The sequence below is a fragment of the Streptococcus sp. NSSLK0004 genome, assembly GCF_059039125.1.
The window spans coordinates 322501-553186 of record NZ_CM180142.1; the positions used below are offsets into that span (position 1 = coordinate 322501).

Genomic DNA, 230686 nt, shown 5'->3' on the forward strand with positions numbered 1-230686 from the left:
AGCTAATCCAAAAACTGATTCGGGGAAAGATCGAATGAAAATCATGACTGAAACAACAGATGGTTTTGTTTTGGCTGAGCAAGACTTGAAGATGCGCGGTTCAGGAGAAATTTTTGGTGTTCGACAGTCGGGGTTACCGGAATTTCAAGTGGCGAATATTATCGAAGATTACCCTATTTTAGAAGAAGCACGGCGAGTAGCCAATCAAATTGTTAATCAATCTGACTGGAAGGTTAATCCTGAATGGGCAGTTTTAGTTAAGAATATGCGTGAGAAGGATAATTTGGACTAAAATAATGATAAGGTAAAGAGCCTGCTTGGAATTTTGGTCTGCGGAAATGAGAAAGTTGGTTTCTAAACTTGATAGAGTTGTTTTCTATTTTTGATAACTTGGTTGATGTTATCTACTTTTTCATTTCATGCTGAGATGGAGTATTTATATGCGAAAACACCTCCGATTCTATTTTATTAGAAATAGCAGAGGTGTTTTCTTTTATATTTAATTTTTTACGATGAGTGTTCAGACTGTGTAGTCTTTTTGTTAGCCCTGAATATAATCAGATAGTTTTTGGCCTTCTAACCCTGCTTGGAGGGCGAAGAGGAGTTTGATTCGTGCTTTTTGTGCATTGAGTTCCTTAACAAAGAGGACTCCTTTTTGTTTGAGTTCTACTCCCCCACCCTGATAGGAATAAACAGCTTCTGCAATGCCATTGAAGCAACGAGAAACAAGCACAACAGGAATTTTTTTATCAAGCAATTTTTCGAGAGCTGGGAGAATTGTGGGAGGGAGGTTACCAGCGCCCAAGGCTTCTATGACTAAACCATCAATATGGCTTGTTGCAAGAGAGTCTAGTAAGATACTATCCATATCTGCATAGCTCTTAATAATTGGGACTAGACCGGTCACCTGTTCCAAATCAAATCGGACACGTGGTTCGGCAGTTTTGAAATATAAAATTTCCTTTTTAGTAATGAGTCCAAGTGGGCCATGGGTTGGTGTCTGAAAGGTGGAAAGATTTGTGGTGTGGGTTTTAGTGACGTATTTTGCTGCATGGATTTCATCATTCATAACAACGAGAACCCCTTTATCGCTAGAGCGGGAATCAGCAGCAACACGGAGAGCGGTTAGATAATTATAAACGCCATCACTCCCTAATTCGTTCGATGAGCGCATAGCTCCAGTTAAAACAAGAGGCTTAGCTGGAAGAACTAATGTATCTAGAAAATAGGCAGTTTCTTCCAGCGTATCAGTTCCATGAGTGATAACAAACCCGTCAAATTGATTAGCCTCCTCCTTGATTTTTTTTGCCAGAAGCATCATGTGATTCAAGTTAATATGAGGACTAGGTAGGTTGAAAAAATCAAGTGAAGTGACTTTTATATCCTCTAGTGGTGAGTCTAATTGTGTCATGGGATTAATATGACTGGAGGAAACTTGTCCTTTAGCATTAGCATGCATAGAGATAGTACCGCCAGTATGGAGAACGAGAATTTTTTTCATAGATTTTCAATTTCTTTCAAGTTTGTGATATACTAATTGTAACATAAAAGCAGAAAAGTGGGTGATATGGTGACAATTAAGGCTGTATTTTTTGATATGGATGGAACGCTGTTGACAGATAGTCGAACCATTAGTAAATCCACGATTGTCGCGATTAATGCTTTGAAAAAACAAGGGGTTTTGGTTGGCTTAGCGACAGGAAGAGATCCACAATTTCTTTTACCTTACATGGCTTCTTTGGGCTTGGATGTAGTGATTGCTTATAATGGTCAGTATATTTTTTCGCGTCAGGAGGTTCTATTTGAGCAAGCTCTTCAGCAAGAAGAATTGGACACTATAATTAAATTTGCAGAAATGAATCAGAAGGATCTATCTTTTGGTTTGGCACGAGGTGTTGCAGGCAGTGGTGTAATGCGTTTTGGGACTGGCAATGGTCTTTATTGGTTAGTTCGTTTAATCCCAGATTCTTGGGCAAGCGGCATTATATTTCTCTTTAATCGAGTAATTCGGAAATTAAAACCTCAAAAGAAGGTAAATTTTGATATTCTAAAACAGGAGCCTATTTATCAGATGATGTTGTTGGCTACGGAAAAAGAAACGCAAAAATTGGCTAGTTGTTATGATTTCTTGACTTTTACCAGATCAAGTCCTTACGCAACGGATGTGATTAGTAGAGGAAATTCGAAGCTTAAAGGTATTCTTCGTATCGGTGAACAATTTGGCTTTGATTCTCGTCAGGTTATGGTATTTGGAGATTCAAATAATGACTTGGAAATGTTGGCTGGGGTTGAGTATTCAGTTGCTATGAAGAATGGCACAAAATTGGCAAAGAAGACTGCTTCTTATGTGACAGACTCGAATAACAAAGATGGTATTTTTAAAGCTTTAGTACATTTTGGTTTGTTGGGTGAAGATTATGTTTCAGAGCAAAGATAGTAATTTTAATTGTGTAAAAGCTTTTCATGCAAAAATGGATGGGAGGACACAAGAGGTGGTACAGCCTTACTCTGCAGAAGAGTCTAGGCATCGTGCAGATTTTAAGTTAGAAGAATTGGTGGAATTTCTTCATGCTACAGCAGAGGATGAAGCTGAATTTAAGGAGTTGATTGCAGACTTACATCATGCTTTAGATCGTGCAGTAATCAAGGTTGGTCAGAAAGGCCTATCTGAAAATCCATTGGTAGATCAAGTTGATGCCTTGATTGATTTGCTCTATCTTACTTATGGGACTTTTGTGTTGATGGGAGTAGATCCGGCTCCTTTGTTTGATATTGTTCATAGAGCAAATATGGGGAAGATTTTTCCAGATGGAAAAGCACATTTTGATCCAAGGACTCATAAAATTCTTAAACCAGATGATTGGGAAGACAAATATGCCCCAGAGCCTGCTTTAAGAGAGGAGATGGCTAGGCAGATAGAAAGAAAAAATGATCTGAGTGTCCACTCAGATCATTAGGTGTTAAAGACTTTTATTTTCATCGCGAACGATGAGTAAATCGATAGATGCGTGACGTAGAATATATTCAGATGACGATCCGATAAGCAAGCGTTCAAAGGCATTAAGCCCTGTTGCACCAAGCATCATTAAATCAGCTCCGGTTTCTTTCGGAATATCGTGAGCTAAGAGTGTCTTAGGATTGCCCATTTCAATAACTACACGAACATCTAACAATCCTGCTTCGATAGCCTGGTCTTTATAAGTAGCTAAAAGACTCTGTGCCTCTTTTTCTAACGTCTCATAAACTGAAGCATCGAAGGCCGCTACGTTATGTAAAGCACGAGTGTCAATGACGTGGGCAATTATGAGGCGGGCTTGATTGCGCTTGGCTACATGAATAGCTTTATGGAGAGCAAGCTCTGCACCGACTGAGCCGTCAACTGCAACTAATATTGTTTTGTAAGATTGAATCATGCTATACACTCCTTTCATTACCGAGAGAGCGGGGTAAGACCAACTCTGGTTACATATATATTATAAGCTATTTGGTAGAAAAAGTAAAGTATTTCTTGTTATTTTTTTTAAATTAAGCTACAATAAGAGCATTAGAAAGTCGAGGTGACTCCATGAGAGAGTTTAATAAATCTATGAAATTAGACCATGTAGCCTATGATATTAGAGGTCCCGTCTTGGAAGAAGCTATGCGAATGCGGGCGAATGGTGAGCAAATTTTACGACTTAACACAGGTAATCCTGCAGAATTTGGTTTTACGGCACCCGATGAGGTTATTCATGACTTAATACACAATGCTCGTAAATCAGAGGGGTATTCAAATAGTAAAGGAATTTTTTCTGCTCGAAAGGCAATTATGCAGTATTGCCAGTTGAAGAAGTTTCCGAATGTGGACATTGAAGATATTTACTTGGGAAATGGAGTCAGTGAGTTGATCACAATGTCCATGCAAGGCCTATTGGATAACGGTGATGAAGTTCTTGTTCCGATGCCGGATTACCCTCTTTGGACGGCTGCTGTCAGTCTAGCTGGTGGACAGGCGGTTCATTATGTTTGTGATGAAAAGGCAAATTGGTATCCAGATTTAGATGATATGCGCTCTAAAATTAGCAGTCGTACAAAGGCTCTGGTTCTGATTAATCCTAACAATCCGACGGGAGCTCTTTATCCGAAGGAAGTCTTAGAAGAGATTGTAGAAATTGCACGGCAGAATGAGTTAATCATTTTTTCAGATGAGATTTATGATCGCATGGTATTCGACGGTGCTGTTCATATTCCAATTGCAACCTTGGCACCAGACTTGTTTGTAGTAACTATGAACGGCTTGTCAAAATCTCACCGCATTTGTGGTTTCCGTGTAGGTTGGATGGTATTGTCAGGAACTAAACATCATGTTAAAGGCTATATTGAAGGTCTGAATATGTTGTCGAATATGCGTTTGTGTTCCAATGTCTTAGCTCAACAGGTTGTGCAAACATCTTTGGGGGGATATCAATCTGTAGATGAGCTTTTGATTCCAGGTGGTCGTTTATATGAGCAACGAGAGTTTATCACTAAGGCAATCAACGATATCCCAGGGTTATCAGCGGTTAAACCTCAAGCTGGTCTCTACATATTCCCAAAAATTGACAGAGAGATGTATCGTGTAGATGATGATGAGCAGTTTGTTTTAGACTTCCTCAAACAGGAAAAAGTTCTTCTAGTACACGGACGTGGTTTTAACTGGAAAGATCCAGATCATTTCCGAATTGTTTATTTGCCACGCGTGGATGAATTGGCAGAAATCCAAGAGAAAATGACGCGTTTTTTACGACAGTATAAACGATAATAATAGAGACTGGAGAATATCCAGTCTTTTAAATTGTTGATATTTTTAAGACAATAGATAATTTTCTGATAATTGTTGAAATATACCTCTTTTTTTGTTATACTGAAAGCAATTACAGTGTAAAGAGGAAACTATGACAACATTACTAGAAAAAACGCGGAATATCACCTCTATCCTTAAACGTTCTGAGGAGCAACTCGCAGAGGAATTACCATATAATGCTATTGCGGAGCATCTGTCAGATATTATTGACTGCAATTCCTGCATTATTAATAGCGAAGGAGAAGTCCTTGGTTATCATATGAACTATAAAATCAACAATGATCGTGTTGAAGAATTTTTCTTAAACAAACAATTCCCGGAAGGATATGTCAAGGCAGTTGCTCAGGTCTATGATACACAAGTTAATCTCCCTGTAGAAAGTGAATTAACGGCTATTCCGATTGAGTCACGTGCGATTTATCCAAAAGGATTGACGACGATTGCCCCTATTCATGTGACCGGGATTCGTTTTGGTACTCTCATTATATGGAGAAACGAAGAGCGATTCCACGAAGATGATTTGATTTTGGTAGAAATTGCGGCAACAGTTGTTGGTATTCAGCTACTTAATTTCCAGAGAGAAGAGGATGAAAAGAATATTCGTAGAAAGGCGGCTGTTAATATGGCTGTCAATACGCTTTCTTACTCTGAAATGAAGGCAGTTGTGGCGATTTTGGGTGAATTGAACGGAAATGAGGGACAGTTGACGGCATCTGTGATTGCGGATCGTATCGGTATTACCCGATCAGTCATTGTCAATGCTTTGAGGAAGCTAGAAAGTGCGGGAATCATCGAAAGTCGTTCTTTGGGAATGAAGGGAACATATTTGAAAGTATTAATCCCTGCAATTTTTGATGAAATTAAGAAAAGAGATTATTAAGAGAGCCAGGCTCTCTTTTTCTCTCTGTAAAAGCACCTTCTCAACTGACACGATTTATGGTATAATAAAGCGATTTTATAAAATGTAGGAGGTTCCCCATGGGACGTAAATGGGCCAATATTGTAGCCAAAAAAACCGCAAAAGACGGTGCTAACTCAAAAATTTACGCCAAGTTTGGTGTTGAAATCTATGTAGCAGCGAAAAAGGGTGACCCGGATCCAGAAACAAACTCAGCGCTGAAATTCGTTATCGACCGTGCTAAGCAAGCGCAGGTTCCAAAGCATATCATTGATAAGGCCATTGACAAGGCAAAGGGCAATACAGATGAAACTTTCGTAGAAGGTCGTTACGAAGGCTTTGGGCCAAATGGTTCTATGATTATTGTTGATACTTTGACATCAAACGTAAACCGTACAGCAGCCAATGTTCGCTCTGCTTTTGGTAAAAACGGCGGAAACATGGGTGCTTCTGGTTCAGTATCATTTATGTTTGATAAAAAAGGTGTAGTAGTATTTGCTGGTGACGATGCAGATGCAATCTTTGAATTGCTTTTAGAAGCGGATGTAGAAGTGGATGATGTAGAGGTAGAAGGAGGCGCAGTCACAGTTTATACAGCCCCAACTGATTTGCATAAAGCCATCGTGGCATTGAAAGAATCAGGTATCCAAGAGTTTAATGTAACAGAACTTGAAATGATACCACAATCAGAAGTATCACTTGAAGGCGATGACCTTGCAACATTTGAAAAACTCTATGACGCCCTCGAAGACGACGAAGACGTCCAAAAAATCTACACGAATGTAGATGGGTTTTAATATAAAAAAGTGCTAGTAGCACTTTTTTTATACTAAAAGGTTAGAAATAGAAATCGTCGGTAGACGATTCTCCTTGTACGTGGGACGTCCTAGAAGGTTGGAAATGAGAACTGCCGGGAGGCAGTTTTCTTTGTATCTAAGAGTCCGGGGGACAGTCATTTTTATTAGAAGGTTGGATTGAGGACAGAATGGCGAATGATAGTTTTTTTACTGTTATTTTCTTCTACATATAGGTTGTTTATGCCAATTGGCTACCTAGATAAAAAAATTTAAAGTTTTGATAAGAAAACTATATTAGACAGAGAAGATGCCCTGTGGTATGATGGGAAAAACGAAGGAGGGATGGGCATGAAGAAAGTTATCGTAGGTATTACAGGAAACGAAAGAGAATTACCAATCCTATCTGGCAAAAAGTTTATAACAGTAGCTAGGGAAATGGCTGATGGAGTGAGAGAAGCTGGAGGATTGCCAATCGTCATTCCTGTAGGAGACCCAGCTCTAGCAGATGATTATGTAGGGATGGTAGATAAGCTAATTCTTTCGGGAGGTCAGCATGTAGAACCTAGTTTTTATGGAGAGGAGAAATTGGTTGATAGTGGTGACTATCTCTTGGAGAGAGATCGATTTGAGTTAGCTTTGATTGAATCGGCTTTGAAGCAAGGGAAACCGATTTTTGCAGTATGCCGTGGAATGCAGCTACTAAACGTTGCATTGGGAGGAAGTTTGCAACAGGTTGTTGAAAATCATTGGCAAACGGTCTCAGACGGGACTTCCCATAGTTTAGAAGTGAAGCCACAAAGTCAGATTAGCCAATTATTTCAACAGGGAAGTCAAATTAATTCTTTTCATACTCAACGGATTAAACGGCTTGCTCCAACGCTTGTTGCTACAGGAATTGATCCACGTGATAATACGATTGAGGCATATGAAAGCCGTGTGGGGCAAAGTTTATTGGGAATTCAGTGGCACCCAGAATACCTCCATCATGATTGTGAGGATAATAGACGACTGTTCCGATTTTTGGTAGAAAAACTATAGGGAATAGAAAAAATGAGAATCCCATGGCAAAACTAATAGCCATATGTGTATTGGTTATAGTTTTTGTTTATATCAAAGCATAAAAAAAGTCAATTGGTCAGAATTTATTTTCTGTGATAAGATAAGTATAGTTCAAATTTAAGGAGTTACTTTTTATGAAATTGAAAAAATTGTTTTCTTTTGCAGCAGTAGCTGCATTGTCTGTCGCAACACTTGCAGCGTGTGGTTCAAGTAGTTCTAGTACCGAGTCTTCTGATACTGAAACTATCAAAGTCGGAATTATGACTCGTGATGATTATACTACAGAATTATGGGATAAGATTACAGAATTGGCTGCAGAAGAAGGTGTAACAGTTGAATTAACTGAGTTTACAGATTATTCACAACCGAATAAAGCCTTGGCTGAAGGTGATGTAGACGTCAATGCTTTTCAACATATTTACTTCTTGAATAACTGGAATGAAGAAAATGGTGGTGACTTACAAGTTGCAGGTTACACTATCTACAGCCCGATTCGTTTCTATTCAGGAGTGACAGGTGATGAGGACAAGTACACTTCTATTGATGCTATTCCTAACGGTGCAGAAATTGCAGTACCGAATGATGCAACGAATGAAAGTCGTGCCCTATTCTTGCTCGAATCAGCAGGCTTAATCGAGTTGGATGTAGAAGATGGGGAGTTGGCAACACTTGCTGACATTACTAAAAATCCGAAAAACATTACCATTACAGAATTGGATGCTAGCCAAACAGCTCGCTCCCTTGAATCAGTAGATGGAGCGGTTATCAACAATAACTACGCTAAAGAAGCTGGTTTGGATACTGATAAGGCACTCTATATCGAGCAAAAAGGTGCGAATACAGAAGTATGGTACAATGTAATCGCAGCACAAAACGGATGGGAAGATTCAGACAAAGCTAAGGCTATTAAAGCGTTGATTGCTGCTTACAATACAGATGAAGTAGCGGAAATCGTTGAGCGTGCTTCTGGTGGTACTGATTTCCCAATCTGGGACGAAGTTTCAACGAAATAAGTATTTGTAGAATACTACAAAAGTTATCCCTTGTTTTTCAAAGTATGCTGAATACTAGATGGGAATAGGGAAGGATAGGGAGTAGAGGAAGCTGGTGACAATTGTTTCAGCTTCTCTTCCTATTTTTAGAGAGGATTGTTCATGGCATTTTTAAGTGAAAAAGAGCAGATAAAAAAATTTTGGCAAGACCAAATTGTTCAGGAAGATATTGACCACTTGCGGTTTTTTATTCGCAAAAAATCAATCTTTGCTCAACAGATTGGTTTAGAAGAGGCTGCAGACTTCTTGAAGACTTTGTTTGAGGAAGCGGGGGCAGAAGTCTTAGTGGATAAGTCATATGCGGCACCGTTTGTTCTCGCTAAATTTACATCACCTAACCCAGAAGCAAAGACGCTGATTTTTTATAATCATTATGATACGGTACCTGCAGATAGTGATCAGATTTGGCTCAAGGGGAAACCTTTTGAGTTGACAATTACAGAAGATAGTATGTATGGTCGCGGAGTAGATGATGATAAGGGACATATTATTGCTCGTCTGTCTGCTGTGAAAAAATACTTGAAAAAGAATGGGAAATTGCCTGTTAATATCCTTTTTGTCATGGAGGGAGCGGAAGAATCAGCTTCTGTCGATTTAGATAAATATCTAACGAAGTACAAGGGTCAACTTTACAAAGCTGATTTACTGATTTGGGAACAGGGGATTCGGAATCATCAAGACCAGCTAGTGATTGCTGGAGGTAATAAGGGGATTGTGACATTTGATGTAGCAGTCAAGAGTGCTGCTTTGGACATTCATTCTTCTTTTGGTGGTGTAATTGAATCGGCAGCATGGTATCTGGTACAAGCCTTAAATAGTTTGCGGAATGTTGATGGGACTATAACGGTTCCCGGTATTTATGACCAAGTTCAACAACCAAATGATCGAGAGCTTGCCTTAGTGGAGGAGTTTGCACTTCAAGACGAATTTGGTTTACGTGAAGTGTATGGACTAGAATTACCTCTTCTAAGCAATGATAGAAAAGAATTGCTGAGACGTTTGTATTTTGAACCCTCCATCAATATTGAAGGTTTAACAAGTGGCTATCAGGGGCAAGGTGTTAAAACTATTTTACCAGCTCAGGCTTCTGCTAAAATGGAAGTTCGTCTAGTACCTGGCTTAACTCCTGAAGGTGTTCTAAAAAGTATTCGTAAGCATTTTGAGAGTAATGGTTTTGAGAAGGTGGAAGTGACCTATACTTTAGGAGAGGAATCTTACCGTTCTGACATGTCAGCGCCAGCTATTTTACAACTGATTGATTTAGCTAAAGATTTTTATCCTAAGGGAGTTGCAGTTTTACCAACTTCTCCGGGAACTGGACCTATGCACACAGTTTTTCATGCACTAGGTGTTCCAATTGCAGGATTTGGCTTAGGTCACGAAGGTAGCCGTGATCATGCGGGTGATGAAAATATTAAGATTGCAGATTATATTGCACATGTAGAATTAGTAGAGGAGTTAATAGGAGCTTATGAGTAAGGAAATCATAAAATTAGATCATATTGATGTGACCTTCCAACAGAAAAATCGAAAGATTACAGCGGTGAAAGATGTCAGTATTCACATTAACCAGGGAGATATTTATGGAATCGTTGGTTATTCGGGGGCTGGGAAGTCTACCTTAGTTCGCGTTATCAATCTTTTACAGGTGCCGTCTGCTGGAAAAATTACAATTGGGGAAGATGTGATTTTTGAGGGGGAGAAAGTGACTCTTACCCCAGCACAGTTGCGGGAAAAACGTCGGGAAATAGGGATGATTTTTCAGCACTTTAACTTGATGGCGCAATCTACGGCTGCGGAAAATGTAGCTTTTGCTCTTAAGCATTCTGGTCTTTCAAAAGATGAAAAAGCAGAAAAAGTAAAAAAATTATTAGATTTGGTAGGTTTGTCGGATCGTGCTGATAATTATCCAGCGCAATTATCAGGTGGGCAAAAGCAACGTGTAGCTATTGCGCGTGCGCTCGCTAATGATCCTAAAATCTTGATTTCTGATGAATCTACTTCAGCATTGGATCCTAAAACGACTAAGCAAATTTTAGCTCTATTGCAAGAACTCAATGAAAAATTGGGCTTGACTATCGTTCTCATTACTCACGAAATGCAAATTGTAAAAGACATTTCCAATCGTGTGGCAGTTATGCAGGACGGTCAATTGATTGAAGAGGGTTCTGTACTGGAAATTTTCTCTCATCCGAAAGAAGAGTTAACTCAAGATTTCATTAAAACAGCAACAGGAATTGATGAAGCTTTAGTTAAGATTAATCAGCAGGATATTGTTCAGAATCTACCTGAAAATAGTGTATTAGTCCAACTCAAATATTCTGGATCGAGTACGGATACTGCTATTGTAAATGATCTTTATAAATTTTATCAGGTATCATCAAATATTCTTTATGGTAATATTGAGATCCTAGATCATACGCCAGTTGGAGAATTAGTAGTTATCTTATCAGGAGAGCCTGATCGCTTGAAGACAGCACTTTCAGCTGTTCGTGATGCGAATGTGGATGTGATGATTTTGAAAGGAGAGATTGAATGAATGCATGGATTGAAACGACATTTGAAAATGTGATAAAGATGGGATGGGATACCTCCTATGGGTGGAAAGCGGCTATAGAATCGACTATTTACATGACATTTTGGTCCTTTGTTTTCGGAGGGTTATTGGGGCTCGTGACGGGATTGTTGTTGGTTTTAACAGGTCCGAGAGGGGTTCTTGAGAATAAGTATGTTTTTTGGGTACTTGATAAAGTTGCTTCGTTCTTTCGGGCGGTACCTTTCATCATCCTCTTGGCCTTTATATCCCCAGTTACCCGATTAATTGTAGGAACAGGTATTGGAGCTACAGCTGCTTTGGTTCCCTTATCATTGTCTGTATTTCCTTTTTACGCTCGTCAGGTACAGGTTGTATTGTCTGAATTGGATAGAGGTGTAGTTGAAGCAGCACAAGCTTCAGGAGCAACGATTCCGGATATTATAGGTGTCTATCTTCGAGAAGGACTTCCGGATTTGATTCGTGTAACGACCCTTACCTTGATTTCGCTGATTGGTTATACAACAATGGCGGGAGCGATTGGATCAGGAGGATTGGGCAACGTAGCTATTTCTTATGGTTATAACCGTTCTGATCATGATGTAACTTTTCTTGCGACCTTGTTGATTCTCTTGATGATTTTCTTTGTTCAATTTCTCGGAGATTTTATCACTAAGAAGATTAATCATCGTTAAGGATTTGATAATCAATGGAAACAAAGACAAGGAAAATCCGTCTGTGTCTTTGTTTTTTGTCTTTATAGAAATAAGAAAGGAAGTCGAGTATGGAATTTTCGAAATTAGTCCGTGGAGAGCCAGGACAATATGTAGCTGCTCAAGGAAGTTTGAAGGAGTTACCGGAACGATTGCGTTTATTTAGGCAACCTGTCGTTATTACGGGAAAAAAATCCTATGCAGCTTTTGTGAAACATTTTGGCAGAGAGTGTGATTGGCCGGTACTTTTTTACGATGGAACAGCTAGCCATGAAGATATGGAACGATTAGCTGCGCAAGCCAAAGAACTTGGTGCGGATGTTCTCGTTGGTATTGGTGGTGGGAAGGTTATGGATACAACCAAGGGAACGGCTGACCGAATTGGGGTTGAAGTGGTACTGGTTCCCACTCTTGCAGCTACCTGTGCTTGCTCAACTCCGCTCCTTGTAGCCTATTATCCTGATCATAGTTTTAAATCTGTCGATTACTGTCAGCGGTCGGGCTTTATGACTTTGGTGGATTACAACCTATTGATCGAAGCGCCTAAGCAATATTTGATTAGTGGTATCTCAGATACCTTAGCTAAGTGGTATGAATTAGAGGCTATTCATCGTGGTAAGAATCCTGCAGAACTTCCTGCACTTATTCAACTAGCCCTAGCAACAGCTAGTGTTAGCAAGAATATTCTTCTTGAAGACACAGAGGCTGCATTGTTGGCGGCAGACCAAAAAAAGGTTACTCCAGCCTTTAAACGCATGGTAGATACGATTTATGCAGTAGCAGCGAATGTCGGCTGTCAAACCAGTGATTATGTGTCTGGTGCACATGCTATCCATAATGGCTTGACAGTCCTTCCTGAAACGCACTCGATAGTACATGGAATAAAAGTAGCTTACGGCATATTGGTTCAATTGTGTGTGACAGGAAATGAAGAGGAAGTCCTGCAACTATTTCCTTACTATAAGAAAAATAACTTTCTGTACAGTTGGGATCAATTGAATATCACTGAGGATAAACAGACTGCTCAGCTAAAAGTAGCTCGGCATGCTGCTTCGCAGGAGGAGACCTTTATCTTGCTTAATCCTAGTTTAACGCCAGATGATATTCTAGTTGCTATCAATCGTTTAGATGAGCTGGCAGCGGACTTTGATAGAGGAGAAGTATATGGCTAGAAAAATAGGGATTATCGGTTTGGGACATGTAGGTGCTACTCTATTACATGATCTTGTAGCTCACTCGACATTTGATACTTATGTGCTAATTGATAAGAATGAGAAAAAGGTTGCTGCAGATGTTTTAGATATGCAGGATAGAATAGCCAATTCTGGTCAAGAAGCGACATTTATTATAAATGATTATGTGGCATTATCGGATGCTGATATTGTAGTCTCTAGTCTGGGAAATATCCAGCTTCAAGGGAACGCTTCTAAGAGTCGTTTTGCAGAACTACCTTTTACTAGTCAGGAGATTAAGCAGGTTTCAGAAAATTTAAAACAGTCAGGATTTTCAGGTGTTCTTATTGTTATCACAAATCCTGTGGATATTATTACCCAACTTTATCAGGAGTATACAGGTTTTCCGAAAGAGCGGGTGATTGGTACGGGTACATTGTTAGATACTGCACGGATGCAACGTGCAGTAGGACAACAATTTTCAGTATCTCCTACCAGTATTTCTGGATATAACTTAGGAGAGCATGGGAACTCTCAATTTACTGCTTGGAGTCAAGTGCGGGTTGGGCAAACTCCTATTACAGATTTGTTGTCAACAGAGGAACTAGCTCAATTAGCTGAGGAGGCACGCATGGGTGGGCATACAGTTTTCTTCGGTAAAGGATATACCAATTTTGGAATTGCAGCAGCAGCTAATCGTTTGATTGAGGCAGTCTTAGGCAATAGTCGAGTGGTTTTACCTGTATCTCATTATTATGCAGCTTCCAACGTTTATCTAGGCTATCCAGCGGTGATCGGCCAAGCCGGAATTGAGCGGACATTGGAATTAAAACTGACAGAGAATGAACGTACTCTCTTGGAACAGTCAGCAAAAGCCATTCGAGAACGGTTAGAAGTGGCTAGATTAGGTGATTGGAATAAGTTGATTTTGTAGTAAAATAGAGCCAGTTGGCTCTATTTTTGCTATACTAGAAATAGAAAGTGGAGGAAATACACATGAAACACTATTTGATGAACAATGGTTTAACCATTCCAGCAGTTGGTTTTGGTACTTATCAATCTCAGGATGGTCAGGAAGTCTATCAGGCTGTTTCAGCTGCTTTGAAAGCAGGCTACCGCCATATTGATACGGCGGCTTTTTATGGAAATGAGGTCAGCATCGGTCAAGCGATCAAGGATTCAGGAATTCCGAGGGAAGAGCTTTTTATCACTACTAAATTATGGAATGATGCTCATGGTTATGAGGAGGCTAAGCAGGCTTTCGCGACGTCCTTGGAGAAGTTAGGGTTAGACTATATTGATTTATATTTGATTCATTGGCCAAACCCGGTAGGTATTCGCGACCGTTGGCAAGAGGCTAATGCGGCTACTTGGAAGGCCATGGAAGAGCTAGTTGCAGAAGGAAAAATTCGTACCATTGGTGTCAGCAATTTTATGATACACCATTTGGAAGAACTCTTAAAAACGGCGACCATTGTACCAGCTGTCAATCAAATTCGCTTGGCTCCAGGAGTTTATCAGGAAGACATCGTAGCCTACTGTAAGGACAAGAGAATTATCATTGAGGCTTGGAGTCCGCTTGGTCGTGGAGAACTATTCAGTCATCCAACCATGTTGGAATTAGCTGAAAAATACGGGAAAACAGTTGCTCAGATTGCACTCGCTTGGTCTTGGTCTCACGGGTTTTTACCTCTGCCTAAGTCAGTGACGGAGAGCCGCATCATCGAAAACCTTGATTTTCAGGATATTGAACTGGAGGAGGCAGATATTCAGAAAATTACCGCTATTACAGGTGTGACTGGGGCTTATGATCCTGATGAAGTGAATTTTTAAGCTGTATTCTTTCTAGACAAACCGCATTTTTTCTGCTACAATACTAAACATGAAAGAAGGTTGTTTCAAAAGCCTGTCTAGCGAGCTTGGGAGAGTGAAAGCCAAGCCAGTCTTGAAATAATTGGCACTTTCCTAGTCGTGACCTTGTCCGACTCAATTAGAATCATACAAATGAAGTAATAAATTAGGGTGGAACCGCGTTCTCAACGCCCCTATGTCTGTTGACAAGGGAAGAGAATGTGGTTCTTTTTGTCTGATAGACTGATTTAATGGAGGATACTATGTCAAAAATTAACCTTTCACCGCGTCAGTGGCATAATCTCCTTTCAGTCGAATTGCCACACGCTCATTGCTATGGCGCCTGAGCTAGACGCTGTACTAGTTCGCCTTTCCTAGCATTGTCGGCTAGGAAGGCTCACGTCGCAAGAACATTTAACATAGAAAGAAGGAAATTATGTCAAAAAAACTTACATTCCAAGAAATTATCTTGACTTTACAACAATTTTGGAATGAGCAGGGGTGCTTGCTCATGCAGGCTTATGATACGGAAAAAGGTGCGGGGACTATGAGCCCATATACCTTCTTGCGTGCGATCGGTCCTGAGCCTTGGAATGCGGCTTATGTTGAGCCAAGTCGTCGTCCGGCGGATGGTCGTTACGGGGAAAACCCAAACCGTCTCTATCAGCACCACCAATTCCAAGTAGTCATGAAGCCATCTCCATCTAATATCCAAGAACTTTACTTGGAGTCTTTGGAGCGTTTAGGGATTAATCCCTTGGAACATGACATTCGTTTCGTTGAGGACAACTGGGAAAACCCATCAACTGGTTCAGCTGGTCTAGGTTGGGAAGTCTGGTTGGATGGTATGGAAATCACCCAATTTACTTATTTCCAACAGGTTGGTGGCTTGGCGACTGGTCCTGTTACAGCAGAAGTGACCTACGGTTTGGAGCGTTTGGCTTCTTATATCCAAGAAGTTGACTCTGTTTACGATATTGAGTGGGCTGACGGCGTTAAATACGGAGAAATCTTTATTCAGCCAGAGTACGAACACTCAAAATACTCTTTTGAAGTATCAGACCAAGATATGCTCCTTGAAAACTTTACTAAGTTTGAAAAAGAAGCAGAGCGTGCTTTGGCAGAAGGGTTGGTTCACCCTGCCTTTGACTATGTGCTCAAGTGTTCGCATACCTTCAACCTGCTGGATGCGCGTGGAGCTGTGTCTGTAACCGAGCGTGCAGGCTACATTGCCCGTATCCGTAACCTTGCTCGTGTCGTTGCCAAGACCTTTGTGGCAGAGCGCAAGAAACTGGGCTTCCCACTTTTAGACGAAGCAACACGAGCAGAATTGTTGAAGGAGGACGCAGAATAATGACAAAGAATTTACTTGTTGAACTTGGTTTGGAAGAAATTCCTGCCTACATCGTAACCCCAGCCATGCACCAGTTGCGTGACCGCATGGCGACTTTTTTGACAGACAACCGTTTGGCTTTTGATAGCATCGATGTCTTTTCAACGCCACGCCGTTTGGCTGTTCGTGTGCGTGGTTTGGCAGACCAGCAGACTGACTTGACGGAAGATTTCAAGGGTCCTGCTAAGAAGATTGCCTTGGATGCAGACGGAAACTTCACTAAAGCTGCAGAAGGCTTTGTCCGTGGCAAAGGCTTGACGACAGCTGACATTGAGTTCCGCGAGATCAAGGGCGAAGAGTATGTTTATGTGACCAAACACGAAGCAGGTCAGCCAGCTAAGGCAGTCTTGGCGGGCATTCCAGAGGTTTTGAAGGCTATGACCTTCCCTGTCAGCATGAACTGGGCATCCAACAAATTCGCCTACATCCGTCCTGTCCACACCTTGACCGTTCTCTTGGATGACGAAGCATTGGATATGGATTTCTTGGACATTACATCCGCTCGCATCAGCCGTGGTCATCGTTTCCTTGGAAATGAAACTGAGATTGCAAGTGCAGATTCTTACGAGGCAGACTTGCGTGAACAGTTTGTCATTACAGATCCCGCAGAGCGTCAAAATATGATTGTTGAGCAAATCAAGGCTATCGAGGACAAACACAATGTGACAGTTGAGATTGATGAAGATTTGCTCAATGAAGTTCTCAACCTGGTCGAGTACCCAACTGCCTTCATGGGTTCTTTTGACACTAAATATTTGGAAGTACCAGAAGAGGTTTTGGTAACTTCCATGAAAAACCACCAACGATACTTTGTGGTGCGTGATAAGTCTGGCAAACTCTTGCCAAACTTCATCTCCGTCCGCAACGGGAACGACCAGCAACTTGACAATGTTATCAAAGGGAATGAAAAAGTCTTGGTGGCTCGTTTGGAAGACGGCGAGTTCTTCTGGCGTGAAGACCAAAAACTCAAGATTACTGACTTGGTAGAACGCCTCAAAGTCGTGACCTTCCATGAGAAAATCGGCTCACTTTACGAGCACATGGAACGCACCAAGGTTATCGCAGAAAAACTGGCTGACTTGGCAGGCTTGTCTGCGGATGAGAAGGCAGATGTGGCGCGTGCGGCGGACATCTACAAGTTTGACCTCTTGACAGGCATGGTCGGCGAGTTTGATGAATTGCAAGGGATTATGGGTGAGAAGTATGCCCTTCTTGCAGGGGAAAAACCTGCGGTGGCAGTAGCTATCCGTGAGCACTACTTGCCAAACTCAGCAGAAGGCGAGTTGCCTGAAAGCAAGGTCGGTGCGGTTTTGGCGCTGGCTGATAAATTTGATACCCTCCTATCCTTCTTCTCAGTTGGCTTGATTCCATCTGGTTCCAACGACCCTTACGCTCTTCGTCGTGCAACACAAGGTATCGTTCGGATTTTGGAAGCGTTTGGTTGGGAAATTCCATTGGATCAGTTGATTGCGGAGCTCTACAGCTTGAATTTTGCTAGTTTGACTTACGACAACCAGCCAGCTGTGATGGACTTTATCCGTGCCCGTGTAGAGAAGATGATGGACAAGGTGATTCCGAAAGACATCCGTGAGGCTGTACTGGCTAGCTCAACCTTTGTGGTCAGACTGCAACTGGCAGCCAGCTCTGCTATTTTCCAAAAATCAAAAGAGGCTGACTACAAGGAAGCCGTGGAAAACTTGTCACGGGTCTTCAACTTGGCTGAAAAGGCTGAGGCGACTGTCATTGACGAGGCCCTCTTCGAAAACGAGCAGGAGAAAGCACTTGCTGCAGCAGTGGCTGGCTTGGAGTTGACAGAAGATATGGCGGGCAACTTGGACAAGCTCTTTGCTCTCAGCCCAGTCATCGCGGCCTTCTTCGACAATACCATGGTTATGGCGGACGACGCAGCGGTCAAAGCCAACCGTTTGGCTCTCTTGAAAGCCTTGGCGGATAAGGCAAGTGCTGTGGCGGTCTTCAATCTCTTGAATAGTAAGTAGGTAGTATGTCTCTTTTCAGAATTATAGAGTTGTATGTTATCATTCCTTTGCAAGCTTTGGCGATGATTGTTATTATAGTATTCCTTTTTCGTTGGATGTGGCGAACATCTAAGATAGAAAAGGGTAATGCTAAACCTGCTATTCGCAAAAAATGCAAACAGAAACTATGTACTGCTGAAACTCAAGGACGTTTTATGAGGCGACTACGTTTCAAGAAGAATTATGTCTATGTTTATGCTTATGATGTGGATGGAAAAACCTATGAAATTTATGATGTTATAATTTATAAGATAGGTGAAGTTATTAAGTTAGGTCCAATTCCGGTTAGTTATACAGGCAAAAGACAATTAGAGAATGTTGATGTGGTGAGAATTGCCTATAATCCTCTGATGCCACAGGAAGCGTATTTACCGGACAATCAAGGGAAGTGGACCGTGTTTTAAGAGATAAAAGGAGTTATTATGGAACAAGCAAAAATTGATCGCATCAATGAATTGGCCCGCAAGAAAAAGGCGGAAGGCTTGACAGAGGAGGAGTTGCAGGAGCAAGCAGCTCTTCGTGAGGAGTACATTGAGGGCTATCGCCGTAGCGTGCGTGCCCATGTGGAAGGCATCAAGATTGTTGATGAGGATGGCAACGATGTGACGCCTGAAAAACTTCGTCAAGTCCAACGTGAAAAAGGCTTGCATGGCCGTAGTTTAGATGATCCTAATTCGTAAGATTTAGTGTGCTAAAAAAACAAGAGAGTTTTTTGGGCAGACTTTTCTGAGTTAGTGTCAACATCTCAGCGCAGTGGTTGATTGACAGATTTTTTCGTGCAACCCCTCCAAATCTGTTCTAATCAACTATGCGGGGGCGAGACGACGAACTCAGTTTGAGTGCTGTCTCGCTCCCTTTTTTTGCTATATTAGGAAAAAGGAGGTTGGTCATGAAAAAATTGATGTATGCCTTGTTGGTGATTGCCTATTTTACAGTAGCTTATTTGTCGGTTTATGTCCTTCCTTATTATTTTGTCGGAGCCATCATGGGGGCGGCTGGAGCCAGTCTTGGTGCTGGTTTCAAGCAGTTCAAGGAAGTACAAGCTTGTCCTGAGAAGCCCTTGGTAGCTTATTTTAAGTGGAGTAAGTAAATGACAGGGTTCATATTATTGGTCATTTTGGGTCTAACTCTTTTTGTCAGTCTCATATTAGAGTTTAATTGGCAATATGGCTTAGCTTTTTTAGTGGCTATCAGCTACGCTGCGCTCTGGAATATCCTTCATATCCAATTTCTACGGAAATACTATTTTAAAAACGCATGATGAAAATCATGCGTTTTCTACGATTCCTAAATATTCTGTCCATTTTTCAAACGTTTCATAAAGATGATGGAACTTGGGATGAGAACTATGATGCTACCAATCCAGGCAGCCGGGTTGGCAGCAGCTGTTCCATAAAAACCAAAATAGTGCATGCCGATGATAGCGACAGCAGCACGGAAAATCAATTCTCCAAAACCTGCCAGCGTTGGAATCAATCCTTTTCCTAGTCCTTGTATAAAACTTCTCAAAATAAAGAGGCTGGCAACAATCCAGTAGCAAGAACCATTTATAATATAGTAAACAAGTGCCAAATCTAATACGGTTTGACTAGCATTTGGGAGAAAAAGACTGGAGAAGAAACGGTTACCCATGATGAGTAAGATTGCAAATACGATCGACCAAGCAATATCGAGCCAAAGTGCCTGACGGACTCCTTCGCGGATACGATCATAGAGCTTAGCACCGTAGTTTTGAGCGGTAAAGGTAGAAATAGCCAGCCCCAGATTGACCATAGGTAGCATAGCCAGCTGGTCGGTTCGTAGAGCAATGGATTGGGCTGCGATGGCATCTGTTCCTAATTGATTGACCATAATTTGCAGGGTAATAGCTCCAATAGCGATGATGCTAGCTTGAAATCCCATAGGAAAACCAAGTTGAGCGTGGCGGATTAGGTTTTCTTTGTCTAAGGTTAAATCGCTCCAAGTCAGATGAAATTGTGGGACTTTACGATAGATATAAATAATGAGATATAGAACAGAGAAGGCCTGAGCAGTAATAGTAGCAAAACCAGCTCCAAATACTCCCCATCTCATATTGAGAATAAAGAAGAAATCAAGTCCAATATTGATAAAGCAAGCAATGATTAGGGCGACTAAAGGAGTTTTGGAATTTCCTAGGCTTCGGATAGCACTCGATAGGAAGTTATAAAAAACAGTAAAGGTCAACCCGCCAAATATGGCAATTAAAAAGTGTTCAGAATGTAGAATAATGTCCGCAGGTGTCTGCATGAGTTCCAAAATCGGTCGCAGAAAGGTCATGGACAAGACTGTCAGAACCAAACTAATACAGCAGGCATAGAATAGTCCATGAACAAAGGATTTTTTTAGCCCCTCCCAGTCTCCAGCTCCAAATCGCTGAGCAGTCACAATGGTCAATCCATTCGTTACTCCTTGAGCAAATCCGATAATTAGAAAGGTCAAGCTAGCAGTTGAACCGACACTTGCAAAGGCGGTCTTTCCTAAGGTATGTCCGACAATCATAGAGTCTGCAAAGTTATAGGCTAGCTGAAAGAAGCTTCCTATCAAGAGGGGGTTGGCAAATTGGAGAATAACCCGGATGGGTTTTCCCTGTGTTAAATCTTTCATCAATTCTCCTTGTGAAAACAAGCTAGCTTACTGAAGAGAAAAAATCTCAGTAGGCTACATCTTACATTTTATTGGTGTATTCTTCAAAGTGGTCAACGGTGTTATTGTCCGTCACCGCCATAATCAACTCGTCTTCATTAAAAGTGTAATCGGGTGTTAACTGGATGTTCAATTCTTTGGTAAACTTACTGCGGTAGCCGATGATGTTCATCTTGTAATTTTGACGAAGTTTGAGTTGTGCAAGGGTTTTACCAATCCATTTTGTGGGTGGATGAAATTCGACAATACTTACTTGGTCATCTAGTTCAAAGAGGTCTGTCGTTCCTTGGTGAATGAGGTGCTTGGCAAGAGAAATACCTGTTTCACGCTCAGGAGAGATAATCTTATCGGCTCCGATTTTTAAGAGAACTTCTCTAGTTGTCTTGCTTTTTACTTTGGCGATGACTTTTGGAACACCGAGTGATTTGCAGTGCAAGACGGCAAGAACGCTGGATTCGAGGTTGTTCCCTGTTGCAACGACAACAGTATCGCAGTTGCCAATTCCAGCAGCCCGCAAGAGTGAACGGTCAGTAATATCACCAACAATGCCACGAGTTAAGATGGATTCTAACTGATTAATCCGTTGTTCGTGATTATCTACAGCTATGATATTACAGTCATATTGGTGAAGAGTTTTAGCGATAGTCGTTCCAAAGACACCGAGTCCTAGAATTCCGATAGTTTGTGTAGACATGATTTCTCCTTTAGACAATCATAGATGATTTAGCGTAGTGTAACGTTTCTTCCTTAGAAGGTTTGCGCGTAGAAAGACTGACCAAGATAGACATCGGTCCGATACGGCCAAAGAACATAAGAGCTATTAATATCAGCTGGCTAGCTTGGGTCAGATACGGAGTCAGATTAGCAGTTACCCCAACAGTTGCAAGGGCTGACATGACCTCGAACATGAGAAAAAGTAGAGGCTGACGAGGGTCTGTCATACTAATGGCAAAAAGCCCAGCCAGAAAGACCATGATAAAGACGCTGAAGGTTGCAAAAGCCTTACGGATAGTCAACCCATCAATCGTATGGTGTCTGAAATTGGTATGAGGCAACCCCATGATTTCACTGCGAGCATACAGAATGAGCGTAAGGAAGGCTGTGATTTTGATTCCGCCCGCAGTTCCTCCTGGTGCTCCTCCTAACATCATCTGAAAGATGTAGAGTAAGAGTGTTACAGGCTCAGCCTTCGTGTAGTCAATACTAGCAAAGCCTGCTGTTCTCATGGTGACTGTCTGGAAAAAACTAGCTAAGAGTTTGCTACCAAAAGGTAATGCTCCAATGGTATCAGGATTGTTCCATTCGGTCAATAGGGTCAAAAGTGTGCCAGTGGTTAGAATAATAGCAGTTAGACTTAGAACGACCTTGGTATGAAAACGGAGCTTACGTAAGTTGCGTCTGGTTCCTATTTGAGTTTGAAAATCAAACCAGACAGAAAAACCAAGGCCCCCCATGATAATCAGAGAAGCAATAGTCAGGTTGACCAAGGGATTTTCTACATAGTTAACTAAACTGGTGGCACCAAAGTTATCGAATCCAGCATTACAGAATGCAGAAACAGCTACAAATATAGCGGAGAAAAGTCCCTTTTCCCAGCCGAATTCTGGAACGAATTGAAAGGCTAGGATGAGTGCTCCTAATGTCTCTACTGCTAAAGTAAAACTAAAGGCAGATTTGATAAAACTTCGAAAATGCTTCGTGTCCGAACGGGTCAAAGCCTCTTGGAGAGTAGCCATATTGATAAAGCTTACCTTTCGTCCGCCTCGTAAGGCAAAAAGTCCGATAAACCCTATCAAACTTAGTCCACCAATCTGGATTAGTAACATACAGATAATCTGACCGAAGGTGGTATAGGTCTCAGAAACAGGTACTGTAAAGAGTCCCGTCACACAGACCATGGACACTGCTGAGAAAAGATTGTCCCAGTAGGTTGCAGAAGAAGTTGACAGTTGCGAAATTGGCAAATGTAACAAAAGAGAGCCTATCAGGATTACCATGAAAAAGCTCAAAACAATCCGTTGACTAGGCGAAAGTTTAACCCTGAAAAAAGACATAAGTCCCCTTCTTTTCATCAAAAATAAAAATATGACAACATTGTAGCACAAAATCGTAAAAAATAAAGCAAAAATGCAATTTTTTGAAAAAATTTGTGTAGGAAGTCTCTTTAGTTTTTATTAAACGATGGAATAAGTGAAAAAACACACTAGGAGAATAAAATAATGTGAAAAGTTAGTTTACTTTTTTGGCTAATCTTTCCAATGACTTGATATCTGTTATGAGGAAAAAAGAATAAAGATCGGTCTGATTAAAGAATAATAAAATAGTTTACATTATTTTATTTTTTCTTAGTGACTTCTGCATCCAGTTTTTGAAGATAGGCAAAAGCAGATAAGGCGATGCTAGCAAAGATTCCCATTGTCGCTCCAAATAATAGGGATTTGACATGGAAGATAGAAGCGAGTAGGGGAAGCTCAAGTCTGAAGAGGTCTGCCACTCCAGCAAAAACTGTCGAAAGCAGTGCCACTCCCAGTCCCCAAAGAAGTGGGTTAAGGGGCCGGCCTTGTCTTTCCTCAGGACTAAGCTCATCCAAGTCATATTGGGGCAAGTCAGCATGGAGGGTCTGCATATTGACGATACCTAGCAAGATAAAGCTAAAGAGAGCAATTGTCATTGGATAATAGTTGGCAACCTCCACAGGATAGCGGATAGCTAGGAAGTAGGCGACAGCGTTTCCAAGGGCAAGGAAGTAGAAGTGATAGATAAAAGCGTGACCGCCGATAGCGTCTGCCTTGGTCCGTCGGTACTCGTCTAAAGGACCACGGATACCATAGAAATGCCGTATCATAGTTTGGAGCCACTTGGGTTCATCTTTGGAAATAGCAGAGCTGACAGTTAGTTTTTCAGCCTTTTTCATGCGTTTGCGTAACATGATTTCAAGAGCAATGCCCGTGAAAACACCACCTAGACAGGCTGCTAGGAATTTTCGGAGGTCAAATAGGTGATCGAGAGGATTGAGCCCCTCCATCCAGGCACCGAAAACAACCACCCAGATGTACATAACGGTAGTGAAATAGAGGGCGAATTTGATACTTGCTCCCTTGAGTTGTTTCTGTTCCTTGTTAGTCAGTTCTTCTACATCTAAACTGTCCACTTGGCTGTGGCGCATCTTGGATGTCATATACATACTGGAGGAAAGAGTGGACAGGAGTAGGGCCGTTGGGTAGCCATAGGCAACGACTTCTGGGAAGCGTTTGTATAAGGCAATTGCCAGTAGGGTAAGAGCCATGGTGCCCCAAAAGAGTAGGATAAAGCAGGTATTGCCTAGTCGGAAGGCTTCTTGTTTGCGGTATTCATCAAGGGGACCAGCGATACCGTAAAAACGTTTGATCAATTTATCTTGAAAGGTTTCCTTTTTCATACGATACTCCTATTTACTTACGACGGAAAATGAGTGGCAGGTAAGCTAGTCCAAGGAAATAGATTGTCCCAGTAATCAGCAGTTGCACCCAGAATTTAGCCTGACTGATAATGTGCAAAATGCCCGCTCCGCTATTGCCCCAAAGCTGAAAGAGGACAAAGAGTGGGATAAAAATAAGGGTAGAGATAAGAGCTTGACGTGTATTCTTTTTCATGTTGATTCTCCTTATTATCTGTTTTCTAGTATTTTCTTTTATTTACGACGAAAAATGAGTGGCAGGTAAGCTAGTGCAAGGAAGTAGATGGTCCCAGTAATCAACATTTTCAACCAGAATGTTGCTTGGCTGATGGTACGTAAGGTATCTGCTCCGCTATTGCCCCAAAGTTGAAAGATGACAAAAAGGGGGATAAAAATAAGGGTAGAGATGAGGGCTTTGCGTGCATTCTTTTTCATGATATTTTCCTTTCTATTCATTCCAAAAGAGGCTGTTGAGATCGGTCTGTAATGCTTTGGCCAGGTTGATACAGAGGTCTAGTGAGGGATTGTATTTGTTGTTTTCAATCATGTTGATGGTCTGCCTGGATACGCCGATGGCCTTGGCCAAATCTAGTTGGGAAATACCGAGCAGTAGGCGGTAGTCTTTGACACGGTTCATGTGCCCTCCTTTCTATGTCAACTATATCTGACACATTTGGTTAAAAATGAGAGGATAGGTTGGATATCCTTTTAAATAATTGTCAATTATATCCGACACACAACTGTAAAAAAATGTGGGAGGCCTCCCTGTTGATGTCAACTATATCTGACACCTTTCTGTAATGTTATTATATACCCATCAAGAAAACTTGTCAACTATATTTGACATATTTTTTGTAAAAAGTTTGCAACAACTTTTTATTTTATTTTGTGGTACAATAGAAAAGATATGACCAAGGAATTTAACCACACAACTGTTCTCTTGCATGAGACAGTAGATATGCTAGACATCAAACCAAATGGAATTTACGTAGACGCAACGCTGGGCGGGGCAGGTCATAGTGAGTACCTCTTGAGCCAGTTGACAGATGGTGGGCACCTCTATGCCTTTGACCAGGATCAAACGGCCATCGACCATGCTCAGATTCGTTTGGCTTCTTATATTGAAAAGGGGCAGGTGACCTTTATCAAGGACAATTTTCGCAATCTCAAGACACGCTTGGCAGAACTTGGTGTGACAGAGATTGATGGGATTTGCTATGATTTGGGAGTGTCTAGTCCTCAATTAGATGAACGGGAACGTGGTTTTTCTTACAAACAAGATGCTCCGCTTGATATGCGAATGAACCGTGATGGTCACCTGACGGCTTACCATGTAGTCAATACCTATGACTATCATGATTTGGTACGGATTTTCTTCAAATATGGTGAGGATAAATTTTCCAAGCAGATTGCTCGCAAAATCGAGCAAGCTCGTGCCGAGAAGCCAATCGAAACGACGACTGAGCTGGCAGAATTGATCAAGTCAGCCAAGCCGGCTAAGGAACTCAAGAAAAAAGGGCATCCAGCTAAACAAATTTTTCAGGCCATTCGAATTGAGGTCAACGATGAATTGGGGGCGGCGGACCAGTCTATCCAACAGGCCATTGATTTATTGGCTTTAGATGGACGGATTTCGGTTATTACCTTCCATTCCTTAGAAGATCGCTTGACCAAACAATTGTTCAAGGAGGCCAGCACTATTGATGTGCCTAAAGGCTTGCCTTTTATCCCCGATGATTTGAAGGCACCGCTTGAATTGGTCAATCGCAAACCGATTTTACCTAGTCAAGAGGAGTTAGAAGCGAATAACCGCGCGCATTCTGCTAAGTTGCGCGTGGCCAAAAAAGTGTACAAGTAAATAAAGGAAGTACCTATGTATGTTACAAGATAGACGTAGAGATGTGGCTGTTCGTATCATTAGCGATAGAATTAAAACATTCAGTCGTGTTGAGAGAGCCTTCTATGGGAGTATTGTTCTGTCTGGTCTTTTGTTAGCGATTGGTGTAGTATTTATGCAAACTCGTCTCTTACAAGTACAGTCAGAAATGGCTCAAATAAACCAAGAAATAAATGCAAAGCAAGTGGAGATTGATGATGCTGAGCAAGCCATTAATGATCTTGTTCGAGAAGCTCGCCTTATGGAAATTGCAGATAAACAGGGCTTGACATTTAACAATGATAATATTGGAGTTGCAGAATAATGCCGAAGAATAATCGATTGTTGCGCTATGTTTTAAAACAACGCTATATTCCGTCAAAGAATCGTAGAAGAGTGGGGCAAAGCCTGATTCTGTTGACGGTTTTTGTCTTTTTTCTTTTTTTAATTAATTTTGCTATCATTATTGGAACAGATAGTAAGTTTGGTCAAGATTTGTCTGAAGGAGCAAAAAAGGTCCATCAGACAGAAATAACTGTACAGGCTAGGCGTGGTACAATTTATGACCGTACAGGGGTACCGATTGCGAAAGACTCTACTACCTATACTGTTTATGCTGTGATTGATACAGAGTACGTATCGGCCTTAAATGAAATCTTGTATGTCCAGCCAAGCCAATTTGATCAAGTAGCAGAAATTTTCCACCAACAATTAGGAATGGAAACTTCCTATGTTCTTCAACAGCTTAAACAACCTAATTTAAAACAGGTTTATTTTGGGACGCTAGGGAAGGATATTTCTTATGGTACTATGACTAGCATCAGTGATGCTATGGAGAAGGCTGGAATCAAAGGAATCAGCTTCTCAACTAGTCCTGGACGTATGTATCCTAATGGCGATTTTGCTTCTATTTTCATTGGACTTGCTAATCTGGTTGAAAATACGGACGGAAGCCATAGCTTGCAGGGTGCTTCTGGGATGGAGTATTATCTAAATGACATTTTGGCTGGTCAGGATGGAAAAATCATCTATGAAAAAGACAGTCAAGGACGTATTTTACCTGGAACAGAGGATGTTCAGGTGACTCCGGTTGACGGACAGGATGTTTATACTACTATTTCTGCGGATCTACAACGTTCCTTGGAGACTTACATGGATGTTTTCTTTCAGGAGGCAAAAGGAAAGTATGCCAATGCAACCCTGATTTCAGCTAAAACAGGTGAGATTTTAGCTACAACACAGAGACCAAGCTATAATCTAGACACCAAAGAAGGTCTAGATGATGACGGACTGTTACAATATTCACTTCTATATCAAGGAAATGATGAACCTGGATCAACCATGAAGGTCATTACTTTAGCATCTGCGATTGATAATGGTAGTTTCAATCCAAATACAACATACTATGCTGATAAGTATGAGATTGCCGATGTTACGATTCGGGACTGGTCTGTCAATATGGGTGGTGAACCACAAACCATGACCCTAGCTCAAGGATTTGCTTTTTCAAGTAACATTGGGATGACGATGTTGGAACAACAAATGGGAGATGCGACATGGCTCAATTATCTTAATAAATTCCGATTCGGGTATCCAACGCGTTTTGGTATGGGAGGTGAGACATCTGGTTTGCTTCCAGAGGATAACGTAGCCACAGTTGCGATGTCTTCATTTGGACAGGGAATTTCTGCTACACAAGTTCAAATGTTGCGATCCTTTTCAGCTATTGCAAATGATGGAATCATGTTGCAACCTAAATTTATTTCAGCCCTTTATGACTCTAATACAGACTCTGTCCGCCTATCAGAACCTGAAATTATGGGGAATCCAGTATCGGCTACAGCGGCACAGCAAACTAGAAATTACATGATTACCGTTGGGACAGACCCAGTTTATGGAACTCTCTATTCTAAAGCTGCTGGTGGAGCAGTTATCCAAGTAGATGGTTATAACATTGCTGTGAAGTCTGGAACTGCTCAGATTGCAAAGGAAGATGGTTCTGGTTACATGGATGGTGTAAATGATACAATGAACTCTGTTGTTGCAATGGTACCGGCGGAGGACCCAGAGTTCATCATGTATGTAACGATTCAACAACCACAATCACTCAGTCTTTTATATTGGCAGGATATTATCAATCCAACCTTGAAAGAAGCAATGCTCTTAAAAGACAGTTTAAATCTGACAGAGCCTGCTCCAGCTTTAACAGCTATTGAAACAGAAACGGAGTATGCTTTGCCAGACATTATTGGGAAAGGTCCTGGTGCTACAGCAGAAAAACTTAGACAGTATCTTGTTCAACCTGTAATCTTGGGGAATGGGGATAAAATTGAGAAAGTTTCTGTTGAAGTAGGTTCTAACTTGGCATCCAATCAACAAATTTTGTTGCTTACCAATAAATTCTCTACGGTACCTGATATGTATGGATGGACCAAAGAAAATATGGATATTTTTGCTTCATGGACAGGGATAGAAGTGTCGTATGAAGGAGAAGGTTCCATAGTGGTAGGTCAAAGTGAGAGTGTTGGAAAAGAATTAAAAAATATAAAAAATATTACCATAACATTAGGAGAATAACATGTTTTCTGCAATTATGGCAGGTCTACTTTCATTTGTAGGTACTGTTTTACTCATACCACATTTTATAACATTTTATCAGGCTAAGCGCATCGAAGGGCAACAGATGCACGAAGATGTCAAACAGCACCAATTCAAAGCTGGCACTCCAACCATGGGTGGTACAGTATTTCTTGTGGTATCTATCCTAGTCAGTTATTTTGTTGCCTCTCATTTTCACATGCTGACAGGTGGGGTATTGGCTATTCTCTTTATCCTCTTTCTCTATGGTCTGATTGGATTTTTAGACGACTTCTTGAAGATTTTTCGTAAGATTAATGAGGGTCTCAATCCGAAGCAAAAATTAGCTTTACAGATTTTAGGGGGGACAGTCTTCTACCTTGTTCATATTCAAGCTGCAGGGGTAGGTGGAGAATTAAATATACTTGGTTATTTTGTACAACTGGGTCCACTTTACTTTGCCTTTGTTTTATTCTGGTTAGTAGGCTTTTCAAATGCGGTCAATTTGACAGATGGTATTGATGGTTTGGCTTCTATTTCTGTGGTGATCAGTTTAGCGACCTATTCAGTCATTGCCTATGTAGACCACAAATTTGATATTCTTTTGGTTTGTGTGGCTATGATTGGAGGTTTGCTTGGTTTCTTTATCTATAACCACAAGCCTGCTAAGATTTTTATGGGAGATGTGGGAAGCTTAGCTTTAGGAGGAATGTTGGCAACGATATCCATTGCCTTACGCGTGGAATGGACTTTACTTTTGGTTGGTTTGGTCTATGTTATTGAAACATCTTCTGTTATGTTGCAAGTCTCTTATTTCAAATACACCAAGAAAAAATTTGGAGAAGGTCGTCGCATTTTCCGTATGACACCCTTCCATCATCATCTTGAGTTGGGAGGATTGACAGGAAAGCACGGGAAATGGAGCGAATGGAAGGTTGACTTCTTCCTTTGGGGACTCGGATTGGTTATGAGCTTGCTAACGCTCGCAATCTTGTACCTATAAGAATAATTCAAAAACAGCAGGGTCTGCTGTTTTTTGTGCTATAATAGAAAGAACTAGAAAAAGAGGATACCATGAAATTTACAGAATTTACCCTAAAAAATTATATACAGGAGGCCTTGTCGGCAATCAACTTTGTAACTGCTACGGAGGTGCAAGAGAAGTTGATTCCGATTGTTTTGTCAGGACGCGACCTTGTTGGTGAATCCAAGACAGGTTCGGGGAAGACTCATACGTTTTTAATTCCAATCTTTCAGAAATTAGATGAGAGAGCAGACCATGTGCAAGCAGTTATTACTGCACCGTCACGTGAGTTGGCAACCCAGATTTATCAGGCTGCACGTCAGATTGCTAGTTATTCGGAAACAGAGGTTCGTGTGGTCAACTATGTCGGAGGGACAGATAAAAATCGTCAGGTTGAAAAATTACAAGCTGGTCAACCTCATATCGTTGTTGGAACACCTGGGAGGATTTATGACTTAGTCAAATCAGGTGATTTGGCTATTCATAAGGCTAAGACCTTTGTGGTTGATGAGGCAGATATGACCTTGGATATGGGCTTTTTAGAAACCGTAGATCGTATTGCATCGAGTCTCCCGAAAGACTTGCAATTTTTAGTTTTTTCAGCTACTATTCCACAAAAATTACAACCATTTTTAAAAAAGTACTTGTCAAATCCTGTTATTGAACAGATCAAGACGCGGACGGTTATCGCAGATACTATTGAAAACTGGCTAATTTCGACTAAGGGGCGCGACAAAAATGCGCAAATCCTGGAAATGACCAAGCTTATGCAACCCTATCTAGCCATGATTTTTGTCAATACGAAGACACGTGCGGATGAATTGCACAGCTATCTGACTGCAAATGGTCTGCGTGTGGCTAAAATCCACGGAGATATTGCTCCTCGGGAACGCAAGCGCATCATGAACCAGGTCAAAAATCTAGATTTTGAATACATTGTTGCGACAGATTTGGCAGCACGTGGGATCGACATCGAAGGAGTCAGCCATGTTATCAATGATGCTATTCCACAGGACTTGTCTTTCTTTGTTCACCGTGTGGGGCGGACAGGCCGAAATGGTCTGGGTGGAATTGCCATTACCTTCTATCAACCAAGTGATGATGCCGATATTCGGGAGTTAGAAAAACTGAATATCAACTTCCAGCCTAAAGAAATAAAGGACGGTGAGTTTGTTGATACTTATGACCGAGACCGCCGTGCCAATCGTGAAAAATCCCGTGAAAAATTGGATTTAGAGATGATTGGCTTAGTCAAGAAGAAAAAGAAAAAAGTTAAGCCAGGTTACAAGAAAAAAATCCAGTGGGCTGTAGATGAAAAACGCCGTAAAACGAAGCGAGTGGAAGCTAGAGCAAAAGGTCGTGCAGAGCGGAAGGCTAAAAGGCAGACTTTTTAAAGAAAACAGAGGTCGATATGTTACAGATTATTTTAGGACTATATTTGCAAAGTCTATTGATTGCTGCGGGGATAGTCATCTTTGTTAGTCTTTGCGTACTCTTTCTCCGTCTAGTCCGAGAAGTAGATAAAACAAGGCAAGAAAGACAAGAGTTTTTATTTGATCTTTTGACAATCATTGTTATGACAATTCCGATTTTATCATTTGGAGTAGTCGGGATATTACTGATGTTAAAAGCGTAGGAAAGGAAAATGATGTACGATACAATTGTAATTGGAGCTGGTCCTGCTGGAATGACGGCAGCACTTTATGCAGGGCGGAGTAATTTAAAAGTAGCACTTTTGGAACGTGGGATTTATGGCGGTCAAATGAACAATACTGCCGAAATCGAGAATTATCCGGGTTATGACCACATTTCAGGACCAGATTTGGCTGAAAAGATGTTTGAACCATTGGAAAAATTTGGAGTGGATCATATTTTTGGTACCTTGGTGCGAATTGAAGAAGACGGTCCTATTAAGAAAATCATCACAGAAGATGGTATTTTAGAAGCTAAAACAGTTATCTTAGCAATGGGAGCAAAACACCGCTTACTAGGTGTTCCAGGTGAAGATAGATACAACAGCCGTGGGGTTTCCTACTGTGCTGTCTGCGATGGTGCTTTCTTCCGTGGTCAGAAACTATTGGTTGTTGGTGGTGGGGATTCTGCTGTTGAAGAAGCCCTCTTCCTCACTCAATTTGCAGAGTCTGTAACCATTGTTCATCGCCGTGACCAACTTCGTGCTCAAAAAGTTATTCAGGACCGTGCTTTCGCTAATGAAAAAATCAATTTCCTCTGGGATAGTGTGGTGGAAGAAATCAAGGGTGACGACTTACGAGTGCAAAGTGTTGTTATTAAAAATGTGAAAACCGAAGAGATTTCTGAACTTGATTTTGGTGGTGTCTTCATCTACGTTGGTTTGGATCCGATGACGGATGCTGTTGCTGATTTGGGTATTACGGATGAGGCTGGTTGGGTTATGACCAATGAAAAGATGGAAACCGGCAAGTCAGGTATCTACGCCATCGGAGATATTCGCCAAAATCAACTTCGTCAGATTGCAACGGCAGTTGGAAATGGTGCGGTTGCTGGTCAAGAAGTCTATAACTACATCACAGAACTAGCTGAATAGGGGAAAATCATGTTTCATATTTATGATATTCAGAAAAATCCAGATGGAATTTCGTTTGAGAAAACCCTGGATTTACAGGAAGAATTACAAGCTCGAAATAGTGAAGTGTTAGGTTTGTCGCCAGTTCAAGTAACTGGAAATGTCCGCTTTGAATCAGGATTCTTTTTCTTGGATTACCAGATGACTTACGATATTACCTTAGCATCCAGTCGTTCGTTACAACCAGTTATTTTGCATGAGGTCCAAGAGGTTAATGAACTTTTTGTAGCCAACGAAGTGGCACTCAAGGAGCAGGATTTGATTGATGAGGATATGGTTTTGGTAGTTGAAGATGACCACATCGTCCTAGAGGAAAGTGTGGCGGATAATATCTTGTTAGCTATTCCAATCAAGGTCTTGACACCTGAGGAAGAGGCAGGGACTGAGCTGCCTTCAGGTCAAACCTGGACCTTGATGACGGAAGAAGCATTCCAGCAAGATGTCCAAGAGAGAAAAGAAGCCAACAGTCCTTTTGCCCAATTGCAAGGCTTATTCGATAGCGAGAATGAGTAGCAATTGTTTGGATGGTTAAATTATCAGAAAATTCTTGTCAATTATGCGTTTTCGGTGTATAATGAAAGAGATACTAACAAGAGGAGTAAATAAATGACAAAAGCAAATTTTGGTGTTGTAGGTATGGCTGTAATGGGTCGTAACCTTGCACTTAACGTTGAATCACGTGGCTATACTGTAGCGATTTACAACCGCTCTGCTGATAAAACGGAAGATGTTGTTGCAAGCAACCCAGGTAAAAACTTGGTACCAAGTTACGATGTAGAAAGCTTTGTAGCTTCTATCGAAAAACCACGTCGCATCATGCTGATGGTTCAAGCAGGTCCTGGTACAGATGCAACCATTCAAGCACTCTTGCCGCACTTAGATGAGGGTGACATCTTGATTGATGGTGGTAACACTTTCTACGAAGATACTATCCGTCGTTCAAAAGAATTGGCAAACTCTGGCATCAACTTCATCGGTACAGGTGTTTCTGGCGGTGAAAAAGGTGCCCTTGAAGGACCATCTATCATGCCTGGTGGTCAAAAAGAAGCCTATGAATTGGTAGCAGATGTCTTGGAAGAAATTTCAGCAAAAGCACCAGAAGATGGTGCTCCATGTGTGACCTATATCGGTCCCGATGGTGCTGGTCACTATGTAAAAATGGTTCACAATGGTATCGAGTATGGCGATATGCAGTTGATTGCGGAGTCTTATGACCTTATGCAACACTTGCTTGGCTTGTCTGTTGATGAGATGGCAGACATCTTTACTGAGTGGAATAAGGGCGAATTGGATAGCTATTTGATTGAAATTACTGCTGACATCTTGAAACGTAAGGATGATCAAGGTCAAGATGGCCCAATCGTTGATTACATTATGGACGCTGCTGGTAACAAGGGTACTGGTAAATGGACTAGCCAATCATCACTTGACTTGGGTGTGCCATTGTCATTGATTACAGAATCTGTATTTGCACGTTATATCTCAACTTACAAAGATGAGCGTGTAGCGGCAAGCAAGGTTCTTCCAAAACCAGCTCCATTTGCCTATGAAGGTGATAAGACTGAATTGGTAGAAAAAATCCGTCAAGCATTGTACTTCTCAAAAATCATGTCTTATGCACAAGGTTTTGCACAATTGCGCGTAGCATCTAAAGAAAACAACTGGAACTTGCCATTTGGTGAAATTGCGAAAATCTGGCGTGCAGGCTGTATCATCCGTGCTCGTTTCTTGCAAAAAATCACAGATGCCTACGGACGTGATGAAGATTTGGCAAACTTGCTCTTGGATGAATACTTCCTTGATGTAACAGCTAAGTATCAACAGGCTGTTCGTGATGTTGTTTCCTTGGCAGTTCAAGCAGGTGTTCCTGTGCCAACTTTCTCTGCGGCTATCACTTACTTTGATAGCTACCGTGCAGAAAACTTGCCAGCAAACTTAATTCAAGCACAACGTGATTACTTCGGTGCTCACACTTATAACCGTAAAGACAAAGAAGGTGTCTTCCACTACGACTGGTATAGCGAATCAAAATAAGAAGGATGGGCGTGTGAGCGCCCTTCTTTCGGGTTATGATACGCATTCCATGTAATGATATAAACAAGAAAGAGATATATGGCTAAGAAAATTTTGATTGCTGGAAGAGAGCGTAATCTTTCGCATTTTGTTTCCATGGAATTGCAGAAAAAGGAATACTTGGTTGACTATGCTTCAACGGGAGAAGAGGCTCTTTCACTTGCCCATGAGACGGATTTTGATTTAATCTTAATGAGTTTTCAACTTTCGGACATGTCCAGTAAGGAGTTGTCACAAGAATTACTAGCTATCAAACCAGCAACAGTGATCATTGTGGCAGTCGATAGTGAATATGTAGAAAGCCATAGTGCAGATATCTTAACCTATGCAGTTTCTTATGTTATCAAGCCGTTTGTTATTAGTGAGCTTGTTGAACAAGTGACAGCTATTTTTAGAGGTAGAGATTTCATTGATAATAACTGTAAACAAGCTCATCTACATGCAGCGTATAGGGATTTGAAAATTGATTTTCAAAATCGTACCGTAACACGTGGTGACGAGTTGATTAACTTGACCAGAAGGGAGTATGATTTATTAGCAACTCTGATGAATAGTCCAGAGCCAGTTAGTCGAGAACAGCTATTGGAACGAGTGTGGAAATATGAATCGGCAGCAGAAACCAACGTTGTTGATGTTTATATTCGTTATTTGCGCGGGAAACTAGACCTGCCAGGCCAATCCTCCTATATAAGGACTGTACGTGGGATTGGTTATGTGATGCGAGAAGAGTAGGGTAAAAGGGAGATAGAATGCGTTCAACATTTAGGGAGAAGCTACTATTAATACTGATTGCAGGTGGGACATTGTTGACTGTTCTTCACTGGTCTGATCTTTACGGAATTGGTGAAACCCTGCTGGGGAGCATGGAATCGCTTTGTTGGGGGGCAATGATTTCATTTATTTTAAATGTTCCTATGAAAAAAATAGAGGGTTTAATTGGTAAGGTTAAGTTTTTGGAGAAGCAGAAACGAGGCTTGGCTATCATTGGTGTATTGGTGGGGTTTGTCTTGATTGTGACAGGTTTAGTCGTGATTGTCCTACCAACCTTGACAACAACTGTATCAGATTTGGTAGCGGTTAGTTCAACAGCCGTTCCCAAGATTGTCAATAGCTTGACAACTTGGTTGGAAGCAAATGGCCTTCTATCTGGGTCCTTTGGGGAACAAATCAGTGGCTGGTTGTTAAAATTGACGGATTGGACGGTTCTATCTACCTATGTAACTCCAGTTTTATCCAGTCTTGTCAGTAACGTATCTGGGATTTTTTCTGAAACTATGACATTGATTATGGCTTTTTTCTTTACATTAGCGATTTTAAGCAGTAAAGAGCATCTACAATCTATGACGGTTAAGTTTTTGCTAGCAGCTTTGCCAGAGAAGGTAGTAAAAGTCATTTGTTATATTGGAGAAGTGATTATTGATACTTACGATAAATTCCTTATGAGTCAGATGGTAGAGGCGGTCATTATAGGGACGCTTGTCTTTGTTAGCTACTCACTTTCTGGTATCCCTTATGCTAGTATGGCCGGAATCTTGGCGGGTGTCTTATCCTTTGTTCCTTACATTGGTCCTTTCTCTGCCTGTCTCATTAGCGCCCTGTTTGTTGCTGTACAAAATCCTCTGTTAGCCTTATGGTCCATTATTTTGTTCCAAATTCTGCAGTTAATTGAAGGAAATGTCATTTACCCACGTGTGGTTGGTCAATCTGTAGGGCTTCCTACTGTCTTAACCTTGTCAGCGGCATTGATTGGTGGGAACCTATTTGGTCTTTTGGGAATGGTCTTCTTTACTCCTATCTTTGCTGTAGTTTACCGTTTAGTAAAAGAGTGGTCCTATTATCGATTGAAGGAAAAAGGGATTCAAATGGATACATAAATAACATTGAAAGCTGAAAAGCTTTCTTGAATCATTCCCGTAGTTATTTATTCCCGTCCTATCACCAGATTAGCACGCTATAAAAAGAAAAATCGCCACGTTAAGTAGCGATTTTTCCCTTTTGTGAGCCTCAATGCAACGTCAAAGCGTTATAATAGTTTTAAGTCAAAAATCTCTATTAGCGAGGTCTCACTATGAAAATTATAACACAGCTTAACCTTTTTGAGGATCAGGAACTAGGTGATTTAGAAAAAATTTTGATGGTATTAGATGGTCTTCCAGAAACGGGTCTATTTGATGAGTTAGAAGCCAAACGCAAACACGGGCGTAAGGATTATTCTGTTCAATCTTACTTCATTGCCTATATTGCTAAAATAGTTCTTCAATTGGAAACCGATCAACAGTTGATTCGTCAGCTTAATATGAATAGCCAGCTCCGTCAAATCTGTGGCTTTGAAACTCACGGTGTTAAGCTCAAAAATGGTACTATTAAACTTGTTCATGCTCCCTCTAAGTCTGCTTATTCTCGTTTTATTCAGGATTTGGAAGAGGTCTGTCCAGACATTGACGAGTGGGTTTTATCTGGCATATCTGAACTATACAACCTTCTTCCGGAATTTGGTGTTGACTTAGCCCTAGATGGCAAGTTCATTGATAGTTATGCAACACCATATGGTAAGAAACAAAGAAAGGATAGACGCTCTGACTGTGATGCCGATATGGCTATAAAAAAACGTCATCATAAAAATGGAACGGTCTCTATGGAGAAACACTATGGCTATCGTTGTCATCTTGTGGTTGATGCGACCTATGAACTGCCTGTTGCTTGGGAAGTGACGACGGCCTCAGAAGGGGAACCTACTGTTGCCAAAAGGCTGATTCGAAACATGCGTCAAACGACCATGCAGAGAGCGGAATATTTGATGGCAGACCGTGGTTATAGTGGAATTCCTCTTCAGAATCTCATAGAAGAAGCCACGATTATTCCTATCATTGATCATCCTCATAAGTGGAAAGAAGATGAAACCAGGCAATACCTTGATACGGATGTGATTTACAATCAATCTGGAGAAGTCTTTTGGGTGGATGACAAGGGCAAAGCGATTCAGCTTATCTATAAGGGGTACGATAAGTCTTGTGACAGTTTGCGGTATGGTTTTCATCCCCGTTATCAGGACAATCGCATCTTCCGTTTAAAACGGTCGGTAGAACCTATTATCTTTAATCAAGTAGCTAGAGATAGTCAGAAGTTTAAACGACTCTACAAGAAGCGGACAGCTGTGGAGAGGGTGAATGGGCGTATAGACCGCGACTTTCGATTCGAGAAGCACACTATCCGAGGGCTTAAGAAGATGAGTCTAGCTATTGCCATGAGTTTTTTAGTGATGGTTGGATTTGCCTTAGCCAAACTCAAACAAGGCCAGAATACTCATTTAGCCAGCTGGGTAGTCTAAAAATAAAAAATAGTTCAAAAACCAAGGGGGTAGTACGCCCTTTTTTTCAGTTTTCGAGCCATCTCAATCCATCAGTGGAGGAAAATTCTTGAGTTTAAGAGAGTTAAACCAAATATTTTTGTCAGAAAAGCGAACGGGTTTTGAAAAATACAACAAAGGGAATGATTCTTCTTTTTTTTGCCTAGTCCTTTTGTTTAAAATATGGTACAATGAAGTGATAATGATAAGTTAGGAGTAAGTGTATGCGTTGTCCGAAATGTACGAGTTTGAAATCTAGTGTTGTAGATAGTCGTCAGGCAGAAGATGGAAATACCATTCGTCGTCGCAGAGAATGTGAACAGTGTGGCAACCGCTTTACAACCTACGAACGAATAGAAGAAAAAACCTTGGTCGTAGTCAAGAAAGATGGTACGAGAGAGCAATTTTCTCGGGAAAAAATCTTTAATGGAATCATTCGTTCTGCACAGAAACGTCCGGTGTCTAGTAGCGAAATTGATGAAGTTGTCAATCGGATTGAACAAAAAATTCGATTACAGAGTGAAAGCGAAGTAGAGAGTGATGTTATTGGTAACTTAGTAATGGAAGAACTGATGGAACTGGATGAAATTACCTATGTTCGTTTTGCTTCTGTTTACCGTTCCTTCAAGGATGTTGAGGAGCTAGAAAATCTACTTAAGCAGTTCACAAAGGGGAGTAAGAATCGGAGATAGTGCTTATGAAACCGAATGATACCTATGGGTACGTTGAAAAAAATGCAATTAGTCCAGATTGGATGAGTTTGATAAAATGCTATCAGCCTATTATTACCATGTCAGGATTGGTTTTGTACCAGTATCTTTGGGCTCACTACGATAATGGTTGTGGTAAATATCGCTTTAGCCAAATTTTGAATCAAATCGATCTTGGGCAGCAGGCGACACAGTCTTTAGAACAGGCTTTTGATGTCTTATCAGCAATGGAGTTGCTAGACATCTATCAGGATGAGTCTGGGTACCAATTGCTTTTACGAGAGCCTCTATCCTGCTCTGCTTTTCTCCAAAAAAGCCTCTATCAGAAATTATTGGTTAAGAAAATTGGCGAGGCAAATGTAGAGTTGTTAAAGGGGCAAGTACCTATCAAGACGAAGGTGTCTAAGCAATTTTCGGATGTGTTTGATAGTAAAGGGCAGGCGAATATCGCTCCTAGTGTTAAAGAGGGATTTGATATAGAAGCTTTTCAAACGATGATGACAAGAGATCAGTTGCGTTATCAAAATGAGACGGATGACATTTTGGCGTTACATCATTTGGCTGAAAAGTCAGGTCTACCTTGGTTAGAATTGTATCGGATAGCTAAGAAAACGGCCCATGAGAAGGTAATTCAGCCTAAACGAATGCAACAGGAAATCCAAAAAGGGGTGCAGGGGAGCGAGCAGCTGACTAGACAGGAACAGGCGATTGTTCAAGAAAGTCGTTCCAAGACAGCGCTGGAGTTTTTGGTCTTTTTGAAGGAAACGCGTAAGGCGACAGTGACTAGCTCAGAACGTACCTTTATTAAGAATCTCGTTGAGCTAGGCTTGTTGGATGAGGTGATTAATGTTTTAGTGCTCTACACCTTTAACAAGGTGGATTCAGCCAACCTCAATGAGAAGTATGCAATCAAGCTGGCCAATGATTTCTCCTATAAGGACATTCATTCAGCAGAGGCAGCCATTCTTTATTTGAGAGACAACCAAGTCGGTAAGAAAACGCAAACCAAGCGGACAGTGGCTACTGTAACCAATAATGTTCCGGATTGGAGCAAGCAAGAAGTTAATACAGAACAAACAGCGGAAGGTCAGGCTCAGTTGGCGGATCTTTATCGCCAGTTTGAAGAAATGGAAAATAAGGGAGGTGGCCTATGAAATCTGTTCAAGATAGACTAGGGAAAGCTAGCAACGTCGGTCGTCAGTCCTATGACCAATTGGTTGCAGAAATCATGCAAGACAAGGAAGTGGCAGACTTTATCCGCCAACAAGGACTCAATCAAGATGAAATTAGCCGCTCTATTTCCAAGTTTTATGAATTTATCAACGAACGTGACAAGTTTCAGTCGCAGGATGAGGCGTACATTGCTAAGGGCTATCAACCTGTTTTGGTCATGAATCAAGGGTATGCAGATGTGTCCTATCTGGAAACGGCAGAGTTGGTCGAGTTGCGTAAACTAGAGGCGATAAAAGATCGCATTCAGCTGATTAATCTACCAGCTAGCCTAAAAAATGTAACCATTGCAGACCTGGATCGTCAGGATGAAAACCGGGTTGGAATTATGTTGGCTATTTCTGAATTTGTTAAGCGTGTTGGCCAAGACAATAAGGGAATTTATCTCTACGGGACCTTTGGAATTGGTAAAAGCTACCTCATGGCTTACCTAGCCAATCTTCTCTCTAAGACTCACTTGTTGTCAACGACCATGCTCCACTACCCAACTTTTGTCGTAGATATAAAGAATGCTATTAAGGACGGATCTGTGAAAGAACGGATTGACGAGGTTAAGACAGCTCAGGTCTTGGTATTGGATGATATCGGGGCAGAACAACACAGTTCTTGGATACGGGATGATGTCTTGCAGGTCATTCTCCAGTATCGGATGCAGGAAAATCTTCCGACTTTCTTTACCTCCAATTTCTCCTTTGCGGACTTGGAGCGACATTTTTCCGCAGGAAAGTCAGGGGATGAGACTTGGCAGGCCAAGAGAGTCATGGAACGTATCCGCTATCTAGCTCAGGAAATGCACTTACAGGGGGTTAATCGTAGATGAATGAAACAATTGATTTGATGTTGAGTCATAGCTCTGTCCGTCGTTTTACAGAAGCACCGATAGAGGCTGAGCATCTGGAAGCTATTATCACAGCGGGTCGTGCGGCTTCTAGTTGGAAGAATTTTCAATCCTATTCGATTATTGTAGTGCGGTCAGAAGGAAAGAAACAGGCTCTCTATGATTTGGTACCACAACCTGCTATTTTGCAGGCTCAGGCGATTTTGCTGTTTGTAGGAGATCATAATCGCGCCAGCAAGGCAGCGCAGCTACATGGTACGAATTTTGATGCCAAAGGAACGGAGAACCTTTTAATTTCCTCGGTCGATGCGGCACTTGCAGGTCAGAATACTCTCTTGGCAGCAGAGAGCTTGGGTTACGGTGGGGTCTTTATCGGTATGATTCGTCATAAGGCCTTGGCAATAGCAGAGCTGTTCAACTTGTCAGATTATACCTATCCGATTTTCTGCATTGCACTTGGGCATCCGGCGCAAAACCATCCTGTCAAACCACGTTTGGCAACGGAAGCTATTGTCTTCCAAGAAGAGTACGTGGAGCAAGGAGTGGAAGCGATTGAGGCCTATGACCAAATCCAGACAGAATACGCAGGAGCTCGCCAAAAAGAAACCTGGTCAGAGCGTCTGATTGGACAGTTCGGTCAGGGCGAACAGCCAGAAACCAGAGAATTATTAGAGAAACATAAACTATTGTAAACTAGAAGAGGAGGAGCCATGGCTCTACCAACCATTGCCATCGTTGGACGTCCCAACGTTGGAAAATCAACTTTATTTAACCGCATTGCGGGGGAGCGTATTTCCATCGTAGAAGATGTGGAAGGTGTTACCCGCGATCGTATTTATGCCACTGCTGAGTGGCTCAACCGTAAATTTTCCTTGATTGATACTGGGGGTATCGATGATGTGGATGCACCTTTTATGGATCAAATCAAGCATCAGGCTGAGATTGCCATGGATGAGGCAGATGTTATCGTCTTTGTCGTATCTGGTAAAGAAGGAGTAACGGATGCGGATGAATACGTATCGCGCATTCTTTATAAGACCAATAAGCCAGTTATTTTGGTTGTCAATAAGGTCGATAACCCTGAAATGCGTAATGATATTTACGATTTCTATTCACTTGGCTTAGGCGATCCCTATCCTGTGTCTTCTGTTCATGGAATCGGTACAGGGGATGTCTTGGATGCGATTGTCGATAATCTTCCAGCTGTCGAAGCGGAGGAAAATCCAGACATCATCAAGTTTAGCTTGATTGGTCGTCCAAACGTTGGGAAATCTAGTTTGATTAACGCTATTTTGGGTGAAGAACGCGTCATTGCCTCGCCTGTTGCGGGAACGACTCGTGATGCTATTGATACGCACTTTACAGACCCAGAAGGTCAGGAGTTTACCATGATTGATACCGCAGGGATGCGCAAGTCTGGTAAGGTCTACGAAAATACGGAGAAATACTCTGTTATGCGTGCCATGCGTGCCATTGAACGTTCTGATGTCATATTGATGGTCATCAACGCTGAAGAAGGTATTCGTGAGTACGACAAGCGCATTGCTGGTTTTGCCCATGAAGCTGGCAAGGGCATGATTATCGTAGTTAACAAGTGGGATACCCTTGAAAAAGACAACCACACCATGAAACAGTGGGAAGACGATATTCGTGATCAGTTCCAATACCTGTCTTACGCACCCATTATCTTTGTATCAGCTCTGACCAAGCAACGCTTGCACAAGTTGCCTGAGATGATCAAGGTCATCAGTGAGAGCCAGAATACCCGTATTCCGTCGGCTATTCTTAACGATGTCATCATGGATGCCATTGCCATCAATCCGACACCGACGGACAAGGGCAAACGTCTCAAGATTTTCTATGCGACGCAGGTTGCGACCAAGCCACCAACTTTTGTGGTCTTTGTCAACGAAGAAGAGCTCATGCACTTCTCCTATATGCGTTTCTTGGAGAATCAAATCCGCAAGGCTTTTGTCTTTGAAGGAACACCGATTCATTTGATAGCACGGAAACGGAAGTAAAGATAATACTGACAGGATATGAGGTTAAGGGTTATTTTTACAGCGGTCATAAATGTAGCGATTTGAAAAAGGGAAAGAAATCAGACTTAAGACCGATGTTGATAAGCAGTCGTTAGTGTATACTAATCTCAATCCTAAATATTTTTCATAATCTCCTTAAAGTATCGGCTAGAGTCGATACTTTTTTGTATACCTAAGGAAAAATCTCTCTGATAAACTTTCTTCCCCCTCTCTAATATGCTATAATGAAAAGATAATGTTTCAGATATTGTTTAATAATTAGCTGATGGTAGTTTGAGGGATAAAGGAGCTAAGATGGGTCGAATGATGCCGGGTCGGATTCGCCAAGAGGGAATTGAACTCTATGAGCAGGGACTTTTAAAAGTGCTGGATCATGTTGAGGGACGAGTGAATTTGATAGTTAATGGTTCTCGTTTTTCTTATAGTTTAACGGACGATGATTTAGTGTGTGACTGTGATTTATTTGGACAGAAAGGCTACTGTCAACATTTAGCAGCGATTGAGTATTTTTTTAAAAATGATACGGAAGGAAAACAATTAGCAGAATCATTAAAAGAAAAAGAGCAACAGCAGGAAGAATTGGGGCGTAGGACTTATTTTGGCGGCCTATTTTTAGATGATATACTATTCCAAGCAAGTGATGGAGTTCGCTATCAGTTGGCTGTTGAGGGTCAAGTACTTCCTTATGATCGTAATTTTGATTGGACATTGAAAATTAGTCGCTTTCCAGATAGTCGGACCTATATTATAAAGGATATAGGTGCTTTTTTGAAGGTGGTGAGGGAACGAGGAAACTATCAGTTTGGAAAACATTATTTTGAGCAGATTGCTTTAGAGCAGTTTGATTTAGCCAGTCAGAATCTGATTGACTTTTTGTGGAGATTGGTCCCAGGAAAAATTGCAGTCAGTAATGATATCTTAACTGGTTTTGGACGTCATTTACGTTTGCCATTAGCTAATTTTGAAGAAGGGCTAGATTTGCTGCGCGGTTTATCTGATTTTACACTTGTTCATCAACTGCAGACTTATACAGACTTACAAGTTCTCCCGTTAGATGCAACTGCAGATTTATTTAAATTCGAGGTCAAGGTCAGGACCAAGCTGATAGAGTTCATTATCCATGAAATGCCTGCAAAGGAGATGTTAGATGGCTCCTATATTTTGTTTGGAAACCACTTGTATCATGCAGATTGTAAGCAGGCGCATATGCTCACAGCTATTCGTAATATAGCTCCAATAGAATCTGGTCTGAGGAAAGTTCAGGTGGATTTTCAGGACCAGAATAGGTTAGCCTTAAGTCTGTTAGATTTTCAGACAATTGGTAGGATAAAGGCTCCTAAAAAATTTCAGATTCATGATTTTAAACCTGAATTTCATTTTTCTTTGGATGAAGATGGAAATCTCTTATTGGATTTGAGTCTCCGTTTTTCCAATCGCTTGGTACAGAATATCACTGATTTACAAACATTGCCCTTTTCAGTCCATATCGGGCATCTGGAGCACATTTTTACAATTATGGATCAGCATGGTTTTTCAGGAAAGTTTAGAGCCATTAAATTTATTGAGGATGACGGAACAGATCTTTATCGTTTCTTTGTTCACAGCTTACCCACATTTGAAGCGTTAGGAACAACTGTTTTAGCGACAGAACTACAGGCATTATTTATTCAAAAGAAGCCAACTCTTTCTATTGATAATAAAGGGAGTTTGTTGGAAATTTCCTTTGCGTTTGATGGTATTGAGCAGGAGGAGATTAGTCAGGCTTTAGAAGCCTTATGGAATGATGCGACACATTTTACTAGTCAGTCTGGGCGGTTGCTGGTATTTGATGAAGAGACTAGAAAAATTAGCCAAACGCTAAGGCATTTACGAGCTAGATTTGCTCAAAAAGGACAGATTTCTCTTAGTCCGCTCGCTACGTATCAGTTAGCAGATTTTTTTGCCACAGATGAGAATGTTACCTTTTCTAAAGAGTTTATGAAAATGGCTCGAGACTTGGCTCGACCAGAAGATTTTCCACTGCCAGCACTTGATGTAGCAGTCACCTTGCGGGATTATCAACAAGTTGGTGTCAGATGGATGAGTATGCTAAAACGTTATGGATTTGGAGGTATTTTGGCAGATGAGATGGGGCTCGGTAAGACTCTGCAAGCCATTGCTTTTTTGTCTGGGCATTTGCAAGAAGGGGAGCAGGTTTTGATATTGGCGCCTTCTAGTTTAATCTATAACTGGCAAGATGAATGTAGGCGTTTTGCTCCACAGTTGGATGTGGAAGTTGTGTACGGTTCGAAAGAAAAAAGAGCAGAACAAATTATTTCAGACCATCAAATATTGGTAACTAGCTACGCTTCTTTTCGGCAAGATGTGGAGCTATATCAGCAAAAGACTATAGATTATTTGATATTAGATGAAGCTCAGGTCATGAAAAATGCTCAGACCAAGATTGCCAAGTTACTGAGACAGTTCGACGTTAAGACCTGTTTTGCCCTATCAGGGACACCAATTGAAAATCACCAAGCAGAGTTATGGTCTATTTTTCAGATTGTATTACCAGGTCTCCTGCCTAGCCAAGTAGAGTATATGAAATTATCTACAGCAGAAATTGCTCGGAAAACAAAGCCTTTTGTGCTACGCCGTAGAAAAGAAGATGTGCTGCAGGAGTTGCCAAATTTAACAGAGATGGCCTTGTTAAATGAACTCACAGATGAACAAAAAGCTATCTATTTGGCACAGTTGCAACAGATGCGTTCACGTTTTTCTGGAGCTAGTGACAAGGATTTAGCAGATAATCAGATTGAAATCCTAGCGGGTATTACTCGATTGCGGCAGATTTGTGATACTCCCGAGCTCTTCATAGAGGATTATAAGGGAGAGAGTGGGAAAATTGCTAGTTTGAAGGAATTGCTGGTACGATTGAAAGAAGAGAATCACCGTATGTTGATTTTTTCGCAATTTCGACAGATGCTGACCATCATTGAAGAAGAGATTAGAGATCTTGGTTTGACGAGCTATATGTTGACGGGATCGACACCGGCTCAGCAAAGGCAAGATATGACTCAGGCTTTTAATGCGGGTAGCCGAGATGCCTTTCTCATTTCGCTAAAAGCTGGCGGTGTTGGTCTCAATCTGACAGGAGCAGATACAGTAATTTTAGTAGACCTGTGGTGGAATCCAGCTGTTGAATCGCAAGCCATTAGTCGAGCTCATCGTATGGGGCAGACAGAGAAAGTAGAATGTTATCGTTTAATCACCCGCGGCTCCATTGAAGAAAAGATTTTGGAATTGCAGGAGTCTAAACGTCATTTAGTAACAAATTTACTTGATGGTGGTATAGAGAGAGCCAGTATGACAGCAGGGGAAATACGAGAGATTCTAGGAATTGAGTAACTCTATTTAAATGATAATTGTCAGAAATTTCTCTTATAGATGAAGAGCTAGGAAAATGATGAAAAAGAATGGTATAATAGATAGATAGCAAAGAGCAGGAGGAAATATGAAGAAAGAAATTTCTCCAGAATTATATAATTACAATAAGTTTCCAGGGCCAAGTTTTGCCCGCATTGGAAATAAGGTTGTGGCAGAAAATATCGAACTGGATTTAGTAGAAAATTACAAAGAAGCATTTGATCAAACTATTTTTGGTCAACGCTTTTCCCGAATTATGCTAAAGTTTGATTATATAGTCGGAGATTGGAGCAATGAGCAATTGCGTCTGAAGGGTTTTTATGAGGACAAGAAAGCTGTTCGGTCAGATTTAAAAATTAGCCGTCTAGATGATTATTTGACAGAGTTTTGCAGTTTTGGGTGTGCCTATTTTGTTTTGGAAAATCCAAATCCGCAGGAAATGCCAGAAGAGCCTGAAAATCGACAACCACGTCGACGCAGAAATCGCAATCGTAATCGTAGTCAAGAACAAAAAGCCACTATCAAAAATCAATCGAGTAAAGAGAAGAATAAAAAACAGTCCCAAAAGGCTGGACGTTTTACTATAAAACAGGATAAGGCAGACAAATCTTTAGCTGAATCGCGAGATAAGGGTAAAAAACAGTTCAATAGCAAAAATAAAAAAGAACAACAGATAACTGAAACCAAGCGTAGTTTTGTCATCCGCCAGAAATAGGAGAAACATGAAACCATCAATTTATGCATTTACACAAGCCAACCTAGTTGACTGGGTATTAGAAAATGGAGAAAAGAAATTCCGTGCGACACAGATTTGGGAATGGCTTTATCGTTCGCGTGTTCAATCATTTGCGGAAATGACGAATTTACCAAAATCTTTGATTGAAAAATTGGAAGAACACTTCGTGGTTAATCCACTTAAACAGCGTATCGTCCAAGAATCTAAAGACGGTACCATCAAGTATCTTTTTGAACTACCAGACGGCATGTTGATCGAAACAGTTCTCATGCGTCAACACTATGGTCTGTCAGTCTGTGTGACAACACAAGTTGGCTGTAATATCGGCTGTACCTTCTGTGCATCAGGTCTTATTCCAAAACAACGTGATTTGAATAGTGGTGAGATTGTCGCTCAGATTATGCTGGTACAGAAGTATTTGGATGAGCGCAATCAAAATGAGCGCGTCAGCCATATCGTTGTCATGGGGATTGGTGAGCCACTTGATAACTACGATAATGTGATGACCTTCTTGCGTGTGGTTAATGATGACAAGGGATTGGCAATCGGTGCACGTCACATCACAGTTTCGACATCTGGTTTAGCACCAAAAATCCGTGAATTTGCACGTGAGGGTGTGCAGGTTAACTTGGCAGTGTCGCTTCATGCGCCAAACAATGATCTTCGGTCAAGTATCATGCGAATCAACCGTCGTTTCCCTATTGAAGTTTTGTTTGAAGCCATTGAAGACTATATAAAAGTGACCAACCGCCGCGTGACTTTTGAGTACATTATGCTCAATGAGGTTAATGATGGGGTCGAACAGGCTCAGGAATTGGCTGATTTGACAAAAAATATTCGCAAATTGTCTTATATAAACTTGATTCCTTACAACCCAGTTAGCGAACATGACCAGTACAGCCGTTCGACTAGAGAACGGACCTTAGCTTTCTTTGATGTCCTGAAGAAAAATGGGGTTAACTGTGTCGTTCGTCAGGAACACGGTACAGATATTGATGCAGCTTGTGGACAGTTGCGTTCCAATACGCTAAAGAAAGACCGTGAAAAAGCGCGTGCTCGTATTGCAGCTGCTAAGGCTAAGGCAGGTATCCGAGCATGAAAAAAATCTTCCAAGCAGATGGAAATCTGACAACGTTAGGAAGAAAAATTTGTATAACTCTAGCTGGGGCTTATGCTCTGGCTATTGTTTTACTTTGTTTCCTACCTCAGACTTGGTACCCCAAGTATAAGACATTTTCCACACCAGGTATTGTCCAAATCGGTCGGCTCTACCTTTTACCCACGCCTTTCAACAGTATTGTCAATGGTGATAAGATGGACAGTCTGGCAGATCAGGGCTGGATATTCTTGCAGAATATTACCAATATTTTTCTTCTTTTCCCCCTAGTTTTTCTTCATTTATTCCTTCGTGAAGAATGGCGGAGCCTTCGAGCGGTTATTCGGTATAGTTTTTGTATGAGCCTCTTTATAGAGTGCACGCAACTCCTGTTAGACCTGCTGATAGATGCAGGACGTGTTTTTGAAGTCGATGACCTCTGGACCAATACTTTAGGAGGTATTCTTGCATATTGTCTATATCGTCACTTCCACGACTTTATCGTCAGAAATAAGAATGGATAATGATTGAATTGTTCAGATTTTTTAGAAAATTTCAAAAAAACACTTGACAATATTTAGTAGGTGCCGTATAATCTTTTTTAATCAGAAGAAGTAGTAAAATAAAAGTCTTCAGGGAGCCTGTGGTGCTGAGAACAGGTGGCGGAGTTTTATGAAATGGGCTGATGTGCATTGTTTGTGGTCTGAGCTAACGAAAGTTTCAGCCAAAACAATCAAACAAATGAACTTAAAACAATGATAGTTCGGTCCGCACACCTTACAGTGCAACTCCTTGTTAGAGGAGATGAGATATGGGAGGATTCTAGACAATTCCCATAAGTGAGGTGGCACCGTGTCATTGACGCCCTCGCAGGTTGTTTTTCCTGCGGGGGCTTTTTCTATAGTCATTCAGTTTATCTTTTATTACGTCGACGAATGAGGAAACTTCGTTTCCATATTTCCAACTTCAAATAATTTCATCATTATTTGAACTCGCTTTGCCGTACTTCAGTACAGCCTGCAGCTTTTGATGTGAACTTGGTTCACTTTATCTCCAACCTCTAACTGTCTCCCAGACAGTTAGAGCGAGTACTAAAAGTAAACTGAAAGACTATTATCTAAACGAGGTAATCAAGATGAAACGATGGCGTAGCAAATATTGAAATGAATGATTGATGTAGTTAATGAAAAAATTCAACAAGATGAAAATAGAAAGAGGAATAGATATGGCAGAAAAAGGTTATTTTGGACAGTTTGGTGGTAGCTTTGTACCTGAGCAAATTCAGGTTTTGTTGGATCAGTTAGAAGAAACATTTGAACAATATCGCAATGATCCGGAGTTTATTGCGGAATATCAAGGGTATTTGAAAGATTATGCTGGTCGTGAAACGCCACTTTACTTTGCAGAATCATTGACAAAAGAATTGGGTGGAGCGAAAATCTATCTCAAACGAGAAGATTTGAACCACTTAGGCTCCCATAAACTCAATAATGTTTTAGGTCAAATTCTTTTGGCCAAACGTATGGGAAAAACTCGCGTGATTGCAGAAACAGGTGCTGGTCAACATGGCGTGGCAACAGCAGCGGTTGCAGCCCGTTTTGGTTTGGGCTGTGATGTCTATATGGGGGCAGAAGATGTTAACCGCCAACGCTTGAATGTTTTCCGTATGGAGATGATGGGAGCACGTGTTCACGCTGTGACAGAAGGGACCCAGACCTTGAAAGAAGCGGTAGATGCGGCATTTGGCGCATGGATGGCCGACTTGGATGCCTTTTATGTGCTAGGTTCAGCAGTTGGTCCTCATCCGTATCCCACTATTGTTCATGAATTTCAAAAGATTATCAGTGTGGAATCTCGCTGTCAGATTTTAGAAAAAGAGGGGCGTTTGCCTGATTATGTCATTGCCTGTGTCGGAGGCGGTTCCAATGCCATTGGAGCATTTTCTCAATATTTGCCTGATGAGTCGGTTGGATTGATTGGCGTAGAAGCTGCTGGTAAGGGTGTTGATACAGAGTTGCACGCGGCGACCATGACCAAGGGAACGGTTGGTGTAGTTGATGGAATGAAGACTATTTCACTCTTTGATGAAAATGGTGGAGTAGCACCTGTTTATTCTATTTCGGCAGGTTTGGACTACCCAGGTGTTGGTCCTGAACATGCCCACTACAAGGAGACTGGTCGTGTTAATTATGTGGCAGCAACTGATGATGAGGCGGTCAATGCCTTATTGACCTTGAGTCGTACAGAAGGTATTCTTCCTGCTATTGAGTCTTCTCATGCCATTGCAGAGGCCCTCCGTTTAGCGCCACAGCTTGATAAAGATAAGATTATTATTATCAATGTTTCCGGTCGTGGAGACAAGGATGTAGCAGCGATTGCGGATTACTTGGAAAGTAAATAAATAGAACCCCCTGACGGTTAACAATCGTCAGGGGGTGTGTGCTTATTTCCAAAAGTCATCAAAAATAGTAATAGGTAGATGGCGTTTGTGTGCTGTCTTATTCCACCAGCCTTCGATAATGGTTTTGGCTTGAGTGTCTATGATTTTACCTTCTAGGTAGTCGTCAATTTGGTCGTAGGTAACACCGAGGGCTACTTCGTCAGCGAGACCTGGTTTGTCTTCTTCCAAGTCTGCAGTAGGAACTTTGAGGTAGAGTTTTTCATCCGCCCCAAGTTCAGCTAGAAGCTGTTTTCCTTGACGTTTGTTGAGTCGGAAAAGGGGAAGAATATCTGCTCCGCCATCACCGTGCTTGGTGAAGAAACCAGTAATATTTTCTGCAGCATGGTCGGTACCAATCACCGCCCCCTTGCGTTCGCCTGCAACGGCGTATTGGGCAATCATGCGCATGCGGGCTTTAGCATTTCCCTTATTAAAATCAGACATAGACAGCCTATTGGCATTAACGGCTGCAACCATGGCATCTGTTGAGTCTTTGATATTGATGGTTAGGCTGACATCGGGCTGAATGAAGGCTAGGGCAGCTTGGGCATCGGATTCGTCAGCTTGAATTCCGTAAGGCAGGCGAATGGCGATAAATTGATAGCTATCATCTCCAGTCTCAGCTCGCATTTCTTCCATGGTCAGCTGGGCCAAACGACCTGCTAAGGTTGAGTCTTGACCACCAGAAATTCCTAAGACGTATGTCTTTAAAAAGGGATGTTTTTTCATGTAATCTTTGAGGAAGTCAATAGAGCGACGAATTTCTTCTTTAGGATCAATAGTAGGTTTGACACCCAACTCTTTGATGATTGCTTCTTGTAGGGTCATAATGTACCTTTCTTAGATGGATTTTTCCTGACTTTGCTCACGGATTTGTTTGATAATCTCCATCTTGTTGTCCCAGACATCTTGAGCTAAGTCAACTGGATAGAGTTGAGGGTTGAGAACTCGTTTGTATTCATCCCAAAGTTTATCAAACTCTTGATTGGCATAGGCTTGAATTTCTGCCAAGCTTGGCAGCTCATAAACTTGTTTACCGTCTTCAAAAATTGGAACGAGTAGGGGGCGGGCTTCAAAATTTTCCACAGTCTTGTTGATGTAGGTATAGGTCGGATGGAACATATAGATACTGTCCATTTGGCTGACATCAGTATCGGCAAAAGTGATGTAGTCACCCTCGGATTTACCTTTTTCTTTGGAGGTAATCCGCCATACTTGTTTTTTACCTGGAGTAGACACTTTTTCAACGTTTGAAGATAGTTTGATGGTATCGCGCATTTTTCCATGCTCATCTTCTATGGATACAATCTTATAAACGGCTCCCAAAGCAGGTTGATCGTAAGCTGTAATCAGTTTGGTACCAACTCCCCAGACATCAATTTTTGCCTTTTGCATTTTAAGGTTGAGGATGGTATTTTCATCCAGGTCATTGGAGGCGTAGATTTTTGCTTCCGTAAAGCCAGCTTCATCCAACTGTTGACGGACTTTTTTGGAAATATAGGCCATGTCACCTGAGTCGATGCGTACTCCCTTAAAGTTAATCTTATCTCCCATTTCCTTGGCAACTTTAATGGCAGCAGGAACACCAATACGTAGAGTATCATATGTGTCGACTAGAAAGACACAATCGCGATGAGTTTCGGCATAGGCCTTGAAAGCCTTATAATCATCACCGTAAGCTTGTACGAGAGAATGGGCATGGGTACCAGCTACAGGAATGCCAAAAATCTTTCCAGCTCTGACATTGGAAGTGGCAGAAGCACCACCGATAAAGGCTGCGCGTGTTCCCCAAATAGCAGCGTCCAATTCTTGAGCACGACGTGTGCCAAATTCCATCAACGTCTCATCTTCAATGACTGCTTTGATACGACGGGCCTTGGTGGCAATCAAGGTCTGGTAATTGACGATATTGAGAATAGCTGTTTCAATCAATTGGCATTGGGCAAGCGGCCCCTCGATTTGCATAATTGGCTCATTGGCATAGACTAAGTCACCTTCCTTGGCAGAGCGAACGGTTAAATTCATTTCCAGGTTTGCCAAATAATCAAGGAATTCCTTTGGATAGCCTAATTCAGTCAGATAGTCAATATCTGTCTGGTTAAAGCTAAGGTCGTTGAGGTATTCTACCACACGTTCCAAACCAGCAAAGACAGCGTAGCCATTTTTGAATGGTTGTGAGCGAAAATAGACTTCAAATACAGCCTGTTTATTGTGGATATTTTGTTTGAAGTAAACCTGCATCATGTTAATCTGGTAGAGGTCAGTATGTAGGGTTAAACTGTCATCTGTAAAAACTGTCATAGCTCTCTCCTTTATCATCTCCATTATATCAAAAAAATCGAGCTTGGCTCGATTTAGAGGGTGATATTGATAATTAGACTGGCCAAAAATAGAAAAGGAATATAAGGAAGGGATTTGGGTTTAAAGATGAAAAAGATTGCCAGTCCTAAGATGGAACTAATCTGAATAATCCAGAGAATTTCCGTAAAACCAAATAGGAGAGAAAGGCTGGCTAGATAGAGGAAATCGCCCGACCCAATATTGAGTTGCCATTTTTCAGTCAGATAGGCCAAGACCAAAAAGCCACAGAAGAGCCAATTGAGCTGGGAGAGGATTAAAGCGAGAAAGGTAAACATCAGCCAGACAAGAAAAGGATATTCCTGATGTTTGATGTCATAAATGGTCAAGACCAGCCCTGCCAAGATGAGAATGGTTTGAGTTATGGTTAGGATTTGAAAATGGCAGAGCAAAACGACTAGACCAGATAAGAACTCTAGTCCTAGGTACCAGTAAGGTATCTTCGCTTTGCAATAACGGCATTTGGATTTTGTAGAAAGCTGGGAGAGAATGGGAATCAAATCCCAGGCTTTCAGCTGTCGTTTGCAGGCATTACAGTGACTAGATGGGGCGATAATGGACTGTTCAGGGAAACGGTCGATGACCAATCCCAGAAAGGAGCCGATAGAAGCTCCAAGGAAAAATAGGATAATTGTCTTCATACCTATTAATTCGCAAATGGGTGAAAGAATGTAAAGTTTTTTTAAAAATTTTTTACAAAATTTCGATGGTCGTTTGGACAATGCCAAAGGTGATCAGAGAATTCCGTATTTTTGCTTTGGTCTTGTCTGCTACAGCAGGATTTGTCAGTTTGACCGTCACAGTCGCACAATGTTCATATCCATCCATGGTCCAGACATTTAGTTGAGTGATTTCACGAATGTTTTCAAGAGCCATGAGGATTCCTTTAACTTCTTCAAGATTTACGCCTTGCGGACTTGTTTCAAGTAGAATCTTGATATTATCCCATGCTTTCGGAAGAGCTTGGTAGAGAATGAAGGACGAAATACCGAGCGAGAGTAATGGGTCGAGAAAGTACCAATCAGTGAATTGGAGAATAATGGAAACTAGAATAACTGCCAGCCATCCCAAAATATCCTCTAAAAAGTGCAAACTGAGAATAGCTTCATTATGGCTATGACCATCTTTTACCATCTTAGATGCGACAAGATTGATAATGATAGCGATGATTCCAAGCACTAGCATCCCATCTTGATTGACAGGTTGAGGATGAAAGAGATTTGGAATATTTTCGACAAGAATCAAGCTAGAACCGATAATCAGGATGCTAGAAGTTAAGAGAGCGGCCACAATGTTCCATCTTTTGTAGCCAAATGGATAGAGCTTATCAGCAGGTTTATTGGCATATTTTTGCATTACAGCAGAGCTTCCGATAGCAAGAGCATCACCTAAATCATGGACAGCATCTGATAAGATGGCGCTGGAACCAAAGAGCCAGCCAAAGATAAATTCGATGATGGAAAAGCTGAGATTGAGGAGAAAAGCGATAAAGCTACGTTTACTAGATGACATGACAATCCCTTTCTGTGTTATACTGTTTATAGGTTTATTATGCTATGGATAAACACAAAAAACTAGAAACAAGAGGGACAGTTTGTGTTTTTCTGAACAAATTGTTTGAAATGTACGAAAATGGATAGACGAATTGCAAAGACGAAGAAAGCTATTTTTCAGGCCTTTTTGAGCTTATTAAACGAAAAAGGCTATGATGACATGCGCGTGCAAGATGTCATTGATTTGGCGGATGTTGGTCGTTCAACCTTTTATGCCCATTATGCCAGTAAAGAAGCTTTATTAGAGGAACTTTGTCATGACCTGTTTCATCATTTGTTTACAGGTCGTGAAGATGCGGATGTGCGAGTTTTGTTGGCGCATATTTTCAAACACTTTCGGACCAATCAAGACCGAGTGGCCAGCCTTTTATTATCTCGTAATGCCTATTTTCTAAGAGAATTGGAAGCAGAACTAAAACACGATATTTTTCCAAAAGTTTTGGAAGATTATATGCAGGACAAACGCAATCTTCCAGAGGATTTACTAGTGCATTTTGTCCTGACGACCTTTGTGGAAACAGTCAGCTGGTGGTTGCAACAACGCAAAAAGGTGGACGAAACCACCTTGACAGATTATTATTTAAGATTATTAGCTTAAGGAGAGATAATGCTTAGACCCCTACACATGGCACACGCCTTTTTAGATGAGATTTTGACAGACCAGGACTTAGCGGTCGATGCGACCATGGGAAATGGACATGATACTTTATTTTTAGCCCAGCGAGCAGGAAAAGTAGTGGCCTTTGATATTCAGGAACAAGCCCTGACCGCAACGGCTGAAAAACTGGAAAAAGCTGGTTTGACCAACGCCCAATTAGTTTTGACAGGACACGAAAACCTGGATCAATATGTGGATGAATGCAAGGCTGCCATTTTCAATCTGGGCTATTTACCTTCGGCGGATAAATCAGTCATTACCCTGCCTGCAACCACCCTTCAAGCTGTCGAAAAAGTTCTTGACAGACTGGTAGTTGGCGGTCGTTTGGCCATCATGATTTACTATGGTCATGAAGGTGGTGCAGTTGAGAAGGATGCGGTCTTAGACTTTGTCAGCCAGCTAGACCAGACCGTCTTTACAGCCATGCTCTACAAACCGCTCAACCAAGTCAATACCCCACCATTTTTGGTCATGATAGAACGGTTAAAATCCAGCTCAAACTAGGGCTGGATTTGATTTTATAATATCGGCTTAATAAACAATCTTCCCTCGCCCAAGTCAATCAACTCCACCTGATTGCCATAAAAATCGCTGAGGAGCTCAGGTGTTAAGATGTCTTGTTTTGGGCCCTGAGCCAAGACCTTGCCATCTTTGAGAAGAAGGACATGGGTAAAGTTGTCCGTGATTTCTTCAGCATGATGGGTCACATAGATAATGGCAGGAGCAGTAGGGAGTTGGCAGATGTAGTCAATGTGATGGAGCAAGCGTTCACGAGCCAGTAGGTCCAAACCAACGGTTGCTTCGTCTAAAATCAAAATAGCAGGCTCTTCCATGAGGCTGCGGGCGATGAGCAGGAGTTGGCGTTCACCTTGGGACAAACTAGCGTAGGTCCGTCCAATCAAGTGATCAGCTTTGATGGTGTTTAGCATGTCTATGGCTTGATCCAATTCTGTTTGACCATATTCACGGTAGAGGATAGACGACTTATATTTTCCAGTTAGGACAATTTGTTCTGCCGTCAAATCGATTGGAAAACGTTCGGCTAAAAAAGAGCCTACGACCCCAATCTTGGTACGCAGGCTAGGAATATCTCCTTTGCCAAATTCAACGTCCAAGACAGTCAAGTCCCCAGAGGTCTTCCAAAATTCTGCCATCAGAATGCGAAGGAGAGTCGATTTACCAGCACCATTTAGTCCTAAAATGGCCCAACGCTCACCTTTTCGAAATTCCCAATTGATATCTTTTAATAGATACTTCCCCTGTCTTTTGTAGGACAAATGATTCATCGATAATATCATAGTACATTCCTTGTCTATTGAAAATACTTACAATGAAGATTTTCGGTATTCCATTTACCACAATTTTTTATTTGTGGTATAATGGAACTATTATATCATTTTTTATAGGAGAACATCATGGAAGACCCTGGTAGTCAGACCATTTACTTACAACTATTAATTTTATTCTTATTGACTCTGTTCAATGCATTCTTTTCGGCTTCTGAAATGGCGCTTGTTTCCCTCAATCGTTCACGAGTAGAGCAAAAGGCGGCAGATGGCGAGAAGAAATATATTCGTTTGCTTTCAGTTTTAGAAAATCCAAACAATTTTCTATCAACCATCCAAGTCGGAATTACCTTTATCTCCATTCTTTCTGGTGCCAGCTTGGCTAATGATTTAGGTCAGGTTTTTGCTAAATGGATGGGAAATTCTTCAACAGCTCAAACAGCAGGCTACTGGTTGGCCTTGGCTATGTTGACCTTTGTTTCAATCGTTCTTGGTGAATTGTATCCGAAGCGGATTGCCATGAATATGAAGGAAAATCTGGCGGTAGCTACTGCACCAGTCATCATCTTTTTAGGAAAAATCGTTAGTCCATTTGTTTGGTTATTATCAGCTGCGACAAATTTAATTAGTCGAATCACCCCAATGAATTTTGATGATGCAGATGAGCAGATGACAAGGGATGAAATTGAATATATTCTGACCAAGAGTGAGCAGACTTTGGATGCGGAAGAAATTGAAATGTTACAAGGTGTCTTCTCTTTAGATGAGCTAATGGCACGTGAAGTGATGGTTCCACGTACAGATGCTTTTATGGTAAATATTGAAGATGATATAGAAACCATTATGGCTGCCATTTTGAAACAGAATTTTTCACGAATTCCAGTCTATGATGGCGATAAGGACAATATCATTGGTCTGATTCATACCAAGAAAATCTTGTCAGAAGCTTTCAGTAATGGTTTTGATAATCTTAATATCCGTCGCATTATGCAGGAACCACTCTTTGTTCCCGAAACGATTTTTGTAGATGATTTACTGACATCTTTACGTAATACTCAGAATCAGATGGCCATCTTGTTAGATGAGTATGGTGGAGTTGCGGGTCTCGTTACCTTGGAAGATTTGCTGGAAGAAATCGTCGGTGAAATTGATGATGAAACGGATAAGACAGAGATTTTTGTTCGTGAAATTGCTGACAATACTTACATTGTTCAGGGTAATATGACACTCAACGACTTCAATGAGCATTTTGATACGGAACTGGAAAGCGATGATGTAGACACGATTGCTGGTTATTATTTGACAGGTGTAGGTACTATTCCAAGTCAAGAAGAAAAAATGATTTTTGAAGTAGACAGTAAGAATCATCATCTAGTCTTTATTAACGATAAGGTTAAAAATGGTCGGGTGACGAAGTTAAAAATATTAATTACTCCGCTTGAAGAAGATGAATCGGATGAATAAGCGATAACCAGTTACCATTTGGCGGCTGGTTTTTTATATGTGTTAGGAGAACAGGGGTAATACAGCTTGTCAATAGTACACTCATGAATACAGGTAGAATATAATAGCTATCTTCATAAAAATAGTGGTCTTCAATGATAGTAGCGTTTACATTTTTGTGTTATACTAATCTTATCAAATGATGAGGATGAGATAATGACAGAGGTTGATTATAAAAATGTAACAGGTTTGGTACATTCAACAGAGAGTTTTGGTTCAGTAGATGGTCCAGGTGTGCGCTTTGTTGTCTTTATGCAGGGGTGCCACATGCGTTGTCAGTACTGCCATAATCCTGATACTTGGGATTTGGTCAATCCGGCAGCGACGGAACGTACTGCAGAAGATGTGCTCAATGAAGCTTTACGATTCCGTATGTTTTGGGGTAAGGAAGGCGGAATTACAGTTTCTGGTGGTGAAGCTACTATTCAGATTGATTTTTTGATTGCTCTTTTTACCTTGGCCAAAGAAAAAGGCATCCACACGACACTGGATACTTGTGCGCTGACCTTCCGTTCAACCGAGCGGTATTTGGAAAAATACAATCGCTTGATGGAAGTGACAGATTTAGTGCTGTTGGATATTAAAGAAATTAATCCGGACCAGCATCGGATTGTTACAGGGCATAGCAATAAAACGATTCTGGAGTGTGCTCGTTATCTTTCTGATATTGGTAAACCTGTTTGGATTCGTCATGTTTTGGTGCCTGGATTGACTGACCGTGATGATGACTTGGTTGAATTGGGAAAATTTGTTAAAACCTTGAACAATGTAGAACGTTTTGAAGTCTTGCCTTACCATAATCTTGGTGAATTTAAGTGGCGTGAGTTGGGGAGACCTTATCCACTAGAAGGGACTAAGCCACCGACAAAAGCACGTGTTGAAAATGCAAAAGCCTTGATGGAAACAGAGTCTTATCAGGATTACTTGAATCGCATTAAAGGCTAGTGTTTGATAAAAACTTAAAGACTAAAAAAAGACTTACAGATGAGTTCGGTTGAACTTACAGTAAGTCTTTTTCGCTTATTTTAGGAGTATTTGTGTTTTGATACCGTCTATATCAACAAAGGCTGCGCTATTGTCTAATCTGTGAAGATTTAGGTTTGCAGCAATGGCACGATTCAAGGTTGCTTCAAAAGCTTCTGGATTGGAATAGATGACAGTATAGTAGGCAAGTCCTGGCATGCCTTCATGTCTGGTTTTCAGATTTTTTCCTCCCCATTCATTGACAGCTAGGTGGTGGTGGTAGTCGCCAGAAGCTAACCAGGATGCAGATGGAACGGTGAAATTATCTCTGACAGCTAGAACTTCTTGGTAAAATTTGCTAGAAGCAGCGCTTTCTCGAACAGAAAGGTGAACATGCCCCATACGACTGCCAGCAGGCATCTGATAGGTTGCGTCAGCTTTTTTCCCTAAAGCATAAATCGCTTCTGCGTCCATAGGTTCGGTCTTTCCGATGATGCGACCGTCTGGGCGAACATCCCATGCATCTTGTGGCAGATCACGGTAAACTTCGATGCCATTGCCTTCGGTGTCGGCTAGGTAAATGGCTTCGCTGTAACCGTGGTCGCTGGCGCCTTGGAGGGGAATCTTATTGTCGATAAAGTGACGGAAAATGGTGCCCAAGTCCTCACGGCTAGGTAGGACAATAGCCAAGTGGTAGAGACCGTAGCTGTGGCTGACTTCGCCTTTCTGCTCTGTTTGAATCAGGCGGACAAGGGTGGTTTTTCCAACACCAAGGTCAATCTGGTTCGGGCTTTGGGAGAGGACTTGGAGCCCCAAGACTTGTTGGTAAAAGAGACTTTGGAGTTCAAGATCACGGACGTTGAGGGCAACATGGCCCAGTTCAAATTGGGAATTGTACATAGGAATACCTAGCTTTCTAATTTGGCTTGAATAAATTCATAAGGTAAATAAATGATCGTATAATCATTATAATACATACGAACTATTTTGCAAGTACGTAATTTTTGGATAGTCACTATCTTAAGGTGAAGTTTTGTATCATATCAAGGGAGAATTCGATTGATTTTCAAAAAAACTAGAACCGAAGTTCTAGTTAGTGTTGGTTATTCAATCTTAATTTTGTAAAGAAAGTTTGTGTTAAGCTTCCAACAATGCTTTTGCTTGTGCTTGCAAACCAGCAATAGCTTCCTCTGACAATACCAACTGTCCAGTTCCCCATGCTTCTGGGTTTACAGTTGTACCTGTAAATTCACCTACAACTTGCATACGAACAAAAGGTAATAGAGCTTGGTAAGCAGTAAACAGTTGGTCATGACCAGCGCTGGCAACAGATGATACGGTAACGATTTTGTCTTGAAGGGCAGATGGACCACGAGTATCTGACAAGTCAAGGGCACGGCTGAGCCAGTCAATCAAGTTTTTCACAGTACCTGGGATAGCAAAGTTGTAAACGGGTGAGAAAATCCAGATGGCATCTGCTGCCATAATGGCATCGCGTGCAGCTTGGACTGTTGGCAAGACAGGTGTCTCAAGGTCTTGGTTCATCAATGGGACATCTTTGTAATCAAGGTAGCTTACAGTAGCTTGACCTTCTAAAATGCTTTCTGCTTGTTTAGCCATTTGGTGGTTAAATGAACCTTCACGCAATGAACCGACGATAAATAAGATGTTCTTCATTTGTTTTTCTTCCTTCTTTGTAAAGATTTTTTTGAAAGTTGAGATAAGAGACATATGTCCTCCTCTTAAGAAAATTCTTTCCTACTTTCGTAGTTTATGGTATTATTGTAACAGGTACAAAAAATAATACAAGTACGTTTTTTTAGAATAGTCGCTATTTATTTATGAAGTAATGCGTCGTATCAAGAAAAAAAGAAAGGGTAAATATGCCAACATTTACATCTCATACTGTTCCAGAGTGCCCTTATGTGGCTACTCAAAGTGTATTATCAGGGAAATGGAGTATGTTATTGCTCCATCATATCGAAGAAGGACCGATTCGGTTCAATGAATTGCATCGTCGATTAACAGGGATTTCCCAAGCAACCTTGACCAAGCAACTCCGACAATTAGAAGAATATGGATTGATTACGCGTAAAGTCTATGCACAAGTTCCGCCAAAGGTCGAGTATGAACTGAGCGAGATTGGGCAGGAATTTAAAATGGTCTTGGAGCAAATCGAAACTTTTGGGGAAAAATACATCAACTTTGTCAAATCAAAAAAATCTGAATGAGCTGTTCATTCAGATTTTTGCGTTTTATAGTTCGTCATCCTTAACTGCATCTAACCAATCGGCAGCAGCTTTTGCGGTGCTTTCAAGGGCACCTTCTTTGAATGGTGATTGGAGGTTTGCGGCTTCAACCACTTGTAAGAAGGATTTTGTTCCTCCCAAGTCACAGATACGGATGTAGTCTTCCCAAGCCTTTTCATCCTGGTCCACCTGTGTGCGTTTCCAGAATTGGAGGGCACAAACTTGAGCCAATGTATAGTCGATGTAGTAGAATGGGCTAGCAAAGATGTGTCCTTGACGGAACCAGAAGATACCGCGGCTGAGGGCTTCAGATTCAGAGTAGTCACGATCTGGCAGATATTGAGTCTGTAAGCGAGCCCAAGTCGCCTTGCGTTCTGCTGGTGTCATTTCTGGATGCTCGTAGACTTCGTGCTGGAAGTGGTCCACCAAGACACCGTAAGGCAAGAAGAGAAGGGTGCCAGCCAGGTGACTGAATTTGTACTTATCGACTTGTTCTTTGAAGAAGCGGTCCATCCAAGGCCAAGTCATAAATTCCATAGACATGGAATGAATTTCACAGGTTTCATAGGTTGGCCAGACAACTTCTGGACTTTGGATCCAACGTGAACGATAAACTTGGAAGGCGTGACCTGCTTCGTGGGTCAAGACATCAATATCTCCACTTGTACCATTAAAGTTCGAGAAGATAAACGGACTCTTGAAATCTGGGATATAAGTACAATAGCCACCACTGTCTTTACCTGTTTTTGCGACCAAATCAAGCAATTCGTGTTCTACCATGAAGTCGAAGAATTCGCCTGTTTCAGCAGATAGTTCACGGTACATTTCTTGTGCTTGACCGACGATAAAATCAGGGTCACCTTGAGGAACAGCGTTTCCATCTAAGAATTCCAGATTAAGATCATAGTATTTTAAGCTTGGAACTTGTAGGCGTTTGGCTTGGCGGTCACGTAGGTTTTGGACGATTGGAACGATGTGTTTTAGGATTTCTTCACGGTAAACCTTAACCATATCACGATTGTAGTCAAAACGGTTCATCTTGAGATAACCATATTCAACGTAATCTTTAAAACCAAGCGTCCGAGCAATTTCGGTGCGGACTTTTACCAATTCATCATAGACACGGTCGAAGTCTGCTTCTTTTTCTACAAAATAAGCAGTGCTGGCTTCAGATGCCGCTTTACGAATCTCACGATCTGTGGACTGACCGAATGGACTAAGTTGAGAAAGATTGTAGGTCTTTCCTTGGAAGTCGATAGCCGCACCAGCAATCAGTTGACTGTATTCATCAGATAATTCATTTTCCTTTTGCAAGAGTGGAATGATGTCAGATGAGAAAGTTTTGAGTTTGTTTTCAGCTAGTTTAAAGAAAGTTTCTGGTAGGATATCTGCCAATTCGTTCCTGTAAGGAGTTTGAACGACAACACGATAGTAATTGGTGGTTAGTTCTTCGAATAATGGAGAATATTCATTCCAAAACTTCGTTTCTTCATTGTAAAATTCATCATTCATATCAATCGAATGACGGATTAACCAAAGATTATATTGCGTATCAACAAGACTAAGAAGTTTGGTAATATCTAGAATAATAGCTTTTGTTTCTTCAAGAGTGGTAGCAACGGCTAGGTCAGCAGTCAAGCGAGTAAAATCTACTTTAATAGCTGCATAATCTGGACGGGCATAGGTATAGTCTGAAAATTTCATATGTTTCTCCTTTTACATTGTTACTTTCTATCTTACTCTTTTTGAAAACGTTTGGCAAATTTTGGTGGTCATTTTTGGCCTTGTTCTCTGTTGCTTGGTATGTTATACTCTAGTTCGGTATCGAAAGGAGAGCAGATGTCAGAAAAAGCAAAAGGAACCCTTATTACCCTGATTGCGGGGATTGCCTGGGGTTTGTCAGGTGTTAGTGGTCAATATTTAATGGATAGAGGTGTATCAGTGGATGTGCTTACTTCAGTGCGTTTATTGGTATCGGGAGTTTTTTTGGTTGGACTAGCTTATTTGACAGCCAAGAAACAATTAGTCACGGTCTTGAAAAGTACAAAAGCACTGTTGGGGATTTTTGTTTTTGCGATGTTTGGCTTAGTTCTCAATCAGATGGCCTATCTACAAGCTATTTATCATACAAACGCAGGTACGGCTACAGTTCTTCAGTATCTCTGTCCGGTTTTAGTTTTGGCTTACACCTGCCTGAAAAATAAGGAGAAGCCATCAGGAATTGAGTTGATTTCAATTGTTTTGGCTATTGTAGGAACATTTTTAATTGCGACCCATGGTAAAATAGATGAATTGGCGGTGACCCCTATCGGTTTATTTTGGGGAATTTTCTCTGCTTTTACTTATGCACTCTATATTATTTTACCTGGAAGGTTGATTCGCCAATACGGTAGCATAGTGGTAATTGGCCTGGGAATGCTGATGGGTGGTTTTGTAGTGACGTTTGGTTTGCAAACTTGGCAATATAATCTCTCTTTTGATGGTGGAATTTTCTTAGGGTTATCAGGCATTGTTGGGGTAGGAACAATCTTTGCTTATACCGCTTTTCTTAAAGGAGTCAGTATGGTGGGGCCTGTCAATGGAAGTCTTTTAGCTTCTATCGAACCTATCGCCTCAGTATTTTTTGCGGTTTTGTTAGTCAATGAACGCTTTTTTCTGATTGACATCGCTGGTATGATACTGATTTTGGTTGCTGTACTCTTGATTTCTCTCAAAGATTTACAAGTAAACAAGCGGAGCATTGGCTAATGCTCCGTTATTTGTTATAATAAAAGAAAAGGCTTACATATAGAAGGAGAGGGGATTATGATTAAGGAATTTTGTGCAGAAAATCATGACCAGATTGCAAGAGCCTTGGCTTTTGGAGCAAATCGAATTGAGTTATGTGATAATTTAGCAGTTGGAGGGACCACTCCCAGCTATGCAGTGATAGATTATGTTTGCAAGCTGGTCCATGAACAAGAGATTCCTGTCATGACTATGATTCGACCTAGAGGTGGGAATTTTTGTTATGATCAAGCAGAGATAGACCTAATGGTCTTAGATTGTCAAGTTGCTAGAGATTTGGGGAGTGATGGCCTTGTATTCGGAGTTTTGACGGAAGAAAATTGGTTGGACGAGCCTGCCTTAGAACGGCTATTGGAGGTGGCTCAAGGTTGTCAAACCGTTTTTCATATGGCCTTTGATCAAATTCCGCGGAAACGCCAATTTGAAGCCCTTGACTGGCTTATTGCACACGGAGTGACCAGAGTATTAACTAGAGGAGGGGTATTTGGTTCTGCAGTGGAACACTTGGATTGGATTCAAGAAATTGTGGCCTATGCTGCTGGACGAATAGAGATAGTAGTGGGTGGAGGTTTAAATCAGCAGAACTACCTAACCGCTTTGCAGACTTTGGGTATCAACCAGGTCCATGGCACACGGTTGTTTTGGTAAAAATACTTGCTTAAGGTTTGTTTAAGCTAACTGGCTTATACTTAATCCATCTTTTTCATATAATCTCCTGAAAACACCTGGCAACTTGCCAGGTGTTTTCGTTTATCAGTCGCATATTTAAGGGAAAAATGGTATAATTATCAGATAAAAATCTTTGGAGACGATAGTGACTTTAGAAAATTATATACCGGACTTTGCCTTGGAGAAAGCTTACGATGTAACCGTTGAAGGTTTGAAAAAACATGGCATAAAAGTAGTCTTTGTTGACTTGGATAACACCTTGATTGCTTGGAATAACCCTGATGGAACGCCAGAGATGCGCCAGTGGTTACATGATTTGCGAGACGCAGGCATTCCCGTTGTGGTGGTTTCCAACAATAAATACGAACGTGTCAAACGTGCGGTTGAAAAATTTGGGATTGAATTTGAAGCCTTCGCTCTCAAGCCTTTCACCTTTGGGATTAACCGTGCTTTGAAACGCTATGATGTCCAGCGACATGAAGTGGTCATGATTGGCGATCAGTTGATGACGGACATTCGGGCTGCTAAGCGAGCAGGTCTCAAGTCTGTCTTGGTCAAGCCCTTGATTCAGTCGGATTCGATCAATACGCAGATTAACCGTTGGCGTGAGCGACGGACCATGAAGAAAATCATCGCTAAATATGGAGCGATAGACTACAAAAGGGAGATGTAAGTGGAAGAATTATTTTGTATCGGCTGTGGTGCCCAGATTCAGACGCTAGACAAGGCTGTCGCTGGTTTTACACCTCAATCAGCCCTAGAAAAAGGCTTGGAAACAGGGCAACTCTACTGCCAACGTTGTTTCCGTTTGCGCCATTACAATGAGATTTCAGATGTCAATATCTCGGATGACGATTTCTTGAAACTTCTCCATAGCGTGGGAGAAAGCGATGCCTTGGTGGTCAATGTCATTGATATTTTTGATTTCAATGGTTCAGTCATTCCGGGTTTGCCTCGCTTTATTTCAGGCAATGATGTACTTTTGGTCGGCAACAAGCAGGACATTTTACCCAAATCTGTCAAGACAGGCAAGGTCACCCAGTGGTTGACCGAGCGGGCGCATGAAATCGGCATGCGACCAGTTGATGTGGCCTTGACTTCTGCTCAAAATAAGCAGGCTATCAAGGACTTGATTGAAAAGATTGAACAACACCGCAAGGGGCGGGATGTCTATGTGGTCGGTGTGACCAACGTCGGCAAATCAACCTTGATCAATGCTATTATCCAAGAAATCACAGGGGACAAGGATGTCATTACGACTTCACGTTTCCCTGGAACTACGCTGGATAAGATTGAAATTCCTCTGGATGATGGTTCATACATCTATGACACGCCAGGAATTATCCATCGTCACCAGATGGCCCATTATTTGACGGCTAAAAACCTCAAGTACATCAGCCCTCGGAAAGAAATCAAGCCAAAGACCTACCAGCTCAATCCAGAACAAACCTTGTTCTTGGCAGGTCTGGGACGATTTGACTTTGTGGCTGGTGAACGCCAAGGTTTTACGGCCTTCTTTGACAATGAATTGCAGCTTCATCGTACCAAGTTAGAAGGTGCTAGTGAATTTTACCAGAAACATGCAGGAACTCTCTTAGTGCCGCCAACTAGCAAGGAATTGAAAGAGTTTCCTGAATTAGTCCGTCATGAATTTACCATCAACGAAAAGACAGATGTGGTCTTCTCAGGTCTTGGTTGGATTCGTGTCAATGAAAAAGCCAAGATTGCTGCCTGGGCACCTAAGGGTGTGGATGTTGTCATCCGTAAAGCCATTATTTAATTTCAGTTTTTACAATTAAAGAGAAAGGAAGTTCAAGTCTTCTGATTTGAACACGGGCTAAGTATATCGGCGCAATGAGGAAAAAACTTTGTTTTCTTTATTTCCCGATTGTAACAGAGTCTCCTAGTCTGTTACAACGCCCTTTGTATAATAAATTATGCTTACTTCAAAACAACGTGCCTATTTGAATAGTCAGGCACATAGTCTTAAACCTATTATTCAGATTGGGAAAAATGGGTTAAATGACCAAATTAAAACTAGTGTTCGTCAGGCGCTTGATGCGCGTGAATTGATTAAGGTAACTTTGCTACAAAATACAGATGAAAATATCCACGAAGTAGCAGAGATATTGGAAAATGAAATCGGTGTAGACACTGTTCAAAAAATCGGTCGCATCTTGATTTTGTTTAAACAATCTAGCAAGAAAGAGAATAGAAAAATTTCCAAGAAGGTTAAAGAAATCTAAGAAGGAGAGCCTATGGCTATTGAACTCTTAACACCCTTTACCAAGGTTGAATTAGAGGTTGAAAAGAAAGAAACCAATCGCAAGCAAGTGGGGATTCTAGGAGGGAACTTTAACCCTGTCCACAATGCGCACTTGATTGTGGCAGATCAGGTTCGTCAACAGTTGAAGTTGGATGAGGTCTTGCTCATGCCAGAATTTATTCCGCCACATGTGGATGTGAAAGAAACCATAGATGAGTACCATCGCTATTCCATGCTCAAGATGGCTATTGCAGGTATTGAAGGTATGGGGATTGAAACCATCGAATTGGAGCGTCAAGGGATTAGTTATACCTACGATACCATGAAATTGTTAATCGAAAAAAATCCGGACACAGACTATTATTTTATCATCGGTGCAGATATGGTGGATTACCTACCAAAATGGCATAGGATTGATGAATTGGTCAAGATGGTGCAGTTTGTGGGTGTTCAGCGTCCTCGTTACAAGGCAGGGACGTCCTATCCTGTTATCTGGGTAGATGTGCCCTTGATGGACATTTCCTCCAGCATGGTACGGAGCTTTATCAAGCAAGGACGGGTGCCGAATTTTATGGTGCCTCATGAAGTTCTGGACTATATCGAAGAAAAGGGACTTTACAAATGATTGCTACGGATTTGACTTTTGATCGTCAGGTGCTTTTGGAAAAAATTCGTGTGGCCATGAAGCCATCACGCTTCCAACATGTCTTAGGAGTGGAAGAGGCGGCACTTACCTTAGCAGAGCAATATGGTTGTGATGTCAGAAAAGCCAGTCTAGCTGCTCTTTTACATGACTATGCCAAGGAAGTAGAAGACCAAGTTTTTCTTGACTTGATTGCCAAGTATGACTTGGATAAGGATTTACTCAACTGGGACAATAATATCTGGCATGGTGTGGTTGGTGCTTATAAAATCGCAGAAGATTTTGGTTTGGAAGATGAAGAGATTTTTCAAGCTATTCAACGTCACACCATTGGTGCGGGTCAGATGACCTTGCTGGACAAGGTGCTCTATGTGGCGGACTACATTGAACCCAATCGGGATTTTCCAGGAGTTGATGAGGCTCGTCGGATTGCAACAGAATCCTTGGATAAGGCTGTTGCCTTTGAAACGGCTCAAACTATTTCCTATCTAGCTAAAAAGGGTATTCCCATTTATCCGCAAACCTTGGAAACCTATAATGGCTATGTTTCTTATTTGAAGGAGTAGGGATGATTGAACTGAAACCTGTGGATGAAAGTTCCTATACAGCAGTCTTAGACTTGACAGTAGCCGAAGCAGACAAGGGGTTCGTGGCTCCCAACGTGCGTTCGTTAACGGATGCATGGTTATATAGAATGAACGGTGATGTCTTTCCTTATGCTATTTGGGCAGACGAGCAGGTGGTTGGTTTTGCTTTGATTGATATTGATGAGGAGATTCAGCAGTATATGCTTTGGCGGTTTATGATTGGTCAAGAGTTTCAAGGAAAAGGTTATGGTCAGGCAGCTTTGGAGGTCGTGATTGCACAAGCCAAAGCCCATCCTGTCTGCAATTATCTGATTGTTTCCTATGTCAAGGGGAATGCAAAAATGGCTCATCTTTTAAAGAAAAATAGCTTTGTCTTGGATAGCGAAGAAGAAAGGGAATTGGTCTTCCGTTTGGAAACGCCTTAGGAGGTCGTATGAAAACAGCATTGCTAGTCATTGATGTTCAGAATATGTCTGTGGCGGAGCAACCTTTTGCAATTGAGGAACAATTGATACTTTGGAAAGATAGTCTTACTCTAGCTAGACAGGCAGGAATTGATATCATCCATATCCGCCACCATGATCAGTATATGGAGGAAGGAACACCAGATTGGGAGATACATTCGGTGGTTGCTCCGATTGAAAATGAGAAGATTTTCGATAAGACCTTTAACAGTGCCTTCAAGGAAACAGGGCTTCATGCTTATTTGCAGGAAAAGGAAATCGAGCAGCTCATCATCATGGGAATGGCGACCAATTTTTGCATTGATACGACGATTAAAGTAGCCTTTGAATTGGGCTATAAGGTAGCTGTGATAAAAGATGGAACGACGACAGGCTATTCGGGTCAATTGGATACCAAAGATTTGATTGACCACTACCAAAACATCTGGTCATGGAATTTTGCCCAGGTGGATACATTAGAAAATATTTTAAGAGGATAAGATGAAAGAACTTGATTTAGTAAAAGTTGTGGTCCAGGCTGCAGATGATAAGCGAGCTGAGGACCTTGTGGTGATTGATGTTCAAGGTGTGACTAGTCTGACAGACTACTTTGTCATTGCAAGCTCAATGAACAGTCGTCAGTTAGAAGCTATTGCGGAAAACATCCGTGAAAAGGTAGCGGAAGTTGGGATTAAGGGTAGCCGTGTAGAAGGCGATAGTAACGGAGGCTGGGTCCTTTTGGACTTAGGAGGCGTTGTCGTTCATATCTTCTCAGAAGAAATGCGTGACCTCTATAACCTCGAAAAATTATGGCACGAAGGTAGCTTCTTGGAAGTAGCAGACTTTTAGAAGAGAAATAAATAGAAGCAGTCGACTGACTGCTTTTTATGAAAGGAAATACAATGGCAACTTATGAAACCTTTGCGGCTGTCTATGATGAAATTATGGATGACAGCTTGTATGATAAATGGACGGATTTTAGTCTAAGACATTTGCCACAAGATACCAAGACAATCTTAGAATTGGCTTGTGGAACAGGCATTCAGGCTGTTCGTTTTGCTCAAAAGGGCTATGAAGTGACAGGCTTGGACTTGTCTTATGAAATGCTAGAATTAGCCCAGAAAAAAGCAGAAGCTGCTGGGGTCATGATGGAATTGGCGCAGGCTGATATGCTGGCTCTGGAAGGTGTTGGAGATTTCGATGCGGTGACCTGTTATTCGGACAGTCTTTGCTATATGGCGGATCAAGAGGCTGTCTTACGGGTCTTTGAAGGGGTTCACTCTGTTCTCAATCAAGGTGGTACTTTCCTTTTTGACGTTCACTCCATCTATCAGATGGAAGAAGTTTTTGCAGGCTATAGCTACCATGAAAACTATGAAGATTTTGCTTTCGTCTGGGATACCTATGAGGGCGAGCATGAGCATTCTATCGTTCATGAATTGACCTTCTTTGTGAAAGATGAGGAAAGCGAAGAAGAACGCTTTATCCGTCGGGATGAAGTTCATGAAGAGCGGACCTATCCGATTGAAACCTATATGGAATGTTTGAAACAAGCTGGTTTTACATCTGTGGAAGTCTTTGCGGACTTTGAAGATCAAGCTCCGACAGAAACTAGCCAGCGGTGGTTTTTCAAGGCGGTCAAGGCATGATTTCAGGGATTATTGCAGAATACAATCCTTTTCATACAGGGCATAAATACCTGCTGGAACAGGCGGAAGGCTTGAAAATCGTGGTTATGTCTGGCAATTTTATGCAAAGGGGTGAGCCAGCCATCGTGGATAAGTGGACACGGGCTCAGATGGCTTTGGAACACGGGGCAGATCTTGTTGTTGAGATGCCCTTTTTGGTGTCGGTCCAGTCGGCTGACCATTTTGCAAAGGGAGCCATCAGCATTTTACACAGGCTAGGTGTGGAAAAACTGGTTTTCGGTACGGAAGAAATGCTGGATTACCAGAAAATTGCGGATATCTATGTGGATAAGTCGGAAGAAATGGAAAGATATGTGAAAAACTTGCCAGATAGCCTATCTTATCCACAGAAGACCCAAGCCATGTGGCAGGAGTTTGCTGGGCTGACCTTCACAGGTGATACGCCCAATCATATTCTGGCTCTAGCTTACGCTAAGGCGGTGGCTGGAACAGGTATTCAGCTCGGTCCAGTTCTGCGGCAGGGAGCTGGTTTTCACTCGGAAGAGGTGGAAACGACCTACGCCTCGGCTACGGCTATCCGAAAGGGTGCCGACCAGTTGGACTTGGTGCGTGACTTTTTACCGTCTGCCAGTCTCTTTGAAGAGGCGGTTAAGGTAAACTGGGACCATTATTTTTCGCTGCTCCGCTACCAGATTACGACCCACCACGACTTAACACAAGTCTTTCAAGTCAACGATGAACTAGCCAGTCGTATCCGCTCTGCCATTGGGAGCGCAGCGACCGTGGAGGAGTTAGTGGATGCTGTTGCGACCAAGCGCTACACCAAGGCGCGGGTGCGGCGGGTGCTGACCTACATCCTGGTCAATGCGGTGGAAACTCCCTTGCCTGAAGCGGTCCATGTCCTAGGCTTTTCGGCTCGAGGCCAGGCCTATCTCAAGACAGTCAAGGAGCGGGTGGACCTGGTGACGAGGATCGGCAAAGAGCCCTGGGACAGCCTGACCCAGCAGGCGGATGCGGTCTATCAACTGGGCGCTAACGCAATAGCAGAGCAGACCTATGGGCGCGTGCCGATGAGGGTGGAGAAATGACAAAACACGATAGTCAACTAGAAACCTATAAGGCGGAAGCAAGGGAGTGTAGGGGACAAATAGTGGTCGTTGTCAGTCAGGTTATTACAATTTATTGTCAAGAATAAGCAAAAGAAGTCTAGTGGGAACTAGGCTTTTCTGCTATACTAGATGTAATTTGAAAGTAAGGAGATCCCCCATGATTCAACCTATTATGAAAGATATTTTCTTCCTGCAGCAGAAGTCTGAGCCTGCGACCCGAGCTGATGTGCAGATCGGACAGGATTTACAGGACACTCTTGTAGCAAACTCTCACGCCTGTGTAGGTATGGCGGCCAATATGATTGGGATTAAAAAGCGGATTATCATCGTCAACATGGGCTTTACCAATCTGGTCATGTACAATCCTGTCCTTATCAGTAAATCCAAACCTTATCAGACAGAAGAAGGATGCCTGTCGTTAGAAGGGACTCGCCCAACTACTCGCTATCAAGAGATTGAAGTGGAGTTTTATAATACTTCCTGGAAAAAGCAGAACCTAAAGCTGACAGACTTCCAAGCCCAAATTGTTCAGCATGAGTTGGATCATTTGGAAGGGATTATTATTTAATGTTATATCCTAGGATTAAATAGTAAGTATAAAAGACTGGAATGTCTAACAGAACATTCCAGTCTTTTTATAAGGGTCTTTTATTTGGTATTCCAGCTTTGCGGGGATACTTATTAGGGGTTTCTTTTTTCTTCTCGACGATTGTCAGAGTACGAGGATCGCCGTTCGGAAGGAAATAGTCCCTATTGTCGATAACTTTTGCAAATAATAGAGAGAGTGCAGTCTTAGCCTCTTGTAATTCATCTCCCGCATGAGAAGCTTTGAGTGCAATTAAGCGACCGTTTAGTTTGAGGTAGGGAATAGTTAGCTCGGATAAAATCTGCATGCGAGCAACTGCCCGAGCAGTGACGATATCGAACTGAGCACGAAATGTCTTGTTTTGAGCAAAATCTTCTGCCCGACCATGATAAAAATGTACTCCTTCTAACTGTAACTCTTCTGCAAGTACTTGTAGAAAGGAGATTCGTTTGTTAAGAGAGTCAATAATGGTTACTTCTATGGTCGGACAAAGAATTTTTATAGGTAGGCTGGGAAAGCCGGCTCCCGCACCAATATCTAAGAGTCGAATTGGCTGATTGTTCAAATAATCTTGCAACACGGGAGCTAACGAATCATAGAAGTGTTTAAGATAAACCTCATCTTCTTCAGTAATGGCCGTTAAATTGATTTTTTCATTCCATTCAATCAGTAATTGAAAATAGCGATGAAATTGATATTTTTGCTGGTCAGTAAGTATAAAACCTTTTTCTGCCAGTGCTTGATAAAATTCTTCTGGTTTCATAAGTCTATCATAACATAAATGCTGAAAAAGAAAAACCCAGATTTAATCTGGGTTGGTTAATTATGGCGAAGATGGCGTTGTGGTTGTAGTAGTTATATCATCAGTAGAAGAAGTTGTTGTCACATCGCTACTAGAGGTAATCGTCGTTTGACCAGAGCTACTGCTATCACTATTGATATCGCTATCGCTTGAAGACGGTAGTTCAGATGAACTGTAAGAATAAGAATAGGAATAAGAATAATTGTACCTAGGAGATGCTCCTTCAAGATACAGGTAGTTACCATACGTATATAGACCATCTGGCATTTCCCAATCCACAGCTGTTTCAACAGGGTTGAGATAGGCCATCATATTCCTGAAAACATCAGTAGCAATATTCATGCCACTGTCAAGGACAGGAGTTTTTCGATTAGTATAACCGGTCCAAACAGCCATAGAATACTTGGTTGAATAGCCGACGAAATTTTCGTCAGGAACAACCATGTAACTATAATTTGCCGCTTCGTTTGAAGCTAAAATATCAGTGATTTCTGTATCGGAATAGTTAGAAGTTCCTGTCTTACCAGCCATAGGAACGCCATAGACTGCACCGTTTAGCCCTGTCCCATAGCTCATTACACTCTTGAGCATATCAGTCATCATGTAGGCTGTTTCTTCAGTCATAACTTTCTTGCCTTCGGAACTGTAGTCGGTTGTTGTTCCGTCGCTGAAAACAATTTTATTCACGTAATAAGGAGCATAATAGGTTCCGCCATTTGCGAAAGCAGCGTAGGCTGCAGCCATTTTTTCACTACTAGCTCCGTATTCTGAGCTAGACTCTGTTGTATTACTTGAAATAGCATTTGAATAGAGTAGTTCGGGATAATAGATACCAACGCTATTTAGGAAGTCATTTGCTTTTGTTAGCCCTGTTTCTTCCAGTGCTTTGACAGCGGTAACGTTGCGCGAATACTGAATCGCTGTTTTTAGTGTAATAGTTCCATAGTAGCCCCTGTCCCAGTTGTAAACGGGCGTTGTGGAGCCTGGGAAATTGTAAGGGGCATCGAGAATGGTATCGCCAGTAGATGTATAGACGCCATTCTCTAATGCTGGTGCGTAATCAGTGATGGGTTTCATGGTTGAACCAAAATCTCGGTTAGTTTCAACAGCCTGATTGGTACCAAAGGAGACGTTAGCATCCTGATTTCGACTACCTAGCTGGGCGATAACGCGACCGTTTGATACATCTACAACGGTTGATGCCACTTGGAAGTTATCATCTGGGTAAGTTATGTAAGTATCAGTGTTATAAATGTTCCATAGTTCTTGTTGAGCTGTACTATCAACATTGGTATAAACATCCATTCCAGTTGTTAGGAGATTGTAGCCGGTCTTTGCTTCTACCTCTTCGATAACTTCCTTCAGGTAATTATCCATATAGGCAGGATAAGCACTGTTGTTGGTTAAAGGTTGCAAACCATCCTCGATAGGAGTTGCTACGGCAGCATCGTATTGCTCTTGTGTGATATACTCTTGTTCTAGCATTTGAGATAGCACTAAATCTCGCCTATTTTTTGCTGCTTCGGGTTGGGCATAAGGGTCGTAATGATTAGGAGCTTGTGGCATACCAGCTAACAAGGCTAGTTGTGCCAAAGAAAGATCCTTGAGTTCCTTATTGTAAAAAGATTTTGCCGCCGTCTTCATACCGTAGTTTCCATTAGACATGTAAACCTTATTGACATAGTATGTTAGTATCTCTTGTTTGGTATTGCGACGTTCTAGTTGGAGTGCTAACCATGCTTCTTGGATTTTGCGTTTAATAGTCTGGTCCTTAGCAGAAGTAGAGAAATAGGTTAATTTGATAAATTGTTGATCTAGGGTTGAACCACCTTGCAAATTTCCTCCGGAAATGTTGTTAATTAGGGAACCAGCAATACGAATGACATCGATACCTCGATGTTCAAAAAATCTTTGATCCTCAATCGCAACAATTGCATTGACCAAGTCAGTTGGAATTTCTCCTGTTTCTGCGTTAGAACGTCTCTCTGAACCAAGATTGGCAATCAAAAAACCATCTTTGTCATAGATTTTACTTGAAACGGTTGCAGTCAAGGCTTCTTCTGTTAACTTAGGAGCAGATGAAGCACAGTAAACTACATAACAAGCTAGCCCAATCCCCAGTAATAGAATACCCACAAGGATTGCGTTAATGGAATGTAGGATAAGTCTTTTAGTATTTAACTTTTTCACTAAAGTCACCACCTAATAAATTTTTTTCAATAACTTCTAGATAGGGAAGACTTGGGAGAGCCCCTAATAGAATTTCGTAGCCATGTTGACGAATATAGTCTATAGGCATGGATTTTTTACCTTGGTCGATCTGATAAAAAGCAATCAAATCAGCTGCTGGTAAGAGATAAGTTTGTTTCAAGACGGAGAAATGGAGCAACACAAAGCAGATGCCGTCTTGTTGCAAGACTTGTGCCATGTGCTCAATTTGATGAGCGTGAAAGTTTTTCATAGGCATCGCAGTCTTGTTACGCGTCTCTTTGGCTTCGAAATCGATATACCGCCCCTTAAATACACCGGAGTAGTCGGTAGTTGAAGCTTGACGAAAGTAGGCTTCGACAATTTTTGCACGACTACGCTTTGGATAGTCTACTTTTACAATTTGAACAGGAGTGGGTTTTTTATGGATGACCGCTTTTCCGTGTGCAAGATAGTAAAGGTTGCTATCATTTATGGCTGCCTCGAAAGACATACCGCGATTCGCAAAGTTTGTCCGATTTTTTAGAGGAGGTGCTTCTGTCCCCTTGGAAGCTCGATTTATCTGATGAGGATAATTGACCATAGAACTCCTTCTTGATAAAATGGTATCAGTATATTATATCACAATCAAAGAAAAGAGTACAAGTTAAGCGTATGACGAGTATTTTGATAGCAGGTTATCGACACACGGATTTAGGAATTTATTCTGATAAAGACCCCAGAATGTCGGTAATAAAAAAAGCAATCAGAGATGATTTGGAAAAATTGATAGAAGAAGGGACAGATTGGTTCGTCTTTACTGGTAATCTAGGCTTTGAGTATTGGTGTCTAGAAATTTTAAAGGAGCTACGAAGTGAAGGCTATCATTGCAAATTAGCTACAATTTTTCCTTTTGAGAATCATGGAGAGAATTGGAATGAGAATAATCAAAGCAAATTAAATCAATTTAAATCGGTTGATTTTGTTAAATATGCCTATCCTCGTTATGAAACACCGCGTCAATTTAGAGACTATAATCATTTTCTACTTGATAATACAGATGGGACATATATTTTTTACGAAAGTGAAAATGAAACAAACTTGAAATATCTTTATCACCTAATCTTAAAAAAGAACAATTACTCTAGAAAAGAACTGACTTTCGACCATTTGAATGAAGTGGCAGAAAATTTTGAAGAAAAATAAGTAATATGACTTGATTTTTCCCTATTTTTTTTAATATAATAGTACCGATAATGTTTTACTAATGGAGAGAGAAATGGCAAGTATTAAATTTACAACTAAAGATATTTTTGAGCAAGATTTTAAAATTGGTTTTCGTGGATATGATCAAGATGAAGTCAATGACTTTCTTGATGATATTATGAAAGATTATGATGCTTATGAGGCAATTATTAAGGAGTTGAAAGGTGAGATTGCTCGCTTGAAAGCTCAGGCAGCGAATGCTCCTCGGCCTGCTAGTGTGGCAGTGTCAGATGATGTAGAGACACTTCGTACTGAACGTGCATCTTCGGCGACGAATTTTGATATTTTACGCCGTTTAAATCGTCTTGAAAAAGAGGTGTTTGGCAAACAAATCGCACAAGATTAAGAGTGATTGGATTTTTTGCAATTTTTGGATAATCGCGTGGTAGTTCGCTACCATGAGGAAAGTCCATGCTAGCACTGGCTGTGATGCCGGTAGTGTTTGTGCTAGGCGAATGCATAAGCCTAGGGACGTCTAAGACGTTACGGCGGCTAAAATGGCTAAGTCTTCAGATATGCCAAAGTAAGCCTGAAAGTGCCACAGTGACGAAGTTTTTATGGAAACGTAAAAAATGGAACGCGGTAAACCCCTCAAGCTAGCAACCCAAACTTTGGTCGGGGCATGGGATGGATGGAAACGAACAGAAGTCCTGACTGTTTTTTAAAACGGTAGACAGATGATTATCGAAAGCGATAGCGCCTAGTATCGCTGGAACAAAACATGGCTTATAGAAAATTGCATAAATAGGTAGCTAGCTCTGCTAGCTTTTCTTATCGGAGAATCAATGAAAGAAACATTTACATTAGTTGCTACAGCAGCGGCAGGGCTAGAAGCTGTTGTTGGCAAGGAAATTCGCAACCTCGGCTATGAATGTCAGGTAGAGAATGGTCGCGTCCGCTTTGAAGGTGGAATAGAAACCATCATAGAAACCAATCTCTGGTTGCGCTCAGCTGACCGTATCAAGATTGTAGTAGGACAATTTCAAGCAAGAACCTTCGAAGAGCTTTTTCAAGGAGTTTTTAGCTTAGATTGGGAGAACTATCTGCCCTTGGGGTGCAAGTTTCCTATTTCAAAGGCCAAGTGTGTTAAGTCAAAATTACATAACGAACCTAGTGTACAAGCGATTTCTAAAAAGGCAGTCGTTAAAAAGTTACAAAAGCACTTTTCTAGGCCAGAAGGAGTCCCACTACAAGAAGTGGGAGCAGAGTTCAAGATTGAGGTTTCAATTTTGAAGGATATGGCAACCATTTATATTGATACCACAGGCTCTAGTCTTTTCAAGCGTGGCTATCGGGTTGAAAAAGGTGGAGCACCTATCAAGGAAAATATGGCTGCAGCCATTTTGCAACTGTCTAACTGGTATCCAGATAAACCCCTAATTGATCCAACTTGTGGATCTGGAACATTCTGTATTGAGGCTGCGATGCTGGCTAAGAACATAGCCCCAGGGTTGAAACGTAGTTTTGCTTTTGAAGAATGGAATTGGGTAAACCAGAATTTAGTAGAGCAATTCCGTAAGAAGGCACAAATGGCTATCAAAGATGATTTGGATTTGGATATTGTTGGATCAGATATCGATGCCCGTATGATAGAAATTGCAAAGAAAAATGCTTTTGCGGCAGGTGTTGAAGAAGATATTCAGTTCAAGCAAATGCGTTTGCAGGATTTGCATACGGATAAAATAAATGGTGTCGTTATTTCCAATCCTCCTTATGGGGAACGCTTGTTGGATGATGAAGGGATTGCTCAGCTCTATCGGGAGATGGGACAAACCTTTGCTCCTTTAAAAACATGGTCTAAGTTCATTCTAACCAGTGATGAGCAATTTGAAAGTCGTTACGGTAGTGTGGCGGATAAGAAACGCAAGCTCTATAATGGAACTTTGAAAGTTGATTTGTATCAATACTTTGGCCAGCGTGTCAAACGTAACAGACAGGAATAGGAGAAGAATTAGTGGCTAAAAAAGGAAAACAACCGTTAAATGGTAACGAAGAAAATGTACTGGAATTTGAAGTTGCTAAAGATATGACTGTCGGTGAGGCAGTGAAGAAACATAAGGAAATTCAAGCAGGCATCACTCAGGATGATGGAGTACTAGATCGATATATCAAACAACATCGCCAAGAAATTGAAACTAAGAAACAAGAAATTCAAACATTAGATTTAACAGGCTTGGAAAATTTAAGTCAGTCAGAAGTAGAACAAGATCAAGAACCTCTCGCAACCAAAGAAGAAGCAGAACAGTCCCAAGCGACAGAAGAAGAGAGACTCGAGTCAGAAATAGAAACGACTCCCTTAGATACATCTGAAGAAGTGTATGAAGAGGAGTCGGGCAAGAAAAAGGAAATCATTTTGGTTAGCCTTTTCGTCTTATTCGTCGCCGTAGTAAGTGGCATCTTTATGCTAATGAATTCGCTGAACAACAGTCAGTCTAGCACGGATAGTAGTACTAGTACTAGCCAAACTGCTAGCACTAGTAGCTCAAGTGCGGAAGATGCCAATTTGACAGCCTTTAATACCTTATATGCTAGCTTCTTTGTGGATGCAGAGCAAACCAAGCTAAAGAATAGTGAGTTTGGAAAGTTATCAGAGTTGAAAGCCCTCTTAGATAAAATGGACACAAGTAGCGAGGCTTACAAAACAGCTAAAGCAAAATATGATGCTCTGGCAAAAGCCATTCAAGCTATCCAAACACTCAACTATCAATTTGATAAAGAATTGATTGTAAACGGGGAGTTGGATACCACTGCAACCGTTAAATCTGATGCGACTTTCACAGCAACCACAACAGGTTTAAGTAGTGTGGATACCTTGTTGACATCTGCCATTAACTTTGGACAATCTCAACAAACAGCAGCGACTGCATCTGCTCAAGTAGCAGATACAACAGGATCCGCGACGACAAGTGGGACAACAAGCGGTACGACAGCAGCTACGTCAAGTGGAACAATAGCAGCGACTACTGGTAATCCACTCTATGGTATTGCGGTACCAGCAGGAGTTACCTTGCAGAGAAATCTTAGCCGCGTTCCTTACGACCAAACTAAGATTGATGATGCAACGAATGAAGCTTGGGTCTTTGGAGAAGGTGTTCTCGAAAAAATCATTGCCATTTCGCAACAACGTGGTTATATCACAGGAAATAACTATATCCTTGAGAAAGTGAATATTATCAATGGCAATGGCTACTACAACCTCTTCAAACCTGATGGAACCTACCTTTTCTCAATCAACTGTAAGACAGGTTACTTCGTCGGAAATGGTTCAGGTCATTCAGATGCACTAGACTATTAATATGAAGTAGATGAAAACAAAAAAGCGGGCGACCGCTTTTTTTCTATACAGGATTTCGTTCGAAGGCATTGTCAGAAATCCCTTGTTCTAAAATCAATTTTGCCCATTCTTTGGCAGAATGAAGACTGTGATCCTTGTAATTTCCACAAGACTCAATGGTTGTTCCCGGAACGTCCTCCCAGCTTATGCCGTTAGCAATTTCTTCCAAACACGACTTGAGGACTTTAGCAATTTCAGTTGGATTTTGCTTACCCCACATCATCATATGGAAGCCAGTTCGGCAACCAAAAGGAGAGCAGTCAATTAATCCATCAATTCGCTGACGAATTAGTTTCGCTAGTAGGTGTTCGATGGTGTGTAAACCTGCAGTATCCATAGCATTCTCATTGGGCTGAATCAGACGAATATCAAAGTTGGTAATGATATCTCCTTTAGGACCAACTTCCTCCGAAATCAAGCGGATATAGGGCGCTTTTACAATAGTGTGATCCAATTCAAAACTTTCAACAATTACTTCTTTAGGCATGTCTTTCTCCTTTTTTTCTTTAAGAATATTATATCATGTTTTCAGTTTTTAGATTGTGAAATCGTTTCAATTATGATAGAATAGAAGAGGATTTTTTTTGAATCTAAAAATAATATAAAAAGAGGTAGAAGATGGAACTACAACCAATTCTTGTAGCCCTGATTTCTGCTCTCATTGGTTTAGCGATTGGTTACCTAGCCATTTCTTTGAAAATGAAATCTGCCAAAGAATCGGCAGAGCTGACAGTTTTGAATGCTGAACAAGAAGCAAGTAATATTAGAGGGAAGGCCGAAAATGATGCAGAAGCTATTATTAAAACAGCTGAACGTGATCGTCAATCCTTGAAGAAAGAATTGCTCTTGGAAGCCAAAGAAGAGGCACGTAAATATCGGGAGGAAGTGGCGGAGGAGTTCAAGTCAGAACGACAAGAGCTGAAACAAACTGAAGCACGTTTAACAGAGCGTGCGAGCAGCTTGGACCGCAAAGACGATAATTTAACGAATAAAGAGAAGGCTTTAGAACAAAAAGAACAAAGCCTGACAGATAAATCTAAACACATTGATGAGCGTGAGCAGGAAGTTGCAAAACTGGAAGAGCGAAAGGCTCAAGAATTAGAAAAAGTGGCTTCTCTTAGCCAAGAAGAAGCACGCGAAATTATTTTGACAGATACGCGTGATAAACTCTCTCATGAGATTGCGACTCGTATCAAAGAAGCAGAACGTGAAGTCAAGGAACGGGCAGATAAGACTGCGAAGGATCTTCTAGCTCAAGCTATGCAGCGTATTTCAGGGGAATACGTTGCAGAGCAAACAATCACTTCTGTTCATCTCCCAGATGATACTATGAAAGGACGAATCATCGGTCGTGAGGGACGAAATATCCGTACTTTTGAAAGCTTAACGGGTATTGATGTTATCATTGATGACACACCGGAGGTAGTAGTTCTTTCAGGGTTTGACCCAATTCGTCGGGAAATCGCCCGTATGACTATGGAAGCTCTTCTTCAAGATGGTCGTATCCATCCAGCTCGTATTGAAGAGTTGGTTGAAAAGCATCGTGTGGAAATGGATCATCGTATCCGTGAATATGGTGAGGCAGCAGCCTATGAAATAGGTGCACCAAACTTACATCCAGATTTGATTAAAATTATGGGACGTTTGCATTTCCGCACCTCTTATGGACAAAATGTCCTTCGTCACTCTATTGAAGTGGCTAAGTTGGCGGGAGTTTTGGCGGCTGAACTAGGAGAAAATGTCAACCTAGCTCGTCGTGCAGGCTTCTTACACGATATTGGTAAGGCTATTGACCGAGAAGTTGATGGCAGCCACGTGGAAATCGGGACAGAGTTGGCTAAGAAGTACAAGGAAAATCCAATTGTTGTCAATGCTATTGCCAGTCACCACGGAGATGTAGAACCAACTTCAACAATTGCAGTTGTTGTGGCAGCGGCAGATGCTCTTAGTGCAGCTCGTCCGGGATCACGTCGTGAGTCTATGGAAGCTTACATCAAGCGTCTGCAAGACTTGGAAGAAATTGCTCATAGCTTTGATGGCATCAAGCAGGCTTATGCTATTCAAGCAGGACGCGAAGTGCGTATCATTGTACATCCGAATATCGTAAATGATGATAAGATTACCATTTTGGCACATGATATTCGCGAGAAGATTGAGAATAACTTGGATTATCCAGGCAATATCAAAATCACGGTCATTCGTGAAACACGTGCAACAGACGTTGCCAAATAGAAAGCAAGCTTTGGCTTGTTTTTCTTTTGAGCGATTCAGAGAAATGCAATGACAGGAGATATGATTTTCCTACTCAAAGCAGTTGAAATCTGCCTTGATTTTTGTTACACTAGAATGAAAGATTAAAGGAGATGTCATGACTGAACGTGGTTTACTAATCGTATTTTCTGGGCCTTCTGGCGTGGGGAAAGGAACAGTTCGCAAGGAGATTTTTGAAAGCTCCGATAATAAATTTGAATATTCTGTGTCCATGACTACCCGCCCACAACGTCCAGGCGAAGTGGACGGCGTTGATTATTTCTTCCGTAGCCGTGAAGAGTTTGAGGACTTGATTCGCCAAGGACAGATGTTGGAATATGCTGAGTATGTCGGCAACTACTATGGTACACCATTGACCTATGTCAATGAGACCTTGGATCGTGGTGTAGATGTCTTTTTGGAAATTGAAGTGCAAGGGGCTCTTCAAGTGAAGAAGAAAGTACCAGATGGTGTCTTTATCTTCTTGACGCCACCTGATTTGGAAGAATTACAGGACCGTTTGGTTGGTCGCGGTACAGATAGTCAGGAAGTAATCGAACAACGTATTGAACGTGCCAAGGAAGAAATTGCTCTCATGCGTGAATATGATTATGCGGTTGTGAATGACCAAGTGCCTTTAGCTGCCGAACGTGTTAAACGCATCATTGAGGCAGAACATTTCCGTGTGGATCGTGTCATTGGTCGTTATGATGAGATGATTAGCGAACAAGCTAGTATTCGGTAAAAAATAGAAAAGAGTAAAGAATTATGATGTTAAAACCTTCTATTGACACCTTGTTGGACAAGGTTCCGTCAAAGTATTCATTGGTTATCTTGGAAGCAAAGCGTGCGCATGAATTGGAAGCTGGTGCAAAACCGACTCAAAACTTCAGCTCTGTTAAGTCAACCTTGCGTGCCTTGGAAGAAATTGAGTCTGGCAATGTAGTGATTCATCCTGATCCAGAAGCTAAGCGTGAAGCTGTTCGTCGCCGTGCAGAAGAAGAGCGTCGTCGTCAGGAAGAAGAAGAACGCAAAATTAAAGAACAAATCGCCAAAGAAAAAGAAGAAGGCGACAAGATTTAAGACAAGGAAGAACTCAGTTGGAAGCAGCTGGGTTTCTTTTGGCTATGAATGAGAAAGGAGGCGCTATGTTAGCAGAAATCATCGTGGATGTTCCCCTCATGCAGACGGATAAACCTTATTCCTATCGGATTCCACCACAATGGGAGGGCATGATTGAAGTCGGTGTGCGGGTACACGTTCCCTTTGGCAAGGGCAACCGCCTGATTCAAGGGATTGTAATTGGCTTGTTGGATGAACCTGCAAAAGCAGAAATCAAGGACGTCGCAGAGATTTTGGACTTTCGTCCTGTTTTAACGACCGAGCAACTTTGGTTGGCAGAACAGCTACGAAAGACGGTTTTTTCCTACAAGATTAGCCTCCTAAAAGCTATGTTGCCCAATCTTCTTAACTCGACCTACGATAAGATTTTACGCCCTAAGGCTTCTTTGGAAAAAGCAGAGCAGGAAAGTTTGTTTGGCAATCAGGAGGAAATTCGTTTTTCGGATTTGGATGTTGAATCTCAGGCAGGTGTCATGCGATTGGCTCAGGCTGGTAAGATTGAGGTGGACTATGTTGCCACAGATAAAAAGCATATCAAACGGGAAAAATGGTATCGGGTCTGTCAGGACAAACTAGCAGATTTTGACATTAGCAAGCGTGCCAAGAAACGCCAGCAACTCAAAGCTCTGCTCTTGCAGCAGGCAGAGCCTGCGCCCCTAGCGAGCTTACGAGGGGACTATTCAAAGGATATTTTAGACTTTTTTGAAGAGGAAGGTTTGATAGAGGTTTGGGAGGAAGAGGTTCGTCGTAGTCAGGCTTATTTTGACAAGGTGGAAAGTAGCCGACCTTTGACGCTAAATCCTGAACAGGCTATTGCGGTCAATCAGATTGTATCGACAATCGGTCAAGAAAGTCAGACCTATCTGCTTCAGGGGGTGACGGGTTCGGGTAAGACAGAGGTCTATCTGCAGGTGATTGAGCGTGTTTTGGCTCAGGGGAAGACTGCTATTATGTTGGTACCTGAGATTTCCTTGACGCCCCAGGTTACCAACCGTTTTATTGCTCGTTTTGGACAGCAGGTGGCAATTTTACACTCGGGGCTTTCAGATGGAGAGAAGTATGATGAGTGGCGCAAAATCGAGCAAGGACAGGCGCAGGTGGTGGTCGGTGCTCGCTCGGCAGTCTTTGCTCCCTTGAAAAATCTGGGGGCCATTATCATCGATGAGGAGCACGAGGCGACCTATAAACAGGACAGCAATCCTCGCTACCATGCGCGTGATGTCGCTAAGTTGCGTGCAGACTATAATCAAGCCGTTCTCGTATTAGGGTCGGCAACACCTAGTTTGGAAACGCGGGCTCGAGCCAGTCGAGGACTGTACGGACTTTTGACGCTCAATCAGCGGGCCAATCCTCTGGCGAAAATTCCAGAGGTGCAGGTGGTGGATTTCCGAGCCTACATTGGGCAACAGGAAGCCAGCAATTTTACACCGGTCTTGTTGGAGAAGATTCGAGAAAAATTAGCCAAGGATGAGCAAGTGGTTCTCATGTTGAACCGTAGGGGTTATTCCTCCTTTGTCATGTGTCGGGATTGTGGAACGGTTGACCAGTGTCCCAATTGTGATATTTCCTTGACCTTACACATGGATAGTCGGTCTATGAATTGTCACTATTGTGGTTTTCAAAAGGCTATTCCACAGGCTTGTCCTAACTGCCAATCGCGGTCCATTCGTTACTATGGCACAGGGACACAGAAGGCTTTTGATGAATTGCAAGAGTTAGTGCCAGAGGCGCGTATTCTACGGATGGATGTCGATACTACACGGAAAAAAGGGGCTCATGAGGAGCTTTTAGAACGCTTTGGTCGAGGAGAAGCGGATATTCTCTTGGGAACTCAGATGATTGCTAAGGGGTTGGATTTTCCAAATGTGACCTTGGTTGGTGTTCTCAATGCAGATACAGCCCTGAATTTGCCTGATTTTCGTTCATCGGAGAGGACTTTCCAACTCTTGACTCAGGTGGCTGGACGGGCTGGTCGTGCAGATAAGGAGGGAGAGGTCTTGATTCAGACTTACAACCCTCATCACTATGCTATTGCTTTTGCCAAAGAGCAAGACTACGAGGGTTTTTACCGTTATGAGATGGGTATTCGGAAGAATCTTGGCTATCCGCCTTACTATTTTACAGTGGGTTTGACCCTATCGCACAAGTCGGAAGAGTTTGTGGTGCAGAAGGCTTTTGAGGTAGTTAGCTTTTTACGGGAAAATCTCAGTGATAGTATCCGCATCCTGGGTCCTACACCTAAACCTATTGCCCGCACCCACAATCTTTATCATTATCAGATCATCCTCAAGTACCGCAAGGAAGAAAATCTTGAGGCTGTTCTCAATCATATCCTGGACTGGACACAGGAAAAGGAGATGAAGGACTTGCGTTTGGTTATTGATAATGAACCACAGAATATGATGTGATATTGATGTAAAAACACTCCTGTTGAAATAGAAACAGGAGTGTTTTATTGCTTTGAAAATTTTATAGGAGCGATTTATTCCCTATGGTATAATAGATAGGAAAACTATTTGAAAGGAAGCATATGTCTAACAAAATTGTTCGCGCAAAACGTGTGTCTAACTACGAACTCTTTTTTGACTTAGCCTTGGTTCTTGCGATTGGGAGACTAACCAGTGCTATGCACTTAGAGGAGATTACTGTAGATGCTATCTTAGCCTTCATCATTTCAAATGTCACCTTGCTTATGGTCTGGGTTAATGAGGTCTTTTTCTATGAGAAGTATGGTGATTCTAGAAGGATTGATATTTTTACTGTCATTGCTCTCATGTTTTTCCTTGGGAATATGGCTCTCAACTTCAATATGGATTTTAGCTCCTTAAATGCTGGAAGTCCAACTGTCGTCTCTTTTAACCTGCTTTTAATTACATCCTATGGAGTGATTGCCTTGCAATATTTCTTGAAGGGACGTGTTCTTGGCTTTAATCTAGATATGAAGGTCAACATGGGGCTCATGGGTATCTATATCATGTCTTTGATTCCTGCAGTTTTGGGATGGTTAGATATTGGTCCGATTAGTCTAGCAATCTATCTTTTGCCGCTTATCTTACCGCGTTTTGCCAATCATTTTTTCTACAAGGGAGTTGAAACCAAGACCAATTTTCCACATGCAGTAGAGCGAAGTCAGTTGGTAACCATTCTGACATTTGGTGAGGCTGTTATCGCAATTATCAGTACCTATCCTATTACGGAAAATCTTTATCAGGGCGCGCTTTTATTCTTTGGAATGGCCTTGATGTTCATGTTCTATATGACCTAGACTTTTTTGGCCATTGATCATCATCGTCCTGCTAATGTGGCGCCACTTTTTTACATGCATATCTTAATCTTCATGGGGATTAATTTCTTTACAGTGGGGGGTGAATTCCTTGCTGACCACCATCATGCAGGGACAGGGCTCCAAATGTTTCTAATTGGTGTAACGCTTTTTTATATCGGAACGCTTTTGACAACTCTATACAATCAAGAACTTTATCGGATGAAAATAGAGTACCTTGCTATCTTTGCATTGGGAATTGTACTCTTTATCGTGGTCTCATTACTAATAGGTGCTCACGTGTTGCATCAATCGATTTTGCTCATTATCTTTTTCTGGGGCATAAGCCATTATTACATGAAGTTGCGACATAGAATACGTGAAAATCAAAATATTCCACACCCTGACCCTAGTCAAAACCACCGTGATTTTAACTAGATAGCTTAAAGCCGATCTTAGGGTCGTTTTTTTTATTGCCCATTTTGATGCGAATCAGCCTTTAATTAAGGAAAAAATAAGTAAAAATGATATAATTAGGGGATAGTATAATTGATATGAACCAGAAAATGAAAAGGAGATGAGAACGAAAAGATGACGAAGTTGATTTTTATGGGAACTCCAGCATTTTCAGCGACAGTCCTAAAAGGTCTATTGGCTGATGAAAAATATGACATACTTGCTGTAGTGACCCAGCCAGACCGAGCTGTCGGTCGGAAAAAAGTCATTCAAATGACACCGGTGAAAGAAGTAGCTTTGGAGTATCATTTGCCAGTCTATCAACCAGAGAAACTATCAGGCAGTCAAGAGATGGAAGAATTGATGAGGCTAGGAGCAGATGGTATTGTGACGGCAGCCTTTGGACAATTCCTGCCGACAAAATTGTTGAACTCGGTTGATTTTTCCGTCAATGTTCACGCCTCCCTCCTTCCTAAATATCGTGGCGGTGCACCGATTCACTATGCCCTGATTAATGGTGATGAGCAAGCAGGTGTGACCATCATGGAAATGGTCAAGGAAATGGATGCTGGCGATATGATTTCAAGTGACAGCATTGCCATCGAGGAAAGTGACAATGTTGGTACCTTGTTTGAAAAGTTGGCTATCGTTGGACGGGACTTGTTATTGAAAACATTGCCAGCTTATATTGCTGGTGACTTGAAACCAGTCGCTCAAAATCCAGAACAAGTGACCTTCTCTCCAAATATTCAGCCAGAAGAAGAAGTACTTGATTGGAATAAGACGGCTCGTCAACTCTTCAACCAGATTCGAGGCATGTATCCGTGGCCAGTGGCACATACCCATTGGCAAGGAGAACGCTTCAAAATTCAAGAAGCTGTAGAAGTTGAAGGTTCAGGTCCAATCGGTCAAGTCATTTCCCGAACCAAAAAAGAATTAGTCATTGCCACAGGACAGGGAGCTATTTCCTTGAAAACCGTACAGCCAGCTGGCAAGCCTAAAATGACCATTGCAGACTTTTTAAATGGTGCCGGTCGAGATATCGCAGTAGGAGATCAATTTGGTGGTCAATAAATATGAAACAGCAAGAAGTCTAGCCTTAACTGTGCTGGAGCAGGTCTTTGAACAAGGAGCCTATTCCAACATTGCGCTGAATAAAGCCTTGGAATCTTCTAAGCTATCAGCGCAGGATAAGAGATTGGCGACCGAGTTAGTCTACGGTACGGTTTCACGGAAAATGACTCTAGAGTGGTACTTGGCTCATTTCATAGAAGACAGGGACAAGTTAGATAAGTGGGTCTACTATCTACTCATGCTGAGTTTGTACCAGTTGGTCTATTTGGATAAACTACCTGTTCACGCAGTTGTCAATGAAGCGGTCAATATTGCCAAGAGACAGCATGGGACTGACAAATTTGTCAATGCCATTTTGCGTAAAATTAGTCGAGATTCTTTGCCCAACCCAGCGGATATCAAACGGAAGAATAAACGCCTGTCCATCCAATATTCAGTACCGGTTTGGTTAGTTCAAACCTTAATTACAGAATACGGTGATGAGCGTGCGGAGCAAATTTTTCAAAGTCTACATGTTCGAAATAAAGCCAGCGTTCGTGTGACGGATTACCAACAAGTTGAACGCTTGGTAAAGGAATTTGATGCCGAATATTCTCAGCTATCGCCTGTTGGTCTGGTAAAATCCCATGGACATTTTGCTGGCACGGATTATTTCAGAAAGGGTCTCATCACCATTCAGGATGAAACCAGTCAGCTGGTAGCTCCAACTTTGGATGTTCAGGGAGATGAGATGATTTTAGATGCCTGTGCGGCTCCGGGGGGAAAAACCTGTCATATAGCAAGTTATCTAACAAGCGGTAAAGTTCTCGCACTAGATTTATATGACCATAAACTAGCCTTGATTGAGGAAAATGCTAATCGCTTAGGTCTAGCAGATAAGATTGAGACCAAGCGCTTGGATGCCAGTCGAGTACATGAGGAATTTGGACCAGATACCTTTGATAAAATCCTAGTGGATGCTCCGTGTTCAGGAATCGGATTGATTCGAAGAAAGCCAGATATCCGTTATAACAAAGAGGCACAAGACTTTTCTTCCTTGCAGGCTATTCAACTTCAGATACTGGATAGTGTTTGCAAAAGTCTTAAAAAAGGTGGTATAATAACCTATAGCACCTGTACTATTATAGGTAAGGAAAACCAAGAAGTGATTCAGGCCTTTCTGGAAACACATCCTGACTTTGAACAAGTAGCTTTGACACATCCTTGCTCAGACATTGTTCAAGAGGGTTGTATCCTGATTACCCCTGAACTCTATGGGACTGATGGCTTTTTCATCGGTCAAGTAAGAAGAAAATCCTAAAGAGGAGGTTGCTGATTTTCAGCAAGTAAATACTATGGAAATTGCACTATTAACAGATGTGGGACAAAAACGTTCCAACAATCAAGACTATGTCAATCGCTACACCAATCGTGCAGGAATTGATTTAATTGTTTTGGCAGACGGAATGGGTGGGCATCGTGCTGGTCATATTGCCAGTGAGATGACAGCGACAGATTTAGGAACTGCTTGGGTAGATGAACAAGTCACAACCTTGAATGATGCGAGGGAATGGCTAGTTTCTATCTTAGATGCGGAAAATCAAAAGATTCATGAGTTAGGCCTCTTGGAAGAATACAAAGGGATGGGAACAACCTTAGAGGCGGTTATCATCATTGATAACCAAATGATATATGCTCATGTGGGCGATTCTCGTATCGGGCTTGTTCGCAATGGCGAGTACATACGATTAACCAACGATCATTCTCTTGTTGGTGCATTGGTACGTGCGGGTCAACTTACAGAAGAGGAAGCTCAACATCATCCACAAAAGAACTTTGTAACTCAGTCTATTGGACAACAGGACCCCATTGAAGCAGATATAGCTTTGAAAACCTTGGAGGTTGGTGATTATATTGTTATCAGTAGTGATGGTTTAACGAATATGGTATCGGCTGATGATATTCGTGATATTATGCTCAGTGATGTCGCGTTGGATAGTAAGGCAGAAACATTGATTCGTTTTGCTAATAATGCTGGTGGAACAGACAATATTACGGTAGCTCTCCTTTATATTACGGAGGAGGCTAGGTAATGATTCAGATTGGAAAAATCTTTGCTGGTCGCTATCGAATCATTCGTCAGATTGGTCGTGGCGGGATGGCAGATGTTTATCTGGCTCGAGATTTGATTTTGGATGGTGAGGAAGTTGCGGTCAAAGTATTGCGAACCAACTACCAAACAGATCAAATTGCTGTGCAACGTTTCCAACGGGAAGCGCGGGCTATGGCTGAGTTAGATCATCCTAATATTGTTCGAATCTCAGATATCGGTGAAGAAGATGGGCAACAGTATCTTGCGATGGAATACGTAGATGGCTTGGATCTGAAGCGTTATATTAAAGAAAACGCTCCGCTTTCAAACGCTGATGCTGTGAGAATTATGGGGCAAATTCTTCTTGCAATGCGACTTGCGCACACTAGGGGGATTGTCCACCGGGATTTGAAACCACAGAATGTTCTCTTGACTCGAGATGGTGTTGCCAAAGTTACAGACTTTGGTATTGCAGTCGCGTTTGCTGAGACTAGTCTAACCCAAACGAATTCCATGCTGGGATCCGTTCATTATCTTTCGCCAGAACAGGCTCGTGGTTCTAAAGCAACTGTTCAGAGTGACATTTATGCCATGGGGATCATTCTTTTTGAAATGCTAACAGGAAGACTTCCTTATGACGGAGATAGTGCCGTAACGATTGCTCTTCAGCATTTTCAAACACCCCTACCACTTGTGAGAGAAGAAAATCCGCAGGTTCCCCAATCGCTTGAAAATATTGTATTAAAGGCGACAGCAAAGAAGTTAACTGAGCGGTATAAGACTGTTGCAGAGATGTATGCGGATTTAGCATCTGCCTTGTCTATGGACCGTCGTCATGAACAGCGTGTTCGGTTGGAAGGTAATAAAGTCGATACAAAAACTCTTCCCAAACTTTCTCAAGCGACATCTGAGATGAAGCAACCATTGGCTTCTTCTCCCCAAAAAGCTTCCCCAACTCCTTCACAATTAACGCCTAAGCCTAAAAAGAAAAAACTTAGAATGCGTTACAAAGTGCTGATTGCAACATTTTTGTTGTTAATTGCAGCGTTTATTGCACTGATTTATAATACCCCAGCAACGGTGAAAGTTCCAGATGTAGCAGGACAAACCTTGGAGTCGGCAACTCAGCAAATTGAGTCAGCGGGTTTAATTGTAGGAGAGGTTACTTCGGAAGAGTCAGCTGATGTTGAAGAAGGTAAGGTTATTCGGACCAATCCTACAGCCAATACTTCTAAACGTGAAGGAAGTGCTGTCGACATTGTGTTGGCAACAACTGAAACAGTCAGTGTTCCAGATGTAGTTTCAAAAGATGAAGCGACTGCCCAGCAAGAGTTAGAGAACGCTGGCTTTGTTGTTCAAGTTGAATATAGGAACAGCGATAGTGTTGAAGAAGGCTTAGTTATTGAAACAGACCCTAAAGCCAATTCTAGCCAAGCAAAAGGTAGCACAGTAACAATGGTAGTCTCTGAAGGAATCGAACAGCTGACAGTCCCAGATGTGATTGGGAAGACGCAGAATTCGGCAACCCAAACCTTACAAAATGCTGGTTTTAAAGTTGGAACGATTACAGAAGAGTACAGTGATACGGTAGCCTCAGGCCTCGTTATCAGTACAGATCCGGAAGCCAATACCAGTTTGTCGAAGAATGGTACGGTTAATCTAGTTATTTCAAAGGGATCTGCTATTGTTATGCCAAACTTCGGAGTAATGCAGGTGAACTATGCTGATGCTCGTAGACAGCTCCAAGATTTAGGGGTGTCCGTATCTATAATTGAGCGAGTTGAAAATCAGAATTACGTTAGTCCATCTGGAGATCTTGTAGTAAACCAGTATCCAGCAGCGGGAGAGCCCATTGGTGATACAGTCACCCTCTATGTCTCTGTTATTGGTACTACAAGTTCATCTTCGAGCACTAGCACTACAACAAACTCATCACAATAAAGTTAGAGGTTGGGCCTTTCCCCAATCTCTTTTTGTATTCTTAAGAGTATAAAGATGGCTAAATATGTTACAATATGATATAATTAGGGTTTGAAAGGATGAATCGATAATGGTATTTGAAAGACGATTTCCTCTAATTGCAGACGATGAAATTCTAGTGGGTCAGCAGGCCGTCATGAATTTATATGAGGAGGCAGACCTCATTAGCAATATTAGGGGCCCTTATCAGGAACGAACCTTTGAAGGAGAAGCACCTCAAGAAGCTAGTCAACCGCAAAAAACCTCTTCGGTAGTTGATGAAACAGACTTATTACCTCCTTTATTTGAAGCACGGACTAGCTCTTATTCTCGAAAGGAACGGTTGCAAAAACCAAAACGTGAAGAACGTTTCCTTGGAAAAACTCAAGTGCAGTTAGCTCGTGAAATGGCTCGTGAGGATATTAAGCGAAAAAAATCTGCAGCCTATTTAACAGATGATAAACCACAGCCAGCCAAAGTGGTTAAGAGAGAACCGATGAATCCTGTGACAGATAGTCGTGTGGAACGTTTAGGCTATTTAGCAGACAAACTGCGTCAAGAGACGTATATATTAGCAGACTTACCCACTGTTTATTCTTTGAAGAAAGAAGATCGCCAGGAAGAACAAACAGCTAAGAAGAATTCATATGATTTTTTGAAAAAGAGTCAGGTTTATAATTACCCTGAGAACAAGGTACAAAAAGAACGCCAATTGGCGCAAGAATTAAATTTAACACATATAGAAGAGGGAATCTAATGACCAAAACCTACCACTTTATTGGAATCAAGGGCTCTGGTATGAGTGCTCTTGCCCTGATGTTACACCAAATGGGACACAGGGTACAGGGAAGTGATGTTGAGAAATATTACTTTACCCAGCGTGGTTTGGAGCAAGCAGGTATTGCAATTTTACCATTTGATGCTAAGAATATCACGGCAGATATGGAACTAATTGCAGGAAATGCCTTTCGTCCAGATAACAACACTGAAATTGCTTATGCTGATGAGCAGGGCTTGACCTATAAACGCTACCATGAATTCCTTGGTGAGTTTATGAAAAACTTTACTAGTCTTGGCGTAGCAGGTGCCCATGGAAAGACCTCTACAACTGGTCTTTTAGCCCACGTTATGCACAATATTACAGATACAAGCTACCTGATTGGTGATGGTACGGGACGTGGTTCTGCCAATGCGCAATATTTCGTTTTTGAATCGGATGAATACGAACGCCACTTCAAGCCTTACTATCCAGAGTATAGTATCATCACTAACATTGACTTTGATCATCCAGACTACTTTACGAGTTTAGAAGATGTTTTCAATGCTTTCAATGATTATGCAAAACAGGTCAAAAAAGGCCTCTTCCTCTATGGAGAAGATGAGCAACTCCGTAAGATTACAGCTGATGCGCCAATCTACTACTATGGTTTCAAAGAAAACAATGACTTTGTTGCTTATGATTTGAAACCGTCAACTACAGGCTCACAATTCAAGGTGCGTCATGGTGAGGAAGAGCTTGGGGAATTCCAAATTCCGACTTTTGGAAAACACAATGTCATGAATGCGACAGCAGTGATTGCCAATCTCTATGTTGCTGGTTTTGATTTAGACTTGGTGGCAGAGCATTTGAAAACATTTGGTGGAGTCAAACGTCGTTTTACTGAGAAAGTAGTCAATGGAACGGTCATTATTGATGACTTTGCTCATCATCCGACAGAGATTATTGCGACCATAGATGCAGCTCGTCAAAAATATCCAAGTAAAGAGATTGTAGCGATTTTCCAACCTCACACCTTTACACGTACTATTGCCCTCTTGGATGACTTTGCAAAAGCCTTGAATGATGCAGATGCAGTCTATTTGGCGCAAATTTATGGATCAGCGCGCGAGACAGATAACGGTCAGGTAAAAGTGGAAGATTTGGCGGCTAAAATCAGCAAGAAAGGTGGTCTGGTGACTGTTGAGAATACCTCGCCTCTCCTTGACCATGATAATGCTGTTTATGTTTTCATGGGAGCGGGTGATATTCAGTCCTACGAATACTCTTTTGAACGGCTCTTGTCTAATTTATCGAATAATGTACAATAGGAGAAAGAGACTGGCTAATCCCCAGCCTTTTTCTCACTGGAGGAGATGAAATGGAGATACGACTTGCTAACATAAAAGATTTGCCTGCAATTCTTTCTTTAGAAAGAGAAAATTTTAAGCCAGAAGAGCAAATTGCTGATCAAATTTTAACCTATTATGTAAATCATCTGAATCAAACTTGTCTAGTTATGGAAAGTGATCAGCAGGAATTGGCTGGGTACCTCTTGGCTCGACCAACCATAGGAAATCGTGTGACGGATGAGATATTTTATAAGTTAGATGATACTGTGGAAGAAATGAAGTACTTAGCAATTGCAAGTTTATCTGTTGCACCAAAGTTTAAGGGTCAAGGCGTTGGCACCTTACTCTTGGCTGCTTTAAAAGAGCTTGTTGTAATGAAAGGATATCGTGGAGTTAGCTTAACTTGCAAGGATTATCTTCTTCGTTATTACGAAATGAACGGCTTTGAAGACTGTGGTATTTCAGAGTCTCGATTGGGGAATCAACAATGGTATGATATGTATTGGAAAACCCCTTAAAAGGACGTCTCTTGCTTTTTAAAGAGATTTTTGATATACTAACGTGGATTTGTGTGAAAGGAGCCCATCTGTGTCAAACGATTCAAATGAAAAACACACACGATCGTCTGGTTTTCGTGAACAAATCTTGCGAGAATTAGACGAACGAAAAAAAGAGCGCTTAGGAAATGATACCTTTGAGAATCCAAAGGAAATAGAAGAGTTTATTCCAACGTCCCAAGAAGGAGAACCCTTCTTCTCTGAGCTGACCGAAGAAGTTGAGCCGGACTGGGAGAAAGCTATTTCTACAGACGAAGTCGAAATGACAGACACGCTCGTGACAGAAATTCCTCTTCAGGAAGTAAGGACATCGGAAACAGAGGATTTTACGGAGACTATAGCAGTATCTAAGCTTTCCTTGGATAGAGCCATGCAAGCGTATTCGAATGATGACGAAGATGTCTTGGAGGAAACGATTATTTCACAAAAACCATCCCAAAAACAAGACCGTCGGAGTCGCAGAGCTCATCGTCAAACTCAGGAAAAAGTAGCTAACCGGATTGTTATGGTTGTAGTGACAATAGTGTTATTGACTTTAGGAATTACAGGTTTTACAGGGTATTCTTATCTGAAATCTTGCCTAGATCCAATTGATGCAACTTCGACAACCAATATTCAGGTTGAAATTCCAGAAGGTTCGTCAACCCAGCAGATTGGCCAAATTCTGGTAGAAAATAATCTAATCAAGAATGCTTCCGTTTTTAATTATTATGCAAAATTGAAGAGCTATAATAACTTTCAGAGTGGTTACTATAATTTAAATCAATCAATGTCTTTAGAAGAGTTGGCTAAGACCTTGCAGGAATCTGGTTCAGCTCAGCCACAAGAGCCAATTGCAGGAAAAGTATTGGTCATCGAAGGATATACGCTAGAACAAATTTCTCAAGCCGTGACGAGTAACTCTTATACGGATGATGAATCAGATACGACACCATTTACAGCTGAAGACTTCATGAAGACAGTTACTAACCAAGAATTCATCAGTCGTATGGCAACTACTTATCCGAATCTATTTGCAAGTTTGCCTGCTGCAGATAGTGGTGTCAAGTATCAGTTGGAAGGTTATCTTTTCCCTGCTACGTATGAATATACGGACTCAACAACAATTGAGGACTTAGTAGAGCAGATGATAGCAACGATGGATGCTAATCTCCAACCATATTATGATCAGCTAGCATCAAAAGGGCTAACTGTGAATCAACTGTTGACACTGGCGTCTTTGGTAGAAAAAGAAGGATCAACTGATGAAGATCGTCGAAATATTGCTAGTGTCTTCTATAATCGTTTAAATATTGACATGCCATTACAGTCCAATATTGCTATTCTTTATGCATTGGGCAAATTGGGAGAGAAGACCACCTTGGCAGAAGATGCAACGATTGATACAAGTATTGATTCGCCTTATAATATTTATGTTAATACAGGATTGATGCCAGGTCCAGTTGATAGCCCTAGCTTAGCAGCTATCGAAGCAACCTTCAATCCAAATAAAACGAATTACTATTATTTCGTAGCGGATGTTAAAACAGGTACTGTTTATTATTCAGAAACAGTAGAAGAACATAATCAAAACGTTGAAAAATATGTCAACAGCCAATTAAATAACTAGAGCTCAGCTCTACGGCAAAATTATGTGGCAGGCCACATAATTTTGTTTTCACAAAAGAAAAAGAAAGAAGAAAGAATATGGCAGAAAAAACTTATCCAATGACGATTGAAGAAAAGGAAAAATTGGAGAAAGAACTAGAAGAACTTAAATTGGTTCGCCGACCAGAAATTGTTGAACGTATCAAAATTGCACGTTCATATGGGGACCTCTCAGAAAACTCAGAGTACGAAGCAGCAAAAGATGAGCAGGCTTTTGTAGAAGGGCAAATTTCCACCATTGAAACTAAGATTCGTTATGCTGAGATTGTTAATAGTGATGCGGTTGCTGCAGACGAGGTTGCAATTGGTAAAACAGTTACTGTTCAAGAAGTTGGTGAAGTGGACGAAGAAATATACATCATTGTTGGAGCAGCAGGTGCAGATGCCTTTTCCAACAAAATTTCTAACGAAAGTCCGATTGGTCAAGCATTGATTGGCAAGAAGACAGGAGATGTTGTAATAGTACAGACACCAGCTGGTAGTTATGATATCAAAATTTTGAAAGTTGAAAAGACTAAGTAAAATGTAATGAATAGAGATGTTCGGCATTTCTATTCTTTTTTAATTGTAAGCTTTAATGTAAAAAGCAATATTTCTTTGCTTAGTTAGAAAAGTGATATAAATCTCAATGTAGGAGGAAACATGAAGCAGATTAGTCGGTTATCCTATCTCTTCTTATCGTTGTTTTTGTTAAGTTCTTCTTTAATGATATCTGCGGAGGAACTTGTTCCAACGACTGAAACAACATCGACTACAAGCACTACTTTCAGCGATGATGCTTCCCAGACTTCTAGCAGTTCGGGAGAAGTTTCAACAGAAACAGAGGAGACAGATCAGCAAATAAGTCTTGAATCTTCTGGCATAATTGAGTCCATTATCGGTACGGATGAGCGTTATAAGGTGCTAGATACGACTACTGTACCGTATCAATCGGTCGTGATGTTGCGTTCAGTATTTTCCAGTACTATTACATATGGAACCGGGGTTGTAGTTGGTAAGGATACAATTTTAACGGCAGCCCATAATATCTACGATGTGAATAAGGGAATTTGGGCTAGTTCTGTAGTTGCCTATCCAGCTAAATCAGGTACAACAGAGCCGTATGGTGCTTATGAAGCAGATGACTATTATATGTTCCGTGTGTATCAAACAAATGGAGGAGCTGCAGAGTCGGATATTGCTGTTGTTAAATTGAAAACAGCATTGGATTCCTCAATTGGTTATTTGACACCAGTAACAGAAGTGAGTGTTGGTGAATCAGTACAGGTACCTGGGTACCCTTATCCATTTAATCGTGGTTATCAGATGTATACTATGTTTGCACCCGTTACCATCGTAGAAAGTAATTTACTGGCTTATACGGTAGATACTGAGAGTGGTCAAAGTGGAAGTCCAGTACTTAATAGCCAGAATCAGATTGTTGGTATCCATATATTAGGAAGCACCGATTATAATATTGCTAGAAGAATTACAAGTGATGTCTTGACGATGATTCAGTTAGCTAAATCAGGAAATTCTGGAACAACAGATATTGCAAATTATACAGAATCAACTAGGAAAGATACCTACCGTGTTTACCATCCCGGTATCAAGAGACATCTATACACCCAAAATTTATCAGAAGTAACTTATTTGAGTTCTATTGGCTGGACGAATGAGGGGGTAAAATTTAAGACTGCTACTTCAGGGACTCCTGTCTATCGTCTCTACCATTCTGGAACTCGTGAACATTTATACACGACCAGTGCTAATGAACGTGATATTTTAAAGACTCGTGGTTGGCGCTATGAAGGGGAGGCATGGTATTCTAATGGAGATGTGCCTGTTTATCGTCTCTATCATTCTGGTTTAAAGGTCCATCTTTATACAACAGATAGTAATGAGCGTGCTGTTTTACAAACTCGTGGCTGGGCTTATGAAGGCATCTCTTTTTATGTAGTAAAATAATGACTAAGAGTAGCAAAAAATGCTGCTTTTTTTATGGCTATATCTGATCAATGCTGTTATACCTACTCTCATTATGGAAAAGTTCAGTCTTCCACTTTTAATCGACTTCCTAGTAACATCCGATTTAAGACAAGGGTATCCAACGAAATGAAAACCTGTTTGTAGACACTAGGCTTATAAATGCAACTTTCTTCTTTCTTGTCAATGTAGTGTGCGCACAGAAATAACTATTTACAAAGACTCTTGCATAAGATATAATGGAAAATGGGAGGAAAGTCATATGAAAAAGATTTCGTTATTATTATTATCAGTCTTGCTGGTGGCAAGTTTTGCACCAGTTGCACAGGCGACGGATCAGTCTACAACAGAGAGCACATCTAGCTCGACTAGTGTTGTTGAGGATTCCACTAGTAGCACCCTTGATACTAGTAGCACTCTTGATACTAGTATCAGTTCTTCGACCAGTGATAGTAGCAGTACAGGAGATTCTTCTAGCTCAACTGTTGAAAGTAGCACTAGTAGCTTAGGAGAACAAAGTAGCTCGACTTCATCAACGAGTTCAGTGTCAGTAGAAGATGCGAAAACTGAAGCAGGTCTTAGCGGTGATATAGAATCTATCCTGTCTTCTCAAGGTATTTTAGAGAAGATTGTTGGTACAGATAATAGATTTAAAGTTTCTAGTCCAACAACTAACCCTTACCGTAAGATTGTTTTACTCCGCTCAGCTTTCTGGAATGGAACTGGCTATGGTACAGGGGTTATGGTTGGTCCGGATACAATCTTAACAGCAGCTCATAATGTCTATGATGCAGAGTCAGGTAGCTATGCAAGTTATGTAACAGCTTATCCAGCTCGTACAGGTAGTAACTACCCATATGGTTCCTATGGATCTAAAGAGCTGTATATTTTCAGGAAATATAAATTTAATGGTGGTGACTCAGAATATGATATGGCGGTTATCAAACTGTATCGTTCTGTAAATAGTGCAGTAGGTTCGCTTGCTCCAGTTAGCAATGTTTCCGTAGGACAACGTGTTCAAGTCCCAGGATATCCTACACCAACAAGCAAAAATTATACCATGTATACGATGTTTGGTGGAGTTGAAGCATTGGAGGGGAACTTGATGGCCTACACGATTGATACGGAAGGTGGTCAAAGTGGCAGTCCTGTTCTTAATAGCAGCAATCAGATTGTAGGAATCCATATTGCAGGAGTTACAAATGGAGGAGTGACCTTTAACGTTGCACGTCAAGTGAAGGCAGATACACTCCGTTTGATTGAGTATGCAAAAAATGAGAAGGCGACAAATTTGGAAATCACAAATTCCAGTGAGAAGACTAGACGAGATACTCACCGTCTTTATCACCCAGGAATTCAGCGACATTTGTATACGCAAGATATGGATGAGGCTGCTAAATTAGCAGAAGCTGGTTGGAAATATGAAGGACCAAAATTTAAGACAGCATCCACTGGTACTCCAGTTTATCGTCTGTACCATTCAGGAACTCGTGAGCATATTTACACAACTAGTTTAAACGAACGTAATGTTCTTCGCACACGTGGATGGAGATATGAAGGGATTGCATGGTATTCAAGTGGTACCAAACCTATTTATCGCCTTTATCACCCAGGTTTAAAAGTTCATTTGTATACAGCTGATAAAAATGAAAGTGATACCTTGCGTAAACGAGGCTGGAATTATGAAGGCATAGCTTTCTATACTCTTCAATAAAAACATACTAAGATTAGTAGTGAGGAGATCTCCGACGGGAGAAAGTACTCACTACTTTTTTTATCTCTATCTCTTAAACAGATTATAAGAAAAGCACTCCAATTGTTACAGTTTTTCTCTGATTTGGAGTGCTTTTTATTTTTATAAGTTTTTTCTCAATTTAGCGTGAACGTTGCTTGCCTGCGTTGCGGTTTTTCTTTTTAGATATTTTTTCCTCAATGATGGCAGATGCTTTCGGTGTTACATCTTTTGCTTTGCGATCGTTAGATTTGAGAGGTTTGTTTTTGAATTCTTCTTCAACCTGCTTACGAATCTTAGGCTTGATAATGAAGTTGGTAATGGCTTGTTGCACTAGACCAAATACCCCTCCGACTACCCAGTAAAGCGTCACTCCAGCTGGTGATGACCACGAGAACATGACAATCATAAGCGGATTCATCAAGGACATGGTGCGCATTTGTTTTTTCTGCTCCTCATCCATACCGACCATCATCAAGAGGGATTGTCCATAGTAGAGGACGCCGGCAATAGCTGTTAAAACTAAGCTGGACGAACCAAGGTTAATCCCCATGAAGCTAGCCTCTGAAATACCCGGTGTATAGCGAGCTGCAAAGAAGAGTGCAGAGAAGAAAGGCATCTGAATCAAGATTGGTAAGCAGCCTAATCCTCCAAACATGCTGACACCGTATTCCTTTTGAGTCGCCAGGAGTTCCTGTTGAGCAGCTAATTGCTCTTCTTGAGAACTAGCATTTTTCATGCGTTCTTGTATTGGAGCTAGGACAGGCTTGAGGTAGTTCATCTTTTCAGACTGATAGGCAGCCTTTTTGGATTGATAGATACCTAGTGGTAGGATGACAAGACGGACCAAAATGGTCACGATGATAATGGCCAGGCCGAAACCAAATCCTTGATTTTCAGCGAAGAACTTAATCAGGTAAGACATAGGTTGTCCGAGTAAATCCCAGACGATTCCTGTCGGGTTGCCGGTTTCCTTATCGGTCTGTACACAGCCAGAGAGGAGTAAAAGCGTGGTCAGGCTCAAACCTGACAAGACTAGACGATTGATTTTTTTCACGTGTAAGTATTCCCTTTCTTTATATAAAGCACCTTCTATTTTACTTTTTTTGTTCAAAATATACAAGTTTTATCTATAAGTAACTTGAAAATCCTTATAGTCTTCGAAATTGGCTAAAGCGACATCTAGATAGGTAACTTTGGCCATACGAGAGGGACCTTTTCGGATTTCATGGATAAAATGGCTGAGCTTCTCATTGTTTTCCGACTGGGCAAGAATAGTGACGGTCCCGTCCTCGTTATTCCATACCCTGCCGTAAATATCTCCGATTTCCACTGCTAAAAACTGAACAGACCAGCGAAATCCAACACCTTGAACACGACCAGAGGCAATCATTTTTACCTTTCTCATAGGATTCTCCTTTTTGACAAGAACTTAACTTTATTATATCATGAATGCAAAGCGAAAGAAATGAGGAAAGCATGGAAATTATTCGTTCCAAGGCCAATGCCAGTATCAAAGAGGCCAAGAAATTACATCAGAAAAAATACCGTAGGTCTTCTTATCTGATTGAGGGATGGCACCTATTGGAAGAAGCCAGACAGGCGGAAGCGGTCATCGAGCAGGTCTTCGTTTTAGAAGACTATGCGGACAGAGTGGCAGGTCTAGAAAATGTAAAGCTGGTTAGTCCAGAGGTCTTGCAGGATTTGGCAGACAGTCAGACACCGCAGGGAGTTGTAGCCCAGTTGGCCCTTCCTAAACAGACCTTGCCAGTAGAGTTGACAGGTCGCTACCTGGTCTTAGAAGATGTGCAGGATCCAGGCAATGTCGGAACTATGATTCGCACTGCGGATGCGGCGGGTTACGACGGGGTCTTTCTATCGGATAAGTCGGCTGACATCTACAGTATGAAAGTCCTGCGGTCTATGCAAGGCAGCCACTTCCACCTGCCTGTTTACCGTATGCCCATAGCGGAGCTCCTGACGCATTTGCAGGAAAATCAGGTGCAGGTCCTCGCAACGACTCTCTCAAGCCAGTCAGTTGATTATAAGGAAGTCAAACCTGCTGTTAGCTTTGCCATTGTCATGGGAAATGAGGGGCAGGGGATCTCAAGGCTAGTAGCGGAACAGGCTGATCAGCTGGTCCATATCTCCATGCCTGGTCAGGCGGAGAGTTTGAATGTGGCTGTGGCGGCAGGAATTTTGCTCTTTAGCTTTATTTAAGTCAAGCGCGGTAAACTGTGGTATAATCTAGAAATGAGGAAATGGTATGACAGTTTACAAACAAGATAAGGAATATATGCACTATGTGGGGCGGTTAATTGCTAGTCCCAAGGTTCAGAAATTGGGGGATATTACCCACCATTATCACTCTACGCGTTTGGAACATTCGATTAATGTTTCCTATACAAGCTATAAGATTGCGAAAAAGTTTGGTTGGGATGCTCGGGCTACGGCGCGGGGCGGTCTCCTTCATGACCTATTTTTCTACGATTGGAGAGACACCAAGTTCACCAAGAGTCATGCATGGACACATCCTCGGATTGCTGTCCGCAATGCCCGCAAGTTGACTAAGCTCAACAAGGTGGAAGAAGACATTATCATCAAGCATATGTTTGGGGCAACTTTGGCACCGCCGCGCTACAAGGAAGCTTGGGTTGTCACTTGTGTGGACAAATACTGGGCTGTTCGTGAGGCGACCTTGCCTCTTCAGACTTTGTGGAAAAACCGCAAGATGTTACGCTTTAGTTAATTTTCTATCAAAAGGAGTTTTATATGAATAACAATGAATTTATTATCAATCAGGTTGATAATACGGCACTAAACCGTTTCTTTGCTAAAATCTATGGATTTGTTGCAGCTGGTCTTGGTATCTCAGCTTTGGTTGCATCTCTAGCTACAACGGTTTTCTTACCAATCACCTACAGTATTGTGACTAGCTCGCCTATGGTGATTTGGCTGATTATGATTGCGGAGATTGCCCTTGTTTTTGCTGCATCAGCTATGGCGGCTAAAAATAGCCCAATGGCCTTACCGATGTTTGTTGGCTATTCAGCTTTAAATGGTTTTACGCTTAGTATTGTACTTTGGGCTTATACTGGTGAAACAGTATTGACAGCTTTCTTGACCGCGGTTTTGATGTTTGTGGTTATGGCTGTTATCGGAGCGACTACTAAGAAAGATTTATCGGCGATGGGACAAGCATTGCGTGCTGCTCTATGGGGAATTATTATTGCAAGTGTCATTAATATCTTTCTTCGTAGCTCTGGATTGAGCTTTATGATGTCTATCATTTCTGTTTTGGTGTTCTCAGGCTTGATTGCTTATGACAACCAACGTATCCGTAATGTTTTTGAACAAACTGGTGGAAATGTTGGTCAAGGTTGGGTCGTGTCCATGGCTTTGCAACTTTATCTTGATTTTGTTAACCTTTTCCTTAACTTACTTCGTATCTTTGGTGGTTTAAGTAGAGATTAATAGTGAAATACAAAAAAGAGGCTCGGCCTCTTTTTTGTATGCTGTTCTTCGTTACGCTAGAGCCCCCATTGGATCCCATGGGGCTAGGACTTGCGGTTGAGCTTGATAAGCTGTAAGCTCTTCCGGCGTGAGGAATTCTTTGCGGACAACAATCTGATAAGTGTATTCGTCCATCCAGCTATCTGATGCAACAAAATATCCCTCATCACCAACTTTGTCTCCCCAAGAGTTTTCTACTTTCCACTTGAGAGGTTGTTCCTTATCGTCTAGATCTACCCCTGTTAAAACCATAGCATGAGTCATCAAACTTTCGGAATAGTCTAATCTTCCAGCCTTGTCTTGGTGGAAACGGATGCCAAGACCTGAGGAGAAGTCGTAGGTGTTTGTTGCCATAATACCAGTTTGGCGATTGCTACTTTGACCGACATCGGAACCAAACCAAACAGACTCACCAGCTTTGAGTTGAGCAATAGCTAATTCTTTGAAGCGATTCATTTCCACATTGAGGTAGCGGACAGCAGGAGCACCAACAACGTTTCCAAGCAATTCGACTGTATATGATTGATTGTATGGTTTATCCGTTGTAGGAGCATTGATAATGGAGACATAGTCGGATAGTTTCAAGCCTACGTATTTTTCGTAGAATGCCTGAGGTGTCACATTTGTATCACGGTGATAGACATTGTCTTTATCTCTGTAAGCAAAGTCAAAGTTGCGTGGAGGGAGCCCAAGGTTGACAGCTAGGAAGTTAAAGATTTCTTGAAGTAAATTTTCTTTTTGAGCTTGAACTTCTTCCGAAGAAGCTCCTTTTGCTAGGAGGTCACGTAAGATTTGTGCATCTTGACGGAGTAATTTGTTAAGGTATTGATTGAGCTCACGACTGGCGCTGGACGAAATAGACTCTGGGTAAACGGATTTTGGGACAACACCATATTTTTCAAATAGGGCAACAACCATATCCCATTGACCGCCATCTTGTTGAGGGGTGTCCAATAAGAATTTTACCTTACGGCTACCAATTTCTTGGTCAGCTGTGGCGATGATTTGTTCTAGGAACCAGTTGGATTTCTCGTATTTATCCCAGAAAAAAGTGTGGGCTTGAGACAGCTCAAAGTTCTCTAATTTGAAGTCAGAGATGAGTTTGTGGCGGAATGTGTTGAGTGCTGCGAACATCCAGCAACGTCCAGAAGCCTTTTGGTTTGAAACAGCATCCTTGGTCAAATCAATTGAAAAGACATAATCATTGTCAATAGCGCTTTGACGTGTTTCTAAAGATTTCAAAAGACCATTGTGGCTAACGGCATTCTCGGTGGCTTGTAGGCTTGGATTAGCTAGATAGTCGGCGTACAAGCGTTCTGTAAATTCATAATCTAATGTTGACATATATTGCTCCTTTTTTTGATATTCACATTATAGCGCTCATAATTTATTTTGCAAGTATTTGATGGAGTTGAAAGATACAGTTCCTTACATATTTGTGATATAATAGGAAAAATAATTGACGAGGTAGAGATATGACAAAGACACCATTTTTAAGTAAAGAAAAATTAGAAGCAATTACTGCCCAATTTCCGACTCCCTTTCACTTGTACGATGAAAAGGGTATTCGTGAGAAGGCACGTGCCTTGAATGCAGCTTTTGCATGGAATAAGGGATTTAAGGAATACTTTGCAGTTAAAGCAACTCCAACGCCGGCCATTCTAAAAATTCTTCAAGAAGAAGGTTGTGGAGTGGACTGTGCAACGGATGTTGAAGTACTGATGAGTGAAAAATTGGGCTTTAAAGATATCATGTTTACTTCGAATGATACACAAGCGCAAGAATTTGTCTATGCCAGAGAAGTTGGGGCAACCATCAACTTGGATGCCTATGAGCATATCGAATTTTTGAAAAATGTTGCCGGTATCCCAGAAACTGTCTGCCTGCGTTACAATCCGGGTGGGGTCTTTTCACTAGGTACTGATATTATGGACCATCCAGAAGAATCTAAGTTTGGAATGACCAAAGAGCAGTTGATGAAAGGCTATAAAGAGTTGAAAGAATTGGGTGTCAAGGAATTTGGTATCCATGCTTTCCTAGCATCAAATACTGTTACAAATGACTACTATCCTGTTTTGGCTCGACAGCTCTTTGAATTAGCCTTGGAAATTCGTGAAGAAACTGGAGTAACTCTAGACTTTATTAACTTATCTGGTGGTATTGGTGTTAACTATCGTCCTGAGCAAGAACCAAACGACATTGCTGTCATTGGTGAGGGAGTTCGCAAGGTCTATGAGGAAATTCTCACGCCAGCTGGTATGGGACATGTCAAAATCTTTACGGAATTGGGGCGCTTTATGTTGGCGCCACACGGTCACTTGATTACCAAGGTCCTTCACCGTAAGGAAACCTATCGTACCTACATCGGAGTTGATGCATCAGCTGCCAACCTCATGCGCCCAGCCTTTTACGGAGCCTACCACCACATCACCAACATCACCCGCCCAGATGCCCCAATCGAAGTGGTGGATGTGGCAGGTTCCCTCTGTGAAAACAACGACAAGTTTGCAGTCAATCGTGAATTACCACGCGCAGAAGTAGGAGACACCTTGGTCATCCATGATAGCGGTGCCCACGGCTTCTCTATGGGCTACAACTACAACGGTCGTCTGCGTTCCTCTGAAATTCTTTTACAGGAAGATGGCACAGCGCGTATGATTCGGCGGGCAGAAACTCCAGAAGATTACTTTGCAACCCTATATGGATTTGATTTTGACAGGTAAGTCTTGGAAAACAAGTTGAATTTTGGTATAATGTAGACAGTTATGTAGAATTAAGAATATTGAGGAGATTGATATGCAATTAGATATCGTTTTAGTAATTATTTTAGTGCTTGTAGCACTTGCAGGTGGCGTCGCTTTGGGAATGTTCTTGGCGCGCAAACAAGTGGAGAACTATATCGCAGATAAGCCAATTTTGGATGAAAATGCCCTTCGCATGATGATGAGCCAAATGGGTCAAAAACCAAGCGAGGCAAAGGTGCAACAGGTATTGCGCCAAATCAAGAGCCAACAAAAAGTAGCAAATAAGAAAAAATAAGTAAACAACTGGGGCTGGGGATTCATTCCCAAGTCCTTTTATTTCGGGTAAGTACAGGAAGAATGTATGGATAATAGACCTATTGGATTTTTAGATTCGGGAGTGGGAGGTCTGACGGTAGCACGTGAACTCATGCGACAGTTACCCCACGAAGAAATCGTCTATATCGGAGACTCAGCTCGGGCGCCCTATGGTCCCCGTCCCGCTGAACAGATAAAAGAATATACATGGCAACTAGTGGATTTTCTTTTGACAAAAAATGTTAAGATGATTGTCTTTGCCTGCAACACTGCAACAGCAGTTGCATGGGAAGAAGTCAAGGAGAAGTTAGAAATTCCTGTTTTAGGAGTCATTCTTCCGGGAGCATCTGCAGCAATCAAGGCTAGTCAGTCAGGAAAAATTGGAGTCTTAGGAACGGCCATGACTGTCCAATCGGATATCTATCGGAAGAAAATTCAAGCACTTTCTCCTGATATGCAGGTGGAAAGTTTGGCTTGCCCTAAGTTTGTTCCGCTGGTGGAATCCAATAACTACCAGTCGAGCTTAGCCAAGAAGGTGGTTTATGAGACTCTCCGTCCCATGCTAGGGAAGGTGGATACCTTGGTCTTGGGCTGTACCCATTATCCGCTCTTGAGGCCTATTATTCAAAATGCCATGGGAGAGCAGGTCAAACTGATTGACTCTGGAGCAGAATGTGCACGGGACATTTCAGTCCTACTCAATTATTTTGAAATCAACCGCAGTCGGACCGAAACTAGCACCCAGCACCGGTATTACACAACAGCTAGCCCAGCAGCTTTTCGAGAGATTGCAGAAAATTGGCTAGGTATGGCGATTGAAGTGGAGCATGTAGAACTATGACAGATAAGATATACGAATATAAAGACGATCAAAACTGGTTTATCGGTAAGTGGGAGGAGTTTAACTACCTGACTTGCTTTGGTGATGACCAAGTTTACGAACAGGCTCAGGATCAGTTTCATGCTTTGGTAAAAGAATTGGGAATTGAAGGGCTTCAAGTACACGTTGTGCAATTAGCAGCTCATTTCCACTTCCTTCGTTTTTTGGTGGAAACTATTAATCAGCAGTCGGGGCGTTCACTCAGCATTGTGCAACACAAAGGGGCTATCTTAGTGACCGAGGGTGACAGACTACTCTTGGTACACCTGCCCAAAGAAGGAGTTAGCACGGCAGATTTCTTCGGAAAAGAGAAGCAACTGACCACAGTGGGCGATACCATTTTAATTGCAACAAAAAACGAGGGCAAGACTAAGGAATTTCGCAAGTTTTTTGAGCGATTTGGCTACCAAGTGGAGAATCTCAATAACTACCCAGACCTTCCTGATGTGGCAGAGACTGGGATGACCTTTGAGGAAAACGCTCGACTTAAGGCTGAAACCATTGCAGAGCTGACAGGGAAGATAGTTTTGGCTGATGATTCAGGTTTGAAAGTTGATGCCCTAGGTGGCTTACCAGGTGTTTGGTCGGCCCGTTTTTCAGGTCCAGATGCGACAGATGAGCTTAATAATGCAAAGCTCCTGCATGAGTTGGCCATGGTCTTTGACCTGAAAAATCGCTCAGCCCAGTTTCACTGTACCTTGGTTATGGCTGCCCCCAATCGTGAGAGTTTAGTGGTAGAAGCAGATTGGGAAGGTTTTATCGGAATGGAGCTACGCGGGGAGAATGGATTTGGTTATGATCCGCTTTTCTTGGTTGGAGAAACAGGTAAGACTTCGGCTGAGCTAACCTTGGAAGAGAAAAATCAGATTTCCCATCGGGCACAAGCATTAGAAAAATTAGTGGGGGCATTTCCAGTATGGCAGGAGCAAGCAAAACAATCTTAGTCATGAGTGACTCTCATGGTGATAGAGACATTGTAGAAAATATCAAATATCATTATCAAGGAAAGGTAGATGCTATTTTTCATAATGGTGATTCTGAGTTAGACAGTGACGATTCGATCTGGGAGGGGATCTATGTTGTTAATGGGAACTGTGATTATAGGGGACAATTTCCTGATACTCTAGTGATTGATCTTGATTCTGTACGCATTGCCCAGACTCATGGCCATCTCTATGGTATTAACTACGGTTGGCAACGCTTGGATTATTGGGCACAAGAGGTAGAAGCTGATATCTGTCTCTACGGACATCTTCATGTACCAGATGCGGAAGTAAGGGGAAAAACCCTCTTTCTCAATCCGGGATCCATTAGTCAGCCACGTGGCGTGGTCAGAGAATGTCTATATGCTTTGGTGACCATCACGGATCAGGAGTTCAAAGTGACTTATTATAATCGCCAACACCAGCCTTACCCAGCATTAACAAAGGAAGTTGCTAGATGATTGCACCTCAATTTGAAAAATTTTTATTAGATCAGGAAGAAACATTTTTGACTCCTGCTGACAAACTAGCAGTGATTGTGGATACGCACAACATGGATCATGCGAAACTTTTGCTCAGTCATATGACTTACTCTCGCGTACCTGTTGTGACTGAAGACAACCGTTTTTTTGGGACAATAGGTCTGACAGAGATTCTTCGTTATCAGTCTGAAAATGGCTTGACAGATGAAGAGTTGGGGCAGGACATCGCTCTAATCGCTAAGACAGAAGTAGCGACGGTTGGAGCCAACTATGACTTGACTGAAGTCATGCGTAAACTGATTGATGAATCCTTCGTTCCCGTTGTGGGGGAAGACATGCAGTTTTTAGGTATTATTACCCGAAAATCTATTTTAAAAGCCATCAATGCTCTGCTTCATCATCAGGGCTTTGGAGAGGAAAAGGCATGAATACGACACTGATTACAGCCTTTATTGATCAGAAAGACTTAGCAGTTCAGTCTAAGCAGGCCTACAAGGGGGATCTCCAACAGTTTTTGGAGGTTTGTCCGAGTATAGACCAACAGGGATTGGCTCTCTATCAGGCCTTTTTAAGTCAACTCAAACCGACAGCTCAACGGCGGAAATTATCTGCTGTCAATCAATTTCTCTACTTTCTTTATGAGAGAGAGGAGTTGGAGCGATTTTATAAGTTGACATCGCCCAGTAGTCCTATGTTGTCAACTTCGAAACCTGATTTGGCAGATTTATCAATATTATGGGGGGAAACAGCATTCGTAGACGGTCAGCTCATGGCTCTTTTGATGAGTCAGTTAGGCCTGACTCCGAGTGAACTGATGACACTCAAATTAGAGAATATTGATTTGGATTTTCAAGTATTGACCTTAGAAAAAGCTGGACAGAAGCGGATAATTTCCTTGCCCAAACAGCTCCTTCCCTATTTGGAAACTCGGAATAATCAAATCTATCTTTTTGACAAACAAGGGAAAAACTATTCACGGCAGTGGTTTTTTAATCGTCTATCAGAGTATGTTGGTCAATTAGGCCATAGGGAATGGACCGCCCAGTTTCTCCGTGAACAGTTTATCTTGAGTCGCTTGTCAGCAGGTCAATCCTTGGAACAAGTTGCCAAGGAATTAGGCTTGAAAACATCAAGTAGTTTGGGAAAATACAAGTAATGGATATAAAATTAAAGGATTTTCAAGGCCCCTTGGACTTGTTATTGCATCTAGTATCCAAGTATCAAATGGATATTTATGAGGTGCCGATTACAGAAGTTATCGAACAATATTTAGCCTACATTGCGACCCTTCAGGCCATGCGTTTGGAGGTGGCTGGGGAGTATATGGTTATGGCTAGCCAGCTTATGTTAATCAAAAGCCGTAGACTCTTGCCTAAAGTGGTAGAGCAGGAAGTTGAGGAAGAGGATCCAGAACAGATGCTTTTGGATCAGTTGGAAGAATATCGCAAGTTTAAGTTAATCAGTGAAAAGTTAGGAAAACAGCACAATGAACGTGCCCAATTTTTCTCAAAACCCAAATTAGACTTGGTCTATGAAGATATAACTCTGGCACAGGATAAGACAACGATTGACATCTTTCTTGCCTTTTCCAAGGTTATGGCTGAAAAGCAAGCTAGTCTGCGCCAGTCCCACACCACCATTGCTCGCGATGAGTACAAGATTGAAGACATGATGGACTATGTACGGAGGCAATTTTCTGATGCTAACCGTTTGGAATTAGGCCATATTTTCAAAGAAAGTCGAGATATGAACGAAGTTATTACCATCTTTCTTGCAACCTTAGAACTGGTCAAGGTCCATGAAGTTGAGGTAGAACAAAAGGAAAACTTTGGTAGTATTTATCTAGTGAGGAGGGAAAATGAGTCGAATAGCTGAGATTGAAGTTCTGCTCTTTGTAGCAGGTGAAGAAGGACTGACTGTACGGAATTTGGCAGAAATGCTGGATTTGACACCGTCTGCGGTCTTGCAACAATTGGAAAAATTAGCGGAGAAATATCAATCAGATAGTCAATCAGGCCTCTCTCTTTTGGAATCATCGAATAGCTATAAGTTGGTGACTAAGAAAGACTATGCGGAGCTCTTGCGGATCTATGCCAAAACGCCTATTAATCAAACTATGTCTCGTGCCTTGTTAGAAACGCTCTCTATTGTAGCTTACAAGCAACCTATTACCCGTGTGGAGGTGGATGACATTCGCGGGGTCAATTCCAGTGGAGCTATCAGTAAGCTTCAGGCTTTTGACTTGATTCGTGAGAATGGAAAAAAAGAGGTCATCGGTCGTCCTAATCTTTATGTGACGACAGATTATTTCTTGGACTACATGGGAATAAACAATCTAGACGAATTGCCGGATGTATCCGACTTAGACTTGGTAGAAGAAGAGGTCGAACTCTTTACAGAAAGAAATGAGATAGAAGATGAGAATTAACAAGTACATTGCCCATGCAGGTGTAGCTAGTCGCCGTAAGGCAGAAGAATTAATCAAGCAAGGCTTGGTAACAGTTAATGGCCAGATTGTTCGCGAATTAGGAACGATTATCAAGTCAGGCGACAAAGTAGAAGTCGAAGGACAGCCCATTTACAACGAAGAAAAAGTTTATTATTTACTCCACAAACCACGCGGAGTCATTTCCAGTGTGTCAGATGACAAGGGAAGAAAGACAGTTGTCGACCTTTTGCCTCAGGTCAAGGAACGGATTTATCCAGTGGGTCGTCTAGACTGGGATACGTCTGGTGTCTTGATTTTAACCAATGATGGAGATTTTACCGACGAGATGATTCACCCCCGCAATGAGATTGATAAAGTCTATGTGGCGTGTGTCAAGGGGATTGCCAATAAGGATGTCTTGCGACCATTAACACGGGGTGTGGTGATTGAAGGGAAGAAAACCAAACCGGCAGTCTATGAGATTCTTAAGGTAGATCCAGTCAAAAATCGTTCTGTGGTGGAACTGACCATCCACGAAGGTCGCAACCATCAGGTGAAAAAGATGTTTGAAGCGGTTGGATTACAAGTGGATAAGTTGTCGCGGACACGTTTTGGGAATTTGGATTTGACAGGCTTGCATCCAGGAGAGGCTCGTAAACTCAATAAAAAAGATATTAGCAAGTTGCATACCTTGGCAGTTACCAAGTCACAGACAGGTAAGAAAAAACGATGAAGCGCCTCTTAATAGGATTGGTTCGTCTTTACCAGAAGCTGATTTCGCCTCTTTTTCCACCTTCTTGTCGCTATCATCCAACCTGTTCTAATTATATGATTGAGGCAATAAATAAGCACGGTCTCAAGGGTGTTCTCATGGGGTTGGCTCGCATTGGGCGTTGTCATCCTTTTGTTGAAGGTGGTGAAGACCCAGTTCCTGAGATATTTAGTCTGAAAAAAAATATACAGAAGTAGGGAAACCTACTTTTTTGTGTTGAAAAATTATACACATTCTATAGAAAAAATATGTAAAAAACAGATTTAGAGCCGGTTTATTATCAAGAATATAGCAAAAACCGAATTTTTTATTTAGAGATGTTGCATAATTATACTTTGTTATGCTATACTATTTGAAATAAAATATAAGGAGATGTGTATGAAAAGAACAAAAAAACTTGCTCTTGCAGGAGCTGGCTTATTCTCAATCGCTGTTTTAACTGCTTGTCAAACCAAGGAAGCTACTAATGATGTAGATTTAGCTTTTGAATCTGAGGTAACCCATGATGGTCAAGTGATTGAAGGTGGCCAATTTAATTACGCTCTCGTTGCGTCAGCACCATCTACAGGTATTTTAATTGATGAACTTGCTCAGACTGCAGTGGACTCAACGTTTGCAGACATGGTTGATATCTCTATGTTTGGCTATGATGGTACACGTAAGTTAGATGATTCAGGTCTTGCTAAAGTAGAGTTTGATGTAGATGCTAAAACTGTTACCGTTAGTTTGACAGGACAAGACTATAAATGGTCAGATGGACAAGCATTCACAATTGACGATTATATCTTTACGATTGAACAATTGGCAAGTCCTGATTATACCGGAGTTCGTGCAGATACTACTTATACAAATATAGTTGGATTTGAGGAATTTCAAGCTGGAACAGCGAGTGAAATTTCAGGGGTGAAGAAAGTAGACGACTATACAGTAGTCCTCACTGTTAAAGAAATGTATCCATCTATGATGTATGCAGGTGGCGGTGTTCCCTATCTGGTAATGCCTCAGCATATTTTCAAGGATATCGCGGTTAAAGATTGGGAAACAAGCGAATACAGTCGTACGGCAAAAGTTGTCGGAATGGGACCGTATAAAGTTAAGGAAATCGTTAGTGGTGAGTCGGTTACATATGTTCCAAACGAGTATTACTTTAAAGGACAAGTCAAGTTAGATAGTTATAAGATTGATATTGTTTCACCAGACACAATTGTCTCCGAGATGAAGGCAGGAAATTACGATATGGCTGATATGCCAACAGATCAATATGAATCTTATAAGGATTTGTCTAATATTACTCTACTAGGTAGTTTGGATGGAATCTATAACTATCTTGGCTTCAATCTTGGTGAGTATGATGCAGCAACAGGGAAGAATGTCATGAATCCGGATGCAAAGATGAACGATGTCCGTTTGCGTCAAGCGATGGGATATGCTTTGAATAATGAAGTTATTGGTGAAAAGTTATATAATAATTTGTACCATCCAGCCAATTCACTCATTATTTCGTTCTTTGGGGACGTTCATGATTCTGAACTAGCTGGCTATAGCTATGATCCAGAAAAAGCTAAAGAATTGTTGGATGAAGCTGGATATAAGGATGTCGATGGAGATGGAATTCGTGAAGATAAAAATGGGAAGCCATTCACGATTAGTTTTGCAGCTCAAGAATCTACTGAAACCCAAGAAACCTTGGTACAGCAATACATTGCTTGGTGGAAAGAAATTGGTCTGAATGTGGAGCTCTATACAGGACGTACCATTGAGTACAATACTTTCTATGAATCTTTAGCGGCGAATAATGCGGAAATTGATGTCTATCTAGCAGGTTGGATTGCAGGGTTAGATCCAGACCCAACAACCCTTTGGGGACCAGAAGCTATGTACAATTATACGCGCTTTGTTTCGGATGAAAACACAGCTCTTCTGAATAAAATTGCATCAGCTGAATCGTTTGATGAAGAGAAGAATATTGCAAACTACAAGGCTTGGCAAGAGTATGCCTTCGAGCAAGCCTTTGCAATTCCGACTTTTGAACGTGAAAGTATTACAGCGGTAAATAAACGTGTGAAATATTATGATGTTTATATTGGTTCGGATAGCAACTCAAGTCATGAAAAACTCGAATTGACTGCCGAAAAAGGAATTGCTGCCGAATAAGGTTGACTTCGAAAATAAGAATAGAAATCGGGAAAATGTTCTATTCTTATTTTTTATTTTATGCTGAAAACATTTTGAAAATATTTTCTTAAAAAAATACCACATATTACTTGATTTGTTATGTTCTTGTGATATAATAGTAACAAGATTTTCATTGATTTAACTCAAACCTGTTGTGAGTTAAGTGAATGAATCGTCATTCACCATACTGTTTGCTGAGCTTGACTCCGGGCAGTGTGGCATTTTTTTTGTCAAGATGAACGAGGAACTATGAATATCGAAAAGCTTTCTTATACGGAGGAGCAGTCACGCAATCACGTGGTACTCTTTCAACCACAAATTCCCCAGAATACTGGTAACATCGCCCGAACTTGTGCAGCGACCAACAGTCCTCTCCATATCATCAAGCCGATGGGATTTCCTATTGATGACCGTAAGATGAAACGCGCTGGCTTGGACTACTGGGACAAACTAGATGTGCGTTTTTACGATAGTTTGGAAGACTTTATGGAAAAAGCAGAGCAGGGGCAAATGCATCTGGTATCTAAATTTGCAGATCAGACCTACTCGGACAGGTCTTATTCCTCTGACCAGATTCATTATTTTGTATTTGGTCGAGAAGATACAGGTTTACCAGAAGACTTCATGCGCCAGCATACTGAAAAAGCTATTCGCATTCCTATGAATGATGAACATGTTCGTAGTCTTAACGTTTCCAATGCCGTCTGTATGGTCATCTATGAAGCTCTTCGTCAACAAGACTTTGTAGGCTTGGAGCTAGTCCATACCTACGAGACCGACAAACTCAAATAAACTAATCTCAAAACCTTGCGTATGCAAGGCTTTTTTGTTATCATAAAGAAGTCTTCAGGGCAGGGTGAAATTCCCGACCGGCAGTGAACAACGAGGCGATTTTGCTTTAAGACGAGGCAGCGAATCGAAGACTATACTAATAGTATGTCGAGATGAGCTAACAAAGTTTGGAGCAAAGTAGCCCGTTGGAAGTCTGCGAGCGAAAGCTGATGTGGTTAGATTCCACAACCGACAGTATAGTCTGGATGGGAGAAGACGAGAGGATATCCTCAAGCTTCTCTAATTTGTTACAAATTGGAGGAACCTATGACAAACACACGTAAAATGGTGACAATCGCCATTCTTTCTGCAGTAGCTTATCTACTGATGTATTTTCAATTTCCCCTGTTCACAGATTTTTTACAGGTGGATTTTTCCATTGTTCCAGTATTGATAGGATTGGTTATTTTCGATGTTAAAAGTGCCTTTTTGATTCTGATTATCCGGTCAGTTTTGAAACTCTTGTTCAATGGAAATCCAGGTTCCCTGATAGGAATGCCTTTGAGTATTGTTGCAGTCGGGGTATTTATTCTGGTTTTTGCTTTTGTGTGGAAAAAGCAACAGACCTTTAAAAATTATATACTAGCCTCTATTCTATCAACCGTTGGGTTGGTTATTTCAATGGTAGCACTGAATTATTTCTATGCCCTTCCTTTATATATGGCTGTTTTTAATATGTCAGCAGCAGATTTTGGTGGTATTGGATATTATATGCTTTATGCGGTTATTCCTTTTAATATTGTGGAAGGAATTCTGTTTTCGGTTGCATTTTTCCTTGTTTACAGAACGGCTGGTCCTATTATAAAGAAAGTTTAAGGATTTCTTGATATCCTATCTACATGAAAAATAAACGTACTTATCTAACAAACGCATCTTTTACTGCTCTGGCCTTTGTTATCTTAGGCTATGTAGTCAAATTTTATCCTAGGAATTTGACTGCTTTTGATACAGCGATTCAAACAGCTGTTCGTGGGGATTTGCCATCTTTTGCAACGACTTTTTGGACCTCGATTACGGTTTTAGGAAACACTGTCGTGATACTGGGAATTTGCTTGGTTTTGGCATTTTTATTTTATAGGAAGCAATGGAAGGCAGAGGCTTATTTCATTCTTGCTAGTTTTGTAACGATGGGGGTAGCATCAACAGCCCTGAAGTATGTTTACCAACGTCCTCGTCCTAGTATTGAATGGTTAATTGATACAATCGGTTATTCTTTCCCAAGTTGGCATACCGCCTCTACTATGATGGTTGCCGGTGTAATTGTCATTATTGTGAACCAACGGATAAAGTCCTTGCTTGCGAAACGCTTAATTCAAATTGTCTTGATACTTATAGCGGTTCTAGTTGCAGTATCTCGTATCTACATTGGGGTACACTATCCGACAGATATTATCGGTGGTTGGTTATTAGCATTGGCACTTTTGTTGCTTTTATTTCCTTATTATGACCAAAAACGCTTTGAATGGCGCTTTCAGAGTAAACAGAAATAAAAAAATCAACTTCTTCAATTAGTGAAGAGGTTGATTTTTTAGTTATTCTGGTTGTTTGACAGGTCCATTTTCTGCAGTATCTAGAGCAGCTTTTACTGTTTGTGCAAAGAGAGTGGCACCTTCCAATTTAGTTGCACTATCTCCACCGAAGTGAATATTATCTGTACCGACCCAGAGTTGAGGATTGGCCTTTGCAACGGCATTCCAATCGGCGATCGTAATGTAATCATAGTTTTCTGCTAGTTGTCTTTCATAAGTAGCTTGCTTTTCTGCAACTGGGTTATCATATGATGCATAGTTACCATCATAAGGAGTTACAAAAATGAGGCGATAACCATTCGGAAGAAGCTCTATAATTTTATTGAGTTCTTCTTCATAATTGTAGACAATGTTCGTACCGGTTGCGATGACGACATTCTTTGTTAGAGTACCGCTATCGATATTGACTTTGAGAATCTCATAAGCTTGCGTAGTATTCCTACTACCTTGTGCATCAACGATAGCACCTGGTATTTGCTCGGTTAATTGACTAGTTGCATGCAATGTAACAGAGTCCCCAATAATCGTGACACCGTCAGTGACTTCGTAGGCGGTCGCTTTGCCTTTTTCAGCAAATGTCTTGGTTTGAGACATCCGACTGTCTGCTAAGTTGAGGCCGTCTACTAACATTTGTTGCTCTAGTGTTCCTAATTTTGGTGCAAAGATGCAAGTGATAAGGGTAAGAGAAAGTAGGAAACCGGCAACCCCCATTAATTGTTTGCGATAAGGAGCTAGATTAATTTCTTTTCCAAAAATTTTACCTACTTTTCCAATGAGGAATGGTTCAATCAAATAGAAGGATAGACTAGAGAAAAGGATGGACAACACAAGTGTGAGAAATACTGCTAGCAGGTTATCAAATAACTCTGAAAAAATGATATAGAAAGGCCAATGAAAAAGATAGAGGTTATAAGAAATGTCTGCTATAGAGAGTAAGATTGCAGGTTCTTTTATATTTTCGGTTTGTTCATGAAGAACTCTAGCTGCAAGAATCATTATGGAGGTGGCAATAGCTGACAGCAAAAATCCAAAAAGATAGGTCCATATACTTGTAAACTTAAACGTAAATAGAAGAATTAGCTCTAATGAAAATCCTGTAATAAGAACCAATAAAGTTTTATTGCGTGGCCATTGCTGTACAGTTCGTCGAAAAGCTCTAGTAGTTTGCTGGATTCCTGTTAAACAAGCTAAAAGACTACCTAAAAAGAAAGGAAAGAGGTGTGTCCAACTAGAGAAATAAATACTAGAAAAGTTTGTTACAAAAAAGCTGGATACAAACATAGATAGAAAGCTGAGAAGAAAAATTGCTCCAGAAGTTAGAAAAATCATTCCTCTTAGCTGACCAGCTGTCTTGGCAATTCGTGTTAGCCCCCAAATCAACAGGGCCCATATCAGATAGAAATGCACTTCAAGAGCCAGACTCCATGTGTGCAAAAAGAGGTGAGGAGTGAACTGATTTTCATAGCCACCACCTGCTAAAATTTCATAAATATTGGTCATAAAACCAATCGCGGCAAGTATTTGTTTGCCGATTCCAGCCAAAAAGTCATTTCGAATGAACCAAGCTAGCGGTGTTACGATACCAATAACCAATAGTAATGGTGGTAGAATGCGGTAAAAACGCCGTCTAAAAAATCCTTTAAGATCAATGCTGTTAGCTCTAGAAAATTCATCAATCAGGAGTGCAGTTGTCAGATATCCTGATAGGGTAAAAAATAAATCAACTCCTAGAAAACCTCCAGGAAAAAATTTGATAAAAAAGTGGTAGAGTAGGACACAAATTAAACCCAATACTCGTATTGCTGATAGCCATTTAATCCTCATATTGATAAATCCCCTGTTTAAATTTTCCTTCATAAATAGTTTTATTTTCTGTAGTCAGTTTTCCTTCTCCATCTGCCAGACCATTCTTAAACTCGCCAACATAAGTCCAGCCAGAAGCAGCTGTAAAGGTTCCTTCTCCATGGAAAATTCCATTTTTGAAATCTCCCTCATAGGTATCTCCATTTTTAAAAGTCAATTTTCCTTTTCCAGTCATTTTATTGGAAAGAACATAACCATGATAGGTGATTGCTCCGTTATCCAAGGTTAAAGTCTTTTGTGTAGGAATACGACCGATAAAAACAGATAGGGCAGATACCAAGATGAGAATAATGCAGAAAATTTCAATATTTTTCCGTGTTAAAAGTTCTGTTATTGGTCTATTAAAAACTGTAAATTTTATTTGTTTATCCATAGCAACCATCTCTTTTTTTATATACTATATTGATTATAGCATTTTACAGATTTTTTATAAAGTTTTCATACTATAAAAATCTTTCAACCCAATTCTGACATCCTTGTTTGACCATCCGATATGTTTCGTCAAAATCGCCGGTATACCAAGGGTCTGGGACGGATTTTTCTGCGAATTGGAAAATTTTATCTTGGGTATGGGAAGGAGCCATTTTCCGCAAATCTCGGACATTATTACTGTCCATACCAATGATGACGTCAAATTCTTCAAAATCTTTTTGAGAGATTTGTTGGGAGGTTTTGCTTGTATCATAGGGAATTTGATGTTGCTTGAAAATCTTCTGTGTTCCTGGATAGATAGGATTGCCATGTTCCCAAGATGATGTTGCCCGACTTTCGATATGAAGGGCATTGGTTAAATCTTTCATGACAAATTCTGCCATGGGACTACGGCAAATGTTGCCCAAACAGACAAAAACTATTTTTTTCATAGAAAACTCCTTTTCTTTTATTATACCTTATAAAAGAAAAAAGCCTGTGTGAAAAGGTTCTAAAATTAGGATTGTTCCAAGGAGTTTTACTTGTTTTTATTCGAGAAATTGTTTATAATGATTATAAATAAAAGAAAGTAGGTCTGTTTATGAATACATATTATCAATCTCCAGCAGAAATTGCTTCCTTTAGTCCACGTCAATCAGCAGTATTGGCTGATACGAAGGCTGTTCTCAATCAAGCAGTCGCAGACTTATCAGTTGCCCATTCTATTTTCCATCAAGTACATTGGTACATGCGTGGTCGTGGCTTCATGATTTGGCATCCAAAGATGGATGAGTATATGGATGAAATCGATGGTTATTTGGATGAGATGAGCGAGCGTTTGATTACTTTGGGTGGGGCACCGTTTTCTACTCTCAAAGAGTTTAGTGACAATAGTCAGCTTAAAGAAGTGTCAGGTGATTATAATTTGACAATTGAAGAGCAATTGGCGCGTGTAGTAGAGGTATTCCGCTATCTAGCCTCCCTCTTCCAAGAAGGATTTGACATTAGTGATGAAGAAGGTGACAGCGTAACGAATGATATTTTCAACGTAGCAAAAGCCAGCATTGAAAAACATATCTGGATGCTACAGGCTGAATTAGGTCAAGCCCCAGGTTTGTAAGAATTAGAAGAGCCCAGGTGGGTTCTTTTTTGTCGCCAAATGATTTGGATAAATTACGTTCTAAAAAATTTTGAGAGAAATAGAAATGGTATCTTTGAATTCTTTATAAATTTTTAGGATGTAAATATTTGCATTAGTGCAACACTTGTGTTAAGATATAAGAAAATAGAAATTAGAAATTAGAAATGGGTAAGGATGGCAACAGATAAAAATCGAATTATGATTAGTTTGGATGATAAGAACTTGGAACATTTGGAACATCTTATTGAGGATGCTAGGGATCGAAGAGGATTACGCCTTACTAAGTCGCAAATTGTCGAACTGTTATTAAATACAGTTGATACATTTGATGATATCATGGGGAGTTTACAAAAATAGGGAGTCATCCCTATCTATTTATGAGATAAGTGTTGCACTAGTGTATGGATGGTGGTAGAAAGTGGTTGTATATATACGTGAAGGAAAATTTTTAGAGGAAACGTCGGTGAATAAATTTAATGCACAAGTAGGCTATCATCTGAGAGGTGAGGAAGTGCGTTTATTTAAAGATACTTCTGAAATTAAGCGACTCTACAAAGAAGATATTTTAATTGATTATATTTATGAAACAAGATGGATTCTAGAAAAAATGGGGATAGAGGTTTCTGAGTTAGATTATCCACAAGAATTGGCTTCATTTTATGGACGTTGGATTAAAGGAGGGAGAATTGGAGAAATAGTCAATCATCCTGAAAATTGGGGAGTGTTTATAAAGCCGATGGTGGGTAGTAAAAAATTTACAGGCAGAGTGATTCGGTCGGCGAGCGATTTAATAGGTATCGGTTTGCCATTTGATTATCCGATTTGGATAAGTCAAGCACTTGACTTTAAAAGAGAATGGCGTGTCTTTGTTCTTGATGGTCAAGTGTTAGATGTGCGTCCTTATAGAGGAGATTATCATTATCATTATGATGGTGCAATCATTGATCAAGCTATTGTAAGCTGGAAAAACGCACCTGCTGCATATGCAATGGATATCGGAGTAACCGAAGATGGACAGACACTCATTGTCGAAATCAATGATGGTTATGCACTTGGTAATTATGGTTTGAATCCTTTGAAAGCAGCAGTTTTTTTCGAAAGGCGATGGCGTGAATTGACGCAACCGTATTTTAAGAATCATGAATATTTACTTTTAAATAATGAATAGGAGAAACGAAAATGGGAAAAATTATTGTTACAGGAAAAGCAATCGAATATGTTCAAATGGATTTAATGAAAATCCGGATTACTATCAATAGTTTTGAAAGTAGTCCAAAGAGGGCGATTGCTGTATTGAGGGAAAACACCGAACAATTGTTATCGGATTTGAAAGACTTGCTTGGAAATCTTAAAGTTGTCCGTTTGCATGAAGAAGAGATTGATTTTCAGAATTATGCGGATGACGAGGCTGGAGTATGCAGAAGAGAGTTCTCTATTGCCGTACCGTTGAATCTTGAATTGTGTGATAAAATTGTTCAAGTATTGGCTGATTCAGATTATTATCCAGAGTATACGGTAGGATATTACCACAGTAATCCTCAGGAAATTGAAGAAAGGCTATTGGAAAAGGCGGTCTTGGATTCCAAGAAAAAAGCTGAATCAATTGCCAAGTATTCTAATCAAACGCTCAAAGGAATCGAAGAAGTTAAGAACAATTCCTGGCATTCTTCAGAAGCTTTAGAAAGCATTGACTGGATGGAATGTGAAACTCCTCGCTTTACTTCGGGGTCGAAGGTTTCGTTTACAGAACTTTCGCAACCTGAAGAGCGCTTAAGTAAAGAAGTTGAAATTGTCTGGAATTGTGAGTAAGAAGATGAAACCAGTAATGTTATTTCCTTCGGATGTTTTCCAGATAAAGCAAGTTGATGAGGAATTACAAGCAGAATATGAAGCGGCTAAAGAATATTTTGAAGTTCTACTATTTGATAACTTAGCCTGGTTTGAAGAGGGGAAATTAAGGTTATCCAAGAAAGTAGATGTCCCTCAAACTTGTATTTATCGAGGTTGGATGATGAAACCAGAAGTCTATCGAAATTTCTTTAATCAATTATCAGAACAAGGGCTGGATTTGCTGACTCGGCCAACAGAGTATGAGGCACTTCATTTATTTCCGAAAGTGTACCCGTTGGTCAAGGAAGATACTGCTTCGATATTGGTCTACCCAGAGGGTCAGAGACCGAATGTAATCGAAATTCGGGAGCATTTTACTGAATTTATGCTCAAAGACTATGTCAAGTCTGTCAAAGGGGCACAAATTCCGTCCAAAATCTCTTCAGGAATCCATCAGGATGAATTGGAAGAACTGTTAGCTACCTTCTATCGATTGAGGGGAAATCTATTTACAGGGGGTATCTGTCTCAAAGAGATACTGCCTTTGAAATATTACGGCTCGAAGACGAATGAATATAGGGTGTTTATATGTAAAAATTCTGTTGTATCCATTAGTCAGAATAGTCAGCAATCTACCTCAACCCTCAGTCCACCTAAAGAGTTAATCGAAAAGTATCGAAATCTTCCGAGCCCATTCTATACTGTTGATGTTGCAGAATTAGAGGACGGGATGTGGAAGGTGTTGGAAACAGGAGATGGTCAGGTTTCGGGCTTGTCGCTCAACCAAGATTACTCTCTATTCTTCAAAACTCTATCTTCCATCCTATCGTAAACGTAAAAAAGAGCCAAATTTATTGGGCTCTTTTTTGTCGTCTGCTATTTATGACATTTGTCATATTCAGTCATGACAAAGGCTTCTAGTAGGGTTGTTGGTGGAAGGGCTATACTGTGTGTGTAAGATTCACTTAGCCAATAATCAATAAAGGAGATTGTTATGAAATCATTTGTTCAAACAGGTAGTTCTTATTTCGTTATTGCCTTTATCCTCCTCTATACTTCTTGCATTTTGTTTGGTCAAGGCTTGCAAGTAATGACCTACTTGGCTTGGTCCTTGCCAGCAAGTATGGTCATTGGGATTGTTGGAGCGGTGATATGTCAGAAAGGAGAGCAAGGATGATTCAAGTCAATCAGTTAGAAAAAATCATCAAAGGACGGACGATTTTGTCCAATATTTCCTTTGAAATCAAGTCAGGAGAATGTGTGGCTTTAATCGGTCCAAACGGGGCTGGGAAAACGACGCTTATGTCTTGTTTGTTGGGAGATAGGAAAGCGACGAAAGGCCAGGTTTTGTTGGACGGTCTGGCTCCACAGGCTCAGTCTAATAAGGAAAAGGTGGCAGTCTTACCACAAGAAAATGCTATCCCGACAGACCTGAAGGTCAAGGAATTGCTCCGCTTTTTCCAAGCCATCTACAAGGATAGTCTGACAGATGCGGAAATCGACAGCCTGCTCTGCTTTTCCCCAGAGCAAAAAAATCAACTGGCAGGTAAGCTATCGGGTGGTCAGAAGCGGCTCTTGGCTTTCGTCATCTGCCTGATTGGCAAGCCCAAGTTGCTTTTCTTGGACGAGCCGACGGCGGGCATGGATACTTCGACCCGTCATCGTTTTTGGGAGATTGTCCATGAACTTAAGGCTCAGGGTGTGACTATTTTTTATACCAGCCACTACATCGAGGAAGTGGAGCATACGGCGGAGCGGATTTTGGTCTTGCACCAGGGGAGGTTACTAAGAGATACCACGCCATTTGCCATGCGGAGTGAGGAGCAAGAAAAAGAAGTGACTTTGCCGATTGCCTTTGCGGCGGTGGTGGAGAGCTTGGCTGAAATCAATGAGATTAGCTACAAACAGGACACGGTCAGCTTTAAGACCCGAGCCATTGAGCAGGTTTGGGCTAGCTTGCAGGAGGCAGGTTGTCGGATTTCAGACCTAGAGGTTCAGAACAAAACCCTGCTTAATAGCCTATTTGACAAGACAAGGGAGGAAGAATCATGAAAGCATTGGTTCAAGTAGAGGCGTTAAAATTATCTAGGAGTTTGGGAGTTTTTCTCCTGTCTATCGGGATGCCAGTTATCTTTTTCCTGATTTTTTCTTCGACGGTTGACTTAGGTGATGAGAACTTGCAAAAGGCCTTTATTCAGTCTTATATGTTAACCATGACAGGATTTTCCATGTCAGGCTTTGCTCTCTTTACTTTTCCCATGATGCTGGCAGAGGATAGAAATAATAGCTGGTTGACCTTCCTACAACATTCTCCACTTCCAATCTGGAAATATTATCTATCTAAAATTGTACGGGTCTTTCTCTGCTTTGTGTCTTCCATCGCCATTGTCTTTGCGGTTGGAGGCTTGGTCAAGGGAGTTGAGTTGACAGCACAGGAATGGGTAATTTCGGCTCTCTTACTTTTAGTAACCTCTATCGTATTTCTAGCTATTGGCTTGCTTTTGGTGCAAATTCAGTCGGAACAAACCATGTCGGTGGTGGCCAATCTACTCTATTTTGTCCTTGCTATCATGGGTGGCTCTTGGATGCCTGTTTCACTCTTTCCAGACTGGGTGCAGCGGATTTGTAAACTCATGCCCAGCTACCATGTCAACCAGCTGGTGACCACCTATGCCCAAGAGGGAGATTTTCTCTGGAAATCCTTGCTAATTGTCCTAGGCTATGCGATAATTTTCTTAGGAATTGCTCTAGTTCTGAATAGAAAATCCGAGAAGCAGTGAGGTGACAGATGATATTTGAAAAAAGAAAGGTACCACTCATGTTCTTCGTGGGCATGGTCTTTCTCTATTTTCCCTTTTATTACGCCCAGTATAGTCCTAATCCGACGGCAGTTGTCCTAGCGACCATTCTCTTTGCCCTGGTCTATTGCTCCCTCTTTTATACCGACCACAAGCTCTATTCCCTGCTGGCTTGGTTTTACCTGATTGGCTATATCGCCGTCATGAGTTTTTGGGGCAATCTGCAATTCTCCCTCTTTATCTTTAATCTGTCCACTATGCTGGGCTGGTATTATAAAGAGAATCGACCGACCTATCGGACGGTGTCCTACGGGCTTTTGTTGCTGGCTATTATCCTATGGGCTCTCTTTGGTCCAGTTCCTTTTGAGATGAGAGCCTTTGCCCTCGTCATTCACTTTTTCGGCTTGGCCTTGCTGATTTTCAGCTGGATTGAGACCAAGCGGGAAGCCCTTCAGCAACGCCTACAGGAGCAGAATGCGTCCATCAATCTCCTTCTGGCTGAGAATGAACGCAACCGTATCGGTCAGGACTTGCACGACACACTTGGTCATGTCTTTGCCATGCTATCCGTCAAGGCGGAGCTGGTACAGACTCTCTTGGACCACGACCAGATTGACCAGGCCAAGAAGGAAGCGCTAGAGCTACAGACCTTAGCCAAGGACTCCATGCAGGAGGTCCGCCAGATTGTCCAGTCCCTCAAGCAGCACACCGTGGCAGAGGAACTCCAGATTTTGCAGCAGATGTTGGACTTGGCAGGAGTGGATTTGGTCGTTTTGGGCGGAGAAATAGCAGAGCAGCTCAGCTTGCCCGTCCAGAACAAGCTGGCTATGGTGCTGAGAGAGTTGGGCAATAACCTGCTCAAGCATAGCCAGGCTAGCAAGTGCCGTTTGGTTTTTGAAAAAGACCAGAAAGAATTGGTTTTGCACTACGAAGATAACGGTGTGGGCTTTGCCCAGTTGACAGGGCAGGAATTGCATACCATAAAAGACAGGCTAGTGACTGTTCAAGGAAGTTTGGAATTTCTTTCTCTGGTCAAGCCCACCCGCCTGTCCATTCGGATTCCGTTTGAGGAGGTGGTAGAATGAGAATCTTAGTCGCAGAAGACCAAGCTATGCTGCGAGACGCCCTCTGTCAACTCTTGGGTTTTCAAGATACGGTTGAGGCTGTTTTACAGGCAGAAAATGGCAGTCAGGCCATTTCTCTACTGGAAAAAGAGCGGATAGATGTCCTTCTTTTAGACATTGAAATGCCTGAAAAGACTGGTCTAGATGTCTTGGAATGGGTGCGTGAGAAATCCTTGCCTGTCAAGGTTGTCATCATGACCACTTTTAAGCGACCGGGTTATTTTGAACGAGCAGTCAAGGCAGATGTGGATGCTTATGTGCTGAAAGAACGGTCGATTTCGGACCTCATGCGGACCATTGAAACGGTCTTGGCTGGGCGAAAGGAGTACTCACCAGAGTTAATGGACATTCTTTTGACTCAACGCAGTCCCTTGACAGCCCAAGAACATCAGCTGCTCAAGCTGGTTGCTGACGGCTTGTCCAACAAGGAAATTGCTAGCCAACTCTTCCTGTCTGACGGAACGATCCGAAACTACATGACCTCTATCCTGTCCAAGCTGGGTGCTGAAAACCGCACTGCTGCTGTTAAGGTGGCACAGGAAAAGGGCTGGCTGTAAACTAAGTGAGAAATTTGACCCTCCCCTTGAAAATCTCCTGATATTTTGCTAAAATTTTTCTATGAAACGACTATATGATGTGCAACAGTTGCTGAAACGATTCGGAATAATTGTTTACATGGGCAATCGCCTCTATGACATTGAAATGATGCAGATCGAGCTTAATCGAGTCTATCAGGCAGGTGTCCTAGATAGGCTAGAATATATGGAAGCCGAACTGGTTTTGCGCCGGGAACATCGTTTGGAGTTAGAGTATCAGAGAAGTAAGGAGAAATGATAATGGAAACAGTATGGACCATACTCGTATTTGTCGCTATTTTAGGTGGCTGGATGGGCTTTAATTATTGGAGATTACGCCGTGCGGCGACTGTTATTGATAATGCGGAATTTGCTGAAAAAATTCATGGAGGTCAGTTGGTTGATTTACGTGATCCGAGTGAGTTCAGCAGAAAGCATATCTTTGGTGCAAGGAATATTCCCTATCAACAATTGAAACAATCTACAGCCGCTCTTCGTAAGGACAAACCTGTCTTGATTTATGAAAATGACCGTGGTCAATTGGTGACACCAGCAGCCCTTTATTTGAAGAAACAAGGATTTAATGAAATTTACATCCTTAGCTATGGTCTGAATGGTTGGAACGGGAAAGTGAAAACAGCTAGATAAAATCATAATGCTATCGAAGCCACAGGGACTGAGTTCCCTGGGCTTTTTCCATTCTCATATTGAGCTTTTCTGGGTGATTCTCGTCAACTGTATAAAATTTTGCTATAATAGTCTTTATGAGAATTGTGTCAGGAAACTATGGCGGTAGGCCCTTAAAAACCTTAGAAGGAAAGACCACCAGACCCACATCGGACAAGGTGCGTGGTGCCATGTTTAACATGATTGGTCCTTATTTTGACGGTGGTCGAGTTTTGGATCTTTACGCAGGAAGTGGCGGTCTGTCCATCGAGGCTATTTCTCGCGGGATGGATTCGGCAGTTCTGGTCGAGCGAGATCGGAGAGCACAAGCTGTTATCCGCGATAATATCAAGATGACAAAGGAAGAGAGCAAGTTTCAACTTCTAGCTATGGAAGCCAAGCAGGCTCTGACTAGTTTGAGCGGATCTTTTGAATTGGTCTTTTTGGATCCTCCTTATGCAGCAGAGGACATTGTGGCAGATATTACTGAGCTGTGTCAGCGTCAGCTATTGTCCCAAGATGTGATGGTGGTCTGTGAGACGGATAAGACAGTTTCTCTTCCAGAGGAAATAGCAGAGCTGGGAATTTGGAAGGAAAAAGTTTACGGAATTAGTAAGGTAACAGTGTATGTTAGATAAGATTGGATTGTTTACAGGGTCTTTTGATCCCATTACCAATGGTCATATGGATTTGATTAAGCGCGCGAGTGGACTCTTTGACACCTTGTATGTCGGAGTTTTTACCAATCCCGAAAAAAAAGGTTTGCTGACAGGACTAGAACGAAAGGCAATCCTGGAAAAACTCTTTGCGAGCAAGGAGAATATCAAGGTTATTCTATCTGAAAATGAACTGGTAGTTGATGTTGCCAAGCGTTACGGAGTGACTCACTTGGTTCGTGGACTGCGTAATGCGATCGATTTGGAATACGAATCTAGTTTTGATTTTTACAATCGCAATCTAGCATCAGATTTGGAGACGATCTACCTGATTGCTAAACCAGAACTCAAGTTTGTATCGTCCAGTCAAGTGCGAGAGTTACTGTATTTCAAACAGGATATTGGACCCTATGTGCCCACCCTAGTTTATGAGGAGATAAAAAAACATGAAGAAACACACTAAAAAAATTATTCTAATTCTATCCATTGTTGGAGCCTGCCTATTACTCTGGTTTGCTTTGCTTTTTCCGCTACCTTATTATCTAGAGAAACCCGGAGGAGCAGATGACATCCGGACAGTCTTGTCAGTGAATGGTGAGGTAGATCAGGAGGACGGTTCTTATAATTTTGTCTATATAAATGTGTCACAAGCAACAGCTGTTCAGCTCTTCGCCGCTTATTTTAATCCTCATATTGATATTTATACCGAGGAGGAAATGACCGGAGGAGCAACAAGCGAAGAATACTACCGGATTAGCCAGTATTATATGGAAACTTCCCAAAATATGGCGAAGTACCAAGGATTGACTCTGGCAGGTAAAAACGCGGAGTTAGAATTTTTTGGTGTCTATGTAATGGGACTTGCTGAAGATTCTAGCTTTCAAGGAATTCTCAATATCGCAGATACAGTGGTTAGCATAAATGGAAAGACCTTTGAAAATTCTGCTGATTTGATAGCCTATGTTGGTAGTTTAGATTTAGGGAGTGACGTAACCGTTGGTTATATTAGTAATGGACAGGAATATGAGGCAGACGGAACCATTATCAAATTAGAAAACGGAAAGAATGGTATCGGAATCAGCCTAGTGGATCACACTCAAGTGAAGACGGATCAGGAGATTACATTCCATACGGCTGGAATTGGAGGTCCAAGTGCTGGACTCATGTTTACTCTGGCAATCTATACACAATTAGCTGATCCAGATTTACGGGATGGTCGGATAATTGCAGGAACTGGAACGATTGAACAGGATGGTTCGGTCGGAGATATTGGAGGAGCAGACAAGAAAGTTATTTCAGCAGCTCAAGCTGGGGCAGAAATTTTCTTTGTTCCAAATAATCCTGTAGATGAAGAAGTCTTAAAAGAAAAACCAGATACAAAAACAAACTACGAAGAAGCTATGGAAGCGGTGGAATCTGAAAATCTAGATATCACAGTTGTCCCTGTCACAACTGTCCAAGAAGCAATTGATTATTTGGAAAAAACACGAAAATAATACTTTGTGATTGTGGATGGTTGTATAATTTGAAGTAAAAGTCGAACAAGGATGGTTTTCTGAATTTCAGATCCGACCTTGTTCTTTTTTGGATAATGGTACTGTCTCCATTATAACGCATTCAGCTATGTAAAAACCTCTTTCCTTTCCTACTTCAGGAGGAGGAAAAGTTGAAAAAATCTGTTACAATAGAGGAGAAAGGATTCTATCTATGAGAAAAGTTCAACTTTTTTTACTTCTAGAGAGCATTGTATTTACTCTAGCGCTTTTTGATGTAGTGGCTAGTGAAACATCTCGAGTCATATTGATTTTTGCTGTCTTACTTGTAACAACTTGGTATGTGACAGGGAGGAAGTTTAACAGTTCCTTACTATCTAGCGCTTTTCTTCTCTTTTTCTTGGTTTTTGCTCTTAATCCTTATTTTATTTTAGGAATTCTCTTTTTAATCGTATATATTTTGATTAACTTTTTCTCTCGTAACGAAAAACGGAATCAATATACGCACATCTTATTAGATGACGAATCAATGGAGCCACTCCGTCAAAAAAACCAATGGTGGGGGAACCAAGAACATTCTCAAGATCATTATGGATTTGAAGATATCAATATTATTCGTCTATTTGGTAATGATGTAGTCGACTTGGATGAAACAGTTTTGGTTGGTCGTGATAATGTTGTTATCATTCGCAAGACCTTTGGTCGGACAAAGATTATTTTACCGATTGATGTAGAAATTTCGCTGTCGGCAACAACTCTTTATGGTCAAGTCGGTTTCTTAGGTTTATCACGTTGGGATTTGCGTAATGAACGTTTAGCAGTGGCTAGTCCAGGTTATCAAGAGTCGCATAAGAGGGTTAAGGTAGTAGTGAATAGCCTCTATGGTGATGTGGAGGTGGTGAGAGTATGATGAGGAAAAGTGGCTTTTTTCTTCTGTTTTGGTATGCATTGCTGATAGTTCTCGTTGTTCTAGCAGCAGTATTTCCTCTCCTTAATCATTCTTTATTAGATGTCAGTCTTTGGATTTCAACAGAGCAGTTGTTGTTTACTCTTTTGTTGCTGGTAATACTACTGACCTTGTTTTTATCTATTTTGGTTCAATCGGTGAGTGTGGTATCAACTCAGGTTATGCGACAAAAAATTAGGATGATTTTGCAAAATAAAACTCTACGTAGCCAAGCTGAGGAAGACCAACTTTTATTGGACTTGTCAGATAAAGTTCGTAGTTTAACTAGACAAGTTCAATTGATTGACAATCAGGATTTGGTCAAACAAGAGGAAATTGTAGAAGGAGAGAGAAAACGAATTGCTCGTGATTTACATGACACAGTTAGTCAAGAGCTCTTTGCGACTTCTATGATTTTATCGGGTCTAGCTAGCAATCTAAAGCAAATACCTTCTGAGACGGTGTCTGACCAGCTCATTGTTGTTAAAGAAATGATTGAGACTGCTCAGCGAGATTTGAGAATATTACTCCTACATTTGAGACCGAGTGAATTAGATAGTAAAACTTTGGTAGAAGGATTTGAGTACATACTCAAAGAAGTCAGTGATAAGAGCTCTGTGCAGGTGCAGTTTATTCACGAAGTTAGGGAGCTTCCTAAATCTATCGAGGACCACCTCTTTAGGATTGCTCAAGAAATTATCAGTAATACACTTCGGCACGCTAAGGCTAAACATCTAGATATTTATTTAATTCAATCTGAATCGGAGCTTCAGCTAAAAATGACAGATGATGGTGTTGGTTTTGTCTTGTCAGATGATCGAGCAATCAGTTATGGATTACAAAATATTCAAGAACGCGTAGAGGATATGGCGGGGACCATCAAAATTCGTAGTGCCAAAGGAAAAGGAGTATCTATTGATATTCGTATTCCACTTTTGAAAGGAAAGACAGATGAACAAGATACGAGTAATGCTAGTCGATGACCATGAAATGGTGCGTTTAGGATTAAAAAGTTTTTTAAATTTGCAGTCAGACATAGAGGTTGTATCAGAGGCAAAAGACGGTCAAGAAGGGGTTGAGAGAGCTCTCCAAATCCGACCAGACATTATTGTTATGGACTTGGTTATGCCTAATATGACTGGTGTAGAAGCGACATTGGCGATCTTAGAACAATGGTCAGACGCAAAAATTTTGATACTGACTTCTTACTTAGATAATGAAAAAATTTATCCGGTTCTAGATGCAGGGGCGCGTGGATATATGCTCAAAACCTCAAGTGCTGAGGAAATTCTTCGAGCGATTCGTAAGGTGTATGGGGGCCAGTTAGCTATCGAAACTGAGGTGGAAAAGAAAGTTGAAAACCATCGCAAGCATCCAGCACTGCATGAAGATTTGACGGCTAGAGAACATGAGATACTATTACTTTTAGCCAAAGGGTATGATAATCAACGCATTGCAGATGAGTCGTTTATTTCTCTAAAGACCGTCAAAACTCATGTTTCAAATATACTCTCTAAGTTAGCTGTCAGTGATCGTACGCAGGCGGTTGTCTATGCTTTCCAACATGGCTTGGTGGAACAAGATGAGGAATAATGGTATAATGAAATTTATCTAAGTAATGAAGTGGGGAATGACAAAAAATGGATGTAAAATTAAAGTATAAGGCTAAAAAAATAAAAATTGTCTTTTTTGACATAGACGATACCTTGCGTTTAAAAGATACTGGTTATATGCCAGAATCTATCAAACAAGTCTTTGCCTCCTTGAGAAAAAAAGGGATTATGACAGGTATTGCCTCAGGACGGGCTATCTATGGGATTGTGCCTGAGATAATGGCGCTACAACCTGATTTTTTTGCTATGATTAACGGTTCTTATGTTGAAGATGCAAAAGGTAAAGTTATTCGTCAGGAAATGATTCCCACAGATATGGTGAAACAGGTAATTGATTGGACAAAAAATATCGGTATAGACTATGGTTTGATGGGGAGCCACAAAGCAGTGCTTTCTTACCGTGATGATCGTATTAGCCACACAATTGATCCAATTTATGATAATTTAGAAACTGACCCAGACTTCTATCAAGATAATGATATTTATCAAATATGGACCTTTGAGCAAGAGGGACAAGAAGTCGAATTACCTGCCGACTTAAAAGAACACATGCGTAGTGTACGTTGGGAAGCTATTTCATCAGATATCATTTTACAAGAAGCTTCAAAAGCAGCAGGTGTTGCAGCTGTTGTAGAACATTTAGGTCTGAAGCCAGAAAATGTTATGGTATTTGGGGACGGGCTCAATGACCTAGAAGTATTTGATTACGCAGGTATTAGTATCGCTATGGGGAATTCCCATCCAGATTTAGCAGCTAAGGCTGATTACATCACAAAAAAAGTAGAAGAAGATGGCATCTTTGATGCCTTGGAGAAATTAGGAATGGTAGAAAAAGAGAAGTATTATCCGCAAGTCGAAATTGAAACAGCTGAAGGACCGGTTGCTTATGTTAAAACAAATCATGGAACGATGAAAATTAAGCTATTTCCAGAGATTGCTCCCAAAACAGTTGCAAACTTCATCGCATTAGCGAAAGATGGTTACTATGATGGAGTTATTTTCCACCGTATTATTAAAGATTTTATGATTCAAGGAGGGGACCCCACTGGAACAGGTATGGGGGGTGAATCTATATATGGAGCAGCATTTGAAGACGAATTTTCGATGGAAGCCTTTAATATAAGAGGTGCCCTGTCTATGGCTAATGCTGGACCAAATACTAATGGTAGTCAATTTTTCATTGTACAAAATACAAGTCTCCCATACTCTAAAAAAGAATTAGAGCGCGGTGGATGGCCTTCTGAAATAGCAGAGCTATATGCGGAAAATGGAGGAACACCACACTTAGATAACCGTCATACAGTATTTGGTCAATTACTAGATAATGAATCGTATACAGTACTCGATGCTATTGCAAGTGTTGAAACAGGGGTTATGGACAAACCAGTAGAAGATGTTGTCATCGAAACCATCGAAATCAAGGATGAAGATTAAGATGAAAATTGGTGATAAAATAAAAGGAAAGGTAACAGGTATTCAACCGTATGGAGCCTTTGTTGAATTAGAAGATGGCAGTAGCGGACTAATTCATATCTCAGAAATTAAGACAGGTTATGTAGACAATATTTTTGAGATAGTTAAGATTGGACAGGAAATCTTAGTTCAAGTTGTTGATTTGGACGAATATACAGGAAAATCTAGTCTATCTCTGCGTACGTTAGAGGAAGAAAAACAAAAAATTCCTCGTCATCACCGCTTTACTAATGAACGGCACAAAATCGGCTTCGCTCCCCTAGCAAAAAAGCTTCCCCAGTGGACCAAGGAAGCTAAAGAATATTTGAGTAAATAACAAAAGGAAGTATTTGAAGACTTCCTTTTTTGTTATTTACACTTCGAAATCATATAGGGCAGTAGATAGATAACGCTCTCCGTTATCAGGCAAGATGGCTAGTACTTTTTTACCGACGCCCAATTCTTTTGCGACTTCTATGGCAGCGTGAATTGCTGCACCAGAAGAAATTCCGACTAAGAAACCTTCTTGTCCACCGATAGCACGACCAGTAGCCAATGCATCATCTGATTTGACGCGGATAATGCCGTCATAGGCAGTTGTATCCAGTGTATCAGGGATAAAACCGGCTGAAATTCCTTGGATTTTGTGTGGACCAGGTGCCTCACCAGATAGGACAGCTGATTCATCAGCTTCTACGGCATAGATAGCAATGTTAGGGTTGGCAGCTTTCAAAACGTGTGAAACGCCAGAAACGGTACCCCCAGTACCCACACCAGATACAAAGGCATCTAGACCAGTTGCTCCAAAGTCTTCCAAAATTTCCTGTCCTGTTGTATCTTCATGAACTTTTGGATTAGAAGGATTAGCAAACTGGAATGGCACCCAGCCATTTTTCTCTTTAGCAATTTCTTGTGCCTTAGCGATAGCACCTTTCATCCCTTCGCTACCAGGAGTCAAGACAAGTTCAGCACCGTAAGCTTGGATAATCTTACGACGCTCGACGCTCATGGTTTCAGGCATAACGATAATCACCTTATACCCTTTTGCGGCACCGACCCAAGCAAGTCCGATACCGGTGTTACCACTTGTTGGCTCAACGATGGTATCTCCAGGTTTAATAATGCCAGCTTTTTCAGCATCTTCAATCATAGCCAAGGCGATACGGTCTTTAACAGAAGATCCAGGGTTAAAGGCTTCTAGTTTTACATAGACTTCTGCCGCACCTTCTGGAACGATATTGTTGAGCTTGATAATTGGTGTTTTTCCAACTAATTCAGTAATACTTTGATAAATAGCCATATGGCACCTCCAAATAATGTTATTTTACATTATATAGTAGAAAGAGAAAAAAGTATAATATAAAAAAACTATCAGGTGATAGTCTTTTTTAATGGACAGGAACTTCAACGATTCGAGAATCTGTTTTCTTTGCTGAGATTTTTCCATGGTAAAAATCTGTCAGACTAGCAAGTGTCTGGTCAAGAAATTCTTTATCAACAAAAATCATGGTTTCGACATCGGTTGTAAATTGAGTATCGAATTCATCTAAGCCTTGCTCTGCTCTCCAATTGGCAAACTCTTGATATTGGGTATAAGACATGCTGATAGAAATGCCCTCTTGCTCCTTTACTTCTACAATTCCAATTTCCTTAACCGCATTGGCAACAGCTCCTGCATAAGCACGGATTAGTCCACCAGCCCCCAGTTTTATACCACCAAAATACCGAGTAACAACTGTCGCGACATTTGTCAGTTCATGATTTTCCAAAACAGTCAACATTGGAACGCCAGCAGTCCCAGATGGCTCGCCGTCATCAGAGGAACGCTTGATTTCCATATTTTCTCCAAGGACAAAAGCAGAGCAGTTATGGGTAGCCTTGTAATGTTCTTTTTTTATCTTGTTGATAAAGTCGCGAGCTTCCACCTCGCTAGTCACTCGTTTCATAAAACAGATAAAACGTGATTTTTTGATTTCTTCTTCAATTACACCGTCTTCTTTGATTGTCTTAAATTCTTTCATATCCAAATTGTACTAATTTTTTTCAAAACTGACAAGAAATTCCGAATAAATAAGTGATGAAAGAACTAGAAAATTACTATGGAAGACTCTTTACCAAATACCAATTAACTGCTAGTGAACGAGAAAAGGCAGTCAACATCTCAAGTCTAACAGAAAATAAGGTATGTTTCCGCTGTGGAACACCTTTCGAGGAAGAAAATAAATTACCAAATGCAACTTACTATTGTAGGAACTGCATCCTTTTGGGAAGAGTACGGTCGGATGAACAGCTTTATTATTTTCCACAAAAAGCCTTTCCCCAAAATTCTTGTCTAAAATGGAAAGGACAATTAACCGATTGGCAGCAAAGAATTTCAGATGGTCTTCGTGCAAATGTTGAAAAAAGAAAAGCTACCCTAGTTCATGCAGTGACAGGAGCAGGAAAAACGGAGATGATCTATCATACCCTTGCTTCAGTCATCGATAAGGGTGGGGCAGTCTGCCTAGCTAGTCCTCGGATTGATGTCTGTATCGAACTCTATAAACGTTTGCAAAATGACTTTACTCTTCCTATCAGCTTGTTACATGGAGAATCAGAGCCTTATTTTCGTACACCGCTTGTAGTAGCCACTACCCATCAGTTACTAAAATTTTATCAGGCTTTTGATCTGGTCTTGATTGATGAAGTGGATGCCTTCCCCTATGCAGATAATCCCATGCTCTATCGAGCAGTCGACAATGCAGTAAAAACAGATGGTGTCCAAGTCTTTTTGACGGCAACTTCAACAGATGAACTGGAGAAAAAGGTCAAGACAGGTAAATTAGAACGCCTTAGCTTGCCCAGACGATTTCATGGAAATCCTCTGGTTGTACCTCAAAAGATTTGGTTTTCGAAATTTGATAGCTATTTAAAGAAGAATAAACTCCAACCAAAATTAGCAAAGGCTATTCAAGAACAACGAAAGTCAGGCTTTCCTTTACTCCTTTTTGTACCAGAAATTTCAAAAGGTCAAGAATTTGCAACAATAATGAAAAAAGAATTTCCAAGAGAAGTAATTGGCTTTGTTTCAAGTCAGACTGACAATCGGCTTGAAATAGTAGAAGGATTTCGTAACAAAGAAATCAGTATCTTGATTTCGACAACCATCCTCGAACGTGGGGTGACCTTTCCAGGTGTAGATGTCATAGTTGTCCAAGCCAATCATTATCTCTATAGCTCATCTAGTTTGGTACAGATTGCTGGACGTGTCGGCAGGAGCATGGATCGTCCAACAGGCCTCCTTCAATTTTTCCATGAGGGTTCTACTCGCTCGATTGAAAAAGCCATTGCAGAAATCAAACAAATGAACAAGGAGGCTGGCTATGTCTAACTGTCTACTTTGCGACCAAGCCATGAAAATAAAGACGAGATTTTCGAATCTTATCTTCTTTAGTAAAGCACAGTCGGGAGTTTGTAGCGATTGCTTTTCGACTTTTGAGGAAATAGCAGAGCAACACTGTCCGTGTTGTTCTAAAAGCGGAGAGTCAACAATCTGCCAAGATTGTCAGTATTGGCAAAAACAAGGCAAAACAGTTTCTCACATAGCCTTGTTTAAATACAATGATGAAATGGCAAACTATTTCAGTCGCTACAAATTTCAAGGTGATTATTTATTAAGAAAAGTTTTTGCTAAAGAGCTTATACTTTATTTTAAACAATGGGAAGGTTACACCATTGTTCCCATACCACTTGGTCAGAGGCGTTTAGAAGAAAGAGGCTTTAATCAAGTTACAGCCCTATTAGATGAGGCTGGCCTTCCCTACCGTAGCCTATTAGGGAAAGAAGATGTTGATAAACAATCGGCTAAAAGCAGAACAGAACGATTGAAAATCAGGCAGCCATTCTATCTTATAGCGGAAACACCGCTACCAGAAAATATTTTACTGGTAGATGATATCTATACAACTGGCGTCACAATTCAGTTAGCTAAGGAAATTCTTATGAAAAATGGAGCGAAAACAGTCAAAAGTTTTTCAATTGCGCGTTAGCAAACGCTTGCAAAAATATTTTTTAGTGGTATAATGAAAGTGAAGAAAGGCGAAAGCCTAGAAAGAGGTATATCCTATGATTAAATTCAGTATTCGTGGAGAAAATTTGGAAGTTACAGAAGCACTTCGTAGTTATGTAGAAGAAAAAGTGGCTAAAATCGAGAAGTACTTCCATGCTGATCAAGAATTGAGTGCAAAAGTTAACCTTAAAGTCTATCGAGACAAACGTTCAAAGGTTGAAGTGACAATTCCAGTTGGTTCAATCACTCTTCGTGCAGAAGATGTTTCGCAAGATATGTATGGTTCGATTGATTTAGTTGTCGATAAGATTGAGCGTCAAATTCGCCGGAATAAAACTAAAATCGAGAAAAAAAATCGACAAAAACTTCCGACTGGTCAAATTTTCCGAGATGACCTTGCCGATCAAGCAGATGAAGAAGTAAAAATTGTTCGTACTAAGCAGGTTGATTTAAAACCAATGGATATTGAAGAAGCAATTCTACAATTAGAATTGCTAGGGCATGATTTCTTTATCTACACAGATGCGAAGGATGCAACAACAAATGTCATCTATAAACGAGAAGATGGCGATCTTGGATTGTTAGAAGTTAGACAATAAAATAAGAGTCTCCTGAAAAAGGAGGCTTCTATTTTACTTGACAATCAGCTATTAAATATAGTAGATTTTTTAAGCTTTCAATTGGAAGAAATTATTTCTTCTCGCGTTGTAAAATGAAGTGCAACAAAAAAGACATGTTCGTCTGATATACTAGAATTCCCCAACTCAGTATAGAAAGCAGATAAACATGTCCAACTCTAATTCTACCAAAAAACGGTCTTATTCACACCTTTCAGCCTCAGAACGCGGCGAAATTTCTGCCTATCTTAAAATGGGGAAAAAGCCGGCTGAGATTGCTCGTCTTCTAGGTCGTCATCGTTCAACTATTTGCCGCGAAATGAAACGTGGTACTGTAGATCAGGTGCAAGAAAAGAATGGGAAGCGAGTCTATTACAAGGCCTATTTCGCTGATAGCGGGCAAAGAGCCTATGAAACTAGGCGCCAAAACTGCACTTACCGTAAGTTGGATTACTGTTCTGAGAGTTTCATTGAACAATTGGAAGAAGCATTGAAAACAAGAGTTCGGCTACATAGCGTAGACAGCTTTGTTCAAACTTATAAAACAGCACATCCTGAGGAGCTTATTCTCTCAACTAAAACAGTCTATCGCTATATCAAAGAGGGACTATTAGTTGTTAAGCCAATTGACTTACCTAAGATGGTCAGTATCCGAAGACGGTCTAAACAAAGCACTAAAACCAACAAGAAAACACTTGGTAAGTCTATTGAGGAACGTCCTGAAAGCATTAATGACCGTTCTGAATTTGGACATTGGGAGATTGATTTAGTTCTTGGTAAGAAAACCAGAGGTGAGTCTGTCGTGATGACTTTAGTAGAACGCCAAACACGCTATGCGGTCGGTGTAAAACTGGCAGATAAACAGGCGGAAACAATAAATAGTGCTGTTAATAATTTACTTATTGAGTATCCGATCATTTCCATTACAGCTGATAATGGTTCCGAGTTTAGCCTCTTATCCGATTTAGAGAAGGTTGAGATTTATTTTGTTCACCCTTACTCATCACACGAAAGAGGCACAAACGAAAATTTTAACGGTCTTCTCAGAGAATTTCTTCCTAAAGGAATGTCGCTTAATTCCTTATCAACTAACGAACTAAATCAGTATCTCACATCAATAAATGAGCGACCTAGGCGTATTCACAATTACAAAAGTGCGAAATTTCTGTTTAGGCTAGCCCAAACAGCCTAATCACCGGAACTTTAGTTATCAGTAAACTTGTTGCACTTGACTTGACAACGTGGGAAACAAAAAAAGTTTAAAAAAAGTCAAAAAAGGTGTTGACAAGAAAAATGGAGTCTGATATACTGATATAGTTGTCGCTTGAGAGAGCGGTAGACAAGACCTTTGAAAATTAAAGAAGACGAACCAAACGTGCAGGGTGATTTATCTAAAGGATAAATCGTCAATGACAAAACAAAACAATAAAACGGAAAGCTAGTCATAGCTTGAGTTTGAATCAAAACTTTTTATGAGAGTTTGATCCTGGCTCAGGACGAACGCTGGCGGCGTGCCTAATACATGCAAGTGGAACGCACTTATTTCACCGGAGCTTGCTCCACCGAGATAAGTGAGTCGCGAACGGGTGAGTAACGCGTAGGTAACCTGCCTCATAGCGGGGGATAACTATTGGAAACGATAGCTAATACCGCATAACAGTATTTACTGCATGGTAGATGCTTGAAAGAAGCAACTGCTTCACTATGAGATGGACCTGCGTTGTATTAGCTAGTTGGTGGGGTAACGGCTCACCAAGGCTTCGATACATAGCCGACCTGAGAGGGTGATCGGCCACACTGGGACTGAGACACGGCCCAGACTCCTACGGGAGGCAGCAGTAGGGAATCTTCGGCAATGGGGGCAACCCTGACCGAGCAACGCCGCGTGAGTGAAGAAGGTTTTCGGATCGTAAAGCTCTGTTGTAAGAGAAGAACGTGTGTGAGAGTGGAAAGTTCACACAGTGACGGTATCTTACCAGAAAGGGACGGCTAACTACGTGCCAGCAGCCGCGGTAATACGTAGGTCCCAAGCGTTGTCCGGATTTATTGGGCGTAAAGCGAGCGCAGGCGGTTTGATAAGTCTGAAGTAAAAGGCTGTGGCTTAACCATAGTACGCTTTGGAAACTGTCAAACTTGAGTGCAGAAGGGGAGAGTGGAATTCCATGTGTAGCGGTGAAATGCGTAGATATATGGAGGAACACCGGTGGCGAAAGCGGCTCTCTGGTCTGTAACTGACGCTGAGGCTCGAAAGCGTGGGGAGCGAACAGGATTAGATACCCTGGTAGTCCACGCCGTAAACGATGAGTGCTAGGTGTTGGGTCCTTTCCGGGACTCAGTGCCGCAGCTAACGCATTAAGCACTCCGCCTGGGGAGTACGACCGCAAGGTTGAAACTCAAAGGAATTGACGGGGGCCCGCACAAGCGGTGGAGCATGTGGTTTAATTCGAAGCAACGCGAAGAACCTTACCAGGTCTTGACATCCCGATGACCGCCCTAGAGATAGGGTTTCTCTTCGGAGCATCGGTGACAGGTGGTGCATGGTTGTCGTCAGCTCGTGTCGTGAGATGTTGGGTTAAGTCCCGCAACGAGCGCAACCCCTATTGTTAGTTGCCATCATTCAGTTGGGCACTCTAGCGAGACTGCCGGTAATAAACCGGAGGAAGGTGGGGATGACGTCAAATCATCATGCCCCTTATGACCTGGGCTACACACGTGCTACAATGGCTGGTACAACGAGTCGCAAGTCGGTGACGGCAAGCTAATCTCTTAAAGCCAGTCTCAGTTCGGATTGTAGGCTGCAACTCGCCTACATGAAGTCGGAATCGCTAGTAATCGCGGATCAGCACGCCGCGGTGAATACGTTCCCGGGCCTTGTACACACCGCCCGTCACACCACGAGAGTTTGTAACACCCGAAGTCGGTGAGGTAACCATTTAGGAGCCAGCCGCCTAAGGTGGGATAGATGATTGGGGTGAAGTCGTAACAAGGTAGCCGTATCGGAAGGTGCGGCTGGATCACCTCCTTTCTAAGGAAATGGAACCTGTACGTTAGTCTTCTTTAATTTTGAGAGGTCTTGTGGGGCCTTAGCTCAGCTGGGAGAGCGCCTGCTTTGCACGCAGGAGGTCAGCGGTTCGATCCCGCTAGGCTCCATTAACAACGAAAGTTGTTAAACTTGTCCATTGAAAATTGAATATCTATCAAACATTCCTAAACGTATGTAACAGTACGTATAGAAATAGTAACAAGAAAATAAACCGAAAACGCTGTGAATATTTAATGAGTTTTCTAATTTTAAAAAAATTAGGTTAATAAGGTTAAGTTAATAAGGGCGCACGGTGGATGCCTTGGCACTAGAAGCCGAAGAAGGACGTGACTAACGACGAAATGCCTTGGGGAGCTGTAAGTAAGCAATGATCCAGGGGTGTCCGAATGGGGGAACCCGGCAGGTTGATGCCTGTCACCCATCACTGTTAAGGTGGTGAGGAGGAAGACGCAGTGAACTGAAACATCTAAGTAGCTGCAGGAAGAGAAAGCAAAAGCGATTGCCTTAGTAGCGGCGAGCGAAACGGCAGGAGGGCAAACCAGAGAGTTTACTCTCTGGGGTTGTAGGACTGCAATGTGGACTTAAAGATTATAGAAGAACTACCTGGGAAGGTAGGCCAAAGAGAGTAATAGCCTCGTATTCGAAATAGTCTTTATACCTAGCAGTATCCTGAGTACGGCGAGACACGCGAAATCTCGTCGGAATCTGGGAGGACCATCTCCCAACCCTAAATACTCTCTAGTGACCGATAGTGAACCAGTACCGTGAGGGAAAGGTGAAAAGTACCCCGGAAGGGGAGTGAAATAGAACCTGAAACCGTGTGCCTACAACAAGTTCGAGCCCGTTAATGGGTGAGAGCGTGCCTTTTGTAGAATGAACCGGCGAGTTACGATATGATGCGAGGTTAAGTTGAAGAGACGGAGCCGTAGGGAAACCGAGTCTTAATAGGGCGGATTAGTATTATGTCGTAGACCCGAAACCATGTGACCTACCCATGAGCAGGTTGAAGGTGCGGTAAGACGCACTGGAGGACCGAACCAGGGCACGTTGAAAAGTGCTTGGATGACTTGTGGGTAGCGGAGAAATTCCAAACGAACTTGGAGATAGCTGGTTCTCTCCGAAATAGCTTTAGGGCTAGCGTCGATATGTAAGAATCTTGGAGGTAGAGCACTGTTTGGATGAGGGGGCCATCTCGGTTTACTGATTTCAGATAAACTCCGAATGCCAATGATTCATGATCGGCAGTCAGACTGCGAGTGCTAAGATCCGTAGTCGAAAGGGAAACAGCCCAGACCACCAGCTAAGGTCCCAAAATAATTGTTAAGTGGAAAAGGATGTGGGGTTGCACAGACAACTAGGATGTTAGCTTAGAAGCAGCTATTCATTCAAAGAGTGCGTAATAGCTCACTAGTCGAGTGACCCTGCGCCGAAAATGTACCGGGGCTAAAACAATTTACCGAAGCTGTGGATAACACTAAGGTGTTATGGTAGGAGAGCGTTCTATGTGTGAAGAAGGTATACCGTGAGGAGTGCTGGAACGCATAGAAGTGAGAATGCCGGTATGAGTAGCGCAAGATGGGTGAGAATCCCATCCACCGTAAGACTAAGGTTTCCAGGGGAAGGCTCGTCCGCCCTGGGTTAGTCGGGACCTAAGGAGAGACCGAAGGGTGTATCCGATGGCCAACAGGTTGATATTCCTGTACTAGAGTATGAAGTGATGGAGGGACGCAGTAGGCTAACTAAAGCGGGCGATTGGAAGAGCCCGTCTAAGCAGTGAGGTGTGATATGAGTCAAATGCTTGTATCTATAACATTGAGCTGTGATGGGGAGCGAAGTTAAGTAGCGAAGTTAGTGACGTCACACTGCCGAGAAAAGCTTCTAGCGATGTATCATACTCTACCCGTACCGCAAACCGACACAGGTAGTCGAGGCGAGTAGCCTCAGGTGAGCGAGAGAACTCTCGTTAAGGAACTCGGCAAAATGACCCCGTAACTTCGGGAGAAGGGGTGCTCAGCTAGACTGAGCCGCAGTGAATAGGCCCAAGCAACTGTTTATCAAAAACACAGCTCTCTGCTAAATCGTAAGATGATGTATAGGGGGTGACGCCTGCCCGGTGCTGGAAGGTTAAGAGGAGGGTTTAGCGCAAGCGAAGATCTGAATTGAAGCCCCAGTAAACGGCGGCCGTAACTATAACGGTCCTAAGGTAGCGAAATTCCTTGTCGGGTAAGTTCCGACCCGCACGAAAGGCGTAATGATTTGGGCACTGTCTCAACGAGAGACTCGGTGAAATTTTAGTACCTGTGAAGATGCAGGTTACCCGCGACAGGACGGAAAGACCCCATGGAGCTTTACTGCAGTTTGATATTGAGTATCTGTACCGCATGTACAGGATAGGTAGGAGCCATTGAAGTCGGGACGTCAGTTTCGACGGAGGCGTTGTTGGGATACTACCCTTGTGTTATGGCTACTCTAACCCAGATAGGTTATCCCTATCGGAGACAGTGTCTGACGGGCAGTTTGACTGGGGCGGTCGCCTCCTAAAAGGTAACGGAGGCGCCCAAAGGTTCCCTCAGACTGGTTGGAAATCAGTCGCAGAGTGTAAAGGTATAAGGGAGCTTGACTGCGAGAGCTACAACTCGAGCAGGGACGAAAGTCGGGCTTAGTGATCCGGTGGTTCCGTATGGAAGGGCCATCGCTCAACGGATAAAAGCTACCCTGGGGATAACAGGCTTATCTCCCCCAAGAGTTCACATCGACGGGGAGGTTTGGCACCTCGATGTCGGCTCGTCGCATCCTGGGGCTGTAGTCGGTCCCAAGGGTTGGGCTGTTCGCCCATTAAAGCGGCACGCGAGCTGGGTTCAGAACGTCGTGAGACAGTTCGGTCCCTATCCGTCGCGGGCGTAGGAAATTTGAGAGGATCTGCTCCTAGTACGAGAGGACCAGAGTGGACTTACCGCTGGTGTACCAGTTGTCTCGCCAGAGGCATCGCTGGGTAGCTATGTAGGGAAGGGATAAACGCTGAAAGCATCTAAGTGTGAAACCCACCTCAAGATGAGATTTCCCATAACTTTATGTTAGTAAGAGCCCTGAGAGAAGATCAGGTAGATAGGTTGGAAGTGGAAGTGTGGCGACACATGTAGCGGACCAATACTAATCGCTCGAGGACTTATCCAAAGTAAGTAATGAAGGCGTTAAAAATTCTGTATGAAAATAGGAAACTGAGGCAGAGTCAACAGACTCTAGGAAGTTTATCTTTTTCACTAAGAATTTAGCCTGAATACAATTACTCACCAGTCAATATTGACAAGCGTGGTTAATCTTGTTAGAATATAGATATTCAATTTTGAGTTGACAAGACTCAATAGTTAAGTGACGATAGCCTAGGAGATACACCTGTACCCATGCCGAACACAGCAGTTAAGCCCTAGCACGCCTGAAGTAGTTGGGGGTTGCCCCCTGTGAGATAAGGGAGTCGCTTAGCGAAAGGGAGTTTAGCTCAGCTGGGAGAGCATCTGCCTTACAAGCAGAGGGTCAGCGGTTCGATCCCGTTAACTCCCATAGGTCCCGTAGTGTAGCGGTTATCACGTCGCCCTGTCACGGCGAAGATCGCGGGTTCGATTCCCGTCGGGACCGTTCAATTTAAAAGAATTGAAGGAAATAACATTGATTTAGACTCGTTAGCTCAGTTGGTAGAGCAATTGACTTTTAATCAATGGGTCGCTGGTTCGAGCCCAGCACGAGTCATATGCGGGTTTGGCGGAATTGGCAGACGCACCAGATTTAGGATCTGGCGCTTTCGGGCGTGGGGGTTCAAGTCCCTTAACCCGCATAAAGAAAATATAAATTTGCCGGCTTAGCTCAGTTGGTAGAGCATCTGATTTGTAATCAGAGGGTCGCGTGTTCAAGTCATGTAGCCGGCATTAGGAAAAGATTGCGAACGTAGTTCAGTGGTAGAACACCACCTTGCCAAGGTGGGGGTCGCGGGTTCGAATCCCGTCGTTCGCTTTGAGAGGCCGGGGTGGCGGAACTGGCAGACGCACAGGACTTAAAATCCTGCGATGGCAACATCGTACCGGTTCGATTCCGGTCCTCGGCATAGATATAGTAAGCACCCTTAGCTCAATTGGATAGAGTACCTGACTACGAATCAGGCGGTTAGAGGTTCGACTCCTCTAGGGTGCATGACTCGCTTAATGTGTGTACATTAGGGGAGGTTTATTTTTAATGATATCGGGAAGTAGCTCAGCTTGGTAGAGTACTTGGTTTGGGACCAAGGTGTCGCAGGTTCGAATCCTGTCTTCCCGATAGTAAATCAGTTTTTTATCATTATAGTGGTTGATGGAAAACAAAGACTGGAGAAGATTAGGAAATCTTCTTTTTTTTGTTCATATTCAAAGTAAGTAATACCTATTTTTAGATTTTCAATTTCTCTGAAACTCTGAAAGGATGATTAAGATCTTAACCGTGTGTCTTAAATATCCTGAAGTTTCAGAAGATAAAATGAAAAGGACTCTGTTGGTCCTTTTTACTGTTCAAAGTGGCAATGTATTTGAAGTTATTGATCACCTCTAGCCTCTAGTTTTTTATTTGAATGTGGTACTGTCAAAATGATAAGATATTATATTTCACACTCTTTTGGAATGTCTAAAAGAGTATGCACGAACCTATCTTATAGTTTCCTTGATAATTTATATTAGATTTACTTCGTCAGGAAGGGTCACTGTTTCTTTGCCTTTTCTGTCGATAACTAGGATAGTCCTAGGATAGTAGGGATCAAAGGGAATGTTGAAATCAATTTCTAAGCGGTGTTTGAAATTTTCTTGGGAGAAAACTAATGTAATTTTTCCTGAGCGGTTTTTAATAGAGAATTTAATGATATGTTTGAGTGGTATTACGTATTTGAGATAGTTATCAATACAGAACCAAATGCTATCAATTAAATCTCCAGGGATAGAGGTGACGATGCCAAAACTAGCATAACGCCCTTTTGTATTTGTAAATGCCATAGTAGTCCTTTTCTAAATGTATGGAAGGTGATTTGGGTAAGAAAAAAGCCTGTTAAGCAGGTTTTTCTTTATGACTTTATCGACTTCGCAGTTCTAAATAGCGTTTGTACCAAATATTGACGTAGGCTGGTGAGAAGGGGCCGCGTTGATTGTTAATCCAATCTACTAAAATTTTGACATTCTCCTTGAGAATAAAGTCAATATCGTTTGGATAATTCATGAGTTTTCGGTGTCGTTCATACTCGTCAACATCTAACAAACGTTTTTCCCCATCTGCAAAGACCTTGACATCTAAATCATAATCGATGTACTTAAGGGCTTCACTATCTAGGACATATGGGCTTGCTAGGTTGCAGTAATAGGATACGCCATTTTCACGAATCATAGCAATGATATTAAACCAATATTTTTTGTGGAAATAAACAATCGCGGGCTCTCTTGTCACCCAACGTCTGCCATCATTTTCTGTTACTAATGTATGATTATTAACTCCGATGATTGCATTTTCAGTTGTTTTTAGTACCATGGTATCCTTCCACGATCTGTGGAGTTCGCCATCATGTTTATAACTTTGAATTGTAATAAAGTCGCCTTCTTTTGGTAATTTCATGGGTTACCAACTTTCTACAATTTCAGTTTAATCCTACCTATTATATCATATTTTTTTCATCAGTGGGGATTTTTTATTCTAAGTAATGGCGGAGCGCAGATTTTATGTTGTCATAATCGTAGCCTTTGCGTGCAAGGGATTGGAGAAGGCGTTGGTTTAGCTCGTATCCTTCGTATTTTCGGCTGTACTTGCGGTGTTGTTTGTCCAGTTCTTTGTATATGAGTTCTTCTTCTCGTCCTGGGTCGTCTTCTATATCCAGTTGTGTGATTGTTTGTTTAGCTAGTTCATAGTTAAATCCTTTGGCAATCAGGGACTGGGCTAGCTTGTCTTTCAAGGCACGCTGGGGGAGTTTTTCTTGGTATTTTTTTAAGAGTTTTTTAGCTAGTCGCTCTGCTATTTCTTCAAAATCTTCTAAAGCAAGCTCTTGGTCAATTAAGGATTTGGCGATGCCTTTTTGGGCTAGCTTTTGTCGCAGGACTTGAGGCCCCTTATCGCCAGAGTTGGCGTTTTGATAGAGGATTTGCTGGATATAGGCTTGGTCATCAATCCATTTTTCTGCTTCTAACTGGTCCAAGATGGCTGGAATAATCATTGGTTCTATTTCATGCTTTTTGAGATAGTCTTGGACTTCCTTGCGGGTTCGTCGTTTGAAACTGATATGGTAGAGGGCAAGATTTTTTCCATAGGAAAGCTGGGCGAAGTTTTTTATGTCTGTGAGTTCCTGAGGTGAAATTTCCTTGTCTTTACTCAGCATAAAGCGGACAATGGTGTCCTCGGTGACGTACAGATGTTCTGTGTGGTCTAACTCGAGTAGGTAGAGTCGTTTTTTCTTTTCAATCTTTGTGATTTTCATTCTTTCATTATACAGGAAATTCAGGTAAAATAGTAGTATGAAATTACAAGTGAAGCAGCGGATTCCGCTGAAAATCAAGCGTATGGGTATCAATGGCGAGGGGATTGGCTTTTATCAGAAGACCCTTGTTTTTGTACCAGGAGCATTGAAGGGTGAGGAAGTTTATTGTCAGGTAACGGCGGTAAAACGAAACTTTGTAGAAGCTCGATTGTTAAAAATTAACAAGGCTTCTAAATTTCGTGTGGAGCCTGCCTGTTCTATTTATGAAGCTTGCGGTGGTTGCCAGCTCATGCATTTGCAGTATGAACAACAACTGGATTTCAAGACGGACTTACTCAAGCAGGCTTTGAAGAAGTTCCAGCCGGCAGGTTATGAGCAATTTGAGATTCGTAGAACACTCGGTATGGAAGAGGCACGACATTATCGAGCAAAACTGCAGTTCCAAACACGGCAGTTCAAGGGACAAGTGCAAGCAGGATTATATGCGGAAAATTCTCATCGTTTGATTGCGATTCAAGATTGTTTGGTCCAAGATGAGGTGACTCAGTCAGTCATCAATCGTGTGGCTGATTTGCTGACCAAGCACCGGATTCCGATTTATGATGAGAGGAAGATTCAAGGTGTTCGGACCGTCATGGTGCGTAGGGCTAAGAAAACAGGTCAAGTTCAGTTGATTTTTGTGGTCTCTTGTCAGCTTAATCTAACCAGACTGATTCAGGAATTGGTGGCAGCTTTCCCAGAGATTGTGACGGTTGCGATCAACTGGAATCGGCAAAAGACCAGTGACATCTACGGTGAGAAAACGGAGATTATCTGGGGGCAGGAAGCTATTGACGAGGCTGTTTTGGACTACGAGTTCTCCCTGTCACCTCGGGCATTTTACCAATTAAACCCTGAGCAGACTGAAGTTCTTTACAGCGAGGCGGTCAAGGCTATGGATCTGCGTGGTGATGAGGCATTAATCGATGCTTACTGTGGTGTGGGAACGATTGGTTTTGCCTTTGCCAAGCGAGTGCGGTCGGTGAGAGGTATGGATATCATTCCTGAGGCGATTGAGGATGCTAGGAAGAATGCAGTACGTCTAGGCTTGGATAATACTTATTACGAGGCTGGTAAGGCGGAGGAGATTATTCCTAAGTGGTACGAGGATGGCTATAGAGCAGATGCCCTAGTGGTCGATCCGCCTCGAACAGGTTTGGATAAGGCTTTATTGGAGACCATTTTGCGTTACCAACCGGAGAAAATGGTCTATGTATCCTGTAATGTATCGACATTGGCACGTGATTTGGTACATTTAGTGAAGAGTTACGACGTACACTATATTCAGTCGGTTGACATGTTTCCGCATACTGCACGAACAGAGGCGGTTGTGAAATTGTCCAAACGAGATATCAACCATCATATTGATCTTGAAATCAATGAAGAAGATCTCAAAGATATTTCTGTCAAGAAGGATGCCACTTATTCAGAAATCAAAGATTATGTCTTTAGAAAATTTGAATTAAAAGTATCTACCCTTAACATTGCACAAGTAAAAAGGAAACTTGGGATAATCGAGCGAGAGAACTATAATCACTCTAAGAAAGAAAATCAAAGAGTTCCAAATTGTCCACCCAAAAAAGAACAAGCTATCATCGATGCGTTAACTTGGTTTGGAATGATTGAGTAATTAAATAAATTAAAAAGTGCAGAATTGATCTGCACTTTTTAACGTTCATAATCATTTGTATTGCGATTTTTACTTATTTGTTTTTGGTGTAATTTTTTGTGTTTTTCGATGCGTTCAAATACTTTTTTCTTATCATTTTCAGTGAGATAGTTTTGAAAATCTTCGTATAGGTTCATTGCAGGCTGCACTTCCTTCAATAGCGAATCCATTTTTTTCTCCGCTTCTTTTTGTTCAGCAATTCGTACAGACCTCTCATGTTGAAGCTGTTCTCTAGCTCTTTTCAATTCACCAGTTAATTGGCTAATTTTCTGTTTTAATCCTTGGACAATACTATTGTTAAAGACTTTATCAATAAAATCGTCTAAAATTTGTTTCATAGGTTTGGTATTTACTTGGTATAACATTTTTTCAAAAATTTTTAAAGGTACAACTGCAAATTTTTCTTTTTTTCCAAATAATCCACGTTCTTCTACTTTAAAGTCTTTTGTGAATAGGTAATTCTTATCCTCTTTAATTCCAATATCCTTTAATAATTGTTCGTTGATAGCATTTATAGCTTCTTCCTGTGCCAATAACAATTCAACTTTGTCAGCTTTAGCTTCAAACATCTTGTCTAACTTATTAACAGACTCTTGCTTTGAATGGATGACATTATCATATTGTTCAATTGATTGTGTTTTTCTATCAATCTCTTTTTCAAGTGTATTTAACTTCTCTTTCTTTTCTGCAAATTCTTTTTCTACTTTTGAGACCTCAGAAGTGATTTCAGCTTTAATATCATTCAGTTTCTTTTCTTTTTCCTCCTCAAGTTCAGCCATCATTTCTTTATACTCACGAATGTCTTTAATATTGTTCGTACCTACTTTTTTACGTTCAACTGCCATTTCTTTTAACATGTCCTCAAGGACTTTAATTTCGTTGTTGCGAAAAGCCATCAATTGAAACTTTCCTTTTTCTGTAAATCCCTCTTGCTTCAATGCTTTTGAAAAGCTTGGTTGTTTTGAAAGACCATTTTTGTAACCGTCTGCGATGGGAACGACATTTAAATGTAAATGCGGAGCACCTTTTTCATCCAGATGCACTACTGCATTATAAACACGGAAATGTGGATGACGTTTTTCGAAATCTTGCGCATATTTAGCTAAATATGACCCAATGTTGAGTTTATATCCTTCTGGTAATTTGTCCCAATCCGCTTTTGATCCAATACCAATGATAAACTCTCTCTGTTGATCTAAGGTATCAAGTTTACCAACATGTTTATAATAATCCTTGATTTTTCGATCATTTCTTATCTGCTTTTCATTGTATTCCTTCAAAGAAGGTCCAAATTCCTTTTCATATAGCTCTCGAATATCTAATTGTTTAACTACAATATTTTGATGACTTTTATCTCTAAGAATGTGTGAATGTTCTGGACTCTTCCATTCTTTTTCTGTCAAATCTCGATTATTATGTCGAATGTTTGTCATTCTCGGATTTGTTTTAAATGAAATAGTTAATTTTGGCATCACGTATACTCCTTAAAAATTTTTCTTTAATACAGTATGCCTTAAAAACTCATTTTAAAAATTTGAGAATGAATTTCGTTGGGAGCTATCCCTGAACCAAGTAATTAATTACTGATGTCTTATTCTTTAGAACTGAAATCTATGGGGACCGATCTCCTACTATTAAAATAAAATTGACAACTTAACAAGTCCATTATAGAAAAATGTATTGACTATTTAAGTAATCCATATTCAAGCGATTAATGGTTTTGTATAGTTGACCATTTTGGCTGTAATAATGGATTCATAAATTACTCCATGATTGAAAAACATTGGCTAATAAAGTAATCCATGTTTGTAAAATGAAAGGTCTAGTAAAGTAGTCCATAATTGTATAATATATGGCTGAATAAACTAGTCCATATTCTCTAAATTAATGGACTAATTAAAGAAGTCCATGTTTTCAAAAACAGCGGACCAATAAAGTAATCCATTCTTTAACAGATAATGGTTTTATAAAGTTACCCATTATGACTATAAAAAATGGATAGATAAATGATTCCATTATTTTTGTAGAAAAGTGATTATTTAAGATTGGTATGTTATTTTCTAAATTCTCAATATCTGAAAATTTTGTGCTATGATTGCTCGAATAGCGAGCAACGGCGAGGCGCTCCGCTATTCCTCGCCAAATAAATTAGACTCAATGATTCTCCTTAAAAAAATTTGAGAAGCAAGTAACAGAGGTTTTTGTTACTTTTTGTCAAAAAGTAACGTTTTTGTAGTTTTGACAACCCTACGGTTCATCAAAACTACAAACGCTCTCCGAGGGGTCTTGCAGACGGCATATTCGTCCCTAAGGACGAAAAGACAATGCCCAAGAATCACAAAGACATTGTTTAGAAATCATCAGTAAATAAGGCGTAAGCTAGTTTGTAGATGATGAAAATAAGAGTACGAAATAGAAAAGGAGTTCTCATTCTTCACTGTTATTTTTGATAAAATTTTGATATAATTTTATCAAAAACAGGAGGTGCAGAAATGCTTAATATTAGACCAGTCTCAGATTTAAGAAATCGATTCAGTGAAATAGAATCAGACGTTATAGAAAATGGTGAACCAGTATTTTTGACAAAAAATGGGTATGGTTCTATGGTTGTTATGAGTCTGGAGCAATATTCGCTCTTAACGGACACAAGGGAGAAAGCATTGGATGAAGCAGATCAGCAAGCAGCTATAAGTTCAAAACGATATACAGCCGAAGAAATTTTTGGAAGAGTGAGAAATAGGATTGATGGAGAATAAACACTATGAACTTACTTTTCTACCACTCTTTGAACAAGATCTTAATGAAGCTGTGGACTATATTACAAATACTTTAAATAGTCCCCAAGCTGCTTTGAATTTAGTTGATGAGGTAGAAAAGGTTATTTTTGAAAGATTAAAGAATCCAGCAGGCTATGCACCTTTTCCTACACTCAAAAAGCGTCCTCATGATTATTACACAATCAAAGTTAGGAACTTTACGATATTTTATGTGCTAATGGAAAACACTATGGAAATCCGCCGAATTCTTTATAGTAAACGTGATTTTGATAAGCTAATTTGAGAATAATTTAGAATTTTAAGGAGAAGTGATATGAGTTTTGATCATTTAGTCGCACAAATCAATACAGCATCGGAAACACAGCGTGATCGTGGAACCTATTTTGAATATCTGGCACGAGCCTATTTTCAAAATGAACCAACTTATAAGAATGAATTTAAAAACGTTTGGATGTTGTCGGATGTTCCAGCGGAATTTGGTATTCCTAAAGCTGATATTGGAGTCGATTTAGTTGCAGAAAAGCACACTGGTGAATTGGTAGCTATCCAAGCAAAGTTCTATAATCATGCTATTCGGAAGAAAGATATTGATTCTTTTCTTGGCGAGCTTGGCAAAGATTATTATGAATCAGGAATTATTGTTGCCTCTACTGATAAATGGGGAGCTAATGCAGAGAAAGCACTTGCTGATCGAAGTGATGTTGTTCGGATTGGGCTTTCAGAACTGAGAAATTCACGAATTGATTGGTCAAAATTTTCTTTTGATCGTCCTGAAGTTGTAACCGTGAAAGCTAAAAAACAACCACGTTACTATCAGAATAATGTTATCACATCTGCATTAGAATATTTCAAAGAGCATGATCGTGGACAGTTGATTATGGCTCCTGGTACAGGAAAGACATTTACAAGTTTAAAAGTTGCTGAGGCAATGGCAAAGGAAGCTGGAAAGGAACAGTATGTTGTTCTCTATCTTGTCCCAAGTATCCAACTACTGACTCAGACCTTGCGTGGTTGGAATAATGATACAGATATGTCCATGTCTTCAATGGCTGTTACCAGTGATCGAAACGCTAGTCGTGGAAGTGTTAAGAAAAAAGATAAGGATGAGGAGACCTACATCCAAATTAAAGTCAGCGATATTGGTTTTCCTGCGACAACATCAGCTAAGAAAGTTGTTGAAAATTATGAAGAGTTGTTGACCCAACCAAAGAAAGAATTGCTCGTTGTCTTTGGTACTTATCAATCAATTGAGGTCTTGGGAAAGGCTCAAAAAAATGGATTCCCTGATTTTGACCTTATCATCGCTGATGAAGCTCACCGTACAACTGGTGCCAAAGCTTTAGGTGAGGAAGATTCTTCATTTACAAAAGTTCATAGTAACTTGAATGTTAAAGGGCTTAAGCGACTTTATCAAACAGCTACACCAAAACTTTATGGTCTAGATGCTAAAAAGAAAGCACAGGATAACTCTATTGTCATTTCAAGTATGGATGACGAGGAACTCTATGGTAAAGTCTTTTACCGTCTAGGCTTCGGTGATGCCATCAGTCATGATATTCTAACAGACTATAAGTTAATGGTTTTAGCAGTTGATGAAACAGTGGTTCAAAAAGATATGCAAAAGTCCCTGTCAGATCCTGAAAATGGATTGAATATTGATGATGTTGGTAGAATCATCGGTGTCTGGAATGGTATGATAAAACGGGAAAGTTTCACGGATAAAGTATCTGGTGAGCCTATGAAACGTGCCATTGCATTCTCAAGAACCATTGACGACAGTAAACGTCTATCTGCTCAATTTGAAAATGTCGTCAATGATTATCTTAACTCTGAGGAAGGTTATTCGGTTAATGTCCGTCATGTAGATGGGAATATGAATGCCTTGGAAAAGAATGAAGCTTTGGATTGGCTTGCTAGTGATGATATTCCAGAGGATTCTGCTCGAATCCTATCCAATGTCCGCTTCTTGACCGAAGGGATTGATGTACCGAACTTGGATGCCATCATCTTTCTCTCTCCACGTAAGTCACAAGTCGATATCGTCCAAGCAGTCGGTCGAATTATCCGTAAATTTGAAGGGAAAGACTATGGTTATATCATCCTTCCTATTGTCATTCCTGCTGGTGAAACTCCTGAAACAATTTTAGATAATAACAAGTCTTATGATGTCGTTTGGCAGGTTTTGAATGCCCTGCGTTCAGTTGATGAACGCTTTGAAGCGACAATCAATAAACTAGAGTTGAATAAAAAGAAGCCAAAGAATATCCAAATTATTGGTGTTGGTGGTGCTCCAGATGATCCTTCTATCAATACTGGAGATGGTACCTACATCAATGAACCGCAGGCACCTTATCAAACTGAGCTTGAACTTGAATGGGAAGCCGTTGAAGGAGCAATATACGGGAAAATTGTGCAAAAGGTTGGGGACCGCCGTTATCTAGAAGACTGGTCTAAGGATGTAGCTGATATTGCTCGCCGTCATATTCAAGGAATTAACATTGTATTGGAATCAAATCCTGAGAGCAAAAAAGCTTTTAAGAGATTTTTGCATAGTTTGCAACATAATATCAATGAGTCAATTGATCAAAATCAAGCTATTGAGATGTTGGCTCAGCACTTGATTACACTACCAATTTTTGATGCCCTTTTTGGCGAGTATGGTTTTATTAAAAATAATCCTGTCAGCTCTGCCATGGAACAAATCGTGGCAGAACTGTCTCAATATGGATTTGAGAAGGAGCAAAAAGAACTTGAGCCCTTCTATAACTCTGTTCGTCTGCGTGCGGAAGGGATTGATAATGCCCAAGCCAAGCAGAAAATCATCATCACACTCTATGACAAATTCTTCTCCACTGGTTTCAAGTCTACGACAGAACGTTTGGGTATCGTCTTTACACCTGTTGAAGTGGTTGACTTTATCGTTAAGTCAGTTGATGTGGTCTTGAGGAAACATTTTGGCAAGACTATTGCCAGTGAAAATGTCCATATTCTTGATCCATTTACTGGAACAGGTACCTTTATCACTCGTACTCTTCACTACCTTAAATCACTTATGGATAAGGGAGAAATCACTTATGCTGACCTGGTGAGAAAATATACGCAAGAACTCCATGCCAATGAAATCGTCCTGCTCAGCTATTATATCGCTGCTATCAATATCGAAGCGGTATTTGACGACATAAATGGCGAGGAAGATTATCTCCCATTCGAAGGGATTGTTTTGACAGATACCTTTGAATCAACAGAGTCAGAAGATACGCTGGATGACTCCTTCTTCGGCACCAATGACCAACGTCTCAAACGACAGCAGGAAACACCAATTACAGCTATTATTGGTAATCCGCCTTATTCTATCGGTCAAGGTAGTGAAAATGATAATAACCAAAATATCTCATATCCTAAACTAGACCAACGTTTAGCAGATACCTATGTTGCAAAAAGTAAATCAATAACAACTAAAGGGCTATATGATAGCTACATAAAAGCCTTTCGCTGGGCATCGGACCGCCTCAAGGAGAATGGTGTCATCGGCTTTGTGACAAACGGAAATTATCTCAATACTAATTCAGCAGACGGACTACGTGCTGGATTATATGAAGAGTTTAATCATCTCTATATCTTTAATCTTCGAGGCGACCAACGAACAATTGGGGAACAATCTCGAAAGGAAGGAGGAAAGATTTTCGGTTCAGGTAGTAGAACTCCTGTGGCAATTTCTATTTTAGTTAAAGATGGTTCAGATCAGCATGATATCCATTATCATGATATTGGCGACTACCTGTCACAAAAGGAGAAACTGACTATCATTGAGAAGTTTGTGGATATTTCAGCTGTTGAGTGGCAGAATATTGAACCTGACGGCAATAATGATTGGCTTAATCAGAGAGACCCGAATTATCAGAGATACACTAGTTTAGTTGGTGAAGAAAATTCGATTTTCTTTAATAATGCTTTAGGAGTGAACACGAATAGAGACATTTGGATTTATGCATTTAGTAAATCTGGCGTTATCAAAAACTCTAGAAAGTTAATTGAGAACTATAATAATGAAGTTGATAGGATTTCGAAATATTCACTTGAGGATAAAGAACAGCATTTAACGAGTGATGAAAGTTTAGTTAAGTGGACAAGCGAGTTAAAAAAACAGGCTATTAACGGAATTAAGCATAGTTATAACTCTCAGGAAATAGAGGTTTTGTATAGGCCCTTCACTAAAAAATGGCTATATTATGACAAAAATTTTGTTCATCGAACTGGAAAATACTACAAAAAATTTGGTCAAGATAATTTAGTTATTACGACTACGGGAAGAGGAACTTCAAGAGATTTTTCTGTTATTGTCACTAACCATATTCCTGATATTCAGCTTCAAATGAACGGTCAAGGATTTATGCGTTATGATAATGAAGTTGATGAGACGCAACTTTTCCAATCTAATGACAATTTGAATCAGGCTTTTGCGGACAAACTCGGGTTGAGTTTAGATGACACCTTTGCTTATGTATATGGGCTACTTAATTCACGTGAGTACCAGGAAAAATATGCCAATGATTTGAAGAAAGATTTTGCACGCATTCCGATTGCGAAGTACAAAGAGAAATATGTTGAAGTCGGAAAAGCCCTGATGGACTTGCATCTTAACTATGAAGAAGTTCCTATTTATGATGATGTGGATACTCAGTTATCAGGTCATCCTTCTTATAAGGTGACCAAGATGAAATTCATCAAAAAAGGTGACCGCTCTGCTATTGTCTATAATAATGATATTACTATCAAAAATATCCCCGAGAAAGCTTATGAGTATATGGTTAATGGTCGTTCAGCAATAGAATGGATCATGGACCAGTATCAGATCAAAACCGATAAGAAATCAGGTATTACAGACGATCCGAACGACTATAGCACTGATGAAAAGTATATTTTCAATCTCTTACTCAGAATCATCAATGTATCTGTACAAACTGTCGATTTAGTTAATAGTCTACCTAAGTTTGAAGTGGAGGAGTAGATGAGTCACAATCATTCTGAGCACGTTATGTTTAAAGAAAATGTCCATACATTTTATATTGGATTTGATTTAGATAATTCAGGAAATTTATCGCAGGTTAAGTCTAAGTTTTATGATGAACTTTTTGACGACATCACAGCGTTTGCATTTGGTACCCAAAATGTAATGAAACGGATAAAAACACCTCAAGATGTATCCAAAGTTCAACGAGAAGCATTTAGAAAAATGTATAGTATCCCAGAATTGAAAGAGGCCAGTCAGTATTATTTGGAATCAGATTTCGTTGAAGACAAATATATAAGACGCGGTGAGTTTGGAGAGTTGTTGCTCTATCATTTACTTCACGAATATTTTAATGCAGATGCTCTAATTTCGAAAATATATTTTAAAGATAATGTCGGACTATCTGCGCATGGTTTTGATGCGGTTCATGTGGATTCGAAAAATCGTATTTTATGGATAGGGGAATCTAAGTTATACTCATCAGGCACCTCTGCGATTGATGAATTGATGAAAGATTTAAGTGAACATTTTAATACAAATTTCTTTGATACCGAATTCACTATTATTGACAATCGTGTACATGATAGTGGTATTGAACTAGATGATTTTATGAAAGAGTTAATATCTCCTCAAACGAAAGTATTAAAACGGTTGGCTAATATTAATATTGCATTATTTGCTGGTTTTGATAGCAGATCCTTACAAAACTATAAAGATGATGAAGAGTTTAAAATAGAACTTGATGTTGAGATACAAAAATTAAGGGAAAGAGCTAATAGAAAAATTCCAATGCATTCTTGGAATAAGTATTTAAATATTTATCTATTTCTTTTTCCAATAGATAATAAACGCCAATTTGTCAAAGATTTACATTTAAAATTAAAAGGGGCTCAGCAAATATGATAAATGTGAGTAATTTCACGAATCAAACAGAATTCAGAGATTTTAATGAAAATTTTTTATTGATTAAGTATGTCTCAAGCATAATTGACGAGCCTGAGGCACGTAAAATCATTATTCATATTCTAGATATTTGGGAAAATGTAAATTGTGATGCTAAAAATATTTGGATAGATTTAATTGGTAGAGCCGGATTTTACCCATACTATATAGAAAAGATCAACTCTACTGAAGACTATCAACAATCTATTCAAGAAAAAATAAAAACAGAGTATTTTAAATCAGAATATCTTCCTAATATTTATTTTCACGAAAAACAGAAAGAAATTGAATATGCTATCTCTAAAGGTGAGAACATTGCAGTTAGTGCACCGACAAGTTTTGGAAAAAGTTTATTAATTGAAGAGATTGTGGCTCGGAAATACTATGACAATATCTTAATAATTCAACCTACATTGGCGTTAATTGATGAAACCAGAAGGAAGCTATCAAAATATAAAGATTTCTATAATCTTGTAGTTAACACTAGACAGAAAATTGGTGAAAATAATATTTTTATTTTAACTGCAGAACGAGTATTAGAACTCCCTGAATTGCCTCGTATTGATTTTTTTATTATTGATGAATTTTATAAGATTAGCAACAGACTAAATGATAGTCGAATCGATGCTTTAAATGTTGCTTTATTAAAAATTATGAGTCATGAGCCCCAAGCTATGTTTTTAACTCCTTCAGTCAACTCATTATCAGAAGCATTTCGAGAAAAATATCATGTCACTTTTTTTAAAACAGACTATGCTTTAGTTAATACAAATGTCATTGAAATTAGGAATAGGAATAATAATCTCCTTTACGGTAATTCAAAAAAAAATAAATTGTTCCAAATGCTGTCTCAACAAGATGATTCAAGTATAGTATATGTTAAATCTCCTACTGAGGCTTACAAGTTAGCGAGAGAGTATACAAATTATTTGATTGAAAGGGGGAGCGGTATTAAATATGCTGACCTTGAATTATTTGAATGGATTGATAATAATATTTCAACGAATTGGCAGTTAAAAAAATTTTTAAATTATGGAATCGGAACTCATAATGGTGCATTGCCACGACATGTTGTTACTTCCATTGTGGATCTTTTCAATGATAAAAAGCTACAAGTTCTTTTTGCGACAGCCTCACTGATTGAAGGCGTTAACACTGTTGCTAAGAATATGTTTATCTATAGTCAAAACAAAGGCGATAACTTAATTGATTTCTTTGACTTTGCGAATATTCAAGGGAGAGCTGGTAGAATGAGTAAACACTTTACTGGCAATGTGTACCTTTTTATTGATAAAATTGAAGGTGAGGAATTCGTAATAGATGTTCCTAGTATTGATCAATCACCTGTCTCTGATGAGATATTAGTTCATATACCGAACAATGATGTTAGAGAAATTGATAGAAAAGTGGAGTTACTTAAAGGAATTGGAAATGAACTTCAGGATATAATCAGTAAAAACTTAATTTCTATAAATGGTCAAAAAGCTCTTTACAACTTTATAGAAAACAATAAGTCAGATCTTCACTTTTTAGTATGGGAAGGGATCCCTAAATATGAACAGTTATGGCAAACATTATTTTTAGGATATAAGTACCTAAAGCATAAAGATAAGTATGGCTATAGTCAAAATAAGGCAGTAACAGCCTTGAAATATATAAATCTATCATTCAAAGAATTGATTTATGAACAATACGCTTACTATGTTAAAAAAAATAAGAAAGATCCTTTGGATCGAGCTATAGATTATATGCTGAAATTTCAGAGAACTGATGCTAATTTTGAAATCCCAAAGCTTCTTGCTGTTGTTGATTCTATTCAAAAATATGTTTTTAGCCAATCAAAAATGAAGTGCGGGGACTATAGCGTGTTTGCTTCTTTATTAGAAAATGAACAAGTTGATGAAAGATTACAATTCTTAATTGATTATGGGGTACCTAGTTCAGCAGTCAAAAAAGTAAAATTACCAGAGGAGTTAACTGGCTATCCTAATATTATCCAATATCTAAAGGATAATATTTCGCAAATAAGTTCAAAGTTAATTCCTTATGAAATGAAGTTGATGAATGAGGCAATTTTTTAAGTGGATACTAATTTTTAAATTGTTGACAAGAGTTATGTTTAATCGTACTGTATATATACTTCTAGTACACCTCTAACAATGTTTTAAAACTAAAATCTTTTTACTTCCTGTAAGAAGATTTTTTGCATGGAATTAAAATGTAATATCAAATACATTAACAGTTTTTTATAATTTCCAAAAAATGGCAGAATATAGTTGAGTTATAGAAGGAGTTTATCATGAACTTACATGATTTACATTTCTACAAGCAACTACTTCTGCCTTTTGCAATGGAGAATCAGAGAATAAAGGTTTCACTTGGAGGTCATCTATGGATGAACTAGTGAGATTTTTGGAAGAAATGCTTCTGAAATACGGAGATAACATTGATTTCTCTACTTTGCCAATCAAGGAAGAAAACCTGTACACTGATGAGTAGTTGCTTGTATTCTTTGCTAAAAAGAGTTAAAATACCCTTAAGATTATAAGGGTATTTTTTGGTCAAACTTTTCAAGGAGAAATAAAATGAAGCGAAAGAAAGCCTATATCTATACAAGGGTATCTACAAATATGCAAGTTGAAGGATTTTCATTAGATGCTCAAGAAACAAGAATTCATCAATATGCGAATGCTTTTGATATTGAGATTGTGAAAACCTATCAAGACGCTGGGAAATCAGGTAAAACCATACTAGGACGAACGGAATTTATGGCCATGATATCAGACATCGAAGCAGAGAAAGATAGTGTGGACTACGTACTTGTATTCAAATTATCACGTTTTGGTCGAAATGCTGCGGATACTTTAAAATCTCTAGCTATCATGGAATCTCATGGTGTAAATCTGATTTGCGTTGATGATGGACTGGATAGTTCAAAGGATTCAGGAAAGTTAGTTATTACGATTTTGTCGGCAGTTGCTGAAATGGAAAGAGAAAATATTATTTCTCAAGCTATGGAAGGTCGCAGACAAAAAGCAAGAGCTGGTCAATGGAATGGTGGATTTGCGCCTGTAGGATATTCCCTTGTTAATGGTCAATTGCAAGTAAATTATAAAGAAGCTGAATCCGTAAAGATGATCTTTGATTTGTTTGCCAATAGTGATATGGGCACTATAGCTATTGCCAAGCATTTAGCCAACCTAGATATAAAGAAGCCAATTCGACACAATAGTACGCTTCCATATTTTTCATCAAGTGGTATTGCAAGAATCTTAGACAATCCAGTTTACAATGGAAAAATTGCTTTTGGCAGGCGTGAAAGCACTCGAGATAAAATTTCTGGTGAAACGAAAGTCACACAGTCTGAAAATTATATTCTAACAGACGGAATCCATGAAGCAATTATTGACGATGAGACTTGGAAAAAAGTGAGGAAAAAACGAGAAGCTAATGCCCATAAGTATAAACGTGAAAATCCAAACAAGGGCGATTCTATCTATGTACTTTCAGGGTTGATAAAATGTCCATTATGCAATGCTGGGCTTTATGGAAATAAAAGTATCAAGAGAAATAAAAACAAGAAAGATGAATACTATAAAAACTATTACTACTATGCTTGTAAACATAGAAATCATGTAGATGGTCACAAGTGTACATTTAATAAGCAACTAAAAACAGGAAATTTAGACCATGAAGTATTATCAATCATTAGTAAGTTAGTTTCAAGACCTGGTTTTGCAAGAAAACTGCAAGAGAAAATAAATATTCAGGTTGATACAAGTAGGATAGATAGTGAAATTGAACAATATAAGAGTCTCTTTCGCCAACTCAATGCAACTAAAATGAATTTAATCCAACAGATTGACTCCTTAAATTTTGAAGATCCTCATTTTCAGCAGAAGTCAATTGATTTAGATATGAGATTAAATACTATTTATGATAAATTAGCAGATGTAGAAATGCTAATTGAGACAAGTGAATCTAAACGAGAGGTAATCCTAAAGGATAAAATGACCGCTGATAATATTTATAAAATATTGGTCAACTTTGCATCATTTATGGACGTCATGGAAGATATCGACAAGAAGCGATTGTGTCAGATGTTGATTGAAAAAGTCGAAATTTATGATGACAAAAATAAAGCAGGACGTTGGGTAAAAGCCATTCATTTCAAGCTTCCAATCATTGAGGAAGACTTAGAAATTAGTTTGGACAATAGTACACCGGTTGAGGCGGTTGTGAAATTGGTAAAAAAAGGCAGATAATTTTCTGTCTTTTCTTGATTTTATCGGATAAAAATAATATACTAAAATTGAATATAACCAACTGTATAGGAGGTTTGGAATGTCTAATTTATCAAATGAAAAGCCACTGTATTTACAGCTGGTAGATGTTTTGGAAGTGAAAATTAGAGAAACAATGGCTCCTAATGAGAAGTTGTTATCAGAGAGAGAATTGACACAAGTCTATGGTGTTAGTCGAATTACAGTTCGCTTGACCTTACAAGAATTAGAGAAGCGAGGGCTTGTCTATAAGAAGCATGGTAAGGGAACCTATGTTTCGGAAATTCGTGAACCAGCGGTTGATTTATCTGCGGCCTATAGTTTTACGGAGCAGATGAAAAGGATTGGAAAAATACCTAAGACAAGTATTCTTTTGCTCCGGACAATAGCTACAAATGATTATCTTTCTAAGAATCTCCAATTACAGGTGGGGCAAGAAGTTGTAGAGTTAGAGCGCTTAAGGCTTGCTGATGGAGTTCCGATGATGTTGGAGCGGACTTATATTCCAGCTAACCTAGTTCCTGGACTGACAGAGGAACGGCTCAATCAAAAACCTCTTTATGAGATTTTTGCTGAGGATTACGGCCAAACAATTCGTTTGGCGGAAGAGGAATTTTATGCTAGTTTGGCCTTGGACAATGAAGCGAATTTGCTTGGAATTTCCCCAAATGGTCCTGTATTACATCTCCTCCGAAAAACTTACAATGATAAAAATATGCTGATAGAATATACGTTCAGTATTGCTCGAGCGGATCAATTTCGTTATAAAATTAGTCATAAACGTGGAGAGACTTCGTAAGGGAGTCTTTCTTTTTTTATTAGGAAGCTTTGTTTATTTCTGTTCAGGTGTGTTTTACTAAAAACAAAAAGACAAACCTTCTTTGGGGTTTGTCTGTAAGATAGATGAATGGAGCTTTTCACTGTGTTAGCGTTTGTTGGCTGAAATTTCAAATTTGAAAAATTTCCAATGTTTATAAGTTTCGACATATTCTAGCACTTCATCGCTGCCATTTTTACGAGTTGTTTTTATTTGAAGGATAGCAGGTTCTGCTTCATTGAGCTTCAAATGCTTGGCAACCTCTTTAGGAACAGGGAGAGCTACCTCATTTGTTTCTACATATGGTTCCTCAGACATGTGCAAATTAAAGTCTAGTTTGAAACGTTGGTAGATTGATTTGAAGTGCTCTAGGCCTGCTTGACTGTTTTGAATGTAGCGTTTTGGGATATAGGATTGGTGGTAGATGTAAGGTTGACCGTTTGCAGTGCGAACACGAGTGATTTTAAAGTAACTATCGTTTTTATCGAGCTCTAATTTTTCAAGAATTGTAGCATCATTTCCTTGTTCACAAGAGAGAACGGTTACTTCATCATTGTCCAATGAGAAGACTTCAATATCTGAGAATTCTACTAGTTTTCCTTTACGTGATCGTGATACAAAGGTTCCTTTTCCTTGCTGGCGAATCAGGTAACCGTCTTTAACAAGTTCGTTTACAGCACGGATAACTGTGATAGAACTGACGTTAAATATTTTTGTAAGTTCAGCTTCTGTGTAGAATTTGTCGCCATTTTCAAACTTTCCAGATATAATTTGTTGACGTAAATCATTTTGAATTAGTTGATATTTTGGTACTTTCATAAAAGTGTCCTTTCTGGTATTATTCATATTTCCCTTAAGCTTATTATACTAAATATTCTTTTAATTTAAAAATATTTATCAGAAATAAAAAAAATTTTTTAAAAAATTAAAAACATACTGGACATAACCAGATACATGTGTTAATATATAGATAGAAATAAAATAGTTACAGGAGTAGGCTATGAAAGACTTTCAAATAAAGGAGAGATTTTATTTAGATGGTCAGCCTTTCAAAGTTTTATCAGGTGCCATACATTATTTTCGGGTTCATCCAGATGATTGGTATCATTCTTTGTATAATTTAAAAGCTCTAGGCTTCAATACAGTTGAAACCTATGTTCCTTGGAATATGCACGAACCTCAAAAAGGTCAGTTTCAGTTTGAAGGAATACTTGATATTGAAGCGTTTTTAGAGCAAGCACAAGACCTTGGTCTCTATGCGATTGTTCGGCCTTCCCCTTATATTTGTGCGGAATGGGAGTGGGGTGGTTTGCCAGCTTGGCTAATGAAGGAGAAGATTAGGGTGCGTTCGAGTGATCCGAATTACTTACAACATTTGGATGATTACTACGCTTTCCTTCTTCCTAAGTTAGTGAAGCATCAGCTATCTAATGGCGGAAATATCCTCATGTTTCAGATTGAGAATGAGTATGGATCCTACGGTGAAGAAAAAGCCTATCTCAGAGCTGTCAGCGCTTTGATGAAAAAGCATGGTCTCACCGCTCCCTTCTTCACATCTGATGGTCCTTGGAGGGCTTGTTTAAGAGCTGGGACCTTAATAGAGGAAGATATTCTGGTTACAGGAAATTTTGGATCTAAGGCTAGCGAAAACTTCAAACAGATGCAAGATTTCTTTGATGAGTACGGTAAGAAGTGGCCACTCATGTGTATGGAATTTTGGGATGGTTGGTTCAATCGTTGGGGAGATGAAGTCATTCGTAGGGATCCAGATGAATTAGCTCAGGCAGTTATGGAGTGTATTGAACTGGGGTCGATTAATCTTTACATGTTTCATGGTGGAACCAATTTTGGTTTCATGAATGGATGTTCAGCTAGAGGTCAAATTGACTTACCACAGGTGACTTCTTATGACTACGACGCTATCTTAGATGAGGCAGGGAATCCAACCAAGAAATTCTATGCTATACAGGATTTGATGAAAAAAACTTATCCAGATTTAGCCTATAATGAGCCATTAATAAAGGAAATTGGGACTTATGAGCCAGTTGAATTGACTGATAGGGTTAGTTTGTTTTCGACACTAAAAAATGTAAGCGGTTCCTTAAAGTCGTTCTATCCGCTAACCATGGAAGAAGTGGAGCAATCTACGGGGTATATTTACTATCGAACAGAAATCAAAAAAGATAAAGAAGAGGTAGAGCGTTTCCGAGTAATTGATGCGCGTGATCGTATCCAGGTCTTTGTCGATGGAGAGAAGCTCATTACTCAGTATCAGGAAGAGATTGGAGAGGATATCAAACTTTACCAGACCTATGAAACTGTTGAATTAGGTATTCTGGTCGAAAATATGGGACGTGTCAATTATGGGCACAAGCTCACAGCTCCAACCCAGTCTAAAGGCTTGGGACGTGGAGCTATGGTAGATTTGCATTTTATTGGGAATTGGATTATTTATCCCCTACCGCTAGATGACTTATCTGGTCTAGATTTTACAGGTGATTGGAAGGAAGGGCAACCGGCTTTTTATCGTTACCAATTAGAAGTGAGAGACTTGTCAGATACTTATCTCGATATGACAGGTTTTGGTAAGGGAGTCGTATTTGTAAATAATGTAAATATTGGACGTTTCTGGGAAAAGGGACCACATCTTTCTCTCTATTTACCAAAAGGATACTTAAAGAAAGGAGTTAATGAGATTATCGTCTTCGAAACCGAAGGAACATTCAGAGAAAGTTTGGTATTTTCACAGGAACATGTTTATAAAAATATGGAATCTGATAATATAGTCTAGGAAGGGCTAGTCAGACAAAGATTTATGAAGAAAAGGAGACACTTATGACAATTATTGCGACACGTATTGATGGTCGTTTGATTCACGGTCAGGTTGCTAATTTATGGACGACGAAATTAAATATCAGTCGTATCATGGTGATCGATGATGCTGTTGCTCAAAATGACATTGAAAAGCAAGGACTGAAATTGGCTTGTCCGCCGGGGGTGAAATTATCAATTTTACCGATTGAAAAGGCCGCAAATAATATTAAGGAAGGCAAGTATGACAGCCAACGTCTCTTAATCGTTGCGCGCCGTCCAGAAAACTTCCTTCGCTTGGTTGAGTATGGTGTAGACATTCCGGAATTAAACGTAGGAAATATGTCTCAATCACCAGAAACGCGCTCTGTAACTCGTTCTATAAATGTTGTAGATAAAGACATTGCTGATTTTGATGCCTTGGTAGCTAAGGGTGTGAAATTGATTGCTCAAATGGTACCAGGTGACACACCAAAAGACTTTATGCCACTCTTGGATAAAGTTAGATAATATTCGGATATTTTTGAAAAATTTTAAAGGAGGAACACTATTATGCAATGGTGGCAAATATTACTTCTAACGCTCTATTCTGCTTATCAGATTTGCGATGAGTTGACGATTGTATCCTCAGCGGGATCACCCATTTTTGCAGGATTCATTACAGGTTTGATTATGGGCGATATGGAAGTAGGATTGTTAATTGGTGCAAGCTTGCAACTTGTTGTTTTGGGTGTGGGAACTTTTGGTGGTGCTTCCCGGATTGATGCAACATCAGGTGCAGTTCTTGCTACAGCATTTTCTATTTCACAAGGGTTGGATCCAGAGATTGCTATTTCTACTATTGGTGTACCAGTTGCAGGTTTGCTAGTGTATACAGATATATTAGGTCGCTTTACCACTACCTTCTTTGCTCACCGTGTAGATGCCGCTGTTGAGCGGTTTGACTACGCTGGTATTGAGCGTAACTATCTTCTCGGTGCGATTCCTTGGGCTCTCTCTCGCGCCCTTCCAGTCTTCCTTGCATTACAATTTGGTGGAGGACTTGTCGAAACTCTTGTAACCACAATTGAATTACCAGAATACAAATGGATTGCAGCAGGTTTGACATTGGCAGCTCGGATGCTTCCAGGTCTCGGATTTGCGATCTTACTTCACTACCTTCCACTTAAACGCAACCTTCACTACTTGGCAGTTGGTTTCGTCATTACAGCTATGTTGACTGTTCTGTATGGTAACGTATCAACATTGGGACTTGCAGTGAGCCAAATTGGTGGATTAGAAAGTTTGGCTGAAGGATTGGCAAAAGCAGAGTACTCCTTTGTCAATAACTTCAAAGGCTTGTCAATGATTGGTATCGCTGTTATAGGTGCCTTCCTTTCAGTGCTTCACTTCAAAAATAGCCAAAAGGTAACTGTGGTTGCTCCATCAAATTCAGAAAGTGGGGAAATTGAAGATGACGAAATCTAATTACAAACTAACAAAAGAAGATTTTAATCAAATCAACAAACGTAGCTTGTTCACTTTCCAACTTGGTTGGAACTATGAGCGGATGCAAGCTTCAGGTTACCTCTATATGATTTTGCCACAATTACGCAAAATATATGGAGATGGTACTCCTGAGTTGAAGGAAATGATGAAACTACATACCCAGTTCTTCAATACATCACCATTCTTCCATACCATTATTACAGGTATTGACTTGGCACTTGAAGAAAGCGATGGTGTGGCGTCTAAAGATGCGGTTAATGGTATCAAGACAGGTTTGATGGGGCCATTTGCTCCGATTGGTGACTCAATCTTTGGTTCTCTTGTTCCAGCTATCATGGGGACTGTTGCAGCTACTATGGGTAAAGAGGGGTCTCCTGTTGGAATCTTCCTTTGGATTGCAGTAGCGATTGCCTACGATATTTTCCGTTGGAAACAGCTAGAAGTTGCTTACAAGGAAGGTACTAAGCTCATTACAACTATGCGTGATAAGTTGACAGCTCTTGTTGATGCTGCTTCTGTGATGGGTGTCTTCATGATGGGTGCTTTGATTGCAACCATGATTAACTTTGAAATCACTTGGGCTCCTAAGATTGGTGAGAAAGTAATTGACATTCAAGACTTGCTCAATACAATCTTCCCACGCCTTGTTCCAGCCCTCTTTACAGGATTTGTCTTCTGGCTATTAGGACGTAAAGGTATGACATCTACTAAAGCTATTCTAATCATCATCCTACTTGCTTTAGGTCTGTCTGCTATTGGTCATTTCCTATTTGGTATGGTATAATGAAGAAGAGTCTGGTATTAGTTAGTCATGGTCTCTTCTGTGAGGAGTTAAAAAAATCTACTGAGATGATTATGGGACCTCAAGAGGATATCCATACAGTAGCACTCTTACCAGAAGAAGGTCCAGATGACTTCAAGGAAAAATTTGAAGCAACAATCGCTTCGTTAGATGACTTTGTAGTCTTTGCGGATTTGCTAGGTGGAACACCAGCCAATGTAGTTTCTCGTCTTCTCTTAGAAGGAAAGGAATTTGATCTATATGCTGGCATGAATATGCCAATGATTGTCGGATTCTTGAACGGAGCCCTGCTTGGTGAAGAGGTAGACTACGTGGCATTTGGCACAAGTAATATCGTACATGTTAATGTGTTGTTGACTACGGACAGTGATGAAGATGAGTGAAAAACTCCAGTGGAGTTTTTCAGCCCGATCCTAGAAATAGGAAGCAACGAATTTATTCCATAAGGAGCTAGAACCTAGTGATCTAGCCGTGATTATTGAGACTTTAAGTGTCCTGAGGGAGTTGCAATGTTGACTCCCTCATTTGGCTTGTGAGGAACAGAAATGATTGACGTAAAAACTTTTGGTGAAAAAGCCAAATTGTATTGTTTGAAGAATAAGGATGGCATGCAGGTCAGTCTAACGGATTTTGGTGCTAGGGTGGTAGAGGTCTTGCTACCTGTTGAGGAAAATGGCGGTTTGCGAAATGTGAGTTTGGCTACTAAGTCGGACGAAGATTATCGCAAAACAGATTTGTATCCAGGTTCGACAATTGTTCCAGTAGCGGGTCGGATTTCAGGGGCTCATGCTGAGATAAAGGGAACGACTTACCATTTCACAGAAAATGAACCCAATCGTACCCTGCACGGTGGTGTCGGTACGGCAAATGAACAATACTGGGATGTTGACTTGGCGAACGATACACAATCAGTTACCTTTGGTATTGTCCTAAAGGACGGCCTGAATGGTTTTCCGGGACCTGTGGCTGTGCAGGCCGTCTATGAGTTGACGGATGCAAATGAGCTCAAGGTAACCTATCGGGCGAGGTCGGAGCAGGATACCTTGTTCAATCCGACCAACCATGTCTACTTCAACCTGTCTGGGAAGTTTCAAGAGGATATTGGCGAGCATCAGATGAGGATAGGGGCCCAATCCTATGTTCCGTTGGGTGAGGATAATCTGCCTCTGGGACATTTTGAGGCAGTGGAGGGAACTCCTTTTGACTTCCGAGAGTTTGCGACCTTTAATCAGGGCTTCAAGAGCAATCATCCGCAAAACATCTTGGTCAAGGGCTATGATCACCCGTGGCTCTTAGATAAGGTTCCGACAGCTGTGGAGGTCATTAGTTCAGACCAAAAAGTGCGTTTGCAGGTGGAGACAAATCAGCCTGCGGTGGTTATCTATACTTACAATTTCCCGCAGGAAAGTCTAGCGGCCTACCATGGTGTGTTCAGTATGGAATGCCAAGCCTTACCAAATGCTTGCAATGTAGATGGTTTCGGCTCTATTTTACTGGAAAAGGATCAGAATTATGTCTCGGAAACGACGTATCGCTTTCTTTGGTAAATGATGAAAAGAGATAGGTGGGAAAATCTGCCTGAAAGCGTGATTTTCCTTATCCTACCTCTTTTTTTCTGCTAAGAATATGGTATAATGGGAGGGATGGGTTCGCCCGACAAATTGCAAATAGGAGTTGGTAGTTGAATTGAATTACGAACAGAAGTTTTTGAAAGATTTTGAAGAATGGATTCAGACCCAAATCATGATTAATGAGATGGCAATGGAACAGAGTCGCAAGGTTGTGGAAGAGGATAAGGATGAGCGGGCGGCAGATGCTTACATTCGCTATGAAAGTAAGTTGGATGCTTACCAATTCATTCAGGGGAAATTTGCCAACTATGCGGCAGGAAAGGATTTTCATGATCTTCCAGATGGTTTGTTTGGGGAACGTCATTATTAGGAGAGGAAAAAAGGATAAATGGCTAAGAAGAAAGTAAATCGTAAAAAACAATTAAAGAAACAATTGGCAGACTTGAAACGTGCTGGTCGTACTGGATTGGAGCGCGCAAGTGATGTAGTAGAAACAGTGGCTCACAAGGCAGAATCAGTTGTAGAAAAGGCTGTTGAGCAGGTGAAAGAAGTTGTTGCAGAGGTGACTTCTTCAGCGATATCCTTGGAAGAATTTTCTGCTCTTCCTGAATTGGAAGGGGTAGCTGCGGCACGTTTGGAAACCTTCTATGAAGCAGGTATTCGTTCTGTAGCCGATTTTGCCAAGCATACAGAAAAAGAATTGCTGAGCTTGAAAGGTATCGGGCCCGCAACCGTTAAGCAGTTGAAGGAAAAAGGGATTGAGTTGAGGGGGTAAACCTTCTCGGTCAAACTAGGCAGAATACGAAAGCATGAGATTATACGAGGCTGGTTTGAAGAACCAGAGAGAACATTTGCTCAATCAGTTGGATAAAAACAAGCAAGTTTTGTTTTATGAGCAGGTAGATATTCTGAAAGCAAGAGCTTACCGTCGAGCTTTTTGGAGTACAGTCATTATGTTTTTTCTGGCCGTATTGATTGGTTTGCTGATGATGTATTACTTTAATGATGGAGGGGCAAAGCCTGACTCAGAGAGGGTAGTAGCTTCAGTGCTTATCCTACTGGTACTGATGCCGGTGTATTATCTAGTAGATGCCTATCCTAGAGCAAAATTAGAAGAGGAAGTCAAACTTCTTAACCAAATACTATCGAAAAAGCCCTAGAGCACGTTTATCAATAGAGGAATTCTTGATTTTTCAAGTTAGTTCTGTTAAAATAACAATCATCAGAGGTGTTTTGAAGCCCATTTGTCACAGGAAGCGGTGGTACTGAGAAATCCGCACAAATGTCAAAACTGGTTGCTGATGATGTGAATCGAATAGGTAAGTTGCGGGTGTATTATCATCCGAATGTGGGTGGTACCGCGGAAAACAGTTTGTATTTCGTCCCTGTCTAGTAAGTCTAGGCGGGGATTTTCATTTGGAAAGGAGAAATATGCTACATCATGTTGAAATTTACGTTTCTGACTTGGAAATCTCGCGTGCATTTTACGACTTTCTCCTGACCAAGCTGGGCTACTCGCTCTATCAGGAGTGGGAGGCCGGGCTATCTTATAAAAAGGCAGAGCAATACCTGGTCTTTGTCCAAACGCCTCAGGATTTCCTAGAGGCAGGTTTCCACCGTTGCCGTACTGGCCTCAATCATCTAGCCTTTCATGCGGGAACACCTGATGAGATTGACCAATGGCGGAAGGAATTTTTGACCAGGCGAGTCAAACTGCTCTATGACGACCGCTATCCCCACGCAGGAGGACCAGACCACTATGCCCTCTATCTAGAAGACCCAGATGGAATCAAGATAGAGTTGGTGGGCAAAACGAAATAGCCAGTCCAGAGGACTGACTATTTCTAGGAGATTATATGAAAAAGAATTGGGCTATTTCTAGCTTGAGGATAGTATAAACCAATTTTCTTAAAGAAAACTGAAGGAGAAAAATAAATGTCAAAAGAATTATCACCAAAATACAATCCAGCCGAGGTTGAGGCTGGTCGTTACCAAACTTGGTTGGACCAAGATGTCTTTAAGCCGTCAGGCGAGGCGGAGGCCAAGCCTTATTCTATCGTCATTCCGCCGCCAAACGTAACAGGCAAGTTGCACTTGGGACACGCGTGGGACACCACTCTTCAAGACATCATTATCCGCCAAAAACGCATGCAAGGTTTTGACACCCTCTGGCTACCAGGTATGGACCACGCGGGGATTGCCACTCAGGCTAAGGTTGAGGAACGCTTGCGGGAGCAAGGCGTGACTCGCTACGACTTGGGTCGTGAAAAATTCCTCGACAAAGTCTGGGAATGGAAGGATGAGTACGCGGCGACCATTCGTGAGCAATGGGGCAAGTTGGGTCTGTCTTTGGACTACCAACGTGACCGCTTCACGCTGGATGAAGGCTTGTCGAAAGCCGTTCGCAAGGTCTTTGTAGAACTCTACAAAAAAGGCTGGATCTACCGTGGTGAATTTATCATCAACTGGGACCCAGCGGCTCGCACAGCTCTTTCTGATATCGAAGTTATTCACAAAGATGTCGAAGGTGCCTTCTACCACATGAATTACATGTTGGAAGACGGCTCTCGTGCCCTTCAAGTTGCGACAACTCGTCCTGAGACTATGTTCGGTGACGTTGCGGTTGCGGTTAACCCAGAAGACCCACGTTACAAGGACTTGATTGGCAAAAATGTTATCCTGCCAATCGTCAACAAGCCTATCCCAATCGTTGCGGATGAACATGCAGATCCTGAATTTGGTACAGGGGTTGTGAAAATCACACCGGCCCACGATCCAAATGACTTCCTTGTCGGTCAACGCCACAATCTGCCACAAGTCAATGTCATGAACGATGACGGTACTATGAACGAGTTGGCGGGTGAATTTGCAGGTATGGACCGCTTTGAAGCCCGTAAGGCAACGGTTGCTAAGTTGCAAGAACTGGGGGCCCTTGTGGAAATCGAAAACCGTGTGCATTCTGTTGGACACTCTGAGCGTACAGGTGTTGTAGTCGAGCCACGCTTGTCAACCCAGTGGTTTGTTAAAATGGACCAATTGGCGAAGAATGCCATTGCCAACCAAGACACAGCTGACAAGGTAGAATTTTACCCACCACGCTTCAACGATACCTTCCTACAATGGATGGAAAATGTACACGACTGGGTTATCTCTCGTCAGCTTTGGTGGGGTCATCAGATTCCAGCATGGTATAACGAATCTGGCGAAATGTATGTCGGAGAAGAGGCTCCAGCAAGTGACGGATGGGTACAGGATGAGGATGTCCTAGATACCTGGTTCAGCTCTGCCCTTTGGCCATTCTCAACAATGGGCTGGCCTGACGAAAATGCGGCGGACTTCCAGCGTTACTTCCCAACCTCAACCTTGGTAACGGGCTACGACATCATCTTCTTCTGGGTGTCTCGGATGATTTTCCAATCGCTTGAGTTCACAGGTCGTCAGCCATTCAAGAACGTGCTGATCCACGGTTTGATCCGTGATGAAGAAGGTCGCAAGATGTCCAAGTCGCTCGGAAACGGGATTGACCCAATGGATGTCATTGAGAAATACGGTGCGGACGCTTTGCGTTGGTTCCTGTCAAACGGCTCTGCCCCTGGTCAAGATGTTCGCTTCTCTTATGAGAAAATGGATGCGTCTTGGAACTTCATTAACAAGATTTGGAACATTTCTCGCTACATCCTCATGAACAATGAAGGCTTGACCTTGGATGCGGCGCGTGACAATGTCGCCAAAGTCGCAGCTGGCGAGGCTGGTAACGTGACGGACCGCTGGATTCTCCACAACCTCAACGAAACCATTGCCAAGGTCACTGAAAACTTTGACAAATTCGAGTTTGGTGTGGCTGGTCACATCCTTTATAACTTCATCTGGGAAGAGTTCGCCAACTGGTATGTTGAATTGACCAAGGAAGTGCTTTACAGCGATAACGAGGCTGAGAAAGTTATGACCCGCTCTGTCCTTCTCTACACGCTGGACCAAATCCTTCGCCTCCTCCACCCAATCATGCCGTTCGTAACGGAAGAGATCTTCGCTCAGTACGCAGAGGGCTCTATCGTGGTGGCGGCTTACCCTGTTGTCAACCCAGCATTTGACAATGCTGGAGCTCACAAGGGAGTGGAAAGCCTTAAGGACTTGATTCGTTCGGTGCGAAATAGCAGAGCAGAAGTGAATGTTGCGCCATCTAAGCCGATTACTATCTTGATTAAGACGGCGGATGCTGAGCTTGAAACCTTCTTCAAGGCAAATGAAAACTACATCCGACGCTTTACAAATCCAGAACATCTGGAAATCAGCTCAAGCATCGCTGCACCAGAATTAGCCATGTCAGCCGTTATCACCGGTGCTGAAATCTTCTTGCCACTCGCCGACCTCCTCAACGTCGAAGAAGAGTTGGCTCGTCTAGACAAAGAACTTGCCAAGTGGCAAAAAGAACTAGACATGGTCGGCAAAAAACTCAGCAACGAACGCTTCGTCGCCAACGCCAAACCAGAAGTCGTTGAAAAGGAAAAAGAAAAACAAGCCGACTACCAAGCAAAATATGATGCGACAGTAGCGCGGATTGAAGAGATGAAGAAACTGGTTAAGTAGGTAAAATACGATAAAATGCCCAGCCTAAAAAGGCTGGGTTTTGTGGTATAATGAAGAGAAACTAGGTTGATGAGGTGGGGGAATTTGAATATAAAAGGAATTTATGAGATTGCAAATATTATCAAAAATGTTATACCTAAATCTCCTACAGTGGTTGGATTTAATATTAAAAATTTGCGCTCAAAAAAGCTTAATAGTTTATATGAGCTGGTGGATGTTGAGGACCATTGCTCAAATGTTGTGGTTCATTCTTTGAAAATAAATAATCCTTCAAAAAGTAAAATAGTTATTGATAGGGTATATAATGGATTATATGTGAGCCGGTTTAAATAAGAATGAAGTATCTTTCAATTAATCGAACTGTAGCTTATTGAATTGATCTTCTCCCTCTTTACATCCTCCCTAATATATTAGATAATAGTTCTATCAACTAGATAGGACTATTTTTATGGAATCAACTTTTGAAGCTCAATTATTGGAGTCGGTGCAATATGGTTTTATTGATAGAGAGGTTTTTCAAGAAGGGGTCTATTCGCCTAAAATTTTAATTAATGATACAGAAACTCATCGTTATGTTTTAAATGATATTCAAGAAGAATTAAGCAAGGCTAAATCCTTTGCTTTCAGCGTGGCCTTTATTACTCAGTCTGGACTAGCCCTGATTAAAAGTCAATTATCAGATTTGGCAGATGAGGGAATACAAGGTAGAATTTTGATTTCCCCTTATCTAGATTTTAATGATCCCATAGCGATGAAGGAATTGCTTAAACTGAAAAATGTCCAAGTCCGTATAACACCAGTCAATATGCAAATGCATGCTAAGTTTTATCTGTTTGAACAAGAAGGTAAGCAGGTTATCATTTCTGGTAGCTCAAATTTAACCCACACAGCTTTAAAAGTAAATTACGAGTGGAATGTTAAGTTAACCTCAGCGCAAAATGGTGATTTTATCCAGAATGCGAAAGATGAGTTTGAACGTATTTGGGAAAAATCAATAGTTCTGGATGTCGATGCAATCAATGCATATGCAGCTCGTCGAAAGACGGTTATACAGACAGCAACCATTCAAGATGAGCCAATAGAGACCTATCAAGCAACTATCCGTCCTAATAAGATGCAAGAACAAGCTCTAGAAGGTCTCGCAACTGTTAGAAAAAACGGAGCTCAAAAAGCTCTGGTTATCAGTGCAACAGGGACAGGGAAAACCTATCTTTCTGCTTTTGATGTTAAGCAATACAATCCAGATAAAATGTTATTCATCGTTCATCGAGAACAGATTCTTCAAAAATCATTAAAAGATTTTCAAAACGTGTTGGGATTTGAGGACAATGAAGGGTGTATTTATAAGAGTGGGATGGATGTTTCACAAAAGAGATATGTTTTTGCGACTATTCAAACGATTTCGAGAGCAGACAATCTGCAATCCTTTGACCCAACATTCTTTAACTATATTTTAATTGATGAGGTGCATAAAGCGGGTGCCGAAACCTATAAAAAAATGATGAAGTATTTTCAGCCTGATTTTTATTTAGGAATGACGGCGACACCTGAGCGGACGGATGGTCAAAATATTTATGAGTTATTTGATTACAATATTGCTTACGAGATTCGCTTGCAAGAAGCTCTTGATAACGATATGCTTTGTCCATTCATTTACTACGGTGTTTCAGATATCAAAATTGATGGTCAATTGATTGATGACAATACTAGTTTTTCTAATCTAGTATCAGAACAACGTGTTAATCACATTTTAGAAAAAGTGTCTTATTATGGAGTGAGTGGTGAGACAGTAAAAGGGTTAATTTTCTGTTCTTCAGTCAAAGAATCTAAAGAGCTAGAAAGTAAGTTTAATGCTAGAGGACTTCGCACACGCGCCTTGTCTGGGGAGCATAGTCAAGAGGAACGACAGAAAGTTGTTCAAGACTTTGAACATGGGAACTTGGATTACATTTTAACGGTTGATATTTTCAATGAAGGGATCGATATTCCGAGTGTCAATCAGGTTGTCATGCTTCGTAATACCCAATCGAGTATCATTTTTATTCAACAATTAGGTCGAGGTTTGCGCAAGCACGATTCAAAAGAATATGTTACCATTATTGATTTTATTGGAAATTATCAAAACAACTATCTGATTCCCGTAGCACTCTTTGGAGACCAATCTATGAACAAGGACAATTATCGTCGTGAGGTTAGAGAACCCAACATACTCAAAGGTTTGACAACGATTAACTTTGAAAAGATTGCCAAAGAACAAATTTTCTCATCTATAACAAATACTACACTATCCTCTATCAAGATTTTACGAGATGCTTATAAGGATTTAGAAAATAAATTAGGCCGTACTCCGTATTTATCAGATTTCGTGAAGTTGAATAGCATTGATCCACTTGTCTTTTTTGAAAACTCTAGTTTTCAAAATTTCGGAGATGTTGTCAATAAGTTTTCAGATGAGACAGTCATTCTATCAGACGTTGAAAAAAGATTTTTGAATTTCATTACATTTGAGACTTTGAACGGAAAACGAAAACATGAATTGTATTTGCTGAAGCTGCTTATAGAAAATGATGGACTAATTTCACCAGATAAGTGGTTTGAAGGCGTTATTGAGCATGATTTAGATTTTCAATCAGATATCTTAGATTCTGTAACTAGGGTGTTGGACCTATCCTTTTTAAAAGCCCAGGAGCAAAAGAAATATGGTAGTGATCCTTTAGTTGATTTTGATGGGGATATGTATAGATTGAATAAAGAAATTCATCAATCGCTGTTGAATAACAATAAATTTGCTCAACTATTTTTAGATGTTATTGAAACTGGAATATTGAAATCACAAGATTACCCTGAAATTTTCACACTGGGTCAGAAATACACTCGACGCGACGTGCTTAAATTAATGAATGTCGAAAAAGATGAGCCGCCATTAAATATAGGTGGATATAAGATTGATAAGACAACTAATTCTTGCCCCATCTTCATCACTTACCATAAAAGTGAAGATATAAGTGATACTATCAAGTACGAAGATGAGTTGCTGAATGAATCAACATTAAAGTGGTTTTCAAAAAATAAACGCACTTTAGATTCGAATGATGTTTCAACGATTATTAATGCCAACGAAAATGGATTGCGGTTAGAACTATTTGTCATAAAAGATGATTCAGAGGGTGGAGAATTCTATTATCTTGGTCCACTAAGATATGTTGAAAATAGTGCAAGTGAAATGTTGAAAAATGGAGACTCAGTAGTTCAAATTCTGTTTAAGCTAGATTCACCAGTGGAGGCAAACTTGTATAAATATTTGACAGATAAATAAAAAAAGAGATTCGAATGAATCTCTATTTTTGTTGTAGACATTTGACGGCTGGAATGTCTACCGGTGCCCATTTTAACTCATCTAATTGCTCGATTGGAAGCCATTTAGAATCTTGGTGTTCTAATAAAGTTAATTCTCCGTCTACTAATTTTGACAGATAGGTTTTCATAGTCACAATACCAAAATCGTATTCGTAAGAGGCTTCATTGAGGAAGGAAATAATTTCGATCTCGGAATCGAATTCTTCTTTGATTTCGCGGATTAAGGCTTCCTCAGGAGTTTCTCCTATTTCGAGTTTTCCTCCGGGAAATTCCCAATAGCCTCCCAAACTTTTTTCTTCGGGACGCTGAGCACAAAAGATTTGTCCATTTTTTTCGATTGCTGCTGCCACGACATTGATAGTTTTTTTATCCATTTTTCCTCCCATTGATAATAGACCACCATATTCTAACAAAAATGTTATTTTTTTACAAGGTTGTGTTATACGAATCATTCCCTTTGTTGTATTTTTCAAAACCCGTTCGCTTTTCTGACAAAAATATTTGGTTTAACTCTCTTAAACTCAAGAATTTTCCTCCACTGATGGATTGAGATGGCTCGAAAACTGAAAAAAAGGGCGTACTACCCCCTTGGTTTTTGAACTATTTTTTATTTTTAGACTACCCAGCTGGCTAAATGAGTATTCTGGCCTTGTTTGAGTTTGGCTAAGGCAAATCCAACCATCACTAAAAAACTCATGGCAATAGCTAGACTCATCTTCTTAAGCCCTCGGATAGTGTGCTTCTCGAATCGAAAGTCGCGGTCTATACGCCCATTCACCCTCTCCACAGCTGTCCGCTTCTTGTAGAGTCGTTTAAACTTCTGACTATCTCTAGCTACTTGATTAAAGATAATAGGTTCTACCGACCGTTTTAAACGGAAGATGCGATTGTCCTGATAACGGGGATGAAAACCATACCGCAAACTGTCACAAGACTTATCGTACCCCTTATAGATAAGCTGAATCGCTTTGCCCTTGTCATCCACCCAAAAGACTTCTCCAGATTGATTGTAAATCACATCCGTATCAAGGTATTGCCTGGTTTCATCTTCTTTCCACTTATGAGGATGATCAATGATAGGAATAATCGTGGCTTCTTCTATGAGATTCTGAAGAGGAATTCCACTATAACCACGGTCTGCCATCAAATATTCCGCTCTCTGCATGGTCGTTTGACGCATGTTTCGAATCAGCCTTTTGGCAACAGTAGGTTCCCCTTCTGAGGCCGTCGTCACTTCCCAAGCAACAGGCAGTTCATAGGTCGCATCAACCACAAGATGACAACGATAGCCATAGTGTTTCTCCATAGAGACCGTTCCATTTTTATGATGACGTTTTTTTATAGCCATATCGGCATCACAGTCAGAGCGTCTATCCTTTCTTTGTTTCTTACCATATGGTGTTGCATAACTATCAATGAACTTGCCATCTAGGGCTAAGTCAACACCAAATTCCGGAAGAAGGTTGTATAGTTCAGATATGCCAGATAAAACCCACTCGTCAATGTCTGGACAGACCTCTTCCAAATCCTGAATAAAACGAGAATAAGCAGACTTAGAGGGAGCATGAACAAGTTTAATAGTACCATTTTTGAGCTTAACACCGTGAGTTTCAAAGCCACAGATTTGACGGAGCTGGCTATTCATATTAAGCTGACGAATCAACTGTTGATCGGTTTCCAATTGAAGAACTATTTTAGCAATATAGGCAATGAAGTAAGATTGAACAGAATAATCCTTACGCCCGTGTTTGCGTTTGGCTTCTAACTCATCAAATAGACCCGTTTCTGGAAGACCATCTAATACCATCAAAATTTTTTCTAAATCACCTAGTTCCTGATCCTCAAAAAGGTTAAGCTGTGTTATAATTTTCATAGTGAGACCTCGCTAATAGAGATTTTTGACTTAAAACTATTATAACGCTTTGACGTTGCATTGAGGCTCACAAAAGGGAAAAATCGCTACTTAACGTGGCGATTTTTCTTTTTATAGCGTGCTAATCTGGTGATAGGACGGGAATAAATAACTACGGGAATGATTCTATACTATTTTAAGAGAAAGAGTAAAGGATGACAGAATGAATAAACGATTGTATGTAATAGCAAGTGCAACTATTTTAGCTGGAGCGTTATCCATGGGGGCAGTAGCAGTTTTGCAAGGGGGTAGTGGCTTTTCAACTACACAGTCTAGCAAGACAAGTTCGGAAAAGGTGACAATTTCCCTTGCGGATGGGACAGCAACAGCAACCAGTGATGCGGTAGCAATTGATGGAACAACTGTTACTATTTCTCAAGCGGGACAGTATGAAGTGACGGGGCAGGCGGAAGGAGTACAGATTCTTGTTACAGACTCAGTGACCGAGGATGTGACGATTAGTTTGAACAATGCCAGTCTTTCTTCTATCGCCTTTTCATCGACTGGTCTCAATACAGTGGAACTGATTGATGGAACAGTAAATAGTTTGTCCGGTGCAGAAACGGGAGTGACAGCGCCACGTCTTACCGTGACAGGCCAGGGAAGTTTAGACATTGCGAATGTGACAACCTATGGAATGTTTGCTAGTGAAGAGCTTCTGATTGAGTCAGGGACAATCACTATTACTTCAGAAGGGTCTGGACTGTATGCCAAGCATGAGACAGATGCCAATCAGGCTAATGTGACAATCAATGGTGGAACTGTGAATATTGCTGCAGGTCAAGCAGAAGGTGCGACTGGGATTTTTGCGGGAAATAATTTAACAGTGAATGATGGAACAATTACAGTGTCCAGTGCCTTCGAAGCTTATGTCGGAAAGCACGTCGTTGTAAATGGTGGAACAGCCAATCTGACTTCTATAGATGATGGAATTGTATCGAAGGATCCTTTCTATATCGAAGGTCAAGAATCGGTTGTAGATATTACCTTTAACGGAGGTAGCACCTCAATTGTTGCAACAGGTGATGGCGTCGATTCTAATGGAAATCTGACAGTAGCAGGTGGGACACTTGTCTTTACTAGTCCTAGTCAAGATAATGCTGCTATGGATTACTCTGGTACCGCTAGCTTGACAGGTGGGACTGTCTGGGCAGTCGGAGCGAGCAATATGGCTCAATCCTTTACAACAGCTAGTCAAAATTATATTATGACAACTGTTTATGGTGTAGCAGGTGATACCATTACTATAACAGATGCAGCAGGAAATGAAATTGCGACTCTAACAGCTCCAGTTGAGTTTTCAAGTGTCTTGTTTAGCACACCGGAATTGGTAGCAGGTGAAGTTTACTTTGTTTCGACGACTAGTGGTAGTTCTGGTCAGGCAACTGCAGCCCTTGAGGTACTTCAGTAATAAATTAGCTAAGAAAGAGACGGTATTTGCCGTCTCTCTTCATTTCAGGAGGAATTATGATAGAAGAAAAACTCGAAAGAAAAGGGACTTGGGACCGTGAGCTTGCTGTAGAGTTTGGCTTTGTCGAAAAGGGACAAAATTTGGTTTTTAGTCAAGACTTGATGAATGGGGATTTGGAAGCTTCATTTTGTTTGGATATAGAAGGTAAGCTTTGGGGACAAGTAGTTGACAGAGAATTGGGGGAGAGTTACACTCTCTTTCGAAGTCAGATTAGATTAGGTGCGTATGCTAGTCAGGTTAAGACAGAGTACCAGCAGCTTCTCTTGCAACTATTGGATACTTGTTTTATCGCTCTGCCATTTTCCAAAGACCAAAGCAACCGGCTTGCTCAGAAAATCAAAGATGAGTGGGGAGATTTACTGGATTATCCTTTTAAAAAAGCACGGACGACAGGAACCTTTCGACATCCGTCTAATCAAAAATGGTATGCTCTTATTGTGACGCTCAAGAGGGCAAAAGTAGATAATAGTAGCTCGGATGAAGTCGTCGAGGTTCTGAATCTTAAGTTGCCAGAGGATAGGATTTTGGAGTTGGTGAAGCATGATGGATTCTACCCTGCCTATCACATGTATAAGAAAAATTGGTTGACCGTGATTTTGGATGGGACGGTGGCGGACGATAAGCTCATGTCGCTCTTGGAAGTTAGTCGTTCCTTAGTGGGGCCTAAATCCTACAAGGCAGAGCAAGGCCCTGATTACTGGGTTATTCCAGCCAATCCAAAGGTCTATGATATTGATACCGAGTTTGCAGAGAATAAGATTGTTTACTGGCCTCAGAAATCAACCATTCAAGCTGAGGACATTGTTGCCATCTATGTGACAGCACCCGTGCAGGCTATTCGCTATGTTTGTCGTGTATTAGGAGCAAATTTGGAAAATCATGGGGAGTCAGATATTCCAACGGATAAGAAGCTTATGCGGGTAGAATTAATAGCAGAGCTGTCTGATGATATGCTTCCAAGAGAGCGAATGATGGAATTGGGAGTACGGGCTGTTCGTGGTCCAAGACGTTTGACCGAGAGGGTGATACAAGTTCTAACAAGGGAAGTAAAAAACATTTATTAAATTATCAGAATATTTAATAAAAAGACTTTACAAGTAGGCAAAAAAGAGTATAATAGGTTGTATAAATTTTAAGGAGGTAAGGTATGAAGAAAAGCTTCATTCATCAGCAAGAGGAGATTTCTTTCGTCAAAAATACATTCACCCAGTATTTAAAAGACAAGTTAGAAATCGTAGAAGTGCAAGGACCGATTTTAAGTCGTGTCGGGGATGGTATGCAGGATAATTTGTCCGGTGTGGAAAATGCGGTAACTGTCAATGTGAAGTTGATTCCAGATGCGACCTATGAAGTGGTTCATTCACTTGCTAAGTGGAAGCGCCATACCTTGGCTCGTTTCGGTTTTAATGAGGGAGAAGGGCTCTTTGTTCACATGAAAGCTCTTCGTCCAGATGAGGATTCCTTGGATCCGATTCACTCTGTCTATGTAGACCAGTGGGACTGGGAGAAGGTCATTCCTGATGGACGACGCAACTTGGCTTATTTGAAAGAAACGGTTGAGCAAATCTATAAAGCTATCCGTCTGACAGAATTAGCAGTTGAAGCCCGCTATGATATTGAGTCTGTCTTGCCGAAAAAGATTACCTTTATCCATACAGAGGACTTGGTAAAAAACTTCCCAGATTTGACGCCAAAGGAGCGTGAAAATGTGGTTGCAAAAGAATACGGTGCAGTCTTCTTAATTGGTATCGGTGGAGAGCTGGCAGATGGCAAACCACATGATGGACGCGCCCCAGACTATGATGACTGGACAAGCCCATCAGAAGCAGGCTACAAAGGACTCAATGGAGACATCTTGGTTTGGAACGAAGCACTTGGTTCAGCCTTTGAGTTGTCCTCAATGGGGATTCGTGTGGATGAAGAAGCGCTGAAGCGCCAGGTTGCTATTACAGGCGACGAGGACCGTTTGGAATTTGATTGGCATCGTGCCCTTTTGAATGGTCTCTTCCCGCTTTCGATTGGTGGCGGTATCGGTCAATCCCGTTTGGCCATGTTCTTGCTTCGTAAGAAACATATTGGTGAAGTGCAGTCTAGTGTGTGGCCACAAGAAGTGCGCGATAATTTTGAGAACATTTTATAAGAGATTGACTTCAATCTCTTTTCTTCTGCTTTCAATCTGCTATCTGAAAACATTTACAACAAGATTATCTGTGATTTTTACGCCAATCTATGATATACTTTTTTAGTTAAATTAAAATATACAGAGGATATTATGACAAAACTTAGAGAAGACATCCGTAACGTAGCCATTATTGCCCACGTTGACCACGGAAAAACAACCCTCGTTGATGAATTATTGAAACAATCCCAAACGCTTGATGAGCGTACGCAATTGGATGAGCGTGCCATGGACTCAAACGATATCGAAAAAGAGCGTGGTATCACTATTCTTGCTAAGAACACTGCCGTAGCTTATAACGGTACTCGTATCAACATCATGGACACACCAGGACACGCAGACTTCGGTGGTGAGGTTGAGCGTATTATGAAAATGGTTGACGGTGTTGTGCTTGTCGTGGATGCTTACGAAGGGACTATGCCACAGACTCGTTTTGTATTGAAAAAAGCCCTTGAGCAAAACTTGACTCCAATCGTGGTTGTTAACAAGATTGACAAACCATCTGCTCGTCCAGAAGAAGTTGTAGATGAAGTGCTTGAACTCTTCATCGAATTGGGTGCAGATGATGACCAGTTGGAATTCCCAGTGGTTTACGCATCAGCTATCAACGGTACTTCATCTTTGTCTGACAATCCAGCAGACCAAGAGGAAACTATGGCGCCAATCTTTGATACCATCATCGAGCATATTCCTGCTCCTGTGGACAACTCAGATGAGCCTTTGCAGTTCCAAGTATCTCTTTTGGACTACAACGACTTCGTAGGTCGTATTGGTATTGGTCGTGTCTTCCGTGGTACGGTTAAAGTTGGGGATCAAGTTACCCTTTCTAAATTGGATGGTACAACCAAAAACTTCCGTGTTACAAAACTCTTTGGTTTCTTCGGTCTTGAGCGTAAGGAAATTCAAGAAGCAAAAGCGGGTGACTTGATTGCAGTTTCTGGTATGGAAGATATCTTCGTCGGTGAAACAGTAACACCTACTGATGTAGTTGAGCCACTTCCAGTTCTTCGTATCGATGAGCCAACTCTTCAGATGACCTTCTTGGTCAACAACTCGCCATTTGCAGGTCGTGAAGGTAAATGGGTGACATCCCGTAAGATTGAAGAACGTTTGTTGGCAGAATTGCAGACAGATGTATCCCTTCGTGTTGATGCGACAGATTCTCCTGATAAATGGACTGTTTCTGGTCGTGGAGAATTGCACTTATCTATCTTGATTGAAACCATGCGTCGTGAAGGCTATGAGCTTCAAGTTTCACGTCCAGAAGTTATCATCAAGGAAATCGACGGCGTGAAAATGGAGCCATTTGAGCGCGTGCAAATTGATACGCCTGAAGAATACCAAGGCTCTGTTATCCAGTCTCTTTCAGAGCGTAAGGGTGATATGTTGGATATGGTTTCAACTGGTAATGGTCAAACACGTTTGGTCTTCCTTGTTCCAGCTCGTGGCTTGATTGGGTACTCAACAGAATTCCTTTCAATGACGCGTGGATATGGTATTATGAACCATACCTTTGATCAGTATTTGCCAGTTGTACAAGGTGAAATCGGTGGTCGCCACCGCGGAGCTCTTGTTTCAATTGATCAAGGTAAGGCAACAACCTACTCTATCATGCGTATCGAAGAGCGTGGTACAATCTTTGTCAACCCAGGTACGGAAGTCTATGAAGGTATGATTATCGGTGAAAACTCACGTGATAACGACTTGACTGTTAACATCACGACCGCTAAACAAATGACCAACGTCCGTTCTGCTACTAAGGACCAAACAGCTGTGATCAAGACCCCGCGTATCTTGACCCTTGAAGAATCGCTTGAATTCTTGAATGACGATGAATACATGGAAGTGACGCCGGAGTCAATTCGTCTTCGTAAACAAATCTTGAACAAGGCAGAGCGTGACAAGGCAGCTAAAAAGAAAAAACTAGCTACAGAAGAATAAGTTGACAGAAACAAGGAGGAATCATGTTTTACTTGATTATTGCCATTATCTTGGTACTCTTCTATATCTTTATGGCTCCTAATAATATTAAAGGAACTATGAATTTAGTTGCCTCTGTCTTTCTTCTAGCGGCTTTATTGATTGCATTGATGCTCGGTTTTCTTAGGGTGGTTCAATCTCCTCCAGAAATTTGGATAGGAATTGCTATGAGTCTTCTGGGCCTATGGGCAATGCGTGATATCTATTTTATGAGTAACAAAGATGTCAAAAAAGAAAAAAAGAAAAGACCTTATAAATATCGTTATAAGTGAAAAACGGTTGGCTCTGCCAGCCGCTTTTTGTTTCTATCGCTTGAAAAAGCCCGTCATTCAAGGTACAATAGTATATTGGAAAGTTAGGTATGTGTATGAAAATGATTTCAGATTTTACAAATAAAAAAGTATTGGTTTTAGGTTTAGCTAAGTCAGGAGAGGCTACGGCACGTTTGTTGGATAAACTAGGAGCTATTGTGACGGTTAATGATGGCAAGCCCTTTGAGGAAAATCCAATGGCTCAATCTTTATTAGAAGATGGGATTCGTGTTATTTGTGGTCATCACCCCTTAGATTTGCTGGATGAAGATTTTGCCCTTTTAGTTAAAAACCCTGGGATTCGTTATGACAATCCAATGGTGGTCAAAGCATTGGAAAAAGGAATGTCTGTTTGGACAGAAGTGGAATTGGCTTACCTGATTTCAGAAGCTCAGATTGTTGGTATTACAGGATCAAACGGTAAGACCACAACGACGACCATGATTGCAGAAGTGTTGAATGCGGGGAATAAACCTGCAAAATTATGTGGAAATATTGGTTATCCAGCCTCATCAGTTGCTCAAGAAGCAGGGGTGGATGATACTTTGGTCATGGAGTTGTCTTCATTTCAGTTGATGGGAACAAAGTCTTTCCGTCCCCATATCGCTGTTATTACCAATTTGATTGCCAGTCACTTGGATTATCATGGGACTTTTGAGGACTATGTAGAAGCCAAGTGGATGATTCAGCGTCAGATGACAGCAGATGATTTTGTGATTCTTAATTTTAATCAGGAAGAGGCCAAGAAGTTAGCAGAGCAGACACTAGCAACTGTTGTTCCATTCTCGTCGGTAGAAAAGGTGGATGGGGCCTATTTGTTGGACGGTCATCTCTATTTTAAGGATGAAATTATTATGGCTGCAGATGAGATTGGTGTTCCAGGCGCCCACAACGTGGAAAATGCATTAGCAACTATCGCTGTAGCTAAGTTAATGGGGATTGATAACCAAGCCATTCGTGAAACCTTGGCGCATTTTGGTGGAGTCAAACACCGCTTACAGTATGTCGGCGAGATTAACCAAGTTTCCTTCTATAACGACAGTAAATCAACCAATATTCTAGCGACTCAAAAAGCCTTGTCGGGATTTGATAATGGTAAAGTTATCCTGATTGCTGGTGGTTTGGACCGTGGCAATGAATTTGATGAATTGGTCCCTGATTTGCAAGGGTTGAAAAAAATGGTTATTTTGGGGCAGTCGGCTCCTCGTGTCAAACGAGCTGCGGATGCTGCAGATGTGAGTTATGTAGATGCTAGCGATATTGCAGATGCTACTCGAAAAGCTTTTGAAGCGGCAGAGGCAGGAGATATCGTGTTATTAAGTCCAGCCAATGCTAGCTGGGATATGTATGCCAATTTTGAAGTACGTGGGGATGTCTTTTTGGCAACCGTAGAGGAATTGAAAGGATAAGCATGAAGAAAATTGTCTTTACAGGTGGTGGAACAGTTGGTCATGTAACTCTGAACCTGCTTCTTATTCCACGTTTTTTGAAGGATGGTTGGGAAGTTCATTACATTGGTGATTGCAATGGTATTGAGTACACCCAGATCCACCAATCAGGATTAGAGGTACAGTTTCACAGTATTGCAACTGGTAAATTGCGTCGCTATTTCTCCTGGCAAAATATGCTGGATGTTTTCAAGGTGGGTTGGGGAATCTTGCAATCTTTAGCAATCATAGCTCGCCTTCATCCTCAAGCTTTATTTTCAAAAGGAGGCTTTGTATCTGTACCGCCTGTTGTAGCGGCACGACTTTTAGGTGTACCTGTATTTGTTCATGAGTCTGATCGTTCTATGGGCTTGGCCAATAAGATTGCTTACAAATTTGCGACGACTATGTATAGTACTTTCGAACAACCGACTAGTTTAACTAAGGTCAAACATGTCGGAGCTGTGACGAAGGTGAATCAGTTGGGAAAAATTACTTCTATTCACTTACCAGAGATTCTTGAACAGTTTGATCAGAAATTACCGACGCTTCTGTTTGTAGGTGGTTCCGGAGGTGCCAAGGTTTTCAATGATTTTGTTAGCCAACATCAACAAGAGTTGACCAAACGTTATAATATTGTCAATTTGACAGGTGATGAGAATTTGAATCAACTGTCCAAGAATCTTTATCGGGTTGACTACGCAACGGATCTATATCAACCTTTATTGGAAGAGGCGGACATTGTTATAACCCGTGGTGGATCTAATACAATCTTTGAATTGGTTGCTCTACGGAAGCTACATATTATCGTCCCTCTTGGTAAACAGGCAAGTCGGGGTGATCAGTTGGAAAATGCTCAATACTTTGAAGAAAAAGGCTATGCTAAACAGCTGGCTGAAGAAGATTTAACATTTGAACAACTTTTATCAACAATTAGGGACTTACAAATTGATGAGAACAAGTATCTCAAAAGTATGAGCGAGTCGGAAGATATCCAATCCCTAGATGATTTTTACCAGATTTTGATGAGCGGCATAGAAAGAAAGGTCCGAAATGAGTGAACAGAATCGTTTCCAAGAAGAACATCATGAATTTATGGCCAGGTGGTTGGAGCGCCGTCAGGATTACATTGGAAAAAAACAAGAAAATACAGAGGCTATACAATCTGAAACTAAAGATTTTCGACAAGGAATAGAAAAGCAAACTGAAGAACCTGTAGAAGTCGAACCAATGCCTGAAAATAATAATTCAGAAGATATTGAAGTAGAAAAAAAGATTCAGGATGCTGCAGCAGTATCAGAACCAACCAACGAGCCTATTGAAGATATTCCTTCAGAGAGTAAAGATGAGCATGAGGAAGAACTTCACCAACAACCTATTGTCGGAAATTATTGGACAGAAGAGGAAAACGTTAGTGAAAATATAGAAAGCATAGAACGGACCATTCGAGAACGCAACTCCATTTTTAAAGATATTCCGTCGCTTGTCTGGTTGAAAAGTTTTCCAATTCTTTTATTGACATTATCTTTGCTAGTTTTATCGATATATTTTGTTAGTCCTTATAGCAAGGAAAAACAAATTGATGTGGAGGGAGCTCAGGTTCTAACGTCTACAGAGATTGAAGAATTTAGTCAAATTACTGCAAATGATTATGTACTTACCTTTTGGTTGTTTAAAGAAGATTATGCCAAAAATATAGTGAATAGCAGTCCATTAGTAAAATCAGCTCAAATCAACTATCAATTTCCGAATCGATTTGTGATTACGATAGAAGAGTATGCGACAGTTGGGTATATAAAACGGGAAGAGAACTACTATTCTGTGTTGGCAAATGGTGCTATTTTAGGGCAAGCTTACACTGGAGAGGCATTGTTAGGTCAATTCACTACCATCAATCTACAGGATCAAGATTTGATTAAGAAACTTGCGCTACAATTAGCGGAATTGGATAGTAGTTTACGGACGAATATTCAGACGATTGATTTGACACCAAGTGCGGTCACCTCCGATTTGTTGACGTTAAACCTGTATGATGGCAATAAAGTTGTGGTTCCATTGACTGAACTGGGTGAAAAAATGGTGTATTATCCAAAGATTGCCCCTCAATTAACGGTGGCTAGCACAATTGATATGGAGGTCGGTATATTTAGCTATCCGACTGACAGAGTAGAGGAGACTACGACAGAAGAAGAGGCTAGCGATGAAATTATTACAGAAAATAGCGAATAATTTCCCCATTATCTGATATAGTATGATATAATGAAGAATGAATAATTCTATTGTTTTCAGAAATAGGAAAAATATTTGTTAAAAGTTGTGAAGTAAGAGAGGACTGATAAGATGGCTAGAAATGGCTTTTTTACGGGATTAGATATCGGGACGAGTTCTGTTAAGGTTTTGGTTGCCGAGTATATTGAAGGTGAAATGAATGTGATTGGCGTTAGCAATGTAAAGAGTGCTGGCGTCAAAGATGGAATCATTGTGAACATTGATGTGGCTGCAAGTGCTATAAAAACAGCTATAGCACAAGCAGAGGAAAAATCTGGAGTTCGAATTGATAAGGTTAATGTTGGTTTGCCAGCGAATCTTCTGCAAATCGAACCCACTCAAGGTATGATTCCAGTAACTACAGAATCACAAGAAATTACAGATACAGATGTTGAGAATGTTGTGAAATCTGCTCTGACTAAGAGTATGACACCAGAACGAGAAGTGATTACTTTTGTACCTGAAGAGTTTGTGGTAGACGGCTTCCAAGGTATTAAAGACCCACGTGGTATGATGGGAATCCGCCTAGAAATGCGTGGTTTACTCTACACTGGACCACGAACCATTCTGCATAATCTTCACAAAACAGTTGAGCGTGCGGGTGTTAGTGTCGAAAATATTGTCATTGCTCCGCTTGCAGTTACTCGCTCCGTTTTGAATGAAGGTGAGCGAGAATTTGGGGCTACAGTCATCGACTTAGGTGGTGGTCAAACTACAGTTGCGGTTATGCGCAATCAGGAGTTGCAATACACCAATATTTATCAAGAAGGTGGCGACTACATTACTAAAGACATTTCAAAAGTATTGACCACTTCTCAAAGTATCGCAGAAAATCTGAAATTCAACTACGGAATTGCTTATCCCCAACAAGCAACTGAAAAAGAAAAATTCTTGGTTGAGGTAATTGGAGAATCAGCACCAGTTGAAGTGACAGAACACTATCTTTCGGAAGTCATTGCTGCTCGCCTTCGTCAAATCTTTAATCGTGTGAAACAAGATTTGGAGCGGACACGTGCATTAGAATTGCCAGGAGGTATAGTGCTTGTTGGAGGAGGTGCAACATTACCTGGTGTGGCAGAGTTAGCCCAAGAGGTATTCGGTGTTAATACAAAACTGTATATTCCGAATCAAATTGGTATTCGCAATCCATCCTTTGCACAAGTGATTAGTTTGGTTGAATACGTTGGTTGTTTGGATGAAGTAGAGATGATTGCTCAGGCAGCTGTGAATGGAGAAGCGCAGCTTCGTCAAAAACCTATTGAACCAGTTTATACGCAACCCAAAACACGTCCAATAGTTCCTGCAGTACATCAAACCACTCCTGAAAGCAATGCGCCATCAGAGCCAGTGGAAGAACGGGACTATGCTCCTATTTACAACGACAATTATGAAGAAAAAAACGAACCAAAAGAGTCGCTAACTGATCGCATTCGAGGACTCTTCGGAAGTATGTTTGAATAAGAATAAGAAGGTGATAGAACTATGACATTTTCATTTGAAGCTGCAGCAACTCATGGTGCTGTTATTAAAGTTATCGGTGTTGGTGGTGGTGGCGGAAATGCCATTAACCGCATGATTGAAGAAGGCGTATCTGGTGTTGAGTTTATTGCAGCCAACACAGATGTCCAAGCTCTTAGCAGTTCAAAAGCAGAGACAGTTATTCAGTTGGGACCAAAATTGACACGTGGTCTTGGTGCAGGAGGTCAACCGGAAGTTGGTCGTAAAGCTGCGGAAGAGAGCGAAGAAGCCTTGACAAATGTTTTGTCTGGTGCAGATATGGTCTTTATTACAGCAGGTATGGGAGGAGGATCAGGTACAGGAGCTGCTCCAGTTATTGCACGTATTGCTAAAAATCTTGGTGCATTAACAGTTGCTGTTGTAACTCGCCCATTTGGTTTTGAAGGAAACAAGCGCGGCAATTTCGCAATTGAAGGAATTGATGGTTTGCGCGAGCATGTAGACACACTCTTAATTATTTCAAATAATAATCTTCTTGAAATTGTGGATAAGAAAACTCCTTTGATGGAAGCCTTGAGTGAAGCAGATAACGTGCTTCGTCAAGGAGTTCAGGGGATTACAGATTTGATTACCAACCCTGGTTTAATTAATTTGGACTTTGCAGATGTGAAGACCGTTATGGAGAACAAAGGCAATGCTCTAATGGGAATTGGTATCGGTTCTGGTGAAGAACGTGTTATCGAGGCTGCTCGCAGAGCAATCTACTCTCCCCTACTCGAAACAACTATTGATGGTGCAGATGATGTAATCATCAACGTGACAGGTGGCTATGACATGACTTTAACTGAAGCAGAAGAGGCATCTGAAATTGTTCATCAAGCTGCGGGACAAGGCGTAAATATTTGGCTTGGGACTTCAATTGATGAAACAATGAAGGATGAGATTCGTGTTACTGTTGTAGCAACAGGTGTTCGCCAAGAAATGGGTGAAAGACCAAGCAAGATTCGTCCAGACTACAGCCGAGCAAATTTAACAGAGCATCGTCAAGAAGTCTTGAGTACTCCAAAAGCTGTCACAGTTGATTACCAGTCAGAACCAGCAAAAGCTTCTGCTTTTGGTGAATGGGATTTGCGCCGTGAGAATATTCTTCGCCCAGTTGGTGGTGAGAACCATTCTGTTTCTGTAGAGAAGTTCTCTGTTGAAGAGGATGAAGACGAATTGGATACACCACCATTCTTCAGAAATCGCTAATATGACGCTACAAAGTAACAAAGATGCTATCTTTTCAGCAGTAGATAAGGCTATTGAAGAGTCGCATCGTTTACAAGATTCAGTAAACATTATAGCTGTCACCAAGTATGTTGACAGCTCTATTGCTAAAAAACTCATAAATACAGGTGTTGTTCATATTGGTGAGAATCGTGTAGATAAGTTTTTAGATAAGTATCAGGCTTTGAAAGATGAAACTCAGGTTGTTTGGCACTTGATTGGCAGTTTGCAACGCAGAAAAGTTAAGGATGTGATTGATTTTGTTGACTACTTCCATGCTCTAGATTCAATTAAACTAGCTCAAGAAATTCAGAAACGAGCCAATAAGTCGGTTAAGTGTTTTCTTCAAGTGAACATTTCCAAAGAGGCAAGTAAGCATGGTTTTTTTCTAGAGGAAATTGATGATGTTCTGCAGGAGTTAGAGAAGTTAGATAAGCTTGAAATAGTAGGTCTGATGACGATGGCTCCCCTTGACGCAAGTCAAGAAGAACAGAAGAAAATTTTTGCTAAAGCAAAAGAAGTTCAACAGGAATTAGCTAGTCGTTGCTTACCACGCATGCCATTTACCGAATTAAGTATGGGGATGAGTGGTGATTTCTACCAAGCGATTGCACAAGGAGCTACCTTTGTTCGTATTGGTACTGCATTTTTTAAATAAGGAAAGAAAACGTGGCTTTTACAGATAAATTAAAAAATATATTTAGTTATTTTGAAATCGATGATTCAGAAAGATATGATGAGACTCCAGCACCTTATCGGATGCCGAATGAGGGGCCGCAATTAAAAGTTGCGCCTGTAGCGCCAATGCCTAAACAATCAGAGTCAACAGCAGAATTGCGCCGTGGAAGTGGAAAGACTAGTGAGCCTGAAAGTAACCTTCAGCGTTTAAATGCACAACAAGAACGTATGGCTGCTAATGGAGATAGGGAAAATAAGAAATCAACTATTGAAATTAAATTCCCTAAAAAATATGAAGATGCTCCAGAAATTGTCAACTTACTTTTGGATAATCGCAGTGTCCTTATTGATTTTCAATATATGTCTGAACAACAAGCACGTCGTTGTCTAGATTACTTAGACGGAGCACGTTCGGTTTTGGCAGCAAATTTGAAAAAAGTTTCCGCTACCATGTGGCTTCTAGCACCAGTCAATGTGATTATCAATATTGAGGAATTACGCTCAGCCAATTCAAATGGCAATCAAGACGTGTCTTTTGATTTTGATATGAGACGGTAAATTCTATGCAGTTTCTTATTATGACAATCCTTAAAGTTGTGGATATTTATTCTTATATTCTAATAGGATATGCCCTTCTTTCTTGGGTGCCTCCCCTTTACAATAGTCCCTTGGGGCATTTGTTAAGTTGGCTGGTTGAACCTGTTTTAAAGCCTTTTAGAAGAATGAATTTACAATTTTTTGGTATTGATTGGACGCTTTTCCTAGTTATGATTCTCCTTAATGTTGGAGCTAATATGTTAATTCGCTTTTTATTGCTATTATGATGGTAAAACAGAAAGATTTATTGCAACATATTCCTAGAGAAGAGCACGTTTTTGCAGAGATGATTTTAGATACGTGTCAACAAGTTGAACAGACTTACACTTTTCGCTTGACTAGATTTCTTAATCCAAAACAGGAAGAGATTGTTCGAATGCTTGGTGCGCGTTTTCATTTACAGGTATTCTCTAGTCGGGAATTCATTGAAACGGAGTTTTCACGTTGTATTCTTGCGCCGGAGTATTACCAATTAGATCCAAAGGATTTTGAAATCCAGTTACTAGAAATACAGTATCCAGAAAGATTCTATAATTTAACACATTCTCAGGTACTAGGAACCTTGCTCAATTGTTTGGGAATGAAAAGGGAATTTTTAGGAGATATTGTATTTGATGATAGTATATGCTTGATATTGATAGATACTAAATTTAGTTTACTTGCTCAGCAAGAAATTCATCGTATTGGAAAAGTTCCAGTAAAATGGAAAGAACGAGAATTGAATAGCTGGCGTGGGGAAGTCCAAGCCTCATATTCTACTAAGCAAATTTTAGTTTCTAATCTACGATTAGATAAAGTGGTAGCAGTGTCTTTTTCACTATCACGTTCTCAAGCTGTAAATCTAATAGAATCTGGTCAGGTAAAGGTAGATTATAGTCTCAGTCAGCAGGTTAGTAAGGGTCTTACTATAGGTCAGCTAGTCAGTGTCAGAGGATTTGGGCGTGTGCGCCTCAAAGAAAAAGTAGGATATTCTAAGCAAGGTAAATTAAAAATAGAAATCGAAATTATTAGAAAATAAGAGGAATAGTATGGCACTTACATCGTTAGAACTAAAAGACAAGACGTTTAGTACGAAATTCCGTGGCTATGATGCTGAAGAAGTTGATGAATTCTTAGATATTGTCACAGTCGATTATGAAGAGCTTGTGAGAAAAAATCATGAGCAAGAGGCAGAAATTAAAGTTTTAAAAGAAAAACTAGCTTATTTTGATGAGTTGAAGGAATCTCTTAGCCAGTCTGTTATTATTGCACAAGACACTGCTAAGAAGGTAAAATTATCTGCAGATGAGCAAGCTGCCAACATCATAAAGCAAACAGAGTATGATTCGCAGACACTTCTCAACGAAGCGAAGGATAAGGCGAATGAAATTCTTCGATTGGCAACTGATAATGCTAAAAAGGTAGCTGTGGAGACGGAGGAGTTGAAAAATAAGGCTCGTCTTTTCCATCAGAGACTAAAATCAACAGTAGAGGGTCAACTTTCCCTTATTAATTCCCCAGAATGGGATGAAATTCTTCGTCCGACAGCTACTTATCTTCAAACTAGCGATGAAGCTTTTCGTGAAGTATTAGAGTCTGCTTTGACTGAAAAAGTACTTGTTGCTAAAGAAGATTTAGAAATGACGCGTCAGATGACGGCTGAGGAAGTAGAAGCTTTGACTCGTCAAGTAGAGACTGTCTCTGCTTCAATAGCAGAAAATGCTGAGACAGACTTAGTGAATCAAGAAGAGGTATTTGAAAATCCTGAGGTTCAGGAGATACCAGTAAATGAAAATTAGATAGTAAAGTATTGTGCAAAAATTAGACTGATTGAAATATTTTCAGCGAGTAGGTGATGGTGGAAGTCCTGCAATCTCTTTCAATTTGGTTATCGTTTTGCTTACTTTTTCCTGAACACATGTGTCAGTAAGGAAAAACGCTTAGCTCACGTTACGAGTATCGAGGGACAGGAGAGATTCTGTCTAAATTAAGGTGGTACCACGAACTTTCGTCCTTATTGACGGGAGTTTTTTTATTTTGCTATGATACGATTAGAATTAGTAGACGAAAGCAGTTTTGATGCGGTGATAGATTTGACAGTCAGCAAGGAAGAAGAACGGCGGGTGGCTTCCAATATTTATTCCTTAGCACAGGCTTGGCTCTATCGTGATTCAGATCAGATAGAACCTCTGGCTGTTTGGGCAGGAACGCAGGTTGTTGGCTTTGTACTATTAGCCAAAGAAGGTCATTCTTGGTTGATTTGGCGCCTAATGATTGATCAATATCAACAAGGGAGAGGTTATGGTAAAGAGGCCCTGCGACAGATTATGAAGCGTGCAAAAGCAGATGTTAATTGCAAAACGATTCAGGTCAGTTATGTTGTTGGAAATCATAAAATGCGGTCCATCTTGTCCAGTCTAGGATTCCGGTCATTAGGCTTGAATGGAAATGAAATAAAAATGGAATTAAATGTAAGTAAAAAGGAGTTATGATGAAATTAAAAGAAACACTCAATTTAGGTCAGACAGCTTTTCCAATGCGCGCTGGTTTGCCAACTCGTGAACCAGAATGGCAAAAAGTCTGGGAAGAAGCTAAGTTATATCAGAGACGTCAGGAATTGAATGAAGGAAAGCCAGCCTTCCACCTTCACGATGGACCTCCATATGCAAACGGAAATATCCACGTTGGGCATGCCTTGAACAAGATTTCGAAAGATATCATTGTCCGTTCTAAATCTATGATGGGCTTCCGTGCACCTTACGTACCAGGTTGGGATACGCATGGTCTTCCTATCGAGCAGGTCTTGGCTAAACAAGGTGTGAAACGTAAGGAAATGGATTTGGTTGAATACCTTGAAATGTGTCGTGACTATGCCCTTAGCCAAGTGGATAAACAACGTGACGATTTCAAACGTTTGGGTGTTTCGGCAGATTGGGAAAATCCTTACATCACATTGACAAAAGACTACGAAGCTGCACAAATCCGTGTCTTTGGAGCTATGGCAGACAAGGGTTATATCTACCGCGGTGCTAAGCCAGTCTACTGGTCATGGTCATCTGAATCTGCCCTTGCAGAAGCAGAAATTGAATACCACGACATTGATTCAACTTCCCTTTACTATGCCAACAAGGTCAAGGATGGAAAGGGCCTCTTGGATACAGATAGCTACATCGTTGTCTGGACAACAACACCATTTACAGTAACTGCTTCTCGTGGTTTGACAATGGGAGCAGATATTGACTATGTTCTGGTTCAACCAGCAGGCTCAGACCGTAAATATGTCTTGGCAGAAGCCTTGGTTGACAGTTTGGCAGCCAAATTCGGCTGGGAAACATTTGAAATTGTCTCAAAACACAAGGGGGCCGAGTTTGAATATATCGTGACCGAACACCCATGGGATACAGAAGTGGATGAATTGGTTATCTTGGGTGATCACGTAACGACAGATTCTGGTACAGGTATCGTCCATACGGCACCAGGTTTTGGTGAGGACGACTACAATGTCGGTGTCAAATATGACTTGGAAGTTGCCGTTACAGTCAACGAACGTGGCTTGATGATGGAAAATGCTGGTCCTGATTTTGAAGGACAATTCTATGACAAGGTTGTTCCAACTGTAAAAGAAAAACTAGGAGACTTGCTTCTTGCTAGTGAAGTGATTAATCACTCTTATCCATTTGACTGGCGGACCAAGAAACCAATTATCTGGCGTGCAGTGCCACAGTGGTTTGCATCTGTTTCAAAATTCCGTCAGGAAATCTTGGACCAAATCGAAGCGACAACCTTTATTCCTGCATGGGGTAAAACACGTCTCTACAACATGATTCGTGACCGTGGTGACTGGGTTATCTCTCGCCAACGTGCTTGGGGTGTGCCGCTCCCAATCTTCTATGCCGAAGATGGTACAGCAATCATGACCAAGGACGTGACAGACCATGTGGCGGAACTCTTTGAAGAACATGGTTCGATCATCTGGTGGAAATCAGAAGCTAAAGACCTCTTGCCAGCTGGCTTTACTCATCCAGGTTCACCTAATGGCGAGTTTACAAAAGAAACAGACATCATGGACGTATGGTTTGACTCAGGTTCATCTTGGAACGGAGTCATGAATGCTCGTGAAAACCTAGCCTATCCAGCAGATCTTTATCTTGAAGGTTCTGACCAATACCGTGGTTGGTTTAACTCATCCTTGATTACCTCTGTTGCGGTTAATGGTCATGCTCCATACAAAGCTGTCTTGTCACAAGGTTTTGTATTGGATGGTAAAGGCTTGAAAATGTCTAAATCATTGGGTAATACCATTCTTCCAAGCGATGTGGAGAAACAATTTGGTGCGGAAATCTTGCGTTTGTGGGTGACATCTGTTGATACATCAAATGATGTACGTGTGTCCATGGACATTCTTGGCCAGGTTTCTGAAACCTACCGTAAAATCCGTAATACCCTTCGCTTCTTGATTGCCAACACTTCTGATTTCAATCCTGCAAGTGATGCGGTGGCTTACGAAGAGCTTCGTTCTGTTGACCAGTACCTCTTGGTGAAATTTAACAAACTGGTAGCTCAAATCCGCGAAGCATACGACAACTATGACTTCATGGCTATCTACAAGTCTGTGGTTAACTTTGTCACACTTGACTTGTCAGCCTTCTACTTGGATTTTGCTAAGGACGTGGTCTACATTGATGGTGCGAAATCCTTGTCTCGCCGTCAGATGCAAACTGTTTTCTATGACATCTTGGTGAAAATTACCAAGCTCTTGACTCCAATCTTGCCACACACGGCAGAAGAAATCTGGTCTTACTTGGAACACGAACCAGAAGAGTTTGTACAATTGGCGGAAATGCCAGAGGTGGAAACCTTTGTGAATGAAGCGCAGCTTTTAGCTGATTGGGAAAACTTTATGAACTTCCGTACTCAGGCACAAAAAGCCTTGGAAGAGGCGCGTAATGAAAAAGTAATTGGTAAATCATTGGAAGCGCATTTGACTGCTTACGTTTCAGCTGAAACCAAGTCTTTCTTAGAGAGCTTGAACACTGACCTTGCTCAATTACTGATTGTGTCAAACTTGACTGTAACAACTGAAGCAGCTCCTGAGACGGCTGTTCTTGTAGAAGAAGTAGCATTTACTGTAGAGCGTGCAAGTGGTGAAGTCTGCGATCGTTGCCGTCGTATTGATACGAGTGTTGTCGAACGAAGCTATGGTGCAACTATCTGTGACCACTGTGCAAGTGTTGTGGAAGAAAATTTCCCAGAAGCAGTTGCTCAAGGTTTTGAAACTAAATAAAAGAAAAATTCCTAACTTTAAGAAGTTAGGGATTTTATTGTACCCAATTTGTAAAATTAAGCTAGACAGAAAAAGCCATCTATGTTAGGCTCAGATAAACTACCACATTTGTCTGAAAGGAACTAACATAAATGACCTATACCCATCTTACCACAAATGAGCTCGTAATGATAGAGGTATACTACCAAGAAGGCGTAAAAGTTGTAGATATTATGATATCTCTGGGGAGGTCAAAGCAGACTATCTATAATGTTATCAACTTTCTCAAAGACGGCCATTCCGCCTATGACTACTACGAACGCTATATAGCCAATAAGAAACGCTGTGGTCGGAGGAAAACAAGTCTTTCGCAAGCAGAAAAAGACATTATTCAAACTCATTTGGATTTAGATTGGAGCCTTGATGTCATCAAAGGAGCTTATTCAGATAACATTTCTTGCTCTATGAGAACTCTCTATCGACTGGCTGACCGTGGTATTTTCAAGAAAGAGGATTTCCCCTGGAAAGGGAAGAGAAAACCAAATGGTCATAGTGAAAAACGAGGAAAACAAACGTTTCGCAGAGATTTACGTGAAAGGGCTGAACTCTATCCTGATTTTAATGCAGAATTTGGACACTTGGAAGGAGATACCATTGTTGGGGAAAAGCACAAAAGTGCGGTTATTACCTTGGTAGAACGCCTTTCAAAATCCATCATCACACTGAAAACCAAGGGACGAAAAGCAAGTGATATTGAGGCTGCCATCAATCAATGGCTGTCTAAACTTCCTAAACATCTCTTTAAGTCGATAACCTTTGATTGTGGGAAAGAGTTTTCTAATTGGAAGTCTATTTCGAATGCACATGACATTGATATTTTCTTTGCTGATCCAGGTTGCTCTGGGCAGCGAGGTCTAAATGAACACTCGAACGGTTTGTTAAGACGACACGGACTTCCGAAACAGATGGATTTTACTGATATTTCTCAGCAGTTTTTATCAGCTATAGCTGATAAAAGAAATAGAATCCCTAGAAAGTCTTTGAATTATCAAACACCTTACCAAGTTTTTCTGAGTTATATAAAAAGTCTAACTTAATTTGACAATTTAAAGTATTAAAAAAGGAAGCATAGCTTCCTCAATCTTAGAGTTCTGAAATAATTGGGATAGACATTTCAATTAGTCTATCAGTATGAATGGTCTGAATAGCTGCTGGGTTGATAGTTCGCTCATCAATTTTCCTATGAAGGAAGAAGTCACGAATCTTTTCAATTTCAGATTGTTGAACAGCCCGATATTTATTGGTAATTAATAATTCATAGTGGCGTGGTGCTTGAGTGAAAATAACATCGGTATTTCCAGCTGAATAGGTCTCCACAAGGAAGGCATCGGTATTTGCAAGTTGCTGTTGCACCAGTTGAGCGTGACTATTGGTCGTATTGATTATTTTCATGTGTGACCTCCTATTCTTTTGCTTTATTATAGCACTCTTGGTCTGATATTTCTAGTTTTTCTTTTCACTTTGCTCTAATTTCCATTGCTTAATTCCCCATTTGTGACTACCTCGTTTGAGTTTTGTGATAGCCTCTTCAATTGGAAACCAGGCAAGATTGTTAAAATCTTCAAGAGGTTGACCGACTTCTTGGTAGTCAAGTACTTGATAGATATAAGCAGGGTTGTAATAGTAGGTATCTCGATGACTAGAGTAAAAATACTCATCTGCTTGGCCGTAGTAGCGACCGATTGTTGCAGTAAAGCCAAGCTCTTCAATCAGCTCGCGCTCTAGAGCGGTCAGGTGATTTTCCCCTTCTTCAATCTCACCACCAGGTAGAAACCAAGCTCCATTGGGTGCTTGAACTAAGATGATGTGGGTCTTTTCATGATTTGGAATAACAGCATAGACACCGTAGCGGTTGGTGTAAGTAACAGTAGAGATTTTCTCTCCAAAGGTAGCGTGGGACATATCAAACTCTTTTCATTTTTTTCTTCTATGATAGCGGACTTGGGCAAGGCTGTCAAGGAATTGTTTAAGAAAAAGCAGAGCATATCTGCTTTTTGGTTATTCAGCTTTCTTAGTAGATTTGACAACGATTTTACCGCTTGAAGTCATGACGGCACGGAGCTCCTTCTCCGTTGGATTTTCCAAGTAGAAATCGGTAATGGCATCTTCAATCTGATCTTGAATAATTCTACGAAGTGGGCGAGCTCCCATTTTTGGATCGTAGCCCAAATCAACTAATTTTTCCTTAACCTTGTCTGTGACATGGAGGGAAATGCCATTTTGTTGGAGGCGATTGTTGACATCAACCAACATGAGATCAACGATGTGAAGGAGATTGTCCTTGCTGAGCGCTTGGAACTCGATAATTCCATCGAAACGGTTCATGAATTCTGGGCTGAAGAAGTTGCCGAGTTGGTTTAGGACAGACTGGGTGCGTCCTTCCATTGCCGCCCCGAATCCGACACTGGCTTCAACTTTTCCAGTACCTGCATTGGAGGTCATGATGATAATGGTATCTTTGAAGCTAACCGTCCGTCCTTGTCCGTCTGTCAAGCGACCGTCATCTAAGACTTGGAGGAACATATGCATGACATCAGGGTGGGCTTTTTCAACTTCATCGAGTAGAATGAGGGAGTAAGGATTGCGGCGAACTTTTTCAGTTAACTGACCAGCTTCTTCATAGCCTACATAGCCTGGAGGAGCTCCGACCAGCTTGGCAACGGCATGTTTTTCCATGTACTCGGACATATCAAAGCGAATCATGCTATCAGCAGAGCCGAAGAGTTCAATTGCAAGTTGTTTAGACAATTCAGTCTTACCAACACCAGTTGGTCCGACGAAGAGGAAGCTACCGATTGGACGGTTTGGAGCCCCAAGGCCGACACGATTGCGACGAATTGCTTTAGCAATCTTATCTACTGCATCGTCTTGACCGATAACGTGAGCCTTGAGGTCGCTTGCAAGATTGATGAGTTGAGATTGCTCTTTTTCTTTAAGATCCCCAACTGGAATATTGGTTTTCTGTTCTACAATGGCTTCGATTTCCTTTTCAGTAATGAGGGGGGTATCTTCCTCACTCAAGGTTGCTTTTTGCATTTCCTTGTATTTGGCAATCTGGTCGCGGTAATAGGCTGCTTTTTCGTAGTCTTCGTCACGGGTAGCCTGTGCCTTGCGGTTTTCGGCATCAATTAGGCGTTGGTCAATTTCCTTTGGATCAACAAAATTAAGGGTTAGATTCATCTTAGAGCCAGCCTCGTCTAAGAGGTCAATAGCCTTATCAGGTAGGAAACGATCTTGGATATAGCGGTTAGAAAGAACTGCTGCAGCTTCGATAGCAGAGTCAGTGTACTTAACATGGTGGTAGTCTTGGTACTTGCTCTGAATACCCTTGAGAATGGTGATAGTTTCTTCTACGCTTGGCTCATCTACTTTGACAGGCTGCATCCGGCGTTCTAAGGCTGCATCTTTTTCGATAACTCGATATTCGTTGAGAGTGGTTGCACCAACGAGTTGCATTTCGCCACGAGCTAAAGCAGGTTTGAGGATATTCCCTGCGTCCATATTACCGTCACCGGCAGAACCAGCACCGACAATCTCATGAATTTCATCAATGAAGAGGATGACTTCTCTGCGATTGCGAATTTCCTCCATGAGTTTTTGCATTCGCTCTTCAAATTGACCACGGATACCTGTTCCTTGGACTAGGCTGACAACATCTAGACGGATGACTTCTTTACCTTGTAGTTTTTGAGGTACATCTCCGTCCACGATTTTCTGAGCCAAGCCTTCGACAACAGCTGTCTTACCAACCCCTGGCTCGCCGATAAGAACAGGATTGTTCTTCGTACGTCGATTGAGAATTTCGATTACACGGACGATTTCCTCATCGCGACCAATGACAGGATCAATGTCACCACGGCGTGCAATTTCTGTTACGTTGATACCGAATTCTTCCAGTAATCCATTTGGTTTTTGTGGGGGCTGTTGTGCGCCACCATTTCCATTGTTGCGACCGTTGCCACCGCCAGCTTGTGTAGGAGGGGTTTGATTGCGAGATTTGCCAGCAGGCGTGTTACCAGGATAGCCACCTAAATTGTTGAAAAATTCGCTAAAAGGATCCATGTTATTAGGATTAGTCAAATCGCCTAAGCCTTGTAAGATAGCATTGTTTGGATCGGTTTTCATAATTTGGTAGCAGTTGTGACAGAGATCTACCTGCTGTTGTTTTCCATTTAGGTTTGTATAGAGATGAATGGTTGCATCGTTGATTTTACAATTGTGACAAAGCATAGTCTTCCCTCTTTCTTTCGAGATAGCCTTTATAGTAACGAATAGTCAATAAAGGTCAGATATAAGTCCATTATAGCAAGTTTTGATTAAAATGCAAGTATCTGATACGATGAAAGTAGAGAGAAGTCTAAGAATTAGCACAAAAGCAAGACTTTTTGAGAAGTTTATGGTAAACTATTCCTATACTAATAAGAGGAGAATAACTATGGAATCACATTTGGTGAGAATTATCAACCGTTTGGAAGCGATGGCAAGCGACGGTGGTACTTTGAAACGTAATTTCGAGCGCGAAGGAGTTGTTGTTGCAGAAGTAGCGTACAGCTATGATGAAGAAAATGGCTCTGTTTTTACGCTTCGTGATGTAGCAGCTCGTGAAACCTATACATTTGATAGCATTGATTTGATTGCTATGGAAATTTACGAATTGCTTTACTAATCAGATGATTGAAAGAGGCACGCAGGTGCTTTTTTCTTTTGGAAATTTAATGAATATTAAGTCAAAGTGTTGTATTTTTATACAAAACATGGTATAGTAGTTGCTATCTAATGTAAATGGAGTATGTAAATGGATTTTTCTTTCCTTTCAAAATATTTAGCTTATTTTAATTATGGAGCGATTGTAACGATTATTATCGCTGTCTGCGTCGTTTTCTTAGGATCTATATTAGGGGTCTTATTGGCTTTTGCTCAACGTAGTAAATTTCGCCCGCTGGTTTGGTTGGCCAATATTTATGTTTGGATTTTTCGTGGAACACCTATGATTGTTCAAATTAGTATAGGTTTTGCTATGAGTCATCTTGTAGCACCAACTTTCCAGCTAGGGATTCTTTCGGTTGATTTATCTCGTTTGATTCCGGGGATTATCATTATCTCAATGAACTCTGGTGCATATTTGTCAGAAACTGTTCGAGCAGGGATTAACGCAGTACCAAAGGGACAGTTGGAAGCGGCTTATTCATTGGGAATCCGTCCACGTCAAGCTATGCGATATGTAATCATGCCACAAGCAATTAAAAATATTTTGCCTGCTCTTGGAAACGAATTTATTACTATTGTTAAGGATAGCTCGCTCTTAACTACAATTGGGGTTATGGAGTTGTGGAACAGTGCGGCAACCGTTGCGACGACCAACTATATTACCTTAGAACCGTATCTAGTAGCTGCTTTTTACTACCTGATGATGACAAGTGTTTTGACCTTGGGAATCAAGGCTTTAGAAACGAAATTGAACAAAGGAGATCGAGCTCATGGCTAATGCGATTATTTCCATTAAAGATTTACATAAGTATTTTGGAAAAAATGAAGTTCTTAAGGGAATTGACCTGGAGATTGAGCAGGGACAGGTTGTGGTCATTATTGGTCCTTCCGGATCGGGTAAATCGACTTTCCTACGCACCATGAACTTACTTGAAGTGCCTACTAAAGGAACTGTGACCTTTGAGGGTGTAGACATTACAGACAAGTCCAACGATATTTTTAAAATGCGTGAAAAAATGGGCATGGTTTTTCAACAGTTCAATCTCTTCCCTAATATGACTGTCTTAGATAATATTACCTTGTCCCCTGTTAAGACCAAAGGGCTTCCAAAAGATGAAGCAGAAGCCATTGCTCTGGACTTGTTGGAAAAGGTAGGCTTACCTGATAAGGCAGATGCCTATCCGCAAAGTTTATCAGGTGGTCAGCAGCAACGGATTGCCATTGCACGTGGGCTGGCTATGGATCCAGATGTTCTTCTCTTTGATGAGCCAACTTCAGCACTCGATCCAGAAATGGTAGGTGAGGTACTGGCTGTTATGCAAGACTTGGCCAAATCAGGTATGACCATGGTAATTGTGACGCATGAAATGGGCTTTGCTCGTGAAGTGGCAGATCGTGTTATTTTCATGGATGGAGGGGTCATCGTTGAAGACGGGACACCAGAAGATATCTTTGATAATACCAGTGAAGAGCGGACCAGAGACTTTTTGTCTAAGGTTCTCTAATCCAAGTAAAGAGCTCCGACAATGTTCGGAGTTTTCTTTTCGTTCCTTGATAAATAGCAGAGCAGATTCGAAAATCTTGCCTAATTTTAGTATAATGTAGAAAATAGTATGAGGAGATAGCATATGACAGTAATAGATGGAAAAGCTCTTGCAGTGAAAATGCAGACGGAACTTGCAGAAAAGACTGCCAATTTAAAATCAGAAAAGGGTTTGGTGCCAGGACTAGTCGTGATTTTAGTCGGAGAAGACCCTGCCAGTCAGGTCTATGTCCGCAACAAAGAACGTTCAGCCTTGGCTGCCGGTTTTAAAAGTGAGGTAGTCCGAGTTCCTGATACGATTTCTGAATCAGAATTGTTGGATTTAATTGACCGCTATAATCAGGATGATGAATGGCATGGTATCTTGGTGCAATTGCCATTACCAGGCCATATCAGTGAAGAAAAAATCTTGTTAGCCATTGATCCAGACAAGGATGTGGATGGCTTTCACCCAACCAATATGGGTAAATTTTGGTCGGGTCACCCTGTTATGATTCCTTCTACACCAGCTGGGATTATGGAAATGTTCAAGGAATACGGGGTGGATCTAGAAGGGAAATCCGCTCTCGTTATTGGTCGCTCCAATATCGTTGGTAAGCCTATGGCTCAGTTGCTACTTGATGCCAATGCCACAGTGACCATCGCTCATTCTCGTACAAAAAATCTGCCTGAATTAGCAAGACAGGCAGATATTCTGGTGGTGGCTATTGGTCGTGGTCATTTTGTGACCAAGGATTTTATCAAGCCCGGTGCAGTTGTGATTGACGTAGGTATGAACCGTGATGAAAACGGCAAGCTGATTGGGGATGTGAAGTACGATGAAGTAGCAGAAGTTGCTAGTCTTATCACTCCAGTACCAGGTGGAGTAGGTCCTATGACTATTACCATGCTGATGGAGCAGACTTATGAGGCTTGTGTAAGAAGTGAAAAGTGTTGATAAATTATTATATTGAAATTGGTCGGACAGACTAATTTCTTTTTTTGATTGCCATGATACTGCATGTAATGGTTTTTCTGCTTGAACAAATTATTTGTGGAGTCGAAGCTAGACTTGGATATTTTTCTTGTAGCAGCAGACTCATTCCCAGTTGGTGTAGGCCGAGCAGAAGATTTAGGTACCGATATCGCTCTTGTACCGAATATAAGTTATTTGAATTTGGCCTATCTAAAGCAGTTATGGAAGGATAGATAATATCGCTCTCTCCTTTAAAAATAGTCACTACATAATCTTATTGATTATTTTTTATAAATATATCATGGTAATTGTATATCTTTGAATATGCTCATCTTTTGAATGGGATGTGAAATTATGTAGAGATTTCGTATATTTTGACGGTCTATTTCTGTATAATTGTATAAAATTTGGTATAATGATAGGGATACAGACAAAAGGAGTGGACATGGTTGAATATTTATCAGTTAGTCATCTAACGAAGTATTTAAAATTAAAATTTGACCGAGATCCTTATTTGGAGAAGGTTTATTTGACGGGTCAAGTGTCCAATTTCCGCAAGAGACCTAGCCACCAGTATTTTTCACTCAAAGATGACAAGGCAGTCATTCAGGCGACCATGTGGGCTGGTATCTATAAAAATTTGGGCTTTGAGCTTGAAGAAGGAATGAAAATCAATGCAATTGGGCGTATCCAGCTCTATGAACCCAGCGGTTCCTATTCGATTGTTATTGAAAAAGCGGAGCCAGATGGTATTGGAGCTCTAGCCATCAAGTTTGAGCAACTCAAACAAGCTCTGACACAGGAAGGTCTGTTTAAACAAGAATTTAAGCAGGACTTACCTCGTTTTACAAAGAAAATTGGTGTCATTACCAGTCCGAGCGGAGCAGTCATCCAAGATATTATCACGACGGTCAGTCGGCGTTTCCCAGGGGTGGAGATTGTTCTCTATCCGACCAAGGTGCAAGGAGATGGAGCTGCTCAAGAGGTGGTTGCCAATATCCAAAGAGCCAATGAGCGTGATGATTTAGATGTCCTCATCGTTGGTCGTGGTGGTGGCTCTATCGAAGACCTGTGGGCTTTTAATGAGGAGCCTGTGGTTCGAGCAATTTTTGAATCCCGTATTCCCATTATTTCTAGTGTCGGTCATGAAACAGATACGACCTTGGCAGATTTTGTAGCAGATAGGAGGGCAGCTACTCCGACTGCTGCTGCGGAATTGGCGACACCTGTGACAAAGGCTGATTTGTTGGGCTATCTTGGCCAACAAGAAAACCGAGCCTACCAAGCTACGACCAATCGCTTGAAATTCCTAAGAGGGCAGGTTGATAAGATTAGCCAGTCTGTCATCTTTCGTCAGCCTGAACGCTTATACGACGGTTATTTGCAAAAATTGGATCGCCTGACCAATCAGTTGCAGACACGGATGAGAGAAATCTATGGTCAGCAGAAACAAACGACTTTACTACTTAATCAGCGTTTACAAGGGCTTCAACTTGGTCGGAAAGTAGAAAGTTTTCAAGAAAGGGTTCTCCAACAGGAGCGACTTTTAAAAAGCAATATGGCCAATATCTACGACAATAAGATGGCCAAGGCGGATAAATTGATTGAGGCCTTGACCCTGCTAGATACTAGTCGAATTGTGGCGCGTGGCTATGCCATGGTTTTACAAGATGGTCGGGTCTTAGATAGTGTAGAAAAGGTACAAACAGGTGAAAATATAACCATTCAGATGAAGGATGGTCAACTTGATGTGGAGGTAAATCATGTCCAAAAAGACAAAAACATTTGAAGAAAACTTAGCTGAATTAGAAGAAATCGTAACCAAGTTGGAACGAGGCGATGTGGCTTTAGAAGAGGCACTTACTGAGTTTCAAAAGGGAATGGTCCTATCCAAAGACCTACAAAAGACACTAGCAGAAGCTGAAAAGACCTTAGTTAAGGTCATGCAGGCGGATGGCAGTGAAGTGGAGATGAAGTAATGGTGGCAACTAAATTGCAGACCCTTGAGAAAACTATTGCAGACTTTTACCAACCTCATGTAGCTGAAGGTCTTAACCAGTCTATTCTCTATTCACTTCAAGCAGGTGGCAAGCGTATCCGCCCTATGCTTTTGTTGACGATTTTAGAATCATTCGGAGTAGAGCTACAGACTGCTCATTACCAAGTGGCAGCCTGTGTCGAGTTGATACACACAGGTAGTTTAATCCATGATGATTTGCCTGCCATGGACGATGATGATTACCGACGTGGGCGTTTGACAAACCATAAGAAATTTGATGAGGCGACAGCTATTTTAGCAGGCGACAGCCTCTTCCTAGATCCCTTTGGATTTTTAGCTCAAGTTGACTTACCAGCAGAAACGGTGGTCACTCTTATCAAGGAACTTTCACAGGCGTCTGGTACTTTTGGAATGGTTGCAGGTCAGGTATTGGATATGGTAGGAGAAGGCCAAGCCTTGTCCTTGGAGCAACTACAGACCATTCATGCCAATAAGACAGGTAAATTATTGACCTTTCCATTTGTGGCAGCAGGTTTGATTGCTGGGCAGTCAGAAACGGTTATCCACTTTTTACGTCAAGCAGGTCAATTGGTCGGTCTAGCCTTCCAAGTGCGGGATGATATCTTAGATGTGACAGCCACTTTTGAGGAAATCGGAAAAACACCTCAAAAAGATTTATTGGCAGAGAAGTCTACCTATCCAGCTCTCATGGGCTTAGAATCCTCAAAAGTATTTCTAAATGATACCCTAAATCAAGCGATTAGTGAGCTAGATAAGGTGGCAAGTCTAGTCCCATTTTCAACGAAAGAAATTAACGAAATCATAGAAAGTTTACGAATCAATGGCTAAGGAAAGAGTAGATGTACTAGCTTTTAAGCAAGGGCTTTTTGAAACCAGAGAGCAGGCTAAACGTGGGGTTATGGCAGGTCTGGTTGTGTCGGTCATCAATGGCGAACGATACGATAAACCCGGTGAGAAAATTGATGAAGGAATTGAACTCAAGCTCAAGGGGGAAAAGCTCAAATATGTCAGCAGAGGTGGTTTGAAATTGGAGAAAGCCTTGCAGGTTTTCGGACTATCAGTTGAAGGGCAAACGACGATTGATATTGGAGCTTCGACAGGTGGCTTTACAGATGTCATGTTGCAGGCTGGTGCCAAGCAAGTCTACGCGGTGGATGTCGGTACCAATCAACTGGCATGGAAATTGCGACAGGACAAGCGCGTCATCAGCATGGAGCAGTATAACTTCCGCTATGCTGAGTTGGCAGATTTTCAAGTTGTTCAACCAAGTTTTGCTTCCGTTGATGTCAGCTTTATCTCTTTGAGTCTCATTTTACCAGCTCTTCACCGTATCTTAGTTGATGGTGGTCAGGTTGTTGCCCTTGTCAAACCTCAATTTGAGGCAGGACGTGAGCAAATTGGAAAGAATGGTATTGTCAAGGATAAGGCAGTGCACTTGAAAGTCTTAGAAGATGTGACTAGTATGGCAGTGGAAACTGGATTTTCGGTCAAATCCTTGAGCTTTTCACCTGTTCAAGGTGGTCATGGAAACATTGAATTTTTGGCTCATTTAGAAAAAACAAGTCAGCCAAGCCAGATTGATAAACAGGAAATAACAAGAATAGTCTATCAAGCACATGAGGAATTTAAAAAGGATGAATAAACGAGAACGATTGGAATTAATTAAAGATTTAGTAGTTCGTTATCCAATAGATACCCAAGAAGAAATTGTAGAGCGATTGGAAGAATTAGGTGTCCATGCCACTCAGGCTACTGTATCGCGTGATATTAAGGAATTAGGGATAATCAAAGTGCCTGTAGCTGACAAAGGATATATCTATGGTTTGCCCAAAGCTCCGAAAAAGAAACATTTGGGAAACAATGTTTTAGAAATCAAGAGTATGGGACAGCTAATCAGTTTACAACTTGTACCAGGCAGTAGTGCTGTTGTTAAGCGGCAAATTTGGGACCAATTTGAAGCTGAAATCTTCAGTATCCTTGCCGATGATGATAGTATTCTGATTCATCTATACAATTCAGAAAAGATTGCCTTACTTGAAGAAACACTAAAGGATTGGTAGTATGCTACTAGATATTTCTATTAAAAATTTCGCCATTATCGAGGAGGTTTCCTTAACTTTCGACAAGGGAATGAGCGTCTTAACAGGAGAAACAGGCGCTGGTAAGTCTATTATTATCGATGCTATGAACCTGATGCTCGGAGCACGTGCCACGACAGACGTCATTCGTCATGGATGTCCTAAAGCTGAGATTGAGGGGCTTTTTTCGCTGGAACATAGCAGAGCTTTAGAACAGATTTTGGAAGAACAAGGAATCGAAGTGACGGACGAGTTGATTATTCGACGGGAAATCCTGCAAAATGGTCGTTCGGTTAGTAGAATCAACGGTCAGTTGGTCAATCTCTCCATTCTTAAACAGGTCGGTCAATATCTAGTAGATATTCATGGGCAACATGATCAGGAAGAATTGATGAAAGCCCAATACCATATTCGTCTCTTGGATAGCTTTGGACAGACTGAGTTTTGGGAGTTGAAGGACCGCTATCAAACGACCTTCGATGCCTATCGTAACCTACGCAAACAGGTATACGAAAAACAGCGGAACGAGCAGGAACACAAAGCACGGATAGAGATGCTTGAATACCAAATCGCTGAAATTGAAGCGGCAGATTTACAATCAGGAGAGGATGTTCAGCTCAATCAAGAACGGGATAAGCTACTCAACCACAAGCAGATTGCAGACACCTTGACCAATGCTTTTATCATGTTAGACAATGAAGATTTTTCAAGCCTCTCCAATCTGCGCTCTGCCATGAATGATTTGCAAAGTTTAGAGGAGTATGATAGCACCTATAAGGAATTGTCCAGTAATATGACAGAATCTTATTATGTTATTGAAGATGTAACTAAGCGATTAGGAGACTTGCTGGAAAATCTTGATTTTGACGGTAATCGCCTCATGCAGTTGGAACAACGTTTAGATTTAGTGAATACCATGACCAAAAAGTATGGTGGTAAGGTCGACGATGTCCTTGATTACCTGAGTAAAATTACGGAAGAATATAATCTTCTGACTGGGAATAACCTATCTGGAGAAGATTTGGAAAGCCAACTCAAACTGTTAGAAAAAGACTTGGTTAGTCTAGCAGGTCAACTAAGTCAAGCAAGGCATAATTTGGCAGAGATTTTGGAAGGGGAAATTCGTCAGGAATTGCAGGACTTGTATATGGAAAAAGCTCGTTTCCAAGTCATGTTTACAGCAGGAAAATTTAATCGTGAGGGCAATGAAGGTGTGGAATTTTACATTGCGACAAACCCAGGGGAAGATTTGAAACCTTTGGTAAAGGTGGCTTCAGGTGGTGAATTGTCTCGACTGATGTTGGCAATAAAATCAGCATTTGCTCGTAAAGAAGGCAAAACCTCTATTGTTTTTGATGAGGTTGATACGGGAGTGTCTGGTCGGGTAGCACAAGCCATTGCACAAAAAATTTATAAAATTGGCCAGTTTGGACAGGTCTTGGCCATTTCTCACTTGCCTCAGGTTATTGCTATTGCGGATTACCAATTCTTTATTGAAAAAGTATCTGATGACAGTAAGACGGTTTCCCGTGTGCGTTTGTTAGAGCAAGAGGAGCGCGTGGAAGAGATTGCCAAGATGCTTGCTGGTGATACGGTATCCGAAGCAGCACGGACACAAGCAAGAGAATTGTTAGAAAAAGTCTAAGAATTGATTGGGAATTACGACTGGTTAAAACCATTTTTTATAAATATTTGATATAATAGTAAAAATAAGAAATAAGAGTAGGAAATTATATGAGTACTATTAAAATTGTAACAGACTCTAGTACCACAATTGAACCTAGTTTGATTGAAAGTTTAGGAATTACAGTGGTACCACTATCTGTCATGGTAGATGGGGTAGTTTATTCCGATGCTGACCTGGCTGAAGGTCAATTCCTTAAACTCATGCGAGAAAGTAAAAATCTTCCCAAAACTAGCCAACCACCGGTAGGTGTCTTTGCTGAGGTATTTTCTAACTTAGCAACAGACGGTAGCCAGATTATTGCTATTCATCTCTCTCATGCCCTTTCAGGAACGATAGAAGCAGCTCGTCAAGGAGCAACACTTTCAGGTGCAGATGTAACGGTAATCGACTCCCAATTTACAGATCAGGCAGCCAAATTCCAAGTTGTAGAAGCAGCACGTTTAGCACAAGCAGGTGCAAGCAAAGAAGAGATTTTAGCAGCTATTGAGCAAGTGCAAGAAAAGACAGAACTTTATATTGGAGTGTCTACTTTGGAGAACCTTGTCAAAGGTGGAAGAATTGGTAGGGTGACAGGTTTGTTGAGCTCCCTGCTCAATATCCGTGTCATCATGGAAATGAAAGATAATCAGCTCAATCCAATTGTCAAGGGGCGTGGAGCTAAGACTTTTAAGAAATGGTTAGATGAGTTTGCACAAAGTCTTGCGGATAGGAAAGTCGTTGAGTTGGGGATTTCCTACGCTGGAACATCAGCATTTGCTGAGGAAATAAAAGCGAAGCTACAGGACTTTGTTCCCCAAGATATTCCTATCTTGGAGACGGGATCCATTATTCAAACTCATACAGGCGAAGATGCTTGGGCAATTTTAGTTCGTTATGAATAGTCGTAAGATTTTACAAAACCTAGTTGTCTTTTTCAGCAGTCTACTAGGTTTTCTATTATTTTTCCACCTATTGATTCCATCAGCACAGCCCTTATTGTCATCTGAGGATTTTTCTAAGAAAAGCACGAGTAGCTTACGGTATGTTGCTCTGGGTGATTCTTTGACAGAAGGGGTAGGAGATACAACCAATCAGGGAGGTTTTGTGCCACTTCTGGCTCAATCCTTGACTAATGAATATAGCTATCAAGTTAGCTATGAGAATTTCGGGGTATCAGGAAATACTAGTAGTCAAATTCTTAAACGTATGGAAGAAGATACCGCTATTAGCGAAAGCTTAAAAACTGCAAATCTTATGACGTTGACAGTTGGAGGAAATGATTTACGTAAGGCGATTTTAGATAATATTTCCAATTTAGAAGTAAGTACGTTTGATCAACCAGCACAAGAATATAGTCAACGGCTTTTGCAGATTATCAAAAAAGCAAGAGAAAACAATCCAGATTTACCCATCTACCTAGTAGGAATATATAATCCTTTTTATCTGAACTTCCCTGATATGACTGAGATGCAGACCGTAGTAAACAATTGGAACCAAGTATCTGAAGATACGGTCAGTGACCTAGATAAGGTTTATTTTATTCCTATCAATGATCTCCTGTATAAGGGAATAGAGGGTGAAGAGGGGATAAGTCAAACAAATACTACGTCTAATAACCTCCTATATGAAGATGATTCCTTCCACCCTAATTATACGGGATATGAAATTATCAAAGAAGCAATAATGGAGAAAATTCGTGAGACAAAGAAAAACTGGTAATTTTAACATTTGGAAATGGGCATTTTTATTGCTTCTATCCTGTTTGATAGGTTTATCAATTGTCATTGTCAGTCGCATCACGACTAGTCGAGAAAACATTGGTCAGGTTAGTAGTAACAATTCAGATGCAAAAATTGGTACGTTTACAACTACGCGGGATCAGTTAAATGATACTGTAGCAACTTACTTGGAAGAGTACCAAACAAAAGACTTTTCGTACAAACTTTATGCTACCAATCAGCAGATTCTCTTTGAAGCAAGCTATGAATTATTTGGAACAAAAGTACCACTTTATATTTACTTCCAACCGAATAAATTGGAAAATGGGAATATACTGCTAACGATTAATGAAATATCTGCAGGTACTCTTTCACTCCCCACTAAAGAGATACTAACTTACGTACAGAAGAGTTATAAGCTACCTAGTTTTGTTGAAGTTGATGCAGAACAATCTACAGTAAGTATTCTATTGGTAGAAATTGAGAACGATTTGGGGATTTACATCAAAGCGAATACTATTGATTTATACAATGATCAGATTATTTTTGATTTATATAAAAAGTCAACGAATTCGGGGTAAAAACTTGACCATTTCCCTAAAATTAGGTACTATATAGTGGTGAGTAATTAACTCAGAAAATTATTGGAGGACTTAGCATATGGCTAACAAACAAGATTTGATTGCAAAAGTTGCAGAAGCAACTTCATTGACTAAAAAAGATTCAGCAGCAGCTGTTGATGCAGTATTTGCAACAGTAGCAGACTACCTTGCAGCTGGTGAAAAAGTACAATTGATTGGCTTCGGTAACTTTGAAGTTCGTGAGCGTGCAGCACGTAAAGGTCGCAACCCACAAACTGGTAAAGAAATCGAAATCGCAGCTTCAAAAGTTCCAGCATTCAAAGCTGGTAAAGCTCTTAAGGATGCGGTAAAATAGTCTACCCTTGAAAAGCCTATTGTATCAACGTTTCTACGTTGTGCAGTAGGCTTTTTTCTGTGTTTTGGGGCTCCGAGAGTCAGGGGAGTGACTCTCGGAGGTTGGAAATGGAGCAAAAATTTTTTGCTTCAAATAGTCAGGGGAGTGACTCTCGGAGGTTGGAGATAGAGCAGGTTCGGCAATATCCTAAGAATAAGTTTTAGTGAAGCAAGCTAGTGAGTTCTAAGGAGATAAAAAGCCAGACTAGTTGCGACTAATCTGGCTTGTAGCTTATTTATCTTCTTCAGTATTATAAGCAGCTTGTTGCAAAAGATGATTGTAATTATCTTCATCCTCTTGGTTATCACGAACTACCTTTGAAACAGTGAAAGACGAAGAGATAAGCCCTACCGACCCCATCAGGTAGTAACCTTTTACCATCAATGGTTCTTTTAGAGTATACAGACCGATTAAAATTAAGGCTACAAAGAAACAAAATGAAGCCCAGGCCATCAATGTAAAGGCAGGGGTATTACGGTAAACTTTCTTTTTCACTTTATTCATAACAAATCTCCTTTTTATTATTGGTCTAAGTATAACATTCCATGTTTGAATAGGCAAGATACTTTTGCAATAAAAATGTTACATCTGAAATACAAAAAACCGATTTTTCATCGGTTTTTAGGAGATTTATGAAAAATTTTAGGATACATATATAGTATAATCGAATTTTCAGATTCTTCATCGGTCTATAGACCTATTTTGTAAAAAAATGAACATGTGCTATAATAGAAAAATGAAAAAAGGGGGAGCTTTTTATGACAATCCGTAAAGCTAGACCATCTGATATTTCAGTCCTGAACGAATTACTACAAGATATTTTACAGGTTCATCACCAAGCACGACCGGATATTTTTAGGAGTTCAGGTCAAAAGTTTTCTGAAGATGAACTAGTAGCACTTTTAAAAGATCCTGACAAGCCTATTTTTGTCTATGAATTAGATGGACAGGTTGTTGGGCATCTTTTTTGTGAGTTATCTATTGCAAGAGGTGACGTCTTAGAGCCAGTAAAAACTCTGTTTATTGATGATTTGTGTGTAGCTAATTCAGCGCGTGGTCAAAAAATTGGAGAGCAATTATATGACTTTGCCCTTTCCTACGCAAAGGAGCAGGGCTGTCACAATCTTACCTTGGATGTGTGGGCTGATAACGCAGGAGCTGTCCGTTTTTATGAACGCTTGGGAATGAAGCCACAAAAGTTTCGTATGGAGCAAATAATCGATTAAAAAAAGAGGAAGCCCCTCTTTTTTAGTTTTCTCTCATTTTTGCCAATAGTTTTTGTGCAGTTTCTAGGTTGCTGTGTTTTTCTTTGCGCAGGAGTTGGGCTAGTTGGTCTACTTCATGCTCCTCTGCACCAGCAAGGAGGGCTAGGGATTTGGCATGGAGTTTCATGTGACCAGCTTGAATACCTGCAGTAACAAGAGCTCGCAGGGCAGCAAAGTTCTGACAGAGGCCAACAGAAGCGATGATAGAAGATAATTGGCGTGCTTTTGGCTGTTGAAGGAGGTCGAAAGCAACAGTCACTTTTGGATTGAGCCCAATGGAGCCTCCGACAGAAGCAATCGGAAGTGGCAAGGTGATAGAGCCAATCAGATACTCCCCATAGACTTTCCAAGTGGACAGCCCCTTGTAGTGTCCATCACGGCTGGCATAGGCATGAGCACCAGCTTCCACCGCCCGCCAGTCATTTCCTGTAGCGATAACGACAGCATCAATACCGTTAAAAATTCCTTTGTTATGGGTGGCAGCGCGATAAGGATCCACTTGCGCCAGTTTGCTTGCTAAAGCTATTTTTTGAGCTGTTTCTTGAGCAATAGCAGAGCTGGTAGCAAGACTAGAAATGGCTATGTGGCACTGGGCAGTGACCAGAGATTCAGTCGCATAGTTGGATAGAATTCCCATCAAGGCATGTCCCTGGCTGAGTTTTTCTAAGTCCTCTTTAATAGCTTCCAGCATATTATTGAGAATATTTGCGCCCATGGCTTCTTGAACATCAACCTGAAGATAGACAATTAAAAATTCATCTTTACTCTCGACAGTCAATTCACGCGCCCCACCGCCTCGTTTAACAATGGAAGGGTGAGCTTGATTGGCAGTTTCCAGAATAGCAGTTTTATGGGCTAGGATGTTCTCACGAGCATGCTCATGGTCTGGAACATCATAGAGAGCCACTTGGCCAATCATGATGCGGTTGTGAATGGTTGTATGAAAACCACCAGATTTAGCGATGATTTTCGCTCCAAAAGATGCTGCCGCAACTACAGACGGCTCTTCCGTTACCATAGGGACAGAAAAAGTCTGTCCGTCTACAAGTAGCTCAGGAAGGACAGAAAAAGGCAGAGAAAAAGTTCCAAGATGGTTTTCTGCCATTTTTCCTGCGATACTTTCAGGAAGATTATCGTCTTTGTAAAGAATGTCTAGACTATCTTCTGATAGAGTGGTATGTTGATGGAGAATGTCGATGCGTTCTTGACGTGATTTTTTATAGAATCCTGAGAAGTTTGACATAATTTCCTCTTTCTAAAAAAACGCCCCTTGGTAGAGAGCCAAAGGGCGCCGTTTTGGCTTTTATTTACGATAGATACGTTTATGGTTTTCCACTTTGAGAAGAGCATAAGGACTTTGATCTTCTGGTAGGTCGACAGATGTACCTGTTTCATCAAGAGTGATTTCTTGGAAGAAGACTTGTTCGTATTCCTCAAGGCTGAGCTTGATACGCTTGTTGAGTTGTTCTAGGCGATTTTCTTGCAAGTGGTTTCGGTAACCTTCAACCAGTTGACCGCTGAAAATCTCACAGACAGCACCGCTACCATAGCTATAAAAGAGGATTTGATCTCCTGCTTCTAAAGCTCTGCTATTTTCCAAAAGGGAAAGGAGGGAGAGGAAGATAGAGCCAGTGTAGATGTTGCCGACAACCTTGTTGTAGACGATGGCCTCTTGAAAACGCTCTGTCAAACGATTTAGAGTTGATTCATCTTGAGCGATAGCCTGCAATCCTTTAAGACCTTGCTTGGAGAAAGGAATGTGCAAGCACATGGCAGCAAACTCTTCAAGCGACTTGCTCGTTTTTTGCTGGTAATAATCAAATGTTGTTGTCAAGCAATCTGTGTACTGTTCTGTGGAGAAACGACCGTCAACACGCGGGTACTTATCATAGTTTGGACGCCAAAAGTCGTAGATGTCACGGGTCTGACAGACATTATCGTTGTTCAGTACCAAAATACGTGGATCAGCAGTGACCAGCATGGCAACAGCACCAGCACCTTGGGTGGCTTCACCGCCAGAAGCGACTCCATATTTTGCAATATCACTAGCAATGACTAAGACTTTTGAGTTTGGGAATTGAGCGATGTGGCTCTTAGCTAGGCTAAGTCCAGCAGTAGCACCATAACAGGCTTCCTTCATCTCGATGGAACGAGCAAAGGGCTGGATGCCTAACAAACCGTGGATAGACACAGCCGTAGCCTTACTCTGATCCACGCTAGATTCTGTTCCGACGATGACCATATCAATGCTTTGTTTATCGTCGTCGGTTAGAATTGCTTCAGCAGCTTGGGCCCCAAGTGTAACAATGTCTTGGGTGATTGGAGCTACAGCCATTTCGGATTGGAGAAGTCCAATCTTAAATTTATTTGGATCAACATTGCGGGCTTGGGCTAAATCAGCCAAATCTAAAACGTAATCGGGTGCCGCAAAACCGATTTTATCAATACCGATGTTCATAATATATCCTTTGTGTACAAATGATAGGTTAAGATTTTTGTGCATTGGAAACAATAAGGGAAATTCCTTGACCGCCTCCGATACAGAGAGAGCATAGTCCCAGCTCTTTTTCCTGTTTGATAAGCTCATGTATAAGACTGACTAAAATCCGACTGCCGCTGGCTCCGATTGGATGACCGAGAGCAATGGCTCCTCCGTTAACATTGACTTTTGCAGGGTCAATCCCGAGTTGTTTGACAACAGGGATTGATTGGGCTGCGAAGGCCTCATTGAGTTCGAATAAGTCAATATCTTCGACGGATTTGCCGATTTTTTCAAGAGCTTTTTGACTAGCTGATATAGGACCTAATCCCATATAAGCAGGGTCTAAACCGCTTGTGGCATAGCTTTCGATAAAGGCAAGGGGTTCAATATTTAATTGCTTAGCTTTTTCTTCAGACATAAGTACGAGAACAGCACAACCATCATTGATACCTGAGGCGTTGGCCGCTGTAACCGTTCCATCTTTTTTGAAAGCTGGCCGGAGTGTTGCCAGTTTTTCAAGAGGTGTCAGACGAGGATACTCATCTGTGGCAAACAGTATTTCACCTTTCCGGCTTTTCAACTTAATTGGGACAATTTCGTCGACAAATCGTCCTTCAGCAATCGCTTTTGCTGCTTTTTCTTGACTGCCGTATGCAAATTCATCTTGCTCTTCACGACTAATTTGATAGCGTTCAGCTACATTTTCTGCAGTAATACCCATGTGATAGTCGTTAAAGGCATCTGTCAGACCGTCAGTCAACATGGAATCTTCGAGGGAGATATGCCCCAACTTACTGCCAAATCGGCTGGATTTGGAGAGGTAGGCAGCTTGGCTCATGATTTCAATGCCCCCAGCCACGACTACATCATTATCACCGAGAAGAATGGTTTGGGCAGCCAGCAGGACGGACTTAAGACCCGACCCACAGACTTTATTCACTGCATAGGCAGAGGCTGTTTGAGGAATGCATGCACGAATAGCGATTTGACGTGCAATATTTTGTCCATGTCCCGCTGAGAGAACATTTCCGAAGATAACTTCATCAACGCTATCCGCTGGAATATGTTTATTTTTTAGGGATGCTTCGAGAACTTGCGCTCCCAGATCAGCAATTTGAATGTCTTTCAGACTACCTCCGAAACTGCCAATAGCAGAACGATAGGCAGACACGATAGCTACTTTCTTCATGATAACTCCTATATGGTATCGTTTTGAACTGTCGTGTTCAGCCCAACTATTATACCATGATTTCATTTTTTTTCATAAGAAGAAAGATAGGTCTATGGACTGAATTTACATAAAAGGGAATGAAAGCGCAAACAGATTGTGGAAAAGCTAGCATTTTTTCAATTTTTCGTGTAAAATAGAAGGGTATCAGAGGGAAACCTCAAAATTAAAAGGAGAATCCATTAATGGTAAAATTGGTTTTTGCTCGCCACGGTGAGTCTGAATGGAACAAAGCTAACCTTTTCACTGGTTGGGCTGATGTTGATTTGTCTGAAAAAGGTACACAACAAGCAATCGATGCAGGTAAATTGATCAAAGAAGCAGGTATCGAATTTGACCTTGCTTACACTTCTGTTTTGAAACGTGCTATCAAGACTACAAACTTGGCTCTTGAAGCTGCAGATCAATTGTGGGTACCAGTTGAGAAATCATGGCGCTTAAACGAACGTCACTACGGTGGTTTGACTGGCTTGAACAAAGCTGAAGCAGCTGCTGAATTTGGTGATGAGCAAGTTCATATCTGGCGTCGTTCATACGATGTATTGCCTCCAGAAATGGCTAAAGATCATGAGCATTCAGCACATACTGATCGCCGTTATGCACATCTTGATGATTCAGTTATTCCAGATGCTGAAAACTTGAAAGTAACGCTTGAGCGTGCCCTTCCATTCTGGGAAGATAAGATTGCTCCAGCTTTGAAAGATGGTAAAAACGTATTCGTAGGTGCACACGGTAACTCAATTCGTGCCCTCGTAAAACACATCAAACAATTGTCTGATGACGAAATCATGGATGTGGAAATTCCAAACTTCCCACCACTTGTATTCGAATTGGATGAAAACTTGAACATTGTGAAAGAGTACTACTTGGAAGCATAATTTATTTAAGGTCTGAGCTTGCTCAGGCTTTTTTATTTTGAATATCGGATTTTTCAGAGAGAGTATGATATACTGGAGGTACTACAAGGTAAAAGGAGTTTTTTATGGCAAGTAAGAAAATGCTACATGCATGTTTGCGTGTTGAAAATTTAGAAGCATCTCAAAAGTTTTACGAAGAAGCATTTGGATTCAAGGAAACACGTCGTAAAGACTATCCGGAGCATAAGTTTACGTTGGTGTACTTGGCACTTGAAGGGGATGAGTTCGAAATCGAATTAACCTACAATTATGACCATGGTCCATATATCATAGGAGATGGCTTCTCTCATCTAGCTCTTTCTTCAGATGACTTAGAAGGGGATAATGCTAAGCATAAAGCATTGGGTTATCCAACGACAGACATTAAAGGCTTACCAGGAAATCCAGGTCGCTATTATTTTGTCACAGATCCAGATGGGTATCGTGTGGAAGTAATTCGTTCAAATTAGAATTTGGAATATCTATTTCCGAATTCTTTTATTTTTGTTAATGGATAAACTTGAATATCCTCGTATTTTTTGATATGCTTGAAAGTAGAGAAGTATGAGTTATCAAATTAGGAGAGTGAAGTGAATTATTCTACAACAACGAAGAAAATAGTGCTAGTATTTTTGGCAATTATTTTATTATTAAGTCTAGTTTTATTTACTACAAGCAAAATAATTGGATATTATGAAACAAAAAATGTTGCAAATTTCATAAAGAAAACAGAGTCAGAGTTACAAAAAAAAGGTGACTTTTATCATGAAAGTCGCTATTCTGGAACCACATACATTTCCACCTATATTCCCAAGGGTGCGGATGGGCAACCCTCGGTATCTGTTAATGAGAAAGTGCAGACTTACTTAAATAAACAGTTTGAATCTAAAAAACAAGAAAAACGTGTAACAAATATTGTTTTTGTGAAAACTACCGTAAAAGAAAGTAATTTTCAAGGAGTTAACCTCCAAAATGTAGAGGCTGTCTCTTATCATGTCGATGGTTTTTCTATTTCTAAAAAGGAGTCGAAGAAACTAGATAGTCAATGGTTAACATCTGACAATCAAGAATTTACGGTTGGAACGTTTTTATCCAATTTAGATTTGGCACGTTCCATTTTTGCGGGGCAGTTAAATCAAGACTTGACTAAAAATGGTCAGGAGCAGTCAACTGTTGAAAATATAGTGAATCAGTTCATTTCTAGTGACATTAGTAGCTATTCTTTTGATTATGCTGATAGTAAGTTGAGCCTGCGGGTTCCAAAAAGTGTATATGGAGTTGAGGAAATCAGTGTTCCGATTACTGCATTTTACAACATTTTACAAAGTTCATATCTATCTGACACAGATAAAGTTGCTTATGATACCTATCAGGAAGAGCAAAAAAAGATAGCAAGTCAAAAGCGGGTATCTCTCACGTTTGATGATGGGCCCAATCGTGCGACAACACCTCGTGTGTTGGACATACTTAAAAAATATGGTGTCAAAGCAACCTTCTTTGTATTGGGTAAAAATGTTGCAGGAAATGAAGATATTTTGAAACGAATGGCTAGTGAAGGGCACGAAGTGGCTAACCATAGTTGGAATCATCCATCTTTAGTAACTCTCTCCTCAGATCAGGTTCGTAAAGAAATTGAAGATACTCAAGTAGCTATCAAGGAAGCAATTGGAGTAGAGCCGACTTTGATGCGTCCGCCGTATGGTGCAGTCAATCAATCGGTCATGACAGTTATCAATATGCCTATCATTTATTGGTCAGTAGATTCGAATGATTGGCAAAGTCGAAATGCAGGAGCTATTCTTTCTCAGGTACAGGGGAACACATATCCAGGAAGCATTATTCTTCTTCATGATATCCATCCTACTACAGTAGAGGCTTTACCAAGTATTCTAGATTACTTGTCCAAAGAAGAGTATACTTTAGTTACAACGACAGAGTTACTGGGAGGCAATCTCAATCCACAACTCATTTACTATGACCAGACTAGTTCTGGTGTCGCAAATTCTTGATATGGATTGAATTTTAAAAAATTATTGTGAAAAATTTGGTTCTGTAGCATACAGAGCCGTTTTTTCTTTTTATCAATTATTACATTCTTCAAGTTATATAATTTTCTTAAAATATTAATTGGTAGTTATTGGTATTTTTAAAAATAGACATTTTTTGTCTATTTTCGTTCCCTTATATACTTTTTAGACTTAAAAAACTTCCCTTGGGAGTTCCAAGAGAAGTTGTAAGTTTATTTTATCTTTGTAATCTTGTAATTTATCATAATCCTAATTACAAAGTCTTTTGAGACATGTTTTGTAGAGGATTATTTCATAGTAGGAAATAGGAGTACATCCCGAATAGTAGTGGTATCTGTCAAGAGCATGCATAGGCGGTCAATTCCGATTCCGAGGCCACCTGTTGGTGGCATACCGTATTCGAGGGCTTCGATGTAGTCGTAGTCAACTCCTGTTGCTTCGTCGTCACCGAGTTCTTTAGCCTTAGCTTGTGCTTCAAAGCGTTCTAATTGGTCGATTGGGTCGTTCAACTCTGTAAAGGCATTTCCGTATTCCTTGGTCATGATGAAGAGCTCGAAACGGTCTGTGAAGCGTGGATCTTCATCGTTTTTCTTAGCCAAAGGTGACACGGCTACTGGATGGCCATAGACAAAAGTGGGTTGGATAAGAGTTGCTTCAACGTATTCTTCAAAGAAGCTGTTGATGATTTGTCCAACTTCTGTATGGTGTTTTTCTACAGGAACCTTGTGCTCAGCTGCAAGAGCTTTTGCTTCCTCGAAGCTCATATCTTGCCAGAAGTCCACGCCAGTTTGCTCCTTAATGGCATCAACCATGTGGATACGTTTGAATGGTTCGTGGATATTGATGACAGTATCCTGATAAGTCACAGGACCGTCACCGACAACAGCCTTGGCGGTGTGTTGGATAATGCCTTCTGTCAAGTCCATGATGTCTTGATAGTCTGCATAGGCTTGGTAAACCTCAATCGAAGTAAACTCAGGGTTGTGGGTTGCATCCATCCCTTCGTTACGGAAGATACGACCGATTTCATAGACACGTTCCATACCGCCGACAATCAAACGTTTAAGGTGGAGTTCTGTCGCGATACGAAGAACCATGTCAATGTTTTGGGCATTGTGGTGAGTGATGAATGGACGAGCCGCAGCACCACCAGCTTCATTATGAAGGACTGGTGTTTCTACTTCTAAGAAGCCAAGTCCGTCAAGGTAACGACGGATTTCTGAGATGATTTTTGAACGTGTCACAAAACGGTCAAAGCTTTCACGGTTGGTAATCAAGTCCAAGTAACGTTTGCGGTAACGGGTTTCAATATCTGTCAAGCCATGGAATTTTTCTGGCAATGGGCGGAGCGCTTTAGACAAGTGAGTCAACTTACGAGCGTGGATAGATAATTCACCAACATTGGTCTTAAAGACATCGCCTTCGACACCGATAAAGTCACCCAGGTCAGCTTTTTTGAAGATTTCATAGTTTTCTTCACCAACATCATCCTTACGGACATAGATTTGGATTTGGCCTTCACGGTCTTGAATATGGGCAAAGCCAGCCTTTCCTTTACCACGTTTGGTCATGATACGACCTGCGATGATAGCTGTTTGTTCCAATTCTTCCAAGTCTTCTTTTGATTTGTCTTCGTATTGAGCTTTCAACTCAGCGGAGTTTGCAGAACGCTCAAAACGTTTTCCGAATGGGTCAATTCCTTGTTCAGCAAGAGCCGTCATTTTCTCACGACGGACAATTTGTTGGTCATTTAATTCTTCAAAATGTTCAGTTGACATAAAATTTTCATTCCTCCAAAGTCTGTTCTTTCTATTTTATCATAGAATAGGGAAAAAATCAGCAAAAAAGAAAGCATGGAACTGCTTTCTTATGTAGCGTTACAATTGATGTGAGACTTCTAGAAGTCAAAAAGAAGATTCCTTGATATGATAAGAGTACCACCACTCACCAAAAAAGGAATCTTCTCATGACTAGTATACCACAAAATCTTCGTTATTTGCCACACACCTTGGAAACACGCTACCACGCTGTTAAAACTTACCGAAATGGAGCCTCTGTCGCCTTCATCTGTCGACGTTACAAAGTTTCAAAAGCTTCTCTCATGCGCTGGAACAAGCGTTTTGATGGCACAAAAGAGTCGCTGAAAGACCGTTCTCATCGCCCTCTAACACCGCATCCAAAGGCGCATACCGAGCAAGAGCTGACCTGGATTAAAAACTGCATCAAAAGAAATCCAAACGCAACCCTCATCGAAATTTTTTACAAACTCAAAACGAATAAGGGATATCATAGACATCCTTGCTCACTCTTTCGAATCTTGAGAAAGCTGAACTTCTTCAAATCCCCTAAAACAAAGAAAAAACCTTATGTACCAAAACCATATGACACTCCGACTAAACTCGGTATCAAGTGGCAGATGGATGTCAAATATGTCCCGACTCACTGCTACACAGGAAAACTACCTGACAAGTTCTACCAGTATACCGTCATTGATGAGGCCAGTCGAGAACGTTTTATATTCCCTTTCAAAGAACAGTCGTCCTACTCAACGGTTCAATTTCTCAAAATGGCTATCAAACACTTTGGATACAAACCAAAAATCATTCAAACGGATAATGGCTTCGAGTTCACTCATTTCAAAGAAACCAAACAAGTTCACCCACTAGACTTATTGTGTCAGGAACTTGGCATTGAGCACAAGCTGATTCGTCCTCGAACACCCAGACATAATGGAAAGGTTGAACGCAGTCATCGAAATGACATTCGACGTTTCTACCAGCACTTGACCTTCTACTCCTATGACGATCTGATCAAGCAGATGAAAACCCATCTTTATCGTTCTAATCGACTCCCTATGCAAACTTTAGGATGGAAATCTCCTATCGATATCAGAAAAGCTTTACTAGGAGCTAGCTCCTAGTAAAGCTTAACAAATAGTTATCTTCAAAATAACATTTTGGGTCTCACATCATTGACAAAGGTACAAAAGAAAGCATGGAACTGCTTTCTTAATGAGATTTGTAGCTAGTATCATTCCAGGTCAATTCAGTAAAGTTTTCAAAATCGGTCGTTTCTAAGATGGTAATTGATGCATTATCTAAGCCGCCACGCTGGCGAAGTAAGGCTGGTGGATAGCCTAGCAAGGTTCGGATGGAAGCTGTTAGAATAGCTCCGTGGCTAACGATGAGAATGGTATGATCTGTCTTATTTATAGACTCCTTTAATGTATTGATAAAACGGTTGGTAGCTTGTGTGACTGTTTCTCCATCAAATATGTCAGCTTGAAATACAGCCACATTATTTTTTAAAGCCTGGTACTGATGTGGATAAATATCACGGAATAATCCAATTTTTGTTCCTTCTAATCGTCCAAAATTCCATTCTCGAAAGCCTAGTTTTGTTTCTACTTTATGGCAATAGTGATTGACTTTAGCAATTTCTGTAGCAGTAATATGTGAGCGCTGTAAGTCGCTAGAGTAGATAGTATCGAAAGGGACATCAGCTAGGTAATTTCCTAATTTTTCTAAATCTTGGTAGGACTCAGGCAAGAGAGCAGAGTCGCCAGAATAGCCTTGAAATCGCCCTTCTAAATTCCACTCAGTTTTACCGTGACGTACAAAATAGATTTTCAAAGCTTATTTTCTCCCTTCAATAATATCTGCAAAATCCGCTTTTACAAAGTCTGCTAATGCTTGGCTGTCAATGCGGATGGAACGACCGATTTCGCCAGCAGAAACAATTAGATGACCAAGTTCTAGAGCAGATTGGTCAATGTAGATTGGGAAATTGTGTTTTTGACGAATACCGATAGGATTATTGGCACCGTGAACATAACCAGTTGTTTTTTCCAAGTCCTTTTGCGGAATCATGCTAACTTTTTTATTGCCAGAAATTTTGGCTAATTTTTTCTCAGACAGGTGTTCTGTAATGGGAACAATTCCAATGATTGGACCTGTTTTATCTCCTGTTAGGGCCAGTGTTTTGTAAATTTCATGTTTTTCGATACCAGGTGGAAGTTGACCGTCAAGGGCATTTAAAACAAGGCTATCATGATTGATCTTAGCCTTGTCTAAAATTTGGTCCACCAAGGTTTTCTTTATTTTAACCTTTTTTGCCATTACTTATATTTTTCCTCTAGTTTGCTCATCCATAATCCCAACCATGCTCCTAAGATGAATAGGACAAGTGCTGCAATCCATGTACCGAAACCTGCACCCGTGTAGGAAATAGATTCCTTATTGCTTGCCTGTGGAATCAAAATCAGAAGAGTCGACGATGAGACGATACCAATGATAAAGTGATAAACACGTGAATGGTAGACTTTGAGAGCATGGTCCATTGCTTTTGAAAATGCGACCATTGCGAGAATTCCACCGAGCGCGATTGGTAAGAAAGTCCCAACTAAATCAAGTGACTTGAAACCATTGAGCATAGGCGTGTAAATCCCTAAAATCAACAGCAGGTTAGATGGACTGAGTCCTGGCACAAGCACACCCAAGGCAATCAAAGCCCCTGCCAATACAAAACTAGTAAAAGTAGCAGGAAGAGTTCCTACAAGATCGCTTAGGTTGTACAGCAGAAGGCCAGAAATGATGAATGTACCAAACAACCAAGCCAAGTCGATACGATCACGCTTGCTTTTTTGAGTAGATTCTTTTAGTAGGCTAGGAATGGTTCCGACGATTGCTCCTGCAAATGCCCATAAAACAGGAACTTGAAAATGTTGCAGGAGAAATTCAACTGGGAAAGAGAAAAGTGCAATTCCCAAAATTCCACCAATTCCTACAGGAACAAAATAAAGAAAGTTTTCTTTAAAATCTTTGCGAATATTTGCTAAAAATCCAATCATTCGTTCATAAATTCCGAGGATAGCAGCAAGCACTCCCCCAGAGACACCAGGTAAGATAAAGCCAAGTGCGATGATCATACCTTTAATTATTCTTGAAATCCAAGAAGCCATGATTTCCTCCAAAATGTATTATAACGTTCCTATTATAGCATAAAGTAAGTAAAAAATAATCAAAAAGACTGCCTGTTAGATTAAATCCGGCAGGCAGCTTTTCTTAAAGAGTGTAAAATTGTGGTCTTGCTTTATAGAGTAAAATAAGCAGAGTACAGGCAATAGCAGTAGAAGGAAGAATATAGCTGATATTGTAGGTAAAGGAATAGAGCCAAATGGGTGTACCAGCGGGTGCATAGTCTGCATAGAAAATAATTCCTGCTAAAAAGTTAGCTAGAAAGCGAATGAAAGCACCTAAAAAACTGGCTAATGCAATAGTAATAGATGCTTGTGTCAATGTATTTTTCTTGTGTAATGTTGGTGCTAGCAAACCAGCAATTCCAACCCCCGCATAAGATAGTGCGTAATCAAGAAAGACTTGGAAAATATTCAAAAAATAGCCACCGTAGAAAAGTTGAATCGTTCCGACAATGCTACCGGAAAGCATCCCTATTCTCACTCCATGTCGCAGAGAAAGGAGTAAAATTGGGAGCATGACTAAGGATACAGATCCCCCTTGAGGCATTGTAAACAGAGGAATTTTATCAAAGACGAGTGCAATGGCAGAAAAAATAGCGACTTCAGCTAGGATAGACAGTTTAGATTTGGACATAAAAAAACTCCTTTTGATTGAATAACAAAGGAGTCTCTATAGATAAAATGCAAGTTATTCTATAAAGCACACAATTCCTACGCTAGTGTTAACTAGATCAGGTTCGAGGATTTCGCAGTTGCGATCTCAGCCGAAGCACTCCTTTGTGTATATGTAGTTAGTGAGATTGTATCATTTTATTCTGGTGTTGTAAATAGTTTTTGATAGACTTCATTAGGATCTTTGAGAGTAGTAATCAAATTTAAGTCCATGTAATTGGCAAAGCCATTAATAGCACCTCGCGAAGTATACTGATGAAGATCATAATCAATATCGGTATTAGGAGCTGCTTCGTAATAACCAGAATCAGTTCCATAGGTTGGAATCCAGACTGCATCAAAATTCTCTGTCGAGATACTGTGTTCTTCCATAAAGTAGGTTCCGATATAAATTCCGATATTCTTAGCTCCTAACTTCAGTAGTTCTTGTCGAAAGGCTTCTACACCTCCATTCATATCTTCCATGGTTTTTTCTTCGACATCCAACCAGTAGAAAGTAGGATTGTATGGAGAAGCAGCATCATAGAATGTTTTTGCTTCGCTCTGCATAGACTCGATACTATTTCCGGTGACGTAGGCATATACTGCTACGGGAATGCCACGCTTTTGGAATTCCTCAATATGCGTTTTATAAGCCTTATCCATTCCATTTTCGTCTGTGGCACTATTGTCTTTCTTAGTGTGAGACCCACTTTGTACGCGGACAATAGCGCCTGATATATTAGCAGAGAGAGTATCGTAGTCAATTTCCTCAGGTCGTTGCCAAGCAGATATATCGATAATCGGCTTCATTTCAAGAGCATTTGTAATATAGATTTGCTCTGCTTGATAAGTGGAAGCGGAAGTTGAAGTTGATGAACTCGATGTACTAGAGCTGATGGTTGTTTGACCATTATTGTTTGTCTCTTGCATCATTCCCCTACTCGTTAGCAGTATTCCTACAAAGAGTAAGAAGAATAATAATAAAAATATGGGCTTTATTTTTTTTCTCATCTCCTCCAGTTTATCGTAAAAGTCTGCAAAAATCAAAAAAATAGTTTATATCTTGACACAAATTAAGTGATAAGCTATGCTTATAGTGAATGGTTAAAGGAGGTAGAGGAGGATGCCATTAAAACGAATGGCGAGGATTGTGATGCTGGCAGCTCTCTGTATCTCTTTGCGTTTTGCTTTTATGTCTTTTCCAAATGTCAAGCCTATATCAGCTATTTTTTTTGTAAGCATGAGTTACTTTCAGCGAATGGATAGTTTGTGGGTAATGTCTTTGACCATGCTTGGAAGCAGTCTGTTGATGGGGTTTGGGGTCGTTGTGCTGTGGCAGATATTGACTTTTGCTATTCTGATGTGTATTTGGAGTTGGTTAATAAAACGACTTTCCCTCTCTATTTTTCTAGAGAGCATTGTAGTAGGTATTTTGATATTTTTCTATGGAGCACTAATTAGTTTACCGTATGTTGTGCAATATCAAATGAATTTTGTTGTGTATTGGCTGAATGGCTTAGCATTTGATATAGCACACGCCGTTTCCACTATTTTATTCTATCCAATTATTTATTCTATCTTTAGGAGGATTTTTACCCATGAAAAAATTAATTAGTAGTATAGCGGTACTGATTTCGACGTTCTTACTTGTAGCTTGTCAACAGGAAGTGAAACAGGAAGAGGAGTATTACACAGCTACCATAACTGTACATTTTTCCGAAGAAGAGACGATAGAAAAAACTGTTACAGTAAAAAAAGGGGCTTCTGTTATGGATGCTTTAGAGGAGTCCTTTACAGTAGAAGAGACCGAAGGATTTATTACGTCTATTGACGGAGTCAGTCAAGATGAGGCAACGAGTACGTATTGGTCTTATGAGGTCAATGGGGAGTTTGCATCTAAAGGGGCAGAGAATCAGTTAGTCTCAGAAAACGATGAAATTGTATTTTCGTTAACAACCTTCAAATAGTAGTCTACCGTAGTTTATATGAAACTACGGTATTTTTTTGGATTTTACTCGTACTTCTCTTGTTTACTTGGAAATAGCTAGGGGATTTCGTCAAAAGTGTGCTATAATGATAACGATACACAAAAAGAGAAGAGGTAGGACAAGTAATATGAAGATTGATAAACGACACTTGTTGAACTATTCGATTCTAATCCCTTATTTAATATTATCAGTTGTGGGATTAATTATCGTTTATTCAACGACTAGTGCTCTGCAGATCCAAAATGGCGGTTCTCCGTTTTCTTTGGTGATTAATCAAGCAGCTTTTTGGATTTTGAGTTTGATAGTTATATGGATTGTTTATCGGATGAAACTTAGCTTTTTGCGGAATAACGGTGTGATTACCATTGTTTTGTGGGTGGAAGCTGGGATGTTAATTGCCTCGCGATTTTTTGCAGCAGTTAACGGTGCGCATGGATGGATTCGGTTAGGTCCTGGAGGGATTATCGGTTTGCAGCCAGCGGAATATCTTAAATTGATTATCGTCTGGTATTTAGCAAATAAATTTTCAAAATTACAAGGAGATGTTCGCGTTTACGATTATCAAGCGTTGACGAAAGGTAGTTGGATTCCAAGGCAGTTTAACGATTGGCGTGTCATTTCGGCTATCTTTCTAGTATTAGTGGGTAGTTTACCAGATCTTGGAAATGCCACTATTATTGCTCTGATAATTGTGATAATGGTAACTGTCAGTGGTATCAGCTATCGTTGGTTTTCAACAGCCTTGGCTGGGATTATTCTTGCGGCGGGGGCCTTGTTGGGGTCCATCAAACTTCTTGGTGTTGACTTAGTATCAAAAATTCCTGTTTTTGGCTATATCGCTCGTCGATTTGCAGCTTACTTTGATCCTTTTGCAGATGCAACAGAGTCGGGGCTACAGCTGACCAATTCTTACTATGCTATGAGCAATGGAGGTTGGTTTGGTTTAGGTTTAGGAAACTCTATTGAGAAGAAGGGGTATTTACCAGAAGCCCATACGGACTTTGCTTTTTCCATAGTGATTGAAGAACTTGGATTTTTGGGTGCTAGTTTGATTCTTGCTATTCTATTTTTCTTAATTCTACGGATTATCGTGGTAGGAATTCGTGCTCGGAATCCATTCAATGCTATGATGTCCTATGGAGTGGCTGGAATGCTTCTGATTCAAACGTTTGTCAATGTCGGAGGGATATCTGGTTTGATTCCTGCAACAGGAGTAACCTTCCCATTTCTTTCTCAAGGAGGAAATAGTTTGTTAATCATTTCCATAGGGATTGCCTTTGTATTAAATATCGATGCAAATGAGAAGCGTGATTTGATTCAAGAAGAGATGGAACAGACCATGTATTAATAGAGCTGAGAGGAGCTATCATGACTATTCATAAATTAGAAAATTACAACAACAAAGAAACCATTCAAGAAGAAGTAGAGATCTTAACCAATCTTCTTCAGGATGTCGCCAAAAAGATGATTTCAGAAGAGACATTCAAAAAGATTATTGAATTGGGTGAGCTCTCAACTAAGGATAATTATCAAGCACTGCTAGCTATTGTTAGCGATCTTTCGACTGAGGAATTGGC

The 230686-nt window shown here is 40.8% G+C and carries 231 protein-coding genes, 10 tRNA genes, 3 rRNA genes, 1 other RNA gene, 2 pseudogenes and 2 riboswitches (2 of these 249 running past the window's edge); of the genes and pseudogenes, 198 read left to right on the forward strand and 49 right to left on the reverse strand.

The window, feature by feature from the left end; genetic code table 11:
* Positions 1-292 carry the 3' portion of an ATP-dependent DNA helicase RecG gene (gene recG / locus AC4CS8_RS01775; RefSeq protein ID WP_493893264.1) on the forward strand. Its footprint begins 1727 nt before the window's first position, so only the last 292 of its 2019 coding nucleotides appear in the window; its start codon lies beyond the left edge, outside the window; the stop codon is at positions 290-292.
* A gap of 249 nt (positions 293-541) precedes the next feature.
* Here the strand turns inward: recG and AC4CS8_RS01780 are convergent, their stop codons facing one another.
* The gene (locus AC4CS8_RS01780) at positions 542-1501 is read right to left on the reverse strand and encodes an asparaginase (protein WP_493893265.1); all 960 of its coding nucleotides are present in this window, start codon (positions 1499-1501) and stop codon (positions 542-544) included.
* A 69-nt stretch (positions 1502-1570) separates the two neighbouring features.
* On the opposite strand from AC4CS8_RS01780, the pseudogene AC4CS8_RS01785 reads away from it, so the two are divergent.
* A pseudogene (locus tag AC4CS8_RS01785) lies at positions 1571-2957 on the forward strand (Cof-type HAD-IIB family hydrolase).
* A gap of 3 nt (positions 2958-2960) precedes the next feature.
* Here AC4CS8_RS01785 and AC4CS8_RS01790 read toward each other — a convergent pair.
* Entirely contained in the window at positions 2961-3413 is a 453-nt protein-coding gene (locus AC4CS8_RS01790; RefSeq protein ID WP_493893266.1) for a universal stress protein, read from the reverse strand.
* 152 nt (positions 3414-3565) lie between these two features.
* Between AC4CS8_RS01790 and AC4CS8_RS01795 the strand changes: the two genes are divergently transcribed.
* The 16 genes from AC4CS8_RS01795 to AC4CS8_RS01870 all read left to right on the forward strand — a co-directional run bounded on the left by AC4CS8_RS01795 (position 3566) and on the right by AC4CS8_RS01870 (position 19416).
* Positions 3566-4780: a pyridoxal phosphate-dependent aminotransferase gene (locus AC4CS8_RS01795; protein WP_493893267.1), complete on the forward strand. Its 1215-nt coding sequence runs from the start codon at positions 3566-3568 to the stop codon at positions 4778-4780.
* 133 nt (positions 4781-4913) lie between these two features.
* Positions 4914-5702 (forward strand): GTP-sensing pleiotropic transcriptional regulator CodY, encoded by a 789-nt coding sequence (codY, locus tag AC4CS8_RS01800; protein WP_493893268.1) that lies wholly within the window; start codon positions 4914-4916, stop codon positions 5700-5702.
* 98 nt (positions 5703-5800) lie between these two features.
* Positions 5801-6517, forward strand: coding sequence for a YebC/PmpR family DNA-binding transcriptional regulator (locus AC4CS8_RS01805; RefSeq protein ID WP_493893269.1), 717 nt, complete (start codon positions 5801-5803; stop codon positions 6515-6517).
* 348 nt (positions 6518-6865) lie between these two features.
* Complete coding sequence (locus AC4CS8_RS01810) at positions 6866-7555, forward strand: gamma-glutamyl-gamma-aminobutyrate hydrolase family protein (protein ID WP_493893270.1); 690 nt, start codon at positions 6866-6868, stop codon at positions 7553-7555.
* Between the two features lie 155 nt (positions 7556-7710).
* Positions 7711-8589: a MetQ/NlpA family ABC transporter substrate-binding protein gene (locus AC4CS8_RS01815; protein ID WP_493893271.1), complete on the forward strand. Its 879-nt coding sequence runs from the start codon at positions 7711-7713 to the stop codon at positions 8587-8589.
* Positions 8590-8730: 141 nt separating this feature from the next.
* Positions 8731-10107 (forward strand): M20/M25/M40 family metallo-hydrolase, encoded by a 1377-nt coding sequence (locus tag AC4CS8_RS01820; protein ID WP_493893272.1) that lies wholly within the window; start codon positions 8731-8733, stop codon positions 10105-10107.
* Complete coding sequence (locus tag AC4CS8_RS01825) at positions 10100-11167, forward strand: methionine ABC transporter ATP-binding protein (protein ID WP_493893273.1); 1068 nt, start codon at positions 10100-10102, stop codon at positions 11165-11167. Before AC4CS8_RS01820 ends, AC4CS8_RS01825 begins: the two co-directional genes overlap by 8 nt.
* Entirely contained in the window at positions 11164-11856 is a 693-nt protein-coding gene (locus tag AC4CS8_RS01830) for a methionine ABC transporter permease (RefSeq protein ID WP_493893274.1), read from the forward strand. The genes AC4CS8_RS01825 and AC4CS8_RS01830 overlap by 4 nt, the downstream gene beginning before the upstream one ends.
* 89 nt (positions 11857-11945) lie before the next feature.
* Positions 11946-13046: an iron-containing alcohol dehydrogenase family protein gene (locus AC4CS8_RS01835; protein ID WP_493893275.1), complete on the forward strand. Its 1101-nt coding sequence runs from the start codon at positions 11946-11948 to the stop codon at positions 13044-13046.
* Positions 13039-13980: an L-lactate dehydrogenase gene (locus AC4CS8_RS01840; RefSeq protein WP_493893276.1), complete on the forward strand. Its 942-nt coding sequence runs from the start codon at positions 13039-13041 to the stop codon at positions 13978-13980. The genes AC4CS8_RS01835 and AC4CS8_RS01840 overlap by 8 nt, the downstream gene beginning before the upstream one ends.
* Positions 13981-14042: 62 nt before the next feature.
* The gene (locus AC4CS8_RS01845) at positions 14043-14879 is read left to right on the forward strand and encodes an aldo/keto reductase (protein WP_493893277.1); all 837 of its coding nucleotides are present in this window, start codon (positions 14043-14045) and stop codon (positions 14877-14879) included.
* Between the two features lie 454 nt (positions 14880-15333).
* Entirely contained in the window at positions 15334-16251 is a 918-nt protein-coding gene (glyQ, locus tag AC4CS8_RS01850) for a glycine--tRNA ligase subunit alpha (protein WP_493893278.1), read from the forward strand.
* Positions 16251-18287: a glycine--tRNA ligase subunit beta gene (gene glyS / locus AC4CS8_RS01855; protein ID WP_493893279.1), complete on the forward strand. Its 2037-nt coding sequence runs from the start codon at positions 16251-16253 to the stop codon at positions 18285-18287. The genes glyQ and glyS overlap by 1 nt, the downstream gene beginning before the upstream one ends.
* Positions 18288-18481: 194 nt before the next feature.
* Positions 18482-18730: a hypothetical protein gene (locus AC4CS8_RS01860; RefSeq protein WP_493893280.1), complete on the forward strand. Its 249-nt coding sequence runs from the start codon at positions 18482-18484 to the stop codon at positions 18728-18730.
* A gap of 18 nt (positions 18731-18748) precedes the next feature.
* Complete coding sequence (locus AC4CS8_RS01865) at positions 18749-19006, forward strand: DUF896 family protein (RefSeq protein ID WP_024378147.1); 258 nt, start codon at positions 18749-18751, stop codon at positions 19004-19006.
* 209 nt (positions 19007-19215) lie between these two features.
* Positions 19216-19416, forward strand: a complete 201-nt coding sequence (locus AC4CS8_RS01870) for a hypothetical protein (RefSeq protein ID WP_493893281.1) — start codon at positions 19216-19218, stop codon at positions 19414-19416.
* Between the two features lie 197 nt (positions 19417-19613).
* Here AC4CS8_RS01870 and AC4CS8_RS01875 read toward each other — a convergent pair whose 3' ends face one another.
* The 7 genes from AC4CS8_RS01875 to AC4CS8_RS01905 all read right to left on the reverse strand — a co-directional run bounded on the left by AC4CS8_RS01875 (position 19614) and on the right by AC4CS8_RS01905 (position 25063).
* A complete protein-coding gene (locus AC4CS8_RS01875; protein ID WP_493893282.1) occupies positions 19614-20951 on the reverse strand; it encodes an MATE family efflux transporter in 1338 nt (445 codons plus the stop codon).
* 61 nt (positions 20952-21012) lie between these two features.
* Positions 21013-21684, reverse strand: a complete 672-nt coding sequence (locus AC4CS8_RS01880) for a potassium channel family protein (protein ID WP_493893283.1) — start codon at positions 21682-21684, stop codon at positions 21013-21015.
* Positions 21685-21694: 10 nt separating this feature from the next.
* Entirely contained in the window at positions 21695-23044 is a 1350-nt protein-coding gene (locus tag AC4CS8_RS01885; RefSeq protein ID WP_493893284.1) for a TrkH family potassium uptake protein, read from the reverse strand.
* Between the two features lie 281 nt (positions 23045-23325).
* The gene (locus tag AC4CS8_RS01890) at positions 23326-24408 is read right to left on the reverse strand and encodes a DUF3278 domain-containing protein (protein WP_493893285.1); all 1083 of its coding nucleotides are present in this window, start codon (positions 24406-24408) and stop codon (positions 23326-23328) included.
* Between the two features lie 13 nt (positions 24409-24421).
* Positions 24422-24622, reverse strand: a complete 201-nt coding sequence (locus tag AC4CS8_RS01895) for a hypothetical protein (RefSeq protein ID WP_493893286.1) — start codon at positions 24620-24622, stop codon at positions 24422-24424.
* Positions 24623-24660: 38 nt separating this feature from the next.
* Positions 24661-24861, reverse strand: a complete 201-nt coding sequence (locus AC4CS8_RS01900; RefSeq protein ID WP_493893287.1) for a hypothetical protein — start codon at positions 24859-24861, stop codon at positions 24661-24663.
* Positions 24862-24874: 13 nt separating this feature from the next.
* Complete coding sequence (locus AC4CS8_RS01905; RefSeq protein WP_002942681.1) at positions 24875-25063, reverse strand: helix-turn-helix transcriptional regulator; 189 nt, start codon at positions 25061-25063, stop codon at positions 24875-24877.
* A gap of 270 nt (positions 25064-25333) precedes the next feature.
* Here AC4CS8_RS01905 and rsmH point away from each other — a divergent pair, with 270 nt between their 5' ends.
* The 22 genes from rsmH to trpB all read left to right on the forward strand — a co-directional run bounded on the left by rsmH (position 25334) and on the right by trpB (position 50385).
* Complete coding sequence (rsmH, locus tag AC4CS8_RS01910; RefSeq protein WP_493893288.1) at positions 25334-26284, forward strand: 16S rRNA (cytosine(1402)-N(4))-methyltransferase RsmH; 951 nt, start codon at positions 25334-25336, stop codon at positions 26282-26284.
* Between the two features lie 19 nt (positions 26285-26303).
* On the forward strand, positions 26304-26627 hold the full coding sequence (gene ftsL, locus AC4CS8_RS01915) for a cell division protein FtsL (protein WP_493893289.1): 324 nt from the start codon (positions 26304-26306) through the stop codon (positions 26625-26627).
* On the forward strand, positions 26627-28879 hold the full coding sequence (pbp2x, locus tag AC4CS8_RS01920; RefSeq protein ID WP_493893290.1) for a penicillin-binding protein PBP2X: 2253 nt from the start codon (positions 26627-26629) through the stop codon (positions 28877-28879). The genes ftsL and pbp2x overlap by 1 nt, the downstream gene beginning before the upstream one ends.
* Before the next feature lies 1 nt (position 28880).
* Entirely contained in the window at positions 28881-29882 is a 1002-nt protein-coding gene (gene mraY, locus AC4CS8_RS01925) for a phospho-N-acetylmuramoyl-pentapeptide-transferase (protein ID WP_493893291.1), read from the forward strand.
* A 71-nt stretch (positions 29883-29953) separates the two neighbouring features.
* On the forward strand, positions 29954-31297 hold the full coding sequence (locus tag AC4CS8_RS01930; RefSeq protein ID WP_493893292.1) for a DEAD/DEAH box helicase: 1344 nt from the start codon (positions 29954-29956) through the stop codon (positions 31295-31297).
* Positions 31298-31314: 17 nt separating this feature from the next.
* Entirely contained in the window at positions 31315-31539 is a 225-nt protein-coding gene (locus AC4CS8_RS01935) for a DUF4059 family protein (RefSeq protein WP_493893293.1), read from the forward strand.
* Between the two features lie 9 nt (positions 31540-31548).
* Positions 31549-32469 (forward strand): thioredoxin-disulfide reductase, encoded by a 921-nt coding sequence (gene trxB / locus AC4CS8_RS01940; RefSeq protein ID WP_493893294.1) that lies wholly within the window; start codon positions 31549-31551, stop codon positions 32467-32469.
* Between the two features lie 9 nt (positions 32470-32478).
* Positions 32479-33021, forward strand: a complete 543-nt coding sequence (locus AC4CS8_RS01945) for a YceD family protein (protein WP_493893295.1) — start codon at positions 32479-32481, stop codon at positions 33019-33021.
* 93 nt (positions 33022-33114) lie between these two features.
* Positions 33115-34542, forward strand: a complete 1428-nt coding sequence (gnd, locus tag AC4CS8_RS01950; protein ID WP_493893296.1) for an NADP-dependent phosphogluconate dehydrogenase — start codon at positions 33115-33117, stop codon at positions 34540-34542.
* Positions 34543-34620: 78 nt separating this feature from the next.
* A complete protein-coding gene (locus AC4CS8_RS01955; RefSeq protein ID WP_493893297.1) occupies positions 34621-35313 on the forward strand; it encodes a response regulator transcription factor in 693 nt (230 codons plus the stop codon).
* Positions 35314-35330: 17 nt separating this feature from the next.
* The gene (locus AC4CS8_RS01960) at positions 35331-36455 is read left to right on the forward strand and encodes an AI-2E family transporter (protein WP_493893298.1); all 1125 of its coding nucleotides are present in this window, start codon (positions 35331-35333) and stop codon (positions 36453-36455) included.
* Between the two features lie 194 nt (positions 36456-36649).
* Positions 36650-37909, forward strand: coding sequence for a transposase (locus tag AC4CS8_RS01965; protein WP_493892440.1), 1260 nt, complete (start codon positions 36650-36652; stop codon positions 37907-37909).
* A 242-nt stretch (positions 37910-38151) separates the two neighbouring features.
* Positions 38152-38619, forward strand: a complete 468-nt coding sequence (gene nrdR / locus AC4CS8_RS01970) for a transcriptional regulator NrdR (protein ID WP_493893299.1) — start codon at positions 38152-38154, stop codon at positions 38617-38619.
* Positions 38620-38624: 5 nt separating this feature from the next.
* Positions 38625-39791, forward strand: coding sequence for a DnaD domain protein (locus AC4CS8_RS01975; protein WP_493893300.1), 1167 nt, complete (start codon positions 38625-38627; stop codon positions 39789-39791).
* Positions 39788-40687, forward strand: coding sequence for a primosomal protein DnaI (gene dnaI / locus AC4CS8_RS01980; protein ID WP_493893301.1), 900 nt, complete (start codon positions 39788-39790; stop codon positions 40685-40687). The genes AC4CS8_RS01975 and dnaI overlap by 4 nt, the downstream gene beginning before the upstream one ends.
* Positions 40684-41397, forward strand: a complete 714-nt coding sequence (locus tag AC4CS8_RS01985; protein ID WP_493893302.1) for a nitroreductase family protein — start codon at positions 40684-40686, stop codon at positions 41395-41397. Before dnaI ends, AC4CS8_RS01985 begins: the two co-directional genes overlap by 4 nt.
* An 18-nt stretch (positions 41398-41415) precedes the next feature.
* A complete protein-coding gene (gene der / locus AC4CS8_RS01990) occupies positions 41416-42726 on the forward strand; it encodes a ribosome biogenesis GTPase Der (protein ID WP_493893303.1) in 1311 nt (436 codons plus the stop codon).
* 315 nt (positions 42727-43041) lie between these two features.
* Positions 43042-46134 carry a pilus expression-regulating Snf2 family helicase gene (locus AC4CS8_RS01995; protein ID WP_493893304.1) on the forward strand — a complete coding sequence of 1031 codons (3093 nt, stop codon included), beginning with the start codon at positions 43042-43044 and terminating at the stop codon, positions 46132-46134.
* Positions 46135-46240: 106 nt separating this feature from the next.
* Positions 46241-46867: a YutD family protein gene (locus AC4CS8_RS02000; protein ID WP_493893305.1), complete on the forward strand. Its 627-nt coding sequence runs from the start codon at positions 46241-46243 to the stop codon at positions 46865-46867.
* A 7-nt stretch (positions 46868-46874) separates the two neighbouring features.
* Positions 46875-47987, forward strand: a complete 1113-nt coding sequence (gene rlmN, locus AC4CS8_RS02005) for a dual-specificity RNA methyltransferase RlmN (RefSeq protein ID WP_493893306.1) — start codon at positions 46875-46877, stop codon at positions 47985-47987.
* The gene (locus tag AC4CS8_RS02010; RefSeq protein ID WP_493893307.1) at positions 47984-48508 is read left to right on the forward strand and encodes a VanZ family protein; all 525 of its coding nucleotides are present in this window, start codon (positions 47984-47986) and stop codon (positions 48506-48508) included. Before rlmN ends, AC4CS8_RS02010 begins: the two co-directional genes overlap by 4 nt.
* A 701-nt stretch (positions 48509-49209) precedes the next feature.
* Complete coding sequence (gene trpB, locus AC4CS8_RS02015) at positions 49210-50385, forward strand: tryptophan synthase subunit beta (protein WP_493893308.1); 1176 nt, start codon at positions 49210-49212, stop codon at positions 50383-50385.
* 42 nt (positions 50386-50427) lie between these two features.
* On the opposite strand, the gene nadE is transcribed toward trpB, so the two are convergent.
* Genes nadE through AC4CS8_RS02035 form a run of 4 tightly spaced genes read right to left on the reverse strand, consistent with a single transcriptional unit; the run spans position 50428 to position 54294 of the window.
* Positions 50428-51252, reverse strand: coding sequence for an NAD(+) synthase (gene nadE, locus AC4CS8_RS02020; RefSeq protein WP_493893309.1), 825 nt, complete (start codon positions 51250-51252; stop codon positions 50428-50430).
* A 12-nt stretch (positions 51253-51264) separates the two neighbouring features.
* Positions 51265-52725 carry a nicotinate phosphoribosyltransferase gene (locus AC4CS8_RS02025; RefSeq protein WP_493893310.1) on the reverse strand — a complete coding sequence of 487 codons (1461 nt, stop codon included), beginning with the start codon at positions 52723-52725 and terminating at the stop codon, positions 51265-51267.
* 53 nt (positions 52726-52778) lie between these two features.
* On the reverse strand, positions 52779-53423 hold the full coding sequence (locus tag AC4CS8_RS02030; protein WP_493893311.1) for a prepilin peptidase: 645 nt from the start codon (positions 53421-53423) through the stop codon (positions 52779-52781).
* Positions 53424-53475: 52 nt separating this feature from the next.
* A complete protein-coding gene (locus AC4CS8_RS02035) occupies positions 53476-54294 on the reverse strand; it encodes a cation diffusion facilitator family transporter (protein ID WP_493893312.1) in 819 nt (272 codons plus the stop codon).
* 120 nt (positions 54295-54414) lie between these two features.
* On the opposite strand from AC4CS8_RS02035, the gene AC4CS8_RS02040 reads away from it, so the two are divergent.
* Together AC4CS8_RS02040 and mnmM are read left to right on the forward strand one after the other, a co-directional pair.
* A complete protein-coding gene (locus tag AC4CS8_RS02040; RefSeq protein ID WP_493893313.1) occupies positions 54415-54933 on the forward strand; it encodes a TetR/AcrR family transcriptional regulator in 519 nt (172 codons plus the stop codon).
* 9 nt (positions 54934-54942) lie between these two features.
* On the forward strand, positions 54943-55497 hold the full coding sequence (gene mnmM / locus AC4CS8_RS02045) for a tRNA 5-(aminomethyl)-2-thiouridylate-methyltransferase MnmM (protein ID WP_493893314.1): 555 nt from the start codon (positions 54943-54945) through the stop codon (positions 55495-55497).
* A 14-nt stretch (positions 55498-55511) separates the two neighbouring features.
* Here mnmM and AC4CS8_RS02050 read toward each other — a convergent pair whose 3' ends face one another.
* A complete protein-coding gene (locus AC4CS8_RS02050; RefSeq protein WP_493893315.1) occupies positions 55512-56291 on the reverse strand; it encodes an ABC transporter ATP-binding protein in 780 nt (259 codons plus the stop codon).
* A 117-nt stretch (positions 56292-56408) separates the two neighbouring features.
* Here AC4CS8_RS02050 and AC4CS8_RS02055 point away from each other — a divergent pair, with 117 nt between their 5' ends.
* Entirely contained in the window at positions 56409-57743 is a 1335-nt protein-coding gene (locus AC4CS8_RS02055; protein ID WP_493893316.1) for a hemolysin family protein, read from the forward strand.
* A gap of 192 nt (positions 57744-57935) precedes the next feature.
* Positions 57936-58727: a pyruvate formate-lyase-activating protein gene (gene pflA / locus AC4CS8_RS02060; RefSeq protein ID WP_493893859.1), complete on the forward strand. Its 792-nt coding sequence runs from the start codon at positions 57936-57938 to the stop codon at positions 58725-58727.
* 75 nt (positions 58728-58802) lie between these two features.
* Here pflA and AC4CS8_RS02065 read toward each other — a convergent pair whose 3' ends face one another.
* Positions 58803-59645 carry a VOC family protein gene (locus AC4CS8_RS02065; RefSeq protein WP_493893317.1) on the reverse strand — a complete coding sequence of 281 codons (843 nt, stop codon included), beginning with the start codon at positions 59643-59645 and terminating at the stop codon, positions 58803-58805.
* A gap of 237 nt (positions 59646-59882) precedes the next feature.
* A complete protein-coding gene (locus AC4CS8_RS02070; protein WP_493893318.1) occupies positions 59883-60422 on the reverse strand; it encodes an NADPH-dependent FMN reductase in 540 nt (179 codons plus the stop codon).
* A 206-nt stretch (positions 60423-60628) separates the two neighbouring features.
* Here AC4CS8_RS02070 and AC4CS8_RS02075 point away from each other — a divergent pair, with 206 nt between their 5' ends.
* Complete coding sequence (locus AC4CS8_RS02075) at positions 60629-60976, forward strand: winged helix-turn-helix transcriptional regulator (RefSeq protein ID WP_024378102.1); 348 nt, start codon at positions 60629-60631, stop codon at positions 60974-60976.
* 24 nt (positions 60977-61000) lie between these two features.
* Here AC4CS8_RS02075 and AC4CS8_RS02080 read toward each other — a convergent pair whose 3' ends face one another.
* Positions 61001-62698: a M3 family oligoendopeptidase gene (locus AC4CS8_RS02080; protein ID WP_493893319.1), complete on the reverse strand. Its 1698-nt coding sequence runs from the start codon at positions 62696-62698 to the stop codon at positions 61001-61003.
* 135 nt (positions 62699-62833) lie between these two features.
* On the opposite strand from AC4CS8_RS02080, the gene AC4CS8_RS02085 reads away from it, so the two are divergent.
* The 13 genes from AC4CS8_RS02085 (at position 62834) to AC4CS8_RS02145 (ending at position 71715) form a co-directional block, all read left to right on the forward strand.
* The gene (locus tag AC4CS8_RS02085) at positions 62834-63742 is read left to right on the forward strand and encodes a DMT family transporter (RefSeq protein WP_493893320.1); all 909 of its coding nucleotides are present in this window, start codon (positions 62834-62836) and stop codon (positions 63740-63742) included.
* A 57-nt stretch (positions 63743-63799) separates the two neighbouring features.
* Positions 63800-64429 (forward strand): copper homeostasis protein CutC, encoded by a 630-nt coding sequence (locus AC4CS8_RS02090; protein ID WP_493893321.1) that lies wholly within the window; start codon positions 63800-63802, stop codon positions 64427-64429.
* A 166-nt stretch (positions 64430-64595) separates the two neighbouring features.
* Positions 64596-65123 carry a YqeG family HAD IIIA-type phosphatase gene (locus AC4CS8_RS02095; RefSeq protein WP_493893322.1) on the forward strand — a complete coding sequence of 176 codons (528 nt, stop codon included), beginning with the start codon at positions 64596-64598 and terminating at the stop codon, positions 65121-65123.
* A complete protein-coding gene (gene yqeH, locus AC4CS8_RS02100) occupies positions 65124-66230 on the forward strand; it encodes a ribosome biogenesis GTPase YqeH (protein ID WP_493893323.1) in 1107 nt (368 codons plus the stop codon).
* A 154-nt stretch (positions 66231-66384) separates the two neighbouring features.
* Positions 66385-66696: a ribosome assembly RNA-binding protein YhbY gene (yhbY, locus tag AC4CS8_RS02105; RefSeq protein ID WP_493893860.1), complete on the forward strand. Its 312-nt coding sequence runs from the start codon at positions 66385-66387 to the stop codon at positions 66694-66696.
* Between the two features lie 12 nt (positions 66697-66708).
* On the forward strand, positions 66709-67341 hold the full coding sequence (locus AC4CS8_RS02110) for a nicotinate-nucleotide adenylyltransferase (RefSeq protein ID WP_493893324.1): 633 nt from the start codon (positions 66709-66711) through the stop codon (positions 67339-67341).
* The gene (gene yqeK / locus AC4CS8_RS02115) at positions 67338-67925 is read left to right on the forward strand and encodes a bis(5'-nucleosyl)-tetraphosphatase (symmetrical) YqeK (protein WP_493893325.1); all 588 of its coding nucleotides are present in this window, start codon (positions 67338-67340) and stop codon (positions 67923-67925) included. Before AC4CS8_RS02110 ends, yqeK begins: the two co-directional genes overlap by 4 nt.
* A 2-nt stretch (positions 67926-67927) precedes the next feature.
* On the forward strand, positions 67928-68371 hold the full coding sequence (locus AC4CS8_RS02120; protein ID WP_493893326.1) for a GNAT family N-acetyltransferase: 444 nt from the start codon (positions 67928-67930) through the stop codon (positions 68369-68371).
* An 8-nt stretch (positions 68372-68379) separates the two neighbouring features.
* Complete coding sequence (locus AC4CS8_RS02125; protein WP_493893327.1) at positions 68380-68889, forward strand: cysteine hydrolase family protein; 510 nt, start codon at positions 68380-68382, stop codon at positions 68887-68889.
* 1 nt (position 68890) lies between these two features.
* Complete coding sequence (rsfS, locus tag AC4CS8_RS02130; protein WP_493893328.1) at positions 68891-69238, forward strand: ribosome silencing factor; 348 nt, start codon at positions 68891-68893, stop codon at positions 69236-69238.
* 53 nt (positions 69239-69291) lie between these two features.
* Complete coding sequence (locus tag AC4CS8_RS02135; RefSeq protein WP_493893329.1) at positions 69292-70038, forward strand: class I SAM-dependent DNA methyltransferase; 747 nt, start codon at positions 69292-69294, stop codon at positions 70036-70038.
* A complete protein-coding gene (locus AC4CS8_RS02140; protein ID WP_493893861.1) occupies positions 70035-71126 on the forward strand; it encodes a nucleotidyltransferase in 1092 nt (363 codons plus the stop codon). Before AC4CS8_RS02135 ends, AC4CS8_RS02140 begins: the two co-directional genes overlap by 4 nt.
* 178 nt (positions 71127-71304) lie before the next feature.
* Entirely contained in the window at positions 71305-71715 is a 411-nt protein-coding gene (locus tag AC4CS8_RS02145; RefSeq protein WP_493893330.1) for a peptide deformylase, read from the forward strand.
* Positions 71716-71782: 67 nt separating this feature from the next.
* Here the strand turns inward: AC4CS8_RS02145 and rsmG are convergent, their stop codons facing one another.
* Genes rsmG through recU form a run of 3 tightly spaced genes read right to left on the reverse strand, consistent with a single transcriptional unit; the run spans position 71783 to position 75326 of the window.
* Positions 71783-72496 (reverse strand): 16S rRNA (guanine(527)-N(7))-methyltransferase RsmG, encoded by a 714-nt coding sequence (gene rsmG, locus AC4CS8_RS02150; RefSeq protein WP_493893331.1) that lies wholly within the window; start codon positions 72494-72496, stop codon positions 71783-71785.
* 60 nt (positions 72497-72556) lie between these two features.
* Positions 72557-74725, reverse strand: a complete 2169-nt coding sequence (gene pbp1a, locus AC4CS8_RS02155; protein ID WP_493893332.1) for a penicillin-binding protein PBP1A — start codon at positions 74723-74725, stop codon at positions 72557-72559.
* Entirely contained in the window at positions 74706-75326 is a 621-nt protein-coding gene (gene recU / locus AC4CS8_RS02160; protein WP_493893333.1) for a Holliday junction resolvase RecU, read from the reverse strand. The genes pbp1a and recU overlap by 20 nt, the downstream gene beginning before the upstream one ends.
* A 71-nt stretch (positions 75327-75397) precedes the next feature.
* On the opposite strand from recU, the gene AC4CS8_RS02165 reads away from it, so the two are divergent.
* The 5 genes from AC4CS8_RS02165 (at position 75398) to AC4CS8_RS02185 (ending at position 79283) form a co-directional block, all read left to right on the forward strand.
* On the forward strand, positions 75398-75928 hold the full coding sequence (locus AC4CS8_RS02165) for an SLOG family protein (RefSeq protein WP_493893334.1): 531 nt from the start codon (positions 75398-75400) through the stop codon (positions 75926-75928).
* Between the two features lie 73 nt (positions 75929-76001).
* Entirely contained in the window at positions 76002-76334 is a 333-nt protein-coding gene (gpsB, locus tag AC4CS8_RS02170) for a cell division regulator GpsB (RefSeq protein WP_493893335.1), read from the forward strand.
* A 20-nt stretch (positions 76335-76354) separates the two neighbouring features.
* An RNA gene (gene rnpB / locus AC4CS8_RS02175) (RNase P RNA component class B) lies at positions 76355-76722 on the forward strand.
* A 51-nt stretch (positions 76723-76773) separates the two neighbouring features.
* Positions 76774-77931, forward strand: a complete 1158-nt coding sequence (locus AC4CS8_RS02180; RefSeq protein WP_493893336.1) for a THUMP domain-containing class I SAM-dependent RNA methyltransferase — start codon at positions 76774-76776, stop codon at positions 77929-77931.
* A gap of 11 nt (positions 77932-77942) precedes the next feature.
* The gene (locus AC4CS8_RS02185; RefSeq protein WP_493893337.1) at positions 77943-79283 is read left to right on the forward strand and encodes a cell division site-positioning protein MapZ family protein; all 1341 of its coding nucleotides are present in this window, start codon (positions 77943-77945) and stop codon (positions 79281-79283) included.
* Between the two features lie 43 nt (positions 79284-79326).
* Here the strand turns inward: AC4CS8_RS02185 and AC4CS8_RS02190 are convergent, their stop codons facing one another.
* Positions 79327-79809, reverse strand: coding sequence for an S-ribosylhomocysteine lyase (locus tag AC4CS8_RS02190; protein ID WP_493893338.1), 483 nt, complete (start codon positions 79807-79809; stop codon positions 79327-79329).
* Between the two features lie 131 nt (positions 79810-79940).
* Here AC4CS8_RS02190 and AC4CS8_RS02195 point away from each other — a divergent pair, with 131 nt between their 5' ends.
* From AC4CS8_RS02195 to AC4CS8_RS02275, 17 genes are all read left to right on the forward strand, one after another.
* Positions 79941-81554 (forward strand): ribonuclease Y, encoded by a 1614-nt coding sequence (locus AC4CS8_RS02195; protein ID WP_493893339.1) that lies wholly within the window; start codon positions 79941-79943, stop codon positions 81552-81554.
* 136 nt (positions 81555-81690) lie between these two features.
* A complete protein-coding gene (gmk, locus tag AC4CS8_RS02200; RefSeq protein ID WP_493893340.1) occupies positions 81691-82317 on the forward strand; it encodes a guanylate kinase in 627 nt (208 codons plus the stop codon).
* A 23-nt stretch (positions 82318-82340) separates the two neighbouring features.
* Positions 82341-82655, forward strand: coding sequence for a DNA-directed RNA polymerase subunit omega (gene rpoZ, locus AC4CS8_RS02205; protein WP_493893341.1), 315 nt, complete (start codon positions 82341-82343; stop codon positions 82653-82655).
* Between the two features lie 65 nt (positions 82656-82720).
* Positions 82721-85102, forward strand: a complete 2382-nt coding sequence (locus AC4CS8_RS02210; RefSeq protein WP_493893342.1) for a primosomal protein N' — start codon at positions 82721-82723, stop codon at positions 85100-85102.
* A gap of 122 nt (positions 85103-85224) precedes the next feature.
* On the forward strand, positions 85225-85959 hold the full coding sequence (locus tag AC4CS8_RS02215) for a low temperature requirement protein A (RefSeq protein WP_493893343.1): 735 nt from the start codon (positions 85225-85227) through the stop codon (positions 85957-85959).
* 6 nt (positions 85960-85965) lie between these two features.
* The gene (locus AC4CS8_RS02220) at positions 85966-86394 is read left to right on the forward strand and encodes a hypothetical protein (RefSeq protein ID WP_493893344.1); all 429 of its coding nucleotides are present in this window, start codon (positions 85966-85968) and stop codon (positions 86392-86394) included.
* Positions 86395-86547: 153 nt separating this feature from the next.
* A complete protein-coding gene (gene fmt, locus AC4CS8_RS02225) occupies positions 86548-87486 on the forward strand; it encodes a methionyl-tRNA formyltransferase (protein ID WP_493893345.1) in 939 nt (312 codons plus the stop codon).
* On the forward strand, positions 87476-88786 hold the full coding sequence (rsmB, locus tag AC4CS8_RS02230) for a 16S rRNA (cytosine(967)-C(5))-methyltransferase RsmB (RefSeq protein ID WP_493893346.1): 1311 nt from the start codon (positions 87476-87478) through the stop codon (positions 88784-88786). The genes fmt and rsmB overlap by 11 nt, the downstream gene beginning before the upstream one ends.
* Before the next feature lie 34 nt (positions 88787-88820).
* On the forward strand, positions 88821-89558 hold the full coding sequence (locus AC4CS8_RS02235; RefSeq protein WP_493893347.1) for a Stp1/IreP family PP2C-type Ser/Thr phosphatase: 738 nt from the start codon (positions 88821-88823) through the stop codon (positions 89556-89558).
* Positions 89558-91498 carry a Stk1 family PASTA domain-containing Ser/Thr kinase gene (gene pknB / locus AC4CS8_RS02240; protein ID WP_493893348.1) on the forward strand — a complete coding sequence of 647 codons (1941 nt, stop codon included), beginning with the start codon at positions 89558-89560 and terminating at the stop codon, positions 91496-91498. The genes AC4CS8_RS02235 and pknB overlap by 1 nt, the downstream gene beginning before the upstream one ends.
* Before the next feature lie 109 nt (positions 91499-91607).
* Entirely contained in the window at positions 91608-92273 is a 666-nt protein-coding gene (gene zapJ, locus AC4CS8_RS02245) for a divisome accessory protein ZapJ (protein WP_493893349.1), read from the forward strand.
* On the forward strand, positions 92273-93604 hold the full coding sequence (gene murC, locus AC4CS8_RS02250; protein WP_493893350.1) for a UDP-N-acetylmuramate--L-alanine ligase: 1332 nt from the start codon (positions 92273-92275) through the stop codon (positions 93602-93604). Before zapJ ends, murC begins: the two co-directional genes overlap by 1 nt.
* A 50-nt stretch (positions 93605-93654) precedes the next feature.
* The gene (locus tag AC4CS8_RS02255; protein WP_493893351.1) at positions 93655-94143 is read left to right on the forward strand and encodes a GNAT family N-acetyltransferase; all 489 of its coding nucleotides are present in this window, start codon (positions 93655-93657) and stop codon (positions 94141-94143) included.
* Positions 94144-94213: 70 nt separating this feature from the next.
* Complete coding sequence (mltG, locus tag AC4CS8_RS02260; RefSeq protein WP_493893352.1) at positions 94214-95791, forward strand: endolytic transglycosylase MltG; 1578 nt, start codon at positions 94214-94216, stop codon at positions 95789-95791.
* A gap of 77 nt (positions 95792-95868) precedes the next feature.
* Positions 95869-96351 (forward strand): transcription elongation factor GreA, encoded by a 483-nt coding sequence (greA, locus tag AC4CS8_RS02265; RefSeq protein WP_493893353.1) that lies wholly within the window; start codon positions 95869-95871, stop codon positions 96349-96351.
* Positions 96352-96471: 120 nt separating this feature from the next.
* Positions 96472-97776, forward strand: a complete 1305-nt coding sequence (locus AC4CS8_RS02270) for a trypsin-like peptidase domain-containing protein (RefSeq protein ID WP_493893354.1) — start codon at positions 96472-96474, stop codon at positions 97774-97776.
* 280 nt (positions 97777-98056) lie between these two features.
* The gene (locus tag AC4CS8_RS02275; protein ID WP_493893355.1) at positions 98057-99508 is read left to right on the forward strand and encodes a trypsin-like peptidase domain-containing protein; all 1452 of its coding nucleotides are present in this window, start codon (positions 98057-98059) and stop codon (positions 99506-99508) included.
* 160 nt (positions 99509-99668) lie between these two features.
* Here the strand turns inward: AC4CS8_RS02275 and yidC are convergent, their stop codons facing one another.
* Complete coding sequence (gene yidC, locus AC4CS8_RS02280) at positions 99669-100583, reverse strand: membrane protein insertase YidC (RefSeq protein WP_493893356.1); 915 nt, start codon at positions 100581-100583, stop codon at positions 99669-99671.
* A gap of 69 nt (positions 100584-100652) precedes the next feature.
* Positions 100653-100934, reverse strand: coding sequence for an acylphosphatase (locus AC4CS8_RS02285; protein ID WP_493893357.1), 282 nt, complete (start codon positions 100932-100934; stop codon positions 100653-100655).
* Between the two features lie 71 nt (positions 100935-101005).
* On the opposite strand from AC4CS8_RS02285, the gene AC4CS8_RS02290 reads away from it, so the two are divergent.
* The 3 genes from AC4CS8_RS02290 to AC4CS8_RS02300 are packed head-to-tail and all read left to right on the forward strand — an operon-like array spanning position 101006 to position 103000.
* Positions 101006-101746, forward strand: a complete 741-nt coding sequence (locus AC4CS8_RS02290) for a TrmH family RNA methyltransferase (RefSeq protein WP_493893358.1) — start codon at positions 101006-101008, stop codon at positions 101744-101746.
* Positions 101747-101792: 46 nt separating this feature from the next.
* On the forward strand, positions 101793-102275 hold the full coding sequence (locus AC4CS8_RS02295; RefSeq protein WP_493893359.1) for an HD domain-containing protein: 483 nt from the start codon (positions 101793-101795) through the stop codon (positions 102273-102275).
* Positions 102276-102298: 23 nt separating this feature from the next.
* On the forward strand, positions 102299-103000 hold the full coding sequence (locus AC4CS8_RS02300; RefSeq protein ID WP_493893360.1) for a Bax inhibitor-1/YccA family protein: 702 nt from the start codon (positions 102299-102301) through the stop codon (positions 102998-103000).
* Positions 103001-103051: 51 nt separating this feature from the next.
* Here AC4CS8_RS02300 and pepC read toward each other — a convergent pair whose 3' ends face one another.
* On the reverse strand, positions 103052-104383 hold the full coding sequence (gene pepC, locus AC4CS8_RS02305) for an aminopeptidase C (RefSeq protein ID WP_493893361.1): 1332 nt from the start codon (positions 104381-104383) through the stop codon (positions 103052-103054).
* A 131-nt stretch (positions 104384-104514) separates the two neighbouring features.
* On the opposite strand from pepC, the gene AC4CS8_RS02310 reads away from it, so the two are divergent.
* The 15 genes from AC4CS8_RS02310 (at position 104515) to AC4CS8_RS02380 (ending at position 116139) form a co-directional block, all read left to right on the forward strand.
* Positions 104515-105762, forward strand: coding sequence for a diaminopimelate decarboxylase (locus tag AC4CS8_RS02310; RefSeq protein ID WP_493893362.1), 1248 nt, complete (start codon positions 104515-104517; stop codon positions 105760-105762).
* A gap of 73 nt (positions 105763-105835) precedes the next feature.
* A complete protein-coding gene (locus tag AC4CS8_RS02315; RefSeq protein WP_493893363.1) occupies positions 105836-106078 on the forward strand; it encodes a YneF family protein in 243 nt (80 codons plus the stop codon).
* Between the two features lie 66 nt (positions 106079-106144).
* Complete coding sequence (gene racE / locus AC4CS8_RS02320) at positions 106145-106939, forward strand: glutamate racemase (RefSeq protein WP_493893364.1); 795 nt, start codon at positions 106145-106147, stop codon at positions 106937-106939.
* Positions 106936-107922, forward strand: a complete 987-nt coding sequence (locus tag AC4CS8_RS02325) for a nucleoside-triphosphate diphosphatase (protein WP_493893365.1) — start codon at positions 106936-106938, stop codon at positions 107920-107922. Before racE ends, AC4CS8_RS02325 begins: the two co-directional genes overlap by 4 nt.
* Positions 107895-108422 carry a metallophosphoesterase gene (locus AC4CS8_RS02330; protein WP_493893366.1) on the forward strand — a complete coding sequence of 176 codons (528 nt, stop codon included), beginning with the start codon at positions 107895-107897 and terminating at the stop codon, positions 108420-108422. Before AC4CS8_RS02325 ends, AC4CS8_RS02330 begins: the two co-directional genes overlap by 28 nt.
* Positions 108419-108871: a cyclic-di-AMP-binding protein CbpB gene (gene cbpB / locus AC4CS8_RS02335; protein ID WP_493893367.1), complete on the forward strand. Its 453-nt coding sequence runs from the start codon at positions 108419-108421 to the stop codon at positions 108869-108871. The genes AC4CS8_RS02330 and cbpB overlap by 4 nt, the downstream gene beginning before the upstream one ends.
* Positions 108868-109599, forward strand: coding sequence for a site-specific tyrosine recombinase XerD (gene xerD / locus AC4CS8_RS02340; RefSeq protein ID WP_493893368.1), 732 nt, complete (start codon positions 108868-108870; stop codon positions 109597-109599). Before cbpB ends, xerD begins: the two co-directional genes overlap by 4 nt.
* Complete coding sequence (locus tag AC4CS8_RS02345) at positions 109599-110318, forward strand: segregation/condensation protein A (protein ID WP_493893369.1); 720 nt, start codon at positions 109599-109601, stop codon at positions 110316-110318. The genes xerD and AC4CS8_RS02345 overlap by 1 nt, the downstream gene beginning before the upstream one ends.
* Positions 110302-110871 carry an SMC-Scp complex subunit ScpB gene (gene scpB / locus AC4CS8_RS02350; protein WP_493893370.1) on the forward strand — a complete coding sequence of 190 codons (570 nt, stop codon included), beginning with the start codon at positions 110302-110304 and terminating at the stop codon, positions 110869-110871. The genes AC4CS8_RS02345 and scpB overlap by 17 nt, the downstream gene beginning before the upstream one ends.
* The gene (locus AC4CS8_RS02355) at positions 110861-111604 is read left to right on the forward strand and encodes a pseudouridine synthase (RefSeq protein ID WP_493893371.1); all 744 of its coding nucleotides are present in this window, start codon (positions 110861-110863) and stop codon (positions 111602-111604) included. Before scpB ends, AC4CS8_RS02355 begins: the two co-directional genes overlap by 11 nt.
* On the forward strand, positions 111601-111840 hold the full coding sequence (yidD, locus tag AC4CS8_RS02360; RefSeq protein WP_493893372.1) for a membrane protein insertion efficiency factor YidD: 240 nt from the start codon (positions 111601-111603) through the stop codon (positions 111838-111840). Before AC4CS8_RS02355 ends, yidD begins: the two co-directional genes overlap by 4 nt.
* A 181-nt stretch (positions 111841-112021) precedes the next feature.
* Positions 112022-113797, forward strand: a complete 1776-nt coding sequence (locus tag AC4CS8_RS02365) for an oligopeptide ABC transporter substrate-binding protein (RefSeq protein ID WP_493893373.1) — start codon at positions 112022-112024, stop codon at positions 113795-113797.
* Positions 113798-114067: 270 nt separating this feature from the next.
* Complete coding sequence (locus AC4CS8_RS02370) at positions 114068-114610, forward strand: tRNA (cytidine(34)-2'-O)-methyltransferase (RefSeq protein WP_493893374.1); 543 nt, start codon at positions 114068-114070, stop codon at positions 114608-114610.
* 46 nt (positions 114611-114656) lie between these two features.
* Positions 114657-114871, forward strand: a riboswitch (FMN riboswitch).
* Positions 114872-114916: 45 nt separating this feature from the next.
* Positions 114917-115465: an ECF transporter S component gene (locus AC4CS8_RS02375; protein ID WP_493893375.1), complete on the forward strand. Its 549-nt coding sequence runs from the start codon at positions 114917-114919 to the stop codon at positions 115463-115465.
* 23 nt (positions 115466-115488) lie between these two features.
* Entirely contained in the window at positions 115489-116139 is a 651-nt protein-coding gene (locus tag AC4CS8_RS02380; RefSeq protein WP_493893376.1) for a phosphatase PAP2 family protein, read from the forward strand.
* A gap of 42 nt (positions 116140-116181) precedes the next feature.
* On the opposite strand, the gene AC4CS8_RS02385 is transcribed toward AC4CS8_RS02380, so the two are convergent.
* The 3 genes from AC4CS8_RS02385 to AC4CS8_RS02395 all read right to left on the reverse strand — a co-directional run bounded on the left by AC4CS8_RS02385 (position 116182) and on the right by AC4CS8_RS02395 (position 118904).
* A complete protein-coding gene (locus tag AC4CS8_RS02385) occupies positions 116182-118002 on the reverse strand; it encodes an acyltransferase family protein (protein WP_493893377.1) in 1821 nt (606 codons plus the stop codon).
* Positions 117992-118414, reverse strand: coding sequence for a hypothetical protein (locus AC4CS8_RS02390; RefSeq protein WP_493893378.1), 423 nt, complete (start codon positions 118412-118414; stop codon positions 117992-117994). The genes AC4CS8_RS02385 and AC4CS8_RS02390 overlap by 11 nt, the downstream gene beginning before the upstream one ends.
* Before the next feature lie 70 nt (positions 118415-118484).
* The gene (locus tag AC4CS8_RS02395; protein WP_493893379.1) at positions 118485-118904 is read right to left on the reverse strand and encodes a low molecular weight protein-tyrosine-phosphatase; all 420 of its coding nucleotides are present in this window, start codon (positions 118902-118904) and stop codon (positions 118485-118487) included.
* A gap of 149 nt (positions 118905-119053) precedes the next feature.
* Here AC4CS8_RS02395 and AC4CS8_RS02400 point away from each other — a divergent pair, with 149 nt between their 5' ends.
* The 20 genes from AC4CS8_RS02400 (at position 119054) to AC4CS8_RS02495 (ending at position 133083) form a co-directional block, all read left to right on the forward strand.
* The gene (locus tag AC4CS8_RS02400; RefSeq protein ID WP_493893380.1) at positions 119054-119572 is read left to right on the forward strand and encodes a Dps family protein; all 519 of its coding nucleotides are present in this window, start codon (positions 119054-119056) and stop codon (positions 119570-119572) included.
* Between the two features lie 195 nt (positions 119573-119767).
* On the forward strand, positions 119768-119950 hold the full coding sequence (locus tag AC4CS8_RS02405) for a CopG family transcriptional regulator (RefSeq protein WP_172053916.1): 183 nt from the start codon (positions 119768-119770) through the stop codon (positions 119948-119950).
* Between the two features lie 61 nt (positions 119951-120011).
* Positions 120012-120761: an ATP-grasp domain-containing protein gene (locus tag AC4CS8_RS02410; RefSeq protein ID WP_493893381.1), complete on the forward strand. Its 750-nt coding sequence runs from the start codon at positions 120012-120014 to the stop codon at positions 120759-120761.
* Between the two features lie 11 nt (positions 120762-120772).
* Positions 120773-121402, forward strand: a complete 630-nt coding sequence (locus tag AC4CS8_RS02415) for an SIMPL domain-containing protein (RefSeq protein ID WP_493893382.1) — start codon at positions 120773-120775, stop codon at positions 121400-121402.
* Between the two features lie 4 nt (positions 121403-121406).
* Complete coding sequence (locus tag AC4CS8_RS02420) at positions 121407-122255, forward strand: ATP-grasp domain-containing protein (RefSeq protein ID WP_493893383.1); 849 nt, start codon at positions 121407-121409, stop codon at positions 122253-122255.
* A gap of 162 nt (positions 122256-122417) precedes the next feature.
* Complete coding sequence (locus tag AC4CS8_RS02425) at positions 122418-122600, forward strand: hypothetical protein (protein ID WP_493893384.1); 183 nt, start codon at positions 122418-122420, stop codon at positions 122598-122600.
* The gene (locus AC4CS8_RS02430; protein WP_493893385.1) at positions 122597-123475 is read left to right on the forward strand and encodes an ABC transporter ATP-binding protein; all 879 of its coding nucleotides are present in this window, start codon (positions 122597-122599) and stop codon (positions 123473-123475) included. The genes AC4CS8_RS02425 and AC4CS8_RS02430 overlap by 4 nt, the downstream gene beginning before the upstream one ends.
* Entirely contained in the window at positions 123472-124203 is a 732-nt protein-coding gene (locus AC4CS8_RS02435; protein ID WP_493893386.1) for an ABC transporter permease, read from the forward strand. Before AC4CS8_RS02430 ends, AC4CS8_RS02435 begins: the two co-directional genes overlap by 4 nt.
* 8 nt (positions 124204-124211) lie before the next feature.
* Complete coding sequence (locus AC4CS8_RS02440) at positions 124212-125306, forward strand: sensor histidine kinase (RefSeq protein ID WP_493893387.1); 1095 nt, start codon at positions 124212-124214, stop codon at positions 125304-125306.
* The gene (locus tag AC4CS8_RS02445) at positions 125303-125902 is read left to right on the forward strand and encodes a response regulator (RefSeq protein WP_493893388.1); all 600 of its coding nucleotides are present in this window, start codon (positions 125303-125305) and stop codon (positions 125900-125902) included. The genes AC4CS8_RS02440 and AC4CS8_RS02445 overlap by 4 nt, the downstream gene beginning before the upstream one ends.
* Before the next feature lie 61 nt (positions 125903-125963).
* Positions 125964-126179, forward strand: coding sequence for a YqgQ family protein (locus AC4CS8_RS02450; protein WP_493893389.1), 216 nt, complete (start codon positions 125964-125966; stop codon positions 126177-126179).
* 2 nt (positions 126180-126181) lie between these two features.
* Positions 126182-126568, forward strand: coding sequence for a rhodanese-like domain-containing protein (locus tag AC4CS8_RS02455; RefSeq protein WP_493893390.1), 387 nt, complete (start codon positions 126182-126184; stop codon positions 126566-126568).
* Positions 126569-126684: 116 nt separating this feature from the next.
* A complete protein-coding gene (rsmD, locus tag AC4CS8_RS02460) occupies positions 126685-127224 on the forward strand; it encodes a 16S rRNA (guanine(966)-N(2))-methyltransferase RsmD (RefSeq protein ID WP_493893391.1) in 540 nt (179 codons plus the stop codon).
* A complete protein-coding gene (coaD, locus tag AC4CS8_RS02465; protein WP_493893392.1) occupies positions 127214-127705 on the forward strand; it encodes a pantetheine-phosphate adenylyltransferase in 492 nt (163 codons plus the stop codon). The genes rsmD and coaD overlap by 11 nt, the downstream gene beginning before the upstream one ends.
* Positions 127689-128738, forward strand: coding sequence for a SepM family pheromone-processing serine protease (locus tag AC4CS8_RS02470; protein WP_493893393.1), 1050 nt, complete (start codon positions 127689-127691; stop codon positions 128736-128738). The genes coaD and AC4CS8_RS02470 overlap by 17 nt, the downstream gene beginning before the upstream one ends.
* A gap of 211 nt (positions 128739-128949) precedes the next feature.
* Positions 128950-129645: a cell wall-active antibiotics response protein LiaF gene (liaF, locus tag AC4CS8_RS02475; RefSeq protein WP_493893394.1), complete on the forward strand. Its 696-nt coding sequence runs from the start codon at positions 128950-128952 to the stop codon at positions 129643-129645.
* Positions 129645-130664: a sensor histidine kinase gene (locus tag AC4CS8_RS02480; RefSeq protein ID WP_493893862.1), complete on the forward strand. Its 1020-nt coding sequence runs from the start codon at positions 129645-129647 to the stop codon at positions 130662-130664. The genes liaF and AC4CS8_RS02480 overlap by 1 nt, the downstream gene beginning before the upstream one ends.
* A complete protein-coding gene (locus tag AC4CS8_RS02485; RefSeq protein WP_493893395.1) occupies positions 130633-131274 on the forward strand; it encodes a response regulator transcription factor in 642 nt (213 codons plus the stop codon). Before AC4CS8_RS02480 ends, AC4CS8_RS02485 begins: the two co-directional genes overlap by 32 nt.
* A 47-nt stretch (positions 131275-131321) precedes the next feature.
* Positions 131322-132728: a bifunctional Cof-type HAD-IIB family hydrolase/peptidylprolyl isomerase gene (locus tag AC4CS8_RS02490; RefSeq protein WP_493893396.1), complete on the forward strand. Its 1407-nt coding sequence runs from the start codon at positions 131322-131324 to the stop codon at positions 132726-132728.
* A gap of 1 nt (position 132729) precedes the next feature.
* Positions 132730-133083, forward strand: a complete 354-nt coding sequence (locus AC4CS8_RS02495) for a S1 RNA-binding domain-containing protein (RefSeq protein ID WP_493893397.1) — start codon at positions 132730-132732, stop codon at positions 133081-133083.
* Positions 133084-133119: 36 nt separating this feature from the next.
* Here AC4CS8_RS02495 and cysK read toward each other — a convergent pair whose 3' ends face one another.
* Both cysK and AC4CS8_RS02505 read right to left on the reverse strand, forming a co-directional pair.
* Positions 133120-134046, reverse strand: a complete 927-nt coding sequence (cysK, locus tag AC4CS8_RS02500) for a cysteine synthase A (protein WP_493893398.1) — start codon at positions 134044-134046, stop codon at positions 133120-133122.
* An 88-nt stretch (positions 134047-134134) separates the two neighbouring features.
* Entirely contained in the window at positions 134135-134767 is a 633-nt protein-coding gene (locus tag AC4CS8_RS02505; RefSeq protein WP_493893399.1) for a YigZ family protein, read from the reverse strand.
* A 56-nt stretch (positions 134768-134823) separates the two neighbouring features.
* Here AC4CS8_RS02505 and AC4CS8_RS02510 point away from each other — a divergent pair, with 56 nt between their 5' ends.
* The 17 genes from AC4CS8_RS02510 to AC4CS8_RS02590 all read left to right on the forward strand — a co-directional run bounded on the left by AC4CS8_RS02510 (position 134824) and on the right by AC4CS8_RS02590 (position 144759).
* Positions 134824-136116, forward strand: coding sequence for an ATP-dependent helicase ComFA (locus AC4CS8_RS02510; RefSeq protein ID WP_493893400.1), 1293 nt, complete (start codon positions 134824-134826; stop codon positions 136114-136116).
* Positions 136109-136774 (forward strand): ComFC family protein, encoded by a 666-nt coding sequence (locus tag AC4CS8_RS02515; RefSeq protein WP_493893401.1) that lies wholly within the window; start codon positions 136109-136111, stop codon positions 136772-136774. The genes AC4CS8_RS02510 and AC4CS8_RS02515 overlap by 8 nt, the downstream gene beginning before the upstream one ends.
* A 76-nt stretch (positions 136775-136850) precedes the next feature.
* On the forward strand, positions 136851-137393 hold the full coding sequence (hpf, locus tag AC4CS8_RS02520) for a ribosome hibernation-promoting factor, HPF/YfiA family (protein WP_493893402.1): 543 nt from the start codon (positions 136851-136853) through the stop codon (positions 137391-137393).
* A 187-nt stretch (positions 137394-137580) separates the two neighbouring features.
* A complete protein-coding gene (locus tag AC4CS8_RS02525; RefSeq protein WP_493893403.1) occupies positions 137581-138603 on the forward strand; it encodes an IS30 family transposase in 1023 nt (340 codons plus the stop codon).
* A 276-nt stretch (positions 138604-138879) separates the two neighbouring features.
* Positions 138880-140436, forward strand: a 16S ribosomal RNA gene (locus AC4CS8_RS02530).
* Between the two features lie 52 nt (positions 140437-140488).
* Positions 140489-140561: transfer RNA gene (locus AC4CS8_RS02535), tRNA-Ala, on the forward strand.
* A gap of 162 nt (positions 140562-140723) precedes the next feature.
* Positions 140724-143628 (forward strand): 23S ribosomal RNA (locus AC4CS8_RS02540).
* Between the two features lie 191 nt (positions 143629-143819).
* Positions 143820-143935: ribosomal RNA gene (rrf, locus tag AC4CS8_RS02545) — 5S ribosomal RNA — on the forward strand.
* Together the 16S, 23S and 5S rRNA genes with 10 tRNA genes alongside form the textbook arrangement of a ribosomal RNA operon.
* A 4-nt stretch (positions 143936-143939) precedes the next feature.
* Positions 143940-144012 (forward strand) — tRNA-Val (locus AC4CS8_RS02550).
* A gap of 2 nt (positions 144013-144014) precedes the next feature.
* Positions 144015-144087 (forward strand) — tRNA-Asp (locus tag AC4CS8_RS02555).
* Positions 144088-144125: 38 nt separating this feature from the next.
* A tRNA-Lys gene (locus AC4CS8_RS02560) sits at positions 144126-144198 on the forward strand.
* Positions 144199-144201: 3 nt separating this feature from the next.
* Positions 144202-144283, forward strand: a tRNA-Leu gene (locus AC4CS8_RS02565).
* A gap of 18 nt (positions 144284-144301) precedes the next feature.
* Positions 144302-144374: transfer RNA gene (locus AC4CS8_RS02570), tRNA-Thr, on the forward strand.
* 13 nt (positions 144375-144387) lie between these two features.
* Positions 144388-144459 (forward strand) — tRNA-Gly (locus tag AC4CS8_RS02575).
* Positions 144460-144466: 7 nt separating this feature from the next.
* Positions 144467-144550 (forward strand) — tRNA-Leu (locus AC4CS8_RS02580).
* Positions 144551-144562: 12 nt separating this feature from the next.
* A tRNA-Arg gene (locus AC4CS8_RS02585) sits at positions 144563-144636 on the forward strand.
* 49 nt (positions 144637-144685) lie between these two features.
* A tRNA-Pro gene (locus AC4CS8_RS02590) sits at positions 144686-144759 on the forward strand.
* Positions 144760-145142: 383 nt separating this feature from the next.
* Here the strand turns inward: AC4CS8_RS02590 and AC4CS8_RS02595 are convergent.
* The 3 genes from AC4CS8_RS02595 to recX all read right to left on the reverse strand — a co-directional run bounded on the left by AC4CS8_RS02595 (position 145143) and on the right by recX (position 146923).
* Positions 145143-145460 (reverse strand): DUF960 domain-containing protein, encoded by a 318-nt coding sequence (locus AC4CS8_RS02595; RefSeq protein WP_493893404.1) that lies wholly within the window; start codon positions 145458-145460, stop codon positions 145143-145145.
* 76 nt (positions 145461-145536) lie between these two features.
* Positions 145537-146070, reverse strand: coding sequence for a nucleoside tri-diphosphate phosphatase (gene ntdP, locus AC4CS8_RS02600; protein ID WP_493893405.1), 534 nt, complete (start codon positions 146068-146070; stop codon positions 145537-145539).
* Positions 146071-146143: 73 nt separating this feature from the next.
* The gene (gene recX / locus AC4CS8_RS02605; protein ID WP_493893406.1) at positions 146144-146923 is read right to left on the reverse strand and encodes a recombination regulator RecX; all 780 of its coding nucleotides are present in this window, start codon (positions 146921-146923) and stop codon (positions 146144-146146) included.
* Positions 146924-146960: 37 nt separating this feature from the next.
* Here recX and rlmD point away from each other — a divergent pair.
* Positions 146961-148310 (forward strand): annotated as a pseudogene (gene rlmD / locus AC4CS8_RS02610) (23S rRNA (uracil(1939)-C(5))-methyltransferase RlmD); the annotation flags it as partial.
* 320 nt (positions 148311-148630) lie between these two features.
* Here the strand turns inward: rlmD and AC4CS8_RS02615 are convergent.
* Positions 148631-150103 carry a plasmid recombination protein gene (locus AC4CS8_RS02615; RefSeq protein WP_493893407.1) on the reverse strand — a complete coding sequence of 491 codons (1473 nt, stop codon included), beginning with the start codon at positions 150101-150103 and terminating at the stop codon, positions 148631-148633.
* A 1020-nt stretch (positions 150104-151123) separates the two neighbouring features.
* Between AC4CS8_RS02615 and AC4CS8_RS02620 the strand changes: the two genes are divergently transcribed.
* The 7 genes from AC4CS8_RS02620 (at position 151124) to AC4CS8_RS02650 (ending at position 162443) form a co-directional block, all read left to right on the forward strand.
* Positions 151124-151387, forward strand: a complete 264-nt coding sequence (locus tag AC4CS8_RS02620; RefSeq protein WP_024403749.1) for a type II toxin-antitoxin system Phd/YefM family antitoxin — start codon at positions 151124-151126, stop codon at positions 151385-151387.
* Positions 151377-151691, forward strand: a complete 315-nt coding sequence (locus AC4CS8_RS02625) for a type II toxin-antitoxin system RelE/ParE family toxin (RefSeq protein WP_493893408.1) — start codon at positions 151377-151379, stop codon at positions 151689-151691. Before AC4CS8_RS02620 ends, AC4CS8_RS02625 begins: the two co-directional genes overlap by 11 nt.
* Positions 151692-151721: 30 nt before the next feature.
* On the forward strand, positions 151722-156416 hold the full coding sequence (locus AC4CS8_RS02630) for a DEAD/DEAH box helicase (RefSeq protein WP_493893409.1): 4695 nt from the start codon (positions 151722-151724) through the stop codon (positions 156414-156416).
* Positions 156417-157322 (forward strand): HamA C-terminal domain-containing protein, encoded by a 906-nt coding sequence (locus AC4CS8_RS02635; protein ID WP_493893410.1) that lies wholly within the window; start codon positions 156417-156419, stop codon positions 157320-157322.
* Positions 157319-159442 carry a DEAD/DEAH box helicase gene (locus AC4CS8_RS02640; RefSeq protein ID WP_493893411.1) on the forward strand — a complete coding sequence of 708 codons (2124 nt, stop codon included), beginning with the start codon at positions 157319-157321 and terminating at the stop codon, positions 159440-159442. The genes AC4CS8_RS02635 and AC4CS8_RS02640 overlap by 4 nt, the downstream gene beginning before the upstream one ends.
* A gap of 504 nt (positions 159443-159946) precedes the next feature.
* The gene (locus AC4CS8_RS02645; protein ID WP_493893412.1) at positions 159947-161626 is read left to right on the forward strand and encodes a recombinase family protein; all 1680 of its coding nucleotides are present in this window, start codon (positions 159947-159949) and stop codon (positions 161624-161626) included.
* A gap of 79 nt (positions 161627-161705) precedes the next feature.
* Positions 161706-162443: a GntR family transcriptional regulator gene (locus AC4CS8_RS02650; protein ID WP_493893413.1), complete on the forward strand. Its 738-nt coding sequence runs from the start codon at positions 161706-161708 to the stop codon at positions 162441-162443.
* Positions 162444-162569: 126 nt separating this feature from the next.
* Here AC4CS8_RS02650 and AC4CS8_RS02655 read toward each other — a convergent pair whose 3' ends face one another.
* Complete coding sequence (locus tag AC4CS8_RS02655; RefSeq protein ID WP_493893414.1) at positions 162570-163280, reverse strand: GntR family transcriptional regulator; 711 nt, start codon at positions 163278-163280, stop codon at positions 162570-162572.
* A 181-nt stretch (positions 163281-163461) separates the two neighbouring features.
* On the opposite strand from AC4CS8_RS02655, the gene AC4CS8_RS02660 reads away from it, so the two are divergent.
* From AC4CS8_RS02660 to AC4CS8_RS02720, 13 genes are all read left to right on the forward strand, one after another.
* A complete protein-coding gene (locus AC4CS8_RS02660) occupies positions 163462-165252 on the forward strand; it encodes a glycoside hydrolase family 35 protein (RefSeq protein WP_493893415.1) in 1791 nt (596 codons plus the stop codon).
* A gap of 44 nt (positions 165253-165296) precedes the next feature.
* A complete protein-coding gene (locus AC4CS8_RS02665) occupies positions 165297-165782 on the forward strand; it encodes a PTS sugar transporter subunit IIB (RefSeq protein ID WP_493893416.1) in 486 nt (161 codons plus the stop codon).
* A gap of 39 nt (positions 165783-165821) precedes the next feature.
* Positions 165822-166739: a PTS mannose/fructose/sorbose/N-acetylgalactosamine transporter subunit IIC gene (locus AC4CS8_RS02670; protein ID WP_493893863.1), complete on the forward strand. Its 918-nt coding sequence runs from the start codon at positions 165822-165824 to the stop codon at positions 166737-166739.
* The gene (locus AC4CS8_RS02675; RefSeq protein WP_493893417.1) at positions 166726-167544 is read left to right on the forward strand and encodes a PTS system mannose/fructose/sorbose family transporter subunit IID; all 819 of its coding nucleotides are present in this window, start codon (positions 166726-166728) and stop codon (positions 167542-167544) included. The genes AC4CS8_RS02670 and AC4CS8_RS02675 overlap by 14 nt, the downstream gene beginning before the upstream one ends.
* Complete coding sequence (locus tag AC4CS8_RS02680) at positions 167544-167945, forward strand: PTS sugar transporter subunit IIA (protein ID WP_493893418.1); 402 nt, start codon at positions 167544-167546, stop codon at positions 167943-167945. The genes AC4CS8_RS02675 and AC4CS8_RS02680 overlap by 1 nt, the downstream gene beginning before the upstream one ends.
* A gap of 162 nt (positions 167946-168107) precedes the next feature.
* Positions 168108-169109, forward strand: coding sequence for an aldose epimerase family protein (locus AC4CS8_RS02685; protein ID WP_493893419.1), 1002 nt, complete (start codon positions 168108-168110; stop codon positions 169107-169109).
* 139 nt (positions 169110-169248) lie between these two features.
* On the forward strand, positions 169249-169503 hold the full coding sequence (locus AC4CS8_RS02690; protein ID WP_493893420.1) for a DUF1912 family protein: 255 nt from the start codon (positions 169249-169251) through the stop codon (positions 169501-169503).
* Between the two features lie 18 nt (positions 169504-169521).
* Positions 169522-169908, forward strand: a complete 387-nt coding sequence (locus AC4CS8_RS02695) for a helix-hairpin-helix domain-containing protein (protein WP_493893421.1) — start codon at positions 169522-169524, stop codon at positions 169906-169908.
* A gap of 34 nt (positions 169909-169942) precedes the next feature.
* Positions 169943-170293 (forward strand): hypothetical protein, encoded by a 351-nt coding sequence (locus AC4CS8_RS02700; RefSeq protein WP_493893422.1) that lies wholly within the window; start codon positions 169943-169945, stop codon positions 170291-170293.
* 271 nt (positions 170294-170564) lie between these two features.
* Positions 170565-170954, forward strand: a complete 390-nt coding sequence (locus AC4CS8_RS02705) for a VOC family protein (protein WP_493893423.1) — start codon at positions 170565-170567, stop codon at positions 170952-170954.
* 114 nt (positions 170955-171068) lie between these two features.
* Complete coding sequence (locus tag AC4CS8_RS02710; protein WP_493893424.1) at positions 171069-173720, forward strand: valine--tRNA ligase; 2652 nt, start codon at positions 171069-171071, stop codon at positions 173718-173720.
* An 84-nt stretch (positions 173721-173804) separates the two neighbouring features.
* Positions 173805-174053 (forward strand): hypothetical protein, encoded by a 249-nt coding sequence (locus AC4CS8_RS02715; protein ID WP_493893425.1) that lies wholly within the window; start codon positions 173805-173807, stop codon positions 174051-174053.
* 115 nt (positions 174054-174168) lie between these two features.
* Positions 174169-177036, forward strand: a complete 2868-nt coding sequence (locus AC4CS8_RS02720; protein WP_493893426.1) for a DEAD/DEAH box helicase — start codon at positions 174169-174171, stop codon at positions 177034-177036.
* A 22-nt stretch (positions 177037-177058) separates the two neighbouring features.
* Here the strand turns inward: AC4CS8_RS02720 and AC4CS8_RS02725 are convergent, their stop codons facing one another.
* The gene (locus tag AC4CS8_RS02725) at positions 177059-177451 is read right to left on the reverse strand and encodes a (deoxy)nucleoside triphosphate pyrophosphohydrolase (protein ID WP_493893427.1); all 393 of its coding nucleotides are present in this window, start codon (positions 177449-177451) and stop codon (positions 177059-177061) included.
* Positions 177452-177690: 239 nt separating this feature from the next.
* The gene (locus AC4CS8_RS02730) at positions 177691-178950 is read right to left on the reverse strand and encodes a transposase (protein ID WP_493892440.1); all 1260 of its coding nucleotides are present in this window, start codon (positions 178948-178950) and stop codon (positions 177691-177693) included.
* 202 nt (positions 178951-179152) lie between these two features.
* On the opposite strand from AC4CS8_RS02730, the gene AC4CS8_RS02735 reads away from it, so the two are divergent.
* The 18 genes from AC4CS8_RS02735 to AC4CS8_RS02820 all read left to right on the forward strand — a co-directional run bounded on the left by AC4CS8_RS02735 (position 179153) and on the right by AC4CS8_RS02820 (position 198966).
* Positions 179153-180400, forward strand: a complete 1248-nt coding sequence (locus tag AC4CS8_RS02735; protein WP_493893428.1) for a carbohydrate-binding domain-containing protein — start codon at positions 179153-179155, stop codon at positions 180398-180400.
* 56 nt (positions 180401-180456) lie between these two features.
* Positions 180457-181524, forward strand: coding sequence for an MmcQ/YjbR family DNA-binding protein (locus AC4CS8_RS02740; RefSeq protein ID WP_493893429.1), 1068 nt, complete (start codon positions 180457-180459; stop codon positions 181522-181524).
* Between the two features lie 83 nt (positions 181525-181607).
* Positions 181608-182600: an aspartate--ammonia ligase gene (asnA, locus tag AC4CS8_RS02745; RefSeq protein WP_014637558.1), complete on the forward strand. Its 993-nt coding sequence runs from the start codon at positions 181608-181610 to the stop codon at positions 182598-182600.
* 132 nt (positions 182601-182732) lie between these two features.
* Positions 182733-184580 carry a translational GTPase TypA gene (typA, locus tag AC4CS8_RS02750; protein ID WP_493893430.1) on the forward strand — a complete coding sequence of 616 codons (1848 nt, stop codon included), beginning with the start codon at positions 182733-182735 and terminating at the stop codon, positions 184578-184580.
* A gap of 23 nt (positions 184581-184603) precedes the next feature.
* Positions 184604-184891: a DUF3165 family protein gene (locus tag AC4CS8_RS02755; protein ID WP_493893431.1), complete on the forward strand. Its 288-nt coding sequence runs from the start codon at positions 184604-184606 to the stop codon at positions 184889-184891.
* A 95-nt stretch (positions 184892-184986) separates the two neighbouring features.
* Positions 184987-186339, forward strand: a complete 1353-nt coding sequence (gene murD / locus AC4CS8_RS02760; protein WP_493893432.1) for a UDP-N-acetylmuramoyl-L-alanine--D-glutamate ligase — start codon at positions 184987-184989, stop codon at positions 186337-186339.
* A 2-nt stretch (positions 186340-186341) separates the two neighbouring features.
* Positions 186342-187418 (forward strand): UDP-N-acetylglucosamine--N-acetylmuramyl-(pentapeptide) pyrophosphoryl-undecaprenol N-acetylglucosamine transferase, encoded by a 1077-nt coding sequence (locus AC4CS8_RS02765; protein WP_493893433.1) that lies wholly within the window; start codon positions 186342-186344, stop codon positions 187416-187418.
* Positions 187411-188586: a cell division protein FtsQ/DivIB gene (locus AC4CS8_RS02770; protein WP_493893434.1), complete on the forward strand. Its 1176-nt coding sequence runs from the start codon at positions 187411-187413 to the stop codon at positions 188584-188586. Before AC4CS8_RS02765 ends, AC4CS8_RS02770 begins: the two co-directional genes overlap by 8 nt.
* 111 nt (positions 188587-188697) lie before the next feature.
* Positions 188698-190086 carry a cell division protein FtsA gene (gene ftsA, locus AC4CS8_RS02775; protein ID WP_493893435.1) on the forward strand — a complete coding sequence of 463 codons (1389 nt, stop codon included), beginning with the start codon at positions 188698-188700 and terminating at the stop codon, positions 190084-190086.
* Between the two features lie 21 nt (positions 190087-190107).
* On the forward strand, positions 190108-191334 hold the full coding sequence (gene ftsZ / locus AC4CS8_RS02780; protein ID WP_493893436.1) for a cell division protein FtsZ: 1227 nt from the start codon (positions 190108-190110) through the stop codon (positions 191332-191334).
* A 1-nt stretch (position 191335) separates the two neighbouring features.
* The gene (locus AC4CS8_RS02785) at positions 191336-192010 is read left to right on the forward strand and encodes a YggS family pyridoxal phosphate-dependent enzyme (protein ID WP_493893437.1); all 675 of its coding nucleotides are present in this window, start codon (positions 191336-191338) and stop codon (positions 192008-192010) included.
* Positions 192011-192021: 11 nt separating this feature from the next.
* Complete coding sequence (locus AC4CS8_RS02790) at positions 192022-192588, forward strand: cell division protein SepF (protein ID WP_493893438.1); 567 nt, start codon at positions 192022-192024, stop codon at positions 192586-192588.
* 5 nt (positions 192589-192593) lie between these two features.
* Entirely contained in the window at positions 192594-192854 is a 261-nt protein-coding gene (locus AC4CS8_RS02795; protein WP_493893439.1) for a YggT family protein, read from the forward strand.
* Entirely contained in the window at positions 192854-193645 is a 792-nt protein-coding gene (locus AC4CS8_RS02800; protein WP_493893440.1) for a YlmH family RNA-binding protein, read from the forward strand. Before AC4CS8_RS02795 ends, AC4CS8_RS02800 begins: the two co-directional genes overlap by 1 nt.
* A gap of 10 nt (positions 193646-193655) precedes the next feature.
* Positions 193656-194405 (forward strand): DivIVA domain-containing protein, encoded by a 750-nt coding sequence (locus AC4CS8_RS02805; RefSeq protein ID WP_493893441.1) that lies wholly within the window; start codon positions 193656-193658, stop codon positions 194403-194405.
* Between the two features lie 243 nt (positions 194406-194648).
* Positions 194649-195098, forward strand: a complete 450-nt coding sequence (locus AC4CS8_RS02810) for a GNAT family N-acetyltransferase (protein WP_493893442.1) — start codon at positions 194649-194651, stop codon at positions 195096-195098.
* On the forward strand, positions 195098-197890 hold the full coding sequence (gene ileS, locus AC4CS8_RS02815; protein WP_493893443.1) for an isoleucine--tRNA ligase: 2793 nt from the start codon (positions 195098-195100) through the stop codon (positions 197888-197890). The genes AC4CS8_RS02810 and ileS overlap by 1 nt, the downstream gene beginning before the upstream one ends.
* 131 nt (positions 197891-198021) lie before the next feature.
* Positions 198022-198966, forward strand: a complete 945-nt coding sequence (locus AC4CS8_RS02820; RefSeq protein WP_493893444.1) for an IS30 family transposase — start codon at positions 198022-198024, stop codon at positions 198964-198966.
* Between the two features lie 46 nt (positions 198967-199012).
* Here AC4CS8_RS02820 and AC4CS8_RS02825 read toward each other — a convergent pair whose 3' ends face one another.
* The 3 genes from AC4CS8_RS02825 to AC4CS8_RS02835 form a co-directional block, all read right to left on the reverse strand.
* Positions 199013-199321: a DUF1827 family protein gene (locus tag AC4CS8_RS02825; RefSeq protein ID WP_493893445.1), complete on the reverse strand. Its 309-nt coding sequence runs from the start codon at positions 199319-199321 to the stop codon at positions 199013-199015.
* 51 nt (positions 199322-199372) lie between these two features.
* Positions 199373-199831: an NUDIX hydrolase gene (locus AC4CS8_RS02830; RefSeq protein WP_493893446.1), complete on the reverse strand. Its 459-nt coding sequence runs from the start codon at positions 199829-199831 to the stop codon at positions 199373-199375.
* Between the two features lie 96 nt (positions 199832-199927).
* The gene (locus tag AC4CS8_RS02835; protein ID WP_493893447.1) at positions 199928-202159 is read right to left on the reverse strand and encodes an ATP-dependent Clp protease ATP-binding subunit; all 2232 of its coding nucleotides are present in this window, start codon (positions 202157-202159) and stop codon (positions 199928-199930) included.
* 205 nt (positions 202160-202364) lie between these two features.
* Between AC4CS8_RS02835 and AC4CS8_RS02840 the strand changes: the two genes are divergently transcribed.
* From AC4CS8_RS02840 to AC4CS8_RS02910, 15 genes are all read left to right on the forward strand, one after another.
* The gene (locus AC4CS8_RS02840; protein ID WP_212572341.1) at positions 202365-202595 is read left to right on the forward strand and encodes a DUF1797 family protein; all 231 of its coding nucleotides are present in this window, start codon (positions 202365-202367) and stop codon (positions 202593-202595) included.
* A gap of 129 nt (positions 202596-202724) precedes the next feature.
* Complete coding sequence (locus AC4CS8_RS02845; RefSeq protein ID WP_493893448.1) at positions 202725-203414, forward strand: amino acid ABC transporter permease; 690 nt, start codon at positions 202725-202727, stop codon at positions 203412-203414.
* Entirely contained in the window at positions 203407-204141 is a 735-nt protein-coding gene (locus AC4CS8_RS02850; protein WP_493893449.1) for an amino acid ABC transporter ATP-binding protein, read from the forward strand. The genes AC4CS8_RS02845 and AC4CS8_RS02850 overlap by 8 nt, the downstream gene beginning before the upstream one ends.
* A gap of 123 nt (positions 204142-204264) precedes the next feature.
* A complete protein-coding gene (locus AC4CS8_RS02855) occupies positions 204265-205116 on the forward strand; it encodes a bifunctional methylenetetrahydrofolate dehydrogenase/methenyltetrahydrofolate cyclohydrolase (RefSeq protein WP_493893450.1) in 852 nt (283 codons plus the stop codon).
* An 81-nt stretch (positions 205117-205197) separates the two neighbouring features.
* The gene (locus AC4CS8_RS02860; RefSeq protein ID WP_493893451.1) at positions 205198-205371 is read left to right on the forward strand and encodes a hypothetical protein; all 174 of its coding nucleotides are present in this window, start codon (positions 205198-205200) and stop codon (positions 205369-205371) included.
* Positions 205372-205579: 208 nt separating this feature from the next.
* Positions 205580-206923 (forward strand): exodeoxyribonuclease VII large subunit, encoded by a 1344-nt coding sequence (gene xseA / locus AC4CS8_RS02865; protein ID WP_493893452.1) that lies wholly within the window; start codon positions 205580-205582, stop codon positions 206921-206923.
* Positions 206898-207113 (forward strand): exodeoxyribonuclease VII small subunit, encoded by a 216-nt coding sequence (locus AC4CS8_RS02870; RefSeq protein WP_493893453.1) that lies wholly within the window; start codon positions 206898-206900, stop codon positions 207111-207113. The genes xseA and AC4CS8_RS02870 overlap by 26 nt, the downstream gene beginning before the upstream one ends.
* Positions 207113-207982 carry a polyprenyl synthetase family protein gene (locus AC4CS8_RS02875; protein WP_493893454.1) on the forward strand — a complete coding sequence of 290 codons (870 nt, stop codon included), beginning with the start codon at positions 207113-207115 and terminating at the stop codon, positions 207980-207982. The genes AC4CS8_RS02870 and AC4CS8_RS02875 overlap by 1 nt, the downstream gene beginning before the upstream one ends.
* Positions 207975-208796 carry a TlyA family RNA methyltransferase gene (locus AC4CS8_RS02880; protein WP_493893455.1) on the forward strand — a complete coding sequence of 274 codons (822 nt, stop codon included), beginning with the start codon at positions 207975-207977 and terminating at the stop codon, positions 208794-208796. Before AC4CS8_RS02875 ends, AC4CS8_RS02880 begins: the two co-directional genes overlap by 8 nt.
* Positions 208789-209214 (forward strand): arginine repressor, encoded by a 426-nt coding sequence (locus tag AC4CS8_RS02885; protein WP_493893456.1) that lies wholly within the window; start codon positions 208789-208791, stop codon positions 209212-209214. Before AC4CS8_RS02880 ends, AC4CS8_RS02885 begins: the two co-directional genes overlap by 8 nt.
* 1 nt (position 209215) lies before the next feature.
* Positions 209216-210877 carry a DNA repair protein RecN gene (gene recN / locus AC4CS8_RS02890; RefSeq protein ID WP_493893457.1) on the forward strand — a complete coding sequence of 554 codons (1662 nt, stop codon included), beginning with the start codon at positions 209216-209218 and terminating at the stop codon, positions 210875-210877.
* A gap of 89 nt (positions 210878-210966) precedes the next feature.
* Complete coding sequence (locus tag AC4CS8_RS02895; RefSeq protein ID WP_493893458.1) at positions 210967-211800, forward strand: DegV family protein; 834 nt, start codon at positions 210967-210969, stop codon at positions 211798-211800.
* A complete protein-coding gene (locus AC4CS8_RS02900) occupies positions 211793-212617 on the forward strand; it encodes an SGNH/GDSL hydrolase family protein (protein ID WP_493893459.1) in 825 nt (274 codons plus the stop codon). The genes AC4CS8_RS02895 and AC4CS8_RS02900 overlap by 8 nt, the downstream gene beginning before the upstream one ends.
* Positions 212595-213197 (forward strand): YpmS family protein, encoded by a 603-nt coding sequence (locus tag AC4CS8_RS02905; RefSeq protein ID WP_493893460.1) that lies wholly within the window; start codon positions 212595-212597, stop codon positions 213195-213197. The genes AC4CS8_RS02900 and AC4CS8_RS02905 overlap by 23 nt, the downstream gene beginning before the upstream one ends.
* 79 nt (positions 213198-213276) lie before the next feature.
* A complete protein-coding gene (locus AC4CS8_RS02910; RefSeq protein ID WP_493893461.1) occupies positions 213277-213552 on the forward strand; it encodes an HU family DNA-binding protein in 276 nt (91 codons plus the stop codon).
* Between the two features lie 270 nt (positions 213553-213822).
* On the opposite strand, the gene AC4CS8_RS02915 is transcribed toward AC4CS8_RS02910, so the two are convergent.
* Positions 213823-214095: a YiaA/YiaB family inner membrane protein gene (locus AC4CS8_RS02915; RefSeq protein ID WP_493893462.1), complete on the reverse strand. Its 273-nt coding sequence runs from the start codon at positions 214093-214095 to the stop codon at positions 213823-213825.
* Between the two features lie 254 nt (positions 214096-214349).
* On the opposite strand from AC4CS8_RS02915, the gene AC4CS8_RS02920 reads away from it, so the two are divergent.
* Positions 214350-214817, forward strand: coding sequence for a GNAT family N-acetyltransferase (locus AC4CS8_RS02920; protein ID WP_493893463.1), 468 nt, complete (start codon positions 214350-214352; stop codon positions 214815-214817).
* A 22-nt stretch (positions 214818-214839) separates the two neighbouring features.
* On the opposite strand, the gene AC4CS8_RS02925 is transcribed toward AC4CS8_RS02920, so the two are convergent.
* Genes AC4CS8_RS02925 through AC4CS8_RS02935 form a run of 3 tightly spaced genes read right to left on the reverse strand, consistent with a single transcriptional unit; the run spans position 214840 to position 218527 of the window.
* Positions 214840-216099: a hydroxymethylglutaryl-CoA reductase, degradative gene (locus AC4CS8_RS02925; RefSeq protein ID WP_493893464.1), complete on the reverse strand. Its 1260-nt coding sequence runs from the start codon at positions 216097-216099 to the stop codon at positions 214840-214842.
* 60 nt (positions 216100-216159) lie between these two features.
* Positions 216160-217314: a hydroxymethylglutaryl-CoA synthase gene (locus tag AC4CS8_RS02930; RefSeq protein ID WP_493893465.1), complete on the reverse strand. Its 1155-nt coding sequence runs from the start codon at positions 217312-217314 to the stop codon at positions 216160-216162.
* Between the two features lie 28 nt (positions 217315-217342).
* On the reverse strand, positions 217343-218527 hold the full coding sequence (locus AC4CS8_RS02935; RefSeq protein ID WP_493893466.1) for an acetyl-CoA C-acetyltransferase: 1185 nt from the start codon (positions 218525-218527) through the stop codon (positions 217343-217345).
* A 224-nt stretch (positions 218528-218751) separates the two neighbouring features.
* Here AC4CS8_RS02935 and AC4CS8_RS02940 point away from each other — a divergent pair, with 224 nt between their 5' ends.
* The 3 genes from AC4CS8_RS02940 to AC4CS8_RS02950 all read left to right on the forward strand — a co-directional run bounded on the left by AC4CS8_RS02940 (position 218752) and on the right by AC4CS8_RS02950 (position 221471).
* Positions 218752-219444, forward strand: a complete 693-nt coding sequence (locus AC4CS8_RS02940; protein WP_493893467.1) for a phosphoglycerate mutase — start codon at positions 218752-218754, stop codon at positions 219442-219444.
* A 104-nt stretch (positions 219445-219548) separates the two neighbouring features.
* Positions 219549-219932: a lactoylglutathione lyase gene (gene gloA, locus AC4CS8_RS02945; protein ID WP_493893468.1), complete on the forward strand. Its 384-nt coding sequence runs from the start codon at positions 219549-219551 to the stop codon at positions 219930-219932.
* A 120-nt stretch (positions 219933-220052) separates the two neighbouring features.
* Entirely contained in the window at positions 220053-221471 is a 1419-nt protein-coding gene (locus AC4CS8_RS02950; RefSeq protein ID WP_493893469.1) for a polysaccharide deacetylase family protein, read from the forward strand.
* Positions 221472-221776: 305 nt separating this feature from the next.
* Here the strand turns inward: AC4CS8_RS02950 and lysS are convergent, their stop codons facing one another.
* Positions 221777-223267: a lysine--tRNA ligase gene (gene lysS, locus AC4CS8_RS02955; protein WP_493893470.1), complete on the reverse strand. Its 1491-nt coding sequence runs from the start codon at positions 223265-223267 to the stop codon at positions 221777-221779.
* A 188-nt stretch (positions 223268-223455) separates the two neighbouring features.
* On the opposite strand from lysS, the gene AC4CS8_RS02960 reads away from it, so the two are divergent.
* Positions 223456-224409 (forward strand): DDE-type integrase/transposase/recombinase, encoded by a 954-nt coding sequence (locus AC4CS8_RS02960; protein WP_493893471.1) that lies wholly within the window; start codon positions 223456-223458, stop codon positions 224407-224409.
* 88 nt (positions 224410-224497) lie between these two features.
* Here the strand turns inward: AC4CS8_RS02960 and AC4CS8_RS02965 are convergent, their stop codons facing one another.
* From AC4CS8_RS02965 to AC4CS8_RS02985, 5 genes are all read right to left on the reverse strand, one after another.
* Positions 224498-225121, reverse strand: coding sequence for a histidine phosphatase family protein (locus AC4CS8_RS02965; protein WP_493893472.1), 624 nt, complete (start codon positions 225119-225121; stop codon positions 224498-224500).
* A 3-nt stretch (positions 225122-225124) separates the two neighbouring features.
* Positions 225125-225607 (reverse strand): aminoacyl-tRNA deacylase, encoded by a 483-nt coding sequence (locus AC4CS8_RS02970; RefSeq protein WP_493893473.1) that lies wholly within the window; start codon positions 225605-225607, stop codon positions 225125-225127.
* Entirely contained in the window at positions 225607-226449 is an 843-nt protein-coding gene (locus tag AC4CS8_RS02975; RefSeq protein ID WP_493893474.1) for a DUF368 domain-containing protein, read from the reverse strand. The genes AC4CS8_RS02970 and AC4CS8_RS02975 overlap by 1 nt, the downstream gene beginning before the upstream one ends.
* Before the next feature lie 103 nt (positions 226450-226552).
* Positions 226553-227101: an energy-coupled thiamine transporter ThiT gene (gene thiT / locus AC4CS8_RS02980; RefSeq protein ID WP_493893475.1), complete on the reverse strand. Its 549-nt coding sequence runs from the start codon at positions 227099-227101 to the stop codon at positions 226553-226555.
* Between the two features lie 57 nt (positions 227102-227158).
* Positions 227159-227254: riboswitch (TPP riboswitch) on the reverse strand.
* Between the two features lie 23 nt (positions 227255-227277).
* Positions 227278-228132 carry a glycoside hydrolase family 25 protein gene (locus AC4CS8_RS02985; RefSeq protein ID WP_493893476.1) on the reverse strand — a complete coding sequence of 285 codons (855 nt, stop codon included), beginning with the start codon at positions 228130-228132 and terminating at the stop codon, positions 227278-227280.
* 112 nt (positions 228133-228244) lie between these two features.
* Between AC4CS8_RS02985 and AC4CS8_RS02990 the strand changes: the two genes are divergently transcribed.
* From AC4CS8_RS02990 to ppc, 4 genes are all read left to right on the forward strand, one after another.
* Positions 228245-228736 (forward strand): hypothetical protein, encoded by a 492-nt coding sequence (locus AC4CS8_RS02990; protein ID WP_493893477.1) that lies wholly within the window; start codon positions 228245-228247, stop codon positions 228734-228736.
* Positions 228720-229088: a DUF4430 domain-containing protein gene (locus tag AC4CS8_RS02995; RefSeq protein WP_493893478.1), complete on the forward strand. Its 369-nt coding sequence runs from the start codon at positions 228720-228722 to the stop codon at positions 229086-229088. The genes AC4CS8_RS02990 and AC4CS8_RS02995 overlap by 17 nt, the downstream gene beginning before the upstream one ends.
* A gap of 148 nt (positions 229089-229236) precedes the next feature.
* Positions 229237-230457 (forward strand): cell division peptidoglycan polymerase FtsW, encoded by a 1221-nt coding sequence (gene ftsW, locus AC4CS8_RS03000; protein WP_493893479.1) that lies wholly within the window; start codon positions 229237-229239, stop codon positions 230455-230457.
* 20 nt (positions 230458-230477) lie between these two features.
* A protein-coding gene (gene ppc, locus AC4CS8_RS03005; RefSeq protein WP_493893480.1) for a phosphoenolpyruvate carboxylase crosses the window boundary here: on the forward strand, positions 230478-230686 show its 5' end (the start). Its footprint extends 2488 nt past the window's final position; the window shows 209 of its 2697 coding nt (coding positions 1-209); its start codon is at positions 230478-230480; its stop codon lies beyond the right edge, outside the window.

What these genes read in the sequence shown, in the direction of transcription:
- AC4CS8_RS01780 (WP_493893265.1), bottom strand. Translation starts at nt 1,501, where the DNA reads ATGAAAAAAATTCTCGTTCTCCATACTGGCGGTACTATCTCTATGCAT.
- AC4CS8_RS01790 (WP_493893266.1), bottom strand. Translation starts at nt 3,413, where the DNA reads ATGATTCAATCTTACAAAACAATATTAGTTGCAGTTGACGGCTCAGTC.
- AC4CS8_RS01795 (WP_493893267.1), top strand. Translation starts at nt 3,566, where the DNA reads ATGAGAGAGTTTAATAAATCTATGAAATTAGACCATGTAGCCTATGAT.
- codY (WP_493893268.1), top strand. Translation starts at nt 4,914, where the DNA reads ATGACAACATTACTAGAAAAAACGCGGAATATCACCTCTATCCTTAAA.
- AC4CS8_RS01805 (WP_493893269.1), top strand. Translation starts at nt 5,801, where the DNA reads ATGGGACGTAAATGGGCCAATATTGTAGCCAAAAAAACCGCAAAAGAC.
- AC4CS8_RS01810 (WP_493893270.1), top strand. Translation starts at nt 6,866, where the DNA reads ATGAAGAAAGTTATCGTAGGTATTACAGGAAACGAAAGAGAATTACCA.
- AC4CS8_RS01815 (WP_493893271.1), top strand. Translation starts at nt 7,711, where the DNA reads ATGAAATTGAAAAAATTGTTTTCTTTTGCAGCAGTAGCTGCATTGTCT.
- AC4CS8_RS01820 (WP_493893272.1), top strand. Translation starts at nt 8,731, where the DNA reads ATGGCATTTTTAAGTGAAAAAGAGCAGATAAAAAAATTTTGGCAAGAC.
- AC4CS8_RS01825 (WP_493893273.1), top strand. Translation starts at nt 10,100, where the DNA reads ATGAGTAAGGAAATCATAAAATTAGATCATATTGATGTGACCTTCCAA.
- AC4CS8_RS01830 (WP_493893274.1), top strand. Translation starts at nt 11,164, where the DNA reads ATGAATGCATGGATTGAAACGACATTTGAAAATGTGATAAAGATGGGA.
- AC4CS8_RS01835 (WP_493893275.1), top strand. Translation starts at nt 11,946, where the DNA reads ATGGAATTTTCGAAATTAGTCCGTGGAGAGCCAGGACAATATGTAGCT.
- AC4CS8_RS01840 (WP_493893276.1), top strand. Translation starts at nt 13,039, where the DNA reads ATGGCTAGAAAAATAGGGATTATCGGTTTGGGACATGTAGGTGCTACT.
- AC4CS8_RS01845 (WP_493893277.1), top strand. Translation starts at nt 14,043, where the DNA reads ATGAAACACTATTTGATGAACAATGGTTTAACCATTCCAGCAGTTGGT.
- glyQ (WP_493893278.1), top strand. Translation starts at nt 15,334, where the DNA reads ATGTCAAAAAAACTTACATTCCAAGAAATTATCTTGACTTTACAACAA.
- glyS (WP_493893279.1), top strand. Translation starts at nt 16,251, where the DNA reads ATGACAAAGAATTTACTTGTTGAACTTGGTTTGGAAGAAATTCCTGCC.
- AC4CS8_RS01860 (WP_493893280.1), top strand. Translation starts at nt 18,482, where the DNA reads ATGAGGCGACTACGTTTCAAGAAGAATTATGTCTATGTTTATGCTTAT.
- AC4CS8_RS01865 (WP_024378147.1), top strand. Translation starts at nt 18,749, where the DNA reads ATGGAACAAGCAAAAATTGATCGCATCAATGAATTGGCCCGCAAGAAA.
- AC4CS8_RS01870 (WP_493893281.1), top strand. Translation starts at nt 19,216, where the DNA reads ATGAAAAAATTGATGTATGCCTTGTTGGTGATTGCCTATTTTACAGTA.
- AC4CS8_RS01875 (WP_493893282.1), bottom strand. Translation starts at nt 20,951, where the DNA reads ATGAAAGATTTAACACAGGGAAAACCCATCCGGGTTATTCTCCAATTT.
- AC4CS8_RS01880 (WP_493893283.1), bottom strand. Translation starts at nt 21,684, where the DNA reads ATGTCTACACAAACTATCGGAATTCTAGGACTCGGTGTCTTTGGAACG.
- AC4CS8_RS01885 (WP_493893284.1), bottom strand. Translation starts at nt 23,044, where the DNA reads ATGTCTTTTTTCAGGGTTAAACTTTCGCCTAGTCAACGGATTGTTTTG.
- AC4CS8_RS01890 (WP_493893285.1), bottom strand. Translation starts at nt 24,408, where the DNA reads ATGAAAAAGGAAACCTTTCAAGATAAATTGATCAAACGTTTTTACGGT.
- AC4CS8_RS01895 (WP_493893286.1), bottom strand. Translation starts at nt 24,622, where the DNA reads ATGAAAAAGAATACACGTCAAGCTCTTATCTCTACCCTTATTTTTATC.
- AC4CS8_RS01900 (WP_493893287.1), bottom strand. Translation starts at nt 24,861, where the DNA reads ATGAAAAAGAATGCACGCAAAGCCCTCATCTCTACCCTTATTTTTATC.
- AC4CS8_RS01905 (WP_002942681.1), bottom strand. Translation starts at nt 25,063, where the DNA reads ATGAACCGTGTCAAAGACTACCGCCTACTGCTCGGTATTTCCCAACTA.
- rsmH (WP_493893288.1), top strand. Translation starts at nt 25,334, where the DNA reads ATGACCAAGGAATTTAACCACACAACTGTTCTCTTGCATGAGACAGTA.
- ftsL (WP_493893289.1), top strand. Translation starts at nt 26,304, where the DNA reads ATGTTACAAGATAGACGTAGAGATGTGGCTGTTCGTATCATTAGCGAT.
- pbp2x (WP_493893290.1), top strand. Translation starts at nt 26,627, where the DNA reads ATGCCGAAGAATAATCGATTGTTGCGCTATGTTTTAAAACAACGCTAT.
- mraY (WP_493893291.1), top strand. Translation starts at nt 28,881, where the DNA reads ATGTTTTCTGCAATTATGGCAGGTCTACTTTCATTTGTAGGTACTGTT.
- AC4CS8_RS01930 (WP_493893292.1), top strand. Translation starts at nt 29,954, where the DNA reads ATGAAATTTACAGAATTTACCCTAAAAAATTATATACAGGAGGCCTTG.
- AC4CS8_RS01935 (WP_493893293.1), top strand. Translation starts at nt 31,315, where the DNA reads ATGTTACAGATTATTTTAGGACTATATTTGCAAAGTCTATTGATTGCT.
- trxB (WP_493893294.1), top strand. Translation starts at nt 31,549, where the DNA reads ATGATGTACGATACAATTGTAATTGGAGCTGGTCCTGCTGGAATGACG.
- AC4CS8_RS01945 (WP_493893295.1), top strand. Translation starts at nt 32,479, where the DNA reads ATGTTTCATATTTATGATATTCAGAAAAATCCAGATGGAATTTCGTTT.
- gnd (WP_493893296.1), top strand. Translation starts at nt 33,115, where the DNA reads ATGACAAAAGCAAATTTTGGTGTTGTAGGTATGGCTGTAATGGGTCGT.
- AC4CS8_RS01955 (WP_493893297.1), top strand. Translation starts at nt 34,621, where the DNA reads ATGGCTAAGAAAATTTTGATTGCTGGAAGAGAGCGTAATCTTTCGCAT.
- AC4CS8_RS01960 (WP_493893298.1), top strand. Translation starts at nt 35,331, where the DNA reads ATGCGTTCAACATTTAGGGAGAAGCTACTATTAATACTGATTGCAGGT.
- AC4CS8_RS01965 (WP_493892440.1), top strand. Translation starts at nt 36,650, where the DNA reads ATGAAAATTATAACACAGCTTAACCTTTTTGAGGATCAGGAACTAGGT.
- nrdR (WP_493893299.1), top strand. Translation starts at nt 38,152, where the DNA reads ATGCGTTGTCCGAAATGTACGAGTTTGAAATCTAGTGTTGTAGATAGT.
- AC4CS8_RS01975 (WP_493893300.1), top strand. Translation starts at nt 38,625, where the DNA reads ATGAAACCGAATGATACCTATGGGTACGTTGAAAAAAATGCAATTAGT.
- dnaI (WP_493893301.1), top strand. Translation starts at nt 39,788, where the DNA reads ATGAAATCTGTTCAAGATAGACTAGGGAAAGCTAGCAACGTCGGTCGT.
- AC4CS8_RS01985 (WP_493893302.1), top strand. Translation starts at nt 40,684, where the DNA reads ATGAATGAAACAATTGATTTGATGTTGAGTCATAGCTCTGTCCGTCGT.
- der (WP_493893303.1), top strand. Translation starts at nt 41,416, where the DNA reads ATGGCTCTACCAACCATTGCCATCGTTGGACGTCCCAACGTTGGAAAA.
- AC4CS8_RS01995 (WP_493893304.1), top strand. Translation starts at nt 43,042, where the DNA reads ATGGGTCGAATGATGCCGGGTCGGATTCGCCAAGAGGGAATTGAACTC.
- AC4CS8_RS02000 (WP_493893305.1), top strand. Translation starts at nt 46,241, where the DNA reads ATGAAGAAAGAAATTTCTCCAGAATTATATAATTACAATAAGTTTCCA.
- rlmN (WP_493893306.1), top strand. Translation starts at nt 46,875, where the DNA reads ATGAAACCATCAATTTATGCATTTACACAAGCCAACCTAGTTGACTGG.
- AC4CS8_RS02010 (WP_493893307.1), top strand. Translation starts at nt 47,984, where the DNA reads ATGAAAAAAATCTTCCAAGCAGATGGAAATCTGACAACGTTAGGAAGA.
- trpB (WP_493893308.1), top strand. Translation starts at nt 49,210, where the DNA reads ATGGCAGAAAAAGGTTATTTTGGACAGTTTGGTGGTAGCTTTGTACCT.
- nadE (WP_493893309.1), bottom strand. Translation starts at nt 51,252, where the DNA reads ATGACCCTACAAGAAGCAATCATCAAAGAGTTGGGTGTCAAACCTACT.
- AC4CS8_RS02025 (WP_493893310.1), bottom strand. Translation starts at nt 52,725, where the DNA reads ATGACAGTTTTTACAGATGACAGTTTAACCCTACATACTGACCTCTAC.
- AC4CS8_RS02030 (WP_493893311.1), bottom strand. Translation starts at nt 53,423, where the DNA reads ATGAAGACAATTATCCTATTTTTCCTTGGAGCTTCTATCGGCTCCTTT.
- AC4CS8_RS02035 (WP_493893312.1), bottom strand. Translation starts at nt 54,294, where the DNA reads ATGTCATCTAGTAAACGTAGCTTTATCGCTTTTCTCCTCAATCTCAGC.
- AC4CS8_RS02040 (WP_493893313.1), top strand. Translation starts at nt 54,415, where the DNA reads ATGGATAGACGAATTGCAAAGACGAAGAAAGCTATTTTTCAGGCCTTT.
- mnmM (WP_493893314.1), top strand. Translation starts at nt 54,943, where the DNA reads ATGCTTAGACCCCTACACATGGCACACGCCTTTTTAGATGAGATTTTG.
- AC4CS8_RS02050 (WP_493893315.1), bottom strand. Translation starts at nt 56,291, where the DNA reads ATGATATTATCGATGAATCATTTGTCCTACAAAAGACAGGGGAAGTAT.
- AC4CS8_RS02055 (WP_493893316.1), top strand. Translation starts at nt 56,409, where the DNA reads ATGGAAGACCCTGGTAGTCAGACCATTTACTTACAACTATTAATTTTA.
- AC4CS8_RS02065 (WP_493893317.1), bottom strand. Translation starts at nt 59,645, where the DNA reads ATGTACAATTCCCAATTTGAACTGGGCCATGTTGCCCTCAACGTCCGT.
- AC4CS8_RS02070 (WP_493893318.1), bottom strand. Translation starts at nt 60,422, where the DNA reads ATGAAGAACATCTTATTTATCGTCGGTTCATTGCGTGAAGGTTCATTT.
- AC4CS8_RS02075 (WP_024378102.1), top strand. Translation starts at nt 60,629, where the DNA reads ATGCCAACATTTACATCTCATACTGTTCCAGAGTGCCCTTATGTGGCT.
- AC4CS8_RS02080 (WP_493893319.1), bottom strand. Translation starts at nt 62,698, where the DNA reads ATGAAATTTTCAGACTATACCTATGCCCGTCCAGATTATGCAGCTATT.
- AC4CS8_RS02085 (WP_493893320.1), top strand. Translation starts at nt 62,834, where the DNA reads ATGTCAGAAAAAGCAAAAGGAACCCTTATTACCCTGATTGCGGGGATT.
- AC4CS8_RS02090 (WP_493893321.1), top strand. Translation starts at nt 63,800, where the DNA reads ATGATTAAGGAATTTTGTGCAGAAAATCATGACCAGATTGCAAGAGCC.
- AC4CS8_RS02110 (WP_493893324.1), top strand. Translation starts at nt 66,709, where the DNA reads ATGGCTATTGAACTCTTAACACCCTTTACCAAGGTTGAATTAGAGGTT.
- yqeK (WP_493893325.1), top strand. Translation starts at nt 67,338, where the DNA reads ATGATTGCTACGGATTTGACTTTTGATCGTCAGGTGCTTTTGGAAAAA.
- AC4CS8_RS02120 (WP_493893326.1), top strand. Translation starts at nt 67,928, where the DNA reads ATGATTGAACTGAAACCTGTGGATGAAAGTTCCTATACAGCAGTCTTA.
- AC4CS8_RS02125 (WP_493893327.1), top strand. Translation starts at nt 68,380, where the DNA reads ATGAAAACAGCATTGCTAGTCATTGATGTTCAGAATATGTCTGTGGCG.
- rsfS (WP_493893328.1), top strand. Translation starts at nt 68,891, where the DNA reads ATGAAAGAACTTGATTTAGTAAAAGTTGTGGTCCAGGCTGCAGATGAT.
- AC4CS8_RS02135 (WP_493893329.1), top strand. Translation starts at nt 69,292, where the DNA reads ATGGCAACTTATGAAACCTTTGCGGCTGTCTATGATGAAATTATGGAT.
- AC4CS8_RS02140 (WP_493893861.1), top strand. Translation starts at nt 70,035, where the DNA reads ATGATTTCAGGGATTATTGCAGAATACAATCCTTTTCATACAGGGCAT.
- AC4CS8_RS02145 (WP_493893330.1), top strand. Translation starts at nt 71,305, where the DNA reads ATGATTCAACCTATTATGAAAGATATTTTCTTCCTGCAGCAGAAGTCT.
- rsmG (WP_493893331.1), bottom strand. Translation starts at nt 72,496, where the DNA reads ATGAAACCAGAAGAATTTTATCAAGCACTGGCAGAAAAAGGTTTTATA.
- recU (WP_493893333.1), bottom strand. Translation starts at nt 75,326, where the DNA reads ATGGTCAATTATCCTCATCAGATAAATCGAGCTTCCAAGGGGACAGAA.
- AC4CS8_RS02165 (WP_493893334.1), top strand. Translation starts at nt 75,398, where the DNA reads ATGACGAGTATTTTGATAGCAGGTTATCGACACACGGATTTAGGAATT.
- gpsB (WP_493893335.1), top strand. Translation starts at nt 76,002, where the DNA reads ATGGCAAGTATTAAATTTACAACTAAAGATATTTTTGAGCAAGATTTT.
- AC4CS8_RS02180 (WP_493893336.1), top strand. Translation starts at nt 76,774, where the DNA reads ATGAAAGAAACATTTACATTAGTTGCTACAGCAGCGGCAGGGCTAGAA.
- AC4CS8_RS02190 (WP_493893338.1), bottom strand. Translation starts at nt 79,809, where the DNA reads ATGCCTAAAGAAGTAATTGTTGAAAGTTTTGAATTGGATCACACTATT.
- AC4CS8_RS02195 (WP_493893339.1), top strand. Translation starts at nt 79,941, where the DNA reads ATGGAACTACAACCAATTCTTGTAGCCCTGATTTCTGCTCTCATTGGT.
- gmk (WP_493893340.1), top strand. Translation starts at nt 81,691, where the DNA reads ATGACTGAACGTGGTTTACTAATCGTATTTTCTGGGCCTTCTGGCGTG.
- rpoZ (WP_493893341.1), top strand. Translation starts at nt 82,341, where the DNA reads ATGATGTTAAAACCTTCTATTGACACCTTGTTGGACAAGGTTCCGTCA.
- AC4CS8_RS02210 (WP_493893342.1), top strand. Translation starts at nt 82,721, where the DNA reads ATGTTAGCAGAAATCATCGTGGATGTTCCCCTCATGCAGACGGATAAA.
- AC4CS8_RS02215 (WP_493893343.1), top strand. Translation starts at nt 85,225, where the DNA reads ATGTCTAACAAAATTGTTCGCGCAAAACGTGTGTCTAACTACGAACTC.
- fmt (WP_493893345.1), top strand. Translation starts at nt 86,548, where the DNA reads ATGACGAAGTTGATTTTTATGGGAACTCCAGCATTTTCAGCGACAGTC.
- AC4CS8_RS02235 (WP_493893347.1), top strand. Translation starts at nt 88,821, where the DNA reads ATGGAAATTGCACTATTAACAGATGTGGGACAAAAACGTTCCAACAAT.
- pknB (WP_493893348.1), top strand. Translation starts at nt 89,558, where the DNA reads ATGATTCAGATTGGAAAAATCTTTGCTGGTCGCTATCGAATCATTCGT.
- zapJ (WP_493893349.1), top strand. Translation starts at nt 91,608, where the DNA reads ATGGTATTTGAAAGACGATTTCCTCTAATTGCAGACGATGAAATTCTA.
- murC (WP_493893350.1), top strand. Translation starts at nt 92,273, where the DNA reads ATGACCAAAACCTACCACTTTATTGGAATCAAGGGCTCTGGTATGAGT.
- AC4CS8_RS02255 (WP_493893351.1), top strand. Translation starts at nt 93,655, where the DNA reads ATGGAGATACGACTTGCTAACATAAAAGATTTGCCTGCAATTCTTTCT.
- greA (WP_493893353.1), top strand. Translation starts at nt 95,869, where the DNA reads ATGGCAGAAAAAACTTATCCAATGACGATTGAAGAAAAGGAAAAATTG.
- AC4CS8_RS02270 (WP_493893354.1), top strand. Translation starts at nt 96,472, where the DNA reads ATGAAGCAGATTAGTCGGTTATCCTATCTCTTCTTATCGTTGTTTTTG.
- AC4CS8_RS02275 (WP_493893355.1), top strand. Translation starts at nt 98,057, where the DNA reads ATGAAAAAGATTTCGTTATTATTATTATCAGTCTTGCTGGTGGCAAGT.
- AC4CS8_RS02285 (WP_493893357.1), bottom strand. Translation starts at nt 100,934, where the DNA reads ATGAGAAAGGTAAAAATGATTGCCTCTGGTCGTGTTCAAGGTGTTGGA.
- AC4CS8_RS02290 (WP_493893358.1), top strand. Translation starts at nt 101,006, where the DNA reads ATGGAAATTATTCGTTCCAAGGCCAATGCCAGTATCAAAGAGGCCAAG.
- AC4CS8_RS02295 (WP_493893359.1), top strand. Translation starts at nt 101,793, where the DNA reads ATGACAGTTTACAAACAAGATAAGGAATATATGCACTATGTGGGGCGG.
- AC4CS8_RS02300 (WP_493893360.1), top strand. Translation starts at nt 102,299, where the DNA reads ATGAATAACAATGAATTTATTATCAATCAGGTTGATAATACGGCACTA.
- pepC (WP_493893361.1), bottom strand. Translation starts at nt 104,383, where the DNA reads ATGTCAACATTAGATTATGAATTTACAGAACGCTTGTACGCCGACTAT.
- AC4CS8_RS02310 (WP_493893362.1), top strand. Translation starts at nt 104,515, where the DNA reads ATGACAAAGACACCATTTTTAAGTAAAGAAAAATTAGAAGCAATTACT.
- AC4CS8_RS02315 (WP_493893363.1), top strand. Translation starts at nt 105,836, where the DNA reads ATGCAATTAGATATCGTTTTAGTAATTATTTTAGTGCTTGTAGCACTT.
- racE (WP_493893364.1), top strand. Translation starts at nt 106,145, where the DNA reads ATGGATAATAGACCTATTGGATTTTTAGATTCGGGAGTGGGAGGTCTG.
- AC4CS8_RS02325 (WP_493893365.1), top strand. Translation starts at nt 106,936, where the DNA reads ATGACAGATAAGATATACGAATATAAAGACGATCAAAACTGGTTTATC.
- AC4CS8_RS02330 (WP_493893366.1), top strand. Translation starts at nt 107,895, where the DNA reads ATGGCAGGAGCAAGCAAAACAATCTTAGTCATGAGTGACTCTCATGGT.
- cbpB (WP_493893367.1), top strand. Translation starts at nt 108,419, where the DNA reads ATGATTGCACCTCAATTTGAAAAATTTTTATTAGATCAGGAAGAAACA.
- xerD (WP_493893368.1), top strand. Translation starts at nt 108,868, where the DNA reads ATGAATACGACACTGATTACAGCCTTTATTGATCAGAAAGACTTAGCA.
- AC4CS8_RS02345 (WP_493893369.1), top strand. Translation starts at nt 109,599, where the DNA reads ATGGATATAAAATTAAAGGATTTTCAAGGCCCCTTGGACTTGTTATTG.
- scpB (WP_493893370.1), top strand. Translation starts at nt 110,302, where the DNA reads ATGAGTCGAATAGCTGAGATTGAAGTTCTGCTCTTTGTAGCAGGTGAA.
- AC4CS8_RS02355 (WP_493893371.1), top strand. Translation starts at nt 110,861, where the DNA reads ATGAGAATTAACAAGTACATTGCCCATGCAGGTGTAGCTAGTCGCCGT.
- yidD (WP_493893372.1), top strand. Translation starts at nt 111,601, where the DNA reads ATGAAGCGCCTCTTAATAGGATTGGTTCGTCTTTACCAGAAGCTGATT.
- AC4CS8_RS02365 (WP_493893373.1), top strand. Translation starts at nt 112,022, where the DNA reads ATGAAAAGAACAAAAAAACTTGCTCTTGCAGGAGCTGGCTTATTCTCA.
- AC4CS8_RS02370 (WP_493893374.1), top strand. Translation starts at nt 114,068, where the DNA reads ATGAATATCGAAAAGCTTTCTTATACGGAGGAGCAGTCACGCAATCAC.
- AC4CS8_RS02375 (WP_493893375.1), top strand. Translation starts at nt 114,917, where the DNA reads ATGACAAACACACGTAAAATGGTGACAATCGCCATTCTTTCTGCAGTA.
- AC4CS8_RS02380 (WP_493893376.1), top strand. Translation starts at nt 115,489, where the DNA reads ATGAAAAATAAACGTACTTATCTAACAAACGCATCTTTTACTGCTCTG.
- AC4CS8_RS02385 (WP_493893377.1), bottom strand. Translation starts at nt 118,002, where the DNA reads ATGAGGATTAAATGGCTATCAGCAATACGAGTATTGGGTTTAATTTGT.
- AC4CS8_RS02390 (WP_493893378.1), bottom strand. Translation starts at nt 118,414, where the DNA reads ATGGATAAACAAATAAAATTTACAGTTTTTAATAGACCAATAACAGAA.
- AC4CS8_RS02395 (WP_493893379.1), bottom strand. Translation starts at nt 118,904, where the DNA reads ATGAAAAAAATAGTTTTTGTCTGTTTGGGCAACATTTGCCGTAGTCCC.
- AC4CS8_RS02400 (WP_493893380.1), top strand. Translation starts at nt 119,054, where the DNA reads ATGAATACATATTATCAATCTCCAGCAGAAATTGCTTCCTTTAGTCCA.
- AC4CS8_RS02405 (WP_172053916.1), top strand. Translation starts at nt 119,768, where the DNA reads ATGGCAACAGATAAAAATCGAATTATGATTAGTTTGGATGATAAGAAC.
- AC4CS8_RS02415 (WP_493893382.1), top strand. Translation starts at nt 120,773, where the DNA reads ATGGGAAAAATTATTGTTACAGGAAAAGCAATCGAATATGTTCAAATG.
- AC4CS8_RS02420 (WP_493893383.1), top strand. Translation starts at nt 121,407, where the DNA reads ATGAAACCAGTAATGTTATTTCCTTCGGATGTTTTCCAGATAAAGCAA.
- AC4CS8_RS02425 (WP_493893384.1), top strand. Translation starts at nt 122,418, where the DNA reads ATGAAATCATTTGTTCAAACAGGTAGTTCTTATTTCGTTATTGCCTTT.
- AC4CS8_RS02430 (WP_493893385.1), top strand. Translation starts at nt 122,597, where the DNA reads ATGATTCAAGTCAATCAGTTAGAAAAAATCATCAAAGGACGGACGATT.
- AC4CS8_RS02435 (WP_493893386.1), top strand. Translation starts at nt 123,472, where the DNA reads ATGAAAGCATTGGTTCAAGTAGAGGCGTTAAAATTATCTAGGAGTTTG.
- AC4CS8_RS02440 (WP_493893387.1), top strand. Translation starts at nt 124,212, where the DNA reads ATGATATTTGAAAAAAGAAAGGTACCACTCATGTTCTTCGTGGGCATG.
- AC4CS8_RS02445 (WP_493893388.1), top strand. Translation starts at nt 125,303, where the DNA reads ATGAGAATCTTAGTCGCAGAAGACCAAGCTATGCTGCGAGACGCCCTC.
- AC4CS8_RS02450 (WP_493893389.1), top strand. Translation starts at nt 125,964, where the DNA reads ATGAAACGACTATATGATGTGCAACAGTTGCTGAAACGATTCGGAATA.
- AC4CS8_RS02455 (WP_493893390.1), top strand. Translation starts at nt 126,182, where the DNA reads ATGGAAACAGTATGGACCATACTCGTATTTGTCGCTATTTTAGGTGGC.
- rsmD (WP_493893391.1), top strand. Translation starts at nt 126,685, where the DNA reads ATGAGAATTGTGTCAGGAAACTATGGCGGTAGGCCCTTAAAAACCTTA.
- coaD (WP_493893392.1), top strand. Translation starts at nt 127,214, where the DNA reads ATGTTAGATAAGATTGGATTGTTTACAGGGTCTTTTGATCCCATTACC.
- AC4CS8_RS02470 (WP_493893393.1), top strand. Translation starts at nt 127,689, where the DNA reads ATGAAGAAACACACTAAAAAAATTATTCTAATTCTATCCATTGTTGGA.
- liaF (WP_493893394.1), top strand. Translation starts at nt 128,950, where the DNA reads ATGAGAAAAGTTCAACTTTTTTTACTTCTAGAGAGCATTGTATTTACT.
- AC4CS8_RS02480 (WP_493893862.1), top strand. Translation starts at nt 129,645, where the DNA reads ATGAGGAAAAGTGGCTTTTTTCTTCTGTTTTGGTATGCATTGCTGATA.
- AC4CS8_RS02485 (WP_493893395.1), top strand. Translation starts at nt 130,633, where the DNA reads ATGAACAAGATACGAGTAATGCTAGTCGATGACCATGAAATGGTGCGT.
- AC4CS8_RS02490 (WP_493893396.1), top strand. Translation starts at nt 131,322, where the DNA reads ATGGATGTAAAATTAAAGTATAAGGCTAAAAAAATAAAAATTGTCTTT.
- AC4CS8_RS02495 (WP_493893397.1), top strand. Translation starts at nt 132,730, where the DNA reads ATGAAAATTGGTGATAAAATAAAAGGAAAGGTAACAGGTATTCAACCG.
- cysK (WP_493893398.1), bottom strand. Translation starts at nt 134,046, where the DNA reads ATGGCTATTTATCAAAGTATTACTGAATTAGTTGGAAAAACACCAATT.
- AC4CS8_RS02505 (WP_493893399.1), bottom strand. Translation starts at nt 134,767, where the DNA reads ATGAAAGAATTTAAGACAATCAAAGAAGACGGTGTAATTGAAGAAGAA.
- AC4CS8_RS02510 (WP_493893400.1), top strand. Translation starts at nt 134,824, where the DNA reads ATGAAAGAACTAGAAAATTACTATGGAAGACTCTTTACCAAATACCAA.
- AC4CS8_RS02515 (WP_493893401.1), top strand. Translation starts at nt 136,109, where the DNA reads ATGTCTAACTGTCTACTTTGCGACCAAGCCATGAAAATAAAGACGAGA.
- hpf (WP_493893402.1), top strand. Translation starts at nt 136,851, where the DNA reads ATGATTAAATTCAGTATTCGTGGAGAAAATTTGGAAGTTACAGAAGCA.
- AC4CS8_RS02525 (WP_493893403.1), top strand. Translation starts at nt 137,581, where the DNA reads ATGTCCAACTCTAATTCTACCAAAAAACGGTCTTATTCACACCTTTCA.
- AC4CS8_RS02595 (WP_493893404.1), bottom strand. Translation starts at nt 145,460, where the DNA reads ATGGCATTTACAAATACAAAAGGGCGTTATGCTAGTTTTGGCATCGTC.
- ntdP (WP_493893405.1), bottom strand. Translation starts at nt 146,070, where the DNA reads ATGAAATTACCAAAAGAAGGCGACTTTATTACAATTCAAAGTTATAAA.
- recX (WP_493893406.1), bottom strand. Translation starts at nt 146,923, where the DNA reads ATGAAAATCACAAAGATTGAAAAGAAAAAACGACTCTACCTACTCGAG.
- AC4CS8_RS02615 (WP_493893407.1), bottom strand. Translation starts at nt 150,103, where the DNA reads ATGCCAAAATTAACTATTTCATTTAAAACAAATCCGAGAATGACAAAC.
- AC4CS8_RS02620 (WP_024403749.1), top strand. Translation starts at nt 151,124, where the DNA reads ATGCTTAATATTAGACCAGTCTCAGATTTAAGAAATCGATTCAGTGAA.
- AC4CS8_RS02625 (WP_493893408.1), top strand. Translation starts at nt 151,377, where the DNA reads ATGGAGAATAAACACTATGAACTTACTTTTCTACCACTCTTTGAACAA.
- AC4CS8_RS02630 (WP_493893409.1), top strand. Translation starts at nt 151,722, where the DNA reads ATGAGTTTTGATCATTTAGTCGCACAAATCAATACAGCATCGGAAACA.
- AC4CS8_RS02635 (WP_493893410.1), top strand. Translation starts at nt 156,417, where the DNA reads ATGAGTCACAATCATTCTGAGCACGTTATGTTTAAAGAAAATGTCCAT.
- AC4CS8_RS02640 (WP_493893411.1), top strand. Translation starts at nt 157,319, where the DNA reads ATGATAAATGTGAGTAATTTCACGAATCAAACAGAATTCAGAGATTTT.
- AC4CS8_RS02645 (WP_493893412.1), top strand. Translation starts at nt 159,947, where the DNA reads ATGAAGCGAAAGAAAGCCTATATCTATACAAGGGTATCTACAAATATG.
- AC4CS8_RS02650 (WP_493893413.1), top strand. Translation starts at nt 161,706, where the DNA reads ATGTCTAATTTATCAAATGAAAAGCCACTGTATTTACAGCTGGTAGAT.
- AC4CS8_RS02655 (WP_493893414.1), bottom strand. Translation starts at nt 163,280, where the DNA reads ATGAAAGTACCAAAATATCAACTAATTCAAAATGATTTACGTCAACAA.
- AC4CS8_RS02660 (WP_493893415.1), top strand. Translation starts at nt 163,462, where the DNA reads ATGAAAGACTTTCAAATAAAGGAGAGATTTTATTTAGATGGTCAGCCT.
- AC4CS8_RS02665 (WP_493893416.1), top strand. Translation starts at nt 165,297, where the DNA reads ATGACAATTATTGCGACACGTATTGATGGTCGTTTGATTCACGGTCAG.
- AC4CS8_RS02675 (WP_493893417.1), top strand. Translation starts at nt 166,726, where the DNA reads ATGACGAAATCTAATTACAAACTAACAAAAGAAGATTTTAATCAAATC.
- AC4CS8_RS02680 (WP_493893418.1), top strand. Translation starts at nt 167,544, where the DNA reads ATGAAGAAGAGTCTGGTATTAGTTAGTCATGGTCTCTTCTGTGAGGAG.
- AC4CS8_RS02685 (WP_493893419.1), top strand. Translation starts at nt 168,108, where the DNA reads ATGATTGACGTAAAAACTTTTGGTGAAAAAGCCAAATTGTATTGTTTG.
- AC4CS8_RS02695 (WP_493893421.1), top strand. Translation starts at nt 169,522, where the DNA reads ATGGCTAAGAAGAAAGTAAATCGTAAAAAACAATTAAAGAAACAATTG.
- AC4CS8_RS02700 (WP_493893422.1), top strand. Translation starts at nt 169,943, where the DNA reads ATGAGATTATACGAGGCTGGTTTGAAGAACCAGAGAGAACATTTGCTC.
- AC4CS8_RS02705 (WP_493893423.1), top strand. Translation starts at nt 170,565, where the DNA reads ATGCTACATCATGTTGAAATTTACGTTTCTGACTTGGAAATCTCGCGT.
- AC4CS8_RS02710 (WP_493893424.1), top strand. Translation starts at nt 171,069, where the DNA reads ATGTCAAAAGAATTATCACCAAAATACAATCCAGCCGAGGTTGAGGCT.
- AC4CS8_RS02720 (WP_493893426.1), top strand. Translation starts at nt 174,169, where the DNA reads ATGGAATCAACTTTTGAAGCTCAATTATTGGAGTCGGTGCAATATGGT.
- AC4CS8_RS02725 (WP_493893427.1), bottom strand. Translation starts at nt 177,451, where the DNA reads ATGGATAAAAAAACTATCAATGTCGTGGCAGCAGCAATCGAAAAAAAT.
- AC4CS8_RS02730 (WP_493892440.1), bottom strand. Translation starts at nt 178,950, where the DNA reads ATGAAAATTATAACACAGCTTAACCTTTTTGAGGATCAGGAACTAGGT.
- AC4CS8_RS02735 (WP_493893428.1), top strand. Translation starts at nt 179,153, where the DNA reads ATGAATAAACGATTGTATGTAATAGCAAGTGCAACTATTTTAGCTGGA.
- AC4CS8_RS02740 (WP_493893429.1), top strand. Translation starts at nt 180,457, where the DNA reads ATGATAGAAGAAAAACTCGAAAGAAAAGGGACTTGGGACCGTGAGCTT.
- asnA (WP_014637558.1), top strand. Translation starts at nt 181,608, where the DNA reads ATGAAGAAAAGCTTCATTCATCAGCAAGAGGAGATTTCTTTCGTCAAA.
- typA (WP_493893430.1), top strand. Translation starts at nt 182,733, where the DNA reads ATGACAAAACTTAGAGAAGACATCCGTAACGTAGCCATTATTGCCCAC.
- AC4CS8_RS02755 (WP_493893431.1), top strand. Translation starts at nt 184,604, where the DNA reads ATGTTTTACTTGATTATTGCCATTATCTTGGTACTCTTCTATATCTTT.
- murD (WP_493893432.1), top strand. Translation starts at nt 184,987, where the DNA reads ATGAAAATGATTTCAGATTTTACAAATAAAAAAGTATTGGTTTTAGGT.
- AC4CS8_RS02765 (WP_493893433.1), top strand. Translation starts at nt 186,342, where the DNA reads ATGAAGAAAATTGTCTTTACAGGTGGTGGAACAGTTGGTCATGTAACT.
- AC4CS8_RS02770 (WP_493893434.1), top strand. Translation starts at nt 187,411, where the DNA reads ATGAGTGAACAGAATCGTTTCCAAGAAGAACATCATGAATTTATGGCC.
- ftsA (WP_493893435.1), top strand. Translation starts at nt 188,698, where the DNA reads ATGGCTAGAAATGGCTTTTTTACGGGATTAGATATCGGGACGAGTTCT.
- ftsZ (WP_493893436.1), top strand. Translation starts at nt 190,108, where the DNA reads ATGACATTTTCATTTGAAGCTGCAGCAACTCATGGTGCTGTTATTAAA.
- AC4CS8_RS02785 (WP_493893437.1), top strand. Translation starts at nt 191,336, where the DNA reads ATGACGCTACAAAGTAACAAAGATGCTATCTTTTCAGCAGTAGATAAG.
- AC4CS8_RS02795 (WP_493893439.1), top strand. Translation starts at nt 192,594, where the DNA reads ATGCAGTTTCTTATTATGACAATCCTTAAAGTTGTGGATATTTATTCT.
- AC4CS8_RS02800 (WP_493893440.1), top strand. Translation starts at nt 192,854, where the DNA reads ATGGTAAAACAGAAAGATTTATTGCAACATATTCCTAGAGAAGAGCAC.
- AC4CS8_RS02805 (WP_493893441.1), top strand. Translation starts at nt 193,656, where the DNA reads ATGGCACTTACATCGTTAGAACTAAAAGACAAGACGTTTAGTACGAAA.
- AC4CS8_RS02810 (WP_493893442.1), top strand. Translation starts at nt 194,649, where the DNA reads ATGATACGATTAGAATTAGTAGACGAAAGCAGTTTTGATGCGGTGATA.
- ileS (WP_493893443.1), top strand. Translation starts at nt 195,098, where the DNA reads ATGAAATTAAAAGAAACACTCAATTTAGGTCAGACAGCTTTTCCAATG.
- AC4CS8_RS02820 (WP_493893444.1), top strand. Translation starts at nt 198,022, where the DNA reads ATGACCTATACCCATCTTACCACAAATGAGCTCGTAATGATAGAGGTA.
- AC4CS8_RS02825 (WP_493893445.1), bottom strand. Translation starts at nt 199,321, where the DNA reads ATGAAAATAATCAATACGACCAATAGTCACGCTCAACTGGTGCAACAG.
- AC4CS8_RS02830 (WP_493893446.1), bottom strand. Translation starts at nt 199,831, where the DNA reads ATGTCCCACGCTACCTTTGGAGAGAAAATCTCTACTGTTACTTACACC.
- AC4CS8_RS02835 (WP_493893447.1), bottom strand. Translation starts at nt 202,159, where the DNA reads ATGCTTTGTCACAATTGTAAAATCAACGATGCAACCATTCATCTCTAT.
- AC4CS8_RS02840 (WP_212572341.1), top strand. Translation starts at nt 202,365, where the DNA reads ATGGAATCACATTTGGTGAGAATTATCAACCGTTTGGAAGCGATGGCA.
- AC4CS8_RS02845 (WP_493893448.1), top strand. Translation starts at nt 202,725, where the DNA reads ATGGATTTTTCTTTCCTTTCAAAATATTTAGCTTATTTTAATTATGGA.
- AC4CS8_RS02850 (WP_493893449.1), top strand. Translation starts at nt 203,407, where the DNA reads ATGGCTAATGCGATTATTTCCATTAAAGATTTACATAAGTATTTTGGA.
- AC4CS8_RS02855 (WP_493893450.1), top strand. Translation starts at nt 204,265, where the DNA reads ATGACAGTAATAGATGGAAAAGCTCTTGCAGTGAAAATGCAGACGGAA.
- xseA (WP_493893452.1), top strand. Translation starts at nt 205,580, where the DNA reads ATGGTTGAATATTTATCAGTTAGTCATCTAACGAAGTATTTAAAATTA.
- AC4CS8_RS02870 (WP_493893453.1), top strand. Translation starts at nt 206,898, where the DNA reads ATGTCCAAAAAGACAAAAACATTTGAAGAAAACTTAGCTGAATTAGAA.
- AC4CS8_RS02875 (WP_493893454.1), top strand. Translation starts at nt 207,113, where the DNA reads ATGGTGGCAACTAAATTGCAGACCCTTGAGAAAACTATTGCAGACTTT.
- AC4CS8_RS02880 (WP_493893455.1), top strand. Translation starts at nt 207,975, where the DNA reads ATGGCTAAGGAAAGAGTAGATGTACTAGCTTTTAAGCAAGGGCTTTTT.
- AC4CS8_RS02885 (WP_493893456.1), top strand. Translation starts at nt 208,789, where the DNA reads ATGAATAAACGAGAACGATTGGAATTAATTAAAGATTTAGTAGTTCGT.
- recN (WP_493893457.1), top strand. Translation starts at nt 209,216, where the DNA reads ATGCTACTAGATATTTCTATTAAAAATTTCGCCATTATCGAGGAGGTT.
- AC4CS8_RS02895 (WP_493893458.1), top strand. Translation starts at nt 210,967, where the DNA reads ATGAGTACTATTAAAATTGTAACAGACTCTAGTACCACAATTGAACCT.
- AC4CS8_RS02900 (WP_493893459.1), top strand. Translation starts at nt 211,793, where the DNA reads ATGAATAGTCGTAAGATTTTACAAAACCTAGTTGTCTTTTTCAGCAGT.
- AC4CS8_RS02910 (WP_493893461.1), top strand. Translation starts at nt 213,277, where the DNA reads ATGGCTAACAAACAAGATTTGATTGCAAAAGTTGCAGAAGCAACTTCA.
- AC4CS8_RS02915 (WP_493893462.1), bottom strand. Translation starts at nt 214,095, where the DNA reads ATGAATAAAGTGAAAAAGAAAGTTTACCGTAATACCCCTGCCTTTACA.
- AC4CS8_RS02920 (WP_493893463.1), top strand. Translation starts at nt 214,350, where the DNA reads ATGACAATCCGTAAAGCTAGACCATCTGATATTTCAGTCCTGAACGAA.
- AC4CS8_RS02925 (WP_493893464.1), bottom strand. Translation starts at nt 216,099, where the DNA reads ATGTCAAACTTCTCAGGATTCTATAAAAAATCACGTCAAGAACGCATC.
- AC4CS8_RS02930 (WP_493893465.1), bottom strand. Translation starts at nt 217,314, where the DNA reads ATGAACATCGGTATTGATAAAATCGGTTTTGCGGCACCCGATTACGTT.
- AC4CS8_RS02935 (WP_493893466.1), bottom strand. Translation starts at nt 218,527, where the DNA reads ATGAAGAAAGTAGCTATCGTGTCTGCCTATCGTTCTGCTATTGGCAGT.
- AC4CS8_RS02940 (WP_493893467.1), top strand. Translation starts at nt 218,752, where the DNA reads ATGGTAAAATTGGTTTTTGCTCGCCACGGTGAGTCTGAATGGAACAAA.
- gloA (WP_493893468.1), top strand. Translation starts at nt 219,549, where the DNA reads ATGGCAAGTAAGAAAATGCTACATGCATGTTTGCGTGTTGAAAATTTA.
- lysS (WP_493893470.1), bottom strand. Translation starts at nt 223,267, where the DNA reads ATGTCAACTGAACATTTTGAAGAATTAAATGACCAACAAATTGTCCGT.
- AC4CS8_RS02960 (WP_493893471.1), top strand. Translation starts at nt 223,456, where the DNA reads ATGACTAGTATACCACAAAATCTTCGTTATTTGCCACACACCTTGGAA.
- AC4CS8_RS02970 (WP_493893473.1), bottom strand. Translation starts at nt 225,607, where the DNA reads ATGGCAAAAAAGGTTAAAATAAAGAAAACCTTGGTGGACCAAATTTTA.
- AC4CS8_RS02975 (WP_493893474.1), bottom strand. Translation starts at nt 226,449, where the DNA reads ATGGCTTCTTGGATTTCAAGAATAATTAAAGGTATGATCATCGCACTT.
- thiT (WP_493893475.1), bottom strand. Translation starts at nt 227,101, where the DNA reads ATGTCCAAATCTAAACTGTCTATCCTAGCTGAAGTCGCTATTTTTTCT.
- AC4CS8_RS02985 (WP_493893476.1), bottom strand. Translation starts at nt 228,132, where the DNA reads ATGAGAAAAAAAATAAAGCCCATATTTTTATTATTATTCTTCTTACTC.
- AC4CS8_RS02990 (WP_493893477.1), top strand. Translation starts at nt 228,245, where the DNA reads ATGCCATTAAAACGAATGGCGAGGATTGTGATGCTGGCAGCTCTCTGT.
- AC4CS8_RS02995 (WP_493893478.1), top strand. Translation starts at nt 228,720, where the DNA reads ATGAAAAAATTAATTAGTAGTATAGCGGTACTGATTTCGACGTTCTTA.
- ftsW (WP_493893479.1), top strand. Translation starts at nt 229,237, where the DNA reads ATGAAGATTGATAAACGACACTTGTTGAACTATTCGATTCTAATCCCT.